General features: G+C 46.3%; 156 protein-coding genes, 1 tRNA gene, 1 pseudogene and 1 riboswitch. Of the genes and pseudogenes, 127 read left to right on the top strand and 31 right to left on the bottom strand.

Annotation, left to right across the window (positions count from 1 at the left end; genetic code table 11):
- Positions 1–238: 238 nt before the first annotated feature.
- Positions 239–1,255: a selenide, water dikinase SelD gene (gene selD / locus HMPREF1152_RS05665; protein WP_442852107.1), complete on the bottom strand. Its 1,017-nt coding sequence runs from the start codon at positions 1,253–1,255 to the stop codon at positions 239–241.
- Positions 1,256–1,449: 194 nt separating this feature from the next.
- Positions 1,450–2,598, bottom strand: coding sequence for an aminotransferase class V-fold PLP-dependent enzyme (locus HMPREF1152_RS05670; RefSeq protein WP_009644279.1), 1,149 nt, complete (start codon positions 2,596–2,598; stop codon positions 1,450–1,452).
- Between the two features lie 237 nt (positions 2,599–2,835).
- On the opposite strand from HMPREF1152_RS05670, the gene HMPREF1152_RS09585 reads away from it, so the two are divergent.
- The 4 genes from HMPREF1152_RS09585 to HMPREF1152_RS05685 all read left to right on the top strand — a co-directional run bounded on the left by HMPREF1152_RS09585 (position 2,836) and on the right by HMPREF1152_RS05685 (position 6,871).
- Positions 2,836–2,932 (top strand) — tRNA-Sec (locus HMPREF1152_RS09585).
- A 27-nt stretch (positions 2,933–2,959) separates the two neighbouring features.
- Positions 2,960–4,366: an L-seryl-tRNA(Sec) selenium transferase gene (gene selA / locus HMPREF1152_RS05675; protein ID WP_009644358.1), complete on the top strand. Its 1,407-nt coding sequence runs from the start codon at positions 2,960–2,962 to the stop codon at positions 4,364–4,366.
- On the top strand, positions 4,367–6,274 hold the full coding sequence (selB, locus tag HMPREF1152_RS05680) for a selenocysteine-specific translation elongation factor (protein WP_009644332.1): 1,908 nt from the start codon (positions 4,367–4,369) through the stop codon (positions 6,272–6,274). It begins immediately after the preceding gene.
- An 18-nt stretch (positions 6,275–6,292) separates the two neighbouring features.
- A complete protein-coding gene (locus tag HMPREF1152_RS05685; RefSeq protein WP_009644221.1) occupies positions 6,293–6,871 on the top strand; it encodes a hypothetical protein in 579 nt (192 codons plus the stop codon).
- Between the two features lie 100 nt (positions 6,872–6,971).
- Here the strand turns inward: HMPREF1152_RS05685 and htpG are convergent, their stop codons facing one another.
- On the bottom strand, positions 6,972–8,906 hold the full coding sequence (gene htpG, locus HMPREF1152_RS05690) for a molecular chaperone HtpG (RefSeq protein ID WP_009644378.1): 1,935 nt from the start codon (positions 8,904–8,906) through the stop codon (positions 6,972–6,974).
- 562 nt (positions 8,907–9,468) lie between these two features.
- On the opposite strand from htpG, the gene HMPREF1152_RS05695 reads away from it, so the two are divergent.
- The 15 genes from HMPREF1152_RS05695 (at position 9,469) to dnaJ (ending at position 26,972) form a co-directional block, all read left to right on the top strand.
- Complete coding sequence (locus HMPREF1152_RS05695) at positions 9,469–10,413, top strand: NAD(P)/FAD-dependent oxidoreductase (protein WP_009644277.1); 945 nt, start codon at positions 9,469–9,471, stop codon at positions 10,411–10,413.
- A 73-nt stretch (positions 10,414–10,486) separates the two neighbouring features.
- Entirely contained in the window at positions 10,487–11,341 is an 855-nt protein-coding gene (locus HMPREF1152_RS05700; protein ID WP_009644348.1) for an Mrp/NBP35 family ATP-binding protein, read from the top strand.
- A 288-nt stretch (positions 11,342–11,629) separates the two neighbouring features.
- Positions 11,630–11,923, top strand: a complete 294-nt coding sequence (locus HMPREF1152_RS05705; RefSeq protein ID WP_009644320.1) for an ArsR/SmtB family transcription factor — start codon at positions 11,630–11,632, stop codon at positions 11,921–11,923.
- A gap of 58 nt (positions 11,924–11,981) precedes the next feature.
- On the top strand, positions 11,982–14,486 hold the full coding sequence (locus HMPREF1152_RS05710) for an FAD-dependent oxidoreductase (RefSeq protein ID WP_009644225.1): 2,505 nt from the start codon (positions 11,982–11,984) through the stop codon (positions 14,484–14,486).
- Between the two features lie 549 nt (positions 14,487–15,035).
- Positions 15,036–15,569 carry a cupin domain-containing protein gene (locus HMPREF1152_RS05715; protein WP_009644310.1) on the top strand — a complete coding sequence of 178 codons (534 nt, stop codon included), beginning with the start codon at positions 15,036–15,038 and terminating at the stop codon, positions 15,567–15,569.
- 71 nt (positions 15,570–15,640) lie between these two features.
- On the top strand, positions 15,641–16,726 hold the full coding sequence (locus HMPREF1152_RS05720) for an ABC transporter ATP-binding protein (protein ID WP_009644224.1): 1,086 nt from the start codon (positions 15,641–15,643) through the stop codon (positions 16,724–16,726).
- Positions 16,716–17,531, top strand: a complete 816-nt coding sequence (locus tag HMPREF1152_RS05725) for an ABC transporter permease (protein ID WP_009644366.1) — start codon at positions 16,716–16,718, stop codon at positions 17,529–17,531. The genes HMPREF1152_RS05720 and HMPREF1152_RS05725 overlap by 11 nt, the downstream gene beginning before the upstream one ends.
- Complete coding sequence (locus HMPREF1152_RS09590) at positions 17,528–18,304, top strand: ABC transporter permease (protein WP_009644278.1); 777 nt, start codon at positions 17,528–17,530, stop codon at positions 18,302–18,304. The genes HMPREF1152_RS05725 and HMPREF1152_RS09590 overlap by 4 nt, the downstream gene beginning before the upstream one ends.
- Positions 18,301–19,356: an ABC transporter substrate-binding protein gene (locus HMPREF1152_RS09595; protein ID WP_009644352.1), complete on the top strand. Its 1,056-nt coding sequence runs from the start codon at positions 18,301–18,303 to the stop codon at positions 19,354–19,356. Before HMPREF1152_RS09590 ends, HMPREF1152_RS09595 begins: the two co-directional genes overlap by 4 nt.
- 17 nt (positions 19,357–19,373) lie before the next feature.
- On the top strand, positions 19,374–20,264 hold the full coding sequence (locus tag HMPREF1152_RS05740) for a LysR family transcriptional regulator (RefSeq protein WP_009644304.1): 891 nt from the start codon (positions 19,374–19,376) through the stop codon (positions 20,262–20,264).
- Between the two features lie 153 nt (positions 20,265–20,417).
- Positions 20,418–21,767, top strand: a complete 1,350-nt coding sequence (locus HMPREF1152_RS05745; RefSeq protein WP_009644253.1) for an LVIVD repeat-containing protein — start codon at positions 20,418–20,420, stop codon at positions 21,765–21,767.
- A gap of 287 nt (positions 21,768–22,054) precedes the next feature.
- On the top strand, positions 22,055–23,104 hold the full coding sequence (gene hrcA / locus HMPREF1152_RS05750) for a heat-inducible transcriptional repressor HrcA (RefSeq protein WP_009644241.1): 1,050 nt from the start codon (positions 22,055–22,057) through the stop codon (positions 23,102–23,104).
- The gene (gene grpE, locus HMPREF1152_RS05755; protein WP_009644307.1) at positions 23,097–23,807 is read left to right on the top strand and encodes a nucleotide exchange factor GrpE; all 711 of its coding nucleotides are present in this window, start codon (positions 23,097–23,099) and stop codon (positions 23,805–23,807) included. The genes hrcA and grpE overlap by 8 nt, the downstream gene beginning before the upstream one ends.
- A gap of 83 nt (positions 23,808–23,890) precedes the next feature.
- A complete protein-coding gene (gene dnaK / locus HMPREF1152_RS05760) occupies positions 23,891–25,753 on the top strand; it encodes a molecular chaperone DnaK (RefSeq protein ID WP_009644226.1) in 1,863 nt (620 codons plus the stop codon).
- 85 nt (positions 25,754–25,838) lie between these two features.
- Positions 25,839–26,972 (top strand): molecular chaperone DnaJ, encoded by a 1,134-nt coding sequence (dnaJ, locus tag HMPREF1152_RS05765; RefSeq protein WP_009644218.1) that lies wholly within the window; start codon positions 25,839–25,841, stop codon positions 26,970–26,972.
- A 241-nt stretch (positions 26,973–27,213) separates the two neighbouring features.
- Here dnaJ and HMPREF1152_RS05770 read toward each other — a convergent pair whose 3' ends face one another.
- The 7 genes from HMPREF1152_RS05770 to HMPREF1152_RS05800 form a co-directional block, all read right to left on the bottom strand.
- Positions 27,214–28,626 (bottom strand): acetate--CoA ligase family protein, encoded by a 1,413-nt coding sequence (locus HMPREF1152_RS05770; RefSeq protein ID WP_009644377.1) that lies wholly within the window; start codon positions 28,624–28,626, stop codon positions 27,214–27,216.
- Between the two features lies 1 nt (position 28,627).
- A complete protein-coding gene (locus HMPREF1152_RS05775) occupies positions 28,628–29,848 on the bottom strand; it encodes an AsnC family transcriptional regulator (protein ID WP_036380653.1) in 1,221 nt (406 codons plus the stop codon).
- Between the two features lie 352 nt (positions 29,849–30,200).
- Positions 30,201–30,482, bottom strand: coding sequence for a glutaredoxin (locus HMPREF1152_RS05780; RefSeq protein ID WP_009644375.1), 282 nt, complete (start codon positions 30,480–30,482; stop codon positions 30,201–30,203).
- Between the two features lie 11 nt (positions 30,483–30,493).
- Positions 30,494–31,243: an exodeoxyribonuclease III gene (locus HMPREF1152_RS05785; protein ID WP_009644325.1), complete on the bottom strand. Its 750-nt coding sequence runs from the start codon at positions 31,241–31,243 to the stop codon at positions 30,494–30,496.
- Positions 31,244–31,253: 10 nt separating this feature from the next.
- On the bottom strand, positions 31,254–32,441 hold the full coding sequence (locus HMPREF1152_RS05790) for a GH25 family lysozyme (protein WP_009644347.1): 1,188 nt from the start codon (positions 32,439–32,441) through the stop codon (positions 31,254–31,256).
- The gene (gene dinB / locus HMPREF1152_RS05795; protein ID WP_009644223.1) at positions 32,434–33,744 is read right to left on the bottom strand and encodes a DNA polymerase IV; all 1,311 of its coding nucleotides are present in this window, start codon (positions 33,742–33,744) and stop codon (positions 32,434–32,436) included. Before dinB ends, HMPREF1152_RS05790 begins: the two co-directional genes overlap by 8 nt.
- A gap of 156 nt (positions 33,745–33,900) precedes the next feature.
- Positions 33,901–35,268: an NCS2 family permease gene (locus HMPREF1152_RS05800; protein ID WP_009644299.1), complete on the bottom strand. Its 1,368-nt coding sequence runs from the start codon at positions 35,266–35,268 to the stop codon at positions 33,901–33,903.
- Positions 35,269–35,892: 624 nt separating this feature from the next.
- Between HMPREF1152_RS05800 and galE the strand changes: the two genes are divergently transcribed.
- The 7 genes from galE (at position 35,893) to HMPREF1152_RS05835 (ending at position 45,740) form a co-directional block, all read left to right on the top strand.
- Positions 35,893–36,954 carry a UDP-glucose 4-epimerase GalE gene (galE, locus tag HMPREF1152_RS05805; RefSeq protein ID WP_009644237.1) on the top strand — a complete coding sequence of 354 codons (1,062 nt, stop codon included), beginning with the start codon at positions 35,893–35,895 and terminating at the stop codon, positions 36,952–36,954.
- A gap of 111 nt (positions 36,955–37,065) precedes the next feature.
- Positions 37,066–38,610, top strand: a complete 1,545-nt coding sequence (locus HMPREF1152_RS05810; protein ID WP_039883683.1) for a hypothetical protein — start codon at positions 37,066–37,068, stop codon at positions 38,608–38,610.
- 267 nt (positions 38,611–38,877) lie between these two features.
- Positions 38,878–39,642 carry a 30S ribosomal protein S2 gene (gene rpsB, locus HMPREF1152_RS05815; RefSeq protein WP_009644370.1) on the top strand — a complete coding sequence of 255 codons (765 nt, stop codon included), beginning with the start codon at positions 38,878–38,880 and terminating at the stop codon, positions 39,640–39,642.
- A gap of 108 nt (positions 39,643–39,750) precedes the next feature.
- Entirely contained in the window at positions 39,751–40,662 is a 912-nt protein-coding gene (gene tsf, locus HMPREF1152_RS05820; protein WP_009644283.1) for a translation elongation factor Ts, read from the top strand.
- Positions 40,663–41,073: 411 nt separating this feature from the next.
- Positions 41,074–42,522, top strand: a complete 1,449-nt coding sequence (locus tag HMPREF1152_RS05825; RefSeq protein WP_009644289.1) for an aminoacyl-histidine dipeptidase — start codon at positions 41,074–41,076, stop codon at positions 42,520–42,522.
- A 222-nt stretch (positions 42,523–42,744) separates the two neighbouring features.
- Positions 42,745–43,443, top strand: a complete 699-nt coding sequence (locus HMPREF1152_RS05830; protein ID WP_009644255.1) for an ABC transporter ATP-binding protein — start codon at positions 42,745–42,747, stop codon at positions 43,441–43,443.
- 8 nt (positions 43,444–43,451) lie between these two features.
- Entirely contained in the window at positions 43,452–45,740 is a 2,289-nt protein-coding gene (locus tag HMPREF1152_RS05835; RefSeq protein ID WP_009644328.1) for an FtsX-like permease family protein, read from the top strand.
- A 192-nt stretch (positions 45,741–45,932) separates the two neighbouring features.
- On the opposite strand, the gene HMPREF1152_RS09600 is transcribed toward HMPREF1152_RS05835, so the two are convergent.
- Positions 45,933–46,151 (bottom strand): hypothetical protein, encoded by a 219-nt coding sequence (locus tag HMPREF1152_RS09600; RefSeq protein ID WP_009644372.1) that lies wholly within the window; start codon positions 46,149–46,151, stop codon positions 45,933–45,935.
- 507 nt (positions 46,152–46,658) lie between these two features.
- Between HMPREF1152_RS09600 and HMPREF1152_RS05845 the strand changes: the two genes are divergently transcribed.
- From HMPREF1152_RS05845 to HMPREF1152_RS05865, 5 genes are all read left to right on the top strand, one after another.
- Positions 46,659–47,423 (top strand): alpha/beta hydrolase family protein, encoded by a 765-nt coding sequence (locus HMPREF1152_RS05845; RefSeq protein WP_009644235.1) that lies wholly within the window; start codon positions 46,659–46,661, stop codon positions 47,421–47,423.
- Between the two features lie 78 nt (positions 47,424–47,501).
- Positions 47,502–48,386, top strand: a complete 885-nt coding sequence (locus tag HMPREF1152_RS05850) for a phosphoribosylaminoimidazolesuccinocarboxamide synthase (protein ID WP_009644287.1) — start codon at positions 47,502–47,504, stop codon at positions 48,384–48,386.
- 49 nt (positions 48,387–48,435) lie between these two features.
- Entirely contained in the window at positions 48,436–49,059 is a 624-nt protein-coding gene (locus HMPREF1152_RS05855; RefSeq protein WP_009644356.1) for a manganese efflux pump MntP, read from the top strand.
- Positions 49,060–49,123: 64 nt separating this feature from the next.
- On the top strand, positions 49,124–50,989 hold the full coding sequence (locus HMPREF1152_RS05860; RefSeq protein ID WP_009644344.1) for a Na/Pi cotransporter family protein: 1,866 nt from the start codon (positions 49,124–49,126) through the stop codon (positions 50,987–50,989).
- A gap of 8 nt (positions 50,990–50,997) precedes the next feature.
- A complete protein-coding gene (locus HMPREF1152_RS05865) occupies positions 50,998–52,299 on the top strand; it encodes a galactokinase galactose-binding signature (RefSeq protein WP_009644300.1) in 1,302 nt (433 codons plus the stop codon).
- Positions 52,300–52,521: 222 nt separating this feature from the next.
- Here HMPREF1152_RS05865 and HMPREF1152_RS05870 read toward each other — a convergent pair whose 3' ends face one another.
- Together HMPREF1152_RS05870 and HMPREF1152_RS05875 are read right to left on the bottom strand one after the other, a co-directional pair.
- The gene (locus HMPREF1152_RS05870) at positions 52,522–53,295 is read right to left on the bottom strand and encodes a DUF975 family protein (protein WP_009644311.1); all 774 of its coding nucleotides are present in this window, start codon (positions 53,293–53,295) and stop codon (positions 52,522–52,524) included.
- Between the two features lie 219 nt (positions 53,296–53,514).
- On the bottom strand, positions 53,515–54,825 hold the full coding sequence (locus tag HMPREF1152_RS05875; protein ID WP_009644251.1) for a DUF1015 domain-containing protein: 1,311 nt from the start codon (positions 54,823–54,825) through the stop codon (positions 53,515–53,517).
- Positions 54,826–55,083: 258 nt separating this feature from the next.
- Here HMPREF1152_RS05875 and HMPREF1152_RS05880 point away from each other — a divergent pair, with 258 nt between their 5' ends.
- Positions 55,084–55,602, top strand: a complete 519-nt coding sequence (locus tag HMPREF1152_RS05880; protein WP_009644361.1) for an HD domain-containing protein — start codon at positions 55,084–55,086, stop codon at positions 55,600–55,602.
- Positions 55,603–55,725: 123 nt separating this feature from the next.
- Here HMPREF1152_RS05880 and mnmA read toward each other — a convergent pair whose 3' ends face one another.
- Positions 55,726–56,796 carry a tRNA 2-thiouridine(34) synthase MnmA gene (gene mnmA / locus HMPREF1152_RS05885; RefSeq protein WP_009644247.1) on the bottom strand — a complete coding sequence of 357 codons (1,071 nt, stop codon included), beginning with the start codon at positions 56,794–56,796 and terminating at the stop codon, positions 55,726–55,728.
- Positions 56,797–56,998: 202 nt separating this feature from the next.
- Here mnmA and HMPREF1152_RS05890 point away from each other — a divergent pair, with 202 nt between their 5' ends.
- The 8 genes from HMPREF1152_RS05890 to HMPREF1152_RS05925 all read left to right on the top strand — a co-directional run bounded on the left by HMPREF1152_RS05890 (position 56,999) and on the right by HMPREF1152_RS05925 (position 64,049).
- Complete coding sequence (locus tag HMPREF1152_RS05890) at positions 56,999–57,361, top strand: ArsR/SmtB family transcription factor (protein WP_009644259.1); 363 nt, start codon at positions 56,999–57,001, stop codon at positions 57,359–57,361.
- A gap of 148 nt (positions 57,362–57,509) precedes the next feature.
- Positions 57,510–57,725 carry a cation transporter gene (locus HMPREF1152_RS05895; RefSeq protein ID WP_009644258.1) on the top strand — a complete coding sequence of 72 codons (216 nt, stop codon included), beginning with the start codon at positions 57,510–57,512 and terminating at the stop codon, positions 57,723–57,725.
- A 147-nt stretch (positions 57,726–57,872) separates the two neighbouring features.
- Positions 57,873–59,774, top strand: coding sequence for a heavy metal translocating P-type ATPase (locus HMPREF1152_RS05900; protein WP_009644305.1), 1,902 nt, complete (start codon positions 57,873–57,875; stop codon positions 59,772–59,774).
- A gap of 113 nt (positions 59,775–59,887) precedes the next feature.
- Positions 59,888–60,319, top strand: a complete 432-nt coding sequence (locus HMPREF1152_RS05905) for a Fur family transcriptional regulator (RefSeq protein WP_009644357.1) — start codon at positions 59,888–59,890, stop codon at positions 60,317–60,319.
- Positions 60,320–60,346: 27 nt separating this feature from the next.
- Positions 60,347–61,705 carry an MATE family efflux transporter gene (locus tag HMPREF1152_RS05910; RefSeq protein ID WP_009644292.1) on the top strand — a complete coding sequence of 453 codons (1,359 nt, stop codon included), beginning with the start codon at positions 60,347–60,349 and terminating at the stop codon, positions 61,703–61,705.
- A 41-nt stretch (positions 61,706–61,746) separates the two neighbouring features.
- A complete protein-coding gene (locus HMPREF1152_RS05915; protein WP_009644263.1) occupies positions 61,747–61,995 on the top strand; it encodes a hypothetical protein in 249 nt (82 codons plus the stop codon).
- A gap of 301 nt (positions 61,996–62,296) precedes the next feature.
- Entirely contained in the window at positions 62,297–63,004 is a 708-nt protein-coding gene (locus HMPREF1152_RS05920) for a queuosine precursor transporter (protein WP_009644350.1), read from the top strand.
- Between the two features lie 49 nt (positions 63,005–63,053).
- Positions 63,054–64,049 (top strand): LPXTG cell wall anchor domain-containing protein, encoded by a 996-nt coding sequence (locus HMPREF1152_RS05925; RefSeq protein ID WP_009644270.1) that lies wholly within the window; start codon positions 63,054–63,056, stop codon positions 64,047–64,049.
- A gap of 179 nt (positions 64,050–64,228) precedes the next feature.
- Here the strand turns inward: HMPREF1152_RS05925 and HMPREF1152_RS05930 are convergent, their stop codons facing one another.
- Positions 64,229–65,005 carry an ECF transporter S component gene (locus tag HMPREF1152_RS05930; RefSeq protein ID WP_009644364.1) on the bottom strand — a complete coding sequence of 259 codons (777 nt, stop codon included), beginning with the start codon at positions 65,003–65,005 and terminating at the stop codon, positions 64,229–64,231.
- A 282-nt stretch (positions 65,006–65,287) separates the two neighbouring features.
- Between HMPREF1152_RS05930 and HMPREF1152_RS05935 the strand changes: the two genes are divergently transcribed.
- From HMPREF1152_RS05935 to HMPREF1152_RS05995, 13 genes are all read left to right on the top strand, one after another.
- Positions 65,288–65,887 carry a recombinase family protein gene (locus tag HMPREF1152_RS05935; RefSeq protein WP_009644349.1) on the top strand — a complete coding sequence of 200 codons (600 nt, stop codon included), beginning with the start codon at positions 65,288–65,290 and terminating at the stop codon, positions 65,885–65,887.
- A 394-nt stretch (positions 65,888–66,281) separates the two neighbouring features.
- The gene (locus HMPREF1152_RS05940; protein ID WP_009644288.1) at positions 66,282–67,979 is read left to right on the top strand and encodes an Ig-like domain-containing protein; all 1,698 of its coding nucleotides are present in this window, start codon (positions 66,282–66,284) and stop codon (positions 67,977–67,979) included.
- A gap of 333 nt (positions 67,980–68,312) precedes the next feature.
- Positions 68,313–68,939 carry a TetR family transcriptional regulator gene (locus HMPREF1152_RS05945; RefSeq protein WP_009644369.1) on the top strand — a complete coding sequence of 209 codons (627 nt, stop codon included), beginning with the start codon at positions 68,313–68,315 and terminating at the stop codon, positions 68,937–68,939.
- A gap of 101 nt (positions 68,940–69,040) precedes the next feature.
- Entirely contained in the window at positions 69,041–69,439 is a 399-nt protein-coding gene (locus tag HMPREF1152_RS05950) for a flavodoxin (RefSeq protein ID WP_009644317.1), read from the top strand.
- Between the two features lie 86 nt (positions 69,440–69,525).
- Complete coding sequence (locus HMPREF1152_RS05955; protein WP_009644280.1) at positions 69,526–69,690, top strand: membrane protein; 165 nt, start codon at positions 69,526–69,528, stop codon at positions 69,688–69,690.
- 12 nt (positions 69,691–69,702) lie between these two features.
- The gene (locus HMPREF1152_RS05960; RefSeq protein WP_083844339.1) at positions 69,703–70,653 is read left to right on the top strand and encodes a low temperature requirement protein A; all 951 of its coding nucleotides are present in this window, start codon (positions 69,703–69,705) and stop codon (positions 70,651–70,653) included.
- Entirely contained in the window at positions 70,640–71,596 is a 957-nt protein-coding gene (locus HMPREF1152_RS09340; protein WP_009644229.1) for an amidohydrolase family protein, read from the top strand. Before HMPREF1152_RS05960 ends, HMPREF1152_RS09340 begins: the two co-directional genes overlap by 14 nt.
- 17 nt (positions 71,597–71,613) lie before the next feature.
- On the top strand, positions 71,614–71,946 hold the full coding sequence (locus HMPREF1152_RS05970; protein ID WP_009644268.1) for a putative quinol monooxygenase: 333 nt from the start codon (positions 71,614–71,616) through the stop codon (positions 71,944–71,946).
- Between the two features lie 8 nt (positions 71,947–71,954).
- The gene (locus HMPREF1152_RS05975) at positions 71,955–72,818 is read left to right on the top strand and encodes an aldo/keto reductase (protein ID WP_009644342.1); all 864 of its coding nucleotides are present in this window, start codon (positions 71,955–71,957) and stop codon (positions 72,816–72,818) included.
- Between the two features lie 569 nt (positions 72,819–73,387).
- Positions 73,388–77,734, top strand: a complete 4,347-nt coding sequence (locus tag HMPREF1152_RS05980) for an InlB B-repeat-containing protein (protein ID WP_009644217.1) — start codon at positions 73,388–73,390, stop codon at positions 77,732–77,734.
- Between the two features lie 339 nt (positions 77,735–78,073).
- Entirely contained in the window at positions 78,074–78,952 is an 879-nt protein-coding gene (locus HMPREF1152_RS05985; RefSeq protein WP_009644334.1) for a LysR family transcriptional regulator, read from the top strand.
- Between the two features lie 110 nt (positions 78,953–79,062).
- Positions 79,063–80,562, top strand: a complete 1,500-nt coding sequence (locus HMPREF1152_RS05990; RefSeq protein WP_009644359.1) for an amino acid permease — start codon at positions 79,063–79,065, stop codon at positions 80,560–80,562.
- A gap of 99 nt (positions 80,563–80,661) precedes the next feature.
- Positions 80,662–82,128, top strand: coding sequence for a glutamate decarboxylase (locus HMPREF1152_RS05995; protein ID WP_009644308.1), 1,467 nt, complete (start codon positions 80,662–80,664; stop codon positions 82,126–82,128).
- Between the two features lie 444 nt (positions 82,129–82,572).
- Here HMPREF1152_RS05995 and HMPREF1152_RS06000 read toward each other — a convergent pair whose 3' ends face one another.
- On the bottom strand, positions 82,573–84,150 hold the full coding sequence (locus tag HMPREF1152_RS06000) for an InlB B-repeat-containing protein (protein ID WP_036380675.1): 1,578 nt from the start codon (positions 84,148–84,150) through the stop codon (positions 82,573–82,575).
- 283 nt (positions 84,151–84,433) lie between these two features.
- Between HMPREF1152_RS06000 and HMPREF1152_RS09345 the strand changes: the two genes are divergently transcribed.
- Positions 84,434–84,607, top strand: coding sequence for a malic enzyme-like NAD(P)-binding protein (locus tag HMPREF1152_RS09345; RefSeq protein WP_330368115.1), 174 nt, complete (start codon positions 84,434–84,436; stop codon positions 84,605–84,607).
- Here HMPREF1152_RS09345 and HMPREF1152_RS06005 read toward each other — a convergent pair.
- Positions 84,604–85,545 carry an alpha/beta hydrolase gene (locus HMPREF1152_RS06005; protein WP_009644232.1) on the bottom strand — a complete coding sequence of 314 codons (942 nt, stop codon included), beginning with the start codon at positions 85,543–85,545 and terminating at the stop codon, positions 84,604–84,606. The two genes, HMPREF1152_RS09345 and HMPREF1152_RS06005, sit on opposite strands and share 4 nt — an antisense overlap.
- A gap of 523 nt (positions 85,546–86,068) precedes the next feature.
- Here HMPREF1152_RS06005 and HMPREF1152_RS06010 point away from each other — a divergent pair.
- The gene (locus tag HMPREF1152_RS06010) at positions 86,069–87,829 is read left to right on the top strand and encodes an SHIRT domain-containing protein (RefSeq protein WP_039883695.1); all 1,761 of its coding nucleotides are present in this window, start codon (positions 86,069–86,071) and stop codon (positions 87,827–87,829) included.
- A 105-nt stretch (positions 87,830–87,934) separates the two neighbouring features.
- On the opposite strand, the gene HMPREF1152_RS06015 is transcribed toward HMPREF1152_RS06010, so the two are convergent.
- Together HMPREF1152_RS06015 and HMPREF1152_RS09045 are read right to left on the bottom strand one after the other, a co-directional pair.
- A complete protein-coding gene (locus HMPREF1152_RS06015; RefSeq protein WP_009644346.1) occupies positions 87,935–89,149 on the bottom strand; it encodes a class II aldolase/adducin family protein in 1,215 nt (404 codons plus the stop codon).
- Between the two features lie 216 nt (positions 89,150–89,365).
- Positions 89,366–90,865: a glycosyltransferase family 4 protein gene (locus HMPREF1152_RS09045; protein WP_169731144.1), complete on the bottom strand. Its 1,500-nt coding sequence runs from the start codon at positions 90,863–90,865 to the stop codon at positions 89,366–89,368.
- 192 nt (positions 90,866–91,057) lie between these two features.
- On the opposite strand from HMPREF1152_RS09045, the gene HMPREF1152_RS06025 reads away from it, so the two are divergent.
- From HMPREF1152_RS06025 to HMPREF1152_RS06135, 23 genes are all read left to right on the top strand, one after another.
- Positions 91,058–91,798, top strand: coding sequence for an IclR family transcriptional regulator (locus HMPREF1152_RS06025; protein WP_009644376.1), 741 nt, complete (start codon positions 91,058–91,060; stop codon positions 91,796–91,798).
- A gap of 85 nt (positions 91,799–91,883) precedes the next feature.
- A complete protein-coding gene (locus tag HMPREF1152_RS06030; protein ID WP_009644312.1) occupies positions 91,884–92,591 on the top strand; it encodes a nucleotide-binding protein in 708 nt (235 codons plus the stop codon).
- A gap of 27 nt (positions 92,592–92,618) precedes the next feature.
- Positions 92,619–92,831, top strand: coding sequence for a 4Fe-4S dicluster domain-containing protein (locus HMPREF1152_RS06035; protein ID WP_009644294.1), 213 nt, complete (start codon positions 92,619–92,621; stop codon positions 92,829–92,831).
- Between the two features lie 15 nt (positions 92,832–92,846).
- Positions 92,847–93,926, top strand: a complete 1,080-nt coding sequence (gene vorB / locus HMPREF1152_RS06040; protein ID WP_009644354.1) for a 3-methyl-2-oxobutanoate dehydrogenase subunit VorB — start codon at positions 92,847–92,849, stop codon at positions 93,924–93,926.
- Positions 93,927–94,679, top strand: a complete 753-nt coding sequence (locus tag HMPREF1152_RS06045; RefSeq protein ID WP_009644222.1) for a thiamine pyrophosphate-dependent enzyme — start codon at positions 93,927–93,929, stop codon at positions 94,677–94,679. It abuts the gene before it with no gap.
- Between the two features lie 11 nt (positions 94,680–94,690).
- Positions 94,691–95,239 (top strand): 2-oxoacid:acceptor oxidoreductase family protein, encoded by a 549-nt coding sequence (locus HMPREF1152_RS06050; protein ID WP_009644374.1) that lies wholly within the window; start codon positions 94,691–94,693, stop codon positions 95,237–95,239.
- Positions 95,240–95,526: 287 nt separating this feature from the next.
- The gene (locus HMPREF1152_RS06055; RefSeq protein ID WP_009644339.1) at positions 95,527–95,760 is read left to right on the top strand and encodes a hypothetical protein; all 234 of its coding nucleotides are present in this window, start codon (positions 95,527–95,529) and stop codon (positions 95,758–95,760) included.
- A gap of 43 nt (positions 95,761–95,803) precedes the next feature.
- Positions 95,804–97,405 (top strand): methionine--tRNA ligase, encoded by a 1,602-nt coding sequence (gene metG / locus HMPREF1152_RS06060; RefSeq protein ID WP_009644248.1) that lies wholly within the window; start codon positions 95,804–95,806, stop codon positions 97,403–97,405.
- Between the two features lie 63 nt (positions 97,406–97,468).
- Entirely contained in the window at positions 97,469–98,308 is an 840-nt protein-coding gene (locus tag HMPREF1152_RS06065) for a TatD family hydrolase (protein WP_009644227.1), read from the top strand.
- Between the two features lie 37 nt (positions 98,309–98,345).
- The gene (tilS, locus tag HMPREF1152_RS06070) at positions 98,346–99,920 is read left to right on the top strand and encodes a tRNA lysidine(34) synthetase TilS (RefSeq protein WP_009644282.1); all 1,575 of its coding nucleotides are present in this window, start codon (positions 98,346–98,348) and stop codon (positions 99,918–99,920) included.
- Positions 99,921–100,007: 87 nt separating this feature from the next.
- On the top strand, positions 100,008–102,134 hold the full coding sequence (ftsH, locus tag HMPREF1152_RS06075; protein ID WP_009644240.1) for an ATP-dependent zinc metalloprotease FtsH: 2,127 nt from the start codon (positions 100,008–100,010) through the stop codon (positions 102,132–102,134).
- A 45-nt stretch (positions 102,135–102,179) separates the two neighbouring features.
- Complete coding sequence (locus HMPREF1152_RS06080; protein ID WP_242822286.1) at positions 102,180–103,721, top strand: PucR family transcriptional regulator; 1,542 nt, start codon at positions 102,180–102,182, stop codon at positions 103,719–103,721.
- Between the two features lies 1 nt (position 103,722).
- The gene (locus tag HMPREF1152_RS06085) at positions 103,723–104,526 is read left to right on the top strand and encodes a type III pantothenate kinase (protein ID WP_009644257.1); all 804 of its coding nucleotides are present in this window, start codon (positions 103,723–103,725) and stop codon (positions 104,524–104,526) included.
- Positions 104,527–104,528: 2 nt separating this feature from the next.
- A complete protein-coding gene (dusB, locus tag HMPREF1152_RS06090; protein ID WP_009644340.1) occupies positions 104,529–105,494 on the top strand; it encodes a tRNA dihydrouridine synthase DusB in 966 nt (321 codons plus the stop codon).
- Positions 105,487–106,770 carry an ABC transporter substrate-binding protein gene (locus tag HMPREF1152_RS06095; protein ID WP_009644293.1) on the top strand — a complete coding sequence of 428 codons (1,284 nt, stop codon included), beginning with the start codon at positions 105,487–105,489 and terminating at the stop codon, positions 106,768–106,770. Before dusB ends, HMPREF1152_RS06095 begins: the two co-directional genes overlap by 8 nt.
- A gap of 106 nt (positions 106,771–106,876) precedes the next feature.
- A complete protein-coding gene (pepV, locus tag HMPREF1152_RS06100) occupies positions 106,877–108,304 on the top strand; it encodes a dipeptidase PepV (RefSeq protein WP_009644250.1) in 1,428 nt (475 codons plus the stop codon).
- Positions 108,305–108,318: 14 nt separating this feature from the next.
- Complete coding sequence (tsaE, locus tag HMPREF1152_RS06105; RefSeq protein ID WP_009644314.1) at positions 108,319–108,750, top strand: tRNA (adenosine(37)-N6)-threonylcarbamoyltransferase complex ATPase subunit type 1 TsaE; 432 nt, start codon at positions 108,319–108,321, stop codon at positions 108,748–108,750.
- The gene (gene tsaB, locus HMPREF1152_RS06110; RefSeq protein WP_009644303.1) at positions 108,738–109,481 is read left to right on the top strand and encodes a tRNA (adenosine(37)-N6)-threonylcarbamoyltransferase complex dimerization subunit type 1 TsaB; all 744 of its coding nucleotides are present in this window, start codon (positions 108,738–108,740) and stop codon (positions 109,479–109,481) included. Before tsaE ends, tsaB begins: the two co-directional genes overlap by 13 nt.
- The gene (rimI, locus tag HMPREF1152_RS06115) at positions 109,475–109,963 is read left to right on the top strand and encodes a ribosomal protein S18-alanine N-acetyltransferase (protein ID WP_009644302.1); all 489 of its coding nucleotides are present in this window, start codon (positions 109,475–109,477) and stop codon (positions 109,961–109,963) included. The genes tsaB and rimI overlap by 7 nt, the downstream gene beginning before the upstream one ends.
- Complete coding sequence (gene tsaD, locus HMPREF1152_RS06120) at positions 109,950–110,966, top strand: tRNA (adenosine(37)-N6)-threonylcarbamoyltransferase complex transferase subunit TsaD (RefSeq protein ID WP_036380691.1); 1,017 nt, start codon at positions 109,950–109,952, stop codon at positions 110,964–110,966. Before rimI ends, tsaD begins: the two co-directional genes overlap by 14 nt.
- A gap of 2 nt (positions 110,967–110,968) precedes the next feature.
- Entirely contained in the window at positions 110,969–112,891 is a 1,923-nt protein-coding gene (abc-f, locus tag HMPREF1152_RS06125; protein ID WP_009644274.1) for a ribosomal protection-like ABC-F family protein, read from the top strand.
- Between the two features lie 67 nt (positions 112,892–112,958).
- On the top strand, positions 112,959–113,186 hold the full coding sequence (gene acpP / locus HMPREF1152_RS06130; protein WP_009644380.1) for an acyl carrier protein: 228 nt from the start codon (positions 112,959–112,961) through the stop codon (positions 113,184–113,186).
- A gap of 36 nt (positions 113,187–113,222) precedes the next feature.
- Positions 113,223–113,876 (top strand): redox-sensing transcriptional repressor Rex, encoded by a 654-nt coding sequence (locus tag HMPREF1152_RS06135; RefSeq protein ID WP_009644335.1) that lies wholly within the window; start codon positions 113,223–113,225, stop codon positions 113,874–113,876.
- A 301-nt stretch (positions 113,877–114,177) separates the two neighbouring features.
- On the opposite strand, the gene HMPREF1152_RS06140 is transcribed toward HMPREF1152_RS06135, so the two are convergent.
- On the bottom strand, positions 114,178–114,345 hold the full coding sequence (locus HMPREF1152_RS06140) for a DUF362 domain-containing protein (protein WP_009644219.1): 168 nt from the start codon (positions 114,343–114,345) through the stop codon (positions 114,178–114,180).
- Between the two features lie 115 nt (positions 114,346–114,460).
- Between HMPREF1152_RS06140 and HMPREF1152_RS06145 the strand changes: the two genes are divergently transcribed.
- The gene (locus HMPREF1152_RS06145; protein WP_009644301.1) at positions 114,461–115,339 is read left to right on the top strand and encodes a hypothetical protein; all 879 of its coding nucleotides are present in this window, start codon (positions 114,461–114,463) and stop codon (positions 115,337–115,339) included.
- A gap of 45 nt (positions 115,340–115,384) precedes the next feature.
- Here HMPREF1152_RS06145 and HMPREF1152_RS09050 read toward each other — a convergent pair whose 3' ends face one another.
- The gene (locus HMPREF1152_RS09050) at positions 115,385–116,299 is read right to left on the bottom strand and encodes a LysR family transcriptional regulator (protein WP_009644228.1); all 915 of its coding nucleotides are present in this window, start codon (positions 116,297–116,299) and stop codon (positions 115,385–115,387) included.
- A 178-nt stretch (positions 116,300–116,477) separates the two neighbouring features.
- Between HMPREF1152_RS09050 and HMPREF1152_RS06155 the strand changes: the two genes are divergently transcribed.
- From HMPREF1152_RS06155 to hypB, 4 genes are read left to right on the top strand one after another with little or no spacing between them, the layout of a single operon-like run.
- Entirely contained in the window at positions 116,478–117,515 is a 1,038-nt protein-coding gene (locus tag HMPREF1152_RS06155) for a DUF5692 family protein (protein ID WP_009644271.1), read from the top strand.
- Between the two features lie 45 nt (positions 117,516–117,560).
- Positions 117,561–120,353, top strand: coding sequence for an FAD-dependent oxidoreductase (locus HMPREF1152_RS06160; protein WP_009644242.1), 2,793 nt, complete (start codon positions 117,561–117,563; stop codon positions 120,351–120,353).
- Positions 120,354–120,361: 8 nt separating this feature from the next.
- Positions 120,362–120,712 carry a hydrogenase maturation nickel metallochaperone HypA gene (locus tag HMPREF1152_RS06165; protein WP_036380699.1) on the top strand — a complete coding sequence of 117 codons (351 nt, stop codon included), beginning with the start codon at positions 120,362–120,364 and terminating at the stop codon, positions 120,710–120,712.
- Between the two features lies 1 nt (position 120,713).
- Complete coding sequence (gene hypB / locus HMPREF1152_RS06170) at positions 120,714–121,382, top strand: hydrogenase nickel incorporation protein HypB (protein WP_009644309.1); 669 nt, start codon at positions 120,714–120,716, stop codon at positions 121,380–121,382.
- A 124-nt stretch (positions 121,383–121,506) separates the two neighbouring features.
- On the opposite strand, the gene HMPREF1152_RS06175 is transcribed toward hypB, so the two are convergent.
- The 3 genes from HMPREF1152_RS06175 to HMPREF1152_RS06185 all read right to left on the bottom strand — a co-directional run bounded on the left by HMPREF1152_RS06175 (position 121,507) and on the right by HMPREF1152_RS06185 (position 123,194).
- On the bottom strand, positions 121,507–122,025 hold the full coding sequence (locus HMPREF1152_RS06175) for a hypothetical protein (protein WP_009644267.1): 519 nt from the start codon (positions 122,023–122,025) through the stop codon (positions 121,507–121,509).
- Position 122,026: 1 nt separating this feature from the next.
- Positions 122,027–122,515 carry a hypothetical protein gene (locus HMPREF1152_RS06180; RefSeq protein WP_009644373.1) on the bottom strand — a complete coding sequence of 163 codons (489 nt, stop codon included), beginning with the start codon at positions 122,513–122,515 and terminating at the stop codon, positions 122,027–122,029.
- 76 nt (positions 122,516–122,591) lie between these two features.
- Positions 122,592–123,194 (bottom strand): hypothetical protein, encoded by a 603-nt coding sequence (locus HMPREF1152_RS06185; RefSeq protein ID WP_009644327.1) that lies wholly within the window; start codon positions 123,192–123,194, stop codon positions 122,592–122,594.
- A gap of 155 nt (positions 123,195–123,349) precedes the next feature.
- Between HMPREF1152_RS06185 and fba the strand changes: the two genes are divergently transcribed.
- The 15 genes from fba (at position 123,350) to HMPREF1152_RS06260 (ending at position 143,245) form a co-directional block, all read left to right on the top strand.
- Entirely contained in the window at positions 123,350–124,291 is a 942-nt protein-coding gene (gene fba, locus HMPREF1152_RS06190) for a class II fructose-1,6-bisphosphate aldolase (protein ID WP_009644244.1), read from the top strand.
- A gap of 131 nt (positions 124,292–124,422) precedes the next feature.
- Positions 124,423–125,799 (top strand): nickel pincer cofactor biosynthesis protein LarC, encoded by a 1,377-nt coding sequence (larC, locus tag HMPREF1152_RS06195; protein ID WP_009644318.1) that lies wholly within the window; start codon positions 124,423–124,425, stop codon positions 125,797–125,799.
- Positions 125,799–126,503: an HAD family hydrolase gene (locus tag HMPREF1152_RS06200; RefSeq protein WP_009644343.1), complete on the top strand. Its 705-nt coding sequence runs from the start codon at positions 125,799–125,801 to the stop codon at positions 126,501–126,503. The genes larC and HMPREF1152_RS06200 overlap by 1 nt, the downstream gene beginning before the upstream one ends.
- A 109-nt stretch (positions 126,504–126,612) precedes the next feature.
- Positions 126,613–127,095, top strand: coding sequence for a zinc-ribbon domain-containing protein (locus HMPREF1152_RS06205; RefSeq protein WP_178978435.1), 483 nt, complete (start codon positions 126,613–126,615; stop codon positions 127,093–127,095).
- Positions 127,096–127,145: 50 nt separating this feature from the next.
- Entirely contained in the window at positions 127,146–128,153 is a 1,008-nt protein-coding gene (locus tag HMPREF1152_RS06210; RefSeq protein WP_009644355.1) for a serine O-acetyltransferase, read from the top strand.
- A gap of 15 nt (positions 128,154–128,168) precedes the next feature.
- Positions 128,169–130,814 (top strand): translation factor GTPase family protein, encoded by a 2,646-nt coding sequence (locus tag HMPREF1152_RS06215; protein WP_009644245.1) that lies wholly within the window; start codon positions 128,169–128,171, stop codon positions 130,812–130,814.
- A 22-nt stretch (positions 130,815–130,836) separates the two neighbouring features.
- Complete coding sequence (locus HMPREF1152_RS06220) at positions 130,837–131,661, top strand: deoxyribonuclease IV (RefSeq protein ID WP_009644285.1); 825 nt, start codon at positions 130,837–130,839, stop codon at positions 131,659–131,661.
- Positions 131,658–132,644 carry a 50S ribosomal protein L11 methyltransferase gene (gene prmA / locus HMPREF1152_RS06225; protein WP_009644252.1) on the top strand — a complete coding sequence of 329 codons (987 nt, stop codon included), beginning with the start codon at positions 131,658–131,660 and terminating at the stop codon, positions 132,642–132,644. Before HMPREF1152_RS06220 ends, prmA begins: the two co-directional genes overlap by 4 nt.
- 18 nt (positions 132,645–132,662) lie before the next feature.
- Complete coding sequence (gene metA / locus HMPREF1152_RS06230; protein WP_009644238.1) at positions 132,663–134,927, top strand: homoserine O-acetyltransferase MetA; 2,265 nt, start codon at positions 132,663–132,665, stop codon at positions 134,925–134,927.
- Positions 134,928–135,177: 250 nt separating this feature from the next.
- On the top strand, positions 135,178–136,770 hold the full coding sequence (locus tag HMPREF1152_RS06235) for a DUF438 domain-containing protein (protein ID WP_009644265.1): 1,593 nt from the start codon (positions 135,178–135,180) through the stop codon (positions 136,768–136,770).
- Positions 136,771–136,869: 99 nt separating this feature from the next.
- A complete protein-coding gene (locus HMPREF1152_RS06240; protein WP_207634900.1) occupies positions 136,870–137,508 on the top strand; it encodes a C40 family peptidase in 639 nt (212 codons plus the stop codon).
- A 563-nt stretch (positions 137,509–138,071) separates the two neighbouring features.
- Positions 138,072–140,243 carry an anaerobic ribonucleoside-triphosphate reductase gene (gene nrdD, locus HMPREF1152_RS06245; RefSeq protein WP_009644284.1) on the top strand — a complete coding sequence of 724 codons (2,172 nt, stop codon included), beginning with the start codon at positions 138,072–138,074 and terminating at the stop codon, positions 140,241–140,243.
- A gap of 27 nt (positions 140,244–140,270) precedes the next feature.
- Positions 140,271–141,020: a M48 family metallopeptidase gene (locus tag HMPREF1152_RS06250; RefSeq protein ID WP_083844340.1), complete on the top strand. Its 750-nt coding sequence runs from the start codon at positions 140,271–140,273 to the stop codon at positions 141,018–141,020.
- A 110-nt stretch (positions 141,021–141,130) separates the two neighbouring features.
- Positions 141,131–141,652, top strand: a complete 522-nt coding sequence (gene nrdG / locus HMPREF1152_RS06255; RefSeq protein ID WP_009644273.1) for an anaerobic ribonucleoside-triphosphate reductase activating protein — start codon at positions 141,131–141,133, stop codon at positions 141,650–141,652.
- Between the two features lie 21 nt (positions 141,653–141,673).
- On the top strand, positions 141,674–143,245 hold the full coding sequence (locus HMPREF1152_RS06260; RefSeq protein ID WP_009644239.1) for a phospholipase D-like domain-containing protein: 1,572 nt from the start codon (positions 141,674–141,676) through the stop codon (positions 143,243–143,245).
- A gap of 144 nt (positions 143,246–143,389) precedes the next feature.
- Here HMPREF1152_RS06260 and pepT read toward each other — a convergent pair whose 3' ends face one another.
- Positions 143,390–144,601 carry a peptidase T gene (gene pepT, locus HMPREF1152_RS06265; RefSeq protein ID WP_009644296.1) on the bottom strand — a complete coding sequence of 404 codons (1,212 nt, stop codon included), beginning with the start codon at positions 144,599–144,601 and terminating at the stop codon, positions 143,390–143,392.
- 325 nt (positions 144,602–144,926) lie between these two features.
- On the opposite strand from pepT, the gene HMPREF1152_RS06270 reads away from it, so the two are divergent.
- The 4 genes from HMPREF1152_RS06270 to HMPREF1152_RS06285 all read left to right on the top strand — a co-directional run bounded on the left by HMPREF1152_RS06270 (position 144,927) and on the right by HMPREF1152_RS06285 (position 150,513).
- Positions 144,927–145,844, top strand: a complete 918-nt coding sequence (locus HMPREF1152_RS06270) for a YitT family protein (RefSeq protein WP_009644360.1) — start codon at positions 144,927–144,929, stop codon at positions 145,842–145,844.
- A gap of 9 nt (positions 145,845–145,853) precedes the next feature.
- Positions 145,854–146,537 carry a helix-turn-helix transcriptional regulator gene (locus HMPREF1152_RS06275; protein WP_009644290.1) on the top strand — a complete coding sequence of 228 codons (684 nt, stop codon included), beginning with the start codon at positions 145,854–145,856 and terminating at the stop codon, positions 146,535–146,537.
- 345 nt (positions 146,538–146,882) lie between these two features.
- Positions 146,883–148,553 (top strand): formate--tetrahydrofolate ligase, encoded by a 1,671-nt coding sequence (locus HMPREF1152_RS06280; RefSeq protein ID WP_009644230.1) that lies wholly within the window; start codon positions 146,883–146,885, stop codon positions 148,551–148,553.
- Positions 148,554–148,722: 169 nt separating this feature from the next.
- The gene (locus HMPREF1152_RS06285) at positions 148,723–150,513 is read left to right on the top strand and encodes an aminopeptidase P family N-terminal domain-containing protein (RefSeq protein ID WP_009644313.1); all 1,791 of its coding nucleotides are present in this window, start codon (positions 148,723–148,725) and stop codon (positions 150,511–150,513) included.
- A gap of 113 nt (positions 150,514–150,626) precedes the next feature.
- On the opposite strand, the gene HMPREF1152_RS06290 is transcribed toward HMPREF1152_RS06285, so the two are convergent.
- On the bottom strand, positions 150,627–151,166 hold the full coding sequence (locus HMPREF1152_RS06290) for an MFS transporter (RefSeq protein ID WP_009644365.1): 540 nt from the start codon (positions 151,164–151,166) through the stop codon (positions 150,627–150,629).
- Between the two features lie 370 nt (positions 151,167–151,536).
- On the bottom strand, positions 151,537–151,947 hold the full coding sequence (locus HMPREF1152_RS06295; protein ID WP_009644269.1) for a metal-dependent transcriptional regulator: 411 nt from the start codon (positions 151,945–151,947) through the stop codon (positions 151,537–151,539).
- Positions 151,948–152,128: 181 nt separating this feature from the next.
- Between HMPREF1152_RS06295 and HMPREF1152_RS06300 the strand changes: the two genes are divergently transcribed.
- From HMPREF1152_RS06300 to HMPREF1152_RS06405, 22 genes are all read left to right on the top strand, one after another.
- Positions 152,129–152,512 carry a Fur family transcriptional regulator gene (locus tag HMPREF1152_RS06300; protein WP_009644345.1) on the top strand — a complete coding sequence of 128 codons (384 nt, stop codon included), beginning with the start codon at positions 152,129–152,131 and terminating at the stop codon, positions 152,510–152,512.
- Positions 152,513–152,571: 59 nt separating this feature from the next.
- The gene (locus HMPREF1152_RS06305; RefSeq protein WP_009644236.1) at positions 152,572–153,114 is read left to right on the top strand and encodes an NADH peroxidase; all 543 of its coding nucleotides are present in this window, start codon (positions 152,572–152,574) and stop codon (positions 153,112–153,114) included.
- A gap of 203 nt (positions 153,115–153,317) precedes the next feature.
- Positions 153,318–153,644, top strand: a complete 327-nt coding sequence (locus HMPREF1152_RS06310; RefSeq protein WP_009644286.1) for a hypothetical protein — start codon at positions 153,318–153,320, stop codon at positions 153,642–153,644.
- A 20-nt stretch (positions 153,645–153,664) separates the two neighbouring features.
- Positions 153,665–154,939 carry a DUF2130 domain-containing protein gene (locus tag HMPREF1152_RS06315; RefSeq protein ID WP_009644319.1) on the top strand — a complete coding sequence of 425 codons (1,275 nt, stop codon included), beginning with the start codon at positions 153,665–153,667 and terminating at the stop codon, positions 154,937–154,939.
- A gap of 47 nt (positions 154,940–154,986) precedes the next feature.
- Positions 154,987–155,397: a hypothetical protein gene (locus HMPREF1152_RS06320; protein ID WP_009644260.1), complete on the top strand. Its 411-nt coding sequence runs from the start codon at positions 154,987–154,989 to the stop codon at positions 155,395–155,397.
- A gap of 318 nt (positions 155,398–155,715) precedes the next feature.
- Positions 155,716–156,498, top strand: a complete 783-nt coding sequence (locus tag HMPREF1152_RS06325; RefSeq protein WP_009644246.1) for an acyl-CoA dehydratase activase — start codon at positions 155,716–155,718, stop codon at positions 156,496–156,498.
- 149 nt (positions 156,499–156,647) lie between these two features.
- A complete protein-coding gene (locus tag HMPREF1152_RS06330) occupies positions 156,648–157,892 on the top strand; it encodes a 2-hydroxyacyl-CoA dehydratase subunit D (protein ID WP_009644368.1) in 1,245 nt (414 codons plus the stop codon).
- Between the two features lie 2 nt (positions 157,893–157,894).
- Positions 157,895–159,013: a 2-hydroxyacyl-CoA dehydratase subunit D gene (locus HMPREF1152_RS06335; RefSeq protein WP_009644341.1), complete on the top strand. Its 1,119-nt coding sequence runs from the start codon at positions 157,895–157,897 to the stop codon at positions 159,011–159,013.
- 39 nt (positions 159,014–159,052) lie between these two features.
- The gene (locus HMPREF1152_RS06340) at positions 159,053–160,291 is read left to right on the top strand and encodes a CaiB/BaiF CoA transferase family protein (protein ID WP_009644351.1); all 1,239 of its coding nucleotides are present in this window, start codon (positions 159,053–159,055) and stop codon (positions 160,289–160,291) included.
- A gap of 130 nt (positions 160,292–160,421) precedes the next feature.
- Positions 160,422–161,423 (top strand): NAD(P)-dependent oxidoreductase, encoded by a 1,002-nt coding sequence (locus tag HMPREF1152_RS06345; protein ID WP_009644326.1) that lies wholly within the window; start codon positions 160,422–160,424, stop codon positions 161,421–161,423.
- 12 nt (positions 161,424–161,435) lie between these two features.
- Positions 161,436–162,578, top strand: coding sequence for an acyl-CoA dehydrogenase family protein (locus tag HMPREF1152_RS06350; protein WP_009644220.1), 1,143 nt, complete (start codon positions 161,436–161,438; stop codon positions 162,576–162,578).
- Positions 162,579–162,593: 15 nt separating this feature from the next.
- Positions 162,594–163,394: an acryloyl-CoA reductase electron transfer subunit gamma gene (acrB, locus tag HMPREF1152_RS06355; protein ID WP_009644330.1), complete on the top strand. Its 801-nt coding sequence runs from the start codon at positions 162,594–162,596 to the stop codon at positions 163,392–163,394.
- 15 nt (positions 163,395–163,409) lie between these two features.
- The gene (gene acrA / locus HMPREF1152_RS06360) at positions 163,410–164,525 is read left to right on the top strand and encodes an acryloyl-CoA reductase electron transfer subunit beta (RefSeq protein ID WP_009644233.1); all 1,116 of its coding nucleotides are present in this window, start codon (positions 163,410–163,412) and stop codon (positions 164,523–164,525) included.
- 150 nt (positions 164,526–164,675) lie between these two features.
- Positions 164,676–165,806: a butyrate kinase gene (buk, locus tag HMPREF1152_RS06365; protein WP_009644306.1), complete on the top strand. Its 1,131-nt coding sequence runs from the start codon at positions 164,676–164,678 to the stop codon at positions 165,804–165,806.
- Between the two features lie 190 nt (positions 165,807–165,996).
- Positions 165,997–167,169: a THUMP domain-containing class I SAM-dependent RNA methyltransferase gene (locus HMPREF1152_RS06370; RefSeq protein WP_009644276.1), complete on the top strand. Its 1,173-nt coding sequence runs from the start codon at positions 165,997–165,999 to the stop codon at positions 167,167–167,169.
- Between the two features lie 40 nt (positions 167,170–167,209).
- Complete coding sequence (locus HMPREF1152_RS06375; protein ID WP_009644324.1) at positions 167,210–168,172, top strand: alpha/beta hydrolase; 963 nt, start codon at positions 167,210–167,212, stop codon at positions 168,170–168,172.
- Positions 168,162–169,499 (top strand): acetyl-CoA hydrolase/transferase C-terminal domain-containing protein, encoded by a 1,338-nt coding sequence (locus tag HMPREF1152_RS06380; RefSeq protein WP_009644281.1) that lies wholly within the window; start codon positions 168,162–168,164, stop codon positions 169,497–169,499. Before HMPREF1152_RS06375 ends, HMPREF1152_RS06380 begins: the two co-directional genes overlap by 11 nt.
- 117 nt (positions 169,500–169,616) lie before the next feature.
- Complete coding sequence (locus HMPREF1152_RS06385) at positions 169,617–170,318, top strand: A24 family peptidase (protein WP_039883711.1); 702 nt, start codon at positions 169,617–169,619, stop codon at positions 170,316–170,318.
- Positions 170,319–170,368: 50 nt separating this feature from the next.
- On the top strand, positions 170,369–171,181 hold the full coding sequence (truA, locus tag HMPREF1152_RS06390; protein ID WP_050992652.1) for a tRNA pseudouridine(38-40) synthase TruA: 813 nt from the start codon (positions 170,369–170,371) through the stop codon (positions 171,179–171,181).
- Positions 171,169–171,927, top strand: a complete 759-nt coding sequence (locus HMPREF1152_RS06395) for a segregation and condensation protein A (RefSeq protein WP_009644331.1) — start codon at positions 171,169–171,171, stop codon at positions 171,925–171,927. The genes truA and HMPREF1152_RS06395 overlap by 13 nt, the downstream gene beginning before the upstream one ends.
- On the top strand, positions 171,914–172,519 hold the full coding sequence (gene scpB, locus HMPREF1152_RS06400) for an SMC-Scp complex subunit ScpB (protein WP_009644367.1): 606 nt from the start codon (positions 171,914–171,916) through the stop codon (positions 172,517–172,519). Before HMPREF1152_RS06395 ends, scpB begins: the two co-directional genes overlap by 14 nt.
- The gene (locus tag HMPREF1152_RS06405; RefSeq protein WP_009644362.1) at positions 172,506–173,210 is read left to right on the top strand and encodes a pseudouridine synthase; all 705 of its coding nucleotides are present in this window, start codon (positions 172,506–172,508) and stop codon (positions 173,208–173,210) included. Before scpB ends, HMPREF1152_RS06405 begins: the two co-directional genes overlap by 14 nt.
- A 149-nt stretch (positions 173,211–173,359) precedes the next feature.
- Here HMPREF1152_RS06405 and HMPREF1152_RS06410 read toward each other — a convergent pair whose 3' ends face one another.
- From HMPREF1152_RS06410 to HMPREF1152_RS06420, 3 genes are all read right to left on the bottom strand, one after another.
- The gene (locus HMPREF1152_RS06410; RefSeq protein ID WP_009644329.1) at positions 173,360–173,992 is read right to left on the bottom strand and encodes an AAA family ATPase; all 633 of its coding nucleotides are present in this window, start codon (positions 173,990–173,992) and stop codon (positions 173,360–173,362) included.
- 51 nt (positions 173,993–174,043) lie between these two features.
- On the bottom strand, positions 174,044–175,288 hold the full coding sequence (locus HMPREF1152_RS06415) for an alanyl-tRNA editing protein (RefSeq protein ID WP_009644243.1): 1,245 nt from the start codon (positions 175,286–175,288) through the stop codon (positions 174,044–174,046).
- Positions 175,289–175,587: 299 nt separating this feature from the next.
- Positions 175,588–176,859: a hypothetical protein gene (locus HMPREF1152_RS06420; RefSeq protein ID WP_009644297.1), complete on the bottom strand. Its 1,272-nt coding sequence runs from the start codon at positions 176,857–176,859 to the stop codon at positions 175,588–175,590.
- Between the two features lie 149 nt (positions 176,860–177,008).
- Positions 177,009–177,110: riboswitch (SAM riboswitch) on the top strand.
- 110 nt (positions 177,111–177,220) lie between these two features.
- On the opposite strand from HMPREF1152_RS06420, the gene metK reads away from it, so the two are divergent.
- From metK to HMPREF1152_RS06435, 3 genes are all read left to right on the top strand, one after another.
- Positions 177,221–178,411, top strand: a complete 1,191-nt coding sequence (gene metK / locus HMPREF1152_RS06425) for a methionine adenosyltransferase (RefSeq protein ID WP_009644264.1) — start codon at positions 177,221–177,223, stop codon at positions 178,409–178,411.
- A 145-nt stretch (positions 178,412–178,556) separates the two neighbouring features.
- Positions 178,557–179,945 (top strand): NAD(P)/FAD-dependent oxidoreductase, encoded by a 1,389-nt coding sequence (locus HMPREF1152_RS06430; protein ID WP_009644381.1) that lies wholly within the window; start codon positions 178,557–178,559, stop codon positions 179,943–179,945.
- 122 nt (positions 179,946–180,067) lie between these two features.
- Complete coding sequence (locus HMPREF1152_RS06435; protein ID WP_009644333.1) at positions 180,068–181,678, top strand: NAD(P)/FAD-dependent oxidoreductase; 1,611 nt, start codon at positions 180,068–180,070, stop codon at positions 181,676–181,678.
- A gap of 133 nt (positions 181,679–181,811) precedes the next feature.
- On the opposite strand, the pseudogene HMPREF1152_RS09750 reads toward HMPREF1152_RS06435, so the two are convergent.
- Positions 181,812–182,277, bottom strand: a pseudogene (locus HMPREF1152_RS09750) (IS256 family transposase); the annotation flags it as partial.

Consider the following 182,277-nt stretch of genomic DNA (forward strand, 5'->3'; position numbering starts at 1 on the left):
TTGTCCACCCTCTATCTTCTTTCAAAAAAGATAAAACCGCTATAGCCATTGAAATCTCAATGGCTATAGCGGTTTTGTAACACGTTTTTTGTCCTATAAGCCAAAAAAAGCGCTGCAGCTGTTGATATTTCAACAACTGCAGCGCTTATGGTTTTGTCTGCCGTCTATAAGGATTAATATCTTTCCGTTATCCTTCCGCTGTAGCAAGCCAATTGAAACGAGAAAGGCAAATATACAGCTATTTGTTAAGAATCTCGATGTAATGCGAGGTGCGCTTCTTGAACCTGCCGATGACTGCATTTTCACAACCTTTTTCTCCCAGCTGGTATTGCAGTCTCTCCAGCTCCGGCTCCTTGACAGCCAGCAGCAGCCCGCCGGAGGTCTGCGGGTCGTAGAGCATGTCGATCTGCTCCTGTTTGAGACCGACGCTGTAATCCATTACGTCCTCTGACAGGAAGGCCATGTTGTTGTGAGCTCCGGCCGGCAGGATTCCCTGTGCTGCGAATTCAAGTGCGCGACTCATGAGCGGGATTCTCTCGGTGAAAACTTCCAAAGTTACATCACCTGCCTTAGCCATTTCTGCGCCGTGACCTAACAGACCAAATCCGGTGATATCCGTGCAGCCGTCAACCTTGACACCTGCCGTTGCCTCAAATGCGTATTTGTTGAGCTCAGCCATCGTCCTGCTTAGCTCATCGCTCTCTGATTTATTGAGAAAATCAACCTTATCGGCACTCGTAAGCACACCAGAGCCGATCTTCTTGGTGATCACGAGATAATCCCCCTCAGATGCACTGTTGCTGAGTATGTCGTCCGGATGAGCAAAACCTGTTACGCTGAGTCCGTACTTAGGCTCCTTGTCATTGATGCTGTGTCCACCGGTAGTCATCGCACCGGCTTCGTTTACCTTGTCGTTGCCACCTTCGAGGATAGCTTCAACTGCAGCGAGAGGAAGCTTCTCGGGGAAGGTGAGCAAATTCATAGCCAGCTTAGGGGTACCACCCATAGCGTAGATGTCGCTGAGCGAGTTGGCTGCAGCAATCTGACCGAACATATATGGGTCATCCACGATTGGTGGGAAGAAGTCGATGCTGTTGATGATCGCAACGTCATCGCTAACCTTGTATACACAGGCATCGTCACTGCTGTCAAAACCGACCAACACGCACTCGTCACGAATCTTTGGCAGCTTAGACAGTATATCGCTTAGGACTCCCGGCCCTATCTTGGCTCCTCAACCGCCTGCTGTGGTCATCTCTGTAAGCTTGACATCCTCGAGTGCCATCGGTATGGCACAGCAGGTTTTCTGTTCGTTTTCGCCCATTATCCTGATACCTCTTTCTATTGGTATTTCGAACCCTTCGTATCACCTCGGACGGAGGTGCTTTTATCATGACTCGCGGATTGTCAGGTAAGACAATCTCCTGCGAAGGGATATTATGCTGCTGTTTATTTTGTCTGAGCGAGAATCTTGACGGCTGCAACAGCGGTATCGATCTCCTCTTCAGTGTTGAAAGGGCCAATCGAGAATCTGACCGTACCCTCCGGGAAGGTTCCGAGAGACTTGTGCGCAAGCGGTGCGCAGTGCAGACCGACTCTCGTGCTGATTCCGTATTCATGCTCCAGGTTGAATGCGCAAATACCGTTGTCTTTATTAAGAAAGTCCACCGAGATTACGCTCACCCTGCCTTCGACTGTGGGCAGACCGGCGAGATAAATTCCTTCGACATCCTTTAGCCCATCGAGCATCCTGGCTGATAACGCTTTCTCGTGTTCGTGTACCTTTTCGAAATTCTCCTCCAGCCATCGGAGCGCTGCGTGCAGTCCGAATATTCCCGGCAGATTGAGAGTTCCGCTCTCGAACCTGTCCGGCAGCTCAGATGGCATATCTGCCATGTCTGAATGGCTGCCTGTACCGCCGGAAACCAGCGGAGTGATTTCATCCTTGATCTCAGGATTAATCAGCATAACTCCAACTCCCTGAGGTCCGAGCAGTGACTTGTGACCGGGAACAGTGAGTCCGTCGATATGACACTTCTGCATATCGATTGGAGTATTGCCGGCAGTCTGTGCTGCATCGACGATGAAGATGACGCCCTGTTCATGACATCGTTTGCCGACCTCCTCTATAGGAAGCAGTGTGCCGCTGACATTGGATGCGTGCAGCATTACGACAGCGCGTACGTCCGGAGTTATCATGGCTAACGCGTCTTCAAGCTCCAGCTCCCCCAGTTCGTTGCATGGCATGCAGTCGTATTCAATCACACCGTCCTGCTGCAGCTGATGGAGCGGCCTGTATACAGCGTTGTGCTCCATGTGTGTGGTGAGGAATTTGTCTCCCTTCCCGGCGAGCCCCTTCATCAAGAAGTTGAGGCTGTAGGTATTGCCCGGTGTAAATATTGCGTTGCGCGCGCCGTAACCGTTCATCAGCTTGTCAATGAGCTCTCTGGTCTCGAGCACAACCTCGGCGGCCGAATATGCCTTTTCGTATCCGCCGCGGTTGATATTGCTGCCGACCTTGGTCATATATTCATAAACTGCATCCGCAACCTCCTTAGGCTTAGGATATGAGGTCGCTCCGTTATCAAGATAAATCATCGAAAACCTCCTTGGTAATACGGTCCAAAATAATCTGATACGCTACTAAAAATCAATCATTATATTTCCATTTAATTATATCATAAATATTCAAATTTGAATAAGCCGGGGGCGATATTTACAGGGCACACACAGTGTAATTCGTTTGCTACGATAGGCTTCATTTATTGTATTTTACGTAAACTCAAGTGTTGAAGGCTGTAGACTTTGATGCTATAATAACGAAGTATGTAACTTGGGGGTGGATAGGTGCTGGTGTGCCTTACGGTCTTCAAAACCGATATGAGGAGCTGATACCTTCTCGGGTGGGTTCAATTCCCACGCACTCCCGCCATTTGAGTTTGCATGGGAGTGAATAAGTATGAAGAGAAATGAAGTTTTACGGCAGATTCCGAAGATAGATGAGGTGCTTAAGGAGCACCTCTTTTCTAATGCCTTTGAAATCAGTGGAAGAGATGTAGTTACTGCTATGGCAAGGCGGGTAATCGATGAGGTTCGCTCGGAAATTTTGTCGCTCAGTGAAGCTGCGCTGGAGGCGTACGATACAACTAGGCTCAGCGTCTCCCACATTGCAGGGGAGATTATGGATAGACTTGAAGAGGATGAGATCAACCATCTGCACGGAGTTATCAACGCGACCGGAACCATACTGCATACCAATCTGGGCAGAGCTCCGCTTTGTGATGATGCGGTGCGAAATGTTGAGATGGTATCTCGTGGCTACTCGAATCTTGAGTATGATGTGAAGCTCGGCAAGCGCGGCTCGCGTCATGATATTTTGCAGGAGCTAATGGTCGAGCTGACCGGTGCTGAAGACGTCATGATTGTCAATAACAACGCTTCAGCGACCATGCTTGTGCTGTCAGCGATGGCTGAGGGACATGAGGTAGTTGTATCGCGTGGTGAGTTGGTTGAAATAGGAGGAGCCTTTAGAATTCCGGACATTATGGTGCAGAGCGGCGCAACTCTGCACGAGGTTGGAACTACCAACAAGACCAAGCCGAGCGACTATGAGAAGGCGATTAACGAGAACACCGGCGCGCTTATGAAGGTGCACACCAGCAATTACAAGATTATGGGGTTCACTGAAGAGGTTGAACTCGATGAGCTGGTGGACATCGGTAAGGATCACGACCTGCCTGTCATCTTCGATATGGGTAACGGTCTGATGGTTAACCTGTCCGAGTATGGGCTGGATGAACCGAATGTTCCTGCATCTCTCGCGACCGGTATCGATGTGATATTGTTTAGCGGTGATAAGCTGCTGGGAGGCCCTCAGGCCGGAATTATCGCAGGCAAGCGCAGGTATATCGAGAAGATGAAGAAGCATCCGCTGGCTCGTGCATTGAGAGTAGATAAGATGACTTTTGCAGCGATGGAGGAAACACTCAAAAAGTACAGAGACACATCAGTTGCGATGAGAGATATTCCGGTGCTTCGTATGATCAGCACTCCTCGCGACATCCTGCTCGGCAGAGCCGATAAGCTGTCTGCCAAGATTCGCGAAGCTAATGACAGGCTAAATGTCAGGATTGTAGATGCCGAAGACCAGATCGGTGGCGGCTCTGCACCGATGGTATTTTTGCCGGGAGTGGCAGTGGCAGTGACTTCCGATGCTACGACGACTAAGGGAATCGAGAGGGCATTGCGCAAATATGAGATTCCTGTTATCGCCAGAATTCATGAGGATGAACTGCTGTTTTCGGTAAGAACTGTCGTAGACCGGGAGATGGATGATATAGCAGCTGCACTGAAGGAAGTAGAATAGATGAAGAATGTAATTATTGGGACGGCAGGTCATGTAGATCACGGCAAGACTCAGCTGATCAAGGCTTTATCGGGGATTGACACGGATAGGCTGTCGGAAGAGCAGAAGCGTGGAATAACTATTGAGCTTGGGTTCGCTCATATTCCGAATGACGATGGCTACAACATAGGGGTAATTGATGTACCCGGGCATGAGAAGTTCATCAAGAATATGTTAGCAGGTATTGGCGGCATCGATTTCGTACTGTTTGTAGTTGCGGCAGATGAGGGTATCATGCCTCAGACCAAGGAACACTTTGAGATTCTTCAAGCTCTAGGTATCGACGACGGAATTATTGCTATCACCAAGAAGGATATGGTAGACGACGAGTGGATGGAGATGCTGCTCGATGATGTAAAGGAGTATTTCAAGGGATCCTTTCTCGATGGCAAGCCAATGATTCCGGTATCTTCCAAGACCGGTGATAATCTGGATGTACTCAAGGCGGAGATAATCAAGAAGTGCGACAGAGAGTCGAAGAGACGCGAAGAGCCTGAGTTGTTCAGGCTACCTATAGATAGAGTATTCTCGATGCAGGGATTTGGAACTGTCGTGACAGGCACGCTTGTGGATGGAGTGCTCAGAGAAGGCGATGAGATGACCATCTACCCGGAGGTGCTTGCCGCCAAGGTTAGAGGAATTCAGACCTACGGTAAGGATACCGATGTGGCAGTAGCAGGGCAGAGGACTGCTGTCAATCTCAGCAATATCAAGAAGGCTGATATTGACAGGGGATCAGTGCTGGCGGCACCCGGGGCGGTGAGCGTCACCAACATGCTTGATACCCGGCTCAGCGTATTTAAGAGCAGCGACAGGCAGATCTTCAATAACAGCAGAGTCCACCTCTATACCGGCAGCAAGGAGGTTCTGGCCAAGGTTATAATCATGGATCGCGATGCAATAGCTAGCGGTGACACAGCGTTTGTTCAGCTGAGATTAGAAGAAGAGATTGCTGTTAGAAGGGGTGACAGGTTCATCGTTAGGTTTTATTCGCCGGTAATTACTATCGGAGGCGGCATAATCCTGGATGCAAGGCCTGAGAAGCATAAGCGAAACAGAGAAGATGTGTTGTCGGATTTCAGAGTTTTAGCATCCGGAGATATTTATAAGATTGTTCACCTCAAAGCGGGAAAATGGAAATACTATAAGCAGCAGGAGCTCGGCCGCGAGCTTGGGCTCACCGTGCAGGAAATGCGAAATATTATCGGAAGCCTTGAGGAACATAGTCGGATTATAGTGCTTGCGGATGGCTCGATTGTTAGCGACGAAAAATTCAAGGTGCTCGAGGGAACGGCCGCTCAGATAATCGAAGAGTATCACAGCCAGAATCCTATGGTAGATGGGATTCCTAAGAGAGAGCTTCTCAGCAGAATCAAAGAATACAGGCATATCGAGGATGATAAGCTCGGTCAAGCTATTATCGTTAAGCTTCTTGAATCAGGTATGCTTGAGGATAAGGGCAAGGCTATCTCGCTTGCGGGCTTCCAGGTTGAGTTCTCCGCCGGTCAGCTGGCGTTGATGGATAGAATTGCTCAGATGTATGCGGATGCGGGATGTGAAGTCATCAAGAACGAAGATATATACGAGCTTGCCGGTGATAAGAGTATCGCGGCTGCGATTCAGGGAGAACTGGTAGAGCGGGGAATGATTATTAAGCTCGATGCCGGCCATTTCATAAACAGAGCCGCATGGGATGATATAGTGGCTGCCGCTCGGGAATTGTACGATGAGAAGCCCGATGGCTTTACGCTGGCCGAATATCGCGATAAGCTTGGAATCTCAAGAAAATTCGCAACTGTATTGCTATCCGGACTTGACAAGCTCGGTATTACGATGTTTAATGGAAGCGGTCGCAAGATTATAAAATAGAACGAAAGGACAATTACCATGAAGAAAAAGACACTACTTATTATAAGTATGCTTGTGCTCGTGATGTTTGCGCTTACTGCCTGTGGCGGGAAGAAGCCGTCTGATGTTGTAGAGGATAATCTCAAGCAGGTTAAGACTGAGAATGCTTCTTCAAGCGTAACTAAGCTGTTCAACGATAGCTCTTTAGAGCAGAAGTACGGTAAGGATTACGAAAAGTTCATCAAGAAGGTTCAGGACTTTGACTTCAAGATTAAGGGCGAAAAGGTCGATGGCAAGAAGGCAACTGTTGATGTTGAAATTAAGACTTACGACTTCGGAAATGCTTATAAGGAGACTTACAATCAGGTAGTTTCAGATGCTAAGGGCGGTAAGATCAACTCTTCGACTAACATCAAGGATTATGTATATAACCTGATGTTCCAGAAGCTGAACGGTGTTAAGGACAAAGCCTACACTAAGACAGTTAAAATCAACTGCACAAAGGATGACAAGGGTAACTGGAAGACTGATATCAACAGCAATGTTGACTTCCTGGATGCAATGATGGGTGGAATGTTCACAGCTATTAAGAGCGTAACATCTCAGCCTGCTCAGTAGTCTGTCGGTTGACGTGATTAAGATTCAACCTGAATAGCAAAGACAATAAAGCGCGGAGCATGTGCCCCGCGCTTTCGTCATGTCTTATGCTGCTTTAATGTTATTTCATCAGCTTGCAGATTCTATCTCCAAATGCGATTGGATCCTCGATAGGCATTCCTTCTAAAATCAACGCCTGGTCATATAGCAGGTGAGCGTAATCGCTGACCTTGTCGTTGTCTCCGTCGGATACTGCCTGCTTGATAGCTTCGAAGAAAGGCATATCTCCGTTGAGCTCCAGCACCTTATCCGCTTCAACCTCGGACATTTCCTTGTTGCCGGACATCGCAGCCTGAGCTTTGAGAATTTTTTCCATCTCGATTGACACACCGTCAGCAGTTGCGAAGCAAACAGGGTGGTTCTTGAGCCTTGCGGACAGGATGACCGAAGATACCTTGTTTCCGAGCGCATCCTTGATTGCGGCAAGCACATCCTTCGCAGCTTCATTTTTCTCTTCCTGCGCTTTCTTCTCGTCATCGCTCTGTTCGAAGCCGAGATCCTTGTCGGAGATGTTCTTGAACTCTTTGCTATCGTATGCGCGCATCATCATCAATGCAAACTCGTCGATCTCATCGGTGCAATACAGAACTTCATAGCCCTTTTCAGTGAAGAGATCCATCTGTGGCATCATCTTGATTTTGCTTCTTGATTCGCCGGCTGCGTAGTAGATGTACTTTTGATCCTCCGGCATTCTGGATACGTAGTCCTTGAGAGTACTCATGGCTTCGGTCGTGCCGCTGTAGTAGAGCAGGAGATCCTTGATCTTACCCTTGTCAGCGCCGTAGTTGTCGTAAACTCCGTACTTGAGCTGAATGCCAAATTTATCAAAGAACTGCTCGTACTTTTCCGGCTCTCTGTCACGCATCTCGCCAAAGGCCTGGAGCAGCTTCTTCTCAAGTCTTTGTGCGATAGCCCTGAGCTGCCTATCCTGCTGCAACATCTCTCTGGAGATGTTGAGTGATAAATCCGGGGAGTCAACCAGTCCGCTGACAAAGCCGAAATAGCTTGGCAATAAATCCTCGCACTTATCCATTATCAGTACACCGCTGGAATACAGCTGCAGTCCACGCTTGAAATCCTTGCTGTAGAAGTTGAACGGCACATCGCTTGGTATGAACAGCAGTGCGTCGTATGAAATAACACCCTCGACGTTAGTGTGGATGACCTTTAGCGGATCACTCCAGGCCATGTAAGTTTTTTTGTAGAAATCGTTGTACTGCTCGTCAGTGATGTCGCTCTTCTTGGTCTTCCAGAGCGGAACCATGCTGTTGAGCTTGTCATCCTCTGTAAATGTCTCGTATTCGGGCTTGTAATCCTCGGCCGCCTTTTCTTCATCTGTTGCAGGCTTTTGACGCTGCTTAGTCACACTCATCATGATAGGGTAGCGAATATAGTCGGAGTACTGCTTGACGATGCTCCTGAGCCTGTACTCCTCGAGGAACTCGCTGTATTTGTCGTCGTCGGTGTCATCTCTGAGGTAGAGGATGATGTCCGTCCCGGCTTCGGCTCTTTCAGTCTCTTCGATAGTGAAGCCGTCGGCACCTTCGCTCTCCCAGACGTATGCCTGATCTGCACCAAATGCTCTGGAGACTACCTTGATGCGCTTTGCAACCATAAATGCGCTGTAAAATCCCACTCCGAATTGACCGATGATATCGGTATCCTCCATTGCCTCGGCATTTTCCGACTTGAACTTGAGGGAGCCGCTGCTTGCAATGATTCCGAGGTTGTTTTCTAATTCTTCCCGGGTCATACCGATTCCGTTATCGGAAACCGTTATAGTTCCGGCCTCCTTGTCCGGTGTGATCCTGATCTCAAAGTCGTCTCTCGAGAGTCCCGTGCGTCCCTCGACTGTTTCCTTGTAATAGCGCTTGTCTATTGCGTCGCTGGCATTGCTGATGATTTCTCTTAAGAATATCTCGCGGTTAGTGTAGATAGAGTTTATCATCAGGTCTAATAATCTCTGAGATTCTGCTTTAAATTGTATTTTCTCCATATTTATAACCTTCTTTCGCGAATTGTTGATTGAATTTTAGCACTCTGTCGTGCTGTCTGCTAATAATATACTACTAGTTGGGGTTCATTTCAAGGCTTACGGCAAATAGCCTCCCGGCGAGCAGGAGGCAGCAGATTGTGTGTACGTCCGCAGATTGCACAAAAGCGACGTGACTTGCTTAATATGTGCGTATGTTTAATAAATACTCTCGCTCCGCAGATTGCATAAAAGCTGCGTGACTTGCAGTGCTGATACAATACTCTCTTTCGGTGATCTGCCTTACCCTCTGAATGCAGAGGAACTGAATCAAATATAATTAGACAGCATACCGCCGAGAATGCTGAAACTGCCGAAGTTTCGCCGAAGGATTATTTGCCGCAGAACACAATCAAGTTGCACGCTGCAAATATAAAATTAGATTGTGCAAAATTAAAAATCACATAACATTCATATTTGAGTCATTGCTGCGAGTATAATTAGATTATCAAAGAGACATGATGAGCTTGAGCAGCTCGCGTATGTATAAGGTATATATATATAAGATAAATACGGAGGTATCGAGATGGCTGATAGGTATGATGTTGTAATTGTTGGTGGAGGTCCTGCCGGTCTAACCGCGGGCATCTATGCTGCCAGAGCAGGCAAGTCGACTGCTATCATTGAGCGCGGAATGATAGGTGGACAGATTACCTTTACGGATTCGATTGATAATTTCCCGGCAGCGCCCGGCATGAACGGCGCTGAGTATGCGATGAAGATTCAGGCGCAGGCTGAGTCATTTGGCGCAGAAATCATCATGGATGAAATAGTAGAAGTATCTGCACCTGAGTCTGAGGGCGAAGTCTTTAAGCTCAAGGGCAACAACGATGATTACGAAGCCGTTTCCGTTGTCCTCGCAACAGGTCTTGACAACAGGAAAATGGGAATTTCCGGTGAAGATGGTTTCATCAGTCGTGGAATCTCATTCTGCGCAGTATGCGACGGAGCATTCTTTAGAAATAAAGAGGTTGCTGTGTACGGTGGCGGTAACACGGCAGTTGAAGATGCAACCTTCCTAGCTAACATTTGCAGCAAGGTTACGATAATCCACAGAAGAGATAGATTTAGAGCAGAGCAGGCTGTTGTCAACGAGCTAAAAGCGCACGATAATGTTGAGTTTGTTATGAGCAGCAACGTAGTTGGGGTAAACGGAGATAACGCTCTTGAGACTATCACGGTTAAGAATAACGAGACGGGAGAGACCGGAGATATTGCCGTAAGCGCTCTGTTCGTAGCAATCGGCAAGATTCCTAACGGCAAGCCTTTTGCCGACCTTGTAGCAACTGACGATGCGGGCTACTATGATATCGACGAGACGTGTATAACACAGACTCCGGGACTGTTTGTAGCAGGAGACGGCAGAAGCAAGCAACTCAAGCAGCTGACAACAGCAGTAGCTGACGGTTCTGTCGCGGCAACTAAGGCTTGCCAGTATGTGGATAGACTGAATGGTCGAGAATATATCTAGGATTTACAGAAATTTGTAGTACAATGATAGGGCATGATTAACAAATAAGAAACGCTTATATAGGAGGAATGAAATGGCAGACAATATGCAGACACCGGAATCCTGCAGCCATGACTGTTCAAGCTGCGGGTCCAGCTGCTCATCCAGAGAAGCCGGGGCGCCTCAGCATGAGCAGCTCAATGAAAACAGCAGGGTTGAGAAGGTTATCGCGGTAGTGAGCGGCAAGGGCGGCGTTGGCAAATCAATGGTTACAGCGCTTTCGGCTGTTGCGGCTAACCGCAACGGATGCAAGGTTGGCGTTATGGACGCCGATATCACAGGACCGACGATTCCTAAGATGTTCGGCATTCACGACAAGGCTTACGGAAGCGAGATCGGCATCATACCTTGTGCGACTCCGTCCGAGGTTAAGCTTATGTCGCTGAATCTGCTCACCGAAAATGAGAGCGATCCTGTTGTATGGAGAGGTCCGGTTATCGCGGGTGCAGTCACTCAGTTTTGGACAGATGTAGCATGGGGAGACCTGGATGTAATGTTCATCGATATGCCTCCGGGTACAGGAGATGTGCCGCTGACAGTATTCCAGTCGCTTCCGGTTGACGGAATTATCGTCGTTACATCTCCTCAGGAGCTCGTGTCCATGATTGTTGAGAAGGCGGTCAAGATGGCCGAGATGATGAACGTGCCGATCCTTGGAATAGTTGAAAATATGAGCTACTTCGAGTGCCCGGACAATGGCAGGAAATACGAAATCTTCGGCAAGAGTCATGTCGACGAGATCGCAGCGGAGCATGGGCTAAAAGTGTTGGCCAAGCTGCCAATTGATCCTGACCTCGCTACGCTCAGCGATCAGGGAAGGATCGAGTTCGCAGACACATCGCTTCTCGACGAATCGATCATGCAGATTATGGACGGAATTGGCAGGTAGATCGCCATCCGCATATTTATCTTTAAAAAATAGCCTCGGTTGTACTATTTCGGTATGCCGAGGCTTTTTGTATGTCTGCGATATCTTGGAACGGATACGTCAGAGCACTTCATGGATAATTTCGCTATATGCAAAGCAAAAATGCAAAGAGAAAAGAAGAATAACTATTGACAACTATATTAGTATATTGTAATATTCAAATATATTAATATGCTAATATAGTGCATAGCGCAAGCCGCAAGCGCATATGATTGCACGACACAGGATTAATAAAATGAGAGGTTGAACATGAAATCACAGAGAGAATTAATAGAGGAAAAGGCAGAGATAGTTAAGGCTCTTTCGTCTCCCGCCAGACTGTGCATAGTCAAGACACTGATAGATCAGGGCGAGAAGACTGTTGGCGATATTACCGACTGTATGGATCTGTCTCAATCGGCAATTTCACAGCAGCTGGCTAAGCTCAAGAGCTTAGGGCTGGTTGAGGTAAGAAGAGAGGGCAATATGGCCTTCTACAGCTGCGTGCGAGATGATGTCAGGGTGTTTGTAGAGACTCTGTTCGAATTGGAGAGCTTATTGTAAACAGAATCATTTCAACTTGGATTTTACTTTAAATGGATATTCATATATGGAGGTAAACATGAAGGTTTTAGTTGTCGGAGCTGTTGCAGGTGGCGCGACAGCGCTGGCGAGACTCAGAAGGCTGGATGAAGACGCAGAGATTATAGTGTTTGAGAGAGGTGGATACATCTCTTATGCTAACTGCGGTTTGCCGTATTATATCGGCGAGCAGATTAAGAATAGAGAATCGCTTTTCGTATCCGACAAGGACACGATAGAGGCAAAGTATAGAGTTGAGATTCGGCTGAACAGTAATGTCGAGTCGATAGACAGAGAACGTAGAATGATAGAGGTCAAGAATCCGGAAACAGGTGAGGTGTATGAAGAAACATACGATAAGCTGTTGCTGTCGACCGGATCCTCACCGTTTGTGCCAAATCCGACCTGGCTGGATCAGACGAGAGTATTTAAGCTCTGGACTATTCCGGACACTGACAGTATCTACGAATTTGTCGTAAGTTATGCACCTAAGCGTGCAGTTATAGTCGGTGGCGGATTTATCGGATTGGAGATGGCGGAAAATCTTAGCGATCGGGGCGTTGAAGTTTCACTCTGTGATATGGCCGATCAGGTAATGCCGCCCATCGACAAGGATATGGCCAAGATAGTAGAGGTCAGACTGGCTGAACAGGGTGTTCATCTTCATCTGGGCAATGGTCTAAAGGACATCGAGAACGATGGCACAAGAGTCGTGCTTGCTGACGGAACTGCTATTGAGACTGATTTAGTTATTCTTTCGATAGGAGTAAAGCCGAACAGCCAGCTTGCCGAGGCTGCCGGACTTGAGTTAAATGCCAGGCGCGGAATCAAGGTGGACGAGTTCATGCGCACCTCCGATCCGAACATATACGCTGTTGGAGACGTTATCGGTGTGCAGGACTATATACTTGGTGGCGAGGTGATGATTCCACTTGCAGGCCCGGCCAATAAGCAGGGCAGGAATGTTGCGGAGAACATACTTGGTCTCGGGCAGAAAACTTACGATGGAACACTGGGGACTTCCGTTGCCAAGATATTTGACATGACTGTTGCCTCAACCGGAGCTAGCGAGAAGTCATTAAGTAGAGCGGGCAAGGTCTATGGCAAGGATTACCACGTTTCACTGGTCCATCCTATGAGCCACGCAGGCTATTACCCGGGTGCAACGCCGATGACTATCAAGCTTATCTTCGCTGACTGCGGAGATGTGCTCGGCGCGCAGATAGTCGGATATGATGGTGTGGATAAGAGAATTGATACTATTTCGACCCTGTTGCATTTCCATGGGAAGGTGGATGACCTCACCAATCTTGAGCTTGCCTACGCACCGCCGTACTCGTCGGCCAAGGACCCTGTGAATTTTGCAGGTTATGCGGCAGAGAACATACTTGTGGGATTTGCACACCCGATAAAATTCAGCGAGTGGGAGGCCGATAAGGACAAATACGTGCTGCTCGATGTGCGAGAGGAAATAGAAGTGTTGGCGAGTCCTGTCGATGGGGCGATTCATATCCCGCTGACAAAGCTTCGCGACAGGTTCGAGGAACTGGACAGGGATAAGTGCTATGTAGCTTTCTGCGCAGTCGGTCTTAGAGGATATATAGCCGAGAGAATTCTCCGTCAGAAGGGGTATGATGCATACTACCTTATCGGTGGACACAGAACCATGAAGACGCTGACGGCTGATATAAGTAAAATCAAGGCACATCAGGGGGCGGATGCTGCAAAGGTTGACACTTCACAGGAGAAGCTCGCTGTAAATTCCGTACGGGCCGAGAACAAAACTGTAGCGATCGATGCTTGTGGACTTAGCTGTCCGGGACCTATACTCAAGGTATCTGACGCGATGAAGGCACTTGAGACCGGAGATAAACTGGACGTTTCCGCCAGTGATCCCGGGTTTATCAGCGATATTGGAAGCTGGTGTCAGAATACAGGCAATACGCTACTGGAAACCTCGTCTGACGGCGGCAGTTATCATGCGGTGCTGCAGCGAGGTGTGAGCTGCGATGCCTCCGGAGTGTGCGAGGCCCCCGGTAGCAGCTGCGAGGAATCAGTAGATACATCGTGTACTCCCAAGGAGAAGACGATGATAGTTTTTGACGGAGATTTGGATAAAGCGATCGCTTCGTTTATAATCGCCACCGGAGCGGCCGCGATGGGCAACAAGGTGCACATGTTCTTTACCTTCTGGGGGTTAAGCGTCATAAGAAAGCATCAACCTCCGACAGTCAAGAAGAATTTCATATCCGGGATGTTTGCCAATATGCTGCCAAAGGGCTCGAGAAAGCTCAAGCTATCGCATATGAATATGGGCGGTATGGGAGCCAAGATGATACGCAACGTCATGAAATCCAAGGATATAGCGTCGCTTGAAGAGTTGATCCGGACTGCTATAGATATGGGGGTCGAGATGACGGCGTGTCAGATGTCTATGGATGTGATGGGGCTTACCAAGGACGAGCTGCTGGATGGTGTCAAGATTGGCGGCGTTGCTACGATGCTCAACAATTCAGATAAGTCCAATATGAACCTCTTTATATAGCAATATTTGCTGCAGTTAGGGGGTTAAGTGGAACTCCCTGAGAATTTATATAGCAATATTGCGAACAAAATTATAGTGCAGGTGATTGAGGAGAGGTAGGTAATAACTTGGTGGAAAGTAAGGAGTGATGCCTATAGCGGAAAATGAGTGAACGGAGCTGCAGACGAGCTTAAAGGCGCCTCTCTAGCAGCTCCTTGAGAAAAATGTGTACAATTTACAAGTTACAAGCACAAACTGCAAAACGTGCTGCAAATAAAAACTGATAAAGTATATTAAATCATAATAATTCAAAAGGATAATTTTAATTCCGAAAGGTCGTTAATTTAGCGGCCTTTTTTATTTTTCCAAGAAATCATTACCGCACTTTGTTTAATATATCGAGAATTTTGATTAATATATTGACATTAGACTGCGCGCGATTATAATTATACTGTTAGTTTACTAATACTAAATTTTTTACTTATTATAATGCGTGGCAGCAAACAGTCCTGTGTTGAGCGATATGCTGCTGAGGCGTGATATTATAGGGATTTCAGGTGAGGAGTTTTAATGGAAATCGGTGACAAGATTAAACAGCTGAGAATAGAGCGTGGACTCACACAGGAGGAGCTGGCTGACAGAGCCGAGCTTTCCAAAGGGTTCATATCGCAGGTTGAGAGAGATCTGACATCTCCCTCGATTGCGACGCTCGAGGACATCATAATATCTCTCGGAAGCGATCTCACAACCTTCTTCTCTGAAAAGGAGAAACCGCAGATTGTTTTTAACAGTGATGATTACTTCGTCAAGGAGGATGAACGCCACAAAAGCACGATAGAGTGGATAGTCCCGAATGCCCAGAAAAATAACATGGAACCCATCAGGGTTACCATTGGCGCCGGGGGTACGACAATTCCCGACAATCCTCATGAAGGTGAGGAATTCGGGTATGTAATCAAAGGGGCTATCGATATTCACATCGGCAGTGACAGTTATCACGTCAAGAAGGGTGAGACCTTCTATATCTATCCGGAGCAGGAGCATCATATCAGCTCGTGCAAAGGAGCAGAGATAATATGGGTTAGCTCGCCGCCCAGCTTTTAAGCGAGTTATATCGAGTTATATATGGGAACGTACCGGGAAGTTTGCGCCAATGACTATTTTGGAGGAAAGATTTGAACGAGTTAATCAGACTGGACAACATCAGCAAGAGCTTTGAAGGGCACGAGGTCTTATCAGACATTACGCTTTCGATCAAGGAAAACGAGTTTGTGACTCTGCTCGGACCATCGGGATGTGGCAAGACTACAACTCTTCGTATCATCGGTGGATTTGAAACGCCGGACACGGGAAGGGTGATTTTTGAAGGCAGGGACATCACCAATGTTCCCCCCAACCAGCGTCATGTCAACACTGTGTTTCAAAACTATGCTCTGTTCCCTCATATGACGGTACAGGAGAATATAGCTTTCGGACTTCGCGTAAGCGGCAAGTCCGAGCAATACATCAAGGACAAGATTGCTTATGGACTTAAGCTGGTTAACCTGGATGGGTATGGCAAAAGAACCATAGACAAGATGTCAGGCGGACAGCAGCAGCGAGTAGCGATGGCTCGAGCTATCGTGAATGAGCCTAGGGTGCTGCTGCTGGATGAACCGCTCGGAGCTCTAGATCTCAAGCTAAGGCAGGAGATGCAGTACGAGCTGGTGCGGCTCAAGAAGGAGCTTGGCATTACATTTATATACGTGACCCACGATCAGGAGGAAGCCCTCACGATGTCGGATAATGTCATAGTCATGAACAACGGTCTTATTCAACAGATGGGAACTCCCGAGGAGATCTATAACGAGCCGGAGAATGCGTTTGTAGCGGACTTTATCGGGGATAGCAATATCATCGATGCGAGAATGGTCGATGACAAGCTGGTTATGATTGACGGTCATATGTTTGAATGCATAGATGGCAATTGGAACGGCTTCTACGTGGGGCAGCCTGTTGATGCTGTAATCAGACCGGAGGACATCGAGATTCGCGAATACGATGAGGGAATCATGAACGGCACGATTGTCAGCAAACTGTTCATCGGAGTGCACTATGAGATGCTGGTGCAGAGTGAGAACGGCAAGGTTGAGTGGCTGCTTCAGAACTATGATTCACATGAGGTTGGGGAGATGATAGGCATGTATGTAAGACCCGAAAATATCCAGATTATGCATAAGCCGACATCTGAAGCTGAGGAGGCACAGGAACTTGATATCTAAGAAGAGCTATACAGCACCTTTTGCCATCTGGGTTATCGCAGGCACGGTAATTCCGATTTTGACCATAGCATACTATGGCATCACCAACAGAAATGGTGCATTTACATTAGAAAATATAACGGCGATGTTCAATCCGCAGCATCTGGAGGCTCTCGGATTATCACTGCTCTTATCGCTAGTGAGCACGATTGTGTGCCTCATACTGGCTTTTCCTATGGCGCTCATCCTGCGCGGGAGCAGGTTCGGTAAGCAGGGCTTTATGATTTTCGTGTTCATCCTGCCGATGTGGATGAACTTCCTGCTCAGAACGATGGCCTGGCAGGTGTTGCTCGAGAGACAGGGTGTAATCAACTCACTGCTCGCATCGATCGGCCTTCCCAGGCAGGAGATGATGGGCACTCCGGGGGCGGTAGTGCTCGGCATGGTATATGACTTCCTGCCGTTCATGGTGCTTCCTATATACAATGTCGTGTCCAAGATAGATAACCGTCTTATCGAAGCGGCATACGACCTCGGGGCCGGTAAATTCTATGTATTCAGAAAGATTATCTTCCCTCTCAGTATTCCGGGAATCGCAAGCGGTGTGACGATGGTGTTTATCCCGGCCCTCACTACATTTGTTATCTCTAACATGCTGGGTGGAGGTAAGGTCAACCTGATAGGCAACATCATCGAGCAGGAATTCACAGTTAATTCCAACTGGTATCTCGGATCTGGGCTGTCGCTCATAATGATGGTATTTATCATCGTAAGCATGCTTGCAGTTCAGAAGTTTAGCGACGAAGAGGGGGGCAACATGATATGAAGAAGTTTTGTGGCAACATGTATTTGGTAATCATAATGCTGTTCCTGTATCTCCCCATCCTGACGCTGATTCTGCTCTCGTTCAATGAGAGCAAATCGATGGCGGTATTCACGAGGTTCTCGCTCAAGTGGTACAAGGAGATGTTTCACAGCCGCCTAATTCTGGGAGCTATTGTAAATACCTTTTCAATAGCCATACTTGCAGCGATGATAGCTACTGTGATCGGCACCTTGGCTGTAATCGGCATAGAGTCCATAAGGCGTAGGACGGAGAATGTACTGCTGGCAGTTAACAACATTCCGATGCTCAACGCAGATATTGTAACCGGCATATCGCTGATGCTGTCCTTCCTTCTCTTTGGAATATCGCTGGGGTATATGACGATACTGTTCTCTCATGTAACATTCTGCATTCCTTATGTAATCCTGTCCGTGAGACCGAGGATGAACAAGAAGACGGACACACTTTTTGAAGCGGCGCTCGACCTGGGGGCTTCCAGAGGGTATGCGTTTAGAAAGGTTGTACTTCCCGAACTGATGCCGGGAATATTGTCAGGCTCGCTGTTGTCATTTACAATGTCGGTCGATGATTTTGTGGTTACGCATTTCACCAGAGGTGCGGGTATTAACACCATCTCGACACTCATCTACAGTGAGGTCAAGATTGGGATCAGACCATCACTGTATGCGCTGTCTACGATTATTTTCGTTATCGCCTTGGTTGCGCTGCTGATAGTCAACTTCAACAGAGATAAGGAGCCAAAGAGGGCATGAAGAAGAAATTAATACTGGGTTCGGTGCTCGTGCTGCTGATGGCTATTCTGACGGGATGCCGCAGCGGCGAGAATGGAGAAGTGTATGTATATAGCTACGGAGATTATTATGACCCTGAGATTATCGCTGATTTTGAAGCGGACACCGGCATAAGGGTCATTCAGGACACCTATGATACGGCGGAGGAGATGTATCCTGTCATCAAGAACGGGTCGGCAGACTACGACGTTGTATGTACATCCGATTATATGGTTGGCAGGATGATGGACGAAGGACTGCTGCTCAAGCTGGACAAGAGGAACATCAGGAATCTCAAGAATATGGATTCTAAATACATGAAAATGGCGGAGGCATTTGATCCGGGCAACCGGTATTCGGTGCCGCACGTTGTGGGTGTGCAGGGAATACTGTATAACAAAAAAAAGACCGGCGGAAAAAAGATCGACTCCTGGAATGCTCTCTGGGATTCTACATACGCCAATAATATAGTCATGCAGGACAGCGTTCGCGATGCGTTTGCAATCTCGCTGATGCGACTTGGATATTCACCTAATTCAACCAATCCTAAGGAGATAGAAGCGGCCAAGAATGCGCTTAAGGAGCAGAAGCCGCTCGTATACAAATACGCAAATGACTCGGCTCGTGACCTGCTGGCTGACGGCTCGGCGACAATTGGAGTAGTGTGGAACGGCGAGTATCAGTATACGCACGACCTCAACAAGGACGTGGAGTTCGTAGTCCCCAAGGAAGGGGCAGAGTTCTTTATCGATTCGTGGATCATTCCTAAGACTTCCAAGAACAAGAAGAATGCCGAGAAATTCATCAACTACATGTGCAGAGCCAGCGTAGCGAAGAGAAACTTTGACTATCTATATTACACCATGCCTAACGCGGCAGCAATCAGGAAGATTCCTTCAAAATACGTGTCGAATCCTGCCATGTTCCCAACCCGGGACAGTATTGACAGATGTACGCTTCTGACCAAGCTTGACCCGGAAACGACCAAGCTATATAGTGACAGCTGGAAGGAAGTTAAATCGAGCAAGAACTAGGTGCCACGGAGGCGGTTATGAACGATAGACAGATTAAGGCTTTTCTTGAAGCAGCCAGGCTTCTCAATTTTACCAAGGCGGCGGAAAAGCTATATGTTCCTCAATCTCAGGTATCCAGAGCGATTGCAGCGCTTGAGAAGGAGCTGGGGACGGTGTTGTTTGAAAGGGAGAACTCCAGAAGCATAACACTGTCGCCTGCCGGGGAGAAATACTTCAGCCTGTTCAGCAGATTTGAGACGGAACTCGGCAGGACAAGGGAGTCGCTGCGCGAAGAAACTCATGAGCTGAGGCTGGGATACAATATAGGCTGGAATATTTCAGGCTTCCTGCCGGAGGTTGTTACGCGCTGCAGGCGGATCTACGATGATTTTTCGGTCAGGATAGAGTGCCTCAGCTTCGATAACCTGATGCAGAAATTGCAGTCAGGACAGCTGGATGCTGTTATCTCGCTGGAGGATTATATGAAGGCAACTTCCGACGTAGAGTACGAGGTGGTGACTGATGTAAATCGCACTATCGTTTATTCCGAGAGACTTTTCGGCGTCTTGGTAGACAGCCCCGAGGAGATGAAGGGTGTGACCATGTTCGTCGCAGAGGATTCGAGGCTGCGCGAGATTATATCATCAATCGGATTCAATCTGCGACCGTTCAACTTTATCCCCGACATAGAGGTGGTTCCCAACATCGAGACTATGTTTGCCAATGTCCAGAACGGCAGAGGCGTTATATTGGCTGACGATTGGGTGGATATATCCGGTGGCCCGGACATACACTCTGTGAGCATCGATGCCCGTTCAAATATCGCAATTGCGTGGCACGAGGGAGAACCGCCTAGAGAGGTGAAGCTGTTTGCGGATGAGCTTAGAAAGTATTTCGCAGACGATACGTTGCCGGCAGTCGAGAAATAACAAAATTAGAAACAAAAATGGACATCCATGCAGAAACTGCATGAATGTCCATTCGTTTTTGGCAGGTTCTAATATAGTCCAATTGATGATATCGTATAGATACATCAATTGAAAGCATATGAGGCTTATATATAACATTAACAGGGGGGTAAAATGTCTAGAAGAGAACAGATGCTGTTCAAGAACACGGAGTTCATAGGATACTCTGATTTGAACAAAAAACCGGGCTTCCAGATGGGAATGCACCGTACTAAGGATGGCAGATATTATTTGTATACTGCATGCTTCCGTGATAACGGATTTAATATCGTCGATGTGACAGATCCGGCAAATCCGACAGCTAAGTGGGTAGAGGGCGACTGGATTGGTGAGGTTCACGATGGGCAGAGCCTTGCCAAGCTGCAGGTGGCAGACGGCAAGCTTCTCGCTTGCTATGGCGGCACGATGAGGGTGCTGCACGGTACTCACGATCAACCGTTCTGGGGCGGATTTAAGCTCTATGATATCGAGAGCGATCCACTTAACCCTAAGTTCCTCGGACAGTTCGAGTGTGAGGATGGTCCGGGAGTGCACAGAAGCTTCTATAACGGCGGCGACTACGCTTATATCATGGGCAGCAAGCGCAACTACACGGGATACATTCTGAGAATCGTTGATATTTCAGATCCGACTAACCCAACTGAGGTTGGCAGCTGGTGGGCTGATGGCCAGTATTTGGGCAACAAGAAGGCTTCCGATATTCCGGAGGTTGGTACAGAGCCGTTCATGAAGCTGCCTAACGGCCACGCAATCACAGTTAAGGACGACGTAGTATATGCAGCATTCCCTAACGTTGGATTCTGCATGATTGACGTACACGACAAGACCAGACCCAGACTTCTGGGCAATGTGCCTCTCAACCCGCCATTTGGTAACGGTCAGGCAGGCGCAGCTGTTCACACAGCAATGCCCTTAGGTGATAAGCCCTTTGCTGTAGTAACTACGGAGGGTGAGAGAACATGGTACTTTGACAACAACAGAGAAGAAGGCATGTTCCACAAGATCACCAGCCAGCCAATGAACATCATCGGTATGGTTGAGACTTCCGATAAGGAGAATCCGGCACTTATCTCGGTATTCCCTTATCCGGAGGTACCGGCGGAGTACAGGAAGTGCCACGGTGAGAACTTCAACATCATCGATGGCCAGAGAGTGGTGTTCGGTCCACACAACATGTTCGACCTATTCGGGCAGGACTGCCTGGAGCAGAGAGACGACAGAGTCTACAACTGTCACTTCCAGGCCGGACTTCGCATCTACGATGTGTCGGATCCGTTCATACCTAAGGAAATCGCTTACTTCATGCCACCGGATCCGGAAGGCACATGGTTCGATATCGAGGACGGGACCCTGTTCCCGGGACCACACGTTGGTCATGCTGAGGACTGTGTAGTAGATGACAGAGGCTATATCTATGTCGATACTTATCAGGACGGACTTTACATCGTTCGTTGCACAGTTTAATTATGAACAGCTTGGAAACGCACACATAGCACATAAATAATTAGCTTGCTAAAAAATGGCATCACCCGTACAATTACCGGATGGTGCCATTTTGCGTATTAACCGCGGACTCTTCGACTACGTACAATTTCTAGTTTAGAGGAAGGCCCTTGAATCGCTTCACGAAAAAAACATATTACACTCATGTTTTGATGTTGACACCGGGGGAGGTCGATAGTACACTATGTGTAGTGATTAGCACTCCGGATTGATGAGTGCTAACAAAATTCAGGTAAGGAGGAAATACAATGGAAATAGGTGAGAGAAAGCTTCAGATCCTCCAGGCAATTATCACAGACTACGTTAAGAACGCAGAGCCGGTCGGTTCTCGTTCGCTTGCTAAGAGATATGGATTAGGTGTCAGCCCGGCGACTATCAGAAATGAAATGGCTGACCTTGAAGAGCTCGGATATCTGACACACCCGCATACCTCGGCAGGGCGTGTGCCTTCTGATAAGGCATATAGACTATATGTAAATAGCCTTATGAGCAAGCACGATCTCTCGCCGGAGGAAAAGCAGATAATCAACGAGCGCATGCAAGTTAGCGTCGCAGAGTTCAACCAGACGTTACAGCACGCAGCAGAGCTGCTTTCAGATATAACGAAGCTTGCATCATTTGCGATGACGCCTTCGGCTAATTACGACACGCTCAAGTTCATCAGACTCGTGCCGGTTGATGAATACACAATCGTGTTGATGATTGTATCTGATGCCGGCAATGTCACGAACACCACACTCAAGGTGGATGTGTCATATACGCCGGAGTCGCTGGAGATACTCAGCAAATCGATGACATATAACTATAAGGGCAACACCATAGATGAGGCTCTCAAGAAATCAATCATTGCAGATTTCAATTCTGATCTCGAGGCTATGAGCCCTTTGGCAAACACGGTTATGCCAAACTTCATGAAGACGCTCGAAGATATGCTCAACGTCAATCTGTACATGGAGGGATTGACCAACATATTTAACATTCCCGAGTACAGCAGCATCGATAAGGCCAAGGCATTCATCGAGCTTGTCAGCAGGAAGGATGAATTTGCAAGAGATATGCTCGAGCGTGAGGATGGTGTAATCGTAACCATCGGTGATGAAAATATCGATTCATCGATGAAGGATTGCTCGCTGGTCACCGCGACATATCACGTGGATGGCAAGCTGATAGGCAAGATTGGAGTAATCGGACCAACCAGGATGAACTATAGCGAGGTTACTTCAATAATGGAATACCTTACGGAGAACCTCAGCAAATCGTTCTTGCTAAACGATGGAAAGGAACACAAGAATGACTGAAGAGAACAAGAAGGATAATATTAATGAGGCTGGTGATAAGACAGCTGATAAGCAGGTAGAAGCTGCGGAGAGCCGGAAAGAGAATTCTTCGAATGCTCAGCGAACAGGCTCAGATGCGAAGCCGGCAGATGCAGAAGTCAAGACCGAAGCCGAGGTAGATGGCAAGACAGAGCCTCTGGATGCTGACAAAGCTGATAACGAAGCGAAGGATGTGCCTGACAGCGAAGCCGAGGGCGATGGTACGTCTGATCAGACTCAGAGGTCGGAGAATGAAACCGATAAGCCTGAAGAGGATGGCGATTCCAGGTATCTGAGGCTTATGGCAGAGTTCCGGAACTACAAGAAGCGTGTCGCCAAGGAAAAGGCGGATATCCACGCGTATGCAAATGAAAAGCTCGTCGTTGAACTGCTGGGCGTGCTCGACAACTTCGAGAGAGCGTTGGCGAGTGATCCTGCGGCGGATGCAGAGGGATACGCTCAAGGCATGAGGCTTATTTTCGATCAGTTGCTAAGCGCTCTGAGCGAAGCGGGGCTCGAGGAGCTGCGAGCGCTCGGTGAGGAATTTGACCCTAAGATTCACAATGCGGTTATGACGGCCGACGATGAGGAATACGACAGCAACAAGGTGTGCAATGTGCTGCAGAAGGGCTATAGTCTTAACGGCAAGGTCATCAGACCGACAATGGTAACTGTTGCGAAATAGTGACAAAATCGCGGGGAACCGCGTTTGTATATAAATAATTTAGTAAATAATGGATTTCGGATACGAAAGGAAGGAAATAAACAATGAGTAAGGTTATTGGAATTGATTTGGGAACTACGAACAGCTGCGTGTCTGTTCTGGAAGGCGGAGAACCTGTTGTAATCGCTAATGCAGAGGGTGCAAGAACTACACCGTCCGTCGTAGCATTCACTAAGAATGGTGAGAGACTTGTCGGAGAGACGGCTAAGAGACAGGCAATCACAAACCCGGATAGAACGATTGCTTCTATCAAGAGACACATGGGAGAGAGCTATACTGTAGAGATTGATGGAAAGAGCTATACTCCACAGGACATCTCTGCTATGATTCTCGGTAAGCTCAAGTCTGACGCTGAGGCATATCTGGGGGAAAAGGTTTCAGAGGCTGTCATCACGGTTCCGGCATATTTCTCAGATGCTCAGAAGCAGGCTACTAAGGATGCCGGTAAGATTGCCGGTCTGGACGTTAAGAGAATTATCAACGAGCCAACTGCTGCATCGCTTGCTTATGGACTGGATAAGGCGGATGGAGCACAGAAGATTCTTGTCTACGACCTTGGCGGCGGTACATTCGATGTGTCTGTGCTAGAGCTTGGGGATGGAGTATTTGAGGTGCTTGCTACAAACGGTGATACACACCTTGGCGGTGATGATTTTGATAATGCCGTTCTGGACTTCCTGGCAGATTCGTTCAAGTCTGAGCACGGAGTTGACCTCAGAAAGGACAACATGGCTCTGCAGAGACTTAAGGAAGCTGCGGAGAAGGCCAAGAAGGAGCTGTCAAGTGCACAGAGCACTAAGATCAATCTGCCATTTATCACTGTAACTGATGAGGGTCCGCTCCATATGGACATGGATCTTACAAGAGCCAGATTTGATCAGCTCACAAGCGGACTGGTTGAGAGAAGTATCGAGCCTATGAAAAAGGCTATGGCAGATGCGGGTGTTACAAATTCAGACATCGCTAAGGTCATCCTAGTCGGCGGTTCGACACGTATTCCTGCAGTTCAGGCAGCTGTTCAGAAGGTAACAGGTAAGGAGCCGTTCAAGGGTATCAACCCGGATGAGTGCGTAGCAATCGGAGCTTCTATCCAGGCAGGCGTACTCACAGGTGAAGTCAATGACGTTCTGCTGCTTGATGTTACTCCACTGTCGCTGTCTATCGAGACGCTCGGTGGTGTTGCAACTAAGCTAATCGAGAGAAATACAACTATTCCAACCAAGAAGAGTCAGATATTCTCAACAGCAGCAGACAATCAGACAGCGGTGGATGTGCACGTAATGCAGGGAGAGAGAGAGATGGCAGCCGACAATATCACACTTGGTAGATTCCAGCTCACGGGCATTGCTCCTGCTCCTCGCGGAATCCCACAGATCGAGGTTACATTTGACATCGATGCTAACGGTATCGTCAATGTAAGCGCTAAGGATCTTGGTACGGGTAAGGAGCAGCAGATTACAATTACATCCTCAACAAAGCTTTCTGAGGACGAGATTAACGCTAAGATCAAGGAAGCTGAGCAATATGCCGAGGAGGATAAGAAGAGAAAGGAAGAGGTCGAGGTTAAGAACCAAGCTGAAGGAATTCTCTTCGAGACTGAAAAGCAGATGAACGAGCTCGGTGACAAGGTAACTGCTGACGAGAAGTCTAAGGTTGACGCAGCTAGAGAGGATCTCAAGAAGGCTGTAGAGGCTAACGACGTTGAAGACATTAAGGCTAAGAGCGAAGCGCTGACACAGGCGTTCTATCCGATTTCAAGCAGAATTTATCAGGAAGCACAAGCTCAGACAGGTGCTGCCGGTGATGGCGCAGATGCAGGTGCACAGGCTCAGTCAGGAGCACAGAGTGCAGGTCCTGGCGGAAACACTGTAGACGCTGATTATGAGGTTGTAGACGAAGATAAGTAGTGTCTGAATACTAACAGATGGTTACTGCCGGCACAGCGTGCCGGCAGTTCACTGATTATATAAATTATCGTTGGAAGGAAATGATATGGCTGATAAGAGAGATTATTACGAGGTGCTGGGCATCCGGAAAGGAGCTTCCGAAGCCGAGATAAAGAAGGCTTATCGCAAGATGGCTATGAAATACCATCCGGATAAGAATCCCGGCGACAAGGAAGCCGAAGAAAAATTCAAGGAAGCCAATGAGGCCTATGCTGTATTGTCGGATCCTGATAAGAAGAGCAAATATGATAGATTCGGTCATGCCGGAGTAGATCCTAATGCCGGCTTTGAAGGTGGCGGAGCCGGTTTTGGCGGTTTCGGCGGCTTTGAAGATATCTTCGATATGTTTGGCGGCGGCTTTGGTGGCTTCGGAGGACGCAGTGCAAGGCGAAACGGTCCTCGCAAGGGCAGTGACCTGCAGAAATCGATTACGATCGAATTTACTGAGGCGATATTTGGCTGTCGTAAGGAAATTAGACTCACTAAGGACGTTAAGTGCAAGAAGTGTAACGGAGAGGGAACGGCTCCGGGTACGGGCAAGCACACATGTGAGAAGTGCGGTGGAACCGGCCAGGTGTCACATGTATCGCAGACTCCGTTTGGAACATTCCAGAATGTGACGACTTGTGATGCGTGCGGTGGAACCGGTCAGGTTATCGATACACCGTGCCCGGACTGCCACGGCAAGGGTTCGGTGAGAAAGACCGTTACGCTCAAGATTGACATTCCGGCGGGTGTCGACAGCGACAGCATCATCCCGATTCGGGGCGAGGGTGAGCCGGGAGTTAACGGTGGCCCATTTGGCGACCTGTACATAGTAATAAATGTAAAGCCACACAAGGTATACAAGAGACGTGGCGACGACCTGTACCTGACAATGCCTATTACCTACGACCAGGCGGTGCTCGGCGACAAGGTCAAGGTGCCGGGGTTCAACGAGACGTATTCGTATACGCTTGCACCCGGAACACAGACCGGATCGAATTTTAGGCTCAAAGGCAAGGGTGTCAAAAATCCTAGAACCGGCAGATATGGAGACCTGTATGTCAAGGTGAATATTGAGGTTCCAACTAAGCTGAGCGCTAAGGAGAAGAAGGCAATCAAGAATATGGCTGAGGAGTTCACGCCGGATGCATATCCTCGTAAAAAGGAATTTGACAACCTGAAGCTGGGCAGCTAGTGAGTTGAGCTTGGGTAGAGGTAACGTTTAAGTTATAGGCCGAGATGTGTTGCTAAAAATAAGTCACAGGACAACAACAGCTGGTAAAAGTCGCTGTGAACGTTGAAATTTTCAATGGGTACAGCGGCTGTATCTTTTTTGAAGGAAGATATAGGGTGGATAAAATGTGAGCCGGAAGCATGCCGATATGCTCCCGGCTCATTAAGTTATTCATCAAATGTGTTTGATTAATAGACCGTCATTACTTGCGATTCAAACTGATTTGGCCGTAACGATATAAGGCTACCATGGCGTTGACAGCTTGTTCGGCAGTTGCATAAGCAGGGATACCATGATCTCTGAGCTTAAGTATGGCCTCCTGGCACTCGTTACCGCCTTGGCACTCCATGATAAACGGTTTGCCCAGGTGACGGTAGGTATCGTGTATGCGTATAACCACATCGGTAACTGCATCCACATCGGTAACTGCGGTAGGGCAGATAGACCCTATAATGCCGTGTACGTTAGGATCGCGTATTGCCTGTATGAAAGCTCCTTTGTACTGAATCGGTGAAGCGGTTCCGGAGATATCAACAGGGTTGAGTGGAGAACCGAACATAGGCATGTATGCACGAATTCGGTCAGAGAGACTAGGAGAAATTTCGTGCAACTCATGCATTGGCATCCCCCTGCGCTCGAAATGGTCACAGCTGAGCAGTCCCGAGCCTCCGCCATTGGTAATCATTACGATATTGTCCCCCTTTGCAGGTGGCTGCATGCCGAGAGCCATAGATATGTCGAGAAATTCTTCCCATGTTGTGGCACGAATTGCGCCTGCCTCTTTAAATACTTCGTCATAGAATTCGTCCGAAGTCCCGGCATTTTCGGATGCAGTATGTGCAAACGCCGCTTTTTCACCAATTTTTGAACCGCCGACCTTTATGGTGACTATCGGTTTATTAACACTGCGGCACGCTTCTATAAAGGCGTCCGGACTGTCCAGGCCTTCAATGTATACAGCGAGGCACCTTGTATCTTTATCTCGTCCGGCATACGCGATGAATTCACAGAAATCCACATCCGCCTTATTACCAAGGCCAACAAAGAAGCTCATGCCATAGTGATCTTTTTGAGATGACCCGAGGGCAGCCAGCAGATTGGCACCTGACTGCGATATCATAGCTACAGGTCCCTTGATAGGCAGGTACGGAATGAAACCACAGTTAAAATCAAGATACGGGCTTCCCATTCCCACCAGGTTCGGACCGATCAGCGGCAATTTGTTGTCACGGCAGTACTGTGTCAATTCATCCTGTAAAGCACCGCGGCCAATCTCCTTGAATGCGCTTGTAGCGATAACGACAATTTTGACCTTTTTGGCGACACAGTCCTCCAACACGGACTTTACGATGTGCGCCGGAACGGCAAGGAACGCCAAATCAACATCTTCGGGAATGTCTTTTACGGTCGGATAAGCTTTGAGACCGTTCACTTGATCGGCGCGCGGGTTAACGGGATAGATCTCACCTTTGTACCCCCATAGCTTCAGACCGTCTACAACCTTGTAGCCTACCTTTGTTGAATAGCGGCTGGCACCGACTACCGCGATAGATTTTGGATTTAATGCATACTGAAGATTATCTATTACATAATCGCGAGGATGTTTTACAATCATCTTATTTCACCTCCTCAGGATCTGTGGAGAAGCGGCATTTCGGAGAGCCGGTCTCCAAACGATTTTGAAGAAAGTCGTCCGTCATTACGCACTCCTCCCAGTACCCGTTTTCATCATCCAACCGTGCAACCCAGCGCCTGAACTGGCGTTTGGAATTAGCAACCTTTACTTCTTCAATCTCTGCGTATTTTTCGAGCTTTTCGCGAATTGCATCGACGTCATTGAGCTCAGTGAAGGCGCTTAGCAGGCAGTCATAAAATGAATCTCCAAATTGGAAGATATCGACAAATTCCGACTGTGCAGTGAATTCTTCAATCAGCTCTGCCTTTCTGTAGCTTGGAACGTTCTGAAACATGCGAACGAGGTACATCTGCATCGACAGTCCGAGCCTGCGGTAGTTGAAATATATCATAGGAAGCATAAACTTACGTTCATCTACACAGGTTATGATATCCTTCTTCATCTGGTCTCCGTCAAGTCCGGAAAGCTCTTCCAGTTTCTTGAAATTAAACATGTCTGCAATGGATGGAGTGGAGTTAAGGGCGTCAACAATTGCAAGATCCGTCTTGTCAATCTTATGCTGAACCTTAAGGAACTTCTTTCGCTGTTCTTCTCCGAATACGAATTTCCTGAATTGGTCAGACGGTACATCCCACTGATTAACCATCGATTCGCGTACATCAGCACGAATCGGGCAGAGATGGACGTACTCGACCTCAGGACGGTCCTTCCATGGAGCTATGACATCTGCCAGCAGGTTGTCGATCACGCGCATGTGATTGCCATTAAAGAAATCGAAATCGCCTTCCGTCATATATCCGGTGCATATGTCGTCCTTGTTCTGATACCACTTCGCAAACTCGCTCTTGATGGCCGGATCGGTTCCGTCTTTCAGCTTGACAACCCAGTAATAGAGACCCCAACCGTAAACACTTACATTCGGGTTCATGACGAACATAATCAGGTGCTCATCATACATTCTTTTCAGGCGCTTTTTAATATCTTCTTTTTTTGCACCTGTCTTCTCAGCAATGTAGTCAAGATTCCAAACATCAGGATAAATCTGATAGAACGATTTGACTACGTTGTAGGCAGCAACCTCTGTTGCATCCAGGCCAAAGGTTCCCGGCTCGAGGAAGCCGTACCCGCGCGGAGGAAAACAATTCCTGTGCATCCACGCTTGCTGTTGGTCAGTGCCAAGTATGTACTTTTTTTCACTCATGAATACCAACCTCCTAATCCTTTACAACTAATCAGTTACAACATACAACAAGGAGAAATATATAATCTCTTCCCTGTGTTACTATTTTATCATATAAGAAATAAAACTTAAATGGTCTAGTTATTTATATTTAAAATATGATTGTCGTCAGTAATTTTGACTGCCAATATTTAATTTTATTAATGAATTGAAATTCGCATAGTTTCGATGTGCTTTAATCCTTTGACAGTAAGGTGATCGAATTATTGTCAATTAGAAAAGACATCAAGCACTAATACTGATGTCTCTTGCTATGTTACGTTATTTACGCGGTTTATATACGCAGGTTATAAAATGAAAAGATGCATTTATACTACCTTTTAAGTGCGGTATCAAGGACATCTTTTATATGTTCCTTGCATTCATCATAGCTCTCGAATAGGTAAGCTTCATACAGCTTCTCGTTTCCGATGAACATTGAAGGAGTTGCGTAGTAATCATAGTTGGCAATAATTTCCGGGTGTGCGCCTTCTTCAATCCATTCAATTTCAACCTTGCCGTAGTCAGGATTCTCTGCGATTAGATCTGCGAGAGCTTTTTTGCCCTGAACACAGTATGGGCATCCTGCGAGTTCAAATGCTGTTATCTTCTTCATGGTATTCTCCTTTACTCCAGTACCAGCGATACAGGGCAGTGATCGCTTCCGTATACGTCGGTCAAGATCGCAGCTTCCTTGATCTTGGTTTCCAGTCTGTTAGAAACTATGAAGTAGTCGATGCGCCAGCCTGCGTTATTGGCTCTGGCGTTGAATCTGTATGACCACCAGGAATACACGCCGGGGGTATCAGGGTGAAGATGTCTATATGTATCGGTAAATCCTGCTCCCAGCAGCTCTGTCATCTTGCTGCGCTCTTCGTCGGAGAAGCCTGCATTACCGCGGTTCGACTTTGGATTCTTGAGGTCGATTTCCTCATGTGCAACATTGAGATCGCCGCAGTAAACGACGGGCTTGACCTTGTCAAGCTTAGACATATATGCTCTGAGGTCATCCTCGTATTCCATCCTGTAATCGATTCGCTTTAACTCATCCTGTGAATTAGGTACGTACGCGCAGATGAGATAGAAGTCGTCATACTCCAGCGTTATAACACGTCCTTCGTCGTTGTGCTTGCCCTCAATTCCGTATGCGACCCTGAGAGGCGCTTCCTTTGCAAAAATAGCAGTTCCTGAGTACCCCTTTTTATCCGCATAGCTGTAATATTCGTGGTATCCCTCAGGGTGAAAATCCGCCTGACCTTCCTGCATCTTGGTTTCCTGCAAACAGAAAAAGTCTGCATCCAGATCCTTGAACACATCCTCAAAGCCCTTCTTGAGCACGGCGCGGAAGCCGTTTACGTTCCATGATATAAATTTCATATTTGCCCTCCTATAGGATTCCTTTAATCTTAAAGCTCGTCATGACAGCATCCTTGTATTTGCCTATACCGCTAACTATAGCATATCCGGTACCCGGTGATGTATTTTTGATGTAAGAAACCCTATAATCTCTGCCCTGGCGAAGCTGCGTTCCGCTATCGTATACATTAATACCCGGGCGGGCTGCGAAGCCGAGGTATCTGGAACTATGATGCTTTAGTTGCACATTGCATTCGCTGATTGATTTCCTGTCGGTACCGACTGCCGCGAGGGAGTGATATGGACGATCAGGATTGATGTACATGAAGTTCAGATCAACGTTCTTGTCGATGCCGGGAACCCTGGCTTTGTCGGTGCTCTGCCACATCATGTATGCGCCGCGGTAGGTCGCGTGAGTATTGTATTGTGCCAGCCATATATTTGTGTTTTGCGATAATTCGTAACCGCCGGCGTAGTGCATCAGGAAATCATAGTTACCATATATCATCGTCTCGTGTCCGCGAGCCCAGCCTCTACGGCAAAATGCCATCGCATTTCGGTTGAGATCCGCGGTTCTGAGACCGCCTGACCTAATTGTGTTTTCAAGCCTTCCTCCGTTATACAGCTCGTAGTCCATGACGAGAGGTAAATCCACACGATATTTGTCTGCTAAATTTGCCAGATAGTCTGCCTCTGCAGCAGCTTCATCGCTGTTAAGGGCTTGCGAATAGATGTATAAGCCAATCATCAGACCTGCATCATCGGCACCTTTGATATTCTTTTCAAACTTGGCATCCTTGTGCAGATTGCCCTTGGATGCATCCCTGAATCCGGCTCGTATGTACACATAGTCGACACCGGATTTCTTGACCTTGCGCCAATCGATGTTGTCGCCCTGAGCATACGAAACATCTATTCCTGTGGATATAACGTATCCGTTAAATCTGGCATCGTGCTTAAAATTGCCGTATTCAATTGGTGCAGTGTGCAGCGCATGCAGCCGGACGAGCGTCAATATGGTTAATAGTCCAATTACAGATAAGACTGCCTTGAGTTTGTTTTGTTTGAGCTTTTGTGCGGCCTTGCGTTTGAACTTTCGGAGCTTGCGATTCCACCGTTTCTTGAGTCTGTTTTTTATATTTGCAGATGAAGACTTCGAGCGATTGTTTGATTTTCGATGCGTTCTGTTTGTTCTGCTTCGAGTTCCGTTTCTATTCATTATATGATTCCTCATTTGATTCCTCAAGATTATCGGAGCTCTCGGACGTCTCCGTTTTAACACGTTCCTTGATGCTGATTTCGCCATCTACCCCGATGTCGTTACCCAGTACGTGAGCAAATTTGATTGATGATTGACCGAATTTGTCGCGGATCTGATCCAGCGCCTTGGCGATGCTCTCGTCCTTTTCATTCTGATGGTTTTCCTCGGTTGATGCGCCAATTGTAAATATTGTCAGCTGTCCGGCATCCGGCGAATCTGTTAGATCGATAGCAGTTACGGTTAACAGCCTGATAGGTCTGTCGATGTACCTGAGCTCCTTGATTAGATCCAGTGCGGCTCTTCTAAATGCAGCCGGACTGCTGACGGGTTTAGGTAGTCGTTTCTGTCTCGATAATCGCTTAAATTCGGGGGTTGTGACTTCTACCCTGACCCCGCGAGCCCACTTGGAATGGCGTCTGAGCCTTGCGCTGACCATGTCGGTAAGCTCGGTGAGTGCGATGCCTATATCATCCGGCCCCTGCAGATTGCGGCGAAAAGTCATACCGTGACCTACGGATTTGATATCCTCTCGTCTGTCGTAGGCGCGAACAGGCTCATCGTCCAGGCCGTTGGCATATCTGTACAGGTTGTCGCCATGAACGCCAAAGATATTAGCCAGCAGCAGCCTGTCCGCATGAGCCAGATCTCCAACGGTGCGTATGCCCAGACCATCCAGCTTGGCTGCAGTGGCCCGCCCAACCATGAACATCTCCGAGACCGACATCGGCCACAGCAGCCTCTTGAAATTCTGACGCGAAATAACCGTAGTGGCATCCGGCTTCTTATAGTCGCTGCCCATCTTGGCAAATATCTTGTTGAAGGAGACACCGGCTGATAGCGTCAGCCCCAGCTCGCGCTTGACGCGCTCCCTGATGCTGTCCGCAATCAGCTTGGCGTCTCCCATAATCATTTCGCTCGCAGTGACGTCGAGCCACGACTCATCAACGCTAAATGGCTCGACCAGATCCGTATACTCCAGATAAATTGAGTTGAGTATGCGGCTGTATTCACGATATTTCTCATGATGAGGCGGGAGAGTGATAAGGTCAGGGCATTTGCGCCTTGCGGATTGTACAGTCTCGGCTGTGACAATACCGAACCTCTTGGCAGCTTCGTTCTTGGCGAGGATGATTCCGTGCCTGCTGCCGGGATCTCCTGCAACAGCGACCGGCTTGTCCTTTAGAGCCGGTCTGGAGAGCAGCTCGACAGACGCATAGAAGCTGTTCATGTCACAATGTAGTATTCTTCTATCCCGGCTCATGCTGACCTCCTTGTATAGATACATCTATTATAGACGATTAGCACCGCCGATGCGAACGGATGTTTCAAATATAACATTCATGCAAGAAAAATACGAGCTCATGGGAGCTCGCAAAGATTTGTAAATTTATGGCTTCTATGTATTCAAGGTGAGAGCTTAGTGGAATCCGATTCCGGCGATAAGTGTTCCGATTCTGAGTGCAAACAGGGCAAATGAAATCCACATAACAGGTGAGATCTCCCTGATCTTGCCGCCTATGACCTTGAGAATTACCCATGAAATCATTCCGAACATGATTCCGTTTGCAATGGAATATGTGAAAGGCATGAACGTGATAGCACAGAACGCAGAAGCGATATCCGCGATATCTGCGTCGAAGTTGATATTCTTGATTGAAGATACCATCAGCAGTCCCACGTACATGAGTGCCGGAGTTGTCGCAAAGCCGGGGATTGCCAGGAATACCGGAGAGAAGAACAGTGCGACTATAAACATTACGGCGGATGTTACAGCTGTGAGACCTGTTCTGCCACCGGCAGCTACACCGGCACTCGACTCAACGTAAGAGGTTACAGTCGAAGTTCCCACGAATGCACCGAATATTGTTCCGAATGCGTCAGCGAGCAGCGCACCCCTGGCGCGAGGAAGGTTTCCGTGCTCATCGAGGAGATTACCCTTAGAAGCTACTCCGATAAGAGTTCCTACAGTATCGAACAGGTCGACGAAGAGGAACGAGAATGTGATAACAAGGAAGTTAATCAGATTTTTGGAAATCCAACCGAAATCAAACTGTGCGAAATGCGGTGCTGACGGAAGGCTGAAAATCTTGCCGGGAATCAGCGAGAATGCGCCGGCAGCCGGATCCACATGATACCATCCTGTCTTCTCAGCGATGATTCCGAGGATCCATGTTATGATGATTCCCCAGAGCACCGCACCGGGAACGTTCTTGCGAACCATTGCGCAGATGCAGAGAAAGCCTACAATGGCGAGTACAAACTGCGGGGAACCAACCATTCCCAGGTCGACAAGAGTCGATTCACTTGCAATTACGATACCGGCACCCTTTAGTCCAACGAGAACGATGAACAGACCGATACCGGCAGTGATACCGTATTTCAGATTGGAAGGAACCTCATTGACGAGCTTCTCGCGGAAGCTTGTGAGTGAGAGAAGTACGAATACGATACCTTCTACCAGAACTGCAACAAGAGCAATCTTCCAAGGGTCGTTGATGCCTGCCTTAGCCATAGGTATACATACGGAATATGCGAAATATGCGTTGAGTCCCATTCCGGAAGCCAGAGCAACAGGGTAGTTAGCAAAGAAAGCCATGAACAGTGTAGCTACAGTAGCTGAAATTGCGGTAGCGGTGAATACTGCGCCGCCATCCATTCCTGCAGCTGACAGAATGTTAGGGTTTACCGCCAGTATGTATACCATCGATAGGAACGTGGTAATTCCGGCAATGACCTCGGTACTTGTGGTGGTACCGTGTTCTTTAAGTTTAAAAAACTTTTCCATAAGATAGCTCCTTCTCAAAAATTGTTAATTCTTGTAGTTGCCCGAACGGAGTTACGTATTTTCAGTTCGTGATGAAATAATTATAAGAGCCATAAAGACTGACTTCAACAAATCTTCACGTAAAATAGTGTTCAAAATAAGTTCAAGGTTATTAAAGTGCAAAATTCCCGAACTATATACCGTAGTTGCCATTCAAATGTTCAAGTCAACTTGCGGATTGTGCCATAATACCATTATTTGCAAACCTAAATACCCTAATTTCGCCGGAGTGATGCCCTCAAGATTGTTGTCATGATACTATGATTTATAAACGGACAAAAAGAGAATATAATAATAAAGTACAGTATAATACAGCGTGACATACAATGGTATCGGCATATCGGCATATCGGCATATCGGCATATCGGCATATCGGCGCATGTCGTTCGCATGGTGTCTGTACGTCGGACGATAACAAGTTGACAGCTTCAGCCGCATATTGAAGCTGTCAGCCATATGGTGGGGCTGTATGAACACATATATACACATATATAATCACATACAGGTATAACTATAAACTGTGATTAACTTATTCCTGTTTATAGACATTGCTGCGAACTAATTTAACAGGTGGAGATTCCGGCTATGAACAATAATAACGCAAATAACGCAATTTGTAATGAGATGAAGGTCCTGCTTACCGGCGGAGCCGGATACATAGGAAGTCACGTCGCTGTTGAACTGCTTAACGTCGGGCATGAAATAGTGATTGCTGATGATCTCAGCAATTCAAGTGAAACCGTTCTGCAGGGAATTCGGGAAATAACCGGAAAGGATTTCCCTTTTTACAATATAGATATATCGAGAAGAGAGCTGCTGGACACGGTGTTTGAGAGAGAGAATATCGATATCGTCATACATCTTGCGGGATACAAGGCTGTCAATGAAGCTATTAGGTCCCCGTTAAAATATTACAGAAACAATATCACAGCTACTGTTTCACTTATAGAGACTATGGATAAATTCGAAGTTCACAAGATTATTTTGAGCTCATCGGCAAATGTCTACGGTGATTCAGACACAGTTCCTGTAAATGAAGGCTGTGATACGGGTAAATGTACCAATCCTTACGGGCGCACCAAATGGATCCAGGAGGAGCTGCTAAAGGATGTATACACTTCCGATCCTCGCTGGCATGTCGTGATCCTGCGCTATTTCAACCCGGCGGGAGCACATCCGAGCGGTTTGATCGGAGAGATATATGGAGTTAATCCAAGCAATCTGATGCCCTCACTTGCACTGGCAGCGGACGGCAAGATCCGTTATTTTAAGGTGCTGGGAGACTGCTACGATACGCCGGACGGCACCTGCATCAGGGACTATATCCATATAACGGATTTGGCAAAAGGCCATGTGGCTTCGCTCAAGCGTACAAGCGGATCGCCTGACATCTCAATATATAATCTCGGTACCGGTACCGGATATAGCGTGCTAGAGGTGATAAGAGCCTTTGAGTCTGTTTGTGGACGTTCTATACCCTATAAGATAGAGAAAGCCAGAGCGGGTGATGTAGCGAAGATGTATGCCTGCTGCGATAAGGCTGCAAAGGAGCTGGGGTGGCAAACCGAGTATAATCTGCAGGCCATATGTGAGTCAGCTTGGAATTGGCAGCTCATAATGACTAATCAACAGAATTTATCGAGATAATCCTGTTATAATCATTTTTTTGTTGCTACATCATCGACAATCGAAGTGACAGTTGATATAACGCAAGATGACGATTTAAAGTATAGAATTAGATGAGTAGATGAAGAGATAATGAAAACGAGGAGATTTACCCGAAAATTTCATGCGCTAGTAATCACCCTTGCTATGGTAATAAGCCAGCTTGTGGCGGTAGTTCCGTCTATGGCTGCAGATGCGTTATTGCCGATAGCTCAGTACGTTACTAAGACCGGCAGCGTCAAGTGCGGAGCGGACGGGAACAGCGCTATCTACACCGGCAGTGTCAAGATGAACGTGCCGATGACTGAGGTAATGAAGTCACATGAAGCCGATATGGCTAACGCCGCAGCAAATGGTTGGTATCCACATGGGCATGAGGGGAAGAACAAGATTGCGTATATTGAGTATAACGTTACCTTTCCTGAGGCTGTAAATATCGGCAGCATAAAGGTGGCCAATACATCTTCCTTTATAAACGGCAATAAGATTTTAAAGACGGTTAATGGCAAAACGGTTAATTTTAAATTATATCTGAATGATGTTAACTGGCAGGGAATTTACAATGCGTACAACAGTGACAAGGCTAATCCTGACGCTTACACCGTGAACATTGAGATTCCGTATTCCTTCACAGCGAGCAGCAAGGCTGATGCCGCAAAGTTTGAAGGTGAGAACATCACAGGCAAAGGTGATTTTGCGTTCTATCCGAGTGGAACCGCTGCAACTTTTGGGTTTGGGCTTCGAACGTACAACTCAGATGTCGCTCAGCTTAAATTTGCAGAGAACCTTCAGGGATGTTTCTCACAGGATATGACGGTTATCGGCGATCTTGAGGGCGATATTCTGATCGGAAACGAGACGGAGCACGACAAGGTGTTCGAGAGCAAGAAGGACGCTGTTCATGACTTTACCGGCGCACTGAAGGTAAAGCCGATCAAGGAGCAGATGAAAAAGATCGAGCAGATGTACAACGATCCTAACGGTGAGAAGATCAAGCTGTCGGGAATGGATACGAGCTTCACTGCAAGTCTGGAGCTGCCGGATGGCATGACCTTCGGTACGACTGCACCTAAAGCAAAGCTCGAAGGAGCAAATGGAAAGTTTGAGATTACCGAGACAAAGCTTGAAGGCCGCAAGGTAACAGTGACCCTGAAGCTCAAGGATGCAGCAAATTTCAAGACCTACAAGGAGCTTGCAGATGCAATAAACTCGGTAGACGATACACTCAAGGTAACGGTGCCTGGAGCTAAGTTTACTGCAGCGGCAACGCCTGACACCAACTATACCGTAAACGGAACAGTGGGCGGCAGCTTCAAGGCTAAGGCTACACAGGTAGACAGCGGCAAGGAGATCAACTTCAATTTCAAGTGGAACGGTAAGCAGACAGCTGACGGAGCGGATGCGATCGCACCAAACGATTTGAGCAAGATCACCTTTACACTTAAGTACAATAAGCCAAATACACCTGTGAACCCAACAAATCCGACTAATCCGACAACACCGGGCAAGACAACTAAGGTTGTTAAGACGGTAAAGACAGGTGATACGACTAACCTCCTTTTCGATCTGTTGATGGCAGGCGGTTCAATCGCCGGTATTGCAGGGGCAGCTAGCTATAGGAGAAGAGAAAGTAGATAGTTATACCTTTAATCAGACTGTAATAATCGAGTAGGGGCTAACATGTAGACCCTCTCACACCGCTAAAAACGCCGATATTTTCGGCGTTTTTTCGGTGTTTTTAGTTATATGCACTTGCAATGGCATATTGCGTACTTTATAATATGTGGGTATCTTTGTGTGCAAACACATAGCTGCAATAAGTAATAGTCACATCGTGAAGTTGCCGCGGTGCCCTTAGGGTTGAAGGCTAGTGTTCACGGTGGAAGTAACAACCGGAGGTTAATTATGTCAGTAGTATCAATGAAACAGCTTTTAGAAGCAGGTGTTCATTTCGGACACCAGACTAGAAGATGGAACCCTAAGATGGCTCCATATATCTTCACAGAGAGAAACGGAATCTATATCATCGATCTTCAGCAGACGATTCAGAGAATTGATGATGCATACGATTTCATCAGAAAGGTAGCAGCAGATGGAGAGCCAATCCTATTTGTAGGTACCAAGAAGCAGGCTCAGGTTGCTATCAAGGACGAGGCTCTTCGTTCAGGAATGTTCTTCGTAAACGAGAGATGGCTCGGCGGTATGCTCACTAACTACAAGACTATCAGCAAGAGAATTGATAGATTAGCTGAGATTCGTGAGATGGAAGCTGACGGCACAATCGAGAAGTATGCCAAGAAGGAAGCTCTCAAGATCAGACAGGAAGCAGACAAGCTGGAAAAGTTCCTCGGTGGAATCAAGGATATGAAGGGTATGCCCGGAGCAATGTTCGTAGTGGATCCTAAAAAGGAAAAAATCGCTGTTAAGGAAGCAAGAACTCTTGGAATCCCTGTAGTAGGTATTGTAGATACAAACTGCGATCCTGACGATGTTGATTACATTATCCCTGCTAACGATGATGCTATCAGAGCTGTTAAGCTTATCACATCGGCAATGGCTGATGCTGTAATCGAGGCTAAGCAGGGCGAGAGCTTTGACGACAACGAAGCTGCGGCTGAGGCTGCAGAAGCTGAAACTGAAGCTGAAACTGAAACTGAGGCAGAGGCTTAATCGTCAGCATTTCACAGAGACTTTATTAAACGAATAATATAACAAGTAAATGCCGTCCGGACCGAGCTTAGAACCCGGCTCGGACGGTTATTTGGTAAGGAGGACACAATGGCTGTAACAGCTGCACTAGTCAAGGAACTTCGTGAACTTACAGGTTCCGGAATGATGGATTGCAAGAAGGCGTTAGTCGAGGCAGATGGAGACATCGATAAGGCGGTAGACTGGCTGCGCGAGAAGGGAATTATGAAGGCTCAGAAGAAGTCGGGCAGAATTGCTGCTGAGGGACTCGTAAGACTGGCTTTCGGAGAAGGCAATAAGGTTGCTGCAATCGCTGAGGTTAACTCCGAGACAGACTTCGTATCCAAGAACGAGGAGTTCGTAGAGTTTGTTGAAGCAGTTGCCGCTCAGGCTCTAGTCAAGGGTGACCTGGATATGGATGCTTTCATGGCAGAGCCATTCCAGGGATCGACTGTTAAGGATGTTCTGACAGCAAAGGTTGCCAAGATCGGAGAGAACCTTAACATCAGAAGATACGCTAGAGTTGCGGAAGAGGGAGTTGTATATACAGGATACATCCACGGTGGCGGCAGAATCGGCGTTATCGTTGGTATCAAGACAGCTGCAACTGCTGCTGAAATTGAGACCTGTGGTAAGGATGTAGCTATGCAGGTTGCTTCCATGAATCCTAAATTTGTTGACGAGGCAGGAGTTGATCCGGCATACCTCGAGAGCGAGAAGAAAATCCTCACGGAACAGGTTCTCAACGAGGGTAAGAAGCCGGAGATGGTTGAAAGGATCGTTGCCGGGAAGATCAAGAAGGAGCTCAAGGAGGTTTGCTTGGTTGATCAGCCGTTTGTAAAGGATAGCGAGCTCAATATCGCTCAGTACGTAGATAAGTGCGCTAAGGAAATCGGCAAGGATATGCAGGTTGTATCTATGGTTAGATTTGAAGTTGGCGAGGGTATCGAGAAGAAGGAAGATGACTTTGCAGCAGAGGTTGCTGCAGCAGTTCAGGGATAGGCTTCTATCGTTTTCCCGTAGTACTTTGATGTGCTGTGGCACTATGTCGCTCAAGGGGCATAGGTGTGACAGCTTGAATATTATTCCTGCGCATGTTCACGCATTTATGGAATTTAGGCGTAGCCGTGAGGCTGCGCCTTTTATGTACTTTGATTAAACATGCAAATAGGTGTACATGGCGTTTAGGCCGAAGGTACTGAGCTTCATGCGTCGTAGTCGCAAGCTCTGCGATGCGCGGACGCAGAGTATCGGAATTTATGTATGAATACAATAATCTCAAAAAATATTTATTTGCAAGTAAATAATATTGAACTGTATCACATATGCAATTATAATTACTCATGTGTCAGTACAAATTACTGATGCTGAATTTTCAACCCAAATGCCTATAAACACTATGGAGGTTTGTCAATGAGCGACGTAAGTATGCTAGCACCACAGGAGGTGTTTAGATATTTCAAAGAGATAAGCGACGTGCCGCGTGCTTCCCGCCACAACGAGAAGATAAGCGCATATCTCGTTAAGTTTGCCCGGGAGCACGGTCTTGAATACTATCAGGATGAAGCGTTAAATGTCATTATCTGGAAGGACGGCACTCACGGATATGAGGACTCCGATATGGTCATGATACAGGGACACATGGATATCGTTGCTGAGAAGACTGAGGACAGCGCTCACGATTTTGAGAATGATCCGTTGGAGCTTATGATTGATGGCGATTATATCACTGCAAAGGACACCACGCTCGGTGCGGACGACGGTATTGCAATCGCTATGGGTCTTGCGATTCTCGATTCGACAGATATTCCGCATCCGCCAATTGAGCTTATAGTGACAGTAGATGAGGAAATCGGCATGCTGGGGGCAAATGCTCTCGACGGTTCCAAGATCAGATCCCGCAAGATTATCAATCTCGATTCGGAGGAAGAGGGGATCATCACAGTTGGCTGCGCAGGGGCAGTAGACGTAACCACGCATTTTCCCGCACGCAGGCAGTTAGCCAAGGGCATCAAATACAAGTACGTAGTAGAGGGCCTTCTCGGTGGTCACTCCGGCAGCGACATTCATCTGGAGCGCGCAAATGCAGGAAGCATCGCAGCTAGAATGTTACTCGAAGCTAGAGAGGCAGTGCAGCTCAATATCCTGTCTATTGCAGGCGGACGTGCGACTAACGTAATACTCGGAAAGGTTGCCGGTGAGGTAATCGTTGCAGCTTCGGACGCAAAGGCTTTTGAAGAGAGCATTGCAGCTACTACGGCAGCAGTTAAGGAAGAGTACCGCACATCTGATCCCGGCATCAGAGTGGCAGTAGAGGCGGTTGGCGAGACAGAGGAAGAAGCGATTGATACAGCTTGCCAGGACAACTTCCTCAAATTCGTGCTCGCGTGTCCTGCCGGTGCCCAGCACTACAGCGTGGAGCTCGAGAATCTTGTTGAAACTTCACATTCAATCGGAGTAGTTCAGCTGGAAGGCGATGAGCTTATCACTAGGTCGATGGCCAGATCGAGTGTCAACTCACGCAAAGATTTGCTGACTAGAAAGATTACCATTATTGCAGAGGCTCTGGGCGCTACAGTTGAGTTTAGCGGCGCTTATGGCGCATGGGAATTCGACAACAAGTCGGATCTCCTGGACGTGTGCATCAAGGCGTATGAAGAGCAGTATGGTGAGAAGCCTGTTGTAAGTGCCATCCACGCAGGCGTTGAGTGCGGAAAGTGGGCGGAGAAGGTAGGCAAGATAGATGCTGTATCTATCGGCCCGGACATGTCGGGTGTTCACTCGGTGCTTGAGAAGCTCTCAATATCCTCCACTGAGAGAACATGGGAGTATGTAAAGCTTGTGCTCGCTCACTGTAAATAAAAGTTAAATAAAAGTCGGATATAACACAATAATACAAATGTATAGAGATAATACGTAGAAAGTGCTATACTGATATTAGCAGGGATGGTGGACATATTATTCCTGCTTTTTCAGGGCTTATAGTTAGATTTATCTAACTAGGTAGATAATTATCACAATCATCCTGTTATTCCATGCATTTAGCAGAGATACAGCAATATTTATATGGGTAGGTGGTGTCATATGTATTTAGAAATAGATAATATATCCAAGAGCTACGGAACCGGCGACAGCCGAGTTGTCGTTCTAAAGGTGATTTCCTGCGGAATAGAGAAGGGCGATATTTGTGTGCTGCTTGGACCGTCGGGATCCGGCAAATCAACACTTTTAAATATTGTGGGCGGTATAGATACGCCTGACAGCGGCTCGGTAACTATCGGGAGAGACTGTCTTGAGGAATTTAACGCCAACCAGCTGACTCAATACAGGCGAAAGCACCTAGGCTTCGTATTTCAGTCATACAACCTCATTCCTAACCTGACGGTCAAAGAAAACATTGAGGTCGGAGCTTATCTCAGCGATAAACCCTTGCCTGTCGATGAACTGATTGACCTGCTTGGATTGGAGGAACACAAGGACAAGCGTCCTAATCAGCTGTCCGGAGGTCAGCAGCAAAGAACATCCATAGGAAGGGCGATTGTCAAAAACCCGGATTTACTTCTATGTGATGAACCGACAGGCGCGCTGGATTACGGTACATCCAAAGAGATACTGCGTTTGATTGAAGATATTAATAATAGGTACGAAAGCACAATTGTAATTGTCACGCATAACGTGGCTATCAGTCAGATGGCACATCAGATAATTAAGCTCCACGATGGAAAAATTAGGAGCTGCGAGCGCAACACGGACAGACTATCCGCCGATGAAATCGATTGGTAGGTGGAATTATGAGAAATCCAATACACAAGCGAGTGCTTCGAGAACTGTGGATAGACAGAGGCAAATACCTTGTCTTGTTTCTTTTCCTCGTAATTTCAATCGGCTTTGCGAGCGGGTACTTTGTTGCTGATGGAAGCATGCTGCGCACATATAACGAGAGCTTTGACAGGTATAGGATCGAGAATGGTCATTTTGCACTCGCTTCCAAGCCGGACGCGCACTTTGGTGATGTAATAAGCAACCTCGAGAAAAATCAAAGTATTGAGATACAGAAGCAATACTACAAGGATCAGCGTGTGACAGCGGGAAAGTACAAAGGTGATACCTTCCGTATTTTCAAGAACAGAGATAAGTTAAACAAGATATCGCTGCACGAAGGGCGGCTGCCTGAACGCGATGACGAGATTGCAATCGACAGACTTTACGCTGAGAACAATAAAATTAGCATTGGCGATAAGCTTGAGGTAAACGGCAAAGAGTTCAAGGTGTCGGGACTTAGTGCATTTTCCGACTACAGTGCGATGTTTCGTAACAACTCTGATACAGTGTTTGATGCTCAGAATTTCTCGGTGGTGATTGTGAGTGACGAGGCTTGGAATGAAATCGGGGATGACGGCATTGTATATTCTTATGCTTGGCGCAACAACAACCAGAGCCTGTCTGATAAGAAACAAAAGGATAAGGCCGAGGATATCAAGGATGAGCTGCTACAGAGGGTGATGCTGAGCGACATCGTGGCAAGGCCGGACAACAACGCGATAAAGTTCACCGGAGACGATTTTGGACATGACATGGTCATGATGCAGTGGATGCTGTACATAATCATGGTCGTAATCGCGTTTATATTCGCCATCACTGCACGAAACGGTATAGAAAAGGAAGCTCGCACTATAGGAACACTGCGTGCAACAGGATATACGAGACGTGAATTGCTGGGGTACTATTTAAGGCTGCCTATACTTCTGGCTTTGGCCGCTGCTGTAGTAGGCAATATTTTAGGATATACTCGTCTGAAAGAGCTAATTGCCAAGGCCTACTATCATAGCTACTCCCTGCCGCCATACACGACGCACTGGAACGGAGAGGCTTTTATAAAGACGACCGTCATACCGCTTATTATTATCTTGGTTGTAAATGTCCTGGTTGTTTCCATTGCACTCAGGACTGATACAATACAGTTTCTGCGAGGTGATATCAGGAACAAGAAGTCTTCCGGGAACCCTGTTAGACTTCCCAATTACAGCTTTGTCGCCAGATTCAGAACCCGTATTATTTTTCATAATATCGGTGCCTACATAACACTTGCGGTAGGAATTCTTCTGGCGGCGGTGCTTATGATGTTCGGGCTCATGCTCCATCCTATGCTGGAGCATTTCAGGGGAGATATCCAAGACAGCCAGATCGCAAAATATCAATACGTGCTGAAAGCCCCATATGAGGTGAAATACGGAGGTGCGGAAAAGTACGCTTATTCGACACTCCAAAATGAGAGAGATGAAGAAATCGGCGTGTACGGTATCACGGAAGACTCGAAATATTTCAAGGGTAAGCTGGTGAAGTCGTCAGATGAAATTGACGATAATGAAATTGAAGTCCTTGCGTCGAGCGCCTATATGGAAAAGTATAGGCTCAAGGATGGCGCGAAGGTCAAGCTACACGAGAAGTTTGGGAATAAAAAGTATACGTTTGTGCTCAAGAGATCATGCAAATATCCTGCAGCGTTAACCGTTTTTATGCCGCTGAAGACATACAACAGGGTGTTCGATAAGCCTGAGGATAACTATATAGGATATTTCTCAGACAAGAAGCTGACCGAGATAGACAAGAATTTAGTTGCAACAACAATTACCAAGAGAGATTTGGAACTCACGGCTAATCAACTGGAATCGTCAATGGGCAAAATTTTCGTCATGTTTGAGATATTTGCGACCGCACTGTACCTGCTGTTCCTGTACCTGCTCGCCAAATCGGCAATTGAAAAAAGTGCAGGTTCCATCTCGCTGGTCAAGATACTCGGTTATTCAGATCGTGAGATTGCGATGCTGTACAGCAGAGCGACAGGAATAGTTGCGATTACATCGCTTGCCATCTCAGCGGTGGTAGCAAAGCTCGTTATCAACGAGGTGTTCTATTACATGATGCTCAATTACAGCGGGTATCTGACGTATTATATAGTTCCGGCAGTGTACGTTAAGCTGCTGGCTACAGGAATAGTGGGATATCTCGTAATATCCAGGATTCTCCTCAGGCATATCAAGAGAATTCCAATGGCTATAGCCTTGAAGCAGGCCGAGTAGTTGAAAGCGTATATCACCGGGATATATCAATCCGAGGCGAGAAAATTATATTTGAACATGTGAGTTGAAGAGTTGAAACACAATTCCGCAAAAGTGGAGGAGATGTCCTCTCCTTCACAGGCTTTATCTGCGGTTTGTGCCAAACGGGTACTACACGTCTTACCCTTTACAACTAACAGATGCAGCAGCCAATCAATCATTATCAAAAAGGGTAATGATAGTGTGAAATACGAATAATAATATTGCAGTTTTTGATATAACCTCAGCAGCAGCTAAACCATCCATTACTCCGGAATTCGCTCCAAACCAAGGTTCAGAGAATATAAGATGTGTTTGCGCGCAGAAAACTATACCGACTACTGTTATCACAAGTTTAACTATTAATTTGTATTTATCCTTATAATTTTTCATTATTGATAATCCTTTATTTTGTATGCATTGTGTGAGAATACATAAGTCATAGTACCATTTCTTCAAGCTTTCAATAGTGATATTCCATTTCTTCAAAATTAAGATCGATGATAAGTACCGTATCTTCCAACATTGTATCAAAAAAGCACCCTGCATTGTACAGAGTGCTTCGATATTCGGGTAGTTCGCCTTCAAAATGTGTAATTGACATCCTTTATAGTTTTTATTTTTCAATTCACAAAATATGTACCAATGAATATTTCTCGTGTAAATGGTGGCATTTTATATATTGGAGTGGAGGATTTTTTGCTTAATGAAGCAATCATAGATTTATAAAGATATTTTGTGTCATTCGCTTGATACGAGAGGGCGGATGGATTCTGCATTGCAATTGTACATCAACCTACACTAATTACGCACTAATATAGATACAAGTTTTAACGTGTTTTAACGTGAAGCCGGAATTTGGTAGAATATACGTGACGATTAATACATGGAGTATATATAGTGATTATACGAGGCGTTACGATTAGAGAGGGAGAGCTGGCGATACACGGCAAGTGGTACATGGACGGCCGCGATGAGAAGCTCCCGACTGTTATTATATGTCACGAATTCGGAACCAACATGCGGTTCACCGGCAGGTATGCACAGATGCTGTGCAGGCAGGGGTATGCGGTGTTCTGCTTTGATTTCTGCGGTTCAGAAAGCGGTACAAGTCAGGGGCGCAAGTCGACAGAGATGAGTGTTACGACGGAAGTGGTAGATTTGCTGGTGGTGCTCGATTATGTCGAGTCGAGACCGTTTGTCAATACCGATGCTGTTTTCCTCATGGGCTGTTCGCAGGGCGGACTGGTTGCATCTTTGGCGGCTGAGAAACGCAAGGACGAGGTCAGGAAACTCGTCCTCTACTACCCGGCTCTGTCTATACCGGACGATGCTCGTAAGGGTTCAATGCTCGGAGCTGTATTTAACGGAGATGAGATACCCGAGAGCTTCAAGGTGCTTAACGACAAATTCAGATTGGGAAAGCGCTACGTCGCCGACGCTATAAAGCTCAGTGAATGGCGTGAGATGATGCGGTACAAGAACCCGGTGTTAATCGTGCATGGGACAGAGGATGAGCTTGTGGATATCGACTACGCGCGTAAGGCGGCAAAGATTTTTCCTAATGCTACGCTCGTCGAAATTGAGGGTGGCAAGCACCTGTTCCCGACATTTGAAGAGAGAAAAATTGCTGTAGAGGCGGCGATTAGATTTCTTTGGGAGTAGCAGTCGGCGTGGATTGGTGATACAATCTAGAAGGTATATTTTATTAAGAGCTGCGCTTGGGATACTAGGAGGAGCGAAATGCAGGAGTTTAAACCTTTTAAAGAAGGCAAGGTGCGTGAGATCTACGACAACGGAGACAGTTTGATTATGGTTGCCACCGATAGGATTTCAGCGTTTGACCATATTTTGAAGAACGACATTGTTGACAAGGGAGCGATTCTGACTCAGCTGTCGAAATTCTGGTTCGACCTGACAGAGGATATTGTTCCTAATCACTTGATTTCGGTAGACACGAACGATATGCCGGAATTCTTTAGAAATGAGAAGTTTGCTCGCCGCAGTACCATGTGCCGTAAGCTGGATATGCTTCCTCTGGAGTGCATTGTCAGAGGATATATTACCGGCAGCGGCTGGGCAAGTTATAAGAATACAGGCGAGATATGCGGCATCAAGCTGCCCGAAGGACTTAAAGAGTCTGAGAAGCTGCCCGAGCCAATTTACACACCGAGTACCAAGGCTGAGCTGGGAGAACACGATGAGAATATCTCCTATGAGAAGAGCGTTGAGGTGCTGGAAAAGGCTTATCCGGGTAGAGGTGAGGAGCTGGCCAAGAAGGCTAAGGAGCTCACACTTTCTGTATATAAGAAGTGTGCAGATTACGCACTGGAGAGAGGTATTATCATCGCTGATACCAAGCTTGAGTTCGGTCTGGACGAGGATGGCAACGTGGTGCTTGCGGATGAAGTGCTGACACCTGACAGCTCGCGATTCTGGCCGGTTGCCGGCTATGAGGTTGGAAGGTCACAACCTTCATATGACAAGCAGTTTGTAAGAGATTGGCTCAAGGCTAATCCTGACAGTGATTATAAGCTTCCGGACGATGTCATCGCCGGGACTATCGAGAAGTACAAGGATGCATATAAGCTGCTTACCGGAGAGGCTTTCCGGGATACCGGAATATGATTAAAATTGAGAGCTGCTAACGCGGCTCTCAAATTATGTAGGTTGTTTTATGAATTTTATGTTTTATCTGAGCAGCGTATTGCTCGGTGTCGGGCTGGCTATGGACGCTTTTACGGTTTCAATTGCAAACGGTATGAGCAATCAGAATACCGGGTTCGGTACAGCCTTGCGCATCACAGCGGTATACGCATTCTTTCAATTCACAATGCCGATGCTGGGCTGGTTCCTGGTGCATGAAGCGGTAAATGCATTAAGTTTATTCAACAGGTTCGTCCCATGGATCGCACTCATTCTACTGGTGCATCTGGGCGGACGTATGATATTCGAGGGCTTGCACGGCAGGAGTGAAGCGAACAGAGTTGAAGGTGAGCCGGACGGCTTGGAGGCGACCCTGACATCTCCAACCGGACTCGCGCTTTGGACGCTTCTATTGCAGGGCATTGCGACATCTATCGATGCATTGTCAATCGGATTTGCAATAACCGCATATGACGTCAAAATGGCGTTTGTCTGTTCGACTATCATCGCCGCGGTGACATGGGGAATGTGTGTGACGGGCATATTTATCGGTAAAAGGGTTGGAAAACTGTTTTCAGCGCACGCTACTATTGTGGGAGGCATAATTCTTGTACTGATTGGCATAGAAGTGTTTGCAAAAGGCGCACTGCTATAATAGAATTACAATGATATTGATATTCTTAATGATACGAAATTTTTAATTGTAAGGAGACATTTGATTGGAGATTTTTTTTAAAATCGTGAGTCTGCTCGGCGGACTTGCAATGTTCCTTTATGGAATGCGCATCATGGGAGATGGTCTAAAGTCGACTTCCGGTGGTGCTATGAAGGCGGCACTTGCGAGAGTTACCGATAAGCCGTTTAAGGGCTTTCTTCTCGGATTGGTCGTAACATGTATGATCCAGAGCTCTACTGCTGCAATTGTGCTTACAGTAGGCCTGGTAGGTGCGGGCTTTCTGACATTCAGACAGTCGATCGGAATCGTGCTGGGAGCCAACGTAGGAACAACTATTACGGCACAGATTATCAGACTGATGGACGTCAAGGCAGGGTCATCAAGCATCCTGTACTTCTTCAAGTCTGACAACCTCGCTCCGATGGCACTGATCGCAGGCATTATCCTGATTATGTTTATCGGATCCAGATCAGCGACCACGGCCGGAACCATACTCATGGGCTTCGGTACGCTGTTTGTAGGGCTTATGAACATGAGTGCAGCTGTTTCGCATATGGGGGATATGCTGAGCAGGCTGCTTGTATCGTTTGAAGGCAACCCGCTGCTAGGGTTCCTATCAGGAGTATTTGTTACAGGCATAATCCAGAGTTCATCGGCGGTAGTCGGAATACTGCAGTCCATCGCGAGTACCATCGGCATCAAATTCTGTGGAGTATTTGCAGTAATAATCGGTGTCGATATAGGTGACTGCCTCACAACATATCTGGTGTGTCGCATCGGCGCAAAGCCGGAGCAGATTAGAACCGCACTCGTGCATATCCTGTACAACGTGACAGCGTCAATTCTGCTGTTCATCGTGGTTGGCGTTTTCAGAGGAACCGGTATCATCGATGACAATCTGTGGTTCATGACGCTTAGAGCCGGAGGAGTTGCTAATGTGCACGGATTATTCAAACTGATCCCGGCGCTGATACTGCTCCCATGCGCAGGCCTGTTTGCAAAAGTCGCAGAGCGTCTGGTACCGGATCAGCCGGAGGATCCTGAGGATACGATGATCAAGGAGAGTATCAAGCAGCTTGACCTCAGGCTTATCACCAACCCTAGAATTGCCCTCGGTGAGACTCACTCGATGACGAGCAATATGTTTGAGGTATCTCTGCACAACTATACGGCTTGTATTCAGCAGATGTACGAGTATGATCCTAAGCGTAACGAGCGTATGAATCAGCGCGAGGACATGATTGACATGATGACTGACGTGGCGGACAAGTACGTGGTAGAAATTTCGCCGCATATTACGCTCGACTATGATGACAGGTACCAGAGCTTCTTGATGAAGGGGCTGGTAAGCATCGAAAGGATCGGCGACCTGGCAATCAATATCATGCAGTCAATCATCAACATGAAGAGTGAGGACGTGCAGTTTTCCAACGTCGCTATGGCTGAGCTCAGAGTGCTCATGACTGCTGTCAATGATATCCTGGAGATGACAGCAGACGCATATAAGGAAAAGAGCCACAGCATGGCTCAGAGAATAGAACCTCTTGAAGAGGTTATCGACGAGCTGGTAGATAAGGTTAGACGCAGACACATGTGGAGGATGAAGCATAATCTGTGTGAAGTTGTCCGCGGTATCAGCTTCCAGAATATTATTCAGAATCTCGAGCGTATATCGGACCAGTGCTCTGACCTTGGAGTCAACATACTTGGTATCGAGGACGAGTCGATTAACGGCAACGAGCACCAGTATCTGAGGGATATTCATCATTCGGATGATCCGCTGTACAACAGGCTGTTTGCAAAATATAAGGCTAAATACATGGGTGTTCTCGATTCTATTGCAGTCGATTCGGTAAACGGGAATGAGGAAGAAGTCGAGAAGCAGCTTAAGCTGGATATTGAGATTTAACAGGCATTATGAAGACAACCAACAAATTGCTTTTTGAATTACAGGACGGAGTATATGATTCGTGCATCGAGGCTGTGACCGGCCCTGGCAGCGACTCTCGCATGAGGGAGAGTCTTGAGGCTGCACTGCACGGCTTCGAGGGAGACTTCGGGCAGATGGAAGTATCTGTATACGGCGCTCCGTTTGCAGTGCCGCTGCTGGGAGAATTTACCGAACCTCAGAATGGTGCTGTTCTCAGCGCAGCGATAGATAGCGAACTCATCTTGGTGATATGCGAGTCGGAAGACAAGATGGTTCACCTTTATTCAGAAGCAAAGGGTCTTATAGAGCTGGATCCTTGGGGTCTTAAACGCAATGAGAACGAAATGCGCAGCGAGAAAGGTCTGGTTCGCGGAATCCTGTCAGAACTGAAACAGCGCGGATATGAGATTGGGGGATTCAATGCGTACATACTCGGTAGAGCGCCATTTGATATAGACGAGATATATGTACCTACCCTCGAGGTGCTCCTGACGAGAGCGATATATGAACTCTTCAACTCAGGGGAGCTGAGCAAGTATGAGCTCGCAGAGATAGGGCAGGGTGCATCAAACTCTCATTATGATATTCCGAGCGGGATCGCTCGTCAGCTGGCTGCAGAGATGGGAGGAATAAGCTTTGCGGATTTCAAGAGGCCGGGTATCCCGATTTCGAGCAAGGTTGCGGGCGAAGCGTTGCCGCGCGATTACAGGATTGTGCTTACACAGCTTTATCCGAAGGCTATTCTTAACGAACGTACAGATATAGATGCGTTGGGAGATGTAGCTAGGGAGCTGAGACAGGCAGCCGGCGTGATTGGAACCGGGGTCCTGAGAGATGTGCCAAATGATGTGGTTATAGAGCATTCGGCAGCCATACGTGACAAGCTGGGTGACAGAGCCCTGTTGAGATCATTTTGCTATATGGGGGAAGTTGTGCGAACCCTTGAGGCCGGCAGCTACATTATCACCGATGATGTCGATAAATTCTTGAATACTTTCAAGCTGGCAGGAAACTCGCGTTTTAAGTATCTGCAGTCGTATGGTGTAGCAAATGCTCCGACCTTTGAGGACCTTGCAATCGCGCTTGCAGTAAGCGACGAGCTCCTATATGATGGCGGCGCTTCGGCAATTATGGGAGACGGAACGAAGGGGATCTCCATTGCAATTGCCGGATCCGGGAGAGTCGATGATTATGTCAAATCCATGCAGCTGATATTTGGCAGCGGATCTGAGGATGAGATTTCGGATGTGTGTTGCTTCAGTAGCTGCGGACTGTTCAGATTAGTGTGAACGGCACGAGGAAGCCTTCCGGCAAATTGTCTGGCAGGCTTGCTGATGAGCCGGGAACAAACATCACGATGGAGTTCGTGCCCGGACACGCTGTTGATAAGTATAATATATAGCGAATACAAAACGCTGCACTCCCCGCAAAGAGTGCAGCGTTTTCAGTACCGTTGTTATATTAAAATCAGCTTTTAGTGTGAAACAGTTCGGGCAGGCATGCTCGTAACATCAGCGAACACTTTCGGTACTGTCATATCCTCCAACGCTGTCAGCTCCAACCCTATAGTCATCTCCGGACTTGCCTGCGAGCAGCCTGTATAGTTCCGCGCCGCTGGCCAGCATGTACGGGAAGGTCCAAAATATTCCTACGATTCCTCCGGTGATTACGCTGAGCAGATGCCAACCTATAAACGAGAGATCAAATACAAAAGACTTCCATTTATTGCCCATCATCATTTCTTCGGAACGTGCAAGCGCTTCGTTGGTATTGATATCCGGATTCTCTGCCAAGATGTATGGAACCATTCGGTACGCATAGGATTTGATTATTCCCGGAACAATCAGAACGAGTGTCCATAGGAATATCCAAAGGTTACTGAAGAACATGGTTTTAGTAACATTGAGGTAATTGCTTTTGAATCCGTCACCGAGATGCGTTCCCTTAGCTTCACCCGTAGAGTTGTGAAGGAAAAACGAGTATATGCTCACATTGAGCGGGTTTAAGACAAATATTCTGACAGCAAGTCCAATCGTGAAAGTTATCAGAAATACGCCCAGAATAATTATGCTTAATTGATACAGCGTATAGCTGTCTGCCATGCTATATGACGATGAGGAATGAATGGTGTTATGTGAATCAGAGGTATGTCCGAATTTGCGTATTACGGTTAAGCCACCGGCTACAAATAATACATATATCAGGCTCACGAGCACCGAATTCCAGTAGTTTGCCATGAATCGTTTTCTGCCCTTAGCTCTAAGCTCCGGTCTGTTTATCAACATATTTATCTCCTTTATCTCCTTAAATTTAATGTACGTCTACAATAGGATAAATTACCGATTATGTCATGTCAATTTGATACCGTGCACTTTAAGAAAAATTTAAATACGGGCAGCGAACTGTCCCGACTTACCGGAACAGTATCGTTACCCGCATGATTATTTGAACTTGAAGCCTGCGCTGCAGTAACCTGTGGCCGGCTTGATATGCGTCCTCCCTTGCTACTTGCCGATATATCTGCTCTCGATGTAGTAGCGCTTCTCGTTAGCTTCGCCCATCGAGAACGTCTTTCTAGGCAGTGCGCCATCTGCTGCGACTGCAGGGAAGAGCATGAACTTGTCCATAGCCGGAAGTGCGAAGCCGGCATTGCCGGTCTCGGCAGAAAGCGACTCAAGCGCCTTGGTGCCGTGGATGTAGTCGATGTCCACGGATTTTCTCTCTTTAACCAACACGTCCAGAGCATTCTGAAGAACACCTACCTCCAGCTGAGCGGAAGGTCCTTCTACGATGATGGTTCCTCTTACTCCACCCGCCAGGCATGGAATTGCAAATCCGCCAGCCGGAGCAGCTGTTCCCTCCGGGGCGAGGTAGGCCTTCTCGTTCTGCTCGTTGAGCAGCTCAACTGCCTCCTGTACAAGCTCCTCACCGGACTGTCCGTTCTTGGCAAAGATGACACGGTGAATTGGCTCAAATACGATACCCTCGTCGTGGATGTTCTCAATTTCGCATAGTGCATATCTCGCAGGGTGAGTTTCAATTTCCTCCGGGGATAGAGTTTTCTTGATATTTTCCCAGTTAGTCTTAGCTGTAGCGAGCGAGTGGTTGCCGTCCCCCATAGCCTGGAAGATTACATTACCGGCACCATACTTCGCCTCTGCCTTGTCGTATAGAGCGGAAAGCGCTGCCTGTGCACCGGCAAGCTCTTTTTCCTCGATGAAGCAACCGGTGATATGTCCGCCATCGAGCATTAGGTCTGTATCGTAGATCTGCTTCATAGGTGCGTTGACAAGTGGCTCTATTACACTCTTGTCCGGGTCGTCGATAAGAATCAGAATGTGTGGGAGCTCAATAGGAGCACCTTCTCTGATTCTAAGTCTAGGTGGAATTCTTTCAACAACAGTTCCCTCGGTGGCTCTGGTGAGCGATGTGGAACCCTTGTTAAAGTCATAAGCTTCGAGGTCTGTAGCTATTACGAGACCGAGACGAGTACGTCCTTCGGCGGTTCTCTTGACTAGCATGCAGCCGGATGCGAGGGTCTCGAGCGTGCCGTCGGACATGTATTTGTCCATATTCTCGCGGATAGCTTTGATTCTATCTGCTTCACCTTCCTTATCCAGATAGATTTCAGGCAGCATGAGGCGAAGTGCCGATGGTGCATCTCCAACAATTTCTTCTACCTGCTTCCAATACTCAGGTTCAGAAGTATACTGGTCACAGGCTACCACAGCCCACTTTTCGTAGTCTGTACCGTCCTTAGGTACCATTATTTCAGGGATATGGAAACCAAACTTGTTCCAATTATACATTGCCATTGCTTTAATACCTCCTGTGGTCATTCAATTTATATATTCCCGACATTTCTATTATTTATTATCGAAGCGCAAAATGCAATAATTCAATTCTGTTTATAGATTAAAACAAAAAATGTTTTCAAGTCTGGTAAAGTTAATACAGGTTGCTGTATATTAGTCAATGACGTGAGACTTGTTTTACAAAAAAGAAAAAGATCGTTTATTATAAATTAGAATATATCCGTAAGAATAAAGAGTTTATATATAAGTAGGATAAACATGTACATAGACAGAGAGAAACAGTTAGAATTATTTGATAAATACAATACGCCGGAGCGCGTGAGACGTCATTGCAACGAGGTTGCGAGGGTTGCTCGCATAATCGCGGAGAGACTCAACTCCAAGGGCTATGACATTAATATTGATGAACTCTATGGAGCGGCGCTGGTGCACGATGTGCTGAGAGCTGAGAAGGAGCATGACAAGCGCGGTGCGGAAATCCTGCTCGGACTTAATCTGCCCCGTGAGGCGGAGCTGGTCAGACGTCACATGACGTACGAGCCGTTCAATCATGCCGGAGACTTTGAGGAAATAGACATCCTGTGTCTGGCAGACAGGGTGGTAAAGGAAGACCGCTATGTGGGGTTAGATGAACGCATGCAGTACCTGATAGATAAGCCGGGCAAGAATCCTGAGCGGACAGCGAGGATACTCAAAGCCAAGATGCATACTCAGGGCATTATCGATGAACTTGAAGCTGTTATGGGCATAAGCCTGGATGCTCTGTGTGAAAAGTAATTCTGCTTGCCCATCCTATGACCCGGGGGTGCTGTGACCCGGGGTGTTTTTCGGTTAAATTTCTGCATAGATTGATGCAGAAGCTGTTTGCGGATGTCGGATAATGTGCCTTACGATTATAGACTATAGACAGATTATTCCGCCGCCGAGCACGTAATCTCCGTCGTAGATGACGACTGATTGACCTCCGGTGATAGCACGCTGCGGTTCATCGAATATGATTCTGACTTCGGTTTCGTTAATAGGGATGATTGTTGCAGGAGCCTCCTTGTGCTTGTAGCGAATTCTGGCCTTGGCTCTAAACTTCGCGTCCGGGCATGCGATTGATACCCAGTTGAAATCCCTGGCGACCAGCTCTCTTGTAAATAGATCCTCGTTTGATCCGAGCACTACCTCATTGTTTTCTACATCAATATACTGCACATACATTGGTTGCTTGAGGGCGAGACCGAGACCTTTTCTCTGCCCAACCGTATAGTGGATGATGCCCTTGTGTACGCCGAGCACATTGCCATCCATATCTACGAAGTTGCCAGGCTCGTGTCTTTTGCCGGTATACCTTTCGATAAACGCGGCATAGTTTCCGTCAGGAATGAAGCAGATGTCCTGACTCTCCCTGCGTTTTGCGTTTATGAAGCCATGATCTTCAGCGATTTTGCGGGTTTCCGCCTTGTGTAGAAGCCCGAGAGGGAACATCGTGTGTGCAAGCTGTTCCTGTGTTAGCGTGTACAGCACGTAGCTTTGATCCTTGGACAGATCCGCAGCTTTCTTGAGCTTGTATCTGCCGTCATCCCCATGTTCAATTATCGCGTAGTGGCCGGTGGCGATATAATCTTGATTCAATTCTTGACCGGCTCTGTACAGCTCGTCGAATTTTAATGTTCTGTTGCATTCGATGCATGGGTTAGGTGTCAGACCGTGCTCATAGGCATCGATAAATTTATCGATGACCTCTCTTTCAAACTCAGCCCTGAAGTCATATACCGTAAAGAGAATATCTAATTTATTTGCCACGCTGCATGCATCGTTTATGCTGTCAAGGCTGCAGCACGTTCCGGAACTGATACCAATCGTATGGTTATCATATAGCCGCATTGTTACGCCGGTCGTTTCGTAACCGGCATTTCGTACGAGAAGGGCAGCTACACTGCTGTCTACACCGCCGCTCATAGCGACGAGAACTTTCTTGCACATGTCTAGTCTCCTGATCTGTATTTAGCTTACAAATTATATCATATAAAACATGTGCCGGTCTGAGCACGAGAAAAATCACATTATATTTTAATAAAAGCATATTGACGCGAATACATATTAGGAGTATATTCTAAATAGACATATGAATAATTGCTCATATGAACGAATGTGAAATTCATTTTCGTGTTGAAAAGGAGAGCGCATGGCTATTAATGATACACCTCACTGCGAGATTAGCGAAGTACACGGCAGCACAGTAGAGCGGGTAGTGGGAGCAATGCCCGACGAAGACGAAATCTTTGATTTATCTGAATTATTCAAGGTATTTGGCGATTCCACCAGAATGAAGATTCTGTTCGCACTTTTCGAAGAAAAGCTGTGCGTGTGTGACCTTGCCGAGGCTTTGGGCATGACACAGTCTGCTATATCCCATCAGCTCAAGCTTCTGAAGCAGGCCAAGCTGGTCAAGTTCTCGAGAGCCGGCAAGATGGTGATCTATGAGCTGGCCGATGAGCATGTCAGGACTATAATCGCTGTCGGCAGAGAGCATATCGAAGAGCTATAGCTCTAAATAGACGGCTTATATATAACGGCATGGGTCTTATATCATGGCGAATAGCGTACTTTGATGTGGATCTGTCAGGCAGCGGTGTAGATTACACCGACGAAATTTATAAACCAATGCAAGGTATCAGTATAAAAAGGAGTAAATCATGAAGAAAAAATTCAAGTGCGAGATTGATTGTGCGAACTGTGCAGCAAAGGTTGAAGATGCAATCAAGAAGCTGGATGGGGTTGAGGATGCCAAGGTTAACTTTCTGGCTCAGAAGTTCACTCTTGTTGCAGCTGATGATAAATTTGACGAAATTCTGACTACAGCTATCAAGACAGGCAAGAAAATTGAGTCGGAGTTTGAGGTTGAGCTGTAAGCAATAAACTGATCAAGCTCTTGGGAATAATCTATTTTCTTGGATATATGTGCAGCGATTTGCTTAGAATATTATGCGCGAACTTATATTGGGACGCTTGTAACGAAATATACTGGAGCGGAACACTTGTAACGAGGTAGACCGGAGATGAACAAAAAACAGCGTAATAGAAACAAACGAATAGTGGTCGCTCTAATATGCTTTGCTGTGCTTATGGCGCTGAACATTACCGGCAAGCTCAGGGGACTGAACGGTTACGTGCTGTTCATAATCTATTTCATTCCATATCTGATTGTCGGCTGCGATGTAATAGTCAGAGCCGCAAAGAACATTAGCAATGGTCAGGTCTTTGATGAAAATTTTCTGATGATGATTGCGACCTTCGCCGCATTTGGACTGGGTGCTTTCGGCGACGCTCAGTATTCCGAAGCTCTCGCCGTGATGTTGTTCTATCAGATAGGTGAAGCTTTTCAGGATTACGCAGTCGGACAATCCAGGGCGTCTATAACAGAGATGATGGAGATAGCGCCGGAATCCGCGTTTATATTGAATGGAGACAGTGCTGAAGAGGTTTCTCCCGATGATGTTGAGATTGGCAGCATAATCGTTATCAGACCCGGAGATAAGGTGCCGCTTGATGGAGTGGTTATAGATGGAAGCTCCTTCCTTGATACGTCTGCACTCACAGGAGAGTCAGTTCCCAGAAGGGTGTCAGAAGGCGATGATATCATATCCGGCTGTGTGAACGGTGAAGGAACGCTCAAGGTTAAGGTTACCAGGGAGTATGATGATTCCACAGTTGCCAAGATTCTTGAGCTTGTTGAAAATGCAAGCACGAGGAAGGCGGTGCTCGAGAACTTCGTTACGAGGTTTGCGAGAGTATACACACCGATTGTAACCATCGGCGCCGCACTGCTGGCCCTCATACTGCCGCCGGCATTCAACTTATCCTGGGCAGACGGTATCGAAAGAGCCTGCAACTTCCTGATAGTATCTTGCCCATGTGCACTTGTCATATCTGTTCCGTTGGGTTTCTTTGGAGGCATAGGAGCTGCATCTAAGCTGGGAGTGCTCGTCAAGGGAAGTAATTTCCTCGAGGCAGCCGCAAGCCTTGATACTATGGTGTTTGATAAGACGGGAACGCTCACCGAGGGAGAATTCAAGGTATCAAAGGTCGTGCCTGCAGAGGGCGTCAGCAAAGCAGAGCTGCTGGAGCTGGCGGCATATGGTGAGCTGTATGCAACTCATCCAATTGGCAAGTCCATACTTGAAGCCGTGGAAAGCGATAGTCTGGATACGAGCAGATTGAACGATTTGCAGAATATCTCAGGCAAAGGAACGACAGCTGATCTGGATGGGAAGCGTCTGTTGGTCGGAAGTCACAAGCTTATGGCGGAAAATAGCATTTCGAATATCAGCGATGGATATACTGCTGAAGCCGGGACGCTGACATTCGTATCATATGACGGAGTATATAAGGGATACATAGTAATTTCGGATACTGTCAAGGAGAACGCGAAAGAAAGTATAGCTGCTGTCAAGCGCGAGGGCATCCGCAAGACTGTTATGCTGAGCGGAGACAGGCAAGCTGCTGCAGAGACTGTGGCGAAGGAGCTCGGGTTGGATGAGGTTAAGTACGAGCTGCTCCCTGCAGATAAAATCTCTGAGTTAGAGAAACTGATCGGCAATAGGTGTGAGGGCGACGGCAAGCTCGGATATGTGGGTGACGGTATCAACGACGCACCGGTTCTCATGAGAGCCGATGTGGGGATTGCCATGGGCTCGCTCGGATCTGATGCAGCAATCGAAGCAGCGGATATCGTGCTTATGGATGATGATCTCCGCAAGCTTTCATTAATTCTGAGAATTGCACGCAGGACTATGAAAATCGTAAAATCCAACATCGCATTTGCAATCGGTGTCAAGATCATCATACTGATTTTATCAGCGATTGGACTTGCCTCGATGTGGATGGCGGTATTTGGAGATGTAGGTGTCAGCATAATCTGTATCCTCAACTCGATGCGGGTACTTCGGTACAAGCAATAACGATATTTTCATGCACCGTTTGACTTAGCAAATGAAAAGGAATAAAATTAAATCGGTTTTCAATTCATGGGAGTTGAAAACCGATTTTTCTGGGAATCTATAGGGGTGAGATTGTGGAAGCTAAGAAAAGATATAGAACTAAGCAGTACGATGAACTGGTGGAGTACATCTCTTCGATTCCGGGACAGCATTTTACGGTTAACGATCTGTATATGCATTTTGCCGGAAAGGATCAGGCGATTGGTGTCACTACGCTTTACAGACATCTGCAGCGCATGATTGGCGAGGGTATCGTCAGCAAATACGCAGTCGGTACAACCGGGGCGGCCTGTTTCGAATATGTAGGAGGTAACGAGTCCGGTGAGACAGCTAACGCATATCATTGCAAGTGCGAGGGCTGCGGCAAGCTTATTCACGTATACTGCGACAAGATAATGGATATAGAGAAGCACCTCGAGGAGGAGCATGGTTTTAAGGTGGATCCGTTCCGCACGGTTTTCTACGGGCTGTGCGGAGACTGCATGTCCGAAGCGTCTGACAAGTAACAGTGTGTAATGCAGGGTGTTAAGGGAATGAAATCTAATGATATGAGCGACCTTCTCCATGGTAGTATATGGAAGAAGGTTTTAATTTTTGCTTTGCCTCTGGCATTGACCAGCGTGCTACAGCAGCTATTCAGTGCGGCTGACGTAGCGGTACTCGGTACGTTTGTCGGCAAAAACTCCATGGCGGCTGTCGGCAGCAATGCACCGGTCGTCGGACTGATTATCAATTTGTTTGTAGGAATTTCGGTCGGAGCCAACGTAATGCTGTCCAGATTTACCGGCTCAAACGATAAGGCCGGTGTCAGCAGGGCTGCGCATACGGCAATTATACTTGCTGTTATAAGCGGGCTGATTATTGCTGTAGTCGGTAATCTTATCGCGGGGCCAATAGTCAAGATGCTGGAGGTGCCAAGCAACATTGCGCCGCTTTCGATCAGATATTTGAGGATCTATTTCGGCGGTATGCCGTTTATCATGCTGTACAATTTTGAATCGGCGATTTTTAGAAGTCAGGGTGACACCAAGACGCCACTCATATGTCTGGCTACCTCGGGAGTAGTTAACGTGGCTCTCAACCTTTTCTTCGTGCTGGTAGTGGGCATGGATGTCGAGGGAGTTGCAATTGCAACGGTAATCGCTAACGTAATTAGCTCAGGGCTGCTCCTGTGCTTCCTCAGAAACCATGACGGTGCAGTGCGCATTCATCTCAGCAAGCTCAAGCTGGATCGTCGCATCACCTCTACAATCCTTAAAATAGGTATTCCTTCCGGTGTACAAGGTATGGTATTTTCTATATCCAATCTGCTCATCCAGTCGGCTATCAATGGGTTAGGTTCTGATGCAATGGCCGGTGCTACGGCTTCGTTCAATATCGAAATTATGGCGTATTATATTTCAAACGCATTCGGACAGGCAGCTGTTACATTTATCGGTCAGAACCATGGAGCGGGAAACTACAAGCGCTGCAAGGACATCATAAAACAGACTTTAATATTGAACTGGCTGTCGATGATAATATTTGGCGCATTCATGATAATATCCGGAAAAGGCGTACTAGCCATATTCAACAACGATGCATCTGTTATTCAATACGGATATGTAAGACTTACGATACTGATGCTTGCGGAGGTTCTCAACGCCACGATTGAGACGTTGTCAGGTGGTATGAGAGGCTATGGACACTCACTGGGCCCTGCGATAGTGACTCTAATCGGGGTGTGCGGCTTCAGAATAGTGTGGGTATACACGTTCTTTGAAATTGATTCTACATGGTTCAATCTGATGCTGGTCTATCCGGTTAGCTGGGGCTTGACTGCGGTGATGATGACCTTTGTATATTTAAGAACACTCAAGAAGGTATTGCCTAATACGGAGGCATTAGTCTAGAATATATACGGATATAACGAAATTTGCGAAAGGGGATTGTGATGAGACTTCCTGCAGCTATTGATACATTTGCAGATACATATCTGGTGCCGCATGCCGGCGCGATATCCTGGGCAGCGATGCTTGTGATTTTCGTGCTGTTTGGCTATATATGCTATAGGGCTCGTGCAAATAAGCCGCTCAAGGGCATACTGCCTGCGGCTGTAATCATATGGGCGATAGTCCTCGTGCTGCTCACTGTTATCACCTTCGCAAGCGAGGAGGGGTCGTTTTCATTCCTTCGCGTATAGGCTGTGCACGGAAACAATTTCATACAGCAGTTCGAAACCATCCTGCTTTATCAAAACTACGGGTACTGGGAATACGAAAGTAAGCCGGCGTTTTGTTTTACGCCGGCATTTTATTTGTCTGTTAATGCAAAATACAGTGGAATCGGTATTTGATATAACATTTAGAGCGACGTAGCTTCAGAGCTGAGCGTGATACGCGGAATGCGATTAGAACTGAAACCGAGTAAGATGATTTCCGGAAATTGTAGATTAAGAAAGGAGCGTTCGGACTCATACACTCTGAATCCGGACAAAACACACTATGAGTAATGAATTACTGTTGGTCATCACTTTGATTGTAGAATACAGCGCTGTCGTGCTGATGTACAAATATCTGGGCAGGGACGGACTCTACCTGTGGACAGTGCTTGCGACTATAACTGCAAACATTGAAGTTCTTATCCTCGTAAAGGCGTTCGGTATGGAGATGACGCTGGGGAACGTCTTATTTGCGACAACCTTCCTGGTCACTGATATTGCGAGTGAGATATATGGCAAAAAAGACGCACATAAAGCTGTGCACCTCGGTGTTGCGACATCCGTTGCCTTTGTGGTTATAAGTTCGTCGTGGCTTCTGTATTCACCCGGTGCAAGTGACTTTGCATCACCTGCAATCAGAGAAATATTCTCACATACACCAAGGCTGATGTTTGCAAGTCTGGCAGTATATGTAATTGTGCAGTATTTCGACGTATGGCTGTATCATAAGTGGTGGGATTTCACGAACAAGAGATTCGGAGATAAGGAGAAATTCCTGTGGCTCAGAAATAACGGTTCAACGTTATTGTCTCAGCTAGTGAATTCTGCATTATATACAGTATTTGCATTTGCGGGAGTATATGACACCGGGACAGTAATAGCACTTATCTTCTCGACTTACGTCATCTATATCGTGACCAGTCTCTGTGATACCCCGTTTGTATATATATGTAGATTGATAGCGCGTAAGAAGGGTGATGTAGCTGCTTAAAACTATAGCTCAGAGTATTCCTTCCTTAACATATGTTGCAGGAATGGATATGTTTGATTATATATCAAAACCGGAATTACAGGATAATGAGGGTGCTAATGGTGATCCGAACTATCAAGATGATAAATACCACAATCCATTTAATTTCAGTTTTAAATCTGATTTTATTAGAGACAGGGATCAATTGAACGTATATGGTGACATTTCTGTTAACAATAATACTGAGAATGCATCTGTAGGATCACATGCTATTGGCGATAAACTTAATCTTGATTTTTCCGTGAAATTAGACAATCTTAGCAAATGGCAAAATAGCAGGTTGTGGTGGGATATTAATGGACACTCAAAGGGAATGGCATGGAAAACTCATGGAACAGAAGGCTATATAGCTACTGATTCAGAATTAGTATTTGTCCTCAATATACCTAGAGGTATTACAGTTCCTAATGTTAATGATTTGAAGTTTAGAGTTGAAGGTTTAAATTCTCTGAAATTTAAGAAAGCAGAAAGAGTGGGCGATAAACTCATAATTCGGATACATCCTTCGTTAAATGAGAACGGATATTTATCTGCTAGAGACTATTATGCTTACCTAAAAACAATTAGTACTGTAAAAGTGAGTGTTGAAGGGCTTTCGGTCAATAGCAAGGCTGCTGTAAATGAAAATGTAACTATCACTGGAAGTGTTGTGGGAGTACAGGATGAACTTGTAACAGATTCTATGGAAGTTGCAAAGAATAAGGCTGGTGCAGGTTCAGATGATGTAAGAGCAGCTTATTTCTTTGCTGCTAAACAGTCTAATGCAGGAAGAGATGCAGCGGCACCAAAGGATAAGCCTAATTTAATCTCATACACATTTAAGGTAAATAAGGCTGCTGATAATCCAGTTCCGAATAAACCGGCAAAACCTGTAAAGCCGACAAAGCAAAACAGATTGCCGAGGACAGGAGATAATGCAGACTGGTTATTATATGCTGTGTTTCTTGGCGTATCAGGAGCAGTACTTGGCGGCATAGGATATCGGAGAAGAAGAAAAGAGAACTAATATTATTAATCTGTAGTAAATGCGAAAACCGACCTCTCAAGGATTAAAGCTAACCTTGGAGGTCGGTTTTGCGTGTATAAGATAAACCACGTGTACAAGCTATAAGTGGTCGATTCTACTGTATTTGGTTGAATATATAGCGTTCTAAATATACTATTCTATAAGTATCGCGACGAAATCTATGCTTTATTTGATGGATTTACTCCCATATATCGTGTCAATGCCTTGGTGATTATTGTGCCTAGTGCACAACACACGACAGCCTCGACCAGCCCTTGGAATCCTACAAGTGCAACTACAAAGTTCAAGGGATTACTTACCCCCAGAGTATGAACCAGATTCTGAATGTAGCTTGTGTTGTAGAACGCAAGAACAATAAATCCCATGAAGAATAGTGTGTTGAGTAGAGGTGCGCTGATCGATCCGATTGAATATGCTATTGTTTTGCCTTTAACAGCCTTATTAACTGCCATGAAAATAAGACCAACGCACAGACCCATCAATATCCTCATCACAACACAGAGTATAAACGTCTTGACAGGTGCAAACTGAAAGAATGCTCCGGTCATAACGGACGCTCCCGAGATTGCATCCATAAAGCTGACTATTCCAAATACTCCGCCAAGGACGGCTCCTGCAATCGGACCCATAAGAACGGCACCAATTGCAACGGGAAGCGTCAGGAATGACATGTACAGCGGTCCTACAGGTACGCTCCCTAATCCTGTCAGCTTCATGACTATTTCAATAGCCACCAGAAGCGCAAGCTGCGCAAGAAACTTAGAGTTAGATAACTTCTCTCTCATAATAACCTCCTTCTGCCGTTCCACGAGCGGATACAGCGATGAGCTCGGGTTTATCCCGAAGAAATGACAACCGGCGCCAGATGAAACTTCAGGTCTTACAAATACTCTATCGCGCATCAAGGCTGCGACGAGATTATTGCTGTAGTTCATTGTCGCCACATGGGATTATAGCAATTTACATGCACGTTGACAATATATAATCATGCTTACGATTATGCAGATAAGATATATTCCCTGAAATGTAAAACGGAGGTAGATATTAAGAGCAACTGCCGAGAGAACATTTATTGCGAGAGAAGAAAGCTACGGGCGCGAGTGAACCCTTTGCATAATAATCAAATCAAGTATTAATTTTAGAAAGCATCAGACATGTATGTAAAAGATGATTATGGTAATAATTGTGAAAGAATATTGTGAGGAGGTTTTTATGCGATGCGCTATGGATATGTGCGAGTTTCCAGCAGAGATCAGAACATTGCACGTCAGATGTCTGCTATCTCTGATTACGGTATAGAAAAGAAATACATTTTCATCGACAGGGAGTCAGGAAAGGACTTTGAACGAAAAAATTATCGCAGAATGCTGAAGAAACTTAAGGCGGAGGATGAGGTATATGTCAAATCCATAGATCGGTTGGGTCGGAATTATGATGAAATCATTAGGCAGTGGCAGATTATTACGAAGGTGAAGGAAGCACATATTATTGTGATAGATTTCCCTTTGCTGGATACCAGACGCAAGTCAAATGGACTTACCGGGCGGTTTATATCGGATTTGGTACTGCAGATACTTTCATATGTGGCTGAAGTGGAACGGGAAAATATTCATCAAAGACAGAAGGAAGGTATTCGAGAAGCGAAAAAACGGGGTGTTACCTTTGGCAGACCGAAAAAAGAAATCCCGGAAGATTTTACTTTTGTGGCAGAAGAATGGAGAGAGGGAAAAATCAGCCTGCGAGAAGGTGCGAGACTTTTAAGAACAAACCATACATCCTTTGGGCGATGGTTGAAACAGACCGGTTATAAGGAGTAACTGCCGTGGCTTTCATGTATATTACATTTAGCATCCTACAGCATTCAGTCAGTGCTTGTGGACATTAATGTCGGTAGCTTTGTCAAGCAGCAGAAGAAGGAAAGCTGTGAAAAATCTACATTGTTTCAAGTCGACGAGTTAGCAGTACGTTGTTTTCTGTTATCATTAAGAAAAAATTGCAGAACAGCACGGTAATTTGTTAAAAAAGGTAGACTATTTGTGACAGTAATGTTAGACTACACAAGTGTAAGTGTAGGAGTATTCATGAAAGAAATATCGCGTTTTCTAAGAATTTTTAATAAAATGGCACGTATCAGAATACGGAACAGTAAGTCTGATTTTTGTGACAATTCCTATCTTAAACCGATAATAATCCGGAAAGGAAACTCAAGTTATGAAGAAAAAGAGATGGTTTGGGATACTGATGTCATTGTTAATAGGCTTCGGGAGCCTGTTTCAATGTGGAGCTTCATTGATTTATGCAGATGAATTAAGCAATGTGATTACCGGTGCTTCTATTACTGATACGAGTGGGAATCCGATAACCGGCACCATAGCTGCTTGGCATGCATTTCGGATAAATGCTGATTATATCTTACCGAATAATTCAGTGCATGAAGGCGATACAACTACGATTACACTTCCTGTAGGCGTAGTACCGGCATCGCCGAACGCATTTGAGATCAAGGATGGAAGCAACGTTATTGCAACCGGCAGAGTGGTAGACGGTAAGCCGGGCAAAGTCATTTTAACCTACACAAGCTACGTGGAAGGGAAATCCGATATCAGAGGCAAGTTCTTTTTCAATGTTCAGATTGACAACTCTGTTTACACGTCTGCACAACAAATCCCCGTTAATCTGACCGTAAACGGTGAAACGGTTCCTGCCGGAGCTGTTAACTACAAGCTGGGTGAAGCATCGTTACAGCCTGTTATCAAATCGGGCTGGATGTGGAGTCAGGACAGCACAGTCGGCATCTATCAGATAAAGATTAATCAGGAAAATAAAGAGCTGATCAATGCTAAGATAACAGATACGCTTTTAAATCCCGGTGTAACCTATATCCCGGGTACCGTGGAGGTGTTTCAAGGAAAGTGGGAGATGACGCCTTCCGGTGATGATGTGAAGATGACCGACCCTGTAACGGTGACAAGCCAGTATGCTGATAAAATCACGTATAACGGTTCCGGTTTCACTATAAATATCGGTAATTTACCTGCGGGGACGGGGTTGTGGTTCCGTTATCGTGTAAAATTGGCATATCAGCCGATTGCCGGTGAAAAATTCGTTAACAGGGCTACATTTACTAATGACGGAAAGACATATAATCACAGCTCAAGCTATCAGATTTATGAAGCGGGCGGCTCAGGGGAAGGTTATGTTTTTTCGTTGGTAATCAAGAAAACAGATACACAGGGAAACCCTTTGAAAGGGGCGATCTTTGATGTTATACGTGTGCGCTCGGGACAGGTAGTCGGTAGGATTACAAGTGATGAAAAAGGGCAGTGCAGCTTGAAAGATATGCTCAAAGACAAATATATTATTCGCGAGGTAAAAGCTCCGCACGGTTTCATCAAGTCTGCTGATATTGTCGTTGATGCAGAGGATTTCGATTCAGCTACCAAGACGGCTTTAAAGACCATTCCTAATACACCGGAAAATACGAGTGTTGCAGTCACAAAGAAATGGATCGGTAAGGAAGGTGATTCCGCGAAGATTTATTTATATGCGGATGGTGAAAAAGCAGGTGCAGTTACCCTTAATAAGAGCAACAGCTGGCAGCATACCTTTGTCAATCTTAAAAAATATAATGATGGCAGAGAGATCGTGTATACCGTTAAGGAGGAAAGGCTTCCGGGATATACAACATCTATAACAGGTGATGCAGAGGCCGGATTTATTGTTACCAATACTGAAGATGCATGGGAGACGCCAAAGACACCGAAACCGAATAATTCAAATACTGTAAAAATAACGGCAACGCATGTGCCGAAGACAGGAGACAGCAGTAATATTTTGCTTTACGGAGCGGCATTACTGGGTTCAATCGCAGTCATTGCATTCAGTCTGTGGAGAAGAAAACAGTCTTGAGTTTGAGCCGCCGATGAAGGTTGTTGTTGAACAAATGTACTCCTTGCGGACGATAGAAATTTAAAAAGATCGACAACCGGCAGCTGTGCTACCGGTTGTTTTTTATGTGCCGTATCATAAAATGCGACGCTTATCCTCTGTCTCTGCATGCTGTGAATGATTGGGGCGGATTCATTTACAGCACGGCAGATACACATTGCTGAGGTTTGCTATTGGCGTTTATCCCTTTACCGGTATGGTGATCAATGTGTTGACATGATGTCAATCATTGCGTATAATGACAACTGACATGACGTCAGTAAATATATGCGCAGCTGAGTACAAGGAGAGGATATGGCAAGAGAAACGCAGACGCTGATAGCGGCACGAAGAGAAGAAATCATTAATGCCTGTGAGCGCTTATATCAGACGATAAGTTTTCGGGAAATCACGTTGAAGGAGATCGGGAATGTAACATCCTTCTCGAGACCTACTATTTACAATTATTTCGAGACTAAGGAAGAGATTTTTCTCGCTCTGTTTGCACGGGAGTACCTTCGTTGGAATGAAGTGCTTATCCGAATTTTGAACGAGAATGACAGTCTGACCGGAAACGAGCTTTCCGCAAAGATAGCGGATTCGTTAAGTGATAGAGTTCAGCTGTTGAAATTATTGTCTATGAATAACTATGACATGGAAGCGAACAGCCGCCCCGAATTGCTCACATCTTTTAAAAAGGCATATGGAGAATCGCTGCGGACTGTGAGATGTATCCTGCACAAGTTCTGCCCCGATATGAGTTCTGATGACATACAGGATTTTATCTATGTGTTTTTCCCGTTCATGTTCGGCATCTACCCGTATACATCGGCTACGGAGAAGCAGAAAGTGGCGATGAGGAAAGCGGGTGTCGATTATGTAGATAATACAATTTATGAGATTACTTATGCTTGCCTGATCAGACTTCTGGGAGAGGATTAATTGTAACAAGTGATTGTTCGTTAAATCCTCAAATCCATGACAGATTTAACGAATTTGATATTTATGTAGAAGGAGGTCAATAAATAGAAAAGAAAATTTTAGTGGCATGCTTTTCAGCGAGCGGTGTGACAAAGCGTATCGGTGAGGAGCTTGCCGGCATTACAGGAGCGGATTTCTTTGAGATTGTACCCGAGGAGATATACACAGCGGACGATCTGAATTGGACCAACAGACAGAGCCGCAGTTCACTGGAAATAAAGGATCCGAACTCAAGGCCGAGAATTGCAGCTAAAGTTGCGGATATGACTTCCTACGATGCTGTAATCATAGGCTTTCCGATATGGTGGGGTGTGGCTCCACGTATCATTGAGACTTTTCTTGAAAGCTATGACTTTGGCGGAAAGGTCATCGCTCCGTTCTGCACATCAGGCGGCAGCGGTGTGGGAAGAAGCGACACGGAGCTTCATAAAAATGTCGGTGGCGAGGTGAAGTGGTTGTAAGGAAAGCTGTTGAATCATCCGAACGAAACAGAAATCAAAGGCTGGCTTGAGGATATACTGTAAGTGATTATGAGGAGAACGCCTGTATGAATGTAAAGGAAAAGAGAGTTGAACTGATTGAACTGTTTTACGATCTAATCTATGTCTATGCTATTTCAAGATTGACACTTTTAATCGAAGAGCCGGTGAGAGGTATCATTCCGATGGCCGGATTCCTTCGGTATATTATTATCTGCTTTGTAATTCTGTAGGCGTGGCTTTACCTGACGAACTATGTAAACCGTTACGGTAGATGGAAGTGGTATGAATATGCCTTGACAGCGGTCAATATGACTGCCACAGTCTATATGACCAATACAATTTCGGCACAGTGGAACGAAATGTCACTTACCTTTAACTTAGCTATGCTGGTGATGCTGCTGTGTGTGGCGGCGCTGTATTATATCCAAACAAGGTTGAAGCGACAGGATATTGGAGCGGCGAAAAACTCGCTGATCATTCTCGCTTTAGATTGTCTGCTATATTTTGCTGCGTTCCTGGCATCTTGCTTTAGTGCGGATCGGGCGGTCATTTGGTTGGACACGATTGCAGTACTTGTTGGTGCTTTCCTGCCTTTTTTCATCCGTGGTAAATTCAATATCAGTATCATCAGCTTTCCTCACCTGGTGGAACGCTTTGAACTTATTACCATAATCACCTTTGGCGAGGGAGTAGTAGGGATGACGGATTTCTTTGATGCAAAAATTTTTTCTCTGCGCCCGATTCTCGTTTTTGCCGTGATTCTTGTGCTGTTTGGCTGTTATGTGACGCAGATCCATTATCTTTGCAATCATCATAGGACGGACAGAGCATTACGGCTGATGTTTAGTCATTACTTTATTGTAATCTCTGTCAATCTTATTACGGTCGGGTTCAAATTTTTGGATAACCGAGAGGCGGGTAGAATGTTTACGATGGTGCTCATGACAGCGGCATTGATACTGTTTTTTGCTTCAGTCTTTGCGAATAGTGTCTATTACCACGACCGTTTTTCGCTTACCGTTGTGGATGTCGCCCTGTCTGTCGGATCTCTGGTGACAGGTGCGGCAGCTGCGTATATGTTCAGGAACAGCATCTACGGATTTTTGATCGGAATACTGGTTGCAGTGTCCGGTAATTTCGGAATGTTGATTTATAAGTATAAGGATGGTGCGGTACATAATGAAGAATTTTGATGATATCCGATGCACTGATTTTCACACGCATCCAGTGACAGATGTTTTTCGGACGGCAATTTCGGAGCTGGGTATTGACCCTGTCGAGGAGGACGGTTTCCCGCTTCCGGCGTGGAGTGTGGAAGAACATATTGATTTTATGGAGAAAGCGGGTATCGATTATGCCGTTCTCTCTGCGCCTGTGCCGCATATTTATAACGGTGATAATGATAAGGCCAGGATGGCGGCAAGAAAGATCAATGAAGATATTGCTGATTTAGTCAGAAACAATGCAGATAAATTTTGCTTTGTCGGCATTGCACCGCTGCCTGATGTAAGCGGGGCAATAGAGGAAACCTCCTACGCGATGGATGAGCTTGGTGCTGTCGGTATGAAGACGGCTACGAATATGGGCGGTGTTTATCTCGGAGACAAGCTGTTTGATCCGCTGATGGATGAATGGAACCGGCGAGGCTCGCTTGTAATCATACATCCGTGCAGAGCGAGATTGAGACCGGAAAACGTTATTACGGGAAAAGTAGCGGCAATCTATGAATATCCGGCAGACACCACAAGAGCTGTGTTAAATATGATTGCAAACCGTACCATGACGCGGTTTCCGAACATCAGGTGGCTTGTACCGCACTGTGGTGCATTCTTGCCTTATATGCTATCACGGTTTATCGGTGTTTCCGGTATCCTTTCTTCAATGGGGATGATGGAAACAGTTGATGTTAAGTCGGAATTTGAAAAATTGTATTTTGATATTGCCGGTGATCCGGAACCGGAGCAGCTGGCGATGCTCAGAATGGCAGCAGATGACAGTCATATCGTGTACGGTACTGACTATCCTCATTCTCCCGCAGGTGTAATAATTACAAAGAAAGCTCACTTGGATAAAAATCACGATTATGACAGAATCCGAGAGCAGATATATAAGACAAATGCGGCAACGTTATTATAGTAAACGGAGGTGTAAAGATGGAAATCACTATGAATTTGTACTATAGTGGAGTGGGTGGAAGGGCACGAATGTTCGTGGAAGAAATGGAAAGCTCCGGGGTTGCAGATGCAATCAGAAATGAGGACGGGAACCTGAGATATGAGTATTTTCTATCGTTGGACGATCCTGAAACCGTCCTGCTCATCGATAGCTGGAGAGATCAGACGACCTTGGATGCTCATCACGGATCTGAGATGATGGAACAGATATCAGCTCTGCGCGAAAAATATGACCTTCATATGCGCGCGGAACGATATGTAAATGACGAAAGCGGTATGCCCGATAAGGATAACAGCTTTATTAGAAAATAGGAGGGAATATGTATAACGAAACAGTAAAATTAGTGAATGAAGTTGAGGTGCCAAGATTGGCGCTCGGAACATGGTTGATTGATGATGACAAGGCGGCAGATGCTGTCAGGGCAGCTATAAAGCTTGGTTACCGCCACATTGATACAGCGCAGGCATATGGAAATGAAAAAGGTGTTGGCGAAGGAGTGCGTGCGAGTGGGGTAGATAGAAAAGAAATTTTTATCAACTCCAAGGTAGCTGCTGAACACAAGACATATGAAGAGGCTGCCGCCGGAATAAACAAAACTCTCGCAACGATGGGGCTTGACTATATCGATATGATGATTATCCATTCTCCTCAGCCGTGGACTGAGGTCAACCAGTCTGATAATCGCTATATCGAAGGAAACAGAGAAGCATGGAGAGCCCTGGAGGATGCCTATAAGGCCGGCAGGATTAGAGCTATCGGAGTCTCAAACTTCATAAGAGAAGACATTGACAATCTTTGGGAAGGCTGTGAGATCAAACCCATGGTAAATCAGGTGCTTTGCCATATCTCCAACACTCCCCTGGACCTTATTGAATATTGCCAGTCGAAGGGTATCATAATGGAGGCCTATTCTCCGGTAGCCCATGGAGAAGCTATGAAGAATGAAAAGATTGCAGAGATGGCTGATAAATACGGTGTAAGCATTCCACAGCTGTGCATTCGTTACGATATTCAGCTGGGCATGGTTGTGCTTCCTAAAACTGCAAATCCTGAGCATATGAAAACAAATGCGGATGTGGATTTTGTTATTTCCGATGAGGATATGGAACTCCTCAAGAATGTAGAGAAGATTGAAAGTTATGGCGAACACGGATTTTCCCCTGTATTCGGAGGAAGACTATAATAGATACGTAAAACAACGGCAGTTCTGCAAAGTTGCATTAAATGAATTCCGGCACATAACAATCACATAACAATATACTATCCTGAAACAGCTCTGATATCTGTTATGCCAAGGTGGAGCTGTTGTTTGCAAACAAAAAGAGCCTATTTTGTGCACCCGATACACTTGATAGGCTTTTATTTTTTATAACCGGTAATTCACACTATAAAATAGTCCTATAATACATTGACATGATGATTGTCATTTCTACATCCTGACCTGTAATTCCGCCGATAGGTATAATATCATCAATTGTATGTATTAAGATTTATATGCAGAATGACGAATATTTCGTACTTTTGTGATGAATTATCGTGTGTCGATATGAATTGACTTGAAAAAGCTTTCATTTATGTTATTCTATAAAAGTATAATTGTGCATTATGAGTTGTTTAATGAGTGTTGTCATTCTCCGAGCTCCGGTTACTGATTTTTTATCGATTATAGCATCGGGACTTGACGTGGTGCGAGAAATTTCGTGTCAGCTCAACGACTTATAGCAGTATAACTTTATAAGGAGGAATGAACATATGACAAAGAAGTACGGGAGGCAGCTGCTGACAATCTTCTTAGCGATGATTATCGTCACAGGCACGTTGCTGCCTCAGTCGTTGTCGACTGTAAATGCAGATTCCGTCGGAAAGATTTGGATAGGAACAAACGAGACTACAACATATCCGACAATTAACGCCGCTGTGAATGCCGCTTCTGAAGGTGACGTTATTCACATAAGCGGAACCTTTGACAACGGTGCCGCCGCTGTTAAGAATTCCACAGTCAATAAGCCTGTTACACTTGATATTGCAGGGAATACTACGATAACGGGAGACGGCAGTGCTAACGGAATAACACTTTCAAACAAAGCAAAGCTTCAGGCGGGCGGCAACACCCTTAGGATGAGCAAGTTTAAGACTGCACTGACAGTTCAGGCCGGTTCATCTGTAAATGACGGCATATATAATCTTGATGGAAACGAAATAGGGTTTTCGCTTGATAAATACGCAAAGCTCGAGGGGACTGCAAGAGACAAGCTCAAAGTATCCGCTATGGAAAGCACCGGCAAGGGTTTTTCTTATACGACAGACTCAAGGTTTATCAGGTGCAATGTTACTGTTCAGGCTAAGAATGAATTGAGCGAGCAGTACGCAGGTCTTTATATGACGGACTCTTCTTTGACGACCAGAGGTGTGTGGTACTATTTTGACCCGGCCGGAGGTAATGGCGGAGTTCATCTGGATCATTCGGATTTCTACGTATATAAGGCAAAGGGATCCAGCAACTATAGGCAGTGCTTTTCATTACTCGGAGGTGAATCCGAGCTGAAGAACGGATCGACGATGACCGGTGACGGTTCGCGAATTACCGTATCGGCAAAGCTTACCGTTAATGACTCAAAGGTTGTAATCAAGAACAGCTCTGATGGCGGATTGAATATCAATTACAAGCCGGGTGAGGTTGTGTTTAACGATTCGACTCTTGAGACGACAAATATGAGATATACACCTTCATATGGAACAGGTCAGTCTAACGGTCCGTGCTATCTGACATTTACAGGCAGCTCTGTAGTAAATACTGACGCTAAAGATAAGACTGCAGATAACGGCGGTGCCAATCGCGGCACCGGCAGTACATATGTGGTTACCGGCGGATCGTTCCTGGTGGCTTATGACAAGACCTATAACTATGATGTTACAACACCTACTAACGGTACTGCTAACGGGAATGAGTGGCTCTCGCTCTTTACTCTTGCCGATACCTCGGTAAATGTACTGAATCCTATCAATAAGGATGGTAAGACATATGAGTATAAGGTGGCGAAGGCTTCGCGCGACGGCAAGAAGCACGTGTGGACACCGGCTGCCAAGGTTACATTCTCGCTTAATAACAGTAATGCAAAATTTGATGATAACACTACGGCTCCAAAGACCGTAGAGACAATTCGCGGATACAAGCCGGACGATGTTACAGGAAACACCGATCCAGGAACACCTAAGGACTCTAAGGGTATTAAATTCCTCGGTTGGTTCTACAAGGATGCTGCCGGTAAGGAGCATTCATTTGATTGGAACGACAAGGTTTCTGAGAACCGTGACGTATATGCCAAGTGGGATGCAAAGAGCATCGTATATCACAACGGAAAGTCCGTTAAGTATCTTGTGAGTGTTGATAACGCGGTCAACGAAGCTGCAGCATTGGGATATGAAGATGTTGTTAAGGCGGAGCCGAACTTTAAGGTTAACGGCAAGTCATTTAAGTACTGGACGAAGAGTGCAAACGGTCAGGGTCAAAAGTATCAGAAAGGCGACAAATTAAGCTTTGATGCCAATACCAAAAATATCGATTTGTATGCGCAATATGACAATGATCAGTACAAAGTATCGTTTTCAGCAAACGGCGGCAGCTTTGCAGATAATTCCGTATATAAGACTAATCCGGATGTCTTTGATATTGTGAAGGATGCCAATGGCGGAGAGGTCGCGGTGCTGAAGAAGAAGGCGGAGTATGGTCAGAAGCTTCGTGAGCTGCTCAACGGATTTGACTATAATAAGCTCAAGCCGGATACCAACGCTAAGAAACCGGGATATCTGATTGCGGATAATACAAACTGGAATGCGGAGCGCAGCGGCAAGGGAAAGGATCTGCGTTTTGATGATCATTCAGTATGGATTTTCCCTGTGAGCGGCGATAATCCGGAGATTACGGATGATACCACGTATTACCTCAAGTGGAAGAAGGATCCGTCCGTGCAGGAGATTAAAGCAGATGAGGAGCTTCCTGCGGATATTTGGGGAAATTCTGCCGATAGAAGTGCAAAGCCCGAAGTCGTTCACGAGGGTGACAAGCTTAATCTTACAGGTGCGGTGGATATTTCTTCGATTCGCGGCAAGATGAAGGCTATAGAGGGCATGTTCCCTGATGCAGCCGCTCATCCTGAATCTCTCAAGCTGACTGATCCGCAGTCGACATTCACGGCTACCTTGACAGTGCCTGAGGGTATAAAGCTTCCCGACAATCCTGAGATTGAGGCTAAGGGGCTCGGAGATGCATTTGAACTGGGTGATACTTCGGTAAACGGTAACACGATCAAAGTGCAATTCCGTCTCAAAGCAGGTATAACCGATTATAAGAGGCTTCAGGCGGCAATCGATTCCGTCGGAGTTGACTCACCATTGGCGAACGGTAATACCATATCGCTGACAGTCAAGGGACTGAGCCTGGATGGGAACAAGGCGGCAGACGGACAAAAGCTCGCTGTCAAGGGTGTAGTAAACGGGGATTTCTCCGCAGTTGCGACATCCGCGGCAGGCACAAGCAAGCTGTTCAACTTCACATGGAAGGGTGTACAGGCGCCTTTCGGTAAGGATGATCAGCTTACCGCTGCAGACAAGACAATTCAATATACATTTATTGCATCCAAGCCTAAGCTGATGACACTGACAGGGGATATACTGACCAGTAAAAACGGAAGCGCCAAGGATACTGAGAATGACAAGCTGTATAGAGTAGAGTCGGGAGATTCCGTAACGTATACCGGCAGACTTAATGTGGAGCCTATCAAGCATCACATAGAAGAATTGAAAAACGGATATCAGGGAGATGCAAATACGATTGCAACCGAAGATGTGAAGAGTACCTTTACTGCCACTCTGACTATGCCGGAGGGACTTGATATACCGAACAATCCTGTGGCTAAACTTACGGATAATGATCTATTCAAAATCACTGAGGTTAAGAAGAATGGACGCAAGATCGTTGTAACTATGAAGCTCAAGAAGAGCTATGATAAATTTATCGATCTTTATAACGATGTCAAATCTGTGCCGGCTGAGCTGGATGTGGATATACCGGGAATTGTGGTTAAGGACGGCATGCCAAACGGTACCCTTATGACAGTCAAGGGAACGGCTGAAGGTTCATTTACAGGAACAGCTGTCAGTGCAAGCGGGACAGTGAAGCCTTATAATTTTGCTTGGAATGCTGAGCAGAGTGAAGCGGGCAGAGACTTCCTTCTCAAGAACGAGCCTGCAAATAAGACTATTCAGCACACCTCTCAGCTGATGAATCCTATACTTATTCAGAAGGATGATAAGCTTGACGGAGATCTTCTCATAGGTGAGGATACAGAGCATACGGCAATACATGGTGTTAAGGCCGGCGAAGCTTTGACATACACAGGAAGACTAAATATCAGTCCGATCAAGAAGCAGATTAGTGATCTCAAGGATAGCTATGGCGGTAATGCAAACACCATCATTACTAAAGATATCAAGAGCACGTTTACTGCAGAATTGACCGTACCTAACGATCTTAATCTTGCAGACAATCCGGCGGCAACACTTTCCGATAACGGACTGTTTACAGTAAAGAAAGTCGAGAAGGTGGGGAATAAGGTTATAGTTACTATGACCTTGAAGAAGGATTATAATCGATTCATCGATCTGTATAATGATGTGACAGCGGTTCCTGACAGGCTGGATCTTGATCTCACAGGCGTCTCTGTAAAGAAGGATGCTGTTGCGGGTGCGAGGTATACTGTTGAAGGTGTTGTTAAAGGAGTCTTCTCTGGAAAAGCAACTACCGAAGCCGGAAATTCACAGATTTACGATTTTAAGTGGACGGCTGTGCAGACCGATGCCGGCAGGGATTTCACGCAGCCTGCTTCGGAGCCGGATGCGATTCGCTATACCGTAGAGGTGGAGAAGAAACCGACTGTTGAGCCGGGCGATAATCCCGGCGGCAATAAGCCGAAGCCTATAACTAAGGTTAAAAGGCCTAAGACAGGTGATGAGAGTAATGTTAAAGTGATGGTCGCATTACTCTTGGCAGCAGTGGTTGCAATTGCTGTGATTGTGGTGTACAGACGCAAACACAAATAACGAATAGAATTAAAGTATGAAGTCGGCGGCATATGCTGTCGGCTTTTTTTCTGTGGTGAGTTTTATGGTTGGATAGCTGTCATAAAATGTGAAATTTTTTAGACATATTACAAATAGTGACTATTTCGGAATTACGCAATGCCGATGTATTCGCATTTTGCGAATGCAGATAAGGAAAAAGCTAATCGACAAAATTTACGCTATCAAGTAGACTAATCTTACATATATTTATATTTAAGATTAGAAGCAGCGCATTAGTATAAATCAGTATATTAGCTTGCAGAACCAACGTCAGAAGCTTGACAAATGCGTATCGTACAGATAAAAAAGGTGTAAAAAATGAATTTGACACAGATAAAATATTTTCAGGCAGTCTGTGAATATGGAACTATTGCAGAAGCCTCAAAAAGGATCCATATTTCGCCTTCAACCATATCGGCGACAATCAAGCTGTTGGAGGAAGAGTATGGGTTGATACTGTTTCGGAGGACCAGAGGCGGTATGGAGCAAACGAATGCAGGACGAAGACTGTGCGAGCTGTCAAAGGGACTGATGAAGAGCATTGACCGCATCGACATGATAATGAAAGATGAAAGTGGTGGAAGCAGATGCCTGAGGATAGGGATCCCCCCTATGGTCAGTATTATTATCCTCCCGAACATCTTGTCGCAGTTTGGTAAAGAACATCCGGACGTTCATTTGCAGGTGGATACGAACGGAAGAGAAGAGGTCTTCAGGAAGCTTTCTGATGGGGATCTGGATGTTGCGATTCTGCCTGTAAATGGAGAGCTGGAATCTGTGTATCACCGGAAAAGAATCGGTTCCGTAGAGATATGTGCAATAGTAGCCGAGGATTCTATTTCTGAGATAAAAGCCTTTGATGTTGAACATCTGTCGAAACAGAAGCTGGTATTGTTTAAGGATGATTTTTTGCATAAAGAGCTGTTACTTGAACGGTTTGAAAAGGCGCGAAGAAAGCCTGATATTCTAATGCAGACATCACAGCTGTCGACAATTCTTCGTCTGGTTCAGGCCGGAGAAGGTACAGGCTTCGTGGTTCGTGAAATCGTAGAAAACTGGATGCCTGTAAAGACCGTTCCTCTGGAACCGGCGATGAGTTTGGATATTTGCATGATCTGGCGGGATGATGATTTTATGTTTCAGACAATGCAGGATTTTATCCTGATGATGGAGAAAATGTCTTTCAGAGAATTTTAGAAGATCGGGAGGATACAATAATTAACCGTTGAACCGGAGTTTCTATATCTGAAGGGTACGAATTGATATACTTATTGATTACTATACAAATAACGAAGGGAGCTGCATTTATGACGACTAAAGCGACAAATTCTCCAAAGGGAGAAAATAAATCCACGCATAAGATTGGCTTTTTTGGCTTCTTTGCGATCACGGCATCGATGGTAATGACGGTATACGAATACCCGTCATTTGCAACATCAGGGTTTCAACTGGTGTTTTTTCTAATTGTTGGAGGCGTTCTCTGGTTTTTACCGGTAGCTCTATGCTCCGCAGAAATGGCAACGGTGGAAGGCTGGGAATCCGGCGGTATTTATTCATGGGTGGGAAATACACTTGGCTCACGCTGGGGATTTTCGGCCTTGTTCTTTCAGTGGTTTCAGGTAACAGTCGGATTCGTAACCATGGCATTTTTTATACTGGCGGCGCTTGCATATGTATTTAAGGTTGACGCTTTGTATAATAATCCGCTTGTAATGTTCTTCGGTGTGGCAATCATAGTTTGGGGACTTACGTTTACACAGCTTGGAGGAACAAAATATACTGAGCGCATTTCAAAGATCGGTTTTATCGGAGGAATCGTAATTCCGGTGATCATCCTGCTTATCGGGTTGATCGTATATTTCAGAACCGGTGGAGTTCCCGAGATTACAATGAACTCAAAAACATTGATACCGGATTTTTCGAATGTTGATACGCTTGTGATCTTCGCATCGTTCATTCTCGCTTATATGGGGGTGGAGGCTTCCGCATCTCATGTTAATGAATTGAAAAATCCGACAAAAACATATCCGAGTGTCATGATTGCACTGACGGTAATGACCATCGTACTTGACGCGCTGGGTGGGCTGGCTATAGCAACAACACTTCCTTCAAGGATCTTGGAGGGGAACTTGTCTTACGGTGTTATAGAGGCTTTTAAAGCCATCTTTATTACACATCTCGGTTCCCGGTTCAGCTGGCTTGTTTGGGTAGTGGCAGTATTGTTGGCACTGGGGGTATTAGCTGAAATTTCTTCATGGATCGTCGGGCCGTCAAGAGCACTTCTGGAAGCGGCTGATGATGGAATTATACCGCCGTCACTTGCAAAAACGAATAGACGAGGGGTTTCTGTAAAAATCGTTGTTATCCAGGCAATCATCGTAACGATATGGGATGCTGTTCTATGCGGATCCATAGCGCTTGCCGGCGGATCGGATTCTTCGGTCGGATATCTGACGGCAATCGGCCTTACTGTGGTGATTTATTTAGTAGGATATATACTGTTTTTCTTAGGTTATTTTGTTCTGGTATTAAAGAAGCAAAACTTGAAGCGTGAATTTCATGTGCCGGGAGGACAGGCGTTCAAGCTTACCGTTGCGGCAGTCGGTATGTTGATGACAATCGCCACTCTTATAATTTCGTTTTTTCCGTCATCCAAACTGACGTCTGCAGATAACAGAATCTATCAGATCATCCTTGTGATATGCTTTGCTGTTTCCGTAACGATTCCTCTGGTTGTTTATGCGAACCGGCACAGATGGGATTCAAAATCCGACAAAGATGTGAAAGCAAATACGAAGAAAAGTTAAATAGTGATAGTTTTAAGTGCCAGACGGACTTAATGAACTGGGAGCAAAGCTTGCTCCCGGCTGTAATAGTTAAAATTTTATTACGTAAAGGAGCTGAGTATGGACAGGAAATCATCAACAACAAACAGGAAGAGCGCGGTCAGAGTAAACGACGCATTAGCCGCACTTAATGCCGAAACACAGTATCTTACACCGATTTTCGGAACCGCAGCCAGCGGTGCTTCAATGCCGAATAAAAGGATAAACAAAGATCCGGTTGAACCTCAAGTGGCACTGGAAATGATACGGGAATACTTAAAGGTCGAGGGGAATGCCACGCAAAACCTCGCAACCTTCTGTCAGACATATATGGAGCCGGCCGCAGCACAGTTAATGGCAGAGAATTTTGAGAAAAATGCAATTGATAAAGATGAATACCCGATGACAGCAGACCTTGAAAATCGCTGTGTGGATATAATCGGAGATTTATGGCATGCTGATTCGAAAGAAGAACCTATGGGCACATCTACCGTAGGTTCATCTGAGGCCTGCATGCTCGGCGGACTGGCAATGCTGTTCAGGTGGAAAAAGCTGGCTGATCAGTCAGGACTTGACCGATATGGGAGGAGACCGAATCTCGTGATCTCGTCGGGATACCAGGTATGCTGGGAGAAATTTTGCCGATACTGGGATATCGAAATGAGAACGGTACCGCTTGATATGGAGCATTTATCACTTAACATGGATACTGTTATGGAGTATGTCGATGATTATACGATAGGAATAGTGGCAATACTGGGCATAACATATACCGGAAAGTACGATGACGTTCATACATTGGATAGACTGGTGGAATTGTACAATGCTGATCATGCTGCTCTACCTATTCGAATTCATGTAGACGGAGCGTCCGGAGGTATGGTTGCACCATTCGTCGAACCGGAATTGGAATGGGACTTCAGATTAAAAAATGTATGGTCCATAAGCACATCCGGACATAAATACGGCTTGGTTTACCCGGGTGTAGGATGGGTGATATGGCGTGGTAAAAAAGCATTGCCCGAAGAACTGATCTTCTGGGTGAGCTATCTTGGCGGAGAAGAGGCGACGATGGCTATTAATTTTTCGCGCAGTGCATCCCAGATTGTCGGACAGTATTACATGCTTATGCGTAACGGGTTTTATGGATATAAGGAGATTCATCAGCGTACGATTGATGTGGCTCGATATATGGCTGCAGAGATCAGAAAGCTTGGAATGTTTGATATGCTTGAGGAGGCAAAGCAAATACCAATTGTCTGCTGGAGGCTGAAAGATAATGCAAATGTTCAGTGGACGCTATATGATCTGGAGGATCGTATGCGTATGCATGGATGGATGATTCCCGCGTATCCGATGCCCGAAAATATGCAGGATATCGATGTACAGCGTCTTGTCCTTCGCCAGGATTTCGGAATGCCGCTGGCGATTCTTTGCATCAACGAGATGAAAAAACAGATTGAAATATTAAATGGTGCACGTGTTGTCCTTCAAGACAGGGAAGAGAGTGATAAGCCGGGGAAAGGGTTTGATCACAGCGGAAGGTGATTGTAATATAATAAGAATTTTTCGGCCGGGATGAGGTCGACGCAGTCGTTGCTGCACACTGTTTGACTACTGATATGTTAAAGTATACGATACGCCATCAATGTGTACATGAACTTTGAAATACCCTGTAATGAGCTGCTGTTAATGCCGATGATAAACCGGCTATAGAAATAGAATATACGTGCGACTTCAGAAAGAAATCGGTGAGTGAAGCATTTATTCACTCACCGATTTCAAGCGCACATATTAGACAATCATTACTTAACCGAGCCGCGGATATCCGTCTGACTGAGACTCGATAGGCGGAGCTTGAAGAGGCTCTCATCGGATAAATATTGTCCTATATTGATGTATAGCAGCTGTCTGATTGTGACGACCTCCTCATTCTCACCGGATAAATATTGTCCTATATTGATCCGATGTTTGGTTTTACAATCAGCGATTTTATTTTATAGCATTCTTTATTTTTCTCCGGATCACCGAGAGAGCAGTCGCAATCGCTACTGATAGAAGAGCGCTCCAGAACATGGTGAGTGTTGTATCGCCGGTTCCCGGTGCATGGATTTTCTTTGCCGTTTTCTGAGAATTATCGGGTTTTGTTTTTGTTTGATCGTTCTCCTGATTCCTCGTCGTATGTTTCTCCTTCCATTGTGCAGTGAAGGTATGATCTCCCGTGACTCGATAAGAATCCCCTGGATTATACCTTGATCCCTTCCAATAATCGAATGTGTAGCCATCACGAACAGGTGCCTTAGGCAATCTGATTATCGAACCCTCGGCCGCTCTGAGCCTTATAATCCCCATATTGCCCTCAAGCTTTCCGCCGTTCAGATCATAAGTGATTGTACGGATCGGAGCCTGCCTGACAGACAGATAGTAAGGGATTGCAAATCCAAACCCTGTATCCTGTGCATTATTGTACTTAAATGTTACGAGTATACGTGCATTATATTCCGCCTTTGACGGAGTTCCGGTCACCGTGATGGTGGCATGATTGTTTTCGGTTTTATTTTTACCGATATTCAAGCCTTCAATGCTTGTTTCAACTCTGAAGGTATCCAGTGCTGCAGTCTGACTGCCCTTATTCAGCGTAACAGGAAGACTGAAGTTGTGATTATAGTACCTGCCGGCTGTCGCCTGCCGCAGAATATTTGATGGTATGTTCAGGCCAATTCCGCCGGATGGATCGGTTAAGGTAACGTTTTTGAATACAATGTTAGCGGTTTTATAGTCAATTGAGCCCATTACAGTGCAATTTTCGAGAACAACCTCTGCTCCGTCCTCCACACTCAGTTGATTTTTTAAAATGCAGTTTTTAAAGTGAACCTTTGCTCCGTTCTTCACATGAAGATCCACAGAACCGAATGTATTGTCCTTGCCGAAAGTGAAGTTTTCAACGGTGGTTTTCGTCCCGCTCCGGAAAATGAGGCCATGATTGCCGGATTTATACCGATATGGTGTAATTTCGGTGCCGCCCGGACGAGATGCGTCCCCGCTCATTCTTTGCAAAGCCTTAGGTATGGAGAAATTCGGGTCACCGGCGTTTGAAGAACCGATGAAGATGGTTTCGATTTTAAATTCCCAGCTTGAAGCCGATTCCATCGCCGCTTTATTGTTCATATATATACTTTGCAGATGATTTCCGGAAGTGATGACAAAGTTATCATTTTGTGCCGGAGGATTAGGATCACTGCCTCCGCCTTGTGCTTTCGGAGCGGCAGCGAGCGCAGCCTTGCCGGAATCCCGGGCTGCATTGGAGGACAGAGTAGCGTGACTGACTGAATCGACAGCCGCAACCGAATCCTGAGAAGCAGGTTTGCCGAGCAGGGCTTTTTCGAAGTGATCTCCGGCTCGCTTCATATATCTCTGATTTCGTTTATTTGTCATGTCGGCATTGACATTGAAAGCTGCAATTTTTCCGTCCTTAACGGTGATGGTGATTAAAGGATTGTAATTAAAACGCTTTACCTTTGCCGCGTTGCTGCTATAGGTTCCGTCGGCGGCAATTTCACTGCCTGTCACCGCTGAAACTCCTGTCAGTGGCAGTATGATGACGGCACAAAGAATTAGTATAGAAAAAAGAGAGAGTTTTTTTGCTTTCCTGTGAAACAACAAGTGATCACGCACATTTATTTTCATTTGACAAATACTCCTTGCTGATATAGTAAAAAGAGGATAACAGTTAGTTAGTCTTATCTAACTGTTTGTTTGAATTATATCCATCATTCAGCAGTATGTCAATAACGTTACAAATAAGTACATTTCAAACAGATCAACGTATTCAAAGAAAACTTGAATTAGAGGAATTCCCGCAGATCCTGTTCATTATGGAGGAGTGACATATGAGATAGGACAGGCTAACAATGCGTTGATTTACCCGGGACTTGGATTAGGCAGTATTGCTGTCAATTCCAAGCTTGTAACGGATGAAATGATATCGGCATACCGGCCTCTCGTTGAAGCTTTTGCACCGTGTTAGGCGTTTTCCCATTTCAGCTCTGAATCCTGTCTTATAATGCTGTAAATTTTGCTTCTGACATGCCTTGATTCAGGCAGAAAGCCTGCTGCTGCCCATGTGTGCATCATTCCCTCGCCGATATAAGCTCTCATCACAACATTTTCAGACGCAGCCTTTTGCTTTGCTTCGTCAAGCTCTGCCAGCAGCACCTCATGTGAGCCGAAGATTACATATATATCAGGGAGCCCTTTCCAAGAGAAATCTACATTGGATTTCATATATTCCGCTCCTGTAAAATTTACAATATCCATAGCCTTATTTTCAGAGATGTAATCGACAGGTACTACACAATCCAGTTTGTCGAGCTGTGCCATCCTTTCCTTCTGCTTCTCTGTGGGGGGAATTCGAAAGGCGGGAGAATGCAGTATAAGCTTATCCGGCATAGGGAGATTGAGGTTTTTATCGACGATATGAATACATATATTCTGAGCCAGGGAAGCTCCGCTCGAGAGACCGAAAAAGGTGATATCTGTCGGCTTAAAGGCTCTTAAAGCCTCTATGTATACGTTAACTCCCGCTTCTACAATTTCCAAGGCCGAAGCTTTTGGAAATAAAGGATACCACACCAGCCATACATCAGCATTCGTTTCATTTGCCATCTCCTGAGCGAACTCAAAATCACCTGCATTTCCCGGCATAAAATATCCGCCGCCAAAAAAGTACAGAACAACGCCGTTTGCGAGACTACCCTCCGGACTGATTGCGTAGTATACAGTACCGTTTGCTTCTCTCTCTTCAAAATTATATTTCCTATGAAGCTTTTTAAGCGGTAGCACAGACTGCTGTCTTTTCAACTGCTTTTCAAAAAACTTTTCCGGTTCCGTTGCAGCGTTTTTCATCATCGGCTTTACAAAATGTCTGAACATAAATTCAGTTAACCTGTATCTTATACTAATCATAGTTCCTTATCTCCACCAAAAAATTATATTTATATAGTTAGTATACCTTAACCTCGTCTTTTTATCTATTGCAATTATGAGGATTTTATTTGATATCCGCTCTGTACATGTGGACGGACAACTTCTAATAAGCATAGCAGACTGAATTTGAAGGAGTGTCAGGAGTTTTTAATGTTCAATGCGTCTTATATTGCATCAACACGTAAATGTACGGGTCAACGAGTTCAAACACCACATGCCGAATAGTGATAGAAAACCTGACGGCATCTTTCTGACTACCGTAGCGGAGATTAGTAAGCTTTAATAGTGACTACCGATAGTTAGCGAGTAATAGTAAAAAATTGTGCTATTTGTGTTATTACAATATTGAATTCTTAAAATTCATATGTTAGACTACCAGATGAGTTAGTTAATACGAACTAACTGATCTGGTGAATATGTAAGTCGTATTCTATTGAGATAGTATGTGCCGATTTCAGATAAATCAGTGATAGATTATCTGAAAGCACAGCAGGCTCTCTATATGAAAGGGAAAATAATGAGCTATATAAGGAGAAAAGGAGCCGTATTTGTATTATTGCTGGTTTTCAGCATTGTATTTTGCGGAATACATCCTGTCTCTGCCGAAAGCAGGACGCAGGATGTATATAAGCCTTACGATGTTTCCGTACAGTCCGGAAGCGCAGCGTACGGATTTACCGACGGCGATAAGTGGGGTGCGGTATATGAGAAGATTACGGGAGAAGCCGGAACGAAGAAGGTATCGATATGGTATTCTGCCGACGGTGTTCATTATTACTTGGTTGAAACGAGTAAAGAATATAAATCCGGCATCGGATATGTCTACACGTTTAAGGCTAACGGAGAGGTTCTGTACGAAGGTCAAAACGGTAAGATGGACGCAGCTATGATTGCCAAGCTGTATGATGCCAAACTGACTAAAACTATCTATAGCGGAAAAGAAACAGTCAACGGCAAGACCTTTGACGGACCGGTAGAGGTTGAAGCAGGTGCAAATATCAATTTTGTGAACTGCAAGTTTGATTCGAGCAATTCGGGATTGACTACATTTGGTACGTCAAACGTTTCGAACAGCGAATTTACAGATTGTACTGCTGTGAACAAAGGTAACGGTGTGACATACATATCCGATACATCCTTCGGACATGTTGCAAGCTCCTCAAATATGTATGGGAGCACATCCTCTGTGGTAGGAGTCAAGCTGAAGAGCAACCGTCTTTCGGACGCTGTAAAGGGCAAGCCCTATAGTGAATCGCTGATTTTTCCGGATTTTCCATACACATACTATCCAGGTTCTTTCGGGCAAAAAACCACAGTGCAGCTGCATTACGACAGGATTGGTGTTATAGGAACACTTCCCGATGGGCTTTCTGCGGAAGCTGCAAAGCATGATGAAACTGCGAAGCGGACGGTCGTAGATATAAAAGGGACACCTTCAAAGGAAGGAACTGATCAAAGGTTCAGTGTTCGTTTCCAGGAAGACCTTTCAAAGTTGGATATAACTGTACCGATGCTTATAAATGTCAACACATATAGCTTGGAGTACAGAGTGATAGGTGATTCGCCTGCAGGATTCACTGTTCCGAATAAAGTAACAGGGTTGGGACATGAAGAGGTCGTTAACCTGAACAAGGCACCAAAAAGAATCGTTGCACCCAAAAACGGGGAGAACGGCGTATGGGAGTTTACCGGCTGGTCTACAGACAAGGATAATCTCGACACAAGCATAGTCGAATCTGTCAAAGTGACAAAAGATGAGATTGTGTATGGTAAGTGGAAATTTACTCCTATGAAAAAGCTTCACGTAACTAAGAAGTGGGAAGGAAAGAAACAACGGGAGGCTTATTTCCTTGTTGAAAAAATACTGAACGGTAAGACTGAAGTAATTAATCAGAAGGATGGCAACGGCAGCTACATACCTTACAAGATAGTTACCGGCAGTCCTAAGGTAGTCGAGGTTGAGAATGAAAACGGTGCAAGCTATAGGATTATCGAAACTGACAATAAGGGCGTTAAAGTCAAGGATAAAGAGATTACCCTTAATGGTACTAAATATGCTGTAAGCTATAAGCTCTATAAGGGCGGGGAGTTCGAGATTACAAATAGAGAAATCGTCAATCAAAATGGGGGGTTACCGCACAATAAATCAACGAACAAAACATCACCAAAAACAGGAGACGGTAATGTCGGCGGAGGATATTTGTTCCTCCTATGCAGTGCTTCTGTAATTCTCGGGCTGGTCAAAAGACGTAAAATGAACTGAGCTTAAAAAATTGAGGAAACCGATCGAATGTCGGTTTCCTCGATTTTATGTGTAAGAGCAGCACCTATATTTTATTACGAATAGCCAAAATTTATTCACAAATCATTAATTGTCTTCAGGGAGATCCGATTTGATCAACGATTCGCCATAGCCGAGCATATTACATGCTGTCTCCTCAATTGCGTCAGCCATTACGGAAGCGTCATCGAGATTTTCAGCACAGAAAATAGGACCCCTGTTTGCGATGACGCAGATGCTGTTGTTTTCAAGTGCTGTGAGAACGCTGTTAATAAATTCAGGTGTATGCGGCTCAACGTGCTTGCTTGCGCTTACATCACCCAGAATCGCATGAAGACCGGGATCGGAAATTCTGAAACCGGCTTGTGCTGCGGCGAACACGCTTAAACCGTGCGAGTGAGTCCGGATAATCGCGTTCCATTCAGGATGGGCTCTGTAAATGGCAGCATGCAAATCAAATTCACTGGAAGGAACTCTTTGAATATGTTCGTATTCAAGCGTATTTATATCCACCTTGACTATGTCCTCGGTACGAATGTTGGCGTATTCCATGGCAGATGGAGTTACAAGCATCTCCTGACTATTGAGTCGAACGGACATATTGCCCCATGAACCGTGGAATAGACCAAGATACTTGAGCTTGTGACTGCAATCAATCATGTCATTTCTTATCTTGAATTCGTCTTGGGAAATATTTACAAAATCAACCTGACCGCCTGAGTTGACGTTTGAATACATACTGTTATGTAATCTGTTCGTCCTGATAGCCTCTTCATCAGTCAAATGCTTGATGCCTCCGATTTTGCTTCCATACATTTCGGCTTCTATGCTCTTCTCTATGATCTTCACTATTGAAACAGCATCCTTCATGTTGTCACTGACACTGAAAATACCTTTTCCTCGAACTAAGCAACCGGATCTGTTTTTGAGTGCAGCCAGCAGTTGCTTTGATGTTGTATCCTCGGCGACTCTGACATCCTGACCGACAAGCCCTGCCAAATCATATAGCGCAGGCTTCATGAGCTTTGCAGTTGAGGAGTAGAGCGCAGAAGGCTCCGTGCAGGCAAATATCATGACGTTTATATCCCTTCTTGAACTCAAGAGCTTGCCTGCATCACCGGTCTTTATATCATATAGCCGAATATCGGAATTTTTGATTGTATCAAGAACCAGTCCCGGCTTTGACATTAAATAGGTGTCGTTATCAACACGTATAATAATTGATCCATAGCCCTTAGTGTATCTATCTGTAAAGTCGGAGGAGTATTTTACTATAAGCTCCCTTGCCTGTATTTCGTTCATTTCTATACCTCTTTTATTCTAAAAGCACCTGTAAGGATGCCAGTTCGTTTCAAAAAATCAGGTCACGAGGATACGTGCCTTTCTAAATGTTTGTATTCGATCATCCGGCTGATTAAAGACAGCTAAATTATACCATCGCCCATATATCTTATGTGGAGAGCAAAAGGAAACTTACACATATTAACTTAATGTATATGTGATATATGTGAGCGCTGCTCATCTGTCCCGATCGGTGTTTAATGAGCAGTAGCTGATTATAGCATCAGTCACACCATCCCAAGATGCCATGTGTGTATCGGGGTATACGTAATGAGGATTGCTTCTTCTGTTTGCTGCAAGCTTTAACGCTTCCTTGATCCCGAACTTGAGTCTTCGCTTAAAATTCGGAATTTCAGTATCATAAGGTATTCCGGGTTTTTTCATCATAGGCGGCTCTATGAGGATGGTATTATCATATAGAACCTTGTCGGACAGCCAGCTTTTGATGCCGGGAAGGCTTGTGCAGACAGGGATCGCCCCGGACGCCATAGCTTCTATGAGAACAAGAGGAAGTCCTTCGTAATATGAAGGCAGGACAAATATGTCGCTATCTCGGAATGCTGTGGCGAGCTCTTGCTGGGACAGCATTCCGAGATAGCGCGCCGGAAACGGCAGCGCTTCGGTGCCGGGGTTGAAGACCTGACCGGCACCGGCGGTCACGCCCGGATTCGGTGCGGTTTCAGCATTCCACGGGCGCGGCCCGAGCTTGCCCGCTTTCAGAACCGGCTTCCCCGATAGCCTCCGGGAGATTCCTTCCTCTTGACAACCGCCGGCAAGCAGAAGCTCAAAAGCGGGAATTTCCTGATCGTAATACAGCTCAGACAAGGCATCTATAAGAGGAAGAATTCCCTTAGCCGTACTGAGCTTGCCGGCATAGATAATTCTATACGGCTTATCTGATTCAAAGCCGTATGATTCAGGAATATCCGAACACAGCTTATCGATTTCGGATTTATCCGTTGCAGGCTTATCTGCGGCATCATTGTGCGAATTAAGAGTGTCAGCCTTAATCCCATCAGCAGCAAGGCTGTCCGAACTTCTGTTGAATATTTCATCATTGTATCCGCTGCCGATGACCTTGATCTTGTTAGTATCAATTCCATACAGGTTTGTAATCTGCGCCTTTTGCTCGTCATGCAGAGCAAAAATTCCGTCAATCCGCTTGATTCCGAACTTAACGCAGTCCTGTAGAAAATCGCAGCTCTGAAACTGCCTAATGTCGGAACCGTGCGAGATGCCATAGATTTTTCCATGAAAGCTTTCGTCGGCAAAATCTGTTATTATATCCGGCATCATAGCGGTGAGCAGAAATAGATGATGGCAGAGGATGATATCCGGATCGAGATCGCGGATAGCCTTTCCGATCGCATTTCCAAAAGCTGCGTAAAGCTCTTCCGCCATATCCTCCGAGACCGAGCTGTACAGGGTGGAAGGGTATGGCATGACATCGGACATACCAAGTATCTTATATGGAATATCGCCATGCGATTCGTCGTGCGAGTAATATACGGGATATGCGCGGACGGATTCGGGAAATTCCAAAACATCCTCGTGATACACACCGGCAACTACGGCCTGTTCGTGTCCGGAGTGATCAAAAGATTTGACGAGCTCGGTCAGATATACGCCGCTACCGGTCGAGTGCGGCTTCTGTGTGCTTATACTCAAGATTTTCATAGTGGTTCTATTGTCTAATAAGAAATTTGCACTGTCAATATCAATCTCGGAACTAAAAAGTCTATCAACCGATGTTTTCCGCATAACGAATTAAATGCTCGAAATACGGAAAAATTTTGCCGATTTATGTTGACTAACTCGAACCCAGATAGTATATTTTGAATTGTGAAAAGGTCGTGAAAGGAAGATCCTATGGCAGAGCGCAACAGTTCACTTGAGAAGGCGTTGAAAGTGCTGGATTTATATCAATCTCAGAGTCGCCTGACGTTGACTTCTATAGCGCAGCAGACGGGACTTTCCAACGCTGCAATAAGCAGAATTCTCAATTCGCTTGAGGAGATGAAGTACATCTATAAGGATAAAATTGATGGTGGTTATTATCTGACCGATAGAGTGTTCACCTTGAGCCGCAATACTAATATACAGAAGCAGATCGTGAACATGCTTGACGAGCCGGTAGCGAGGCTGTGCAGAAAATGCGGTCTGGCGGTAACTGTTTCCGTGCGTCAAGGGCTAAAGTCATACATAGCTATTCGTAAGAATCCATATCAGGGGATTGCCGTAGTGGTCAGCTCGGAGGAGATGATGAGCCTCAACCTGACCGCAGCTGGCAAGGTACTCACAGCTTTTTCAGGGGAGTCTGACAAGCTGGTAGACGAGATAGATTATGTTCGTCTGACAGACAAGAGCATTGTTGATAAGGAAGAGTACAAGATGCTTCTTGAAGAGGTCAAGGAGGAGAAGCTGGCTTACGATATGGAAGAGGTTACAGAAGGTCTCGTATGTGTAGCCGCACCGGTTTTATCGACAGACGGAACTGCTATATGTGCGATCAGCGTCAGCGGATACAAGGAGAGGATGGTCAGAAGTCTTTACTCTGTAATCCCAAGACTGCAGGACACAGCTTCTGAATGTGAAAATCTGTTGAGATAGGTAGCGTATTGTATGCCCTCCGATCTGCCGGAAAATGCGGACATGGGGCCAATTATATGAAATAGTTTGTAGATGAGGTAGTTGGATGAGTATTTTCTACGAGATGGACAAGAATTTCGGGGATCTTCTCGATGAGAAGAAAAATTTCTTATTTATAGGGGAAGCCGGAAGTGGCAAGAGCGAGATAGTCTTGAACGTAGCTGCCAAGCTGGCAGAGAAGACCGGCAGCAGGGTTCAGGTGTTCGACATGGATCAGAGCAAGCCCCTATACCGCTCCAGAGATATGAAGGATGCATTCGCCCATAAGGGTGTAGAGATAAATTATCAGCTGCAATTTCTTGATGCGCCAACGGTTGTTGGAGGTGTTGCCGAATCGCTTATGGACAAGGACGTGTATACGATTCTTGATATCGGCGGCGGACACAATGCGTCGAGAGTTGTCGGCGTGTACTCACATCTGTTAAAGGATGACAATACGGTTCCTGTGTACATCATTAATCCGTTTAGACCGTGGACCAAGAGTCTGCAGTCGATTAATGAGACCATGAGCGAAATTGTCACTGCGGCCAGGTTGAATCGCATCTACATTTTAGGTAATCCTAATCTGGGTTACCGGACGAGTGTTGAAGACTTCATGGAAGGGCTTGAGAAGCTCGATGAGATGCTGGGAGAGTTTGTAACCGTTGGCAGTCTCGTAGTTAGGGAGGATATCTTTGAGGAGGCTAGTGCCAGGACCGACAGATATTTGTTCCCGATCGAGTTGTTCCTGACTTATTCATGGGTTGATCGCTAAAACATTTTATTTAAGGAGGTAATGTTGATGGCTAAAGGTAGAGTCGAAATCAATGCCGAGGCGTGCAAGTCGTGCCAGTACTGTGTGATTTCATGTCCGAAGAAAGTCCTCGTTATCGGTGAAAATGTTAACTCTAAGGGATATCCTTATTCAGTTGCAGCTACACCGGAAAATTGCATCGGCTGCGCTATGTGCGCGCAGATATGCCCGGAGGCTTGTATTGAGGTTTGGAGAGATTAGTAAAGGAGGAACGATATGGCAGAACGTGTATTTATGAAGGGCTGTGAAGCTATTGCGGAAGCAGCTGTTAGGGCAGGATGTCGTTTCTTTGCTGGTTATCCGATTACACCACAGAACGAAATTCCTGAGTATATGGCAAGAAGATTGCCTGAGGTAGGCGGAACATTTGTACAGGGTGAGTCCGAAGTAGCTTCCGTAAACATGCTTTACGGTGCTGTTTCGACAGGTATCAGAGCTATGAGCTCTTCATCCAGCTGCGGTATCAGCTTGTATTCGGAGGGAATTTCCTTTTGCGCATCTGCCAGATTGCCGGCAGTTTATGTAAACGTACAGAGAGGCGGCCCCGGAATCGGAGCTATCCAGCCGGCACAGCAGGATTATCTACAGGCAACCAAGGCTTCCGGAAACGGTGGATTTAGGATGATTGTTCTTGCGCCTTCCACAGTTCAGGAGTGCGTAGATATGGTATATAAGGCATTTGACTATGCTGAAAGAGATCAGAACCCGGTTCTCGTACTCACAGACGGCGTTATGGGAACAATCATGGAGCCGGTAGTTCTTCCTCCAATGAAGTCTGAAGAGGAAATCGCTGAGCTCAGAGACGCATTCGACTACAGAGCTATCGTAGGTCACCCCGTTGGTGAGAACGCATTCTGCAGACCCGGCTCAGTAGGAACAGGACAAGAGGCTGTTAACATCGAGGCTGATAAGCTCTACAGAACTTGGGATAAGGACGTTGAATATGAAGAGCTTGAGACAGAGGATGCTGAGATTATTATCGCAGCATACGGAATCTCCGCTCGTATCGGCAAGGTTATCGTAAGAGAACTCAGAAAAGAAGGAGTTAAGATTGGGATGATTAGACCAATTAAGATTTCTCCATTCCCATATGAGGTGTTCGAGAACCTGGACTTCAACAGAGTTAAGGGAATTCTCGATGTTGAGATGTCCATTCCTGCTCAGATGAGATGGGATGTGGATCACGCCGTTAAGGGCAGAACAGTTATCAAGGAGTGCCTAAGATCCGGTGGTCAGCTTCTGACTAATGATCAGGTAATGGAAGCTGCTCGTGAACTGATTAAGGAGGTACTATAGATGGCAAAGGTTTATTCAAGAACTAAAGGAATTCTTCCTGATACAGTATCCGGATTTTGTCCGGGATGTATGCACGGTACAGTGCACAAGCTAATCGGTGAGGCTGCGGAGGAGCTCGGTAAGCTGGACAAGCTGGTAAGAGTTGAGGGTGTAGGCTGCTGTGGACTCGGCCAGTTCTACGTTGCTCACGATGCTACAATTTCCGCTCACGGCAGAGCTTGCGCAGTTGCAACGGGAATCAAGAGATCATCCCCTGATTCACTCGTTTACACATACCAGGGAGATGGAGACCTCGCTTCTATCGGTCTGGCAGAGACAATGTCCGCTGCTAACAGGGGTGAGAACTTCACCGTAATCTTCGTCAACAACGGAATTTACGGTATGACAGGTGGTCAGATGGCACCTACTACACTTATCGGAATGAATGCTACAACAGCTCCGGAGGGTAGAAAGCCTGAGCTTCACGGGTATCCAATGCACATCGTTGAGATCCTCAACCAGCTGACAGCTCCTTACTATCTTGAGAGAGTATCTTGCAACACTCCTCAGAATGTAGTCAAGGCTCGCAAGGCGATCAAGAAGGCGTTCCAGTATCAGATAGAAGGTAAAGGCTTCTCTCTCGTAGAGATCGTAACATCTTGCCCAACTAACTGGGGAATGAGCACACTTGATTCGCTCAAGTTCCTCGAGAATGACATGTTCAATGAGTACCCTCTAGGTCTCGTAAGAGACAAGGGCGCAGAAGCTAAGTAGGGAGGTTTAGAATGGAAAGAAATTTGATGATTGCCGGATTCGGCGGACAGGGTGTAATGACCATGGGCAAGCTTTTATCAGAAGCTACTTGCCAGTCAACAGATCTCAACGTAACCTTCTTCCCTTCTTATGGCGCAGCTATGAGAGGTGGTACAGCTAACTGCTACGTTGTAATTTCTGATGAAGATATTGGTGCACCGGTATCTAACAGTGTTGATGACCTTGTGGTAATGAACGGACCTTCACTACACAAGTTCCTTCCAACTCTTAAGAAGGGCGGCACGCTGTTTATCAACAGCTCGATCGTTAAGGATCCAATCGAAAGAGATGACATCACAGTTGTATCGGTTCCTGTTACAGAGATGGCTCTCGAGATGGGTAACCCAAGAGTTCTCAATATCATAATGCTTGGAGCTTACATTGGCTATTCAAACGCAGTACCGGAGCAGGTTATTTACGACGGAATTCACCACAAGTTTGAGCACAAGCCTAAGGTGATCCCTCTAAACGACAAGGCATTCCAGACGGGTCTGGATATAGGTGCCGATCACAGGAAGTAATCGGCGATCGCTTGTCAGCAGCAACTATTAATAATCCAACATGTATGAGAAAAGGCAGCTGAAATCAGCCGCCTCAGACTGTAGACAAAGTCTCGCCAAGCAATGGGCGAGGCTTTTCTCATACCTGGAGCTGCTCCGGTAATCTCATGCCCCCTGCTTGTTCACAATGAGTACAATGTGGAGGTGGAGGGAAAGATAATGGCTAGAGGTTGATAATATCACGCTATTTGGATATAATCGAGAGTAATATATTCGTGTTTTGTTGCCTTGAAGGCAAGGAGGATATAATGGCTAGAAGAAAACATATGACAGATGCAGAGAAGACTTTACTGATTGAAGAGGGGAAGGTAGCGAGAAGACATAAGATGCTCAAGACAAGCATGAAGATTGCGGGATTTGGACTTATTGTCGGAGCTACACTTGTTGTTGCAACAAAAAAGATTTTTGATGAGATTTTCGTTGAGGATGACTGGTCAGATGTAGACTGGGGCGAGGACGACGAGGATTACGGCGTATACTAAGCTCTGATATTTGGCATAGATATATAGCTTGAAAGGGATAATGATGGCTGAAAAAAAGGAAACATTTTTTATTACTACACCTATATATTACCCAAGCGCTAAGCTGCACATAGGGCATACCTACTGCACGGTTATGGCTGATGCGATGGCCAGATTCAAGAGACTGACCGGCTATGACGTCAGATTTCTGACCGGTACTGATGAGCACGGACAGAAGATTGCTAAGTGCGCACAGGAGGCAGGTGTTACACCTATCGAATATATCGATCCGATAGTCGATACCATCAAGAGGCTGTGGGCGACGATGGAAATCAGCTACGATGACTTCATCAGGACTACTGAGGAACGTCACAAGAAGCGCGTGCAGGATATCTTTATGAAGATGTACAACAGCGGAGATATCTATAAGGGAAAATATGAGGGATGGTATTGTACACCTTGCGAATCCTTTTGGACTGAGAGCCAGCTGGTTGACGGTAAATGTCCGGACTGCGGCAGACCGGTCAAGAAGATGAGTGAGGATGCTTATTTCTTCAAGCTATCCAAGTATTCTGACAAGCTTACCGAGCTGCTCGGCAATGGAGAGTTCCTGCAGCCGGAGTCTCGTGCGAAGGAGATGATTGCGTTCGTCGAGCATGGGCTTGAGGATTTATGCATTTCCAGAGAGTCATTGGACTGGGGCATTAAGGTGCCAATTGATGAGAAGCACGTTATCTACGTGTGGCTGGATGCGCTGTCAAACTATATTACCGCTCTCGGGTTCCCTGGCGAAGACGAAGAGATGTACAAGAAGTACTGGCCGGGTATTAACCTCGTAGGAAAGGAAATCGTTAGATTCCACTCCATTATCTGGCCGGCGATGCTTATGTCCATGAATGAGCCGGTTCCGCAGAAGGTTCTGGGGCACGGCTGGATTCTGATCGACGGAGGCAAGATGTCCAAGTCAAAGGGCAACATCGTTGATCCTGAGATTCTCATCGACAGATATGGAATTGATGCGCTCAAGTACTTCCTTCTCAGAGAGTATACTTTCGGACAGGACGGTGTGTATACCAACGAGATCATGCTTAACCGCATCAATTTCGACCTCGCCAATGACCTGGGTAACCTTTTATCCAGAACAGTCTCCATGATTGAGAAATACTGCGATGGAATTGTTCCGGAGGCCACTACAGAGGATGAGATTGATCAGGCATTAATTGATACAGCTATGGGATGTGCGGCAAAGGTTGAAGCTCATATGGATGATTTTCACTTCAACAACGCACTGGAAGAAATCTGGGCTGTAATCGCCAGAGCCAACAAGTACATCGACGAGAAGATGCCTTGGGTGCTCGCCAAGGATGAGAGCAAGAAGGCAGAGCTCGATACAGTTATGAGCAACCTCGCGGAGACACTTAGAATGATTTCGATTCTGATTATCCCTTACATGCATACTGCCTCCGAGAGGATGAGAGATCAGCTTGGACTCTCCGACGTAGAGCCTGAGTGGTCTAACCTTGAGGTATTCCGCATGATGGTTGGAGCAAGAGTCCACAAAGGTAATCCTCTCTTCCCTAGACTGGATGTGGCGCAAGAAATCGAAATCCTTTCAAACACACAGCAGGAAAAGGTTGCAATAAAATCAAATAACCGCAAGAAATAAAAACGAATGAAGTCTCAAGTTCATACTTGAGGCTTTTTGATAATAGAGAAAAGGATTAGTTATATGCTGTTTGATGCACATACTCATTTGAATTATGCAGAGTTCAGCGAGGCTGAGAGGGCTGAACGAGCGCAGGAAATCGCAGAATCCGACGTCGACTTTATCATAGATGTCGGAGATTCCGTTGCATCCTCCAAGCAGGCTATAAAGGATGCGGCTGATTATCCATGGTGTTATGCGACTGTAGGACTGCATCCGGATCAGGCAATGATTGTCACGGATGCCGACGTAGAAGCGATCAGAGAGCTTGCAGGTGCGCCCAAGGTTCAGGCTGTCGGTGAAATAGGACTTGATTTTTACTACGGGAAGGATTCAAGGGATGAACAGGTGGAGCTGTTCAGAAAACAGATACGGCTTGCCAATGAGCTCAGGATGCCTATGATGATTCATACGCGGGATGCAGATGGACTGACAAAGGATATTCTTCTCGAAGAAGGCGCGTTCAGCGAGGAGCGCAAGAGCTGGTTCCCATTGCGCCCGGATGAAAACGGTGAAATGATTTCCGATGCAAGAGTGCAGCTTCACTGTTACTCGGGATCGCTCGAGCTTGCGCGTGAGTATGTAAAGCTCGGTGCGACATTTTCAATTGGAGGACCGCTGACTTTCAAAAATGCGAGAAAAACGGTAGAGGTGCTGAAGGGAATACCGCTAGAGTATATAATGAGTGAGACGGATGCACCGTTTCTGGCACCGGAGCCTAAGCGCGGAAGAGCTAACAGATCGCCATATATTGAATACACGGTCAGGAGAATGGCGCTGCTCAAGAGCCTGGACTATGAGGAAGCGGCGCGCATTACGTCTACAAACGCAAGGCGTTTCTTCAACATAGACAGCGACAGATAGGTGAAATTATAATAAATTTGTACGGATAACATAGACGATGGATAAGATTCTAAGAAATATCATAGCTAGCAATACGATAGCGAAAGGAGATTCGGTAATTATCGGTTTTTCGGGTGGACCCGATTCGCTGACGCTTCTTTATGCGTTGAATTCCATGAAGTCCGCATACAGCCTTAGCCTTTATGCGGTACACGTTAATCACCGGATTAGACCGGGAGACTGCGAGGCAGAGGCAAAGCATGCTAAGGATATTTGCGATAAACTGAGAGTCCCCTTTGAACTTCGTGTGTATGATTGTAGAGCAATAGCGTTAAGGGAGAGAATTTCGGAGGAGGAGGCAGGCCGTCACGTTCGTTATGAGTCTTTTGCTGAGGCTGCTAAGGCGGTAGAGGCAGGTGGAGTGGACAGAGATAGGATCAAGATTGCGGTGGCACAGAACGCCGACGATCAGGTTGAGACAGTATTATTTCATATTCTTCGCGGTACAACAGTGCATGGACTTGCCGGTATTGCCAAGGTGCGGTTAGATGAGCATGGTTACAAGGTGGTGAGACCGCTGCTTGCTACTCCTCGAAGCGATATTGAGGAGTATATATCGGAAAAAGCTCTCGAACCCAACATTGACGAGAGCAATGAGAAGCCTATATACAGCAGAAATAAAATTAGACTTGAGCTAATACCGGATCTGGAGAAGAAATTTAATCCGTCGTTAAGGAAGTCGATAATCAGACTGAGTGAGACTGCAGCTTGCGATGATGACTACATGATGCAAGCTGCCGAGGACGCCTTTGCGCGTGTCAAGGTTAACACTGCGATTGCCGATGTTGTATGTGAAGGGAAAGGTAGAACGTGCAATGATAATGAACATGAGCTTGAAGCTGATGATAAGTGCGAGGTTCATTACCGCATCGGACCTTTGATTGGGATGCATGCTGCGGTAAAACGGCGCGTCGCAGCCATTATTCTGGAAGAGAATGATATACATCCTACCTACGATCTCGTAAATGCAATTGTTTCTATCGTAGAATCTGACAGCCCGTCGGCGAGCTGCAGTCTACCGGGTGGAGTAATTGCAGAACGAAGATATGGTGAGCTCGTACTGACGGATAGGCAGCCGCAGGCTGACGTAAAGGCTCTTACAAAAGGGAAAGACGTGCCGCTCCCGACGCCTTTCATTTTAAGCGCGGAGGAGTACAGGAAAAAGGTTTCAAATGTAAAGCGCGAGGACATAGGACAGGAAGCCGTGATTCCGATGCGATTTGCATCGTTTGATCTCGACAAGCTCGCTGAGTCTAGGGGAGTCATAATTGATGAACCCTGCGATGGAATGGAGCTTCTATCCAAGCTGTCAATCAGACTCAGAACCCGAAGACCTGCAGATTACATCTCGGTCGGTAAGGGAAACAAAAAACTGCAGGATTTTCTGGTCGACGAGAAGGTGCCAAAGTCTGCTCGAGATACGGTCAATTTCATCGCATGCGGAGACGAGATACTGTGGATTTTGCCGCGTGATGATTTTAAATCCGAACGTTATCGGATGAGGGGAAAATATTCACAGAAATATCAGATTGACGACAACTCAAAGAGGGTTTTGTTTCTTGAACTGTTCTAATACGTATGATAGAATAACACCGCAGTTTGTGCAAAATAACAAATTTTAGCTCAAAAACATAATTTTAAAAGATGAGGGGTACGATAATTGAAGAGATTTACTAAGAATTTCGGAATATATTTGATTATATTCGTGGTAGTTCTCGGAGTTGCCACTTTTTATAAAGGCTATGACGGGGCACACAAGAACACCGAAGTAAAGTTCTCAACCTTTGCAACTCACCTAGAGAAGGGTAAATACGAGAAATTAAATATAACAGACCGCAAGATGACTGCGACGCTGAAGAACGGTGATAAGGAATACGCTTACGCTCCTTCCGCCATTGAGATTAACTGGCTGGAGACAAATTACATATTCCCGCAGATTAAGGAGGGGAAGCTCAAGCTGGCCAGCGATCCTCCGGAGAGCAGTGTCAACTTCTTCTCGCTTCTGCCAACCATAATAATGGTAGTCGCACTTGGATTCCTGTTCTACTTTATGATGAGTCAGGGAGGTAACAACAAGGCGTTCCAGTTTGGCAAGAACAGAGCGAAGCTGTACAAGGAAAACGGCAAAAATATAAAATTTGAAGACGTTGCCGGACTCAAGGAAGAGAAGGAAGAACTGGAGGAGATAGTAGACTTCCTCAAGAACCCTTCCAAATATTCCAATTTAGGAGCAAGGATTCCGAAGGGAGTCCTGCTCGTAGGCAGTCCCGGTACAGGTAAGACTTACATTTCGCGAGCTACGGCCGGCGAAGCCGGTGTGCCGTTCTTCACCATTTCAGGATCTGACTTTGTCGAGATGTTCGTCGGAGTTGGTGCATCCCGTGTCAGGGATTTGTTTGAACAGGCTAAGAAGAATGCACCTTGTATCATCTTTATCGATGAAATTGATGCGGTAGGCCGTAAGAGAGGTGCCGGCCTCGGTGGCGGTAACGATGAGCGTGAGCAGACTCTGAACCAGCTGCTTGTGGAGATGGATGGATTTGACGGCAACGCCGGCATCATTATCCTTGCCGCAACTAATAGACCTGATGTGCTGGATCCGGCTCTGCTGCGTCCGGGCAGATTTGATAGACAGATTGTTATCGGTATGCCGGATGTAAAGGCAAGAGAGGAAATATTCAGGGTTCATACCAAGAACAAGCCTCTTGCGGATGACGTTACGCTTGAGGTATTGGCAAGGAGAACACCGGGCTTCTCACCGGCGGATATCGAGAACCTTGTCAACGAGGCAGCACTGCTGACCGCTAGACGTAACGGAACCAAGATCAGAATGGATGAGATAGAGGAGGCTACAACCAAGGTTATGGCCGGACCGGCTAAGAAGTCCAGGGTTATCTCAGAGTCTGAGCGAAAGCTGACAGCATACCATGAGGCCGGACACGCAATCGTGATGAAGTCGCTTCCTAAATCGGATCCGGTTCATCAGATTACAATTATCCCTAGAGGTATGGCAGGTGGATTCACCATGTCATTGCCTGAGGACGAGAAGTTCTTCATGACTAAGGGAGATATGGTAAATATGATTAAGCATCTGCTTGGCGGAAGAGTTGCGGAGGAGCTTAAGCTCGATGATATCAGCACTGGTGCAAGCAACGATTTGGAGCGCGCAACAGGAATTGCCAGACAGATGATTACCAAATACGGATTCAGCAAGAAGCTGGGGCCTGTAAGCTTTAGCTCTAACGAGGAGGTTTTTCTGGGAAAGGACCTGTCCACCAGACAGAACTATTCCGAAGAGACAGCGTCTGAAATCGATAACGAGATCAAGCACATCCTGGAGAGCTGCTACGTAGACACAACCGCAATTCTCAAGGAGCATGACGAGGCCTTTGAGAGGGTTGCTCAGGCTCTGCTGCTTGTGGAGACTCTGGATGGTGAGCAGTTCAACGACCTGTACGATGGGAAGGTTACTCCGGAGGAGTTAGCTGACAATGTAAAGGCTCGTGAGGAGGAAATCGCTGAGATGAACGAGGCTGAGGCTAAGGAGAGTGAGAAGCTAGAGGAGCAGAGACGCGCTGAGGCGGAGGAAAGACTCAAGGAGTTACAGTCTGTGCTGGTCGGGGATCTGAAGTTTGAGGAATCGACTTTTGCAGAAGGTACGGAGGATTCTGAAAAGCAGCCTGAAGCCGCTGAAGAGGAAGAATGTACAACTGAAGCTACAACAGATGACGAAGTGAAGACAGATACTGAAGCTGCTGATGAGCACAAGGATTCTGATCAGCAGTAATTGAGGAGCAAGATTATGAGGATAACCGTAGAAGATTGCCTTAATTTGGACGCTTTTAAAGGCAGCACCGTAATTTCATGCAAGAGAAAGATGGATCGAAGGGTGCGCACGCTCTCAGTTTTCGACGAGATTGATTATGAAAAGGGAATCGAACGTAACGGAATTAAAGAACAGATGGTTCTGACCCATTTCTGGAATTGCAAGGATGATATCGATGCTCAGTGCCGTATAGTGGTAGGCTTCGGCAAAAAGGCAATCGCCACACTCGTAATTTTCCTCAACGAAGAGGGTGTTAGAGCCGTTGATCCTAAGGTTATCAAGACAGCCGAGGACAACGGACTCCTCATCGTTGTCGTTCCGGATGATAAGGAGATTACATATGCTGCTGTGATGGAACAGGTTCTGGATAAGATTCTGTACGGACATAATTACAGCGACAATATTCTTAACAACACTATCTATCATCTTCTCAATTTTGAGAAGCACAGCAACTTCCAGAGCGCCCTCAAGGAAGCTGCCATCAATAACGATTATCAGGCTATCCTTATGACCACAGAATTCAACCCGATTCTGACTATCGAGACTCGTCATGAGGAGACTATAGACAACGCGATAGTTCAAGCCAAGAAGAGAGATGTATCTCACTCTTCGATGTTCACACAGGTCAATATCAACGATGTCATCACTTACTGGGGTACCATTGATATCAACAATGAGAAGCACATTCTGATGATTGTCGACAACGAAGATAACTACTCGGCGACGGAGATTAAGAAGCTCGCTGAGATTATTGAGCTTGCAATGGGTATGTGGAAGTACACGCCTGAAAGAGACTCGAGGGCAGAGTTTATCAAATCTGCTATAAGAGGTGATTTGACGTTCTGCTACACTCTGATCGATGAGGCCGGACTCAAAAATAAGCAGTTCATCAGCGTGTTTTATGCAAATGGAATAAACAACAGCACTTCGCAGGATATTCTCGAGAAGTATAAGGCTGAAAAGGGCTTTGGAATACTGCCTTTGATTGAAGGCAATGAATACTACGGTATGATTTACGCCGACACAGGCGAAGACAAGGGCATGCAGCTTAAGAACGACTGCCTCAAGATGTACGATGATCTCAAGGAGGGTCGCAAGGATGTGAGAATCTTCCACTCGACCGGCATCGAAGAGCTGGATAGTGCAATTGAAGGCTTTAAGATGATAAATGAGACTTGGAATGACGTCGAAGCGGTATTCCCGTATAAGAGGGTGTTTACCAAGTATGAAATGTCGATGGTTTGTAACTGTATCAACATCCAGATGCAGAGCAACGTGCTCAAAAAGATTTATCTCGATCTGCTCGAGCCTTTCGAGAGAGAGGTATCGCTCAACAAGGGAAGATTGCTGCTGGAGACGCTGGAGACATTTGTGCTTGATGCGGGCATGAACAGCAACAAAACTGCTGAATTTATGAGTATTCATAACAACACAGTTCAATACAGACTAAAGCGAATCAACGAGATTCTCGGAGCGGAGCTGACCGGCAATAGAATTATTCCCGGTCTTACCATGGCACTGGCGCTAAGGAGAATGGAGGATCGCTAAAATGCTTCTGGCTGTAGATGTAGGGAATACAAATATAGTAATAGGCGTATTTAGCAAGTCGAAGCTCATTACCAGCTGGCGACTTGCCACTGATAGTAGGCGAAGTGCAGACGAATATGGGATTCTAGTCGAGCAGATGTTTAGACATGAGGGTCTTGACCCATCCGACATCGACGATGTGATTATTTCCTCGGTCGTGCCTTCGCTGCTTTTTGCCTTGCAGCATATGTGCTTCAAGTATCTGCACGTGTCACCGCTAGTTGTTGAGACTGGTGTTAAGACGGGGCTCAAGATTAAGTGTGACGATCCCAGACAGATTGGCTCTGATAGAATTGTAAATGCAGTTGCTGCACATCACGCATATGATGGACCGCTTATTGTCATCGATTTCGGGACGGCTACGACGTTCTGCGCTATCACCGAGGACGGAGAGTACCTTGGCGGCACGATTGCGCCCGGAATCAAGATTTCCGCAAAGGCGCTTTTTGAGCAGACTGCAAAGCTGCCCAACGTAGATCTTGAGGCTCCCGGCAACATGATTTGCAAGAATACCATCGAGAGTATGCAGTCAGGTCTCGTGTACGGACACATGGGACTTACAGAATATATCGTTGGAGGCATGAAGAAGGAACTTGTAACGCATTACGGCAAGAACTACGATGATATCAAGGTTATCGCAACCGGTGGCATGGCTACCATGGTAGAGAATGGAATTAACTGCATTGATGTCGTGGAGAAGAGACTGACACTTGATGGACTGGTTCTGATTTATGAGAAAAACAAATCACAGAGAAAGAAACGTTAATAATGTCAGATAGCAGATACGTTATAGGCGGTGTAGAGCTGCATAACCCTTTCTTGTTGGCGCCGCTTGCGGGCGTCACCGACGCAGTCATGCGCATGCTGTGCACTGAGCAGGGCGCTGCTATGACTTGCACAGAGATGGTGAGTGCAAAGGGTCTCTTCTACAGAGATAGGAAGACTCCAGCTCTTCTGTATATTCCGGAAGACGCAGGGCCGACTGCCGTTCAGATATTTGGCAGTGAGCCGGAGGTGATGGCGGAGGCTGCATGTATGCTCAATTCGCATCCAAATGTTATCATTGATATCAATATGGGCTGCCCCGTTCCCAAGGTAGTTAAGAACGGAGATGGGGCGGCGCTGATGAAGGATCCTGAACTGGTATATGACGTGGTATATGCTGTGGTAAAGAACTCGGATAAGCCGGTAACCGTCAAGATTAGAAAGGGCTTTGACGCTGCTTCGATCAACGCCCGTGAGGTTGCAAAGGCTATTTCGAGTGCCGGAGCTGCTGCGGTGGCCGTGCATGGCAGGACTCGTCAGCAATTCTATACGGGAAGCGCTGACTGGGATATAATCAGGACGGTCAAGGAAGCCGTGTCCGTCCCCGTGATAGGAAACGGCGATGTATTTAATGGCAAGGATGGCGTCCGCATGATGGAGGAGACAGGCTGTGATTTTGTCATGGTTGCAAGAGGTGCGATGGGCAATCCTTGGATTTTTAGAGAGCTTAATGCGGCACTTCGCGGAGATGAAATTCCGGCGAATCCGACCGTCAGCGAGATAAGTGATATGATGATAAGACATCTTGATGCACTGGTTGAACTCAAGGACGAGTACTCGGCGGTCAGGGAGATGCGAAAATTTGTAGCGTGGTATACAAAGGGCATCAAGGGCGCTTCAAGGCTGCGCGGTAAGATTAATACTATTGAAACACAGGCAGATATGAAAGAGGCTTTGAGAATTGATTAGGAACAAGAGATTTAAGGCGGCATCAGCGATGATGCTACTGCTGCTACTGGCAGTAGTGCTGAGCGGCTGCACGACCTTTGACAATTTTAAAAAGACTTACATAGACAAGAAGGTTGTCGGAGATACCAACACTATCAATATCGGTATCTATGAGCCCAGCTCGGGTGAGTTCAAGGAGCAGGGAGAGGAAGAGATTAGAGGTATCGAGCTGGCAAATTCGATATACGGTAATGTAAATGGAATCAAGATTAACCTCGTCAGGGTCGACAATCAGTCGGATATCAATTCAGCTAAGACTGCAATTCAGAACCTCATCAAGATGAAGCCGACTGTGATTATCGGAAGTGCCGGAGAGGCCAACTCTATGGTAGCTTCGCCGTACATTGAGAAGGCCAAGATTCCGGCAATTACTCCTTCTGCGGCAAATCCGCTGATTACAGAGAACAACAAGTATTATTTTAGGGCTTCAATAACTGAATCGCAGAGAGGTGCAGGACTTGCTGAATATGCATATAGCGTACTCAATTCTCGCAAGATAGCGACAATTTCAATCAGAAACGACAGCTCAAACACAGCACTTTTAAAGGGCTTTAATTCCAAACTCAGTGAACTTGAGACAGCTGCAGCAGGTGATGCGCAATCAGAACCTACATCGTCGATAGTTTATAAGGAGGATATAAACATTGATTTTGCCGGATACAAGAAGCTGGTGAAGAAGATTAAAAAATCCGGTGCAGACGTGGTATTTATTCCGTTTGGAACAGAAAAGGCAGACCTGTTCTTTAAGACTGTCGAAAAGGAAAAACTTGAAGGCAATATAACCTTTGTCGGGAATTCAACATGGAATGACTATGATTTTACCCGGATGATGAAGAAACATCCTAATATAAAGGTGGTGTTTCCGTCAGATTCAGTATTTAGTGCCGGCAAGACTACTACCAAGTCAATCACTGCTGAAACTCAGAGATTCCTGATTGAGTATGCCAACAAGTACGGTGATGATAATGAACCGACTAGCAACGCTGCTCTTGGTTATGATTCATATTTGATTGCGATTAATGCAATCAACAAGGCCAATTCGACCAAGCCGGATGATATCCGGAAGGCTTTGTCAAAGCTATCGGATGTGCGGGGGGTAACCGGAGTGTTCTCATTCGACAAGGACGGAAATCCGGTCAAGTCGGTAAACCTTTCAACTGTTAAGAAGGGAAATATTATTTCGCTGTACGTAACGAACGATACGACCGTGGCACAGACAATGGAGAAGATAAAGTAAACTCTGTAAGCGGGGAAATACAAAAGATACACGTGTTATTATCAGGCTGAAGATAGAAGATAACTGCGGGCTGGTAATTCAAGTAAAGGGAATAGGGTCAAGAGAAATGGGTTACATTGAGAATTTAGAGAAGTTAAATTCTGAAATGATTGAAGAGCTCGCCAATTCGGTAAGAATCAACAGCGCCATGTCTGATGCCGTAAGAACTCCGAACGGAGAGGTGTATCCATTTGGAAAAGGGGTGCAGGATGCGCTCGTACATTTCCTGGAGCTTGGCAAGCGCATGGGCTTTGAAGTTCACAACTATGATAACTATGCAGGGGAGATAGTGTTCCCCGGTGATCCCGGAGACGAAACATTTGGTATTATCGGACATCTTGATGTCGTTCCGGCAGCTGATGACTGGATGTACGGTCCTTTCAATCCTGTTATTGAGGATGGATATATGTACGGCCGTGGAACATCTGATGACAAGGGTCCGGTTATGGCCGGACTGTTCGCTATTAAGGCGATCAGGGATGCAGGAATTACGCCTAAGAAGAACATAAAGATAATTGTCGGACTGGATGAAGAGCATGGAACGGAGAGTGTTGAGCATTACAGAGATGTTGCAAGCCTTCCTGATTTTGGAATTACTCCGGATGCTAACTTTCCGGTTATCAACGGAGAGAAAGGAATTCTTTCTTTTGATATAGCTCAGAAGCTCAAGAAGCATACTCCCAAGGAAGGATTGGTTATCAGCAAGCTGCAGGGCGGCTTGGCTGCAAATGCAGTACCTGCTCAGGCAAGAGCTGTGCTCGCTTCCGAGGATAGAACAAAATATGATGAGATTTCAGAGCGGGTTAAGAGGTATGCAGAGGAGAGCGGATATGATATCTCTGCCAAAAAGACAGGTACATCGTTAGCTGTCGAGGCTCATGGACTCGCAGCTCATGGATCAATTCCTGAAAAAGGACTAAATGCTGTCAGTATTCTGATGGAATTCCTCGGAAAGCTGAAATTTGCAGGTGATGACGTAACAGAATTCATAGATTTTTACAATGACCACATTGGGTTTGACCTCAACGGTGAGAGATTGGGGTGCAAGCTTGCAGATGATAAATCAGGCAAGCTGATTGTGAACGTGGGTACTATGGAGATTAACGATGAAGTAGCTACGATGGAGATAAACATCAGAATTCCGGTTACTTTTGACAGTACGGAGGTTTATGCGGGGATTGAGAGCGTACTGGGAGCTAATCAGGGCATCGTCAAGGTCATGGATGAGAAGTCTATCTATATTGATCCTGAGGACGATTTTGTCAAGACTCTAATGGCTGCATACAAGGAGTATTCAGGAGATAAGGATAGCGAGCCTATCGTAATCGGTGGAGGAACTTATGCAAAGCACTTCAACAGAGTTCTTGCATTCGGAGCACTGTTTCCTTGGGAAGAGGACAGAATGCACATGACTGACGAGAGGATTTCGCTCGATTCATATAGCAGGATGGCAAATATCTTTGCGGCTACCGTATACAATCTCTGCTGCAGGTAGGGTTAGAACAACGTATGAGTGATCAAGAACGGATTGTACATATTAAAAATGAGCAAGCTACTGAAGAGTTTGGACTGAATCTGGCTTCAGAGCTGAAGCCGGGCGATATAGTTGCCCTCATCGGGGCGCTCGGTACAGGCAAGACAGCTTTGACAAAGTATATCGCCAAAGGTCTGGGAGTTACGGAAAATATCGACAGTCCAACCTTCAATATTGTCAAAGAGTACAAGAGCGGTAGATTGCCGCTCTTCCATTTTGATGTCTACAGATTGTCCGGTGGGGATGATCTGCTGGATATCGGCGCTGATGAATATTTCTATTCAAACGGCGTGTGCGTCGTCGAATGGGCTGACCTGGTCGCCGATGTCATTCCTGACAAGGCAAAGGTGATAATTATCAAGTACGGCGAAAATCAAGGGGAGAGAATTTACAGATGTATATTCTAAGTATTGAGACTACAGGAAAATATGGGTCAGTTGCTCTTATTGATGGAGCTGCTAAGGCTGTATCGCGAAGCTCTAATGAGGAGATGAATCACTTACAGGATGTGATGGTGCTTGTTGATCAGTGTCTGCAGGACGAAGCAATTATCCCTGACAAGCTGAGCGCAGTTGCAGCCTCGATAGGTCCGGGATCATTTACCGGCATAAGGATTGGTGTATCTACTGCGAGAGCCATAGCTGAGGTGCTCGAATTACCTTGTGTTGCGGTATCTTCTCTCGAGGGAATGGCAGCTCTGGCGGATGAGCATGTTGAGCCGACGGTCAGGTATTTTGCACCTATCATCAACGCTAGAAGGGGGCAGCTATATGGAGCCCTGTTTGTCCGAGCCGGCAAAGGTTATAAGGCTGTGATTGAGGAGCGTCAATATATGATAGATGAATTTCTCAATGCGGTTAAGCAGATGGAGGTCACTGATTCGGAGCTTGTATTTGTCGGTGACGGCATCGATGCGTATGAAACCGAGATTCGTAATGCAGGAGCTTTTGTACTCGCGCCGGTAGATTGGCGATATCAGGATGCCGCACCGATTGCAAGGCTGGCACTGAGGCGGTTTCGTGCAGGTGCGGTCGTGAATTACGAAAAGCTCATCCCTAACTATATGAGAAAGAGCGAGGCAGAGATGCGCCTTGAGTCAGGAACGCTGAGCAGCAAGATAGGTAAACTCCAATGTTAGATGCGGTTTGTAACGAGGCTTCACACGTTCTGGTGAGAACAGCAGAGGCTGAAGATCTGGATGCAATATATGCTCTCGATGTAGCTACCTTTGCCATACCTTGGAGCAAGGATGCGCTGCACTACGATATCGTGGAGAACGACAACTCGATGGTGCTGGCAGCGGAGTATGACGGTGAATTTGCAGGATATGCGGATATATGGACGGTTTTGGATGAAGCAGATCTCAACAGCATAGCTGTGAGCGGGGAATTTCGCAGACGCGGCATCGGAAAGGCTGTTATCATGTCTATGATCAGGAGGCTCGAGGCAGGCGGCGTCTACACCATCAACCTCGAGGTTAGGGCGAGCAACGAACCGGCAATATGGCTTTACAAAAAATGCGGATTTACAGAGTGCGGCGTGCGTCCGGGATACTATCTCGACAATGGCGAGGACGCGTTGATTATGAAGAGGGAGACAGGTGATTATGCATCAGAATAAGCATATTACACTGGGAATAGAATCTAGCTGTGACGAGACTGCGGTTGGTATAGTGGCGGACGGCCGCGAGGTGCTTGCAAATGTCATATCGTCGCAAATTGCGATTCATACGAAATTCGGAGGTGTTGTACCTGAGATAGCTTCGAGGCGTCATCTGGAGAATATCAACGGTGTAATTGAGCAGGCTCTGGATGAGGCCGGAATCACGATTGATGAGGTGGATTTGATTGGTGTCGCGTACGGGCCGGGACTTGTCGGAGCACTTCTTGTAGGTGTGGCAACAGCAAAGGCTATGGCTTGGGCCAAGGGCATTCCTCTTGTCGGGGTTAATCACATGCATGGTCATATCGCCTCAAATTATCTGGAGTACAAGGAGCTGGAGCCACCCTTTATCGGACTGGTGGTTTCCGGCGGCCATACAAATATTATTAAGGTCAATGATTACAACGAGTGCAAGATACTCGGCGCGACGCGCGATGATGCAGCCGGAGAGGCTATGGATAAGGTTGCTCGAGTTGTAGGTCTGGGATACCCGGGAGGACCTAAGATAGATAAGGCGGCTCGTGAAGGTGACAAGCGTGCAATAGAGTTTAAAAGAGTGTACCTCGAGGATGGCAGCTATGATTTTAGCTTCAGCGGTCTCAAGACTCAGGTGCTCAACTATATCAACAACGAGAGACAGGCGGGACGCGAGATTAATGTACCGGACCTTGCGGCATCATTTCAGGAGTCCATAATGGAGGTTATTGCCGATAAGTCTATAGCTGCTGCGGTAGAGTACGACAGCAATAAGGTTGTCGTAGCAGGAGGAGTTGCAGCTAACAGCAGGTTGAGAGAGCTGCTGGAGCACAAGGGCGCTGAGAAGGGGATCGAGATTCTCAAGCCGGCGCAGATACTGTGCACTGATAACGGTGCGATGATTGCCTGCTCTGCATATTATCAGATGAAGAAAGGAGAGTTCGCGGATATGTCGCTGGACGCGTGTCCCGGACTGGAGTTTTAGCTATGCTTGTAATGTCCGCAAAAGATATATGCAAGTCATATGGAACTGACATCATCCTGGAGGATATTTCGTTTTCCATCAATAAAGGTGATAGAGTCGGCATTGTCGGTCCGAATGGAGCCGGCAAAACTACGCTTCTCGGCATCATTTCCGGTGAGAATGAACCGACAAGCGGCAGCGTTTTTGTGCGCAGCGGCTACGTCGTCGGGTATCTCAAGCAGAAAAATCATTTCTTCTCAGAGGGGACAGTTCTTGAAGAAGCGGCCAAGACCTTTACGCATTTCCACGAGATGGAAGAGGAAATTTCCAGACTGGAAAAGGCTATCTCCGATACTGGCAATCCCGGGTTCGATCAGAATCTGGAGACGTACACTCATCTGATGGACGAGTATAATTTGGCGGGAGGGTATACTTATAAGAGCGAGCTTACAGGAGTACTGGCGAGCATGGGATTTGATCCTGAGACTCATGACAAGGAGATAAGCATGCTCTCGGGTGGAGAGAGGACACGTCTGGCGCTTGCGTGCATGGTGCTGAGGAAGCCGGATATACTGATGCTCGACGAGCCGACCAATCATCTCGATCTCAAGATGCTGGCGTGGCTTGAGTCGTTCCTCAGAAGCTACAAGGGGACGATTATAGCCGTATCTCACGATAGATATTTTCTGGACCGTATTGTCAGTCGCATCTTCGACATGCGCAGAACTCACCTCGTGGATTACCGTGGAAATTACTCAGAGTACCTTGTGAAGCGCGATGAACGTGAAGAGGTGATGCGCCGTGAGTATGAGAAACAGCAGAAGGAAATAGCCCGTCAGGAGGAGATCATCCGCCGATTCAAGCAGCATAACACGGAGCATCTGGTAAAACGTGCCCGGTCAAGAGAAAAACGACTTAAGCACCTAGACGTGCTCGATAGGCCGGAGCTCAAGCAGGCAGAGCTAGAGCTTTCGTTCGATGCCGACTTTCAGAGCGGCAAGGACGTAATCATGACAGAGGCGTTGTCCAAGAGCTTTGGTGATAAGCAGCTATTTGAGAACGTCAAATTCGATGTCAAGAGCGGCGAGAAAATCTGCTTTATCGGCGAAAACGGAGTTGGCAAGACAACTCTTATGCGCATCATCATGGGAGAAGAGGAGGCTGATGACGGGTATCTCAAGATAGGGCATAATGTCGATTTTGGATATTACGATCAAGGGCAGCTCCTGCTCGACGACACCGAGACAGTGCTAGGTGAGATAAAAAACGCTTATCACCTGTACACCGATACAGAGATGCGCAATATTCTGGGCAGGTTCCTGTTTAGAGGTGACGATGTGTTTAAGAGCGTTTCCTCGCTTTCGGGCGGTGAAAAGGCCAGATTGTCGCTGCTCAAGCTGATGCTGTCCGGTGCCAACACTTTAATTTTCGACGAACCGACGAATCATCTGGACATCGAATCCAAGGAAATCGTCGAATCGGCCATCATGGAGTTCAAGGGCACCGTGCTGATTGTGTCTCATGATCGTTATCTGCTTAGCAAAATTCCGGACAGGATTCTCGAACTTAGACGGGACGGCATCAGGGAATACAAGGGCAAGTTTGACTATTATCTGGAGAAGAGTGCCCGGCTGGATCAGGAGGAGCAGGATCCTAATATAAATGAACCTTCATCTACCACGCAGACTTCCGCGCTAAGTGCAGAAGAGGAACGCAGGCTGCGCAAGGAGCAGGAGGCTGAAGAACGCCGTAGAGCCCGCAAAATTGTCGAGCTGGAGGGTGTCATTCATGATCTCGAGGCCAAGATAGATGAAATTGAGACAGAGATGTGCAAGCCGGAGCACGGCACCGATGTATTCTATCTGCGGGAGGCAGGAGATAGAGCAGATGCGCTCAAGGCCGAGCTAGAAGGCGTGTATGACGAATGGCTGATGTTACAGGATTGATAAAAAACTTGCAAGTATCAATTGTATAATTTATAATTAACCTTGAATTTCAAAAGGAGGTTACGCTATGACTTTTGATACAGTTAGAGATCTTGTAGTCGAGCAGCTTGGTGTAGATGCTGATATGGTTCAGATGGACACTAACCTGATGAAGGATCTCGAAGCAGATTCGCTCGACGCTGTAGAGATTATTCTCGGTGTTGAGGAAGCATATGGACTCGATATTCCGGACGAAGATGCTGAGAAGTTTGAGACCGTAAAGGATCTGGTTGAGTACGTAGATTCACATAAGTAATAATATGAAAATTGTCAAATTGGGGTGGAAGTATTTATGAAAAGCAGCAACACAAAGGTATCGAATGCGATTATTCGCAGATTACCAAGGTATAGAAGATATTTAAACGAACTACGCAAGCAGGGGGTCAAGAAGATATCTTCTAATGAATTAAGTGAGCTTATTGGTTATACTGCATCTCAGATTAGACAGGATCTCAATACATTTGGTGGCTTCGGCCAGCAGGGCTATGGTTATACTGTTGATTCTCTGTTCAATGAGATTAACAGGATTTTAGGACTTGACCGTGAGTATAAGACGATCGTAGTTGGTATTGGTAATCTTGGTCAGGCAATCACGAACTACACTTATTATTACAAGATTGGATTCAATATCGTAGGACTTTTCGATGTTAATCCTAAGCTTGTTGGACTAAGCATCAATGATGTGCTTGTTCGCGATTTTTCTGAGATGAGCGATTTCGTTAAGGAGAACAATATTGATATCGCGATTATCTGTGTAAATCGTGAGAATGCGCAGAAGGTTACAAATGTCCTTGTCGATGCGGGAATAGAAGGCATCTGGAACTTTGCTCCGCTCGATCTCGACGTACCGGAGCACGTTGCGGTTGAAAATGTTCATCTGAGCGACAGCTTGCATACGTTATCGTTTATGATCAGAAGCAATGAGCTCGAAGAATCTGACAAGTAGTTTTCGGCGCTTAAGAAAATTGCGGCTGTGGCAGTGCCACAGTCGTTTTCTTGTATCTGCTGTAGCAGTGGATTTGCCGAGCGATAGCGAGGTGAATCAATAAACCGTCGGCATAGCCTGTTAGATTAGGATCGGAGTTATAGGACAAAACGCGTTGGAGCTATAGAAGGATTATAGGATAAAACGTGTTGGTAGTTAATTCCGGTAATTTTATGCAGAAGAAAGACCGTCTAGGCAAAAAGAAAATCCCCTGCGCATCGCGCAGGGGGAAATATTCTACCTTTGGTTCATCCCCTAGGGATTACTCCTGTGAAGGTGCGCCTACAGGGCATACATCTGCACAAGCTCCGCAGTCAATGCAAGCATCTGCATTGATTACGTAAGGTGTGCCCTCTGAAATAGCCTCTACCGGGCAACCATCTGCACATGCACCGCAGCTGATGCAATCTTCGCTAATCTTATAAGCCATAATAAATCCTCCTATGTCTAAAACGTCATTTGTCTTTCTACGTTTGCATTGTAACATGATACAATAGGTTTGATAAAGTTAACTTTTTATAAAGTTTTCAACGGTCTTATAAGGTATGAAGGTTTATTCATTTACAGGAAAAAGTGGAACAGGAAAGAGCTATCAAGCTATCAGAGTTGCCAAGGAAAACGGTGTACCAGCCATCATTGATGATGGCCTTTTGATATACAGAAATAAAATAGTAGCCGGCAGTTCTGCCAAGAAATGTGAATCCAGAGCCAAGGCGATGCGTACAGCACTCTTTAACTATGAAGATCAGAGAAATGACGTGCAGAAGAAGATTAAAGCTCTAAAGATTAAGAGGATACTCGTTTTGGGCACCTCAGACCGCATGGTAGATATCATTACAGATACGCTGGAGCTCCCCAGAGCTGTCAAGAGGCTGTATATAGAAGATTTTACCAGTGCCGGTGAGAGGAGGATAGCCTCTGACCGCCGGAATAATCACGGGGAACACGTGATTCCGGCACCGATGGGAGACTTGAAGCGCGATTTTGCAGGATATTTCATGAATCCTCAGAGATTTATCAGGAACCTGACGCTCAGCAACGATGAGACCGACGGTTACGAGAAAACTGTCGTGATGCCGCAGTACAGCTTCAACGGAAATTATACGATTAATGAGAATGTGGTCAGGGATATCATCCGAATTGTTTCCCGGCAGTACGGGCGCAATATCAAGGTGACCAATTATTATAACAATAGCAGGACAGGAAGCTTCGTTATTGTGCTCGATCTCAAGATACGCAAGACAGTTGACTGCATGCGGTCTTGCATCAATCTGCAGCGAGATGTCAAGCGAAGCGTTGAGAGTATGACTTCGTTTCAGGTCAAGCGCGTAGACCTCAATATTAAGGAGCTTGTTCTGGACAGGGAGATTACCGGAGGGTTGCGGAAAAGAAAAGAGAATATTGAACGAAGGCACAATAATTAAGAAGCTGTTCGCACAGGAGTATGAGCCCCTCGAGGCTCTTTTCTGTCACATGCTTGTGCTGACAGGCTTCTTACCTTTGCCAAGCGAAAATTGTTCGAGATAGTTCAAATATTTTTTTTCGCTGGTTGATAATTCATCGATTGGTCTATGTGCTATACCGTATATGAACTTCAGCGGCGGGTTAATCGGTATTGCACATATGTTGGCATCATCAGACATATTGTTGGCAAACTCAACAGAATGAAGAGATGCTCCCTTCCCGGTCTTGAGGAGGTCAATGCTCCCAATTGAACTGCCCTCATATGTTGGATTAAATGCGAGTCCTTCAGAGAGCATGGCATCTTTGATTATTGCCTGGAGCGTTGAATTCCTGCCGGGTATCAGCATCTTCTCACCCGATAGATCTTTGAGGGAGATGCTTTCCTTATTTGCCAAAGGATGTGAATTGTTAAGCAGCGCAACGAATCTCGTTTCCACCATAGGCAAGAATTCGTAATCACCGGTCCGAGGGCTGGGTGGGAAGGCTGTAAACAGATTGAATTTCCGCTTATTATACATTTCAAGCAGACCGAGTTCATCTGCTTCTATGAGGCTCAGGTTGATTTCCGGTTCAGTTACCATGAATCCAATCATGTAGCTTGCAAAATTGTAGTATTGTGGATTGGAAATAACTCCTAAGGTAAGGGAGTTGCTACCTTCTCCGGAAAATGCTTTAAGCTCATTGGTATATGAAGCGCACAATTCAGCAATTTGTTTTGCGTATGGCAGAAATAGTCGACCCTGATCCGTGAGCTCTATCGAACGCGTGGTTCGAATAAATAGTGGTGTACCAAGCTCTTTTTCCATAGAGCGTATGTGTTTTGACAATGAGGATTGAGAGATGAATAACTCATCGGCAGTCTTGCTGAAACTGAGATTATTTGCCAAACTTACAAATTCTATGATGTAATCCGTATTCATAGTCGGTCTCCTTGGACTTCAAGTGCTTATGCCATTGTGGAATAAATATTAGCACATTTTGAATTGCCGCACAATGTAAATGAGAACTATAATTGATAAAAAGATATCAAACATTAAAATCTGTTGAGATATCGAGTCATCAATTACTGGCTGAATTACTATAATAAGGAGGCGCTGTATGTTATTTCAAGTTTATGGCGAGCATTCGTTCTATCAGGTAATCGGATGGGTGCTGGTTTTTGCCGGATTAATTATCACTAATGAAATCGAGAGAAGATCCAAGCTTGGCGGGTATTTCTTCTTTCTTGCACTGCCGGCAGCGCTGACAGTTTATTTTATTGCAATTTACGTAGGAGCCGCTCATGGCGCATCTTGGGCTCTTAACAACCCAACTTACGTCCACATGACCAGCTGGTTCCACTATGCGAAGCTGTATGCAGCAACAGCAGGCTGTATCGGGTTCATGATGCTTAAATATAAGAAGGGCATCGGTAAGACGGAGTGGTTCAAGGTGTTCCCGTTTGTAATTGTTGCTATCAACATCATCATCGCCGTATGTAGTGACTTTGAGAGTGCGATCAGAGGATCAATGGCTCTTGCAAATACAGGGTCGAGATGGTGGCTGTCTTCCGAGGGCGTGTGGCTTTACGGTGGCTGGTGGAACGTCGCAAATGGAATAGCAGGACTTATCAACATATTCTGTATGACCGGTTGGTGGGGAATCTATCAATCCAAAAAGCGTGATGACATGCTATGGCCGGATATGACATGGGTATTTATCGTTGCTTATGACGTATGGAACTTCGAATACACATATCTTAATCTGCCTACCCACTCTTGGTACTGCGGTTTTGCATTGCTGCTCGCACCTACGTTTGCAGCAATATTCTGGAACAAAGGCGGATGGATTCAGAATCGTGCAAATACACTGGCAACATGGTGCATGTTTGCGCAGGTGTTCCCAATGTTCCAGGATTACAGCAATTTCTCGGTTATCCCAAGCCTATATGCCGATGGGTTTATGAAGAGTGGTGTTCATCCAACTGCAGTCGATCCGAGGGCCGGAGGCATTGTGGCTGTCGCATCTATTCTGGTAAATCTGGCAGCATTAGCCTATATCATCAAGAGAGCCAAGGCACAGGGAATTAATCCATACAAGCACGAGGTATTCAGCGGCACACACGACTTTGAAGAGGCTATGCTGAGAGCCGCCTAAGGTAGAATATTCGATCATATAATTACAGGATGACAGGAGAACAGTATGATAGATTATGACAAGATTGCCGGCAACATGAGACCGGACTGTGTAAAGGATGACGGACCGCTTCGCGAGCCTATAGCTAAGCTCGCGAAGCAGGTGACAGACAGGGTACCACAGCATCTGGGGTTTAAGAAGATTACGAAGGATGATCCGGAGTACTGGGGGCTTGCCGCTCTGATTTCCGACGAGGAAGCTGAGCTGGCGCTCAAGCTGGGCGTGAGGAAACCCAAGACCTTTGAGGAAATTCATAGGCTGTCGGGAATGGATGAGTCGCATTGCAGGGAGCTTATAGATCATATGTCGGAGCAAGGTGTAATAGAGTATAACTATGAGAATCTTGATGGAACAAATCCGGAGCACAAGAAGAGGTATCTAGTGCCTATGTTTGTGCCGGGAATTGGCGAATTTGCAGCAATGCATGAAACCAATATGGCAGAGCATCCGGAGCTCGGCAGGCTGTTCGAAAGGATGACATTCCTGCCTCTTGAAAACGTTACCAAGATTGTACCTCCGGGCGGAGCGGGTATAGGTATGCACGTAATCCCCGTAGAGCAGGCAATATCTATGGAGGAGAAATCTGTATCGGTAGAGCACATTTCGCACTGGCTGGAAAAATACGAAGGGAAGTATGCGGCGAGTCCTTGTTCATGTCGTAAATCTAATCGCACTTACGATGAAGGCTGTGCTGATGATTTTAATGATTGGTGCATAGCTGTCGGAGATATGGCTGATTACGTAGTAGAGACCAAGAAGGGCGGACGCTACATAACTAAGGAAGAAGCACTTGCTATATTTAAGAAGGCGGAAGACAACGGGTTCGTACACCAGATTACAAATATAGACGGTGATCAGAAGATTTTCGCTATATGTAACTGTAACGTAAATGTATGTTATGCACTCCGTACATCTTTGCTCTTCAATACCCCTAATATGTCACGTTCTGCATACGTTGCAAGAGTGGAGAAAGATAAGTGTGTTGCATGCGGACGCTGCGTTGAGCATTGCCCCGCAGGAGCTGTTAAGCTCGGACAGAAGCTATGTAAGGCGGATGGTACCGACGTGCAGTATCCCAAGTCGTCTTTGCCATCTCTGGAAAAATGGGGCAGAGAAAAATGGGATCTTGATTATAAGGACAATAATCGAATTAATTGTTATGATACAGGAACGTCACCATGTAAGACCGCATGTCCTGCACACATAGCTGTTCAGGGTTATTTGAAGCTGGCGGCTCAAGGAAAGTATACTGAAGCTCTTGAGTTGATTAAGAGGGACAATCCTTTCCCTGCAGTTTGCGGCAGAATTTGCAACAGGAGATGTGAAGACGCATGTACCAGAGGTACTGTTGATCAAGCTGTAGCAATTGATGAGGTAAAGCGCTTCATAGCTCAGCAGGATTTGGACAGCGAGACGAGATTCGTCCCAAGCAAGGTCATCCCAAAGGTTCGAGGAGAATTTGAAGAAAAAATTGCAATTATAGGTGGCGGTCCGGCCGGACTCAGCTGTGCGTACTATCTGGCAGTCAAAGGATATAAGCCGACGGTGTTCGAGAAAGAACACAGAACCGGCGGTATGCTCATGAACGGAATTCCAAGCTTCAGGCTGGAGAAGGACGTAATAGAAGCAGAGATCAATGTACTGCATGAGCTCGGTGTCGAATTCAGATGCGGGATAGAAGTGGGCAAGGATGTAACTGTTTCTGAACTCAGAGAGCAGGGGTACAAGGGCTTCTATGTTGCAATAGGATTACAGTCTGGAGGAAGTCTTGAGATTCCGGGTTCAGACGCAAATAGTGTCATGGCGGGTATCGACTTTATGCGCAAGGTTAATGTAGGAGAGGACGTTAAGCTCAGTGGCAAGGTGGTTGTAATCGGAGGTGGCAATATTGCATGTGATGTTGCCAGAACAGCTGTTAGATTGGGCGCTGAATCGGTAGACATGTATTCGCTGGAAGCATATGAAGATATGCCTTGTGGTGTAGAGGACAGAGGCGAATGTGAACGCGATGGAGTGAATATCCACGGCGGATGGGGGCCTGTCTCTGTGTCGAAACATGATGGTGCATGTGCAGGAATATCCTTTAGAAAATGCCTAAGTGTTAGAGATGACGATGGAAGATTTGCCCCAATATTCGACGACGAAGTAACTGCAGATGTGGAATGTACTACAGTACTGTACTGCATAGGCCAGAAGGTTGACTGGAAGCAGCTGCTGGAAGGAACAAAGGTCGAGTTTAACGTGAATGGAACGGCTAAGGCGGATCCTGTAACTTATCAGACGGCGGAACCGGATATATTTGTCGGGGGTGATGTTTACACAGGCCAGAAATTTGCCATCGATGCAATTGCTGCGGGCAAGGAAGGTGCCGTATCGCTTCACAGATTTGTCCAACCACACTCCAGTTTAACCCTCGGACGCAATCGCAGAGAGTTTATAGAGTTCGATAAGAAGAATATGAAGGTGAATGAGGAGACCTTTGACAATACGCCAAGGCAGAGAATAGGATATAACCAAGCATTGTCAAAGACGTTCAAGGATGAAAGGATTGCATTTACAAGAGAGCAGGTACAGAGGGAGACAGCTCGCTGTCTATCGTGCGGAGCCTCGTTTGTGGATGAGAACAAGTGTATCGGATACGGCGTATGCACTACAAAATGTGCATTTGATGCTATCGCTATTCACCGCGAACATCCGGAGTGCTCCAAGATGACTCCAAGCGAAGAAAAGATGAAACACATCTTACCATATGCAGCTAAACAGGCTATACGTGTGAAATTTTCAGGCAAGAAAGGTTAGACTACAGCATGCATGAATTAGGAGTAGTATTCCATATGATCGATGAGCTCAAAGCGGTGGCTGCTGATAACGATGTACAGGACATATCTAAGGTTGTGGTCGAGCTTGGTGAAGTATCAACCGTTATTCCCTCATATCTGCAAGATTGCTGGAAATGGGCGGCTGTCAAGCATGATTTTCTTAAAAACTGCGAGCTTTGCATCGAGACTATCCCGGCTGTAACTTACTGTGAAGCTTGTGGCAAGGAGTATGGGACGGTCGAATTCGGCAGAGCTTGCCCGTGCTGCGGTAGTGGTCGTACGTATTTGATACGTGGCAATGAGTTCTTGATTAAGGAGATAGAAGTACCGGAGGTGTGAGATGGACAAGGTTAGAGTAATTGAGGTAAAGGAAAGCGTTTTTGCGAACAACGACAGAGAGGCTGACAGGATCAGAAATAAGCTCAAGGATCAGAAAACCTGCTTGATCAACCTCATGTCATCGCCCGGAGCAGGCAAGACGACGACTCTGCGCAGGCTAATCAAGGACATGAGTGGTGAGCTCAGCATAGGTGTCATGGAGGCGGATATCGATTCGACTGTTGACGCTGAGGCAATTGCCGAGGCCGGAGCAAGGTCTATTCAGATTCACACAGGCGATATGTGCCATCTCGATGCGGGAATGACAGAACAGGGATTGGATGAGATTGAATCGGAGCAGTTTGATCTGTTGGTGCTCGAGAATGTCGGTAACCTGGTGTGTCCTGCTGAATTTGATACTGGTGCAGTATTCAACATGTCCATTCTTTCAGTACCCGAAGGGCACGATAAGCCGCTCAAATATCCTCTCATGTATGAAGTATGCAAGGCTCTCGTAATAAACAAGGTGGATGTGCTTCCCTACTTTGACTTCGATATGGAAAAAGTCAAGGAATATGCCTTGATGAGAAATCCGGACATCAAGATTTTTACGGTATCAGCTGCGACCGGAGAAGGCTTCGCTGAGCTCGAGGAGTGGCTAAAGGGAGAAGTTGAGGTGTGGAATCGCTAGTTGAATCACAGCGCCGAAACGGGATTTGGAATAAAAAGAGCAGCAACTCAAAGCTTGAAACAGTTTCTATAAGTCTTGAGTCGCTGCTTATTTGTTATAAATATACACGGGTTAAAGCACACGATTACGGTTGTTCATTCAAATGATCTTTCACAATGTCTATATACTTGTCGAGTCTGGGCAGGAACATCTTGTGTAGATTCTTTTCGAGCTTTCCGCCGGAAGGAACGAACACAGCAAACACCAGTACTGCGAGCAGTATCGCAAATACGTAGGAAATCACTGATATTGCAAATATCGGTGTCATAAGCTGCACGATTATTCCGATCACTAATAGGATAGCACTCTCTGAGAGCAGCATAATCGGGATAGGCGATTTCAAGCCTCGCGTCTCAAATTTGTAGTTTAGCTCTGTAGTTTCACTTGAGGTGGATGCGAGATCCAGCTCAAGCGTCTTAAAATTGATCAACAGATTGGAAAGATTCTTTCCTTCCGGCGTCTTCGTGAACTGTTTAATCCTGTATCGGTCAAACGAATAACTCTCGGGTGTCTCAATTCCCTTGTAGCCGAGAAGCCCTTTAAGAGCTACCTGAACGACTTCCACAGGAGCTTTGATGTTTACCGCTCCATGTATTTCTTCCATATTAATGATCTCCTTTACGAGTATTGTCAGCAGCAGATGTGCGGAGAAGCCACACAAACATTCCTATCTCTGCCAGGCAAATTATAATACCGACGATGGACGCTGTGACTTGCAGCAGGGTTACACTTGCAAAAATCAGTCCGGCAATTACATCGAGGATCATCGGAAACAGATATAGCCCCCAGCGCTTTTTGATGTCGGAGTCTTCATCCATATCTGAGATATAGTGCGTGCAGCCGGCAAGAAGTGATATCGATGCTATAAACAATATGAGGTAGAGAATTCCAAATATAACCAGTTTAAATAGCACGGAGATATCCGAGTAGTAGAAATAAGCGTCGTTGAGTGATAAATCGTCGCTTATAGTAAGTGCAAATACGATATACAGGATTGTACGCGTGATGGCGAAACCTATATAAGTGTAGACATAACGCCGTATTGATCTTGTCTGTTCATGTTTGGAATAGTATTTTGTTTCAATGTTATTCATGGGTGTCGTGTCTTAATCTGTGAAATAAGGCAGCTTGCGCTGCCCCATACATTTGTATTTGTGTATTTGATGTTATTTATGCTTCGGTGCCGGGAGTTTCGTTCTGAACGGATGCATCAGGAGCTTCCGTCTTAACCTCGTAATCAACATCTACAACAGTTTCAGCGTTAGCGGTTGCAGTACTTTCAGTTGCAGCAGACGCTTCTGCGGTCTCAGCAGTTTCCGTAGTCTTTGCTGCGGCAGCCTTCTTGAGGTCTGCAACCGCGCCGAAATCAAGGTTGCTCTCAACACTGCTCTCGAACTCGCTCTCGCCCTGAAGCTTTCTGAGCTGAGTGATTGATACACCGCAGAGAATCCATGTAATGATGCCGAGCACAAGTCCGAGGAATGCAAGCACTAATGTAACAATGGCAGATATGATTAAAAGGACAAAGCCTGTCGACTTTTTGCTACTTTTGATGAGCAGGATAATCGCACCTATCATAACAGCGATTGATACGACTATAAGCGCGATGAAAGTGAATCTCTGCGTGTTATAGGCCGCCATGTAGTTGCCTGAATACGATCCTGTAATAAGTGTTCTGTTAGTAATTCTAATTACAGCAAAGGCGATAATCGTAGCAATGATTAGTATAGTATCGAGAAGGATACCTTTTTTAGCAATACTCTGTTCTGTCATACCGAATCCTTTCTTGAATAAAAAATTTTCAAGTCATTCTATCATATTTTAGTTTGCTGTACTAGTTTTTAATACTAAATTCGTATGTTATAATATTAAACAACTATATTGTCTACGGATGTTAGGTATGAGATCCGGAGAAAGGAAGGTCAGCAATGGCTCTAGTAACTACTACAGAAATGTTTAAGAAGGCATATGATGGAGGCTATGCTATCGGAGCTTTCAATGTCAATAATATGGAAATCGTTCAGGGAATCACTGAGGCTTGCAGGGAGGAAAATGCTCCTGTAATCCTGCAGGTATCAAAGGGGGCGCGCGCTTATGCCAGCCACACCTACCTGATGAAGCTGGTTGAGGCAGCAGTTCTGGATTGCCCGGACATCCCGATTGCTCTGCACCTCGATCACGGTCCTGATTTTGAGACTTGTAAGTCTTGCATAGACGGCGGTTTTACTTCGGTTATGATTGATGCTTCTTCGAAGCCTTTTGAGGAGAACATAGAGATTACCAAGCAGGTTGTAGATTATGCTCACCAGTACGGCGTTGTAGTTGAAGCAGAGCTCGGCACTCTGGCTGGCATAGAGGATGACGTAAATGTTGCGTCTGAGGATTCGTCGTATACACGCCCTGAAGAGGTTGAGGAATTTGTACGCAGAACCGGCTGTGATTCGCTTGCAATTGCAATCGGAACCAGTCACGGCGCTTTCAAATTCAAACCGGGTACTAAGCCACAGCTTCGCTTTGATGTTCTTCACGAATGCGAGAAGAAGCTGCCGGGATTCCCGATAGTGCTTCATGGAGCGTCCTCTGTTCCTCAGGAATTCGTCCGGATGGTTAACACATATGGTGGAGCTATGAAGGATGCGCTTGGCGTTCCGGAGGATCAACTCAGAGAGGCTGCACGCTCCGCAGTGTGCAAAATCAACATCGATTCGGATCTCAGGTTGGCGATGACGGGTTCCGTTAGAAAGCATCTGGTGGAGTTCCCATCGGAGTTCGATCCCAGACAGTATTTAAAGCCGGCTAGGGCTAATATCAAGGAGCTGGTGAGACATAAGCTCGTAGATGTTCTCGGCTGTGCGGGAAAGGCACTGTAATTTGAGCAAAACTTTAATGTAGCGAGATTTAGAGCATTGCGCCCGGCGTAATGCTCTATTATTATAGAGGTAGACATTTTTGTTGCATTAAATTAAATATATAATATTCAATATAACATCAAGAGGTATACATGAAGACACTTTATTTTGATTGCGCGAATGGCATCAGCGGCAATATGACTATCGGAGCACTTCTAGAAGTGTGTGATGGAGAACAGTACCTGAGGACAGAGCTCGATAAGCTCGGGGTCCGAGGATATGATCTCAAGGTTGTTAAGCGTGATTCATATGGGATAAACGGCACTTATGTGGAGGTGCTCAAGACAGGCACCAACACTCCTGTCGATGCACTACCGGATGAGATGATGGGAATGAGACCGCATGATCGCAGTCAGGTGTATCATGACCATGACCATGAGCATCCTCACATTCATGAACACGAAGAACGTTATGAACATCACCGCCATTCGCATGATCACGAACATCACCATGACCACATTCATGATCACGGACATCACCACGAACACGAGCACAGGACGTATGGTGATATAAGGCTGATAATCGAACAGAGCGGTATCACGGATGGAGCTAAGCAGCTTGCAAATTCCATGTTCCACAAGGTTGCTGCTGCGGAGGCAACGGTGCATGGCAGGCCTATAGATGAAGTGCATTTCCACGAGGTCGGCGCTCTCGATTCCATTGTGGATATCATAAGCGTCGCTATTCTGATGGACTACATTCAGCCTGACCATGTGATTTCCAGTGTCGTTTCAGATGGTCACGGTACTATCAGATGTGCACACGGTGTGCTGAGCGTTCCTGTGCCGGCAACATCTGCAATCTACAAAAGTGAGCAGGTTAGGTTTAAGCAGATTGATATTCCTACCGAGCTTGTTACTCCGACTGGTGCGGCAATTATCTCCACCTTTGCGGAGCAATACGGGCTGATGCCGGAGATGAATATTTCAGAAATCGGAGTCGGTGTCGGCAGCCGTGAAACAGGTGGTCCTAACACGCTCAGAGTCATCCTCGGCGAGGTGATGGAAGCCGGCGGCGCAGCACATAAAAACGACATAATGGTCATAAATTCCAACATCGATGATTCGACCGGTGAAGAGCTCGGGTATGTGATGGAGAAGCTCATGAGTGCAGGGGCTCTCGACGTGTCGTATGCGCCCATTTTTATGAAGAAGAACAGACCGGCGTACAGGCTGGAGGTCATATGCAGGACCGCGGACAGGTCCGGGCTCTCTGAAATAATATTCGAGGAGACTACAACCATAGGCATCAGATACTATCCGGTGCAGCGTGAAGAGCTCGTGAGATCAAAGGTTGCTGTTAATACAGAACTTGGACCAATTGAGGCCAAGAAGGTGTGCACAGCAGGTGGCTGCGAGTACACATATCCGGAGTATGAGAGCATGAGAGAGAAGGCTGCAGAGCTCGGCGTCTCGATGAAGTCGGTGCGTGCAGCGTTTGAGAAGGGCTTAGGGAAGTTAGGGAAATAATGTATAAGGCTGCAATTTTTGACATGGACGGAACCATCTTGGATACTATCGCTGACTTAAAGGACAGCATTAATCACGCACTTGAGGTCAACGGTCATCGGTGTGATTATACTGCTGCCGATACCTGTAGATTTTTTGGAAGCGGTGTCAGGGTAGCTGTGGCCAGGGCTCTCGCAGCTGAAGCAGGACTTACAGCTTCAGAGATTGACGCTATAGGGGCGGAAGCAACATATCAAGGTGACGAGTCAGAACTGGCAAATGTCATTGCTTCCTTTGAAGCGTGGTATCCGGCGCACTGTGATATCCGGACGAAGCCGTTTGATGGTATATCGACTGCGGTCAGGCGGCTTCAGATTGCCGGAATTAGCACTGCTGTCGTATCTAACAAGATGCATGAGGCGGCAGTGATATTAGCTGAGAGATATTTCCCGGGAGAGTTCGAATTCGTGCAGGGAGTGGATGACAGAATCAGGCGCAAACCAAATCCGGATGCGACGCTCAGGATACTTGAACTGATGGGGCTCTCACGGGATGATGCGGTCTATATCGGTGACACAGAAGTGGATATAGAGACAGCACAAAATGCCGGAATACCTTGTATAAGCGTAGACTGGGGCTTTAGAAACAGGGATTTTCTGGAACAGGCAGGCGCAGAACATATTTGCTCTGATATGGATGAGCTGGTAGCTGCGATATTAGGATAGCGTTGCAGCTCGGAGCAGCAGGCTGCCGCTTCATGAGGCGTGAGTCTGCTGCTGAATCATTAAAAGCAGGAAGAGCTATAGGCATATAATGGAGGAAATCGTGGGAGCTATGAAGGTACAATGTAGTGGAGAGTGCATCCTCGTCATCAACAGGAAGACTCGGAAGGTGAGCGCCTTTAGCTTCGTTGGCGATTATATGGTTGCATTTGATGTGCAAGGCGTGCCGATCGATGGGGCTAGGATTAATTCCAATCAGCAGCTATATACCGTGCTGTATTATGAGAAGCTTCATATGATAGCCCTTGTTGTCAAGAGACCGTCACCATGTGCTATAGTACTGGTGTTTCGCAGCGGTGCGGATTACGACGATGTACTTTCACTATTGCGGCAGACGGCTGAAAGCGTGCGATTTAGCAGACAGAATTTCAAGATATCAAGCTATGCCGACAGGATAGCGGAGAAGCTCATGGACGGAGTGGAACTGGCAATCATGGATGTGGTCGATAAGTCCGAGGTTGAAGCCTGTCCGGTGTGTGGAATGGAGGTTCAGCCGGGTGCCATGTACTGTATGGATTGCGGCGCGGAGCTGTAGCGAATATTTGAGAATGTATTGATGCAAAGTCATCTAGAGAGGAGTACGAAGTGGACAGAGATTTGATGATGCAAGAGCCTTGCCAGAGCGTCGACAAGAGAAGCTTTGAGGACATTAATAAGGATATGAGCGAATTGGCTGAGCAGCTTCTAGAGGACTATAAGCTGAATCGTGATATCGATACGATCAGGATGTCTGAAATTCCGGATCAGAGAGCGATTAAAGAAATCCTCCGTGAGCTGATGATGGTCTTGCTTCCCGGGTATTATCGTGAGCAATCGTATCGTACATATAGTGTTGAGAAGAAAATCTCGGTGATTCTCGAGGATGTGATGTACATGATGAGCAAGCAGATTGAGAAGGCGCTGATATACAATCCGGAGTTCGAGGATGCTTGTATTGCTGTTAGGCAGGATGAAGCCAAGCAGATTGTGATGAGCTTTTTTAGGCAGATTCCTAAGGTTAGAGCGTATCTAAATACAGATATAATCGCCACGTTTGAGGGTGATCCGGCCGCAAATAGCAAGGACGAGATAGTGCTCGCTTATCCCGGGCTGTACGCAACGGCAATTTACAGGCTGGCTCATGAGCTACACGAGCTGGACGTACCGCTGATTCCTAGAATTATGACGGAGTATGCTCACAGAAAAACCGGCGTAGATATCCATCCCGGTGCGACTATCGGAAAGTATTTCTGTATGGATCACGCGACGGGGGTTGTAATCGGGTCCACTTCGATAATCGGAGAGCACGTCAAGGTATATCAGGGCGTTACAATCGGTGCGCTATCCACTAAGGAAGGCCAGAAGCTGCACGGTACCAAGAGGCATCCAACTATCGAGGACCACGTAACGCTGTATTCAGGAGCTTCGGTTCTCGGCGGCAAGACGGTAATCGGAGAAGGGGCGGTTGTAGGCGGAAATGCTTTTGTAACCAGATCTGTGGATCCGCACACGACTGTAACAATTAAGACGCTTGAAATGATGTATGACAAGCAGACACACATGGCCGGCGAGGAGAAGGAACGCAAGCAGGATGAGTGGTTCTACATCATCTAGAACAGGGGAGGGAGCATGAGCAAGCAGCTGACAATTGGAATATTGGCTCACGTGGATGCGGGCAAGACAACGCTCAGCGAGGCTATGCTTTATTCCGCCGGTGCAATAAGGAAGCTGGGACGAGTCGACAAGGGCGACTCGTTCTTAGATAATCACGAAATAGAGAAGAACAGGGGCATTACCGTTTTTTCCAAGCAGGCAGGACTAAATTGGAAGGACGTGAATATCACCATACTTGACACTCCGGGACACGACGATTTTTCGGCTGAGATGGAGCGAGCTCTGGATGTCATTGATTATGCGTTACTTGTGGTAAGCGGTGTAGACGGACCGCAGAGTCACACGGAGACAGTGTGGAGACTGCTTCGCGCGCGAGAGATTCCGACCTTTGTGTTCATCAACAAGATGGATCTCGCAATCGCGGATAGAGGTGAGCAGATAAAACGCCTGTTTGATACCCTCGGCGAAGGCTTTGTTGATTTCAGCCCATCTCCCGAAGATGAGGGCTTCATAGATGAGGTAACTCTGTATGCGCCGGAGCTTGCGGATTATTACCTTGAGAATATGGAACTGTCAGAGCAAAGCATCAAGGACGCAATCAGAGCATGCAGTATATACCCATGCTTGTTCGGTTCGGCTCTGCATCAGGACGGGGTAGATAGACTGCTCGATTCAATAGCTGGATATGCATACGGATATTCGGAACTCCACACGGATTCCTCGGAGGATGCAGCTGAACCGGGGGCATTTGTATATAAGATAGCGAGGGATCAGCGGGACGAGAGACTATCCTTTGTGAAGGTGATTACCGGAACGCTTCATGTCAAGGACAGTGTATCAGTCATAACTGATAGCGGAGAACCGATAACTGAAAAGATCAATCAGATAAGGATTTATTCAGGGCAGAAATACTTACCGGTGCAATCTGCTTCGGCAGGACAAATCTGTGCTGTAACAGGTATCAGCTCATCAAAGGCAGGCACGGGCATCGGCTCGCTGGCAGCTCAAGATATGAGCGATGGCGTGATTGAACCGTTTCTCACTTACAGGATAATCCCGGCAGATGATATAGATCAAAACAGGTTTGTTGCGGATATGCTTCAGCTTGAAGAGGAGGATCCTAAGCTGCACATAGATAGTGCTAATTCTGTTAGAGGCGTCAACATTCGTCTGATGGGAGATGTGCAGCAGGAGATATTGCAGGCTCAGATAATGAGCAGGTTCGGATATGAAGTCCGCTTTGAGTCGGGCGGTATCATCTACAAGGAGACGATCTGCAGTGCAGTTGAGGGGGTCGGACATTTTGAGCCACTCAGGCATTACGCTGAGGTTCATTTGATTATGCGCCCCGGTGAACGTGGCAGCGGAATCGTTACTGATAGTATGGTGTCGGAGGATGAGCTTAGCAGAAGCTGGCAGAACCTCATCCTGTCACATCTGGATGAGAGAAGCTTTAGAGGTGCACTGATCGGTGCACCTGTTACAGATATACATATAACTCTTGCTGCAGGTCGTGCCCATGTCAAACATACCGAGGGTGGTGACTTCAGACAGGCGACGTACAGGGCTGTGAGAAATGGATTGCTGCTGGCGGAAAGCCGGATACTTGAGCCATGGTTTGAATTTGAGATTAAGCTGCCCGGTGCAAATATAGGCATGGCTATGACAGATATCAAGAACGGTGCGGGTTCATTCGGTGAACCGCAGGTAGATGGTGAACTGTCAATTCTAAAGGGCAGAGCTCCGGCAGTCGTGCTTCTGGATTATCAGCGCAAGCTGACATCGTATACCGGCGGAAGGGGGCACATCAGCTGCGTTCTCGCAGGCTATGATACCTGTCACAATCAGGATGAAATCATCAAACAGATTGCCTACGATCCGGATCATGATGAGCTTGAGACAGGTGACTCGGTATTCTGCTGCCGCGGCGCAGGTCGTATCATCAGATGGGACCAAGTGAAGGAGCACATGCATATTCCAGCAATGCTCAGGGATATTGATGCGGAGAACTGTTCGGGGCAAAGCTCCGATGTGAGAGCCGGGACCATGTCGGCCGGACGTAAGCTGGCGAGCGAAGCGGAGCTGCTCGCGATTTTTGAAAGAACTTACGGAAGTATCGACAAGGACAAGGGCAAGAAGTGCAAGGCGAAGCCCTCTGAATCCGAATACCGGGCGATGGAGGAACGCAAGCAATCGCTTCACAGACTCGATAGAGTTGCTTCGCCGGATACGCATTTTGTGGTCGACGGGTACAACCTGATCAATGCCGAGCCACACATGAAGGAGCTTGCACACACGGATATCGGTGCTGCACGCGAGCATCTTGTAAATATCCTTGCCAATTATCGCGGCTATCTCGGCTGCAGGATGACTGTTGTATTCGACGCATATCGTGTACCTTACAGCGAGGTGCGCTCGCACACGGAAAATGGGACGGAGGTCATCTATACCAAAGAGAATGAGACTGCCGATGCGTATATAGCTGAGTTCACCAAGGAGCTTGGCAAGAGTGAAAGTGTAACGGTTGTGTCATCTGACGCACTGGTGCAGGAGATGTCACTTGGCCACGGGGCGCTCAGAATATCGTCTCGAGAGTTTATAATGGATATCGAAATCGCGATTAAGGAGATTAGAGAATTTCTAGCAGATAATAAGAGCTGATAACAGGAAAGAGGGAATAGGGATGGAGAAATATTTAGGCTGTCATCTGTCTTCATCAGATGGATTTGAGGCTATGGGTAAGGCGGCGTTATCGATTGGTGCAAATACTTTTGCTTTCTTTACCAGAAATCCTCGCGGCGGCAAGGCAAAGTCCATCGATGAGGCGGATATTCAAGCGTTAATCAAGCTGATGGAGGATAATAAATTCGGAAAGCTCGTGGCACATGCTCCATATACATTTAATCCGTGCTCGGCGAAGGAAAGCGTCAGAGAATTTGCACGCACTTGCATGGCTGATGATTTGAAGCGTATGGAATATCTGCCGGGAAATTACTATAATTTTCATCCTGGAAGTCATGTTGGACAGGGTGTAGAGGCCGGTGTTCAGATGATTGTGGACACTCTTAACGAGGTCATGTGGGAGGATCAGCAAACGGTGATTCTTCTTGAGACTATGGCCGGTAAGGGTAGTGAAGTGGGCAGAAAATTTGAAGAATTACGTGCGATTATCGACGGAGTTGAGCTCAAGTATAAGCTTGGCGTGTGCCTGGACACCTGCCATGTCAGCGATGCCGGCTACAATGTCAAATATGATTTTGCGGGAGTGCTTGACGAGTTTGATAGAATCATAGGTATGGATAGGCTGAAGGCGTTGCATATCAATGACAGCAAGAACCCGACGGGAGCCGCGAAGGACAGACACGAGAAGATTGGCGAGGGAGAAATAGGGCTTGAGGCGATGCTGACCGTAGTGAATAATCCCCATGTGATAGGGCTCCCATGCATACTTGAAACACCGCAGGACAGCCTGGCCGGCTATGCAGCGGAGATCGAGAAATTGAGATGAAATATTACGAGATAACAATTATGGTGTCAGCGTTCGGAATCGAACCGACGCTCGCTGCGCTTATATGCGAGGGTGTTGATACAGCAGAGGTAAATGATCCGCTTGACGCGGCTTTCATGAGCGACATGCTCGGCGAGACGGACTATCTTGCGCCGGAGGATTTCGATAAGGAATCCGGCAAGGAGCCGAGCATTGTAGTGTATGCACCGGCTGACAGCGAGGATGCGAGTAAAGAGGTGTTTACTTCCGTCAAGAGGGCAGTAGCTGCTGTGTGCACCAATGCTTCCAACGGTGTGTACGGCGAAGGGGTGGACCTGGGCAGCTTGGATATCATAGCAGAGGTCCGCGATGATGACGAATGGAAAGACAGGTGGAAGGAGTTTATAAGGCCGGCCGGTATTGGCAATGACTTTGTAGTTGCACCTCCATGGATGGATATGAACGAGTATGCTGACGAGTTCAAGCAGAGCCGTGAGGTGATTAGCATCAACCCCGGGATGGCGTTTGGAACCGGTCTGCATGAGACGACTTCACTTTCAGCTGACCTGCTTTTGGCATATACAGAGAAAGGCGCTAGGGTCATCGATGTCGGCTGCGGTACCGGCATATTGTCTATCATTGCCAGCAGACTCGGGGCTAGCGATGTGCTGGGGATAGATATAGATAAAGACGCTGTAGCGGCGGCAAACGAAAACCTGGAGCTTAACGATGTTCGGAATGTGACGATTAAGCAGGGCGATTTGACGGAAGGCTTGGACTACAAGGCTGACATAGTCGTAGCCAACCTTCTTACCAATCTCGTTATTCGCCTCACTGCAGACGTCCGTAAACATCTCAATGATGGAGGAATCTACATCATGTCGGGCATCCTCATCTCGCAGGAGGAGAAGGTGCTGGAGAAGCTAAGGGCAAACGGATTTAAATGCTTAGAGATTGCTGAACAGGGCGAATGGTGCGGCATCGCTGCTCAGCTGAAGAAATAGGGACAGGAGGAGATTTCAATGCCGATTAAGGTACCTAATAATTTGCCGGCGATAGAGACGCTGACCAATGAAAACGTGTTCGTAATGACTGATACTAGAGCTATGACGCAGGATGTGCGTCCTCTGCACATACTGCTCCTCAACTTGATGCCTACCAAGGTCGATACTGAGACGCAGATAACCCGCATGCTCAGTAATACGCCGTTACAGCTGGAGCTGGAGCTGTTGCAGACGGCAACCCACAAGCCTCATGTCACATCGCAGGAGCATATGCTTGCTTTTTACAAGACGTTTAACGACATCAGAAACGAATACTACGACGGAATGATTATCACGGGCGCGCCTATCGAGCTGCTCGAGTTTGAAGAGGTCGATTATTGGGACGAGCTCTGCGAGATAATGGAGTGGTCCAAGACTCACGTCCACAGCACCTTCCACATCTGCTGGGGTGCGCAGGCAGGTCTTTACTACCACTACGGCATCCGGAAGCACAAGCTTCCGCAGAAGCTGTCCGGAGTGTTCAAGCATACGCTCAAGACCAAACGCAGCATGCTGTTCCGCGGTTTTGATGACGAGTTTTATGTACCTCAGTCCAGAAACACTACAGTAAACGCAGAGGATATCGAGAACACGCCCGGTATCTCAATCCTTTCCACGTCCGAAGCTGCGGGAGTGTTCTGCGTGAAGTCCGACAACGATAGGCAGATTTTCGTTACTGGCCACACAGAGTATGATTGGAATACGCTACTCAAGGAGTACGTGAGGGACAAGGATGCCGGTCTCAACCCGGAGAAGCCCGCAAATTACTTCCCGGGCGATGACGATACCAAGACGCCGATCGTCCGCTGGAGGTCTTCCGGCAGCCTGCTGTTCTCCAACTGGCTGAACTACTTTGTATATCAATCGACGCCTTACGATATCAAGCTGATTCACAATGAGGATCTGGCTCCGGTGCTGCGCAATAGGTCGGAGCTCACGGTTGCAAAATTCGGAGGATCTTCACTGGCAACTGCAGAGCGTATCAGGAACGCAGCTGAGATAGTTCGTCAAAACAAAGCTCGCAAATACGTTGTTGTATCAGCTCCCGGGGTTCACGGCGGGGAGAAGGTCAAGGTTACGGATCTGCTGATCTCAGCGCATGAGGGGCAGTCCGGATTTGCGGACAAGGTGGAGCTGGCTAGAACAAGATTCAAGACATTGGCGCTTGAATTGGATTCCCAAATTAATATAGATGAAATCTTCGACAATATAATAGAAACGTATGAGAGCAATGGTAGAAGACGAGATTATCTGATTAGCCGAGGCGAATTTCTCTCTGCGCAGCTTATGGCAGAGCAGCTAGGCTACGAGTTCGTAGATGCGGCAGACGTGATATTGTTTGACGAGTCGGGTGAGCTTCTGACAGATGAGACGAGACAGAATTTACAGGCCCTTATCAAGTCGCATGATAGAATTGTATTACCCGGCTTCTATGGCAGCGATAAGACCGGTAAGATCGTGACATTCTCGCGGGGCGGCTCAGATATCACCGGTTCAATTGTTGCGGCGGCGGCCAAGGCTGACCTCTATGAGAACTGGACCGACGTGCCCGGGCTGCTGATGGCGGATCCAAGGATTGTTAAGCATCCGCTCAGCGTACCTGTAATAGTATACAAGGAATTGAGAGAGCTTGCGCTTCGAGGTGCTGAGGTATTGCACGAGGATGCTGTAAGGCCGGTAAGTCAATGCGGAATTCCTATAAGCATCAAGAGCTCTCTTGAACCGGATAAGCCGGGAACTCTGATTGTCAAGAATGTTGATTCGTATGAAAATGTCCTCGAGATTTCCAGCATCACAGGCAAAAAGGGATATACATCGATTCTAATCGAACGAGAAAAGCTCAACGATGACCCGCGGTACAGAGAACGAATTCAGCACATATTAGAAGAATTCAGCATAGCTGTTGAGGGCGAGCAGCTCGGACTCGACTCATTTTCGATCATCGTTGAGTCCGAAAGCACTGCTAACTGCGAGGATGAGCTGACAGAGAAGCTGCACGAGGCTACTGATGCTGACGAGATAACGATTTCCACGGGAATTGCTGCAATTGCAGTTGTCGGTAGAAATATCTCCGGAGAAGTCTCTGTAGCGATGAAGATATTTGAAGCTCTGTCAAATGCACATGTCAACGTCAGGTTCATCGATCACGCCCCTGAACGTATCAGCGTGCAGGTCGGAGTTTCGGAATCCGATTATCAACGGGCAATCAGGGCTATCTACAACGCCTTTGTAGTAAAATCGTAACGATACGGCAGATGCAGCATCTTGCGTGGTAACGGTGCATTATTGCGCCAGCCGGGCGAGATGCTGTGTCTGCCATTTGTATTATTTTGTGTATTTTGTAAATCTTTCAATTCTGTAACATCTGTTACGGAGATTAGAGGCGTTTAATGTATAATGTATATACAGTAAAATATTACCGGATAGATTGTAGTTCGCAGACAGGATGTCTGTGAACGGTAGAAGATAAAAATATTTCGAGAGGAGATTAGGCATGGCTGTAAAGATTTTAGACATGAAGAAGAGTGTATACGATTTGGCGACAGAGTTCCCGGAGGTAATAGATATCATGGTGACGCTTGGATTTAGGGATATATCGAATCCGGTTGCTCTAAATACAATGGGCAGGGTGATGACTATACCAAAGGGTTCGAAAATTAAGGGCATTGATATGACGTCTGTCATCGCGATGTTTGAAGACAAAGGCTTTGAGATTATCAACGCACCGGAGTCGGAGCATGCAGAGTCAACAGAAGCTGCTGTTAAATCGCGCGCAGCAAGTCAGACAGAGGCGGCTGCAAAGCCTGCAAACGCCAGCGAGCGAGAGCTTCTTCTTCGCAGCTATGTAGAGAGGCTGACTAAAGGCGAGGATCTCGAGGCAGTGCGCACTGATTTTGTAGAGAATTTTAAGGAGGTCGATGCACTGGAGATTGCAAATGCTGAGCAACACCTCATAAAGAGTGGAGTTCCTTATCAGGAGGTGCAGAAGCTGTGCGATGTACATTCTGCACTCTTCCACGGCGCAACCAAACAGGAACAGATTGCAAATGCCGAGAAGGCAGTGTCCGCATCGCAGCAAGCAGCAAAGAGGCGCATGAACGGAGCAGCTGACCGCAAGGAGGCTGAGTTCAAGGTTCAGGATTTGATTGCGGAACCGGGACATCCCCTAAATGTACTAACGCTGGAAAACGAAGGCATTGCTGAACAGATTGCTGTGATTAACCGGCTTTTCGGAGACGGAGCATCCCGTGAAGCCATTACAGCAGAGCTTGATAAGCTGCGTGCAGTTTCTATCCATTATGCCAAGAAGGGCGACATCCTCTACACTATATTAAAGAGCAGATACGATGTAACCGGACCATCCGATGTGATGTGGACGGTTGATGATGAGATAAGGGACGAGCTGCGACAAGTCGTAAATGGATCTCTTGCCGATGATGAATGGCTTGAACGATCCAAGGCGGTGGTTAAGAGAGCCGATGAGATGTTGTTTAAGGAGGCAAATATCTTATTCCCAATATGCGTTCAGTTCTTCAAGGCTGAGGAGTGGGAAGAGGTAGGACGCGATCTCAGGGAATACGATTATTGCCTGCTCAAGGATAAGCCTGTAGAGTGGGGAAAGGCATCTAAAGAGGACTATACACATAGAGCCGCTAAGAAAGGCAAGAGCGAGGCAGCTTCAAATGACGATGAAATAATTTTTGCAGGAGGCCACATGACGCCGCGTCAGATTGAGGCAGTGTTCAACACAATACCGATGGAGTTGACCTTCGTCGATCACGTAGATATGAACAGGTTCTATAACGACAACGGAGAGAAGAAGCTGTTCAAGAGGCCGATAAGCTCACTGGATCGTGAAGTATACACCTGCCATCCGCCTACGATTGAACCTATGGTTCGCAGTATTATATCCTCGTTCAAATCGGGGACGCAGGATAAGGTTGAGGTGTGGATGAACAAGGGCGGAAGCGAAGTTCTCGTCAGCTACAGGGCGGTTCGCGACGCGGAAGGTGCATACGTGGGAACGCTGGAATGTGTACAGATTATGGACGACATCAAGGAGCACTATAAGGAACAGAACAAATAGAAATCTCTATACAATCTACACATGCATAGGTGAAGTTTTTGAGATAATAACCCTTAATAAGAGATGAATATATTGAATTAAGGGGAAGATTATCGTATGATGTCTAAGCTCAGACTAGCTTTCAAGAATATCAAGACAATAGTCGTTACCGAAGTTTTGCTTATGATAGTGATGGTAACGACGGTTGTCGTTAAGGCTGGTTCTATCAATGAGCTGTTGCCGGACAGACCTCTCGCTAGGATTTCTGTCAAGACAGTTAGCACGAGGCAGTCTGATGTAGCGACTTATGCCAGGTCTAATATCGATGCTGTTGAAGCTGAGAAGGCGGCAAAGGCGGCAGACGATAAGAGAAATGAGATAATCACCTATGCCAGACAGTTCATAGGCAGACCATATGTATTAGGCGGTCAGAGTTTGACTAAGGGTAGTGACTGTGCCTCGTTCATAACCCTTATATACAGGAATTTCGGTTACAACTGGCCGATGGGATCTGTTAGCACTCTTTACGATAACTGCGGCGGCAGAGAGGTCTCAGCAGATGATATGAAGCCGGGTGATATCATATTCTTTGGTAGAGGCGGCAAGAAGCTGCATGTCGCTATTTACGCCGGCGATGGTCGTATCATTCACGCTATGGACCGAGCTCATGGTGTCTGCGAGATAAACCTCTATAGACCGGGAACCAAGCTTACATACAGCGGCAGATCCATATTATCTATACGGAGAATTATTGGATAACCGCGTTACTCACATTCGTTGTTGAGTTTATGGGTGTGCATTATATTGACGAAGCTGATGAGATTAAATAAGTCCTCTGCAAGTCGGTACCGTAGGTGCGCCGCGTGTGCAGAGGGCTTAATTTTTTCAGCTTACGGCACCGAATTTCCGGCCTCATATTAATCTCAAGGTATACTTCACCAAGCGATTTTCAGCAGCTATTCCTGATATGCAATCCTGTATATAGCCTTGAAGTCTTCTTTAATACAGTACTTTAGCACATCCCCATGTGATGGCCGCCAATATCTTGTGTCGGCATGTAAATATATAAAACAAAAAATATATAAAATTTTTAGCGCTGTTTTCATAAATACTAGCACAGAAGTCTTGAAACATCTGCTTTTCAGACTTGAGATTGTGCCCAATAATATAGTGTAAAACTGATTGACTAATCCCCATTATATGGGATATAATGTCAAGGCGGCAAACAAGATATAGTGTTTCCGCCGAATGTGGAATTATTAAATTTAAAAGAAATAGCTGGCATAAATCAATATGTTTGGGTATTCGGTTAAGGAGAAGCAATGAATGTTATCAAGAGAAATGGCTCGGAAGTAATCTTTGACAAGGTAAAGATAGAGAACGCTATTATTAAGGCGAATAATTCTGTTGAAGAGGCTGTTAGACTCACACCTGTGCAGATTAAGAGAATAACTGACAGTGTAATCATCTCTTGCGAGGATCTCGGACGTTCACCGGCGGTAGAAGAGATTCAGGATATGGTCGAGGAGCATATCATGCAGCATGGTGCGTATGAGGTGGCTAAGGCATATATCACATATAGATATACCAGATCTCTCGTTCGCCAATCCAACACCACAGACGACAAAATTCTGTCCCTCATTGAGCTTAACAATGAGGAGGCTAAGCAGGAAAATTCCAACAAGAATCCTATCATCAACTCCACTCAGAGAGATTATATGGCGGGAGAGGTAAGCAAGGATTTGACGAAGAGAATTCTTCTTCCGGAGGAGATTTCCGCTGCTCACGATGCCGGAATAATTCACTTCCATGATTCTGATTACTTTGCTCAGAAGGAACACAACTGTGATCTCATCGATCTGGAGGATATGCTGCAGAACGGAACGGTAATCAGCGAGACTCTTATTGAGAAGCCTCACAGCTTCTATACAGCTTGCAATATCACTACACAGATTATCGCTCAGGTTGCTTCCAACCAGTATGGTGGACAGTCCTTCTCACTAGCGCATCTCGCTCCATTTGTTGACGTGAGCAGACAGAAAATTCATGCAAAGGTAGAGAAGGAGTTCAAGGATGCCGGTATTACTACAACCGGAGAAGCTCTCAGTACAGTGGTTGAGGATAGACTTAGAGACGAGATCAAGAGTGGGATCCAGACTATTCAGTACCAACTTATCACTCTGATGACATGTAATGGGCAGGCTCCGTTTGTGACTATGTTCATGTATCTCGAGGAGGCTCCCGAAGGCAGAACACGAGACGACCTAGCTATGTGTATCGAAGAGGTCCTCAAGCAGAGGATGCAGGGAGTTAAGAACGAGAAGGGCGTATGGATTACACCGGCATTCCCTAAGCTCATCTATGTGCTTGATGAAGACAATATCAGCGAGGATGCACCTTACTGGTATTTGACAGAGGTTGCTGCAGAATGTACGGCTAAGAGACTTGTTCCTGACTACATCTCCGCTAAGGTCATGAGGGAGCTCAAGAAGGGCAGCGTCTACACCTGCATGGGCTGCAGATCGTTCCTGACAGTGGAAGAGAGCCAGAAGAATCCGGATGGCAGCTACAAGTTCTACGGTAGATTTAATCAGGGTGTTGTAACGATTAACCTTGTCGACGCAGCTTGTTCATCATATGGCAATATGGATAAGTTCTGGGAGATCCTGGATGACAGACTGGAGCTGTGTCATCGTGCATTGAGGCTCCGTCACGAGAGACTTCTCGGAACACCTTCGGATGTTGCCCCTATCCTTTGGCAGTATGGGGCAATTGCCAGACTCAAGAAGGGTGAGACAATCGACAAACTGCTGTACAATGGATATTCGACAATTTCACTCGGGTACGCCGGGCTCTGCGAGATGTGTTACCGCATGGTAGGCAAGAGCCACACAACTGAAGAGGGAAGAGAGTTTGCACTCAAGGTTATGCAGAGGCTCAACGACAAGTGCGCTGAGTGGAAGGCTGCCGAGAACATCAGCTACTCTGTATACGGAACTCCGATGGAATCTACAACTTACAAGTTTGCAAAGGCTCTGCAGAGAAGATTTGGAGTTATTCCTCACGTTACAGACAAGAACTACATTACCAACAGCTACCATGTTCATGTTGAGGAGGAGATTGATGCGTTCAAGAAGCTCAAATTCGAATCGGATTTTCAGAAGCTGTCGCCGGGTGGAGCTATCAGCTATGTCGAGGTTCCCAATATGCAGAACAACATCCCTGCGGTGCTCGACGTCATGAAGTACATCTACGAGAATATCATGTACGCTGAGCTCAACACTAAGAGCGATTACTGCGAGGAGTGCGGCTACAGCGGTGAGATTGAGATTGTTGAGGATGATGAGGGTAAGCTCGTATGGGAGTGCCCTAACTGTGGGAACCGCAACCAGGACAAGATGTCTGTGGCTAGAAGAACCTGCGGATATATCGGAACACAGTTCTGGAATCAGGGACGAACACAGGAGATCAAGGACAGAGTCCTTCACCTGTAGGATGTGCCCTGCGGTAGATAATAAATAATGGCGAGGAGACGATTCTTGAAAGGCAAGGTGCACGAGGAAACTCATACTGTACGCGTGGCAGGTGTGGCTATGGTCTATACGCTTGAACGCAAAAGTGTGAGAAATATTAATCTGCGGATTAGACCTGATGCTTCGATATACGTCTCAGCGCCTCATAGAGTGCCCTTAGCCGAGATTGAGCGATTTATAATCAGCAAGGGTTCTTTTATTATGGATGCGCTAGAGCGGATTCAGAGCTCACATGCGGAGCGAAGCCTGTACGATGATGGAGAGTATGCCTATTATCTGGGGGAAAAGCTCACAGTCAGACTATCCATGGGTCCCGAAACGCACATCAAGAGGGAAGGCGATTACCTGTTCCTGCAAATACCTGACCCGGAGAACGTCAGTGCTCGAATAGATGTGGTGAAGCGGTGGTATGCCGGGGAAGCCGAGCAGATATTTATGAATGTCGTACGAGAGGTATATGAAGAATTCAGATGTACATATCACGTACCGTTCCCGCATGTGACTATAAGGCAGATGAAATCAAGGTGGGGATCATGCAGACCTGCATTGGGCAAGATTACGCTCAACCTTCTGCTGGTAACGGCACCGTATGATGAACTGAGGTATGTGGTAGTGCACGAATTTGCACATTTTATAGAGCCAAACCACTCGCAGGACTTTTGGAGAATAGTTGCCGGATTTGAGCCGGAATACAAATTGCGGAGGCAGCAGCTCAGGAGCCTGCCCACTAAATGGTAACTCGCGATAATACATAAAATTCCTTAATGTAACAAATAGAACTTAAATTAGTTTAACTAATGCGATATAATCGTAGGAGCAGGAGTTCAGAGACTGGAAAGAGCTTGGATATGAATTACGGAGAAATCAAGGATTGCGATGTAGCCAATGGCGTAGGTGTTAGAATCAGCTTGTTTGTGTCGGGCTGTACCAACAGATGCCCCGGGTGTTTCCAACCGCAGACATGGGACTTCAACTATGGACAGGAGTTCACCAGGAAGACCGAGGACAAGATAATTGAGATGATGCGGCCCGGCTATATAAACGGACTTACGGTGCTCGGCGGAGAACCGTTTGAACCGGGGAATCAGCAGGTGCTGATGCCTTTTTTGCGGAGAGTTAAGGCGTCTTATCCGGACAAGACGATTTGGGCGTTCACGGGTTTTGTACTGGAAGATCTCATGAAGGAGGGAGCTCACTGCCATACCGACGTAACAGAGGAGATGCTCGGCATGCTCGATGTGCTTATCGATGGCAGGTTTGAGCAGGGGCTAAAAAATATCCAGCTGAGGTTTAGAGGCTCTGAAAATCAAAGGCTTATAGATATGAACAAGACAAGAGAAGCAGGAAAGATTGTACTCTGGGATGAATAGAGTTAGCAGGGGGAGAGCTAGATGAGTGTTTCCGGGACATTCGCAACATATGAAAAGAAGGAACAGGTTAAAAACAGCATCGGGAGGCTGATGCTTGCGGTAATTGCGATTGCAGCTGAGGTTCTCCTCATTACAACGCTGATTTTTACATTGAATGAAAAATACACTATTTTAGCTGCACTTTCCCGTGTCCTCGCGTTGGTTGTCGTTATCGGCATATCGACAAAATCTACGAGCGCGTCAGTTAAGCTGCCTTGGGTTGTGATGATTCTGCTCAACCCGATTATCGGTGTGACTGTATATTTGATGGTAGGTCTGGGCGGTTCGACGAGGAGGATGAGAGCTAGGTTTCTCAAGGTTGATAACGAGCTTTTTCCTTTACTTCATGATGACGAACAGATAATCGATGAAATCGCAGAGAGCGATCTTGGAATAGCCAACATATTCCGATACGTTTCTAACAATGCATTTTTCCCTGTCTATAATGATTCCAATATCGAATTTTACAGCGAGGCAAGGGTGGCGCTTGATGCGCAGAAGGAAGCCATGCGCAAGGCGGAACACTTCATATTCCTTGAGTATCACGCTATAGAGGACTCGGCTGCATTTGCAGGCGTTAAGGAAATTCTGGCTGAGCGGGCGTCAGAGGGGGTTGAAGTTCGTGTTATCTACGATGATGTCGGGAGTATTGGGTTCATAGACAGCAGTTTTATCAAGCGACTTGAGGCTCTGGGTATCAGATGCAGGGTGTTTAATCCTGTTGTTCCTATTGCCAATGTATTTCTCAACAACCGCGATCATCGCAAGATATGTATAGTGGATGGTAAGGTCGGATTTACAGGCGGATACAACCTGGCCAACGAGTACTTCAATTTGACCAGACCTTACGGTGATTGGAAGGACTCCGGTGTTAAGCTCGAAGGCAATGCCGTGCACAACCTGACGATGATGTTCCTCGAGATTTGGAATGCAACAAAGACTCAAGGTCTCAAGGATGCGAGCTATGAGTGTTATATGCCGGATATCAAGCTCGACCGCAATGAGCCGGGATGCTGCATTCAGCCATACGGTGATACGCCGTTGGATCACGAGCATGTGGGGGAAAACGTATACCTCAGCATAATCAACAACGCTGACAGATATGTGTGGTTTACGACTCCGTATCTGATCATTTCAGATGAGATGAACAGAGCTCTTACACTGGCAGCTGCTCGCGGTGTCGACGTGCGAATTGTCACGCCGGGGATCCCTGACAAACGTGCGGCTTATGCCGTTACCAGATCTCATTATATGAGACTTGCCCGAGATGGTGTCAAGATATACGAATACGTGCCGGGATTCTGCCATGCCAAGCAGTGTGTAGCGGATGACGAAATTGCGACATGCGGGACAATTAATCTGGATTATCGCAGCCTGTACCATCACTTTGAAAATGGTGTGGTGATGTACAACTGCCGGGCGGTGCGGGATATAAAGCAGGATTTCGAAACTGTGTTCGGGAAGTGTCTTAACGTCACAGACAGGTATATGGAAGGCAAGATTTCCATCAATATATTTAGGCAGGTGTTGAGGCTGTTTTCAGTGCTGATGTAGTAAAAATACGTGCATGCAAAAAAGGTTAGGACCGGCCTAACCTTCTCGATTTGAATACTAAGCGCAAACGGTAAGTCAGTAAATTATCGGCATTCTGAAATTTACCATTATAATATAATAAGAAGTAAATCCGATAGATTGTGCTTACTTTGCAAACTCCTTTATCAATGCGGTTATCACCTCGACACCCTTTTCCATACCTTCAATGCTGATGTGTTCATAAGGACCGTGGAATGCATGTCCGCCTGTTCCAATGTTAGGACAAGGCAGTCCCATGAAGCTGAGATTAGCGCCATCGGTGCCGCCTCGTACAGGGATTACAATCGGCTCGATTCCAGCCTTGTGGCAAGCCTTCTTGGCGTTCTCGACGGCATCAGGGCAGCTTTCGAGCACTTCAGCCATATTTCTGTACTGCTCTTTAATTTCGACTTTTACAGTTCCTTCGCCGTATCTTTCATTGAGGAATTTAGCTGCCGTCTTTATGGTGTCCTGTCTGCTGGAAAATTTAGATGCATCGTGATCTCTGATTATATAAGTGAGAGCTGCGTCGCTGACGGTTCCGCTCATAGCGGTAAGATGGTAGAAGCCCTCGTGATCCTCAGTTCTTTCCGGACGCTCGGCGGCGGGAAGGAGCGAGTCAAACTCCATGGCAACCAGTGCTGCGTTAATCATCACATCCTTGGCTGAACCGGGATGGACATTTTTTCCCTTGAAATACACCTTAGCCGTTGCAGCATTAAAAGTCTCATATTGAACTTCGCCTTCAGTAGAACCATCCAGTGTATATCCGTATTTTGCATCAAATCTCGCAACATTGAAGTGCGCAGTTCCTCTTCCTATCTCCTCATCCGGCGTAAAGGCGATTGAAATTGGTCCGTGCTCAAATTCGTTGATGTGCTCGACTACGGTCATGATCTCAGCAATTCCGGCCTTGTCATCTGCCCCGAGTACCGTGGTGCCGTCTGTAGTGATGAGAGTACGCCCCTTAAGCTCTTTGAGATGCGGGAATACGTCCGGGTCAAGAACAAGACCGCTGTCTCCTAACGGGAGAGCTTCACCATCGTAATTCTCTACAATCTGTGGATTAGCATCGTGGTCGCAGTAATCACTTACTGTATCCATGTGTGCGCAAAATCCGATAGCAGTCGCATTTTCCTTGCCCGGAGTTGCCGGAATATGCCCGTATACATAGCAATATTCGTCGCATTCAGCGTCAGCGACTCCCAGAGCCTTTAGCTCGTTAACCAACTCGTGCGCAAGTTCAAACTGGCACCGGCTGGAAGGAGATGTATCGCTGTTCTCGTCGCTAGGAGTGCGGTACGAAACGTATTTTAGCAATCTTTCATGTGCTTTCATGGATGATCCTCCTTGTGAAACCGAATATAATTATCAAATATATGCTTCATACTACCATAAAAGACACGACGTTCCAATAATCAAGAGACTAAAATAGGACATATAGGCTAAGCATAAAGTTGACAATAAGTCAATTGTTTCAATCAAAAAATGAAAACAAAAAACACGTTGATTTGTTGACAATTTCGAGGTTCTAATGGTATATTACTTTATTGTGTGCGGTTTATTTTCGTACATTTTGCACACGAATTTACTTAGAGTGTAACTGTGTTTTGACTAGCATAGAAATGATGGACGGGTGCTTATGCGCTCGGGGAGGTGTATTATGAAAGCGACATCTAAGCTGGGTTTTGAAGTTATCCAGATGATCCTTGGTAATGCGCTTAGCGCTTTTGCAATTGCTTGTTTTGCGCTTCCATACGATATGGTTGTATCAGGACTTACAGGAGTCGGACGTATGACCAATCATTATTTTGGACTCAGCGTGTCGGGAACCGTTCTGGTTATAAACGTTATCCTGTTTATCCTCGGATCATGGATACTTGGCAAAAAATTTGCAGCTTCGATTGTAATAGGAACTATTTCTTTCCCTATATTTCTGGGAATTTTCCAGAAGGCGACGATGCTTCATCATCTTGTAAATGATCCGCTGCTCGCATCTGTCTGTGCCGGGATAATCGACGGAGTTGGACTGGGTCTGATTCTCAGAGTTGGCGGTTCTACGGGGGGGATTGATGTACCTCCGATTATTTTGAATAAGAAGCTCGGAGTGAAAATTGCTCCCGTTATGTATGCTATCGACGTAGGCATATTTCTGATTCAGATTCCTGTAACCAAGACTAACGGAATCATACTCGGAATACTCTATGCACTTATATACAGCATTGTCATGAACAAAATCATCGTCATGGGGCAGGGTGGAGTACAGCTGATGATATTCAGCAAGGATATAGAGAAGATTAACGAGAAGTTGCTGCAGCTCGGCTATGGCACGACAGTTATGCATGCCACAGGCGGATACATGCAGTCACCACAGGATTTGGTGTTCTGTGTTGTCAGCAACAGAAATCTCAACAGGGTTAAGCAGGCCGCCCTGGCAATTGACAGTACGGCATTTATTACAATCAGCAACGTGAGTGAGGTGAACGGCAATGGTTTTACGACGTGGTTCAATGATGAGGAGTACGAACCTAAGGTCACTGAACGACATGAAGGAATTGAGCTCACGCAGAAAGAGGAGTGAAGGTAAGCTATGACTCAGGAAGAACGTTTGGATATACTGGCACAGGTTGCCAGTGGAATTGCTAAGGTGTTAGGAGATGACACGGAGGTCGTGCTGCACGATTTAACGAAGCGAGAAATCGTATTCATGCATAACAGCAAGATTACAGGAAGGGAGAGGAATTATAGGATTAATCCCACTGTATATGATGTTATCAGCAATTTGGCTGATGGAGAAGGGCACCTTATCGGATATGCCAGCAAGTCGGCACAGGGCAAGAAGCTTCGTGCCTCGCACTTTATGTTCATGGATGAGGATAACAACCCGGCAGCTATGATTTGCATCAATCAGGATCCATCCAGGATTCAGGAGATAATAAGCTACCTCAGTGAGTCAATTAAGATTCGCGATGTAGATGAGACAGCAGTGAATGATACATCTTATTCCCTCAACGACGAGGACTATATCCAGAATATAATGAAGGATGCGATAATCAAATCGGTCAAACAGCTTGATCCGGGCTATATCAACACTAAGGAGGGCAAGCTGATGCTCCTGCGCAAGTTCAAGTTTCAAGGGGTCTTCTCAGTGAAGGAAGCTGTTCCTTTTATCTGCGAAACCCTATCTATATCACAGGCGACATTGTACAACTACCTGCGAGAGATCAGAGATGAAGAAGGCAGAGAGCCTTACAATGAGCTCAAGCTCAGATAAAGACTAATCTGAGCAGGGAATCAGAGCAGCTCTGCTAACATATGTTATAGTAATAAGGTGTTGTTGAAAAAATATTATTTGCTTGCAGATACCCGGTTAACCGCTCAGCATCGCAGCAATAAACTTATTGATGAAATGGGCGAGTGACCTTGTCTGCTCGCTCTTTTTGAGTACCTAAATATAACAAGCAGGCTGCAGCAGGGGAACGCATGTAATAAATAAAATATTTAAATAAGTTGAATTTATTAAATTATTTTATGATGCATGTACATATTGTTTGCTTATACGTACATGCGTATAATGATGTTGTATGCTTGTGGTACATAGTTTTTTGTGGAGGATATCATGAAGACAGATGTTCAAATTGCTCAGGAAGCGCATATGCTTCCAATCACTGAAGTTGCTAAAGCTCTCGATATACCGGGCGATGAGCTGGAGCAATATGGAAAATACAAGGCTAAGCTATCTTACTCCTACATAAAGGAGAATATGAATAGAGAGAACGGCAAGCTTGTGCTCGTTACCGCTATTAACCCAACCCCTGCCGGAGAAGGCAAAACGACAACTAATGTTGGATTATCGATGGCACTCAGCAAGCTGGGCAAGAAGACAATCACGACTCTTCGTGAACCGTCACTAGGTCCTTGCTTCGGTATCAAGGGCGGCGCTGCAGGCGGCGGTTACTCACAGGTAGTTCCAATGGACGATATCAACCTTCATTTCACAGGTGATTTTCACGCTATAACCTCAGCTCACAATCTGCTGGCAGCACTGCTTGATAACCATATTCATCAGGGTAACAAGCTTGGAATCGTAACTAAGAAGATTGTATGGAAGCGCGTTGTAGATATGAATGACCGTGCACTTCGTAACATCGTAATCGGTCTTGGCGGTAAGGCTGATGGCGTGACTCGTGAGGACGGATTTGATATTACAGTTGCTTCTGAAATTATGGCGATCCTATGCCTTGCAACTGACCTGGAGGATCTTAAGGAGAGACTGTCCAAGATGGTAGTTGCCTATAACTACGATGGCGAGGCCGTAACTGCCGGTGATCTGGAGGCAACCGGGGCAATGGCTCTGCTGCTCAAGGATGCGATCAAGCCTAATCTGGTGCAGACGCTCGATAACACACCGGCATTCATCCATGGCGGACCGTTTGCTAACATAGCTCATGGCTGCAACTCCGTAGTTGCGACGCAGACAGCGCTCAAGCTGGGTGACTACGTAATAACTGAGGCAGGCTTTGGGGCGGACCTTGGTGCTGAAAAATTCTTTGACATAAAGTGCAGATATGCCGGCTTAAAACCGGATTGTGTCGTAATAGTGGCTACAGTTCGTGCACTTAAAATGAATGGCGGAGTGTCTAAGGATAATCTCTCGGAGGAAAATCAGGAGGCTCTCAAGGCCGGTTCATCTAACCTGATCAGACATATAGAAAATGTCGCAAAATTTGGTGTACCATCGGTGGTAGCCATCAACAGATTTCCTACAGACACCGAGGCTGAGTTGGAGCTGCTGGATAAGATCTGCGAGGAATACGGCGTGAAAGTGGTCCTTTCGGAGGTGTTCGCAAAGGGCTCTGCCGGCGGTATGGAGCTTGCCGAGGAAGTCATTAGGATTTGCGAGGAAGGAACAGCAGATTTTAAGCCTCTATATGACCTCGACATGACTATTGAGGAGAAGATGGAAAAAATCGCCAAGGAAATCTACAGAGCTGATGGCGTCGACTTTACAGCAGCAGCTCAGAAGCAGATTAATGAGCTTAACAAGCTTGGATACGACAAGTTCCCAATCTGTGTTGCCAAGACTCAGTATTCCTTTTCTGACGATGCCAAGCTGCTGGGTGCTCCCACCGGATTCAGGATCACAGTTAGAGAGCTCCGAGTATCCGCCGGAGCGGGCTTTATCGTGGCTCTGACAGGTTCAATTATGACTATGCCGGGACTTCCTAAGGTGCCTGCTGCTAACGGCATGGATATCAAGTCAGACGGTACTATCATCGGATTGTCTTAAGGTCTCAGGATGCTATATCGGCAGATAGGTGTTAGAGACCCGGAACGGCCGGTCAAATGAGAGCTGTATAAATTAGAATATTTTAACTGAAGCTCTCTGATGATATAATCAAGTGTAGACGTTTATAACCATTATTTATATATTACTTATATTTGAAAGGAGACTTTAAATGAATGTAATTCAGGAGAGGCTTGCTGCACTTCGCGCCAAGATGCAGGAGAACGGAATCAATTACTATGTAGTTCCAACTGCTGATTTCCACCAGAGTGAGTATGTCGGTGAGCATTTTAAGGCTAGAAAGTTTATTACAGGATTCTCCGGATCTGCCGGAACTGCAGTAATCGGTCTGGACGGAGCATGGCTGTGGGTAGACGGCAGATACTTCCTGCAGGCGGGTGCGCAGCTGGAGGGAACAACCGTTGAGCTGATGAAGATGGGAGAACCCGGAGTTCCTACTCTGGATGCATTCTTGGACAGCAAGCTCGTTAAGGGAGATAAGCTCGGCTTTGACGGCAGAGTTGTATCGATGGACGAAGGTTCTCTTTATGAAGGTATAGCTCTTAAACACGGCGGCTGCATCGAGTACATCCTTGACCTTATTGATGAGATTTGGACTGACAGGCCACCGTTATCCGAGAAGCCTGCATTTGAGCTTGACGTTAAATACGCAGGTAAGACCGTGGCTGATAAGCTTTCCGATATCCGTGAAAAGATGGCAGCTGCAGAAGCTGATATGCACGTAGTAACTACGATTGATGACATCTGCTGGACTCTTAATATCCGTGGAGATGATATTGATTTCTTCCCGCTCATTCTGTCCTATGCTCTGATGGACGACAAGGCATATCACCTGTACATAGACGAACGTAAGCTGAGCGACGAGATTAAGGCACACCTCACGGCTGACGGAGTAGTGCTGCATCCATATAACGATATTTATGAGGACATCAAGCATATTCCTGCAGATGCTAAGCTGATGCTGGATGCTTCTAAGGTTAATTACGCAATGTTCTGCAACATTCCTGATTCAGTTAAGAAGATTGATGTGATGAATCCTGAGATGATATTCAAGAACGTCAAGAATCCTGTTGAGCTCGAGAACATCCGAAAGGCCCAGATCAAGGATAGCATTGCGCATCTGCGCTTCATGAAGTGGCTCAAGGAAAATGTAGGTAAGATTGAGATGACCGAAATCAGCGTTTCCGACAAGCTTGACGAGTTCCGCAAGGAGATGGGCAACTTTATTCGTCCAAGCTTTGAGCCTATTTCTTCATATGGTGCTCATGCTGCAATTGTACACTATGCGCCAACTCCGGAGTCGGATATTCCGGTGCTGCCAAAGGGAATGCACCTCACAGATACCGGTGCCGGCTTCTACGAGGGGTCGACTGACATCACCAGGACATATGTACTGGGGGAGGTTACAGATCAGATGAAGAAGGACTTTACTCTAGTTGCTATCAGTAACCTGTCGCTGGCAAATGCCAGGTTTCTCTACGGCTGCAACGGCGTAATCCTCGATGCTTACGCAAGAAAGCCTTTCTGGGATCGTCATCTCAACTTCAATCACGGAACCGGTCATGGAGTAGGATATCTGCTAAACATCCACGAAGGTCCTGCAAGCTTCCGTTGGGTATACAGAAAGGGTAACCAGTGCGTAATCGATGAAGGCATGGTCATCACAGATGAGCCCGGTATCTACATCACTGATTCGCACGGAATACGTCTGGAGAACGAACTTCTCTGCGTACTGGATGAAGTAAATGAGTACGGCAAATTCCTCAAATTTGAGCCAATCACACTAGTTCCATTCGACCTGGATGCTATCGATCCGGAATACATGACAGCAGAAGAGCGTAAGCAGCTCAACGATTACCACAAGCATGTATACGAGGTCATCGCGCCATACCTGGAAGAGGACGAGAAAGAATACCTTGCTAAATACACAAGAGAGATTTAATTGACATATCATAGATCAGTAAAATCGACACCTGTGCAGATAAAGCCTAAGTTCAATCGAGCTTGGGCTTTTCTTATACGGTGTTCATACGATATGACTAAACGAAGAGTGAGCTAAGGTCTGAATCCCAGCAAATCACCGGTCTTGAAGGTGTACTGATATAGGATCCCGGCAAGCAGAGGTCCGAAGAATGCCCCGATATTTACAAGGGAATAGCGAATTGAGTATGCGGAGTTAAGCTGCTCAGGCTTTACTACTCTTCCGATCAGAGGTCCGGTTTTAAATAACCCGAGGCCAAACGCTACGCAGAATATCATGACGTACACAAGCTTGGCGTCGTGCGCCATAGAGCCGGCAAAGTAGCCAAATGAAATGATGAGTGCTCCTACAGGTGTAGTATATCTCGCGCCGACAAATCTATCTGTTATAAATGCGCCGATGAAACCTGCTAGATATGAATATGCCGTAATGTCTGCCTGCATCTTGGCTGCGGTTGTATCAGCGAGGCCGAGTCCGCCGGATGCAACTGCCGTCGAAACAAATACCAGAATTAGAGAACGACCTAAATAGAAGGAGAGGCGTTCAAAGATCTCCGTACATCCACAAATCCAAAAGGCTATCGGATATTTGTGCTTTCTTTCAATTTCTGTCATTGGTTAACCTCCTTGATAAGGTGTGAAAGCAATAACGTACGCTTCATATTTTGGCTCATATTCCGCTGACGAGATTGCTAAAATAATGGGTCAAAACAACGAAGAAAACACACTAACATATGGCAGAAGTGACGAAGTATCACAAGGAAATTTCGCCATATATTTTTTGGCAAGTAAACCTTATTTAAAGAATATAAATAATTTTAAACACTTTGAAGGTTGAGATTGTATGGACACACATAAAGTATTGCTGTTAGGTGTGGCAAATCACAAATGTGAAATCTGCTGTGTAAAAAATATTAAAGCAAAAAATACCACCTGCGAGGGTGGTAAAAGCGCTTACATAATCTGCAGCGGATAACTGCAGAGACTATGCTGTCGGTTCATGGTCATGATTCATAGCCGGGCACTCGGCAAGGAAGTTGTTAACGTGATTGCATATTGCTTCGTAAGTAGCCTGACTTATGTCATGCTCAATCTTACAAGCGTCTTCGTCCGCAGTATCCTTGTCAATACCGAGCAGAAGCAAGAAACGCGAGAGCATCTTGTGCCTGTCGTAAATCTTTGTTGCGATTGCAAGGCCGGATTCGGTTAGATGAATCAGCCCGTCATCATCCATAGTTATGTAACCGTTTTCTCTTAATCTTTTAGTAGCATACGAAACGCTGGGCTTAGTTACGTCGAGGTGTCTTGCGATATCGATAGACTTGACATAACCTCTCTGCTCACTCAGCATCAGCATTGTCTCTAAATAATCTTCTGAAGACTTCTGAATTTTCATGGAATACGCCTCCTTCACTATAGTTAGAGTAGCATAACACGCTGATAATATCAATATAGCAGACAGATTAATTGATTAACTTTAATTTTTTTCAATTTAATTGTTGACAAGATATTTTATACGAGTATAATAATGATAACGATAATGATTATTAAAATTAAAGGAGACTAATTATTAACTAATGATTAAGTATAGCAAACAGCGTGAAGCGATCAAGAACCAATTATCTGACAGGAAAGACCACCCGACCGCTGAAACTCTGTATACAGAGCTTAAGAGCAGCATGCCTAATCTTAGTATTGCGACTGTATATAGGAATCTCAAGCAGCTCGAAGATATGGGAGAGGTTTCTGCAATCATTACGGATGGAGCTACAAGGTATGATTATAATGTCAAGCCTCATGCGCATTTCTTCTGTAACAGATGTGGCGCAGTCTTAGACCTTGATGCGGATAATAATCGGATCGTTGAGATCGGCCGGAAGAATTTTGGCGGTACGATAGAGGGGTGTGAAGTCAATTTCTATGGCATCTGCCCGGAGTGCATGTCTAACAAGCGTGCATAGATGATTAACAAGACGACTTTATAATTTTATTTCAGCACAGCTGAGGAAGGGAGTATGAAATGGCTAAGTTTGTATGTCAGGTATGTGGTTATGTTCATGAGGGAGATCAGGCACCGGAGAAGTGCCCGGTATGTGGAGTTCCTGCAGAGAAGTTCACTAAACAGGAAGGCGAGATGGAATGGGCAGCTGAGCATGTTGTAGGTGTTGCTCAGGGTGCTGACGAAGATATTATAGCTGATCTAAAAGCTAACTTTGAGGGAGAGTGCAGCGAGGTAGGTATGTACCTGGCTATGGCAAGAGTTGCTCACAGAGAGGGATATCCAGAGGTTGGTCTATATTATGAGAAGGCAGCTTGGGAAGAGGCAGAGCACGCTTCCAAGTTTGCAGAGCTTCTCGGAGATGTTATCACAGACAGCACCAAGAAGAACCTTCAGATGAGAGTTGATGCTGAGAACGGTGCAACGGCCGGTAAGTTCGACCTTGCCAAGAGAGCTAAGGCAGCTAACCTTGATGCTATCCACGACACAGTTCACGAGATGGCAAGGGACGAGGCTAGACACGGAAAGGCGTTCAAGGGTCTACTTGAGAGATACTTCGGCTAGAGCTCTTCCCCGGTGCAGCTACTATTACGATATTAAGCGGGGCTTCGGCCCCTTTTTTAATGCGATAATTCGACAATATTAATTCTTATTTAATATAGCGTCACCAAATATTCAAATACCCTGTGCTATAATACGTTGTAATCGATTAGGAAAACAGAAACTAACTTAGTATATATAGGTGTTTATATAATTAGGAGGACGAAATGTATTATCGTGATGGAGGCGGCCTTGGCTGCGTGATAGGAATATTCATATTTTTGTTGCTTGCATCGGTGGTGATAGCTATTCTGCTTAATCCATTATTCTGGATTGTTGTAGGTCTTCTCGTGTTATTTCAAGCTGTAGCTAGATGGTGGAGAGATAAATCAGGTGAAGCCGGGAGTGCTCGTCGCTATCGCAGTGGTGATAGTGGTGATAGTGGTGATAACAGATCTTCCTATGACAGGAGAGCCAGTGCAGGCGACCTCGAAGATGACTTCACAAAGGATGCGGTCGATGTGGATGTCGAGGTAATTTCGGACGATAAATAGAATTTCTGAGGAGGATTGTCATGCAGCAGATTAAGTGCCCTAAGTGCGGCGAAGTGTTCCGGATAGATGAGGCTGGGTACGCGGCAATTGTCAAACAGGTCAGAGACAAGGAATTTAACAATGAGATAAAACGTGCCGAAGAGCAGTATGAGAGCGACAAGACAGCTGCAGTCAATCTGGCGAAGGCAGAGACAGCTAATCGGCTTCATGATGCGCTGGCCGGTAAGGAACAGGAAATCGTTAGACTGCGTGCCACCATAGCTGCAAATGATAAAGATAAGGCATTGGCTGTAAATGAAGCCGTTCAAGCGAAAGTAAATGAATATCGAAAGCTTGCTGACACCAAGGAGGCTGAATACAGAAAACTCGCTGCGTTTAAGGATGAGGAACTTAATCAGCAGCGGGAGGAGCTTCAAAAGCTATCCGGCGATTTCAAGGTAAGTGAGAAGGAGGCGGAGCTCAATCTTCAGGTGCTTCGCGATGAATATGAAGCCAAGCTCAAGATGAAGGACGAGCAGATAGATTACTATAAGGACCTCAAGGCACGTCAATCGACCAAAATGGTGGGAGAGACGCTGGAACAGCATTGTGAGATAGAATTCAACAAGCTGAGATCCACGGCCTTTCAAAATGCGTATTTTGAGAAGGACAATGATGCCAGAACCGGTAGCAAGGGAGATTATATATTCCGCGAATCAGACAGCAATGGGGTTGAGGTCGTGTCAATAATGTTTGAGATGAAGAATGAGATGGACGCGACTGCAACAAAGCACAAGAACGAAGATTTTTTTAAAGAGCTTGATAAGGATAGAAGAGAAAAGAACTGCGAGTATGCGGTTTTGGTGTCGCTTCTGGAAGCTGATAACGAGTTCTATAATCAGGGAATTGTTGACGTATCTCATAGATATGACAAGATGTACGTTATCAGACCTCAGTTCTTCATTCCGATGATTTCGCTTCTGCGCAATATGGGTCATAACGCTCTCAAGTACAGGCAGGAACTGGAAACGATGAAGGCTCAGAATATCGATATCACTCATTTCGAGGAGGATATGGAGAACTTCAAAAACGCATTCGCAAGAAACTACGATATAGCATCCAGGCGATTTCAGGAGGCTATTGCTGAAATCGATAAATCAATCGATCACCTCGAAAAAATTAAGAAGGCACTGACCTCGTCGGAGAATAATCTTCGTCTAGCTAACAACAAGGCAGAGGATTTGACTATCAAGAAGCTTACAAAGAACAACCCAACGATGCAGCAGATGTTCAAATCACTTGAAAAAAGTGAATAATCTATGTTAAAATGTTTAACCAGATTAATTAGAAAAGGAACGATAAGATGAGCAAAGGTAAGCAGAGACCACCACAATATATTAGACAGTCAAAGGGCTATCAACAGAATCTATATAAGAAGCAGATGAAGGATCAGAATATCCAGCTTCCTAAGTCGATTGATATTGACAAGCTGACTAAGATTAACAGAATACTCGGAATCGTATGGATTGTACTAATCTTTGTATGCGGCTTCTTTTGGACTTGGGTCGCTTCGGCAGTTCTCGCGGTAGCAGGTGCGGCGTATATGGGAGGCTTCTTCTTATATATGAACAACTACTCCAAGAAGTACCTGTCTGCGTATAAAAAAATGGGAATGCCTAAGGAGATGTATATGAAGCAGCTCAAGAAGAACGGCACAGACGTCAAGAGTATCGAAAGAATGTCCAAGCTTTGGGATAAGATTAAGGTTGATTAGATTCATTGGATAGATTTACAAGTATCTGATAGTTGCCGTCTTGATGATGTGACGGTGCTATGTCGGTGCTCTTATGATGGTTTATAACAAGACAGATAAAGGTCTACAGTTCGGGGAGAGGCTTATGCCTCTCCTTTTATCTGCGCAAATGTTGAAATTTCAACGAAAATAGGATAGCAGAATCACTGTTTTTAAAATTCTTAATACCATATTTGAAAAACTGCTATAATAATTTTTTAACAAACTCTATTGACTATAAAATAACGAGCGCTATAATGAGTTTGTACGAGAATATGTACATGGGAAGGAGACCGGCAGATGTATACTCTTGGACTCGACATAGGCTCTACCACATCCAAGTGTGTAATCCTGGAAGACGGAACCAAATTAATGGCAAAGGCTCTATGTGTAGGCGGACTTGGCACTTCAGGACCGGAGGATGTCAAGCAGGAGTTGATGACCGGTTCGTGTCTGTCTGAAGCTGATATAACTAATACCGCAGTTACCGGTTATGGACGCAATAAATATAAGGGCTGCGATCTTGAAGTCAGTGAACTGACATGTCATGCGCTTGGGAGCAGATTCGTATTTCCGGACGTCCGTACTGTGATAGATATCGGCGGTCAGGATGCCAAGGTTATATGCATGAGTGAGTCAGGTAAGATGACGAATTTTGTGATGAATGACAAGTGTGCGGCCGGTACAGGTAGGTTTCTGGATGTGATGGCTAATATTTTACGAGCAGATATTTCAGAATTGGAGGTATTAGCTGCGAAGGCTGAGAAGCCGGCCACTATTTCGAGTACATGTACGGTTTTCGCAGAATCAGAGGTTATCAGCCAGTTGGCAAACGGAGAGAGCAGAGAAAATGTTATCGCCGGGATTTGTAACAGCGTTGCGACGCGTGTAAGCTCATTAGTCAGGCGTGCGGGCTTCAAAGAGCCTGTGTGTATGTCTGGCGGCGTGGCGCGAAACGGCGCAGTTCGAGAAGCTATGAGCAAAGCAATTGAAACAGACATAAAGTACGACCCGCTTGCACAATATTTCGGAGCTATTGGGGCGGCGATTTATGCATACAGAAGCGCGGGCTATGACAACTAGGTGAAAAAATTTACATCTTCAAGGGAGCAAAAATTTTTAGGGAAAGATGTTAATGAATTAACAAAATGCGTATTTAATTTTTTTACACAGATAGATTCAGCCTAAATATTTCTAAATGATTAACAAAATGGAAAAGGAGGTAATAGGTTATGGCAGAGGAAATCAAAAAGCCTAGGAAGCCAATTGATCCTAATTCAGCCAAATTTAAGCTAGGAAAGATTGCCGGTGATGCGTTTGCCGGCGCAATTGAGGCAAAGAAACGGGGTGTTCCTGTCGCTTGGGTATCCAGCAACTTCCCTGTTGAGATTCCTGAAACACTGGGAATTGCGACTGCATACCCTGAGAATCAAGCTGCGGGAATTGCCGCCAGAGGTGCAGGAGAAAGAATGTGCAATGTCGCGGAAGCAGAGGGGTATTCTAATGACATTTGTGCATATGCGAGAGTAAGTCTTGCGTACGCCAAGCTCAAGGAATGTCCGGAGCAGGATGTTGCAATGCCGGATGTGCTGCTGTGCTGCAACAATATCTGCAACTGCATGATTAAGTGGTACGAGAATCTCGCCAGAGATCTCAACATCCCAATGATTATTCTAGATATTCCTTTCAATCCGGACTATGAGGTTTCCGATGCTGAAGTAGCCTATGTGTCTGCGCAGTTCTGGGATGCAGTTCATCAGCTTGAAAAGCTATTTGGCCTGAAATGGGATGATGCAAAGTTCGAAAAGGTTACAGGATTTAGCTGCAGAGCCAGCAGAGCATGGCTCGAAGCTACGGCACAGGCAAAGTATGTGCCTTCTCCGTTTAACGGATTCGACCTGCTTAACCACATGGCTGTAATGGTTACAGCTAGAGGCAAGGAAGAGGCCGGAGAGGCCATGGAAACTCTCCTCAGGGAATACAAGGAAAATCATCTTAATGGTACCAGCACATTCAGAGCTGAGGAAAAATACAGAATTATGTTTGAAGGGATAGCTTGCTGGCCTTATCTGAGAGCAACATCGCATGGACTTAAGGATCGCGGTATCAACATGGTTACGACGATATACGCCGATGCGTTTGGATTTGATTACCATTCGTTTGAAGAGATGATTAAGGCATATTGCAGTGTTCCTAACGCCATCAATCTGGAGAAGTCCAGAGATAAGAGAATCAAGCTCTGCAAGGACAATCACGTTGAAGGCTTGTTGGTACATACCAACCGTTCATGCAAGCTGTGGAGCGGATTTATGTATGAAATGAGCAGGCAGATCGGAGAAGCGTGCGATATACCGGTTGCAAGCTTTGACGGAGATCAGGCCGACCCCAGAAACTTTTCAGAAGCACAGTACGATACGAGAGTTCAAGGGCTGATGGAGATTATGGAATCCAACAAATCTGAGAAAGGAGACAGATAGCTATGACATACAATACAATCAAGGATTTTCATGAGATAGCAGCTTCTCCTCGCAAGCAGATGGACAGGTATCTGGGAGAGGGCAAAAAGATTGTTCTCACCGTTCCGTATTACACGCCTGATGAGATAGTTCATTCAATGGGGCTTGTGCCAATGGGAACATGGGGTGCAGATATGGAACTCGACAGAGCAAAGGAGTATTTCCCGGCGTTCATGTGTTCAATAGTTCAGTCTATCTTGGAGCTGGGCATCACCGGTAAGTTTGAGGGCGCGAGCGCGATTATAATTCCGTCGCTGTGTGACACTCTCAAGACCATGGGTGAAAACTGGAAGTATGCAGTTCCTGATATAAAGTTCATACCTATGACATATCCACAGAACAGGAAGCCTGCATTTGGAATCGCGTACACAAGGGCCGGATACGAGCGAGTAATCAAGGAGCTCGAGGAGTGCACGGGAGCTGAATTTTCGCCGGATAAGCTTGCTGAATCCAACCGACTGTACAACGAGCATAATGCAGCGATGCGTAAAATAGATGCTCTGCTCGCTAAACACGCCGAGATTACGGTTCAGGAGCGTAGCGATATATTTGCAAGTGCTAACTATATGCTCGTAGAGGAGCACACGGCTCTCGTAAATAAACTAATTACCGAGCTCGAGGCCGCCGACGAAAGCGTAGGCAACTTCCCGATCGTAATTTCCGGAATACTCACAGACATGGATGGTCTGAGCGAAACCTTTGACGAGTTCGGAATGCACATAGTTGCAGATGATGTCTGTGCACAATCCAGACAGTACAGGACAGATGTTCCTTTTGGAGCTGATGCGCTGCAGGCGCTAGCCGAGAAATTTGCAAATACAGATAACTGTTCTGTTCTCTACAACGTAGAGAAACCGAGAGTTCAGTGGATTGTAGATGTTGCGAAGAATAGAGGCGCTAAGGGAGTGGTAGTAGTAATGACAAAGTTCTGTGATCCGGAGGAGTTCGACTTCGTATGTATAAAGGAAGCGTGCGAGAAGGCTGATTTGCCACTGGCTCTAGTAGAAGTCGATAGACAGATGAATCAGTTTGAACAGGTTAAGACTAACCTTGAGACGTTCCGCGATATGTTATTGTTCTAAAACGTTTTAATGCTTAGATAAATTTCAAGGAGGATAATAATGGGCAATAGACCACTTGAAGGAATCAGAGTCGTTGAGATGGCTACCTTTATTGCAGCACCTTGCACAGCCAGATTCCTGGCTGACCTCGGTGCAGAGGTTATCAAGGTCGAACCGCCTAAGGGCGATCCGCTTCGCTACACTGCAGTAAACGAGGGTCGTCCTCTCGATCAGAAGGAAAACACATCTTACGACCTTGAGAATGCCGGAAAGACCTGCATTGCACTTAACACTAAGTCTGAAAAGGGGAGAGAAGCGCTTGAGAAGCTGCTGGCAACTGCAGATGTATTTATCTGCAACTGGCGTCAGTCACCGCTCAAGAGAGCAGGGTTGGACTGGGAGACTCTTCATGAGAAGTATCCTAGCCTGGTTTATGGATATGTATCCGGATATGGGGAAAAGGGACCGGATAAGGATCTGCCGGGCTTCGATTTTACAGCCTTCTACGCCAGGGGCGGTATCCTGGGTCCGCTTCGTGACAAGAATAGCTTGCCGATGCTGACAGTTCAAGGCTTCGGTGATCATCAGGTCGCTATGAACCTCGCAGCCGGAGTTCTCGCGGCGCTGTTCAAGGCCAAGATGACCGGCGAGGGCGACCATGTGGTGGTATCGCTGTTCCACAGTGCTATTTGGGATATTTCATTGATGCTTCAGGCTAGTCAGTATGGTGCTGACAGCACACAGTATCCGATGGAGAGATGGAAGCTTGGTAATCCGCTGGTCCTCTGCTACGAGACTGCTGACGGCAGATGGCTGCAGATCGCTATGCCTCAGTACGACAGGCATTATCCAATACTTATGAATGCAATGGGGCATCCGGAACTGGCAGATGACGCGAGATTCTATCCACAGAAGAACCTTATCCCTAACCGCGAGGAATTTTCAGCATGGATTACAGCGGAGTTTAAGACCAAGAATTGCGATGATTGGTGTCGGATTTTGGATGCTAATGATTTACCATATGCAGTCGCTCAGGGCTGGGACAGCTTGCTGGAAGACAGGCAGGCTTGGGCGTCTGACTGCTTCTACGAGATGGCTTATAGCAACGGCAATAAACGCACCCTTGTAAGACCGCCGGTTCTATTTGATCGGATGGGACTTCCGCCATACGAGAGAGGACCTTATCTCGGAGAGCAGACAAAGGATATCCTCGGCGAACTCGGGTATTCGACAGAGGATATTTCCGCAATGCTTGAAAGTGGTGCCGCAATCGATATGGATCCCGCTCTACAGGACTAATCAAAAATAAGGGGTGAATTGGGTCGTTTTAGAGATTGCAACGGTTTATATGCAAAGTGGAACAAGCTGTTATATGACATGTTTTATAAGAAAATGTGTCGGTAAAACATATTATACGAGGAGAATTGACATGAAAATTACTGCATATGAAGTTAGACCGGACGAAGAGCCTGTCATCAGAGGCTTGTGTGACAAATACGGCATCGATGTAGTTATTACAAGAGCTAATTTGGATGAGACAACGGTAAACCTGGCAGAGGGAAGCTACGGTATTACAACTCTGGGTCAGAGTACATATTCAAACGAAGTACTCGACGAGCTCAATAAGATGGGTGTTAAGGTTTTAGCATCCCGCTGCGTTGGCTATAATCACATGAACGTAGAGTATGCCAGAAAGCTGGGATTTAAGCTTTGTAACGGCTCTTATGCTCCTAATGGAGTTGCCGAGTACTCTGTAATGGCTATACTGATGTGTATGCGTCATCAGAAAAAGGCGCTGTACAACACTAACGACAACGATTTTACACTTAAAGGCAAGATGGGAAGGGAGCTCCGTTCTCTCACAGTCGGAGTGCTCGGTGCGGGTAAGATAGGCAAGACTGTGGTCAAGATTCTGAGCGGGTTTGGCTGTAAAATCTTAGCTTATGATGTTATTCAGGACGATGAGGTGAAGGAATACGCTACCTACGTTGATGTAGACACAATTTATAAGGAGTGCGATGTAATCACAATTCACATGCCGCTCCTGCCGGCTACAACAGGTATGATCAACAAGGAAGCAATCGACAAGATGAAGGATGGCGTAATACTCATCAACAACGCAAGAGGAGAACTGTTGGATATAGACGCTGTTATCGAAGGTGTTGAAAACGGTAAGATTGGCGCATTGTACTGTGATGCATTCCCCGGGGAGACAGGAATCATTCACGTTCCTCACAACGAGGATATTATCAGGACAGAGGGAATGCCTTACTTCAAGCTCAAGTATCTGCGTTCTTTCGTAAATGTGTATCACACACCACACATGGCTTTCTTCACAGAAGAGGCTGCTGCATCTATGGCTGCATGTGGAGTTGACAGTATTTATGAGATCATGACTGAAGGAAAGTCGTCTCACGAGATACCATGCTAAGGAGGTAAATAAATGATTTTGGATCGAAAGCACGCGCTGCAGCAGAAACTGTTCCGTGAGTTTGCTGAGACTGAATTCACCAAGGAGCTTCAGGATGAGCTCGATGAGACCGGTGAGTTCAACTGGGATATGCACAAGAAGATGTCCCGTTACGGATTTATGGGAGTTAAGATTCCGGAAGAGTACGGCGGCGCAGGATCGGATAGCTTGACCTATGTGCTCATGGACGAAGAGTTTGCACGCCAGGATGCAGTTCTGGCTATTTACGCAAATACTTCAAACTCACTCGGTGGAGGCCCGCTGCTCCTCGCAGGAAGTGAGTCTCAGAAGAAAGAGTATCTACCGCAGGTTGCAAGCGGAGAGAAAATCCTCGTATTTGGACTTACAGAGCCGGGAGCCGGATCAGATGCCGGTGGTACAACCACAACAGCAATTCCTGATGGAGAAGATTTTATCATCAACGGACGTAAGTGCTTTATCTCCGGTGCACCGATGGCAGACTGGATTATCATCTATGCCAAGACAGATCTCTCGCAGAAGGGTTCCCGCGGTATATCTATGTTCATAGTCGACATGCACGCAGAGGGTGTTTCGCTGGGAGCACCGGAGAAAAAGATGGGAATTAACGGATATCCGACATCTGATGTGGTATTTGAGGATGTAAGGGTTCCTAAGGCAAATCTTATAGGACCTCTCAACAAGGGATTCCAGTACGCTATGAAGACTCTGGATGGAGGCAGACTCGGAGTTGCGGCTATGTCTGTTGGAGTAGCTCAGGGGTGCCTGGATGAGGCTGTAAAATACGCTAAGGAGCGTAAACAGTTTGGTCGTAGAATTGCAGACTTCCAGGGTGTTAGCTTCATGATTGCAGAGATGCAGGCGGATGTAGAGGCTGCAAGACAGCTCACATATCACGCAGCAAGCCTCAAGGATCAGAATTCACCACAGGCCGGAATGGCTTGCTCTATCGCTAAGTTCTTCGCTGCAGAGGCTGCAAACCGCTGTGCATACAAGGCAGTACAGATTCACGGTGGATATGGCTACATCAAGGAATACAGAGTTGAGAGACTTTACAGAGATGCTCGTATAATGAGCATATTTGAAGGAACCAGCCAGATTCAGGAAGTTGTAATCGCTAACAATTTGCTTAGATAGAGGAGGAAGGAAGAAATGAAAATTTTCGTAACAGTTAAGCAGGTTCCTGATACCTCCGGCAAGGTTGCAGTAAACGAGGATGGAACACTTAACCGCGCTTCAATGCAGACAATCATCAACCCGGATGATCTCAACGCTGTAGAGCAGGCGCTGACTCTCAAGGAAGAGTTCGGATACAAGGTAGTCGCTTTCACTATGGGACCTATGCCGGCTGAAGGAATGCTCAGAGAACTGATGGCAATGGGAGTAGACGAGACAGTTCTCGTTTCCGCTCGTGAATTTGGAGGATCTGACACATATGCTACATCGCAGATCTTGGCTGCGGCTATTGATACGTATGGTGTTGAGACTGATGATATCATCATCGCCGGCCGTCAGGCTATAGATGGAGATACAGCTCAGGTTGGGCCTCAGATAGCCGAGAAGCTGCATCTGCCGCAGGTAACCTATGCCGGAGAAGTCAAGAAAGAGGGAGGCTCACTGATAATTAAGAGAATGCTGGAGGACGGATATATGCTGGTCAAGGTTTCGACTCCTTGCATGATTACTTGTATCAAGGAACTGAATACTCCTAGATACATGAGCGTAGTCGGAACAGAGAAGTGTTGGGATATGCCGCTTCAGATTATGGACTTTGCAGCGCTTGAGAACCATCCGCTGATCGATAAGACTACTATCGGACTTAAGGGTTCTCCAACCAACATCTACAAGTCGTTTACACCTCCGGTAAAGGGTGGCGGCATGATGATGGAAGGTTCTGATAAGAATACTACTGACGAGCTTGTGTCAATTTTGACCGGCAAGCATATCATATAGAGAGGAGAATTCAATATGGCTTACGATAGTTCGCAAATCGACGCTTTCAAAGATGTATGGGTGTTCTGTGAACAGCGTCAGGGCAAAATGATGCCGACAACATTTGAACTTGTTTCCGAGGGCAGAAAGCTTGCTGATGAGCTTGGCTGCAAGCTGTATGGCATCCTCCTCGGAGATGACGTAGATGGCCTTGCTAAGGCGCTGGGCGGATACGGAGCAGACGGTGTGTATGTGTACAACAGCCCGCTGCTTAAGAATTACACAACAGATGGTTACACTAAGGTGATAAGCGAGGCGGTGCAGGAATTTAAGCCGGAGGTTATGTTGTTTGGGGCTTCCAATATCGGTAGAGACCTGGCTCCTAGATGCGCTGCCAGACTTCATACAGGTCTCTGTGCAGATTGCACACACCTTGATATAGACCTTGATGGTTATATCAATTTCCTGCGCACAGGCTCATCGCTCGATGTTGACAACATGAAGTTTGATACCAGGTTGTTCGATGTTAACACCAACCTCAAGATGACTCGTCCGGCATTTGGCGGACACCTCATGGCTACAATCGTGTGCCCAAGATTTAGACCGGCTATGGCGACTGTAAGACCCGGTGTTATGCAGAAGTGCCCTTACGATGAAGCAGGAGCTGCAAAGGTCGAAATCATGCACCCTGCATTTGAGTTAGCAGCTGGCGACATTGAGACAGAGGTTCTCGATATCGTTAAGGCGGCTAAGAAGATGGTCGACCTGATTGGTGCAGACGTAATCGTATCGGTCGGAAGAGGAATCGCTAAGGATATAGAAGGCGGAATAGCTCTTGCAACAGAGCTGGCAGAGCTTCTCGGCGGAGTGGTAGGCTCCTCCAGAGCTTGCGTAGATGCCGGCTGGATAAGCGCAGACCATCAGGTGGGACAGACCGGAAAGACTGTACATCCGAGGATTTACATAGCTCTCGGAATTTCGGGAGCTATTCAGCACAAAGCAGGAATGCAGGATTCAGAGTGTATCATAGCTATCAATAAGAACGAAGCAGCACCTATATTTGAGATTGCTGACTACGGAATTACGGGAGATCTGTTCAAGGTAGTTCCACTGCTTATCGATTCAATCAAAGCAGCAAAGGAAATTGCATAAGCGGCAAGTACAGGGGTGTGAGGACGTGTTCTTCGCGCCCCTGTTCTCAGCAATATATGCCTTGATGTGCTTTGGAGCCATAACAAGATTCGCGGTTGCCCGTGATAGACAAGCCCTATTCTCAACAACATATGCCTTGGAGGGACGAATATGACTGATAAGATATACAACATAGTCGCGATAAATCCTGGATCGACTTCGACAAAATTCGGATTCTACCACAATAGCGAAAAGGTATTTATCGAAAATATATACCATAATAAGGACGAACTCTCCAGATTTGGCAGTATTCAGGAACAGCTGAGCTACAGACGGCTGCTGGTAGAAAATCGTTGTGAATGCAATGGCGTTAAGCTCAGTGAAGTCGATGCTTTTGTCGGCCGTGGTGGAGGGCTTCTGTCTTCCAATGGCGGTGTTTATTGCATTACGGACAAGATTATCTATGATTGCGAAACGGCGGCATCCGGTGTAGAGCATCCCGCTCAGCTCGCATCTCAGATTGCGAGACAGCTTGCAAATAAGTATGGTGCAAATGCATACATCGTTAATCCGCCGGATACCGACGAATTCCAGGATCTCGCTAGAGTGACCGGAATCAAAGGAGTGTATCGCGACAGCCATGTGCACTGCCTCAATCAGAAGGAAGTTGCCAGAAGGTATTGTGAAGAAAAAGGCTTGAATTACAACAAATGTAATTTTGTAGTATGTCACTTGGGCGGAGGAGTTTCTATCACTGCTCACCGTGAAGGGCAGATGATCGACAGCAACGATAATCTTATCGGCGATGGCCCGATGACACCGCTTAGAGCCGGAACAATACCGGCGACCAAGCTGCTGGATCTGGCATTTAGCGGTGACTATACGCATGAGGAGCTTGAGGATATAATCGTCAGAAACAGTGGCTTAAGCAGCCATCTGGGTACCTCCGATGTCAAAGAGATAATGCGGCGCATTGAAGAAGAAAACGATGAATATGCCAGGCTGGTGCTGGATGCTATGATATACCAGTTTTCCAAGGCTGTAGGTGAGTGTGCCTGCGTGCTGAAGGGCAAGGTGGATGCTATTCTGATTACAGGTGGACTTGCTCGCTCTGAGTACATAGTCAGGAGCCTCAAGCAATATGTAGATTGGATAGCGGAGACGTGGGTTATGCCCGGAGAGTGGGAGATAGCGGCACTTGCATCAGGTGCCTATCAGGCTATGACAGGACAGGTTCCTGTGTTGACCTATACGGGTGTGCCGGTATTTCGCGGTTTTCGCTCTTTGAAATATCATCTGTAAAGCTACGTGATAATGATATTTAACGAAGGCGCGGCAGAAATGCCGTGCTTTTGACGTGCAAGATAAAATTCCAGACTAAAACAGCGCTTATGTACAGGTTAATGTGCTAAAATTATAAAGTAATATTGTATAACAGCTCGGAGCATCGGAGTGCGACGAGAGATTATGATTTTGGGAAAGTAAATATTTTATGAAATATGAATTGATTGCAACAGCGACATTTGGCCTTGAAGCTGTGGTCAGGATGGAGCTGCAAGAGCTTGGGTATCAGGTGCTCAAGACGGAGGATGGGAAAGTAACCTTCGTCGGCGATGAAAAGGCAGTTGTACATTCAAATATGTGGCTGAGGACGGCAGATAGGGTTTATATCAAGGTTGCCGAATTCAGTGCCGAGACGTTTGAGGACTTGTTCCAGCAGGTGAGAGGACTACCATGGGAGAACTTTCTTCCTATAGATGCGGCATTTCCGGTTGTCGGAACCTCTGTCAAGTCCACGCTTCACAGCGTACCCTCGTGTCAGAGTATTATCAAGAAGGCCATAGTCTCAAGGCTTTCGGATTTCTACGTACAAAAGCATTTTGAGGAAAACGGTGCGAGCTACCGCGTCAGGTTCTCAATTTTAAAGAATAAGGTTACGATTATGCTAGATACATCAGGAGCCGGTCTGCACAAGAGAGGATACAGGGTATTTGATGTGGCGGCGCCTATGAAGGAAACGCTGGCAGCCGCACTTGTGAAGCTGAGCTTCTGGAAGGAAGGCGTGATGCGCAGGGACAAGGATAACCCCGAGCACTTCTCAAGAATGCTTGTAGATACGTGCTGCGGTTCAGGCACGATTCTGATTGAGGCGGCGATGATGGCAAGAAATATTGCTCCGGGACTGACCCGCAAGTTTGCAGCTATGGACTGGGATCTCATTCCGGATGAACTGTGGGATGAGGAGAGACAAGCTGCATATAGGGCTGTGGATTATGACAGTGAACTGATTATCATGGGCTTTGATATAAACGGTAAGGCGATCGCCTCCGCTCAGGCCAATGCGGCGGAAGCCGGCGTTGAAGAGGATATCACGTTCAATCGCATGGATATGCGCAAATTCAGAGCTGCCGTATCCAATGGCGTCATTATCACCAATCCGCCGTACGGAGAGCGAATTGGTGATAGGGAGGCGATTCACGGTATATATTTCAGACTCAAGGAGATTCTTGAAAATGATCCCTCCTGGTCGCTGTTCATGATTACGACGGATCGTGAGGTTGAAGAGATATTTGACAGAAAGGCGGACAGGAGACGCAAGCTGTATAACGGAAGGCTTCAGACTACATATTATCAGTTCCATGGTCAGAAGATGGCTAATAAGTAAAGGATGAAAATACATAATTAATACAAGACAGGGAAAATCGATGAAAAAGACAGACGAAAAATTCACATCTGCGGATGGCAGAACACCAATACACGTTAGAAAATGGAGCCCTGATGAGCAGCCAAAGGCAGTTGTCCAGCTGATTCACGGTATGGTTGAATTTGTGGGGAGATATAGCGCCTTTGCTTCATATCTGACGGATCATGGCTACGTGGTAGTTGGTCATGACCAACTAGGTCACGGAGAGTCGGCGATGACGCCTGACGATTATGGGTATTTTGGAGAATACGGCAACGAGGCGCTGATTGCCGATATTCACACGTTGAGAAAGAGAACCGAGGCTGAATATCCGGGACTGCCTTACTACATGCTCGGACACAGCATGGGTTCGTTCTTGCTGAGGCAGTACCTGACGGAAAAGGAGAAGTATGGAGCTAGCTATTCTGAAGGATTGGCCGGTGCAATCATCATGGGCACGGGTCAGCAGAAGGCAATTGCGCTACAGTCAGGTATCGTGCTATCAGCGATAATCAAAGGAATTAGGGGGCATCGCCATAGGAGCAGGCTGATTAATTCCGTGGTATTTTCATCGTACAACAAGAAGTTTAAACCGGCGCGTACAGCGTTTGACTGGTTGACCAAGGATACTGAAGTGGTGGATTGGTATTGTGACGAGGAGTGGTGCAGCTTCATATTTACGGTGAGCGCATACAACGAGATGTTCAAGGGGATTCTCAAGTCAATTGATAAGAACAGGACGAAAACCATATCACCGAACCTGGCAATGTTGTTTGTATCGGGTGCAGATGACCCTGTCGGTGATTTTGGTGAAGGAGTCCGCAAGGCTTATATGCAATATATCAGCAACACAAAATGCATTGTTGATATCAAGCTTTATTTAGATGATAGACACGAGATATTGAATGAGACGGACAGAGATGTAGTTTACGCAGATATTTTAACTTGGCTCGATGAAAGGTTGGCAGACATTGATGAACTATAGAGAAGAGTATAAAAGCAAGCTTAGGACCGCTCGAGATGCAGCACAGATTGTAAGAAGCGGTGACTGGGTTGATTTCGGATGCTATCAGGGCTTTCCGTCGCTTTTTGATGAGGCTCTGGCAGCTAGGCGTGATGAACTTGAAGATGTAAAGGTCAGAGCGTTGCTCATTACCAAGCCGCTTCAGATTGCAGAGCAGGATCCTGAGGGCGAGCATTTCACATATAATTCGTGGCACATGATTGGATACGAGAGGAAGCTGTGTGACAGAGGGCTGTGCAAATTTATACCTATGGTATTCAGAAACCTTCCCGATTACTACAGGAGATTTCTCTCAGTCAATGTAGCGGTGATGGGTGTAACACCTATGGATGAGCAAGGATATTTCAATGTGTCGCTCAATAATTCCAATGCGCGCGCTGTCTTTGATGTTGCAGACGTAATCATACTTGAGGTCAACGAGAAGCTGCCTTGCGTGCACGGTCTTGAAAATACAATTCACATCTCCGAGGTGGATATGGTAATTGAGGGCGAACACGAGGCTTTAACAGAGTTTCCGTCAATCGCAGCAGGTCCCGTTGAGGAAAAAATTGCATCCTCTATTGTCGGACGTATGACTGACGGAGCTTGCATACAGATCGGCGTTGGCGGTATGCCGGATGCCATAGGCAAGCTGATAGCAAACTCCGAGCTCAAAAATCTCGGAGTTCACTCAGAGCTGCTTGTAAATGCGTACCTGGATATGCATAAAGCGGGAAAGATTACTAACCTCAACAAGCGCGGAATCATGCGTGGTAAATCGGTGTTCAGCATTGCTCACGGCAATCAGGAACTGTTTGACTGGGTAGATAACAATCCCAGTATGTGCTGCGCCCCAATAAACTATGTAAATGGACTCAATGTGATAGGTGAGATTGAAAACTTCGTATCTATCAATAGCTGTATTGCTGTGGATCTTTTCGGCCAAATTTCAGCTGAGAGCGCAGGCACTCGTCACATCAGCGGTACAGGCGGGCAACTCGATTTTCTGACGGCAGGTTTCAAGAATCCCGATGCACAAAGCTTCATAGCGCTGCCATCGACATTTACCGACAAGAAGGGCGTGATGCATTCCAACATCAGACCTATCTTTGATGGTGGGGATATAGTAACAGATCCCAGAAGTCAGGCATATATTATGGTGACCGAGTACGGCGTGGAGAATCTTGCCGGTTCTTCGGTATGGGAGCGCGCGGAGAAGCTGGTTAACCTGGCACACCCTGATTTTAGAGACGAGCTGATTAAGTCGGCAGAGGAAATCAATGTGTGGAGACGATCAAATAAGAGATAGTATCATATACAAAAAGTGCATCAATCATCGATAATAGGTATTGAAGGGTACACTTTGAGGTGCCTTAATTATTATATTGTGTGTTATAATTAGCGGATGAATCAATACTATGTGTTTATGGCAATAAAAGCGGTAATAGCGATCGTTATCGCATTAATACTTGGGAATGGCGGAGTTGTGTGGTTTAACCATCTGCCTGTGCGATGGTTCTCCGGGGAGGATAATTCTCTGCCGGAGAGACTGCTGCAGGACATGGATAGTGACAGACAGCGGCTACCCAGCACTCCGTGGAAGCTTGTGTTTACAGTTTTTTTCGGTGCGTGTGGCGTTTTTTTGGCTGTTCGCGAATCGGCTCAATTTATGCTTTCCGCCGTGCTTGTCATATTTATCGTAACTATGATGGCTACGTGCGATGCAAAGTACCGCGTGGTTCCAGATCAGCTCAATGTGCTGCTCTCTGTATCAGCGGTCGGCTTTGTGAGCTTCAACGACAGACTGCTTGAGCCACTCTATGGTGCGCTTGTTGGGCTTGCTCTCGGTATGGCCTCGTATGGGCTGGGGCGTATCCTATATCATAGGACTGTGATAGGAGGGGCTGATCTAAAATTTTATATTTCGATAGGATTTGTGACCGGAGTCAGAGGGATTATCTCGATCTTTATATTGATAGCAGTGTTTGCGCTTGTTCACATAATATACCTGAGTGTTGTGCATAGATTCAATGCTGACGAGGGAAGACCGATGTTGGTATACGCATTGCCGGCGGTGACGCTGTACATGCTTGCGCTGTGGGATTTCGTACCTTTTGTGCTGCTATAGCAGTGTTCGCTGCCTTGGCATATAACAGAGAGTTGGTGACAGGGGAGAATATGTCCGATAATACCAAAAATATCCTGCTAAAAATTCAATATGACGGTACTAACTTTCACGGTTGGCAGAAGCAGCCTAATGGGAGAACCGTACAAGGTGAAGTAGAGCATGTGCTGAGGTTCATCGCCGGGTATGATGTGCCGGTAAATGGCACTAGCCGTACTGATGCGGGGGTACACGCTCTCGGTCAATGTGCTTCGTTTAACTGGGATAATCCGCTGCCAACGAATAAGCTTGCTAACATCATGAACAGAAGATTTGGAGCCGGAGGGCTTGGCAGAAGCGGTCTTCCGGGCGATATACGGGTAATCTCGGCAGTAGAGGTTCCGTCGGATTTTCATGCGAGATTTTCGTGCCACGGTAAAACATATAAGTATGTTGTTGACAGAAGTGGGGATATCTTTGAGCGAAATTACGTCTATCAGTATGGTTATGAACTTGACCACGAGGCCATGAGAGTAGCAGCCAAGGCTGCGGTTGGAACGCATGATTTTGCGTCTTTTCAGACAGCCGGAGGGATACCGCGAGAGACGACAGTTAGAACCGTTACCGATATTGCTATTTCCGATGAAGGGGAACGAACGATTATAAGAGTCACCGGTGACGGATTCCTGTACAACATGGTGAGAATTATCGTTGGCACACTGCTGGAAATTGGTACCGGCAAGCGTTCGGCGAGCGATATGGAGCAGATTGTGGCTGATGCCACGCGGAGCAGCGCCGGGTTTACGGCACCGCCACAGGGGCTATATTTGGAGCAGATATATTTTGATGACGAATTTAAACGTGGAGGCAGTACTTGTACAAGGTAAGGATTGATAAGTTTGAGGGTCCATTTGACCTGTTGGTATATCTGATACAAAATGCGAAAATGGATATATACGATATCAGGGTTGCTGAGATTACTGAGCAGTATATAGCGTATCTCAAGGAGATGGGGGAGCTCAATGTAGAGGTCAGCAGCGAATTTATTGTGCTTGCAGCTGTGCTGATTAGACTTAAGTCGCGGATGCTGCTTCCTCGCGTCAATGAGATTGGCGAGATTGTGATAGACGAAGATCCTCGCATGGAGCTGGCAAGCAGGTTGGCAGAATATGTCAGAACCAAAAAAATCGCAGAGATGCTGCAGGAGAGAATGGAAGCGAATGAATGCGTTCACGAGAAGCCGGCGGAGGACATGTCGATATACATAGACTCGCCGGACGAACTTCTCAAGACGGATATCGAACAGTTTGTAAGTGCATTTAATGCATTTTTGCAAAAGAAGAAACGAGTCGCTGATGTTAAAAAGCGATATCAACGAATCAAGCGAGATAGGGCTTCGATAGAGGAGCGAATCAACTATATGAGCATGATTATCAAGGACAGGGTTAGCGTGGGAGAATCTATCGATTTTGCAAGACTGGTACCCGAGGATGCGGATAGATATGATGTGACTCTGTCGTTCATGTCGCTGCTGGAGATGATCAAGATGCAGGAAGTTGACGCTAAACAGGATCGAAATTACGGAAATATAAGTGTTATTAAGAAAGAGGTTCAGACAGATGTACAACGATAAGGTAATGAAATCAGCGCTGGAGTCCATGATGTTTGTCTGGGGAGAGCCTCTCAAGGTTAAGGATGCTGCAGAGGTACTTGATGCAGATAAGAAAGAAATAAAAGAGCTGTTACTCAGTCTACAACGCGAATATGCAATGAGAGGGAGTGGCCTCAGAATTAGAGAAGTAGACGGGGCTTTTCAATTTGTGACTAACGGCGAAAACGAAATTTTCATCGAGAAGCTGTGCACTCCGGTCAAGATCAAGAAATTATCTCAGGCGGCACTTGAGGTACTGGCGATAATCGCTTACAGGCAGCCGGTGACGAAGAGTGAAATCGATTCTATTCGCGGTATCAAGAGCGAGAGGGTAATCGATGGACTCATGAACAAGGAGCTTGTAGAAGTTGCCGGCAGGTCGGAAGGTGTGGGAAGACCGCTCCTGTATAGGACGACTGCAGAGTTCCTCAAAAAATTCGGGTTTACATCCATCAATGAGCTGCCGGACATCACAGAGTTCGATGAACTGCAGGATTACGACGATGAGGATGGAAAGGCTCACGAGCAGTTGTCGATTAATTTTGAAGGAGACGCAGATAGTGAGGATAAATAAATATATCGCTTCTTGCGGAATTACGAGTAGACGCAAGGCTGACCAGCTTATATTGGACGGTAGGGTTGCAGTTAACGGCGTCATTATGAGGGAACCCGGATATGATGTGAAGCAGGGAGAAGAAGTCACATGCGACGGCATAAGGATTGCACCCGAACGAGACAAGATCTACATACTGCTCAACAAGCCGCTTGGCTATGTGACGACAACATCCGATGACCGGGGGCGTCCTACAGTTCTCGACCTCATACAGGATGAGGATAGGCGGATTTTTCCTGTGGGGAGGCTTGATTACAATACTTCAGGGCTTCTTATCTTGACCAATGACGGCGATGTGGCAAATAAACTCATGCATCCGTCGAAGGAGCTCGAAAAAACGTATCGAGCCGTTGTATCGGGGATACTTACGTGCGGCAAGATTGCGAGATTGGAATGCGGAGTGAATATCGGAGGCTTCAAGACCTCGCCGGCGAAGGTAGAGGTAAGGAAGCACAATAAGAAGTCGACGGTTGTGGATATCACTATTCATGAAGGCAAGAATCATCAGGTTCGCCGCATGTTCAAGGCTGTGGGTGCACCGGTGCAGGAATTGCAGAGAATCAGAATTGGCAAACTGGTGATTGGTCGACTGGCGATAGGAGGTTATAGAAAGCTGGGACCGGCTGAAGTAGAGTATCTCCATTCTATTTAGCGTGCCATATACATTCCATGAATGTGACGACATAATAAGCCCTGTACGGCACTTGATTAGGAAGTGCTCACACAGAGCTTTGGCTTACACAAACTTTGGAATAATCCCTGAAGCATGCGCAGCATGTACAACAACCGCATTACAGTTATCTAGTCCGGCATCATGCTTTCGCCACGGCTTGACTCGATATAAGATCTGATGATTTTAACAGCACCGTCGATTCCGGCACGGCTAGTGTTGATGAGCAGGTCGTATGAATCTCTCTCTCCCCATCTGGTATCGGTGTAATATTCGTAGTATCTACGACGCTGCTTGTCCATCTGCTTGACAATTTTCTCCATCTGAGCAGGCGTCATTTTTTTGGCTTCTTCACCAGAGAGTAGAGCCATCTTGCGCTTAATTCTGTCTTCAATAGGTGCGAAGAGGAAGACGCTGACGTGTGATTGATCGCGCAGGATGTAATCCGCAGCTCTTCCAACTATTACACAGCTGTCTTCCGCAGCAATCTCGCGGATGAGCTTATACTCCTCAGAGTGAATCTTGTCGTAAGGAGACGGCTGATATAGTTCTATACCGGAGAACAGTGCACTTGCTGCAAAGTCCGGAGCCTTCTCCTCGTTACTCTTAACGTAGTCCTCATGGAATCCGGTCTTCTGGACTGCGAGTCTGATGAACTCGTTGTCGTAAAACTTGATGCCAAGAGCCGCGGCTAATCTCTTGCCGACCTCGTGTCCGCCGCTTCCAAATTCTCTTCCAATAGTTACTATGACTTTATTTGACATAATACAGCCTCCCTCCTGCTGATTATAACACAATCGTGTTTTTAAATAATACTATAATTTCTGCGCGATAGCTCCGACAAATGCTTTTAGATCGTCATCGTTATCGAACTGGGCACGGGCGTTGTCAGCTCTGCCTCCCCCTTTACCACCGTACTCCTTGACGTTTTCCTTGACCAGCTTGCCGCAAGGGTAGCTGCCGTCGGATACCAGCATGAGTGTGCCGGATGGGGAGCAGGCTAGAGCCAGTAGAGGTTTGTTATCTCTTTCAATCAGGTCGAGCGCTTTGAAGCCTAGCTTTTGGAGTTCGTTAGGTGAAATATCGGAATATGCCCTATATACGAGCTTGTCGTTGGGAGCAGCTGCACATAGTGCAAGAGCTGTAGCCTCGGCAGTCCTGAAATATTCGGCCAGATGTGCACGTTCAGCCTTTAGTTCAGATTCTTCCTTGTCCCTTTTATCTAAGGTACGTATCAAATCCTCCGGCTTCGAAGAAAATCTCTCCGCAACATCGGTCAGGATGCGGTGCGACTCCTGATAGTGGACGAGGGCGTTTCTGCCACAGTCGAAGTAAATCCTCGTCATTCCCTTGTTGGATTCTGCTTTAAATATCTTGATAATTCCAATCTGTCCGCTGGTGGAAGGATAGGTGCCGCAGCATGCGCAGCAGTCAAATGGGTCGGCAGGATCGCCGACTGTGACGATAAACACAGAGCCTTCCACTTTTTCGTTGACGGCCTTTCTGAGGGGCATAGCGTTTGCCTCTTCAACTGAATCGAAATAATGAGCCCGGATAGGCATGTCAGCCCATACCGCTTCATTGGCAAGCGTTTCAGCAGCTTCCAGCATGGCAGTATCCATAATTTTTCCGTCAAGATCAATATCAATAGTTATATAATTATGCCCCATGTGAAAGCCTCTATTAGTTCCTCTGTACAGCTTGTAGATTGCGCCGCTCAGGATGTGCTCACCATAGTGTCTCTGCATGTTGCTAAATCTAAAAGTCCAATCCAGCTCCATAGTGACCTTGTCGCCGACATTGAAAGGTACATGCTCCGAATTTGTATAATGCGCAACTGACTCGCCGGAGTCGTGTGTGTCGTAGATATCCACATGCTTGGTTTCATCCTCCGTCAAATACATTGTACCCCTGTCCCCGGGTTGTCCGCCGCCCTCGGCAAAGAAGATAGTTCTGTCTGTAATTATTTCAATCCTGTCCTTTTTAGAAATAACATCCAAAACAGTGGCATCCAGTGATTTTAGGTACCGATCATTGTGGAAAACTTTTTCTGTTTTCATAGTCCCTCCTCGTTTTTTCCCTAGATTGAAAATCGAACAAAAGTGTAAAAATTATTTTTATAAAACTGTTGATAACTTACCTTGACATATCCATTAATCGCTGATTAGCGTTGAAAAATACGCATTTTTACCAAGTTACTTATCCACTTCGACATGTTGAGAAGATTGTATACAATTTTTGAATTTTATGTGGATAATCCCCGATGTGCACATTTTATCGGCAATCGAGTGATGTGGATAACTTGTGCTTGTTTCAGACGGCAAAAAAGAACAACCGTTAACAAATAAATTTCAATTTACTATTGCTCCGGATTGAATATCATATCGCTGAACATCGTGTTAGGCGACTCGGCGAAACTCTGGAATACCTGAGTCTCCAGCTTGTATCTGCCCTTGAGCTCCAGCTTGCTGATATTGATACTCTTGTTGATATCCATCTCCATATTGGTGATTTTCATCAGATCATGACTCATCACAACCAGCTCATTTTTTGGAGTCAGCAGGTATGCTCCATATAAATCATGATTCATATAGTAATTAGCTGAATCAACATGTGAATTGTCTTTGTTGTATAGGACGTAGACGATTCCGTTAGGGGCCGGTGTCATCGCGGTGTCTGCCCCGAAGACGGAATCATCGATATCGAATTTTTCCTGCGGTACTGTCAGCTTATATAGTGTTATGTATTCAGGTTGCTGCAGCTGGAGCGCCGCCTCGTAGTCGGAGATGTGCATCAGTGTCGTTACTTCGAATTCCAGAATTCGTCGTGACCGCGTGAGGCTGCGCAGAGACAGGGTGAGCAGCGCTTCACCATATATGTAATCATCGGAAAGCGCTGTGAACCTACACTTGTACACTGTCGCTTCGCCGCTAGGCGTAGCGGCAGTGGTTTCCTTGGATATTTTATTTCTCACTAGCTCAGCTAGTCCGATCTCATTGAATTTGCTGCGCTTCATCGCTCCGGCAGTCACATCGGCAAGCAGTGCGGCTCCTCTATAATCCTTATCCAGCAGCCTCATCAGGAAGTAGTTGATTAGTTCAAAAGATGTGAGAGGAGACTTGCACACCATCTCCATGCCTTCTCTGCTCGTTTTGTCAAAGCCGGTGTCTTCACCAAGCAGCTTTACCGAAGCCTCTTTCATGAGATTGATGCGCATGAGCGTCTCCTTGCGGAACTCCTGTATGAATGGCGCATGATTTTCATAGAACAGATCATTCGTAGCGATTACTTCATTGATCAACTGTATCATGGTGAAGAACGGAATTTTGACTTCATTTCCGCCAAGCCCTCCGGAAATACGCTTCCATTCCGCCTTGACCTCTCGCCCTCCCTCCAGATTACCGGCCTTGGTGAAAATCTCTCTGTAATCGTCCACTCCATATTCTGAGAAATCCAAGTGGATAAGCTGAAACAGCTTATCCTTGCTTCCATCCTTAGCAGTCCACGACACCTTGAGGGCTACAACACCCATCAGACGGGTGTTTGTAGCGACACAAGAATCAAAGCGGTAGTCCATGAAGTGATTGTATTTATTTGAAAGTTTACCCTCTACTACTTTTAGTACCGGCATAGTTGCTCTCCTCGGTAAGTCAATAATATATTATTATACCAAATATGGCGGTGGAATCCTTCATCTAACCCATTAAAATCAAAAAACAATAATATTCGTAACATCTGAAACTTGACACTGCTCAAAATACATATATAATACAGGTGAATTCCTTATTGAGAGCGAGTGAGGGAATGGGCCCTATGAACTCGCGGCAACATCGTGTATAACGGTTGTGCCAATTCCCACAGGCAAGGCCTGAAAGATGAGGAGACATATTCATATTTAGAACTTGTCTCTTCATGCATGTGGCTCATGCTGAAGAGTTTTTTATTTCATGGATTGGAGGGGGCATGATGCTCGTGCCCGAAGGGAGGTTTCAATGAAGAAGTTATTCACATCCGAATCAGTTACCGAAGGTCATCCGGATAAGGTTTGCGATCAGATTTCTGATGCCATACTGGATGCAATCCTCGCTGAGGACCCAAATGCTCACGTGGCATGCGAGACAGCGACTAAGACAGGCTTTGTAATTGTATTTGGAGAGATTTCAACTACGTGCACAGTGGATATTGAGGGTATCGTTAGAGATGTAGTCAAGAGTATCGGATACGACTGCAGCGAGGTTTGCTTTGATGGAAATACTTGTGCTGTGCTCGTAAGCATTGAGGAGCAATCACCGGATATCGCAATGGGTGTTAACGAAGCACTCGAAGTTAAGGAAGGTGAGGAAGCAAGCGATGATGCTATGACCGGTGCGGGAGATCAGGGGATGATGTTTGGATTCGCCTGCGACGAGACTGATGAGCTCATGCCTATGCCTATCTCGCTCGCACACCGACTAGCCGAAAGACTTGCAGATATTCGCAAGGACGGCACTCTGAGATATCTGAGACCTGACGGCAAGACACAGGTTACGGTCGAGTACGATGACGACAGGGTTGTGAGAGTTGATACAGTTGTAATTTCGACACAGCACGATCCTGATGTTGCACTCGAGCAGATCAGAAAGGATATGATTGAACATGTTATCAAGCCGATTATCCCTGTTGAGCTGATTGATGACGACACAAAGTTTTTCGTAAATCCGACAGGCAGATTTGTAATCGGTGGGCCTAAAGGCGATTCCGGTCTTACAGGTCGCAAGATTATAGTCGATACTTACGGTGGCTATGCAAGCCACGGGGGAGGTTCATTTTCAGGAAAGGATCCGACTAAGGTCGACAGAAGTGGCGCATACATGGCTAGATATATTGCAAAAAATATCGTCGCCGCCGGACTTGCCCGCAGGTGCGAGATTGAGCTGGCATACGCAATCGGCGTAGCAGAGCCTGTATCCGTGTATGTCAACACGTATGGAACTGCAACTCTCAAGGACGAGGATATCGCCAAGCTCATAAAGGCGAACTTTGATATGAGACCTGCTGCTATTATCAAGCAGCTCGACCTGCTCAAACCGATCTACAGATCTCTGGCTGCATACGGCCACTTTGGCAGGACCGGCCTCGGTGTCAAGTGGGAAGAGACTGACAAGGCATCACAGCTCAAGGCTGCGGCAGATCAGTATGCATAGACAATAGGAATAGGGCTATAGTATATTTTCGTATCATCAATATGAACGACTGGAAATTTATAGGCTAATGCAATCATGTAGGTGTTTGTATTAGCCTATAATGTTATAATTAGCTTCAATTTAAATCGCAGCGAGAGGTGGATATATGGCTCACAGTACTCAAAAAAGATATGCAAATACACGGAATATCACTGCCAAAGCTCCTGCTTCCGTATGCGACATACTCATCATCGGTGGTGGTCCGGCGGGGATGGCTGCTGCCACAAGCGCCAAGCTCAGCCATCCGGATTCAGAGATCGTTATACTCGATAAGAACGAAATCCTCGGAAGGAAGCTTAGAGCGACAGGAAACGGACGATGCAATATAACTAATACATGTGCAGACGGATACGAAGAGGTAATAGCTTTTCTTTTCTCGTTAGGGATAGCTACGAAGTCTAAGGAGAGGGGCTTTGTGTATCCTGTATCGGAGTCAGCGCCGGACGTTGCAGAGCTACTGGAGCTGCGGCTTGAGCAGCTTGGAATCAAGGTGTATAAGGGTGCTACAGTATCTGCAGTTTCTGTAGTTCCATATTGCGATAAACAGGACAGACCGCTCGATGGTGCAAGCTTCAATTCAGGTATTTCGTTTAAAACTGCATTTACCATTGCCAGTATCGATAACGATTACCGGATGGAATCGCAGGCTCTTGTAATAGCCGCCGGCGGGAAGTCGGCTCCGGTATATGGAGCCACAGGAGACGGATTCTTGTTGGCAAGGTCACTTGGACACAGCGTTACCAGGACGTTTCCATCGCTAACCCCTGTGGAGTGCGGAAACTCTGAGCTAACAGGCTTGTCCGGGGTGAGAGTGCGCGCAACAGCCAAGCTTTTGAAGGATGGAGAGCAGCTATATGAAGAGAATGGCGAGGTGCAATTTACCAAGTACGGACTTTCCGGTATTTGCATATTTAATCTCTCGAGGATGATGAGATTTGGAAAAGGCGAGGGATTTGATAATTTCGATATATCACTGGATGTAACCGAGGGCTTTAATTTGAGCGAGTGGCTTACGGCTGCAGCTAAGAGAGCCGTAGTGAATAGAGAAACAGTTGACGCGAGGAATTCACAGAGGAGTGCTATCGAGGCGAATTCTGCGGTGTGCGAGAATTCCTCATATAATAAACTTGTAGAGGTGTTTATGACAGTATATAAGGAAGGGCTTGCCATGGAGATAATCAGGCAGGCAGGATTGGATTATACGTCTAATGCTTCTATATTGACAGATGCGGATGTTCGCGACAAAATCATCAGGAGTGCAAGTGACCTGAGATTCAAGCCGACCGGGCTCAAGGGCTGGAAGGAAGCGCAGTGTACTTCCGGTGGTGTCGATATGCATGAAATAGATGATGAGAGCTTTGAGTCGAAGCTCTTGCCGAAGTTATACATTGTTGGTGAGACTTTGGACTATGACGGCTTTTGCGGTGGCTACAACCTTAATCACGCATTTTTGTCCGGAAAGCGCGCCGGAGAAGCTGCGGCTAGAGAGATATAAAGCTTTTCCTCATGGGGTATGCTGTACAGCAACTGTGGCGCATGGATTGTGCATAATATTTTCTATAGAGATAAAAGCATTAAGATATATTGAACAGACGTAATAGTTTGCGAAGGTGAGAGATGGATGCAAGGTTTAAGAACAGAGTGTGGCGTGGAGGAGAGAGGGCCGGGAAATATGCATACAGGATGAGTGAGATCAAGCTGCCTGTCGGAGCTGAAATGACAGAGCTGCCTGCCAAAATTGCGAAGCAGCTGTCCATAAAGCTGTCAGATATTATGACTTGGCAGGTCGCTCGAGAATCGATAGATGCCAGGGATAAATTAAATATCTTCATGGTATATACAGTGGATTTTACGACGAACTCGCAGATATCATCAAAGACTGCCAAGAAGCATAGGTGTAACGTGTACAAGCATATTGAAAGGCACGCGCCGATATCAGGTAATGAGTGCTTGACAGGGCGTCCTGTAGTCATCGGGTTTGGACCATGCGGTATCTTTGCTGCGCTTGAGCTGTCACATAACGGATACAGACCGATTGTTATAGAGCGTGGCAAGACTATGTCCGCACGAGTAAAAGATGTGGAGAATTTCAGACAACACGGGGTACTTGATGGGGATTCCAACATACTTTTCGGGGAAGGCGGTGCAGGCACATTTTCGGATGGTAAACTGACGAGCGGAATTAAAGATCCGAATATAAAGTTCGTATTAGAGACATTTGCAGGCGCCGGTGCGGGAGACGAAATTGTCTACAAGCATAAACCTCATATAGGGACTGATGTGCTTAGAGCTGTAATTGTGAGTCTCAGAGAGCAGATCTTAGACCTCGGTGGAGATGTCCGTTTTGGAACGCGTCTGACCGGACTTGAAATAGCTGATGGCGAGTTAAAAGGTATAACCGTTATGGATAGCGATGGCCGAGAGGAGCACATTGACACCAATGCTGTTATTCTGGCAACAGGGCACAGCGCAAGAGATACGTATGAACTTATAAAAGAATCTGCTCTGGAAATGGAACAGAAACCTCTATCTATAGGCGTCAGAATGGAGCATTCGCAGGAATTGATAAATCGCGCTCAGTATGGTGAGGAGGATAGACTGCCGCCTGCAGAATATAAGGTCTCGTATAAAGCCAGCAACGGAAGAGGAGTGTATTCGTTCTGCATGTGTCCGGGCGGGGAGGTTGTAGTGTGCTCGACCGCTGATGGCGAGCTGTGCGTCAACGGCATGAGCAACAGAAGGAGAGATAGCGGAGTGGCTAACAGCGGCATCCTGTGTGATGTAAGGGTGAGCGACTTTGATTCGGATGATGTGCTGTCAGGTGTCAAATTCCAGCAGAAATACGAGAGGCTGGCGTTCGAAAATGGCGGCGGCAAATTTAACCCGCCCACCTGCACTATGAAGGATTTTCTTGATGCGAATGCTCAATCCGTTATAGCTTCTCTTCCGGACTTCGCGTATGAAGCAATCAGGGAGGCTATTCCTTTCTTTGCTGAGAAAATACATGGATATGATGACCCGGATGCAGTGATCAAGGCGGTGGAAACGAGAAGCTCGGCACCGGTGCGAGTGCTTAGAGATAAGGATAGTGGAGAGAGCACTGGAATTTCCGGCATCTATCCGGCCGGTGAAGGCTGCGGCTATGCAGGAGGAATTACATCTGCAGCATGCGACGGAATTAAGCAGGCCGATAAGCTGATCGAGCGTTTTGGCAGACCTCGTGGATAAGCTGAATTGAGTGAAAGCGGTGACTGCGGAAACGCCGATGATAGTAATAGCATAAGAAAAAGAGATATGGGCTGCTCAGCTGCTCAGCTCATACCTCTTCTTTTTCGGCTTATAGGACAAAAAACGTGTTTTGCTAATCCCAGTAAGAAGGATAATTGTCCTCTCTATGGAGTTCACTCCAGACGATAGCATCACCCCACATAGGGATAGTTGAGGTGCGTTTTTCGCTATCCGAAATTCTTTCGTATATATCTGAAATGCTCTTGTCTGTGGGCATCACTCTCAATATTTCAGACACAGAAAGCGGCTCCGGTGAGTGCATATAACACCACCAGAAGACCGCTTTTATTCTTCTTTCGACAGATAACCCTCTATGGTCCCGGAGCAATGCTCTTATCCTCGAATTGACGCCTCCTTCGATCCGATTATTCGTTGACGGCAATTCATCTATTTCCTGACTTAACTGCTCATCCAGATATATGAACATGCTGTTTTCTTTTATCAGCCTTACAATGGAGCGCTGTGCCTTTAACAACCTTTTATGTGTGTATCTCCAGTTTCCATTTTCGTCACGGGACATCTGGCTCAGGAATTTGTTG

It is taken from the genome of Mogibacterium sp. CM50 (assembly GCF_000293155.1).
Taxonomy (GTDB): Bacteria; Bacillota; Clostridia; order Peptostreptococcales; family Anaerovoracaceae; genus Mogibacterium; species Mogibacterium timidum.

Bases quoted from the DNA above. Each gene is read 5' to 3' on its own strand.
- HMPREF1152_RS05670 (WP_009644279.1), bottom strand. From the start codon at position 2,598: ATGATTTATCTTGATAACGGAGCGACCTCATATCCTAAGCCTAAGGAG.
- selA (WP_009644358.1), top strand. From the start codon at position 2,960: ATGAAGAGAAATGAAGTTTTACGGCAGATTCCGAAGATAGATGAGGTG.
- selB (WP_009644332.1), top strand. From the start codon at position 4,367: ATGAAGAATGTAATTATTGGGACGGCAGGTCATGTAGATCACGGCAAG.
- HMPREF1152_RS05685 (WP_009644221.1), top strand. From the start codon at position 6,293: ATGAAGAAAAAGACACTACTTATTATAAGTATGCTTGTGCTCGTGATG.
- htpG (WP_009644378.1), bottom strand. From the start codon at position 8,906: ATGGAGAAAATACAATTTAAAGCAGAATCTCAGAGATTATTAGACCTG.
- HMPREF1152_RS05695 (WP_009644277.1), top strand. From the start codon at position 9,469: ATGGCTGATAGGTATGATGTTGTAATTGTTGGTGGAGGTCCTGCCGGT.
- HMPREF1152_RS05700 (WP_009644348.1), top strand. From the start codon at position 10,487: ATGGCAGACAATATGCAGACACCGGAATCCTGCAGCCATGACTGTTCA.
- HMPREF1152_RS05705 (WP_009644320.1), top strand. From the start codon at position 11,630: ATGAAATCACAGAGAGAATTAATAGAGGAAAAGGCAGAGATAGTTAAG.
- HMPREF1152_RS05710 (WP_009644225.1), top strand. From the start codon at position 11,982: ATGAAGGTTTTAGTTGTCGGAGCTGTTGCAGGTGGCGCGACAGCGCTG.
- HMPREF1152_RS05715 (WP_009644310.1), top strand. From the start codon at position 15,036: ATGGAAATCGGTGACAAGATTAAACAGCTGAGAATAGAGCGTGGACTC.
- HMPREF1152_RS09590 (WP_009644278.1), top strand. From the start codon at position 17,528: ATGAAGAAGTTTTGTGGCAACATGTATTTGGTAATCATAATGCTGTTC.
- HMPREF1152_RS09595 (WP_009644352.1), top strand. From the start codon at position 18,301: ATGAAGAAGAAATTAATACTGGGTTCGGTGCTCGTGCTGCTGATGGCT.
- HMPREF1152_RS05740 (WP_009644304.1), top strand. From the start codon at position 19,374: ATGAACGATAGACAGATTAAGGCTTTTCTTGAAGCAGCCAGGCTTCTC.
- HMPREF1152_RS05745 (WP_009644253.1), top strand. From the start codon at position 20,418: ATGTCTAGAAGAGAACAGATGCTGTTCAAGAACACGGAGTTCATAGGA.
- hrcA (WP_009644241.1), top strand. From the start codon at position 22,055: ATGGAAATAGGTGAGAGAAAGCTTCAGATCCTCCAGGCAATTATCACA.
- grpE (WP_009644307.1), top strand. From the start codon at position 23,097: ATGACTGAAGAGAACAAGAAGGATAATATTAATGAGGCTGGTGATAAG.
- dnaK (WP_009644226.1), top strand. From the start codon at position 23,891: ATGAGTAAGGTTATTGGAATTGATTTGGGAACTACGAACAGCTGCGTG.
- dnaJ (WP_009644218.1), top strand. From the start codon at position 25,839: ATGGCTGATAAGAGAGATTATTACGAGGTGCTGGGCATCCGGAAAGGA.
- HMPREF1152_RS05770 (WP_009644377.1), bottom strand. From the start codon at position 28,626: ATGATTGTAAAACATCCTCGCGATTATGTAATAGATAATCTTCAGTAT.
- HMPREF1152_RS05775 (WP_036380653.1), bottom strand. From the start codon at position 29,848: ATGAGTGAAAAAAAGTACATACTTGGCACTGACCAACAGCAAGCGTGG.
- HMPREF1152_RS05780 (WP_009644375.1), bottom strand. From the start codon at position 30,482: ATGAAGAAGATAACAGCATTTGAACTCGCAGGATGCCCATACTGTGTT.
- HMPREF1152_RS05785 (WP_009644325.1), bottom strand. From the start codon at position 31,243: ATGAAATTTATATCATGGAACGTAAACGGCTTCCGCGCCGTGCTCAAG.
- HMPREF1152_RS05790 (WP_009644347.1), bottom strand. From the start codon at position 32,441: ATGAATAGAAACGGAACTCGAAGCAGAACAAACAGAACGCATCGAAAA.
- dinB (WP_009644223.1), bottom strand. From the start codon at position 33,744: ATGAGCCGGGATAGAAGAATACTACATTGTGACATGAACAGCTTCTAT.
- HMPREF1152_RS05800 (WP_009644299.1), bottom strand. From the start codon at position 35,268: ATGGAAAAGTTTTTTAAACTTAAAGAACACGGTACCACCACAAGTACC.
- galE (WP_009644237.1), top strand. From the start codon at position 35,893: ATGAACAATAATAACGCAAATAACGCAATTTGTAATGAGATGAAGGTC.
- HMPREF1152_RS05810 (WP_039883683.1), top strand. From the start codon at position 37,066: ATGAAAACGAGGAGATTTACCCGAAAATTTCATGCGCTAGTAATCACC.
- rpsB (WP_009644370.1), top strand. From the start codon at position 38,878: ATGTCAGTAGTATCAATGAAACAGCTTTTAGAAGCAGGTGTTCATTTC.
- tsf (WP_009644283.1), top strand. From the start codon at position 39,751: ATGGCTGTAACAGCTGCACTAGTCAAGGAACTTCGTGAACTTACAGGT.
- HMPREF1152_RS05825 (WP_009644289.1), top strand. From the start codon at position 41,074: ATGAGCGACGTAAGTATGCTAGCACCACAGGAGGTGTTTAGATATTTC.
- HMPREF1152_RS05830 (WP_009644255.1), top strand. From the start codon at position 42,745: ATGTATTTAGAAATAGATAATATATCCAAGAGCTACGGAACCGGCGAC.
- HMPREF1152_RS05835 (WP_009644328.1), top strand. From the start codon at position 43,452: ATGAGAAATCCAATACACAAGCGAGTGCTTCGAGAACTGTGGATAGAC.
- HMPREF1152_RS09600 (WP_009644372.1), bottom strand. From the start codon at position 46,151: ATGAAAAATTATAAGGATAAATACAAATTAATAGTTAAACTTGTGATA.
- HMPREF1152_RS05850 (WP_009644287.1), top strand. From the start codon at position 47,502: ATGCAGGAGTTTAAACCTTTTAAAGAAGGCAAGGTGCGTGAGATCTAC.
- HMPREF1152_RS05855 (WP_009644356.1), top strand. From the start codon at position 48,436: ATGAATTTTATGTTTTATCTGAGCAGCGTATTGCTCGGTGTCGGGCTG.
- HMPREF1152_RS05865 (WP_009644300.1), top strand. From the start codon at position 50,998: ATGAAGACAACCAACAAATTGCTTTTTGAATTACAGGACGGAGTATAT.
- HMPREF1152_RS05870 (WP_009644311.1), bottom strand. From the start codon at position 53,295: ATGTTGATAAACAGACCGGAGCTTAGAGCTAAGGGCAGAAAACGATTC.
- HMPREF1152_RS05875 (WP_009644251.1), bottom strand. From the start codon at position 54,825: ATGGCAATGTATAATTGGAACAAGTTTGGTTTCCATATCCCTGAAATA.
- HMPREF1152_RS05880 (WP_009644361.1), top strand. From the start codon at position 55,084: ATGTACATAGACAGAGAGAAACAGTTAGAATTATTTGATAAATACAAT.
- mnmA (WP_009644247.1), bottom strand. From the start codon at position 56,796: ATGTGCAAGAAAGTTCTCGTCGCTATGAGCGGCGGTGTAGACAGCAGT.
- HMPREF1152_RS05890 (WP_009644259.1), top strand. From the start codon at position 56,999: ATGGCTATTAATGATACACCTCACTGCGAGATTAGCGAAGTACACGGC.
- HMPREF1152_RS05895 (WP_009644258.1), top strand. From the start codon at position 57,510: ATGAAGAAAAAATTCAAGTGCGAGATTGATTGTGCGAACTGTGCAGCA.
- HMPREF1152_RS05900 (WP_009644305.1), top strand. From the start codon at position 57,873: ATGAACAAAAAACAGCGTAATAGAAACAAACGAATAGTGGTCGCTCTA.
- HMPREF1152_RS05910 (WP_009644292.1), top strand. From the start codon at position 60,347: ATGAAATCTAATGATATGAGCGACCTTCTCCATGGTAGTATATGGAAG.
- HMPREF1152_RS05915 (WP_009644263.1), top strand. From the start codon at position 61,747: ATGAGACTTCCTGCAGCTATTGATACATTTGCAGATACATATCTGGTG.
- HMPREF1152_RS05920 (WP_009644350.1), top strand. From the start codon at position 62,297: ATGAGTAATGAATTACTGTTGGTCATCACTTTGATTGTAGAATACAGC.
- HMPREF1152_RS05925 (WP_009644270.1), top strand. From the start codon at position 63,054: ATGTTTGATTATATATCAAAACCGGAATTACAGGATAATGAGGGTGCT.
- HMPREF1152_RS05930 (WP_009644364.1), bottom strand. From the start codon at position 65,005: ATGAACTACAGCAATAATCTCGTCGCAGCCTTGATGCGCGATAGAGTA.
- HMPREF1152_RS05935 (WP_009644349.1), top strand. From the start codon at position 65,288: ATGCGCTATGGATATGTGCGAGTTTCCAGCAGAGATCAGAACATTGCA.
- HMPREF1152_RS05940 (WP_009644288.1), top strand. From the start codon at position 66,282: ATGAAGAAAAAGAGATGGTTTGGGATACTGATGTCATTGTTAATAGGC.
- HMPREF1152_RS05945 (WP_009644369.1), top strand. From the start codon at position 68,313: ATGGCAAGAGAAACGCAGACGCTGATAGCGGCACGAAGAGAAGAAATC.
- HMPREF1152_RS05955 (WP_009644280.1), top strand. From the start codon at position 69,526: ATGAATGTAAAGGAAAAGAGAGTTGAACTGATTGAACTGTTTTACGAT.
- HMPREF1152_RS09340 (WP_009644229.1), top strand. From the start codon at position 70,640: ATGAAGAATTTTGATGATATCCGATGCACTGATTTTCACACGCATCCA.
- HMPREF1152_RS05970 (WP_009644268.1), top strand. From the start codon at position 71,614: ATGGAAATCACTATGAATTTGTACTATAGTGGAGTGGGTGGAAGGGCA.
- HMPREF1152_RS05975 (WP_009644342.1), top strand. From the start codon at position 71,955: ATGTATAACGAAACAGTAAAATTAGTGAATGAAGTTGAGGTGCCAAGA.
- HMPREF1152_RS05980 (WP_009644217.1), top strand. From the start codon at position 73,388: ATGACAAAGAAGTACGGGAGGCAGCTGCTGACAATCTTCTTAGCGATG.
- HMPREF1152_RS05985 (WP_009644334.1), top strand. From the start codon at position 78,074: ATGAATTTGACACAGATAAAATATTTTCAGGCAGTCTGTGAATATGGA.
- HMPREF1152_RS05990 (WP_009644359.1), top strand. From the start codon at position 79,063: ATGACGACTAAAGCGACAAATTCTCCAAAGGGAGAAAATAAATCCACG.
- HMPREF1152_RS05995 (WP_009644308.1), top strand. From the start codon at position 80,662: ATGGACAGGAAATCATCAACAACAAACAGGAAGAGCGCGGTCAGAGTA.
- HMPREF1152_RS06005 (WP_009644232.1), bottom strand. From the start codon at position 85,545: ATGATTAGTATAAGATACAGGTTAACTGAATTTATGTTCAGACATTTT.
- HMPREF1152_RS06010 (WP_039883695.1), top strand. From the start codon at position 86,069: ATGAAAGGGAAAATAATGAGCTATATAAGGAGAAAAGGAGCCGTATTT.
- HMPREF1152_RS06015 (WP_009644346.1), bottom strand. From the start codon at position 89,149: ATGAACGAAATACAGGCAAGGGAGCTTATAGTAAAATACTCCTCCGAC.
- HMPREF1152_RS09045 (WP_169731144.1), bottom strand. From the start codon at position 90,865: ATGAAAATCTTGAGTATAAGCACACAGAAGCCGCACTCGACCGGTAGC.
- HMPREF1152_RS06025 (WP_009644376.1), top strand. From the start codon at position 91,058: ATGGCAGAGCGCAACAGTTCACTTGAGAAGGCGTTGAAAGTGCTGGAT.
- HMPREF1152_RS06030 (WP_009644312.1), top strand. From the start codon at position 91,884: ATGAGTATTTTCTACGAGATGGACAAGAATTTCGGGGATCTTCTCGAT.
- HMPREF1152_RS06035 (WP_009644294.1), top strand. From the start codon at position 92,619: ATGGCTAAAGGTAGAGTCGAAATCAATGCCGAGGCGTGCAAGTCGTGC.
- vorB (WP_009644354.1), top strand. From the start codon at position 92,847: ATGGCAGAACGTGTATTTATGAAGGGCTGTGAAGCTATTGCGGAAGCA.
- HMPREF1152_RS06045 (WP_009644222.1), top strand. From the start codon at position 93,927: ATGGCAAAGGTTTATTCAAGAACTAAAGGAATTCTTCCTGATACAGTA.
- HMPREF1152_RS06050 (WP_009644374.1), top strand. From the start codon at position 94,691: ATGGAAAGAAATTTGATGATTGCCGGATTCGGCGGACAGGGTGTAATG.
- HMPREF1152_RS06055 (WP_009644339.1), top strand. From the start codon at position 95,527: ATGGCTAGAAGAAAACATATGACAGATGCAGAGAAGACTTTACTGATT.
- metG (WP_009644248.1), top strand. From the start codon at position 95,804: ATGGCTGAAAAAAAGGAAACATTTTTTATTACTACACCTATATATTAC.
- HMPREF1152_RS06065 (WP_009644227.1), top strand. From the start codon at position 97,469: ATGCTGTTTGATGCACATACTCATTTGAATTATGCAGAGTTCAGCGAG.
- tilS (WP_009644282.1), top strand. From the start codon at position 98,346: ATGGATAAGATTCTAAGAAATATCATAGCTAGCAATACGATAGCGAAA.
- HMPREF1152_RS06085 (WP_009644257.1), top strand. From the start codon at position 103,723: ATGCTTCTGGCTGTAGATGTAGGGAATACAAATATAGTAATAGGCGTA.
- dusB (WP_009644340.1), top strand. From the start codon at position 104,529: ATGTCAGATAGCAGATACGTTATAGGCGGTGTAGAGCTGCATAACCCT.
- pepV (WP_009644250.1), top strand. From the start codon at position 106,877: ATGGGTTACATTGAGAATTTAGAGAAGTTAAATTCTGAAATGATTGAA.
- tsaE (WP_009644314.1), top strand. From the start codon at position 108,319: ATGAGTGATCAAGAACGGATTGTACATATTAAAAATGAGCAAGCTACT.
- tsaB (WP_009644303.1), top strand. From the start codon at position 108,738: ATGTATATTCTAAGTATTGAGACTACAGGAAAATATGGGTCAGTTGCT.
- rimI (WP_009644302.1), top strand. From the start codon at position 109,475: ATGTTAGATGCGGTTTGTAACGAGGCTTCACACGTTCTGGTGAGAACA.
- tsaD (WP_036380691.1), top strand. From the start codon at position 109,950: ATGCATCAGAATAAGCATATTACACTGGGAATAGAATCTAGCTGTGAC.
- abc-f (WP_009644274.1), top strand. From the start codon at position 110,969: ATGCTTGTAATGTCCGCAAAAGATATATGCAAGTCATATGGAACTGAC.
- acpP (WP_009644380.1), top strand. From the start codon at position 112,959: ATGACTTTTGATACAGTTAGAGATCTTGTAGTCGAGCAGCTTGGTGTA.
- HMPREF1152_RS06135 (WP_009644335.1), top strand. From the start codon at position 113,223: ATGAAAAGCAGCAACACAAAGGTATCGAATGCGATTATTCGCAGATTA.
- HMPREF1152_RS06140 (WP_009644219.1), bottom strand. From the start codon at position 114,345: ATGGCTTATAAGATTAGCGAAGATTGCATCAGCTGCGGTGCATGTGCA.
- HMPREF1152_RS06145 (WP_009644301.1), top strand. From the start codon at position 114,461: ATGAAGGTTTATTCATTTACAGGAAAAAGTGGAACAGGAAAGAGCTAT.
- HMPREF1152_RS09050 (WP_009644228.1), bottom strand. From the start codon at position 116,299: ATGAATACGGATTACATCATAGAATTTGTAAGTTTGGCAAATAATCTC.
- HMPREF1152_RS06155 (WP_009644271.1), top strand. From the start codon at position 116,478: ATGTTATTTCAAGTTTATGGCGAGCATTCGTTCTATCAGGTAATCGGA.
- HMPREF1152_RS06160 (WP_009644242.1), top strand. From the start codon at position 117,561: ATGATAGATTATGACAAGATTGCCGGCAACATGAGACCGGACTGTGTA.
- HMPREF1152_RS06165 (WP_036380699.1), top strand. From the start codon at position 120,362: ATGCATGAATTAGGAGTAGTATTCCATATGATCGATGAGCTCAAAGCG.
- hypB (WP_009644309.1), top strand. From the start codon at position 120,714: ATGGACAAGGTTAGAGTAATTGAGGTAAAGGAAAGCGTTTTTGCGAAC.
- HMPREF1152_RS06175 (WP_009644267.1), bottom strand. From the start codon at position 122,025: ATGGAAGAAATACATGGAGCGGTAAACATCAAAGCTCCTGTGGAAGTC.
- HMPREF1152_RS06180 (WP_009644373.1), bottom strand. From the start codon at position 122,515: ATGAATAACATTGAAACAAAATACTATTCCAAACATGAACAGACAAGA.
- HMPREF1152_RS06185 (WP_009644327.1), bottom strand. From the start codon at position 123,194: ATGACAGAACAGAGTATTGCTAAAAAAGGTATCCTTCTCGATACTATA.
- fba (WP_009644244.1), top strand. From the start codon at position 123,350: ATGGCTCTAGTAACTACTACAGAAATGTTTAAGAAGGCATATGATGGA.
- larC (WP_009644318.1), top strand. From the start codon at position 124,423: ATGAAGACACTTTATTTTGATTGCGCGAATGGCATCAGCGGCAATATG.
- HMPREF1152_RS06200 (WP_009644343.1), top strand. From the start codon at position 125,799: ATGTATAAGGCTGCAATTTTTGACATGGACGGAACCATCTTGGATACT.
- HMPREF1152_RS06205 (WP_178978435.1), top strand. From the start codon at position 126,613: ATGAAGGTACAATGTAGTGGAGAGTGCATCCTCGTCATCAACAGGAAG.
- HMPREF1152_RS06215 (WP_009644245.1), top strand. From the start codon at position 128,169: ATGAGCAAGCAGCTGACAATTGGAATATTGGCTCACGTGGATGCGGGC.
- HMPREF1152_RS06220 (WP_009644285.1), top strand. From the start codon at position 130,837: ATGGAGAAATATTTAGGCTGTCATCTGTCTTCATCAGATGGATTTGAG.
- prmA (WP_009644252.1), top strand. From the start codon at position 131,658: ATGAAATATTACGAGATAACAATTATGGTGTCAGCGTTCGGAATCGAA.
- metA (WP_009644238.1), top strand. From the start codon at position 132,663: ATGCCGATTAAGGTACCTAATAATTTGCCGGCGATAGAGACGCTGACC.
- HMPREF1152_RS06235 (WP_009644265.1), top strand. From the start codon at position 135,178: ATGGCTGTAAAGATTTTAGACATGAAGAAGAGTGTATACGATTTGGCG.
- HMPREF1152_RS06240 (WP_207634900.1), top strand. From the start codon at position 136,870: ATGTCTAAGCTCAGACTAGCTTTCAAGAATATCAAGACAATAGTCGTT.
- nrdD (WP_009644284.1), top strand. From the start codon at position 138,072: ATGAATGTTATCAAGAGAAATGGCTCGGAAGTAATCTTTGACAAGGTA.
- HMPREF1152_RS06250 (WP_083844340.1), top strand. From the start codon at position 140,271: ATGGCGAGGAGACGATTCTTGAAAGGCAAGGTGCACGAGGAAACTCAT.
- nrdG (WP_009644273.1), top strand. From the start codon at position 141,131: ATGAATTACGGAGAAATCAAGGATTGCGATGTAGCCAATGGCGTAGGT.
- HMPREF1152_RS06260 (WP_009644239.1), top strand. From the start codon at position 141,674: ATGAGTGTTTCCGGGACATTCGCAACATATGAAAAGAAGGAACAGGTT.
- pepT (WP_009644296.1), bottom strand. From the start codon at position 144,601: ATGAAAGCACATGAAAGATTGCTAAAATACGTTTCGTACCGCACTCCT.
- HMPREF1152_RS06270 (WP_009644360.1), top strand. From the start codon at position 144,927: ATGAAAGCGACATCTAAGCTGGGTTTTGAAGTTATCCAGATGATCCTT.
- HMPREF1152_RS06275 (WP_009644290.1), top strand. From the start codon at position 145,854: ATGACTCAGGAAGAACGTTTGGATATACTGGCACAGGTTGCCAGTGGA.
- HMPREF1152_RS06280 (WP_009644230.1), top strand. From the start codon at position 146,883: ATGAAGACAGATGTTCAAATTGCTCAGGAAGCGCATATGCTTCCAATC.
- HMPREF1152_RS06285 (WP_009644313.1), top strand. From the start codon at position 148,723: ATGAATGTAATTCAGGAGAGGCTTGCTGCACTTCGCGCCAAGATGCAG.
- HMPREF1152_RS06290 (WP_009644365.1), bottom strand. From the start codon at position 151,166: ATGACAGAAATTGAAAGAAAGCACAAATATCCGATAGCCTTTTGGATT.
- HMPREF1152_RS06295 (WP_009644269.1), bottom strand. From the start codon at position 151,947: ATGAAAATTCAGAAGTCTTCAGAAGATTATTTAGAGACAATGCTGATG.
- HMPREF1152_RS06300 (WP_009644345.1), top strand. From the start codon at position 152,129: ATGATTAAGTATAGCAAACAGCGTGAAGCGATCAAGAACCAATTATCT.
- HMPREF1152_RS06305 (WP_009644236.1), top strand. From the start codon at position 152,572: ATGGCTAAGTTTGTATGTCAGGTATGTGGTTATGTTCATGAGGGAGAT.
- HMPREF1152_RS06310 (WP_009644286.1), top strand. From the start codon at position 153,318: ATGTATTATCGTGATGGAGGCGGCCTTGGCTGCGTGATAGGAATATTC.
- HMPREF1152_RS06315 (WP_009644319.1), top strand. From the start codon at position 153,665: ATGCAGCAGATTAAGTGCCCTAAGTGCGGCGAAGTGTTCCGGATAGAT.
- HMPREF1152_RS06320 (WP_009644260.1), top strand. From the start codon at position 154,987: ATGAGCAAAGGTAAGCAGAGACCACCACAATATATTAGACAGTCAAAG.
- HMPREF1152_RS06325 (WP_009644246.1), top strand. From the start codon at position 155,716: ATGTATACTCTTGGACTCGACATAGGCTCTACCACATCCAAGTGTGTA.
- HMPREF1152_RS06330 (WP_009644368.1), top strand. From the start codon at position 156,648: ATGGCAGAGGAAATCAAAAAGCCTAGGAAGCCAATTGATCCTAATTCA.
- HMPREF1152_RS06335 (WP_009644341.1), top strand. From the start codon at position 157,895: ATGACATACAATACAATCAAGGATTTTCATGAGATAGCAGCTTCTCCT.
- HMPREF1152_RS06340 (WP_009644351.1), top strand. From the start codon at position 159,053: ATGGGCAATAGACCACTTGAAGGAATCAGAGTCGTTGAGATGGCTACC.
- HMPREF1152_RS06345 (WP_009644326.1), top strand. From the start codon at position 160,422: ATGAAAATTACTGCATATGAAGTTAGACCGGACGAAGAGCCTGTCATC.
- HMPREF1152_RS06350 (WP_009644220.1), top strand. From the start codon at position 161,436: ATGATTTTGGATCGAAAGCACGCGCTGCAGCAGAAACTGTTCCGTGAG.
- acrB (WP_009644330.1), top strand. From the start codon at position 162,594: ATGAAAATTTTCGTAACAGTTAAGCAGGTTCCTGATACCTCCGGCAAG.
- acrA (WP_009644233.1), top strand. From the start codon at position 163,410: ATGGCTTACGATAGTTCGCAAATCGACGCTTTCAAAGATGTATGGGTG.
- buk (WP_009644306.1), top strand. From the start codon at position 164,676: ATGACTGATAAGATATACAACATAGTCGCGATAAATCCTGGATCGACT.
- HMPREF1152_RS06370 (WP_009644276.1), top strand. From the start codon at position 165,997: ATGAAATATGAATTGATTGCAACAGCGACATTTGGCCTTGAAGCTGTG.
- HMPREF1152_RS06375 (WP_009644324.1), top strand. From the start codon at position 167,210: ATGAAAAAGACAGACGAAAAATTCACATCTGCGGATGGCAGAACACCA.
- HMPREF1152_RS06380 (WP_009644281.1), top strand. From the start codon at position 168,162: ATGAACTATAGAGAAGAGTATAAAAGCAAGCTTAGGACCGCTCGAGAT.
- HMPREF1152_RS06385 (WP_039883711.1), top strand. From the start codon at position 169,617: ATGGCAATAAAAGCGGTAATAGCGATCGTTATCGCATTAATACTTGGG.
- truA (WP_050992652.1), top strand. From the start codon at position 170,369: ATGTCCGATAATACCAAAAATATCCTGCTAAAAATTCAATATGACGGT.
- scpB (WP_009644367.1), top strand. From the start codon at position 171,914: ATGTACAACGATAAGGTAATGAAATCAGCGCTGGAGTCCATGATGTTT.
- HMPREF1152_RS06410 (WP_009644329.1), bottom strand. From the start codon at position 173,992: ATGTCAAATAAAGTCATAGTAACTATTGGAAGAGAATTTGGAAGCGGC.
- HMPREF1152_RS06415 (WP_009644243.1), bottom strand. From the start codon at position 175,288: ATGAAAACAGAAAAAGTTTTCCACAATGATCGGTACCTAAAATCACTG.
- HMPREF1152_RS06420 (WP_009644297.1), bottom strand. From the start codon at position 176,859: ATGCCGGTACTAAAAGTAGTAGAGGGTAAACTTTCAAATAAATACAAT.
- metK (WP_009644264.1), top strand. From the start codon at position 177,221: ATGAAGAAGTTATTCACATCCGAATCAGTTACCGAAGGTCATCCGGAT.
- HMPREF1152_RS06430 (WP_009644381.1), top strand. From the start codon at position 178,557: ATGGCTCACAGTACTCAAAAAAGATATGCAAATACACGGAATATCACT.
- HMPREF1152_RS06435 (WP_009644333.1), top strand. From the start codon at position 180,068: ATGGATGCAAGGTTTAAGAACAGAGTGTGGCGTGGAGGAGAGAGGGCC.